211 protein-coding genes and 4 pseudogenes (1 of these 215 cut by a window edge) are annotated in these 222295 nt (G+C 73.4%); 113 read left to right on the top strand and 102 right to left on the bottom strand.

Features of this window, described 5'->3' with window-relative positions; translation table 11 throughout:
• The first annotated feature begins 305 nt into the window (after positions 1–305).
• Positions 306–1094 (top strand): pectate lyase, encoded by a 789-nt coding sequence (locus tag ACSURM_RS31710; RefSeq protein ID WP_436959191.1) that lies wholly within the window; start codon positions 306–308, stop codon positions 1092–1094.
• Between the two features lie 145 nt (positions 1095–1239).
• On the opposite strand, the gene ACSURM_RS31705 is transcribed toward ACSURM_RS31710, so the two are convergent.
• Positions 1240–2037, bottom strand: coding sequence for an SAM-dependent methyltransferase (locus tag ACSURM_RS31705; RefSeq protein WP_436959190.1), 798 nt, complete (start codon positions 2035–2037; stop codon positions 1240–1242).
• Between the two features lie 127 nt (positions 2038–2164).
• On the bottom strand, positions 2165–2932 hold the full coding sequence (locus ACSURM_RS31700; RefSeq protein WP_436959189.1) for a PaaX family transcriptional regulator C-terminal domain-containing protein: 768 nt from the start codon (positions 2930–2932) through the stop codon (positions 2165–2167).
• Between the two features lie 71 nt (positions 2933–3003).
• On the opposite strand from ACSURM_RS31700, the gene ACSURM_RS31695 reads away from it, so the two are divergent.
• Complete coding sequence (locus ACSURM_RS31695; RefSeq protein WP_436959188.1) at positions 3004–4671, top strand: acyl-CoA dehydrogenase family protein; 1668 nt, start codon at positions 3004–3006, stop codon at positions 4669–4671.
• Positions 4672–4834: 163 nt separating this feature from the next.
• On the opposite strand, the gene ACSURM_RS31690 is transcribed toward ACSURM_RS31695, so the two are convergent.
• A complete protein-coding gene (locus ACSURM_RS31690) occupies positions 4835–5428 on the bottom strand; it encodes an Rv1733c family protein (protein ID WP_436959187.1) in 594 nt (197 codons plus the stop codon).
• Between the two features lie 280 nt (positions 5429–5708).
• Here ACSURM_RS31690 and ACSURM_RS31685 point away from each other — a divergent pair, with 280 nt between their 5' ends.
• The 4 genes from ACSURM_RS31685 (at position 5709) to ACSURM_RS31670 (ending at position 9679) form a co-directional block, all read left to right on the top strand.
• Positions 5709–6797 carry a WD40/YVTN/BNR-like repeat-containing protein gene (locus ACSURM_RS31685; protein ID WP_436959186.1) on the top strand — a complete coding sequence of 363 codons (1089 nt, stop codon included), beginning with the start codon at positions 5709–5711 and terminating at the stop codon, positions 6795–6797.
• A gap of 143 nt (positions 6798–6940) precedes the next feature.
• Positions 6941–7618, top strand: a complete 678-nt coding sequence (locus ACSURM_RS31680) for a uracil-DNA glycosylase (protein WP_359049836.1) — start codon at positions 6941–6943, stop codon at positions 7616–7618.
• Positions 7615–8589 (top strand): N-acetylglucosamine kinase, encoded by a 975-nt coding sequence (locus ACSURM_RS31675; RefSeq protein WP_436959185.1) that lies wholly within the window; start codon positions 7615–7617, stop codon positions 8587–8589. Before ACSURM_RS31680 ends, ACSURM_RS31675 begins: the two co-directional genes overlap by 4 nt.
• Before the next feature lie 163 nt (positions 8590–8752).
• Positions 8753–9679, top strand: coding sequence for a sirohydrochlorin chelatase (locus ACSURM_RS31670; RefSeq protein WP_436959184.1), 927 nt, complete (start codon positions 8753–8755; stop codon positions 9677–9679).
• Positions 9680–9797: 118 nt separating this feature from the next.
• Here the strand turns inward: ACSURM_RS31670 and ACSURM_RS31665 are convergent, their stop codons facing one another.
• Positions 9798–10835: a lactonase family protein gene (locus tag ACSURM_RS31665; RefSeq protein ID WP_436959183.1), complete on the bottom strand. Its 1038-nt coding sequence runs from the start codon at positions 10833–10835 to the stop codon at positions 9798–9800.
• Positions 10836–10945: 110 nt separating this feature from the next.
• Positions 10946–12439: an FUSC family protein gene (locus ACSURM_RS31660; RefSeq protein ID WP_436959182.1), complete on the bottom strand. Its 1494-nt coding sequence runs from the start codon at positions 12437–12439 to the stop codon at positions 10946–10948.
• 242 nt (positions 12440–12681) lie between these two features.
• Between ACSURM_RS31660 and ACSURM_RS31655 the strand changes: the two genes are divergently transcribed.
• From ACSURM_RS31655 to ACSURM_RS31640, 4 genes are all read left to right on the top strand, one after another.
• Positions 12682–13161 (top strand): Lrp/AsnC family transcriptional regulator, encoded by a 480-nt coding sequence (locus tag ACSURM_RS31655; RefSeq protein WP_436959181.1) that lies wholly within the window; start codon positions 12682–12684, stop codon positions 13159–13161.
• A 20-nt stretch (positions 13162–13181) separates the two neighbouring features.
• Complete coding sequence (locus ACSURM_RS31650; RefSeq protein ID WP_436959180.1) at positions 13182–13871, top strand: HAD family hydrolase; 690 nt, start codon at positions 13182–13184, stop codon at positions 13869–13871.
• A 121-nt stretch (positions 13872–13992) separates the two neighbouring features.
• A complete protein-coding gene (locus ACSURM_RS31645) occupies positions 13993–14823 on the top strand; it encodes a hypothetical protein (RefSeq protein ID WP_436959179.1) in 831 nt (276 codons plus the stop codon).
• Between the two features lie 180 nt (positions 14824–15003).
• A complete protein-coding gene (locus ACSURM_RS31640; protein ID WP_436959178.1) occupies positions 15004–16503 on the top strand; it encodes an MFS transporter in 1500 nt (499 codons plus the stop codon).
• A gap of 60 nt (positions 16504–16563) precedes the next feature.
• Here ACSURM_RS31640 and ACSURM_RS31635 read toward each other — a convergent pair whose 3' ends face one another.
• Positions 16564–17388, bottom strand: a complete 825-nt coding sequence (locus ACSURM_RS31635) for a LysR family substrate-binding domain-containing protein (protein WP_436959177.1) — start codon at positions 17386–17388, stop codon at positions 16564–16566.
• An 82-nt stretch (positions 17389–17470) separates the two neighbouring features.
• On the opposite strand from ACSURM_RS31635, the gene ACSURM_RS31630 reads away from it, so the two are divergent.
• Entirely contained in the window at positions 17471–17878 is a 408-nt protein-coding gene (locus tag ACSURM_RS31630; RefSeq protein ID WP_436959176.1) for a DUF5997 family protein, read from the top strand.
• Positions 17879–17947: 69 nt separating this feature from the next.
• Here the strand turns inward: ACSURM_RS31630 and ACSURM_RS31625 are convergent, their stop codons facing one another.
• Positions 17948–18370, bottom strand: a complete 423-nt coding sequence (locus ACSURM_RS31625) for a secondary thiamine-phosphate synthase enzyme YjbQ (protein WP_289965876.1) — start codon at positions 18368–18370, stop codon at positions 17948–17950.
• Positions 18371–18492: 122 nt separating this feature from the next.
• On the opposite strand from ACSURM_RS31625, the gene ACSURM_RS31620 reads away from it, so the two are divergent.
• From ACSURM_RS31620 to ACSURM_RS31600, 5 genes are all read left to right on the top strand, one after another.
• Entirely contained in the window at positions 18493–18576 is an 84-nt protein-coding gene (locus tag ACSURM_RS31620; RefSeq protein WP_350968097.1) for a putative leader peptide, read from the top strand.
• A 131-nt stretch (positions 18577–18707) separates the two neighbouring features.
• Positions 18708–19598: an ABC transporter permease gene (locus ACSURM_RS31615; protein WP_436959175.1), complete on the top strand. Its 891-nt coding sequence runs from the start codon at positions 18708–18710 to the stop codon at positions 19596–19598.
• A complete protein-coding gene (locus ACSURM_RS31610) occupies positions 19571–20308 on the top strand; it encodes an ABC transporter ATP-binding protein (protein ID WP_436959174.1) in 738 nt (245 codons plus the stop codon). The genes ACSURM_RS31615 and ACSURM_RS31610 overlap by 28 nt, the downstream gene beginning before the upstream one ends.
• Positions 20309–20339: 31 nt before the next feature.
• Positions 20340–21347, top strand: coding sequence for an ABC transporter substrate-binding protein (locus tag ACSURM_RS31605; protein WP_436959173.1), 1008 nt, complete (start codon positions 20340–20342; stop codon positions 21345–21347).
• Positions 21348–21400: 53 nt separating this feature from the next.
• On the top strand, positions 21401–22477 hold the full coding sequence (locus ACSURM_RS31600; RefSeq protein ID WP_436959172.1) for an NAD(P)-binding domain-containing protein: 1077 nt from the start codon (positions 21401–21403) through the stop codon (positions 22475–22477).
• A gap of 11 nt (positions 22478–22488) precedes the next feature.
• On the opposite strand, the gene mltG is transcribed toward ACSURM_RS31600, so the two are convergent.
• Complete coding sequence (mltG, locus tag ACSURM_RS31595; RefSeq protein ID WP_436959171.1) at positions 22489–23391, bottom strand: endolytic transglycosylase MltG; 903 nt, start codon at positions 23389–23391, stop codon at positions 22489–22491.
• A 43-nt stretch (positions 23392–23434) separates the two neighbouring features.
• Entirely contained in the window at positions 23435–25237 is a 1803-nt protein-coding gene (locus ACSURM_RS31590) for an ABC transporter ATP-binding protein (protein ID WP_436959170.1), read from the bottom strand.
• 113 nt (positions 25238–25350) lie between these two features.
• Between ACSURM_RS31590 and ACSURM_RS31585 the strand changes: the two genes are divergently transcribed.
• Positions 25351–25800, top strand: coding sequence for a MarR family winged helix-turn-helix transcriptional regulator (locus ACSURM_RS31585; protein ID WP_387510176.1), 450 nt, complete (start codon positions 25351–25353; stop codon positions 25798–25800).
• A gap of 104 nt (positions 25801–25904) precedes the next feature.
• Here ACSURM_RS31585 and ACSURM_RS31580 read toward each other — a convergent pair whose 3' ends face one another.
• Positions 25905–27515 (bottom strand): peptide-N4-asparagine amidase, encoded by a 1611-nt coding sequence (locus ACSURM_RS31580; protein WP_436959169.1) that lies wholly within the window; start codon positions 27513–27515, stop codon positions 25905–25907.
• A 205-nt stretch (positions 27516–27720) separates the two neighbouring features.
• Here ACSURM_RS31580 and ACSURM_RS31575 point away from each other — a divergent pair, with 205 nt between their 5' ends.
• The 6 genes from ACSURM_RS31575 (at position 27721) to ACSURM_RS31550 (ending at position 36677) form a co-directional block, all read left to right on the top strand.
• Positions 27721–29265 (top strand): M1 family metallopeptidase, encoded by a 1545-nt coding sequence (locus ACSURM_RS31575; protein ID WP_436959168.1) that lies wholly within the window; start codon positions 27721–27723, stop codon positions 29263–29265.
• 292 nt (positions 29266–29557) lie between these two features.
• Positions 29558–31624 (top strand): N-acetylmuramoyl-L-alanine amidase, encoded by a 2067-nt coding sequence (locus ACSURM_RS31570; protein WP_436959167.1) that lies wholly within the window; start codon positions 29558–29560, stop codon positions 31622–31624.
• A 194-nt stretch (positions 31625–31818) separates the two neighbouring features.
• Positions 31819–33621 (top strand): ABC transporter ATP-binding protein, encoded by a 1803-nt coding sequence (locus ACSURM_RS31565; protein WP_436959166.1) that lies wholly within the window; start codon positions 31819–31821, stop codon positions 33619–33621.
• Positions 33618–35399, top strand: a complete 1782-nt coding sequence (locus ACSURM_RS31560) for an ABC transporter ATP-binding protein (RefSeq protein ID WP_436959165.1) — start codon at positions 33618–33620, stop codon at positions 35397–35399. Before ACSURM_RS31565 ends, ACSURM_RS31560 begins: the two co-directional genes overlap by 4 nt.
• A 492-nt stretch (positions 35400–35891) precedes the next feature.
• Positions 35892–36362, top strand: coding sequence for a DUF5709 domain-containing protein (locus tag ACSURM_RS31555; RefSeq protein ID WP_359049778.1), 471 nt, complete (start codon positions 35892–35894; stop codon positions 36360–36362).
• A 51-nt stretch (positions 36363–36413) separates the two neighbouring features.
• A complete protein-coding gene (locus ACSURM_RS31550; RefSeq protein WP_436959164.1) occupies positions 36414–36677 on the top strand; it encodes a type B 50S ribosomal protein L31 in 264 nt (87 codons plus the stop codon).
• Positions 36678–36841: 164 nt separating this feature from the next.
• Here the strand turns inward: ACSURM_RS31550 and ACSURM_RS31545 are convergent, their stop codons facing one another.
• Entirely contained in the window at positions 36842–37636 is a 795-nt protein-coding gene (locus ACSURM_RS31545) for a metal-dependent hydrolase (RefSeq protein ID WP_436959163.1), read from the bottom strand.
• A gap of 145 nt (positions 37637–37781) precedes the next feature.
• On the opposite strand from ACSURM_RS31545, the gene ACSURM_RS31540 reads away from it, so the two are divergent.
• Positions 37782–40295, top strand: a complete 2514-nt coding sequence (locus ACSURM_RS31540) for a DEAD/DEAH box helicase (RefSeq protein ID WP_436959162.1) — start codon at positions 37782–37784, stop codon at positions 40293–40295.
• A 40-nt stretch (positions 40296–40335) separates the two neighbouring features.
• A complete protein-coding gene (locus tag ACSURM_RS31535; protein WP_436959161.1) occupies positions 40336–41202 on the top strand; it encodes an acyl-CoA thioesterase in 867 nt (288 codons plus the stop codon).
• 385 nt (positions 41203–41587) lie between these two features.
• On the opposite strand, the pseudogene ACSURM_RS31530 reads toward ACSURM_RS31535, so the two are convergent.
• Together ACSURM_RS31530 and ACSURM_RS31525 are read right to left on the bottom strand one after the other, a co-directional pair.
• Positions 41588–42412, bottom strand: a pseudogene (locus ACSURM_RS31530) (DUF6397 family protein); the annotation flags it as partial.
• 126 nt (positions 42413–42538) lie between these two features.
• Positions 42539–42952: a roadblock/LC7 domain-containing protein gene (locus tag ACSURM_RS31525; RefSeq protein WP_436959160.1), complete on the bottom strand. Its 414-nt coding sequence runs from the start codon at positions 42950–42952 to the stop codon at positions 42539–42541.
• Between the two features lie 91 nt (positions 42953–43043).
• On the opposite strand from ACSURM_RS31525, the gene ACSURM_RS31520 reads away from it, so the two are divergent.
• Together ACSURM_RS31520 and ACSURM_RS31515 are read left to right on the top strand one after the other, a co-directional pair.
• Positions 43044–43472 (top strand): PPOX class F420-dependent oxidoreductase, encoded by a 429-nt coding sequence (locus ACSURM_RS31520; RefSeq protein ID WP_189993490.1) that lies wholly within the window; start codon positions 43044–43046, stop codon positions 43470–43472.
• A gap of 82 nt (positions 43473–43554) precedes the next feature.
• A complete protein-coding gene (locus ACSURM_RS31515; protein WP_436959159.1) occupies positions 43555–44154 on the top strand; it encodes a class I SAM-dependent methyltransferase in 600 nt (199 codons plus the stop codon).
• A gap of 13 nt (positions 44155–44167) precedes the next feature.
• Here the strand turns inward: ACSURM_RS31515 and ACSURM_RS31510 are convergent, their stop codons facing one another.
• Positions 44168–44923, bottom strand: coding sequence for an alpha/beta fold hydrolase (locus ACSURM_RS31510; RefSeq protein ID WP_436959158.1), 756 nt, complete (start codon positions 44921–44923; stop codon positions 44168–44170).
• 104 nt (positions 44924–45027) lie between these two features.
• Here ACSURM_RS31510 and ACSURM_RS31505 point away from each other — a divergent pair, with 104 nt between their 5' ends.
• Complete coding sequence (locus ACSURM_RS31505; RefSeq protein ID WP_436959157.1) at positions 45028–45561, top strand: PadR family transcriptional regulator; 534 nt, start codon at positions 45028–45030, stop codon at positions 45559–45561.
• Here ACSURM_RS31505 and ACSURM_RS31500 read toward each other — a convergent pair.
• Positions 45538–46443, bottom strand: coding sequence for an oxygenase MpaB family protein (locus tag ACSURM_RS31500; protein WP_436959156.1), 906 nt, complete (start codon positions 46441–46443; stop codon positions 45538–45540). The genes ACSURM_RS31505 and ACSURM_RS31500 overlap by 24 nt on opposite strands.
• 96 nt (positions 46444–46539) lie before the next feature.
• Here ACSURM_RS31500 and ACSURM_RS31495 point away from each other — a divergent pair, with 96 nt between their 5' ends.
• Positions 46540–46941, top strand: coding sequence for a hypothetical protein (locus ACSURM_RS31495; protein WP_436959155.1), 402 nt, complete (start codon positions 46540–46542; stop codon positions 46939–46941).
• 565 nt (positions 46942–47506) lie between these two features.
• On the opposite strand, the gene ACSURM_RS31490 is transcribed toward ACSURM_RS31495, so the two are convergent.
• Positions 47507–48049, bottom strand: a complete 543-nt coding sequence (locus ACSURM_RS31490; RefSeq protein WP_436959154.1) for an MOSC domain-containing protein — start codon at positions 48047–48049, stop codon at positions 47507–47509.
• A gap of 239 nt (positions 48050–48288) precedes the next feature.
• On the opposite strand from ACSURM_RS31490, the gene ACSURM_RS31485 reads away from it, so the two are divergent.
• Positions 48289–49131, top strand: coding sequence for a hypothetical protein (locus tag ACSURM_RS31485; protein WP_436959153.1), 843 nt, complete (start codon positions 48289–48291; stop codon positions 49129–49131).
• A gap of 128 nt (positions 49132–49259) precedes the next feature.
• Here the strand turns inward: ACSURM_RS31485 and ACSURM_RS31480 are convergent, their stop codons facing one another.
• Complete coding sequence (locus ACSURM_RS31480) at positions 49260–49442, bottom strand: hypothetical protein (RefSeq protein WP_436959152.1); 183 nt, start codon at positions 49440–49442, stop codon at positions 49260–49262.
• A gap of 286 nt (positions 49443–49728) precedes the next feature.
• Between ACSURM_RS31480 and ACSURM_RS31475 the strand changes: the two genes are divergently transcribed.
• Positions 49729–51066 carry an esterase-like activity of phytase family protein gene (locus tag ACSURM_RS31475; protein ID WP_436959151.1) on the top strand — a complete coding sequence of 446 codons (1338 nt, stop codon included), beginning with the start codon at positions 49729–49731 and terminating at the stop codon, positions 51064–51066.
• A 93-nt stretch (positions 51067–51159) separates the two neighbouring features.
• Here ACSURM_RS31475 and xylA read toward each other — a convergent pair whose 3' ends face one another.
• Complete coding sequence (gene xylA, locus ACSURM_RS31470; protein WP_436959150.1) at positions 51160–52326, bottom strand: xylose isomerase; 1167 nt, start codon at positions 52324–52326, stop codon at positions 51160–51162.
• 155 nt (positions 52327–52481) lie between these two features.
• Between xylA and xylB the strand changes: the two genes are divergently transcribed.
• From xylB to ACSURM_RS31445, 5 genes are all read left to right on the top strand, one after another.
• Positions 52482–53927, top strand: coding sequence for a xylulokinase (gene xylB / locus ACSURM_RS31465; protein ID WP_436959149.1), 1446 nt, complete (start codon positions 52482–52484; stop codon positions 53925–53927).
• 52 nt (positions 53928–53979) lie between these two features.
• Positions 53980–55188, top strand: coding sequence for an ROK family protein (locus tag ACSURM_RS31460; RefSeq protein ID WP_436959148.1), 1209 nt, complete (start codon positions 53980–53982; stop codon positions 55186–55188).
• A 291-nt stretch (positions 55189–55479) separates the two neighbouring features.
• On the top strand, positions 55480–56982 hold the full coding sequence (locus tag ACSURM_RS31455; RefSeq protein ID WP_436959147.1) for an APC family permease: 1503 nt from the start codon (positions 55480–55482) through the stop codon (positions 56980–56982).
• A gap of 57 nt (positions 56983–57039) precedes the next feature.
• Positions 57040–58053 (top strand): acetamidase/formamidase family protein, encoded by a 1014-nt coding sequence (locus ACSURM_RS31450; protein ID WP_436959146.1) that lies wholly within the window; start codon positions 57040–57042, stop codon positions 58051–58053.
• 113 nt (positions 58054–58166) lie between these two features.
• Positions 58167–58766: an N-acetylmuramoyl-L-alanine amidase gene (locus tag ACSURM_RS31445; protein ID WP_436961218.1), complete on the top strand. Its 600-nt coding sequence runs from the start codon at positions 58167–58169 to the stop codon at positions 58764–58766.
• Positions 58767–58949: 183 nt separating this feature from the next.
• On the opposite strand, the gene ACSURM_RS31440 is transcribed toward ACSURM_RS31445, so the two are convergent.
• Positions 58950–59534 carry an isochorismatase family protein gene (locus ACSURM_RS31440; RefSeq protein ID WP_436959145.1) on the bottom strand — a complete coding sequence of 195 codons (585 nt, stop codon included), beginning with the start codon at positions 59532–59534 and terminating at the stop codon, positions 58950–58952.
• A gap of 358 nt (positions 59535–59892) precedes the next feature.
• Here ACSURM_RS31440 and ACSURM_RS31435 point away from each other — a divergent pair, with 358 nt between their 5' ends.
• Positions 59893–60582 carry a TetR/AcrR family transcriptional regulator gene (locus ACSURM_RS31435; RefSeq protein ID WP_436959144.1) on the top strand — a complete coding sequence of 230 codons (690 nt, stop codon included), beginning with the start codon at positions 59893–59895 and terminating at the stop codon, positions 60580–60582.
• Positions 60583–60903: 321 nt separating this feature from the next.
• On the opposite strand, the gene ACSURM_RS31430 is transcribed toward ACSURM_RS31435, so the two are convergent.
• Together ACSURM_RS31430 and ACSURM_RS31425 are read right to left on the bottom strand one after the other, a co-directional pair.
• The gene (locus ACSURM_RS31430) at positions 60904–61827 is read right to left on the bottom strand and encodes an MBL fold metallo-hydrolase (RefSeq protein WP_436959143.1); all 924 of its coding nucleotides are present in this window, start codon (positions 61825–61827) and stop codon (positions 60904–60906) included.
• Between the two features lie 176 nt (positions 61828–62003).
• Entirely contained in the window at positions 62004–62570 is a 567-nt protein-coding gene (locus ACSURM_RS31425; protein ID WP_436959142.1) for a GNAT family N-acetyltransferase, read from the bottom strand.
• Between the two features lie 147 nt (positions 62571–62717).
• Here ACSURM_RS31425 and ACSURM_RS31420 point away from each other — a divergent pair, with 147 nt between their 5' ends.
• Entirely contained in the window at positions 62718–63170 is a 453-nt protein-coding gene (locus ACSURM_RS31420; protein ID WP_436959141.1) for a hypothetical protein, read from the top strand.
• Between the two features lie 86 nt (positions 63171–63256).
• Here ACSURM_RS31420 and ACSURM_RS31415 read toward each other — a convergent pair whose 3' ends face one another.
• Positions 63257–63652 (bottom strand): DUF2267 domain-containing protein, encoded by a 396-nt coding sequence (locus tag ACSURM_RS31415; protein WP_436959140.1) that lies wholly within the window; start codon positions 63650–63652, stop codon positions 63257–63259.
• Positions 63653–63983: 331 nt separating this feature from the next.
• Between ACSURM_RS31415 and ACSURM_RS31410 the strand changes: the two genes are divergently transcribed.
• Positions 63984–64184, top strand: a complete 201-nt coding sequence (locus ACSURM_RS31410; protein WP_387510122.1) for a cold-shock protein — start codon at positions 63984–63986, stop codon at positions 64182–64184.
• Positions 64185–64305: 121 nt separating this feature from the next.
• Here ACSURM_RS31410 and ACSURM_RS31405 read toward each other — a convergent pair whose 3' ends face one another.
• From ACSURM_RS31405 to ACSURM_RS31395, 3 genes are all read right to left on the bottom strand, one after another.
• Positions 64306–64470, bottom strand: a complete 165-nt coding sequence (locus ACSURM_RS31405; RefSeq protein WP_436959139.1) for a hypothetical protein — start codon at positions 64468–64470, stop codon at positions 64306–64308.
• A gap of 215 nt (positions 64471–64685) precedes the next feature.
• Positions 64686–65828 carry an N-acetyltransferase family protein gene (locus tag ACSURM_RS31400; RefSeq protein ID WP_436959138.1) on the bottom strand — a complete coding sequence of 381 codons (1143 nt, stop codon included), beginning with the start codon at positions 65826–65828 and terminating at the stop codon, positions 64686–64688.
• Positions 65825–67066 carry an aminotransferase class I/II-fold pyridoxal phosphate-dependent enzyme gene (locus ACSURM_RS31395; RefSeq protein WP_436959137.1) on the bottom strand — a complete coding sequence of 414 codons (1242 nt, stop codon included), beginning with the start codon at positions 67064–67066 and terminating at the stop codon, positions 65825–65827. Before ACSURM_RS31395 ends, ACSURM_RS31400 begins: the two co-directional genes overlap by 4 nt.
• 513 nt (positions 67067–67579) lie before the next feature.
• On the opposite strand from ACSURM_RS31395, the gene ACSURM_RS31390 reads away from it, so the two are divergent.
• Positions 67580–68263, top strand: coding sequence for a DedA family protein (locus ACSURM_RS31390; RefSeq protein ID WP_436961217.1), 684 nt, complete (start codon positions 67580–67582; stop codon positions 68261–68263).
• A 72-nt stretch (positions 68264–68335) separates the two neighbouring features.
• Here the strand turns inward: ACSURM_RS31390 and ACSURM_RS31385 are convergent, their stop codons facing one another.
• Together ACSURM_RS31385 and ACSURM_RS31380 are read right to left on the bottom strand one after the other, a co-directional pair.
• A complete protein-coding gene (locus tag ACSURM_RS31385) occupies positions 68336–70015 on the bottom strand; it encodes an amidohydrolase (protein ID WP_436959136.1) in 1680 nt (559 codons plus the stop codon).
• Between the two features lie 190 nt (positions 70016–70205).
• Positions 70206–70841: a TetR family transcriptional regulator C-terminal domain-containing protein gene (locus ACSURM_RS31380; protein ID WP_436959135.1), complete on the bottom strand. Its 636-nt coding sequence runs from the start codon at positions 70839–70841 to the stop codon at positions 70206–70208.
• 90 nt (positions 70842–70931) lie between these two features.
• Between ACSURM_RS31380 and ACSURM_RS31375 the strand changes: the two genes are divergently transcribed.
• Both ACSURM_RS31375 and ACSURM_RS31370 read left to right on the top strand, forming a co-directional pair.
• Positions 70932–72410 carry a purine-cytosine permease family protein gene (locus ACSURM_RS31375; protein ID WP_436959134.1) on the top strand — a complete coding sequence of 493 codons (1479 nt, stop codon included), beginning with the start codon at positions 70932–70934 and terminating at the stop codon, positions 72408–72410.
• A gap of 212 nt (positions 72411–72622) precedes the next feature.
• Positions 72623–73861, top strand: coding sequence for a phosphodiester glycosidase family protein (locus ACSURM_RS31370; protein ID WP_436959133.1), 1239 nt, complete (start codon positions 72623–72625; stop codon positions 73859–73861).
• Between the two features lie 12 nt (positions 73862–73873).
• On the opposite strand, the gene ACSURM_RS31365 is transcribed toward ACSURM_RS31370, so the two are convergent.
• The 6 genes from ACSURM_RS31365 to ACSURM_RS31340 all read right to left on the bottom strand — a co-directional run bounded on the left by ACSURM_RS31365 (position 73874) and on the right by ACSURM_RS31340 (position 79225).
• A complete protein-coding gene (locus ACSURM_RS31365) occupies positions 73874–74068 on the bottom strand; it encodes a hypothetical protein (protein WP_436959132.1) in 195 nt (64 codons plus the stop codon).
• 101 nt (positions 74069–74169) lie between these two features.
• On the bottom strand, positions 74170–75105 hold the full coding sequence (locus ACSURM_RS31360) for a phosphatidylinositol-specific phospholipase C/glycerophosphodiester phosphodiesterase family protein (protein ID WP_436959131.1): 936 nt from the start codon (positions 75103–75105) through the stop codon (positions 74170–74172).
• Between the two features lie 154 nt (positions 75106–75259).
• Positions 75260–76339 (bottom strand): acyl-CoA dehydrogenase family protein, encoded by a 1080-nt coding sequence (locus ACSURM_RS31355; protein ID WP_436959130.1) that lies wholly within the window; start codon positions 76337–76339, stop codon positions 75260–75262.
• Positions 76336–77517, bottom strand: a complete 1182-nt coding sequence (locus ACSURM_RS31350; protein WP_436959129.1) for an acyl-CoA dehydrogenase family protein — start codon at positions 77515–77517, stop codon at positions 76336–76338. Before ACSURM_RS31350 ends, ACSURM_RS31355 begins: the two co-directional genes overlap by 4 nt.
• Positions 77514–78485, bottom strand: a complete 972-nt coding sequence (locus ACSURM_RS31345) for an NADPH:quinone oxidoreductase family protein (RefSeq protein WP_436959128.1) — start codon at positions 78483–78485, stop codon at positions 77514–77516. Before ACSURM_RS31345 ends, ACSURM_RS31350 begins: the two co-directional genes overlap by 4 nt.
• Before the next feature lie 167 nt (positions 78486–78652).
• On the bottom strand, positions 78653–79225 hold the full coding sequence (locus ACSURM_RS31340) for a helix-turn-helix domain-containing protein (protein ID WP_436959127.1): 573 nt from the start codon (positions 79223–79225) through the stop codon (positions 78653–78655).
• A 77-nt stretch (positions 79226–79302) separates the two neighbouring features.
• Here ACSURM_RS31340 and ACSURM_RS31335 point away from each other — a divergent pair, with 77 nt between their 5' ends.
• The 8 genes from ACSURM_RS31335 to ACSURM_RS31300 all read left to right on the top strand — a co-directional run bounded on the left by ACSURM_RS31335 (position 79303) and on the right by ACSURM_RS31300 (position 87297).
• Positions 79303–80232, top strand: a complete 930-nt coding sequence (locus ACSURM_RS31335; protein WP_436959126.1) for an NAD(P)/FAD-dependent oxidoreductase — start codon at positions 79303–79305, stop codon at positions 80230–80232.
• Positions 80233–80261: 29 nt separating this feature from the next.
• Positions 80262–81800: an ATP-dependent DNA ligase gene (locus tag ACSURM_RS31330; protein WP_436959125.1), complete on the top strand. Its 1539-nt coding sequence runs from the start codon at positions 80262–80264 to the stop codon at positions 81798–81800.
• The gene (locus ACSURM_RS31325) at positions 81797–82270 is read left to right on the top strand and encodes an NUDIX domain-containing protein (protein WP_436959124.1); all 474 of its coding nucleotides are present in this window, start codon (positions 81797–81799) and stop codon (positions 82268–82270) included. Before ACSURM_RS31330 ends, ACSURM_RS31325 begins: the two co-directional genes overlap by 4 nt.
• Positions 82271–82347: 77 nt before the next feature.
• On the top strand, positions 82348–83733 hold the full coding sequence (locus ACSURM_RS31320) for an NADP-dependent succinic semialdehyde dehydrogenase (RefSeq protein ID WP_436959123.1): 1386 nt from the start codon (positions 82348–82350) through the stop codon (positions 83731–83733).
• 26 nt (positions 83734–83759) lie between these two features.
• Positions 83760–83993 carry a DUF6213 family protein gene (locus ACSURM_RS31315; RefSeq protein ID WP_030603860.1) on the top strand — a complete coding sequence of 78 codons (234 nt, stop codon included), beginning with the start codon at positions 83760–83762 and terminating at the stop codon, positions 83991–83993.
• 499 nt (positions 83994–84492) lie between these two features.
• The gene (locus ACSURM_RS31310; RefSeq protein WP_436959122.1) at positions 84493–85557 is read left to right on the top strand and encodes a type III polyketide synthase; all 1065 of its coding nucleotides are present in this window, start codon (positions 84493–84495) and stop codon (positions 85555–85557) included.
• Entirely contained in the window at positions 85554–86768 is a 1215-nt protein-coding gene (locus tag ACSURM_RS31305; protein WP_436959121.1) for a cytochrome P450, read from the top strand. The genes ACSURM_RS31310 and ACSURM_RS31305 overlap by 4 nt, the downstream gene beginning before the upstream one ends.
• A gap of 7 nt (positions 86769–86775) precedes the next feature.
• Positions 86776–87297 carry a cupin domain-containing protein gene (locus ACSURM_RS31300; RefSeq protein WP_436959120.1) on the top strand — a complete coding sequence of 174 codons (522 nt, stop codon included), beginning with the start codon at positions 86776–86778 and terminating at the stop codon, positions 87295–87297.
• 40 nt (positions 87298–87337) lie between these two features.
• On the opposite strand, the gene ACSURM_RS31295 is transcribed toward ACSURM_RS31300, so the two are convergent.
• Positions 87338–88594 (bottom strand): acyl-CoA dehydrogenase family protein, encoded by a 1257-nt coding sequence (locus tag ACSURM_RS31295; RefSeq protein WP_436959119.1) that lies wholly within the window; start codon positions 88592–88594, stop codon positions 87338–87340.
• Positions 88595–88758: 164 nt separating this feature from the next.
• On the opposite strand from ACSURM_RS31295, the gene ACSURM_RS31290 reads away from it, so the two are divergent.
• The gene (locus ACSURM_RS31290; RefSeq protein ID WP_359049574.1) at positions 88759–89403 is read left to right on the top strand and encodes a TetR family transcriptional regulator; all 645 of its coding nucleotides are present in this window, start codon (positions 88759–88761) and stop codon (positions 89401–89403) included.
• A 28-nt stretch (positions 89404–89431) separates the two neighbouring features.
• On the opposite strand, the gene def is transcribed toward ACSURM_RS31290, so the two are convergent.
• The gene (gene def / locus ACSURM_RS31285; RefSeq protein WP_436959118.1) at positions 89432–89977 is read right to left on the bottom strand and encodes a peptide deformylase; all 546 of its coding nucleotides are present in this window, start codon (positions 89975–89977) and stop codon (positions 89432–89434) included.
• Between the two features lie 153 nt (positions 89978–90130).
• Here def and ACSURM_RS31280 point away from each other — a divergent pair, with 153 nt between their 5' ends.
• The 8 genes from ACSURM_RS31280 (at position 90131) to rocD (ending at position 97449) form a co-directional block, all read left to right on the top strand.
• Complete coding sequence (locus ACSURM_RS31280; protein ID WP_436959117.1) at positions 90131–91369, top strand: MurT ligase domain-containing protein; 1239 nt, start codon at positions 90131–90133, stop codon at positions 91367–91369.
• Between the two features lie 21 nt (positions 91370–91390).
• Positions 91391–92119, top strand: a complete 729-nt coding sequence (locus ACSURM_RS31275; RefSeq protein ID WP_436959116.1) for a type 1 glutamine amidotransferase — start codon at positions 91391–91393, stop codon at positions 92117–92119.
• 238 nt (positions 92120–92357) lie between these two features.
• Positions 92358–93383: a 6-phosphofructokinase gene (locus tag ACSURM_RS31270; protein WP_436959115.1), complete on the top strand. Its 1026-nt coding sequence runs from the start codon at positions 92358–92360 to the stop codon at positions 93381–93383.
• 103 nt (positions 93384–93486) lie between these two features.
• Positions 93487–94437 (top strand): cytochrome c oxidase assembly protein, encoded by a 951-nt coding sequence (locus ACSURM_RS31265; RefSeq protein ID WP_436959114.1) that lies wholly within the window; start codon positions 93487–93489, stop codon positions 94435–94437.
• Positions 94438–94573: 136 nt separating this feature from the next.
• Positions 94574–94750 (top strand): hypothetical protein, encoded by a 177-nt coding sequence (locus tag ACSURM_RS31260; protein ID WP_436959113.1) that lies wholly within the window; start codon positions 94574–94576, stop codon positions 94748–94750.
• A 34-nt stretch (positions 94751–94784) separates the two neighbouring features.
• Positions 94785–95270, top strand: a complete 486-nt coding sequence (locus ACSURM_RS31255; RefSeq protein ID WP_436959112.1) for an Lrp/AsnC family transcriptional regulator — start codon at positions 94785–94787, stop codon at positions 95268–95270.
• A gap of 152 nt (positions 95271–95422) precedes the next feature.
• The gene (ddaH, locus tag ACSURM_RS31250; protein ID WP_436959111.1) at positions 95423–96232 is read left to right on the top strand and encodes a dimethylargininase; all 810 of its coding nucleotides are present in this window, start codon (positions 95423–95425) and stop codon (positions 96230–96232) included.
• On the top strand, positions 96232–97449 hold the full coding sequence (rocD, locus tag ACSURM_RS31245; protein WP_436959110.1) for an ornithine--oxo-acid transaminase: 1218 nt from the start codon (positions 96232–96234) through the stop codon (positions 97447–97449). The genes ddaH and rocD overlap by 1 nt, the downstream gene beginning before the upstream one ends.
• Positions 97450–97497: 48 nt before the next feature.
• On the opposite strand, the gene ACSURM_RS31240 is transcribed toward rocD, so the two are convergent.
• Both ACSURM_RS31240 and ACSURM_RS31235 read right to left on the bottom strand, forming a co-directional pair.
• The gene (locus ACSURM_RS31240) at positions 97498–98133 is read right to left on the bottom strand and encodes a DUF305 domain-containing protein (protein ID WP_436959109.1); all 636 of its coding nucleotides are present in this window, start codon (positions 98131–98133) and stop codon (positions 97498–97500) included.
• 95 nt (positions 98134–98228) lie between these two features.
• A complete protein-coding gene (locus tag ACSURM_RS31235; RefSeq protein WP_436959108.1) occupies positions 98229–98627 on the bottom strand; it encodes a DUF6153 family protein in 399 nt (132 codons plus the stop codon).
• Positions 98628–98862: 235 nt separating this feature from the next.
• On the opposite strand from ACSURM_RS31235, the gene ACSURM_RS31230 reads away from it, so the two are divergent.
• Both ACSURM_RS31230 and ACSURM_RS31225 read left to right on the top strand, forming a co-directional pair.
• Positions 98863–99576 carry a lysophospholipid acyltransferase family protein gene (locus ACSURM_RS31230; protein ID WP_436959107.1) on the top strand — a complete coding sequence of 238 codons (714 nt, stop codon included), beginning with the start codon at positions 98863–98865 and terminating at the stop codon, positions 99574–99576.
• Between the two features lie 58 nt (positions 99577–99634).
• A complete protein-coding gene (locus ACSURM_RS31225) occupies positions 99635–100657 on the top strand; it encodes an NAD-dependent epimerase/dehydratase family protein (RefSeq protein ID WP_436959106.1) in 1023 nt (340 codons plus the stop codon).
• A gap of 51 nt (positions 100658–100708) precedes the next feature.
• Here the strand turns inward: ACSURM_RS31225 and ACSURM_RS31220 are convergent, their stop codons facing one another.
• The 8 genes from ACSURM_RS31220 to ACSURM_RS31185 form a co-directional block, all read right to left on the bottom strand.
• Positions 100709–102304 (bottom strand): alpha/beta hydrolase, encoded by a 1596-nt coding sequence (locus tag ACSURM_RS31220; RefSeq protein ID WP_436959105.1) that lies wholly within the window; start codon positions 102302–102304, stop codon positions 100709–100711.
• A gap of 146 nt (positions 102305–102450) precedes the next feature.
• Complete coding sequence (locus tag ACSURM_RS31215; RefSeq protein WP_436959104.1) at positions 102451–103224, bottom strand: urease accessory protein UreD; 774 nt, start codon at positions 103222–103224, stop codon at positions 102451–102453.
• The gene (ureG, locus tag ACSURM_RS31210; protein ID WP_436959103.1) at positions 103212–103889 is read right to left on the bottom strand and encodes an urease accessory protein UreG; all 678 of its coding nucleotides are present in this window, start codon (positions 103887–103889) and stop codon (positions 103212–103214) included. Before ureG ends, ACSURM_RS31215 begins: the two co-directional genes overlap by 13 nt.
• Before the next feature lie 100 nt (positions 103890–103989).
• Positions 103990–104664: an urease accessory protein UreF gene (locus ACSURM_RS31205; RefSeq protein ID WP_436959102.1), complete on the bottom strand. Its 675-nt coding sequence runs from the start codon at positions 104662–104664 to the stop codon at positions 103990–103992.
• Between the two features lie 15 nt (positions 104665–104679).
• Entirely contained in the window at positions 104680–106401 is a 1722-nt protein-coding gene (locus ACSURM_RS31200; protein ID WP_436959101.1) for an urease subunit alpha, read from the bottom strand.
• Positions 106394–106705 (bottom strand): urease subunit beta, encoded by a 312-nt coding sequence (locus ACSURM_RS31195; RefSeq protein WP_344351134.1) that lies wholly within the window; start codon positions 106703–106705, stop codon positions 106394–106396. Before ACSURM_RS31195 ends, ACSURM_RS31200 begins: the two co-directional genes overlap by 8 nt.
• Positions 106706–106716: 11 nt before the next feature.
• The gene (locus ACSURM_RS31190; RefSeq protein ID WP_359049611.1) at positions 106717–107019 is read right to left on the bottom strand and encodes an urease subunit gamma; all 303 of its coding nucleotides are present in this window, start codon (positions 107017–107019) and stop codon (positions 106717–106719) included.
• A 234-nt stretch (positions 107020–107253) separates the two neighbouring features.
• Complete coding sequence (locus tag ACSURM_RS31185) at positions 107254–107541, bottom strand: type II toxin-antitoxin system Phd/YefM family antitoxin (protein ID WP_436959100.1); 288 nt, start codon at positions 107539–107541, stop codon at positions 107254–107256.
• A gap of 85 nt (positions 107542–107626) precedes the next feature.
• Between ACSURM_RS31185 and ACSURM_RS31180 the strand changes: the two genes are divergently transcribed.
• From ACSURM_RS31180 to ACSURM_RS31170, 3 genes are all read left to right on the top strand, one after another.
• The gene (locus ACSURM_RS31180; RefSeq protein WP_436959099.1) at positions 107627–108262 is read left to right on the top strand and encodes an ATP-dependent Clp protease proteolytic subunit; all 636 of its coding nucleotides are present in this window, start codon (positions 107627–107629) and stop codon (positions 108260–108262) included.
• A gap of 7 nt (positions 108263–108269) precedes the next feature.
• Complete coding sequence (locus ACSURM_RS31175; protein WP_381562882.1) at positions 108270–108575, top strand: hypothetical protein; 306 nt, start codon at positions 108270–108272, stop codon at positions 108573–108575.
• A gap of 584 nt (positions 108576–109159) precedes the next feature.
• Positions 109160–109633 carry a C40 family peptidase gene (locus tag ACSURM_RS31170; RefSeq protein ID WP_436959098.1) on the top strand — a complete coding sequence of 158 codons (474 nt, stop codon included), beginning with the start codon at positions 109160–109162 and terminating at the stop codon, positions 109631–109633.
• A gap of 861 nt (positions 109634–110494) precedes the next feature.
• On the opposite strand, the gene ACSURM_RS31165 is transcribed toward ACSURM_RS31170, so the two are convergent.
• Positions 110495–110932: an ATP-binding protein gene (locus ACSURM_RS31165; protein ID WP_189999897.1), complete on the bottom strand. Its 438-nt coding sequence runs from the start codon at positions 110930–110932 to the stop codon at positions 110495–110497.
• Between the two features lie 216 nt (positions 110933–111148).
• On the opposite strand from ACSURM_RS31165, the gene ACSURM_RS31160 reads away from it, so the two are divergent.
• Together ACSURM_RS31160 and ACSURM_RS31155 are read left to right on the top strand one after the other, a co-directional pair.
• Entirely contained in the window at positions 111149–112009 is an 861-nt protein-coding gene (locus ACSURM_RS31160; protein ID WP_289965755.1) for a helix-turn-helix domain-containing protein, read from the top strand.
• Positions 112010–112018: 9 nt separating this feature from the next.
• Complete coding sequence (locus ACSURM_RS31155; RefSeq protein WP_359049622.1) at positions 112019–112240, top strand: DUF397 domain-containing protein; 222 nt, start codon at positions 112019–112021, stop codon at positions 112238–112240.
• 80 nt (positions 112241–112320) lie between these two features.
• Here ACSURM_RS31155 and ACSURM_RS31150 read toward each other — a convergent pair whose 3' ends face one another.
• Complete coding sequence (locus ACSURM_RS31150; RefSeq protein ID WP_436959097.1) at positions 112321–113448, bottom strand: 8-amino-7-oxononanoate synthase; 1128 nt, start codon at positions 113446–113448, stop codon at positions 112321–112323.
• Positions 113449–113595: 147 nt separating this feature from the next.
• On the opposite strand from ACSURM_RS31150, the gene bioB reads away from it, so the two are divergent.
• Genes bioB through bioD form a run of 3 tightly spaced genes read left to right on the top strand, consistent with a single transcriptional unit; the run spans position 113596 to position 116780 of the window.
• On the top strand, positions 113596–114789 hold the full coding sequence (gene bioB / locus ACSURM_RS31145) for a biotin synthase BioB (protein WP_436959096.1): 1194 nt from the start codon (positions 113596–113598) through the stop codon (positions 114787–114789).
• A complete protein-coding gene (locus ACSURM_RS31140) occupies positions 114782–116062 on the top strand; it encodes an adenosylmethionine--8-amino-7-oxononanoate transaminase (RefSeq protein ID WP_436959095.1) in 1281 nt (426 codons plus the stop codon). Before bioB ends, ACSURM_RS31140 begins: the two co-directional genes overlap by 8 nt.
• Before the next feature lies 1 nt (position 116063).
• Positions 116064–116780, top strand: a complete 717-nt coding sequence (gene bioD, locus ACSURM_RS31135) for a dethiobiotin synthase (RefSeq protein WP_436959094.1) — start codon at positions 116064–116066, stop codon at positions 116778–116780.
• 306 nt (positions 116781–117086) lie between these two features.
• On the opposite strand, the gene ACSURM_RS31130 is transcribed toward bioD, so the two are convergent.
• Together ACSURM_RS31130 and ACSURM_RS31125 are read right to left on the bottom strand one after the other, a co-directional pair.
• A complete protein-coding gene (locus ACSURM_RS31130; protein ID WP_436959093.1) occupies positions 117087–117461 on the bottom strand; it encodes a fic family toxin-antitoxin system, toxin component in 375 nt (124 codons plus the stop codon).
• Positions 117458–117691 carry a toxin-antitoxin system HicB family antitoxin gene (locus tag ACSURM_RS31125; RefSeq protein WP_436959092.1) on the bottom strand — a complete coding sequence of 78 codons (234 nt, stop codon included), beginning with the start codon at positions 117689–117691 and terminating at the stop codon, positions 117458–117460. Before ACSURM_RS31125 ends, ACSURM_RS31130 begins: the two co-directional genes overlap by 4 nt.
• 163 nt (positions 117692–117854) lie before the next feature.
• Here ACSURM_RS31125 and ACSURM_RS31120 point away from each other — a divergent pair, with 163 nt between their 5' ends.
• The 8 genes from ACSURM_RS31120 (at position 117855) to ACSURM_RS31085 (ending at position 126571) form a co-directional block, all read left to right on the top strand.
• Positions 117855–118742: an LLM class F420-dependent oxidoreductase gene (locus ACSURM_RS31120; protein WP_436959091.1), complete on the top strand. Its 888-nt coding sequence runs from the start codon at positions 117855–117857 to the stop codon at positions 118740–118742.
• Between the two features lie 45 nt (positions 118743–118787).
• The gene (locus tag ACSURM_RS31115; protein WP_436959090.1) at positions 118788–119213 is read left to right on the top strand and encodes a GNAT family N-acetyltransferase; all 426 of its coding nucleotides are present in this window, start codon (positions 118788–118790) and stop codon (positions 119211–119213) included.
• Positions 119214–119361: 148 nt separating this feature from the next.
• A complete protein-coding gene (locus ACSURM_RS31110) occupies positions 119362–120927 on the top strand; it encodes a hemolysin family protein (protein WP_436959089.1) in 1566 nt (521 codons plus the stop codon).
• Positions 120924–121943: a hemolysin family protein gene (locus tag ACSURM_RS31105; RefSeq protein WP_436959088.1), complete on the top strand. Its 1020-nt coding sequence runs from the start codon at positions 120924–120926 to the stop codon at positions 121941–121943. The genes ACSURM_RS31110 and ACSURM_RS31105 overlap by 4 nt, the downstream gene beginning before the upstream one ends.
• Positions 121944–122026: 83 nt before the next feature.
• The gene (locus tag ACSURM_RS31100) at positions 122027–122815 is read left to right on the top strand and encodes an SGNH/GDSL hydrolase family protein (protein ID WP_436959087.1); all 789 of its coding nucleotides are present in this window, start codon (positions 122027–122029) and stop codon (positions 122813–122815) included.
• Positions 122816–122986: 171 nt separating this feature from the next.
• Entirely contained in the window at positions 122987–124429 is a 1443-nt protein-coding gene (gene purB / locus ACSURM_RS31095; protein WP_436959086.1) for an adenylosuccinate lyase, read from the top strand.
• A gap of 71 nt (positions 124430–124500) precedes the next feature.
• Entirely contained in the window at positions 124501–124995 is a 495-nt protein-coding gene (gene mug / locus ACSURM_RS31090) for a G/U mismatch-specific DNA glycosylase (RefSeq protein ID WP_436959085.1), read from the top strand.
• A gap of 196 nt (positions 124996–125191) precedes the next feature.
• Complete coding sequence (locus tag ACSURM_RS31085; RefSeq protein ID WP_436959084.1) at positions 125192–126571, top strand: cellulase family glycosylhydrolase; 1380 nt, start codon at positions 125192–125194, stop codon at positions 126569–126571.
• Positions 126572–126674: 103 nt separating this feature from the next.
• Here the strand turns inward: ACSURM_RS31085 and ACSURM_RS31080 are convergent, their stop codons facing one another.
• The 3 genes from ACSURM_RS31080 to ACSURM_RS31070 are packed head-to-tail and all read right to left on the bottom strand — an operon-like array spanning position 126675 to position 128793.
• A complete protein-coding gene (locus ACSURM_RS31080; RefSeq protein ID WP_436959083.1) occupies positions 126675–127118 on the bottom strand; it encodes a hypothetical protein in 444 nt (147 codons plus the stop codon).
• A 41-nt stretch (positions 127119–127159) separates the two neighbouring features.
• Positions 127160–127870: an ABC transporter permease gene (locus ACSURM_RS31075; protein WP_436959082.1), complete on the bottom strand. Its 711-nt coding sequence runs from the start codon at positions 127868–127870 to the stop codon at positions 127160–127162.
• A 2-nt stretch (positions 127871–127872) separates the two neighbouring features.
• A complete protein-coding gene (locus ACSURM_RS31070; RefSeq protein WP_436959081.1) occupies positions 127873–128793 on the bottom strand; it encodes an ATP-binding cassette domain-containing protein in 921 nt (306 codons plus the stop codon).
• Positions 128794–128901: 108 nt separating this feature from the next.
• Here ACSURM_RS31070 and ACSURM_RS31065 point away from each other — a divergent pair, with 108 nt between their 5' ends.
• The 3 genes from ACSURM_RS31065 (at position 128902) to ACSURM_RS31055 (ending at position 131977) form a co-directional block, all read left to right on the top strand.
• Positions 128902–130056: a sensor histidine kinase gene (locus tag ACSURM_RS31065; RefSeq protein ID WP_436959080.1), complete on the top strand. Its 1155-nt coding sequence runs from the start codon at positions 128902–128904 to the stop codon at positions 130054–130056.
• Positions 130057–130070: 14 nt separating this feature from the next.
• On the top strand, positions 130071–130727 hold the full coding sequence (locus tag ACSURM_RS31060) for a response regulator (protein ID WP_436959079.1): 657 nt from the start codon (positions 130071–130073) through the stop codon (positions 130725–130727).
• A gap of 95 nt (positions 130728–130822) precedes the next feature.
• Positions 130823–131977, top strand: a complete 1155-nt coding sequence (locus ACSURM_RS31055) for an ROK family transcriptional regulator (RefSeq protein WP_436959078.1) — start codon at positions 130823–130825, stop codon at positions 131975–131977.
• Positions 131978–132685: 708 nt separating this feature from the next.
• On the opposite strand, the gene ACSURM_RS31050 is transcribed toward ACSURM_RS31055, so the two are convergent.
• Both ACSURM_RS31050 and ACSURM_RS31045 read right to left on the bottom strand, forming a co-directional pair.
• Positions 132686–133447, bottom strand: a complete 762-nt coding sequence (locus tag ACSURM_RS31050; protein ID WP_436959077.1) for a GntR family transcriptional regulator — start codon at positions 133445–133447, stop codon at positions 132686–132688.
• A 277-nt stretch (positions 133448–133724) separates the two neighbouring features.
• Complete coding sequence (locus tag ACSURM_RS31045) at positions 133725–134609, bottom strand: RNA polymerase sigma-70 factor (protein ID WP_436959076.1); 885 nt, start codon at positions 134607–134609, stop codon at positions 133725–133727.
• A 138-nt stretch (positions 134610–134747) separates the two neighbouring features.
• On the opposite strand from ACSURM_RS31045, the gene ACSURM_RS31040 reads away from it, so the two are divergent.
• The 4 genes from ACSURM_RS31040 to ACSURM_RS31025 all read left to right on the top strand — a co-directional run bounded on the left by ACSURM_RS31040 (position 134748) and on the right by ACSURM_RS31025 (position 140875).
• On the top strand, positions 134748–135578 hold the full coding sequence (locus ACSURM_RS31040) for an alpha/beta fold hydrolase (protein ID WP_436959075.1): 831 nt from the start codon (positions 134748–134750) through the stop codon (positions 135576–135578).
• Positions 135579–135762: 184 nt separating this feature from the next.
• Positions 135763–137349 carry an alkaline phosphatase D family protein gene (locus ACSURM_RS31035; RefSeq protein WP_436959074.1) on the top strand — a complete coding sequence of 529 codons (1587 nt, stop codon included), beginning with the start codon at positions 135763–135765 and terminating at the stop codon, positions 137347–137349.
• A 134-nt stretch (positions 137350–137483) separates the two neighbouring features.
• Positions 137484–138935: a GNAT family N-acetyltransferase gene (locus ACSURM_RS31030; RefSeq protein WP_436959073.1), complete on the top strand. Its 1452-nt coding sequence runs from the start codon at positions 137484–137486 to the stop codon at positions 138933–138935.
• 251 nt (positions 138936–139186) lie between these two features.
• Positions 139187–140875: a DUF885 domain-containing protein gene (locus ACSURM_RS31025; RefSeq protein ID WP_436959072.1), complete on the top strand. Its 1689-nt coding sequence runs from the start codon at positions 139187–139189 to the stop codon at positions 140873–140875.
• A 39-nt stretch (positions 140876–140914) separates the two neighbouring features.
• Here the strand turns inward: ACSURM_RS31025 and ACSURM_RS31020 are convergent, their stop codons facing one another.
• On the bottom strand, positions 140915–141742 hold the full coding sequence (locus ACSURM_RS31020) for an SDR family oxidoreductase (protein ID WP_436959071.1): 828 nt from the start codon (positions 141740–141742) through the stop codon (positions 140915–140917).
• 252 nt (positions 141743–141994) lie between these two features.
• On the opposite strand from ACSURM_RS31020, the gene ACSURM_RS31015 reads away from it, so the two are divergent.
• The 4 genes from ACSURM_RS31015 to ACSURM_RS31000 all read left to right on the top strand — a co-directional run bounded on the left by ACSURM_RS31015 (position 141995) and on the right by ACSURM_RS31000 (position 145698).
• Complete coding sequence (locus ACSURM_RS31015) at positions 141995–142657, top strand: hypothetical protein (protein ID WP_436961216.1); 663 nt, start codon at positions 141995–141997, stop codon at positions 142655–142657.
• A 152-nt stretch (positions 142658–142809) separates the two neighbouring features.
• A complete protein-coding gene (locus ACSURM_RS31010) occupies positions 142810–143040 on the top strand; it encodes a ferredoxin (protein WP_436959070.1) in 231 nt (76 codons plus the stop codon).
• Positions 143030–144421 carry an NAD(P)/FAD-dependent oxidoreductase gene (locus ACSURM_RS31005; RefSeq protein ID WP_436959069.1) on the top strand — a complete coding sequence of 464 codons (1392 nt, stop codon included), beginning with the start codon at positions 143030–143032 and terminating at the stop codon, positions 144419–144421. The genes ACSURM_RS31010 and ACSURM_RS31005 overlap by 11 nt, the downstream gene beginning before the upstream one ends.
• 32 nt (positions 144422–144453) lie before the next feature.
• Positions 144454–145698 (top strand): cytochrome P450, encoded by a 1245-nt coding sequence (locus ACSURM_RS31000; RefSeq protein ID WP_436959068.1) that lies wholly within the window; start codon positions 144454–144456, stop codon positions 145696–145698.
• 18 nt (positions 145699–145716) lie between these two features.
• Here the strand turns inward: ACSURM_RS31000 and ACSURM_RS30995 are convergent, their stop codons facing one another.
• Positions 145717–146193, bottom strand: a complete 477-nt coding sequence (locus ACSURM_RS30995) for a rhodanese-like domain-containing protein (protein ID WP_436959067.1) — start codon at positions 146191–146193, stop codon at positions 145717–145719.
• A 95-nt stretch (positions 146194–146288) separates the two neighbouring features.
• On the opposite strand from ACSURM_RS30995, the gene ACSURM_RS30990 reads away from it, so the two are divergent.
• Both ACSURM_RS30990 and ACSURM_RS30985 read left to right on the top strand, forming a co-directional pair.
• The gene (locus ACSURM_RS30990; RefSeq protein ID WP_289965690.1) at positions 146289–146735 is read left to right on the top strand and encodes an Lrp/AsnC family transcriptional regulator; all 447 of its coding nucleotides are present in this window, start codon (positions 146289–146291) and stop codon (positions 146733–146735) included.
• Positions 146736–146772: 37 nt separating this feature from the next.
• The gene (locus ACSURM_RS30985) at positions 146773–147693 is read left to right on the top strand and encodes an aminoglycoside phosphotransferase family protein (protein ID WP_436959066.1); all 921 of its coding nucleotides are present in this window, start codon (positions 146773–146775) and stop codon (positions 147691–147693) included.
• On the opposite strand, the gene ACSURM_RS30980 is transcribed toward ACSURM_RS30985, so the two are convergent.
• From ACSURM_RS30980 to ACSURM_RS30940, 9 genes are all read right to left on the bottom strand, one after another.
• Positions 147683–148882: a cytochrome P450 gene (locus tag ACSURM_RS30980; RefSeq protein WP_436959065.1), complete on the bottom strand. Its 1200-nt coding sequence runs from the start codon at positions 148880–148882 to the stop codon at positions 147683–147685. The genes ACSURM_RS30985 and ACSURM_RS30980 overlap by 11 nt on opposite strands.
• Positions 148875–149948, bottom strand: a complete 1074-nt coding sequence (locus tag ACSURM_RS30975) for a terpene synthase family protein (RefSeq protein ID WP_436959064.1) — start codon at positions 149946–149948, stop codon at positions 148875–148877. Before ACSURM_RS30975 ends, ACSURM_RS30980 begins: the two co-directional genes overlap by 8 nt.
• A gap of 32 nt (positions 149949–149980) precedes the next feature.
• Positions 149981–151339, bottom strand: coding sequence for a cytochrome P450 (locus ACSURM_RS30970; RefSeq protein ID WP_436959063.1), 1359 nt, complete (start codon positions 151337–151339; stop codon positions 149981–149983).
• 207 nt (positions 151340–151546) lie between these two features.
• A complete protein-coding gene (locus tag ACSURM_RS30965) occupies positions 151547–152149 on the bottom strand; it encodes a TetR/AcrR family transcriptional regulator (protein WP_436959062.1) in 603 nt (200 codons plus the stop codon).
• Between the two features lie 80 nt (positions 152150–152229).
• Positions 152230–153192 carry a quinone oxidoreductase family protein gene (locus ACSURM_RS30960; RefSeq protein WP_436959061.1) on the bottom strand — a complete coding sequence of 321 codons (963 nt, stop codon included), beginning with the start codon at positions 153190–153192 and terminating at the stop codon, positions 152230–152232.
• A gap of 180 nt (positions 153193–153372) precedes the next feature.
• Positions 153373–156405: an AAA family ATPase gene (locus tag ACSURM_RS30955; protein ID WP_436959060.1), complete on the bottom strand. Its 3033-nt coding sequence runs from the start codon at positions 156403–156405 to the stop codon at positions 153373–153375.
• The gene (locus tag ACSURM_RS30950; protein WP_436959059.1) at positions 156402–157565 is read right to left on the bottom strand and encodes an exonuclease SbcCD subunit D; all 1164 of its coding nucleotides are present in this window, start codon (positions 157563–157565) and stop codon (positions 156402–156404) included. Before ACSURM_RS30950 ends, ACSURM_RS30955 begins: the two co-directional genes overlap by 4 nt.
• Before the next feature lie 103 nt (positions 157566–157668).
• On the bottom strand, positions 157669–158298 hold the full coding sequence (locus tag ACSURM_RS30945; protein WP_436959058.1) for a YigZ family protein: 630 nt from the start codon (positions 158296–158298) through the stop codon (positions 157669–157671).
• 190 nt (positions 158299–158488) lie between these two features.
• Complete coding sequence (locus tag ACSURM_RS30940; RefSeq protein ID WP_436959057.1) at positions 158489–159256, bottom strand: hypothetical protein; 768 nt, start codon at positions 159254–159256, stop codon at positions 158489–158491.
• A 139-nt stretch (positions 159257–159395) separates the two neighbouring features.
• Here ACSURM_RS30940 and ACSURM_RS30935 point away from each other — a divergent pair, with 139 nt between their 5' ends.
• Positions 159396–159803 (top strand): CoA-binding protein, encoded by a 408-nt coding sequence (locus tag ACSURM_RS30935; protein WP_189998529.1) that lies wholly within the window; start codon positions 159396–159398, stop codon positions 159801–159803.
• A gap of 40 nt (positions 159804–159843) precedes the next feature.
• Here the strand turns inward: ACSURM_RS30935 and ACSURM_RS30930 are convergent, their stop codons facing one another.
• A complete protein-coding gene (locus tag ACSURM_RS30930) occupies positions 159844–160191 on the bottom strand; it encodes an ArsR/SmtB family transcription factor (protein WP_436959056.1) in 348 nt (115 codons plus the stop codon).
• 73 nt (positions 160192–160264) lie between these two features.
• Between ACSURM_RS30930 and ACSURM_RS30925 the strand changes: the two genes are divergently transcribed.
• Positions 160265–161413 (top strand): cation diffusion facilitator family transporter, encoded by a 1149-nt coding sequence (locus ACSURM_RS30925; protein ID WP_436959055.1) that lies wholly within the window; start codon positions 160265–160267, stop codon positions 161411–161413.
• A gap of 37 nt (positions 161414–161450) precedes the next feature.
• On the opposite strand, the gene ACSURM_RS30920 is transcribed toward ACSURM_RS30925, so the two are convergent.
• Positions 161451–162008, bottom strand: a complete 558-nt coding sequence (locus ACSURM_RS30920; RefSeq protein ID WP_436959054.1) for a YbaK/EbsC family protein — start codon at positions 162006–162008, stop codon at positions 161451–161453.
• A gap of 116 nt (positions 162009–162124) precedes the next feature.
• Positions 162125–162697 carry a helix-turn-helix domain-containing protein gene (locus ACSURM_RS30915; protein ID WP_436959053.1) on the bottom strand — a complete coding sequence of 191 codons (573 nt, stop codon included), beginning with the start codon at positions 162695–162697 and terminating at the stop codon, positions 162125–162127.
• 168 nt (positions 162698–162865) lie between these two features.
• On the opposite strand from ACSURM_RS30915, the pseudogene ACSURM_RS30910 reads away from it, so the two are divergent.
• A pseudogene (locus ACSURM_RS30910) lies at positions 162866–163345 on the top strand (EamA family transporter); the annotation flags it as partial.
• 13 nt (positions 163346–163358) lie between these two features.
• Here ACSURM_RS30910 and ACSURM_RS30905 read toward each other — a convergent pair.
• The gene (locus ACSURM_RS30905; protein WP_436959052.1) at positions 163359–164123 is read right to left on the bottom strand and encodes an acyltransferase; all 765 of its coding nucleotides are present in this window, start codon (positions 164121–164123) and stop codon (positions 163359–163361) included.
• Positions 164124–164232: 109 nt separating this feature from the next.
• On the opposite strand from ACSURM_RS30905, the gene ACSURM_RS30900 reads away from it, so the two are divergent.
• Positions 164233–164760, top strand: coding sequence for a gamma carbonic anhydrase family protein (locus tag ACSURM_RS30900; protein ID WP_436959051.1), 528 nt, complete (start codon positions 164233–164235; stop codon positions 164758–164760).
• A gap of 75 nt (positions 164761–164835) precedes the next feature.
• Here ACSURM_RS30900 and ACSURM_RS30895 read toward each other — a convergent pair whose 3' ends face one another.
• The gene (locus ACSURM_RS30895; RefSeq protein WP_436959050.1) at positions 164836–165492 is read right to left on the bottom strand and encodes a DedA family protein; all 657 of its coding nucleotides are present in this window, start codon (positions 165490–165492) and stop codon (positions 164836–164838) included.
• A 295-nt stretch (positions 165493–165787) separates the two neighbouring features.
• On the opposite strand from ACSURM_RS30895, the gene ACSURM_RS30890 reads away from it, so the two are divergent.
• Positions 165788–166855 (top strand): lysylphosphatidylglycerol synthase transmembrane domain-containing protein, encoded by a 1068-nt coding sequence (locus tag ACSURM_RS30890; protein WP_436959049.1) that lies wholly within the window; start codon positions 165788–165790, stop codon positions 166853–166855.
• 529 nt (positions 166856–167384) lie between these two features.
• Positions 167385–167918, top strand: a complete 534-nt coding sequence (locus tag ACSURM_RS30885) for a hypothetical protein (protein WP_436961215.1) — start codon at positions 167385–167387, stop codon at positions 167916–167918.
• A 399-nt stretch (positions 167919–168317) separates the two neighbouring features.
• Here ACSURM_RS30885 and ACSURM_RS30880 read toward each other — a convergent pair.
• Positions 168318–168863 (bottom strand): annotated as a pseudogene (locus ACSURM_RS30880) (RICIN domain-containing protein); the annotation flags it as partial.
• Between the two features lie 1520 nt (positions 168864–170383).
• Here ACSURM_RS30880 and ACSURM_RS30875 point away from each other — a divergent pair.
• On the top strand, positions 170384–170560 hold the full coding sequence (locus tag ACSURM_RS30875; RefSeq protein WP_167345716.1) for a hypothetical protein: 177 nt from the start codon (positions 170384–170386) through the stop codon (positions 170558–170560).
• A gap of 75 nt (positions 170561–170635) precedes the next feature.
• On the opposite strand, the gene ACSURM_RS30870 is transcribed toward ACSURM_RS30875, so the two are convergent.
• On the bottom strand, positions 170636–171106 hold the full coding sequence (locus ACSURM_RS30870) for a DUF4442 domain-containing protein (protein WP_436959048.1): 471 nt from the start codon (positions 171104–171106) through the stop codon (positions 170636–170638).
• A 53-nt stretch (positions 171107–171159) separates the two neighbouring features.
• Between ACSURM_RS30870 and ACSURM_RS30865 the strand changes: the two genes are divergently transcribed.
• Positions 171160–172302, top strand: coding sequence for a hypothetical protein (locus ACSURM_RS30865; RefSeq protein ID WP_436959047.1), 1143 nt, complete (start codon positions 171160–171162; stop codon positions 172300–172302).
• Positions 172303–172428: 126 nt separating this feature from the next.
• On the opposite strand, the gene ACSURM_RS30860 is transcribed toward ACSURM_RS30865, so the two are convergent.
• Complete coding sequence (locus tag ACSURM_RS30860; protein WP_436959046.1) at positions 172429–173274, bottom strand: spermidine synthase; 846 nt, start codon at positions 173272–173274, stop codon at positions 172429–172431.
• Positions 173275–173411: 137 nt separating this feature from the next.
• Here ACSURM_RS30860 and ACSURM_RS30855 point away from each other — a divergent pair, with 137 nt between their 5' ends.
• From ACSURM_RS30855 to ACSURM_RS30845, 3 genes are all read left to right on the top strand, one after another.
• Positions 173412–174245, top strand: a complete 834-nt coding sequence (locus ACSURM_RS30855) for a TVP38/TMEM64 family protein (RefSeq protein ID WP_436959045.1) — start codon at positions 173412–173414, stop codon at positions 174243–174245.
• A gap of 43 nt (positions 174246–174288) precedes the next feature.
• Positions 174289–174732: a protein kilB gene (locus ACSURM_RS30850; RefSeq protein WP_436959044.1), complete on the top strand. Its 444-nt coding sequence runs from the start codon at positions 174289–174291 to the stop codon at positions 174730–174732.
• Between the two features lie 125 nt (positions 174733–174857).
• A complete protein-coding gene (locus tag ACSURM_RS30845; RefSeq protein WP_436959043.1) occupies positions 174858–175328 on the top strand; it encodes a winged helix-turn-helix transcriptional regulator in 471 nt (156 codons plus the stop codon).
• A 30-nt stretch (positions 175329–175358) separates the two neighbouring features.
• Here ACSURM_RS30845 and ACSURM_RS30840 read toward each other — a convergent pair whose 3' ends face one another.
• Positions 175359–176048 (bottom strand): HAD family hydrolase, encoded by a 690-nt coding sequence (locus ACSURM_RS30840; protein ID WP_436959042.1) that lies wholly within the window; start codon positions 176046–176048, stop codon positions 175359–175361.
• Between the two features lie 109 nt (positions 176049–176157).
• On the opposite strand from ACSURM_RS30840, the gene ACSURM_RS30835 reads away from it, so the two are divergent.
• Both ACSURM_RS30835 and ACSURM_RS30830 read left to right on the top strand, forming a co-directional pair.
• Entirely contained in the window at positions 176158–176319 is a 162-nt protein-coding gene (locus tag ACSURM_RS30835; protein ID WP_436959041.1) for a hypothetical protein, read from the top strand.
• A gap of 140 nt (positions 176320–176459) precedes the next feature.
• Positions 176460–177335 carry an undecaprenyl-diphosphate phosphatase gene (locus ACSURM_RS30830; RefSeq protein ID WP_436959040.1) on the top strand — a complete coding sequence of 292 codons (876 nt, stop codon included), beginning with the start codon at positions 176460–176462 and terminating at the stop codon, positions 177333–177335.
• A 234-nt stretch (positions 177336–177569) separates the two neighbouring features.
• Here the strand turns inward: ACSURM_RS30830 and ACSURM_RS30825 are convergent, their stop codons facing one another.
• Both ACSURM_RS30825 and ACSURM_RS30820 read right to left on the bottom strand, forming a co-directional pair.
• The gene (locus tag ACSURM_RS30825) at positions 177570–177893 is read right to left on the bottom strand and encodes a hypothetical protein (RefSeq protein WP_436959039.1); all 324 of its coding nucleotides are present in this window, start codon (positions 177891–177893) and stop codon (positions 177570–177572) included.
• Positions 177894–177991: 98 nt separating this feature from the next.
• On the bottom strand, positions 177992–179176 hold the full coding sequence (locus tag ACSURM_RS30820; protein ID WP_436959038.1) for a helix-turn-helix domain-containing protein: 1185 nt from the start codon (positions 179174–179176) through the stop codon (positions 177992–177994).
• 122 nt (positions 179177–179298) lie between these two features.
• On the opposite strand from ACSURM_RS30820, the gene ACSURM_RS30815 reads away from it, so the two are divergent.
• Positions 179299–179847, top strand: a complete 549-nt coding sequence (locus tag ACSURM_RS30815; protein ID WP_436959037.1) for a flavoprotein — start codon at positions 179299–179301, stop codon at positions 179845–179847.
• A 9-nt stretch (positions 179848–179856) separates the two neighbouring features.
• Positions 179857–180045 (top strand): hypothetical protein, encoded by a 189-nt coding sequence (locus ACSURM_RS30810; protein WP_436959036.1) that lies wholly within the window; start codon positions 179857–179859, stop codon positions 180043–180045.
• A gap of 91 nt (positions 180046–180136) precedes the next feature.
• Here ACSURM_RS30810 and ACSURM_RS30805 read toward each other — a convergent pair whose 3' ends face one another.
• From ACSURM_RS30805 to ACSURM_RS30775, 7 genes are all read right to left on the bottom strand, one after another.
• Entirely contained in the window at positions 180137–181432 is a 1296-nt protein-coding gene (locus ACSURM_RS30805; protein WP_436959035.1) for an MFS transporter, read from the bottom strand.
• Between the two features lie 84 nt (positions 181433–181516).
• Entirely contained in the window at positions 181517–186682 is a 5166-nt protein-coding gene (locus tag ACSURM_RS30800; protein ID WP_436959034.1) for an amino acid adenylation domain-containing protein, read from the bottom strand.
• A 36-nt stretch (positions 186683–186718) separates the two neighbouring features.
• The gene (locus ACSURM_RS30795) at positions 186719–189850 is read right to left on the bottom strand and encodes an amino acid adenylation domain-containing protein (RefSeq protein ID WP_436959033.1); all 3132 of its coding nucleotides are present in this window, start codon (positions 189848–189850) and stop codon (positions 186719–186721) included.
• Positions 189847–191109, bottom strand: coding sequence for an ATP-grasp domain-containing protein (locus ACSURM_RS30790; protein ID WP_436959032.1), 1263 nt, complete (start codon positions 191107–191109; stop codon positions 189847–189849). Before ACSURM_RS30790 ends, ACSURM_RS30795 begins: the two co-directional genes overlap by 4 nt.
• Positions 191106–193886: a non-ribosomal peptide synthetase gene (locus ACSURM_RS30785; protein WP_436959031.1), complete on the bottom strand. Its 2781-nt coding sequence runs from the start codon at positions 193884–193886 to the stop codon at positions 191106–191108. Before ACSURM_RS30785 ends, ACSURM_RS30790 begins: the two co-directional genes overlap by 4 nt.
• Positions 193887–194108: 222 nt before the next feature.
• Positions 194109–194933, bottom strand: a complete 825-nt coding sequence (locus tag ACSURM_RS30780) for an SDR family oxidoreductase (protein WP_436959030.1) — start codon at positions 194931–194933, stop codon at positions 194109–194111.
• On the bottom strand, positions 194920–195669 hold the full coding sequence (locus ACSURM_RS30775) for a thioesterase II family protein (RefSeq protein WP_436959029.1): 750 nt from the start codon (positions 195667–195669) through the stop codon (positions 194920–194922). Before ACSURM_RS30775 ends, ACSURM_RS30780 begins: the two co-directional genes overlap by 14 nt.
• A gap of 657 nt (positions 195670–196326) precedes the next feature.
• On the opposite strand from ACSURM_RS30775, the gene ACSURM_RS30770 reads away from it, so the two are divergent.
• The gene (locus ACSURM_RS30770; protein ID WP_359050008.1) at positions 196327–196506 is read left to right on the top strand and encodes a hypothetical protein; all 180 of its coding nucleotides are present in this window, start codon (positions 196327–196329) and stop codon (positions 196504–196506) included.
• Between the two features lie 31 nt (positions 196507–196537).
• Here ACSURM_RS30770 and ACSURM_RS30765 read toward each other — a convergent pair whose 3' ends face one another.
• Positions 196538–197149 (bottom strand): DUF4291 domain-containing protein, encoded by a 612-nt coding sequence (locus ACSURM_RS30765; protein ID WP_436959028.1) that lies wholly within the window; start codon positions 197147–197149, stop codon positions 196538–196540.
• Positions 197150–197244: 95 nt separating this feature from the next.
• Between ACSURM_RS30765 and ACSURM_RS30760 the strand changes: the two genes are divergently transcribed.
• Both ACSURM_RS30760 and lnt read left to right on the top strand, forming a co-directional pair.
• On the top strand, positions 197245–197703 hold the full coding sequence (locus ACSURM_RS30760; protein ID WP_436959027.1) for a nuclear transport factor 2 family protein: 459 nt from the start codon (positions 197245–197247) through the stop codon (positions 197701–197703).
• 127 nt (positions 197704–197830) lie between these two features.
• A complete protein-coding gene (gene lnt / locus ACSURM_RS30755) occupies positions 197831–199405 on the top strand; it encodes an apolipoprotein N-acyltransferase (RefSeq protein ID WP_436959026.1) in 1575 nt (524 codons plus the stop codon).
• Here lnt and ACSURM_RS30750 read toward each other — a convergent pair.
• From ACSURM_RS30750 to ACSURM_RS30715, 8 genes are all read right to left on the bottom strand, one after another.
• A complete protein-coding gene (locus tag ACSURM_RS30750; RefSeq protein WP_436959025.1) occupies positions 199323–200234 on the bottom strand; it encodes a Gfo/Idh/MocA family protein in 912 nt (303 codons plus the stop codon). The two genes, lnt and ACSURM_RS30750, sit on opposite strands and share 83 nt — an antisense overlap.
• 196 nt (positions 200235–200430) lie before the next feature.
• Positions 200431–200946: a hypothetical protein gene (locus tag ACSURM_RS30745; protein WP_436959024.1), complete on the bottom strand. Its 516-nt coding sequence runs from the start codon at positions 200944–200946 to the stop codon at positions 200431–200433.
• Between the two features lie 212 nt (positions 200947–201158).
• Entirely contained in the window at positions 201159–201842 is a 684-nt protein-coding gene (gene ung / locus ACSURM_RS30740) for a uracil-DNA glycosylase (protein ID WP_436959023.1), read from the bottom strand.
• Between the two features lie 97 nt (positions 201843–201939).
• Positions 201940–203517 carry an ABC transporter substrate-binding protein gene (locus ACSURM_RS30735; protein WP_436959022.1) on the bottom strand — a complete coding sequence of 526 codons (1578 nt, stop codon included), beginning with the start codon at positions 203515–203517 and terminating at the stop codon, positions 201940–201942.
• A gap of 188 nt (positions 203518–203705) precedes the next feature.
• The gene (locus tag ACSURM_RS30730) at positions 203706–204467 is read right to left on the bottom strand and encodes an SDR family oxidoreductase (RefSeq protein WP_189998588.1); all 762 of its coding nucleotides are present in this window, start codon (positions 204465–204467) and stop codon (positions 203706–203708) included.
• Positions 204468–204488: 21 nt separating this feature from the next.
• Positions 204489–205250 carry a 3-oxoacyl-ACP reductase FabG gene (fabG, locus tag ACSURM_RS30725; protein WP_436959021.1) on the bottom strand — a complete coding sequence of 254 codons (762 nt, stop codon included), beginning with the start codon at positions 205248–205250 and terminating at the stop codon, positions 204489–204491.
• A gap of 147 nt (positions 205251–205397) precedes the next feature.
• Positions 205398–205847 (bottom strand): DUF3037 domain-containing protein, encoded by a 450-nt coding sequence (locus ACSURM_RS30720; RefSeq protein ID WP_436959020.1) that lies wholly within the window; start codon positions 205845–205847, stop codon positions 205398–205400.
• Entirely contained in the window at positions 205844–206620 is a 777-nt protein-coding gene (locus ACSURM_RS30715) for a HipA family kinase (RefSeq protein WP_436959019.1), read from the bottom strand. Before ACSURM_RS30715 ends, ACSURM_RS30720 begins: the two co-directional genes overlap by 4 nt.
• A 268-nt stretch (positions 206621–206888) precedes the next feature.
• Between ACSURM_RS30715 and ACSURM_RS30710 the strand changes: the two genes are divergently transcribed.
• Positions 206889–207374: a hypothetical protein gene (locus tag ACSURM_RS30710; protein WP_436959018.1), complete on the top strand. Its 486-nt coding sequence runs from the start codon at positions 206889–206891 to the stop codon at positions 207372–207374.
• A gap of 104 nt (positions 207375–207478) precedes the next feature.
• Here ACSURM_RS30710 and ACSURM_RS30705 read toward each other — a convergent pair whose 3' ends face one another.
• From ACSURM_RS30705 to ACSURM_RS30690, 4 genes are all read right to left on the bottom strand, one after another.
• On the bottom strand, positions 207479–208765 hold the full coding sequence (locus ACSURM_RS30705) for an aminotransferase class I/II-fold pyridoxal phosphate-dependent enzyme (RefSeq protein WP_436959017.1): 1287 nt from the start codon (positions 208763–208765) through the stop codon (positions 207479–207481).
• Positions 208766–208770: 5 nt separating this feature from the next.
• The gene (locus tag ACSURM_RS30700; RefSeq protein ID WP_436959016.1) at positions 208771–210237 is read right to left on the bottom strand and encodes an L-tyrosine/L-tryptophan isonitrile synthase family protein; all 1467 of its coding nucleotides are present in this window, start codon (positions 210235–210237) and stop codon (positions 208771–208773) included.
• Positions 210234–211787: an L-tyrosine/L-tryptophan isonitrile synthase family protein gene (locus ACSURM_RS30695; protein WP_436959015.1), complete on the bottom strand. Its 1554-nt coding sequence runs from the start codon at positions 211785–211787 to the stop codon at positions 210234–210236. The genes ACSURM_RS30700 and ACSURM_RS30695 overlap by 4 nt, the downstream gene beginning before the upstream one ends.
• A gap of 64 nt (positions 211788–211851) precedes the next feature.
• Complete coding sequence (locus tag ACSURM_RS30690; protein ID WP_436959014.1) at positions 211852–213081, bottom strand: MFS transporter; 1230 nt, start codon at positions 213079–213081, stop codon at positions 211852–211854.
• A 543-nt stretch (positions 213082–213624) separates the two neighbouring features.
• Between ACSURM_RS30690 and ACSURM_RS30685 the strand changes: the two genes are divergently transcribed.
• Positions 213625–214095, top strand: a complete 471-nt coding sequence (locus ACSURM_RS30685; RefSeq protein ID WP_436959013.1) for a Rieske (2Fe-2S) protein — start codon at positions 213625–213627, stop codon at positions 214093–214095.
• A gap of 10 nt (positions 214096–214105) precedes the next feature.
• Here the strand turns inward: ACSURM_RS30685 and ACSURM_RS30680 are convergent, their stop codons facing one another.
• Positions 214106–214750 carry a cysteine hydrolase gene (locus ACSURM_RS30680; RefSeq protein ID WP_436959012.1) on the bottom strand — a complete coding sequence of 215 codons (645 nt, stop codon included), beginning with the start codon at positions 214748–214750 and terminating at the stop codon, positions 214106–214108.
• A 107-nt stretch (positions 214751–214857) separates the two neighbouring features.
• On the opposite strand from ACSURM_RS30680, the gene ACSURM_RS30675 reads away from it, so the two are divergent.
• Positions 214858–215328: a pyridoxamine 5'-phosphate oxidase family protein gene (locus tag ACSURM_RS30675; RefSeq protein WP_436959011.1), complete on the top strand. Its 471-nt coding sequence runs from the start codon at positions 214858–214860 to the stop codon at positions 215326–215328.
• A 3-nt stretch (positions 215329–215331) separates the two neighbouring features.
• Here the strand turns inward: ACSURM_RS30675 and ACSURM_RS30670 are convergent, their stop codons facing one another.
• The gene (locus ACSURM_RS30670) at positions 215332–216234 is read right to left on the bottom strand and encodes a LysR family transcriptional regulator (RefSeq protein WP_436959010.1); all 903 of its coding nucleotides are present in this window, start codon (positions 216232–216234) and stop codon (positions 215332–215334) included.
• Between the two features lie 74 nt (positions 216235–216308).
• Between ACSURM_RS30670 and ACSURM_RS30665 the strand changes: the two genes are divergently transcribed.
• On the top strand, positions 216309–217268 hold the full coding sequence (locus ACSURM_RS30665; protein ID WP_436959009.1) for a DMT family transporter: 960 nt from the start codon (positions 216309–216311) through the stop codon (positions 217266–217268).
• Positions 217269–217431: 163 nt separating this feature from the next.
• Here ACSURM_RS30665 and ACSURM_RS30660 read toward each other — a convergent pair.
• A pseudogene (locus tag ACSURM_RS30660) lies at positions 217432–218762 on the bottom strand (aminotransferase class I/II-fold pyridoxal phosphate-dependent enzyme).
• A 47-nt stretch (positions 218763–218809) separates the two neighbouring features.
• Between ACSURM_RS30660 and ACSURM_RS30655 the strand changes: the two are divergent.
• Complete coding sequence (locus ACSURM_RS30655) at positions 218810–219496, top strand: pyridoxamine 5'-phosphate oxidase family protein (protein WP_436959008.1); 687 nt, start codon at positions 218810–218812, stop codon at positions 219494–219496.
• Between the two features lie 115 nt (positions 219497–219611).
• Here ACSURM_RS30655 and ACSURM_RS30650 read toward each other — a convergent pair whose 3' ends face one another.
• The 3 genes from ACSURM_RS30650 to ACSURM_RS30640 all read right to left on the bottom strand — a co-directional run.
• Positions 219612–220556, bottom strand: a complete 945-nt coding sequence (locus ACSURM_RS30650; protein ID WP_436959007.1) for an EamA family transporter — start codon at positions 220554–220556, stop codon at positions 219612–219614.
• Positions 220557–220750: 194 nt separating this feature from the next.
• Positions 220751–221755, bottom strand: a complete 1005-nt coding sequence (locus tag ACSURM_RS30645; protein WP_436959006.1) for an EamA family transporter — start codon at positions 221753–221755, stop codon at positions 220751–220753.
• Positions 221756–221801: 46 nt separating this feature from the next.
• Positions 221802–222295, bottom strand: partial view of a Clp protease N-terminal domain-containing protein gene (locus ACSURM_RS30640; RefSeq protein ID WP_436959005.1) — the 3' portion only. It continues 130 nt past the right edge of the window; only the last 494 of its 624 coding nucleotides appear in the window; its start codon lies off the right edge, out of view — the gene reads right to left on this strand; its stop codon occupies positions 221802–221804.

Raw genomic sequence — 222295 nt, 5'->3', positions numbered from 1 at the left:
GATCGCGGGTCGTACGGGGGCGTGCTGTGTGCGTCTCGCGCGGGGAGGACCACCCGGCATCGTGGCATGGACACGCACGTCATGGAAGCGCTCCCACCCCACTTCTCGCGGACCGGAAAAGCGCTGCGCGACCCGTTGACTAGAAAGCGCTTGCATCCTACGGTCCGTTCATCAGCGTGACCGCCCGGCCCGCAAGGAAGCCGTTTCGGCCACGCATCCCCGCAATTGCGTTCCACACGGCGTACGTGGTTCACGTACACAACCCCCACAGAGCGGCACCCCCACGGAAGAAGGCATTTCGGGACATGACCTCATCAGCGACCTCGCGCGGTCTGCTCGGCGGACTCGCCACCCTCGGACTTACGCTTGGCATGATCATGACCTCGGGAGCACCGGCGGACGCGGCCACCTGGCCGACCCCGAACGGCAGCCAGGCGGTCTCCTCCACCATCTCGGTGTCCGGCACCAAGGACTACGGGATGAAGCGGCTGTACGGCAGCGGCGACCTCGGCAGCGACGGCCAGGGCGAGGACCAGGGGCCCCTGCTGGAACTGGCCCCCGGCGCGGTCCTCAAGAACGTCGTCCTCGGCGCGCCCGCCGCCGACGGCGTCCACTGCCTGGGCAGCTGCACGCTGCAGAACGTGTGGTGGGAGGACGTCGGCGAGGACGCGGCCACCTTCCTCGGCTCGTCGTCGTCCAACGTCTACACCGTCAGCGGCGGCGGGGCGAAGGAGGCGAGCGACAAGGTGTTCCAGTTCAACGGCGCCGGCACGCTGAACGTCTCGAACTTCGCGGTGAAGAACTTCGGCACGTTCGTCCGCTCCTGCGGCAACTGCAAGACGCAGTACAAGCGGACGATCAACCTCAGCGGCATCGAGGCGACCTACAAGGGCAGCAGGCTCGTCGGCATCAACACCAACTACGGCGACAGCGCGACCCTGCGGACCATCACGATCGTCGGCGACACCGGCAAGAAGATCGTTCCCTGCCAGAAGTACATCGGCAACAACACCGGCGCCGAACCGACCACCAACGGCTCGGGCCCGGACGGCACGTACTGCAAGTACTCCAGCTCGGACATCACCTACAAGTGACCCCCGAGGGCCGGGCCGCCGACGACGGCGGCCCGGCCGGTCGATCTCCTCGGCCAGAACCCGGACCTCGGCGGCGGCGAGGCCGCTCGCCTGTACCGCGTCACCTTCTCAGGGAAGGCGGAGGCGGGTTCCGGCCCGCTCGCGGTCACGCGATGCGCGCCACCCCGCCCCAGCCGGCGCGGTCGGTGAGGCGGCCGGTGTTTGCCTCGGGGCGCCAGCGAGGCCAGCTCGTGAAGCCGGGTTCGACGAGTTCCGTGCCTTCGAAGAGTTCCACGGCCACCGACGGTTCACGGAAAATGTACGGGATCGCCCCGGACCGGTTGTATTCGTCCTGCACCACTTGGTGCTCCGGGTCGGAGGCGGTCGAGTGGCTCAAGGAGAGATAACTTCCCGAAGGGAGCCGGTCCACCAGCCTGCGTACGAGCCCGCGCGCCTCGTCCCAGTCCACGATGTGGCCCAGGACATCGTTGATGACCAGAGCGATCGGCTTGTTCATGTCCAGCGTCCTGGCCGCGCCGTCCATGACGGCGCCCGTCTCCCGCATGTCGCTCTGCACATAGGCGGTAGCGCCCTCGGGAGTGCTGGTGAGCAGCGCGTGGACGTGGAGCAGCACGATGGGGTCGTGATCCACGTACACCACCCGGGAGTCGGGCGCGATCCGCTGTGCGACCTCGTGGGTGTTGTCGCGCGTGGGCAACCCGGCCCCGAGGTCGATGAACTGACGGATACCGGCGTCCCGGGCCAGGAATGTGATGGTGCGCCGAAGAAAGTCCCGCGATTCGCCCGCGAACGGCACGATGTTGGGGTACTTGCTGCTATAGGCATCGCCGGCCGCCTGGTCTGCCGGGTAGTGGTCTTTCCCGCCCAGCCAGTAGTTCCAGACGCGAGCGCTGTGCGGAACGGACGTGTCGATCCGCGGGGACGGACCAGTGGGTTCGGTCATGCCAGTACTTCCTTCGACTCGTCAGGCCAGTACATGTACACCCTGCCGCCCCCCGCACCCGCAGGGGTGCCTCGGCCGCGACCACCCTCCGCTGCGGGCACGGTGCGTGCGTGCCCCCGCTGCGCCCCTACGCCCCGCGCGTCCCGAGCCCCGCGCCGAGGTCCCGGCGATAACCGGCGTACGCCGTGCGCAGTTCCTCGCCCGGCCAGTCGGCGGGCAGCAGGGCGGGCGGCAGGACGGGGTCGGTGAGCAGATGGCGGACGGCCGCCGCGTAGGCGGTGAAACGGTCGGCCGGGCGGTCCGCCCGGCCCGCGCGCGCGAGCAGGGAGCGCGCGGTGGCCGCCCATTCGGCCAGCGGCCACAACCGGGTGGCCAGCGCCCCCGCGGGCTCGTCGGGACGGGCCGTGTACGTCAGCGCCACCCGGTGCACCTCGGCGGGCAGCGGCCGGTCGAGGTTGGCCGGGCGCAGCCACACGCCCTCGCGCAGTTCGGCCAGGCGCAGGGCGGACAACCGGGCGCGCAGGTCGGCGCGTTCGGCGGGGCCGCGCCCGGTCGCCGTGATCACCACCATCTCCCAGTCGCCGCGCCACGCCCGCGTGCGCGGCCGTACGGCGTCGTCCTGGCGCCGCTGCCGCTCCAGCAGCCGGTCGCTGAGCCGGTAGACGGCGTCCGCGCGCCGCAGGTCCCCGGCGGTCACCATCCGGCTCAGCGCGGCCCGCAGCGTGGAGCCGCCGATCCCGAACGGCTCCACGAGCCGGACCAGGTCCCGCACCGGCAGCTCCGGCGGGTGCACGCCCAGGAGCAGGCTCAGCACCACCGACCGGGCGGACAGCGGTCGCAGGTCCGCCGGTTCCGGCACCGGCCGGTCCGGCTCCGCCGGGACGTTCACGCACATGGACCCGTACTGTACGCGCGTCGGCTTATTGCGGTATTGCTGCGACCGCACGAAGAGTGCAACATGTTTCCATGGTCTCGATTCCCGCGCAGTCGCCGTCCCAGCCCCAGTCCGGCACGCACGACGTCACCAACCAGCCCCCGCCGCTCGCCCCGTACGACGCCTCGGACGACCCGGCCCTGCTGGAGGGGCTGCGCCGGGAGGGCGCCGGATGGGCCGAGGAGAACCTCCGGCGGCTGGGGGCGCGCGCCGGAAGCGCGCAGGCGCAGGAGTGGGGCGAGCTGGCGAACCGGTACGAGCCGGTGCTGCGCACCCACGACCGCTACGGCCACCGCGTCGACGAGGTCGACTTCCACCCCGCCTGGCACCACCTGATGCGGACGGCGGTCGCCGAGGGCCTGGCCGGCGCCCCGTGGGCCGACGACCGGCCGGGCGCGCACGTGGCCCGGACCGCGGGCGGCCTGGTGTGGGGGCACACCGAGGCGGGACACGGCTGCCCCACCTCGATGACGTACGCGGCCGTACCCGCCCTGCGCGCCCAGCCGGAACTGGCCAAGGTGTACGAACCGCTGCTCACCAGCCGGGAGTACGACCCCGAGCTGCGCGTGCCCACCGACAAGCCCGGGCTGCTCGCCGGGATGGGCATGACGGAGAAGCAGGGCGGCTCCGACGTCCGTACGAACACCACCACCGCCACGCCCACCGGGGAGCCGGGCGTGTACACGCTGCTCGGCCACAAGTGGTTCACGTCGGCGCCGATGTGCGACGTCTTCCTGGTGCTCGCGCAGGCCCCGGGCGGGCTGTCGTGCTTCCTGGTGCCGCGCGTCCTGCCGGACGGCAGCCGCAACACGTTCCGCATCCAGCGGCTGAAGGACAAGCTGGGCAACCGCTCCAACGCCTCCTCCGAGCCGGAGTTCGACCGGACCGTGGCCTGGCTGGTGGGGCCGGAGGGGCGGGGCGTGAAGACCATCATCGAGATGGTCAACTGCACCCGGCTGGACTGTGTGATGGCCTCGGCGACCCTGATGCGCAAGACGCTGGTCGAGGCGGGCCACCACGCCCGGCACCGCAGCGCGTTCGGCGCCCGGCTGGCCGACCAGCCGCTGATGCGCAACGTGCTCGCCGATCTCGCGCTGGAGTCGGAGGCCGCGACGACGCTCACGCTGCGCCTCGCGGGCGCGGCGGACCGCACGGTGCGCGGCGACGCCGGGGAGCGGGCCTTCCGGCGCATCGCCACCGCCGTCGGCAAGTACTGGGTCACCAAGCGGGGCCCGGCCTTCACCGCCGAGGCCCTGGAGTGCCTGGGCGGCAACGGGTACGTCGAGGACTCCGGCATGCCCCGGCACTACCGGGAGGCCCCGCTGCTGTCGATCTGGGAGGGCTCCGGGAACGTCAACGCGCTCGACGTGCTGCGCGCCCTCGGCCGGGAACCGGACACCGCCGAGGCCCTGTTCGCCGAACTCGCCCTGGCGCGCGGGGCCGACGCCCGCCTCGACGCGACCGTGGCCGCGCTCAAGGACGGACTGGCCGGAACCGATCAGGTGGGCGCCCGCCGGCTGGTCGAGCGGATGGCGCTCGCGCTCCAGGCCTCCCTGCTGGTACGGCACGCCCCGCACCCGGTCGCGGACGCCTTCTGCGCGTCCCGGCTGGGCGGCGACTGGGGCCACGCGTTCGGCACCCTGCCCGCCGGCACCGGCTTCGACGCCATCCTGGAACGCGCCCTGCCCGGCCGGAACTGACCACATCCCGCCCCCCGGTGCGCGCCGCGCGTCACGGCACCGACGACGCCGGGAGCCGGTCGTCCCCACGCGCTCCGGCCCCCGGGGCCGGAGCGACGGACCCAATACTCCGCTACTCCGCGCACGCGAGAGGGCGGCTGGCCGGAGGGGAGCGGTCCCGTGGTCAGACCATACGCCCCCACTGCGGGCCGAGGCGGGCCCATTCCGTGTCCCACTCCCGCATGCGGCGGCGCTCCAGGCGGCCCCGTACGGCCAGGCCCGCGACGCAGGGCACGGCGGCGGCGCTCACGCCGACCAGGAGGCCGATCAGGGTGGCCCGTAAGGCGCCCTCGGAGGCGCTGGTGGGGCGGTCGACCAGCCGGCCCCGCGGGTCGGTCCAGACGGTGACCGGCGTGCCGGGCCCGCTGCCGGAGCGCACCCGGATCCGGCCGGTGTGGGAGGAGCCGTCGACCGCCGTCCAGCGGACCTCGGTCCAGACCCGCTCCCCCGCCGAGGCGCGGTCGTCCCGCGCGGCCGGCTTCGCCGGGACCGGTGTGACGACCCGGGCCACGGTGGGCCGCCGCAGGGCCCGTTCGCGGGCGAGCCCGTGCTCCACCGCGCCGGCCGCCGCCAGGCCCGCCAGCACTCCGGCCAGGACGGTCAGCAGGAAGGCGCCGAGCACCACCCATGCCTCCACCACGTCGGCCCGGCGCCTGAGCGGGTTACGCCGCCATCGCCACAGCCACACCTTCGGACCACGGAACGCCTTCAAGGGCATCCATCCTCCTCACGAGCGCACCGACCGGCCGGACCGCCCCCTCCCGTACGGGAGGGACCGCTCCGCTGCTCACGACGAGCCGTCACCCCGACGGTCGCACGAGACACCCCTCTCGCGCAGGCGCATGCCGGAACGGAACCGGCCGATCTTCGTCACCGGCCGGTGACATGGGCCGTGAGCAGCGCGGACGCCCATGGCGGGGGGATTGTCAGTGGTGGGGTGCACACTGGCCGACATCTGACGACTACGCGGACAACGGCGTCCCGGAGGTGATCGGCCCATGGCCGAGGTACTGCTCGCGGTGGGAACCCGAAAGGGCCTGTTCATCGGGCGGCGACGGGGCGGCGGCCCCTGGGAGTTCGACGAACGTCCGTACTTCGACGCGCAGGCCGTGTACTCGGTCGCGATCGACACCCGGGCCACCCGGCCCCGGCTGCTGGCGGGCGGCTCCAGCACGCACTGGGGGCCGTCGGTGTTCCACTCCGACGACCTCGGCCGCACCTGGACCGAACCGGCCCGGCCCGCCGTGAGGTTCCCGGAGGACACCGGCGCCTCGCTGGAGCGCGTCTGGCAGCTGCACCCGTCCGCGGCCGAGCCGGACGTGGTGTACGCGGGCACGGAACCGGCCGCGCTGTACCGCTCGGAGGACCGCGGCGAGAGCTTCGCCCTGGTCCGGCCGCTGTGGGAGCACCCGTCCCGGTCCCGGTGGGTGCCGGGCCTGGGCGGTGAGGGCCTGCACACGGTGCTCACCGACGCGCGCGATCCGCGGGCGGTGACGGTGGCCGTCTCGGCGGCGGGGGTGTTCCGCACGACGGACGGCGGCGCGAGCTGGGCGCCGTCCAACTCCGGGGTGTCCGCGGTGTTCCTGCCGGACCCGTATCCGGAGTTCGGCCAGTGCGTGCACAAGGTCGCCAGAGACGCGCGCACCCCGGACCGGCTGTATCTCCAGAACCACTGGGGGGTGTACCGCAGCGACGACGCGGGCGCGCGGTGGACCGACATCGGCGCGGACCTGCCGTCCACGTTCGGCTTCGCGGTGGCCGCCCACCCGCACCGGGGCGACACGGCGTACGTCTTCCCGATCGACGCCGACGTCGACCGGGTGCCCGCCGGGCACCGCTGCCGGGTGTTCCGCACGGCCGACGCGGGCCGCTCCTGGGAACCGCTGGCCGAGGGACTGCCGGAGGCGGACCACTACGGCACGGTGCTGCGGGACGCCCTGTGCACGGACGACAACGACCCCGCCGGGGTGTACTTCGGCAACCGCAACGGCGAGGTGTTCGCCTCCGCCGACGACGGCGACAGCTGGCACCCGCTGGCCGCCCACCTGCCGGACGTACTGTGCGTACGAGCGGCGGTGATCGGCTGACCGGCCCACGGGCGAACCCGGCCGCACCCCCCGCGCGCACCGGTGGCGGGGGCGGCCGGGCGGGCCGGTGCGGGTGGCCGGACCCGGTCGTGCTCCGGCCGTCGGTTGATCGGCGACGGGTGTACGGCAGTAGGGTGACGCCCGTGGCACCACGACCGTTGCATGAAATCGTCGAACCGGGCTGGGCGAAGGCCCTCGAACCCGTCGCCGGACGGATCGCCGACATGGGCGACTTCCTGCGCGCGGAGATCGCCGCGGGACGCACGTACCTCCCGTCCGGACCGAACGTCCTGCGGGCCTTCCAGCAGCCCTTCGACGAGGTACGGGTCCTGATCGTCGGTCAGGACCCGTACCCCACCCCCGGGCACGCGGTGGGGCTGTCGTTCTCCGTGGCCCCGGAGGTACGACCGCTGCCGCCCAGCCTGATCAACATCTTCCGCGAGCTGCACAGCGACCTCGGGCTGCCGCAGCCGTCCACCGGGGATCTCACCCCGTGGACACAGCAGGGCGTCCTGCTGCTCAACAGGGCGCTGACCACCGCGCCGCGCAGCCCGGGGGCGCACCGCGGCAAGGGCTGGGAGGAGGTCACCGAGCAGGCGATCCGGGCCCTGGCGGCACGCGGCAAGCCGCTGGTGTCCATCCTGTGGGGCCGCGACGCCCGCAATCTGCGTCCGCTGCTCGGCAGTCTGCCGGCGGTGGAGTCCGCGCACCCCTCGCCGATGTCGGCCGACCGCGGCTTCTTCGGCTCGCGCCCGTTCAGCCGGGCCAACGACCTGCTGATCCAGCAGGGCGGACAGCCGGTGGACTGGCGTCTGCCGTGACGGCCGCGGGGTATCTCGCCGTGGACTCCGGCGGTTCCGGCCTCCGGGTCGCCGTCGGTGTGCCCGGGCGGGAGCCCTCGGCGCGGGGGGAGACCCGGGAACCGGTCCGTACCGGTGTCCGGGGCATCGACCCCGCCCACCTGATGGCCCAGCTCGTCCCGGTGGCCCGCTCGCTGGCCGTCGAGGCGGGACTCGACGCCCTGCCCACGGCCGTCGTCGGCGCCGCCGGGTTCGCCAGCCTGGGCGACGCCCTGCGCGCCGAACTGCCCGGCGCCCTCGCCCGGGAACTGGGCGTGCGTGCCGTGGCGCTGGCCGCGGACGCCGTCACCGCCTACGTCGGCGCCCTCGGGCCGCGTCCGGGCGCCGTGCTGGCCGCGGGCACCGGACTGATCGCCGTCGGCACGGATCTGACGGGCTGGCGGCGGGCCGACGGCTGGGGGCACCTGCTGGGCGACTGCGGGGGCGGCGCCTGGATCGGGCGGGCCGGTCTGGAGGCCGCGCTGCGCGCCCACGACGGCCGCGACGGCGGTTCCGCGCCACTGCTGGCCCGCGCCGAGGAGCGGTTCGGCCCGGTGCGCGGCCTGCCCGGCCTGCTGTATCCCCGGGCCGACCGGGCCGCCGTCCTGGCCTCCTTCGCGCCCGAGGTGGCCGCGTGCGCCGCGCACGACCCGGTCGCCGCGGACGTCCTGCGCGCGGCGGCCCGGCACATGGCCGACTCCGCCGCCGCCGTGTGCCCGTCCGGCGGCGCCCCCGAAGTGGCGCTGACCGGCGGGCTGTTCAAGATGGGCGACCCGCTGCTCGTACCGCTGCGCGAGGAGCTGGTCCGGCGGCTGCCGGATGCCCGGCAGGTGCCGGCCGAGGGGGACCCGCTGCACGGGGCGGTGCGGATCGCGACGGATCTGGCGACGGACCGGCTCACCCTGCCGGGGGAACCGGCGCTTCTGTACGTGGTGCGCGAGCGGAACGACTGAGGTCCCGTTCGGGCGGTTCCGTCCCGGTGCCGGGTCATGCGTCCGGCATGTGCCCGGTCCGGGTGGTATCCGCGCGTAACTCATCAGACAAAACCGGACGGATACCGCTCACCTGCACCCTCCCCGAACGGAGGAGCTCACGAAACCAGTAACATGCGGCGCCATGAGCTCCCCCACTGGACCCGCGTCCGGCCTGCCCGTACGAATGCCGCGCCCCCGCCAGCCCGGACGGCACCGCCGCCCGGAACCGCTGGTGGCTCCCGAGGGCGCGCCCGCGCTCGTCCTCGCGGTGCCCGGCGCGCCCAGCGCCGGCACGCGCGGCCTCGCCGAGGAGGTCGTGAGCATCGCCCGCTCGGAGCTGCCCGGCCTGGACGCCCGGATCGGGTACGTGGACGGGGACGACACCGAGTTCCCCGCGCTCCGCTCCGTGCTGGCGCGCGCCGGCGAGGAGCGCACCGCGCGGTACGAGCAGGCGGTCGCCGCCGGCATCGAGGGGGTCACGGAGCCCGAGGGGCCGGCCGCCGTCGTCGTTCCGCTGCTGGCCGGTCCGGACAGCGCGCTGCTGCGGCGGATCCGGCAGGCCGTGATGGACAGCCGGGTCGCCGCCGAGCTGACCGACGTCCTCGGCCCGCACCCGCTGCTCGCCGAGGCGCTGCACGTGCGGCTGTCCGAGGCGGGCCTGGCCCGTGCCGACCGCGCCCGGCTGTTCACCGTGGCCACCGCCGCCGACGGCATCATCCTGGCGTCCGTGGGCGGCGAGGAGGCCGTGCAGGCGGCCGGGATCACCGGCATGCTGCTCGCCGCGCGGCTGGCCGTGCCGGTGATGGCGGCGGCCCTGGACCAGGAGGGCTCGATCGCGTCCGTGGCCGAGCAGCTGCGTTCCGCGGGTTCGCAGCAGCTGGCCCTGGCGCCGTACCTGATCGGCCCGGAGATCGACCCGGAGCTGCTCGCCGCGGCGGCCGAGGAGGCGGGCTGCGCGACGGCCGAGGCGCTGGGCGCGTACCCGGCGGTCGGCAAGCTCGCGCTCGCCAAGTACACGACGGCGCTGGGCATCGCCCCGCAGCAGCCGCAGGGCGTCCCGGTCCGCTGATCCGCCGGCCACCGGCGCCGGCAGGGCTCGCGTACGACACGGGGCCCGCTCCTTCCCGGAGCGGGCCCGTCGCCGTACCCGGGCGGCGCGGCGCCACCCGGGCGGTCCGCTCCGGTCCTCAGCCGAAGACGACGCAGGAGGCGGCGGCGACCCGCACCGAGCCGTCGTAGCGGGGGATGCCCGTCGCCGGGTCCACGGCGAACCAGGAGACGTCGCCGGAGCGCTCGTTGGCCGCGTAGAGGAAGCCGTCGTGTTCGGCCAGCGCGCGCGGCCAGTGCCCGCCGCAGGGCACCGTGCCGGTCAGCCGGAGCCCGTCCGCCTCGACGGCGAGGACCGACAGGACGTCCTCGCCGCGGGTCGCGGTCCACACGAAGCGGCCGTCGGGCGAGACGACGATGCCGGAAGGGTAGGCGTCGCCGGCCGGCGCGTCGCGCAGCACGGGGACCTCGGTCAGGGGCCTGAGCGTGCCGCGCTCGGCGTCCCAGCGGCACACCGTGACCGTGGGGGTCAGTTCGTTGACCACGTAGGCGTGGCCGCCGTCCGGATGGAAGGCGAGGTGGCGCGGGCCGGAGCCGGGGCGCAGGGCGAACTCGCGGTGCACGGCGGGGCTGCCGTCCACCAGGGTGCACACCCGGACCGAGTCCGTCCCGAGGTCGACGCTGACGGCCCACCGGCCGCTGGGGTCGGGCTGCACCTGGTGGGCGTGCGGGCCGCGCTGGCGCCGGTCGTGCGGCCCGGAGCCGGTGTGCTGGAGCCGTCCGGAGGGCGCGCCGGCGAGCGAGCCGTCCGGGCGCAGGGGTACGGCGGTGACGCTGCCGCAGCCGTAGTTGGCGGTCAGCACGTGCCCGGCGTACAGGCCGAGGTGGGTGGGGCCGCTGCCGCCCACCGGCACCGGGGGGCCCGCGGGTTCCGGCCGGTCGCCGGTGACGCGGTAGGCGGCGACGGCCCCCTCGGAGGTCTCACTGACCGCGTAGAGGGTGTGCCCGTCCGGTGCGAGGGCGAGGTAGGAGGGGTCGGGAACGTCCTTGACGGCGGACAGCAGGGTGAGGGCCCCGCCGTCCGGCGCGACCTCGGCGGTCACCAGTCCGGGGCCGCCCGCCGCCGTGAACGATCCGATGAACGCCCGGCGCCTGCCCGCCCTGCCGTCCCCTGCCACCGCTGTCCCCTCTCGGTCGAGCCCGTCGAGCCGGTCCGGGGCCGACGGTAGCAGCCCCCGCCACGCGGTCTAGACCAAGGGGCGGGGCAGGGCGGTTCGTGCCGGGGCGCTCAGGCTCCGACCAGCCGGGACCGGGACGGCGGGCGCAGCGGCTCCGCGAGGTCGGCGAGGGCGCGCTCCAGGCCGTGCAGATGGGCGAGGGCGGGTTCGACGGGCGGTTCGGCGGGGTGCGCGACGGGTTCGGCGCGGCCGGCGGTGAGGGCCTCGACGGCCGCCTCCACCCGCCAGCAGGCGGCGGCGAGACGGGCGTCGTGCGAGGCCACGGGGTCGGCGGCGATCGCGACCAGGCCGTGGACCTCGCGGGCACAGTCGTCGAGCAGCGCCAGCACCCGGCGGGCCCGCGCCTTGCGGGCCGGCATCGGGTTCAGCGGGTGCACCAGCGGCGCCACCGACAGCCGTACCCGGCCGAGCAGCTGCTCCAGTTCGGCGACGCGCGGGGCGGGGTCGGCCGCGGCGGAGCCGGCCAGCCGGGCCGCGGCCTCGGCGGTGCAGGCGTGCACGCAGCGCAGGGCCCGCTGGATCCAGGCGTCGGTGGTGGCGTGCGTGGTGACCGGGAGCACGAACAGGACGGCGAGCGCGGCACCGAGCGCGCCGACCCCGGTCTCGGCGAGCCGCAGCGCGAGCAGTCCGGGGCTGAGGACGCCGAGCAGGCCGTAGAGGGAGGTGGCGAGCAGGGTCACCCAGAGCATCATCCAGGTGTAGGAGACGGCGGCGGTGTAGAAGATGCCGAAGACGCAGACGGCGACGAGGACCGCCGTCGGGACGGGCGCGCCGTGCACGGGGACGGCGACGAGGAGGCCCAGGCCGATGCCGAGCACCGTGCCGAGGACCCGGCGGAAGCCGCGGACCAGGGTCTCGCCGCGCGAGGCGGTGTTGACGAAGATCCACCAGGTGGCGCCGACGGCCCAGTACCAGCGCTGTCCCGACACCAGCTGCCCCAACACGAGCGCGAAGCCGGCCCCCGCGGTCGCCTGGACGGCCTGCCGGGTGGTCAGCCGGGCGAGGCCGGTGCCGCCGAGCGGGGCGGGCGGGGCGGCGGCCGGGGTGAGCCGGCGCTCGTAGCACCACAGGCCGAAGCGGACGCCGGCCGCCGCGAGCACGGAGAGCAGCACGGCGGCGTACAGCTCGGGCAACTGGTCCGGGGTGGCGTGCAGGAACTGGGCCACGAAGAAGGTCATGAAGGCGAACACGCCGAGGCTGTGCCCGCGCGGGCCCCACCGCCGGGCGTAGACGCCGGCGCCGGTGACGGCCAGGAAGGTCAGGTCCCGGGCCACGGGGTGGTCGTGCAGTCCGGCCGCGGCGGCGAGCACCGGGACGCCCACGACGGGCAGCAGGGCGGTGGTGACCGCCTGGCCGCGCACGGTCGGGTCGGCGACGGTGAACAGCGCGAGCAGCGCGGCGAGCCCCCCGGTGACCGCTCCGGGGAGGGAGTGCCCGGCCAGTCCGCAGACCACGACCGCCAGCCCGATGCCGAGGACGGCCCGCGCGGCGAAGCGCAACCGCGCCCGCCCTGGGTCCGGTGCCACGAACATCCTCTTCAGCACTGCTGCCCTCCCCTGGGAACACCGATACGGAGACCGACACGGAAATGGCGCCGCGGGGATCCGCAGCGCCATTGACACGTCCATGAGAGCATCACCGGGGTCACTGGCTCAAGTGTCCCCCATTCAGCCGGACCATTGGCCCAGTACAAACACCGGCTCTCCACCCTCCCGAATGCCAACGGGCCAGGTCGGAGGGCGTACGGTCCTCCACCTCGGCTGGGCCATTGGTACAGTCGTCCATCATGGCCGTGGACGAACTCGACACCCGCATCCTGCGACTGCTCCTGGAGCAGCCGCGCACCAGCGTGCGCGAGTACGCCCGCATCCTCGGCGTGGCCCGCGGCACCCTCCAGGCCCGCCTGGACCGGATGGAGCGGGACGGCGTGATCACCGGCACCGGCCCCTCCCTCTCCGCCGCCGCGCTGGGCCATCCGGTGCTGGCGTTCGTGCACATCGAGGTCACCCAGGGACACCTGGACGACGTGGGGGACGCGCTGGCCGCCGTGCCGGAGATCGTGGAGGCCTTCTCGATCACCGGCGGCGGGGATCTGCTGGCCCGCGTGGTGGGCCGGGACAACGCGCACCTGGAGGACGTGATCCAGAAGCTGATCAGCCTCCCGGGCGTGGTCCGCACCCGCACCGAGGTGGCGCTGCGCGAGCGGGTGCCGTACCGGCTGCTGCCCCTGGTGGAGTCGGTCGGCCGGTCGACGGCACGCGGCTGACGGTTGGCATGCTGGGCGCCATGAACGATCTCGGCACCCTCTCGGTCATCTTCGATCTCGACGGAACGCTCGTGGACAGCGAGCCGAACTACTACGAGGCGAGCCGGCAGACCCTGGCCGCCCACGGCGTCCCCGGTTTCACCTGGGCGGACCACGAGACCTACGTGGGCATCAGCACCCGGGAGTCGGTGCTGATCTGGCGGGAGCGCTACGGCCTGCGCGCCTCGGTACCGGAGTTGCTGGCCGAGACGAACCGCCGCTATCTGGACCTGGCCCGCACCCGCACCCGCGCGTACCCGGAGATGCGCGCGTTCGTGGAGCTGCTGGCCGCCAGGGACGTCCCCATGGCGGTGGCCTCGGGCTCCTCCCCCGAGGCCATCGAGGCCGCCCTCTCCGGCACCGGCCTCGCCGCCCACCTGCGGACGACGGTCTCGGCCGACGAGGTCCCCCACGGCAAGCCGGCCCCCGACATCTTCCTCGAGGCGGCCCGCCGCCTCGGCACACCCCCGGCCGACTGCGTGGTCATGGAGGACGCGGCCCCCGGCGCCGCCGCGGCCCACGCGGCCGGCATGCGCTGCGTCGCCCTCCCGTACGTCCCCGCCCAGGCGGACGCCCCCGAGTTCGCCACCGCGTCACTGCTGCTGCGCGGCGGTCAGGCGGACTTCAGGGCGGAGGCGGCGTACGCGTGGCTGCGCGACGGGGGCCGCTGAAACAGCGCGGACCTCGAAGGCGGCGTACGCGTCGTGACTCGGCGCCGTAGCCGGCCCGCCCGGCCGGATACACGCTCACTACTCGCTGGAGCCGGCCCGCGGCGTCCCGTACGGTCGGCCCATGATGGTCAGAACGGGCGACCCCCGCGGTCTCGGCGTCCCTTCCTCCGAGGCACGGTTGCGCTTCGATACGGAACCGCAGGAAACAGGCGGCGGGCCGCGGCGCCGCTTGCTCATGGTCGACGACGAGCCTGCCTTCGAGCTCAGCTTCTACTGCGGAACGTGCCCGCTCCTGTTCCGCCGGCTGGAGGGCGCGCGCGAGAAGTTGTCCCTGGAGAGCGTGCGGGAGCGGCTCACCGGCGCACTGGACGATCCGGACGACGGCGGTGTGATCGACGCGTTCGGTGCGCTGCTGCCGGAAGGCGAGTACCTTCCGCTGCTCCTGAGCGTGGAACCCCGGCTGACCGTCCCGGGGAAGGAAGGTGACTACTTCAGCGGCGAACAGGTCACGACGTGGGGGATCGATCAGTTCTGGGGCCTGCCCGAGTACCCGCACACCCCGTACTACCGGACCTTCGAGACCGCGGTCGCCGCGGACGCCCACCTCTACGAGTTCGTCGTGCCCATGGTTCCCCCGACCTGGAACGAGAGGGAGCGTGTCGAGGAGTACGTCGCGCTCATGGGACGGGGAACGGTCCCCACGGCGGTGGCGGTCTCCACGCTGGACGTCTGTCAGCCCGCCCTCGACTTGGGAGACGACCCTTCCGCGCACTGGGGCCTGACGCACTTCCTCCTCGACGGCCACCACAAACTGGAGGCCGCTGCCACAGCCGGCCGGCCGGTGCGGCTCCTCTCGCTCCTGAATCTGGACGAGAGCCTGGCCGGAGCGGAAGACCGCGCCCGGCTGCCCGCCCTGCGCACCCAGCCCCGCTCCGCCCGGGCGACCGGATAGGCGCCCCGACAGATCCTGCCCGCGTCGGCCAAGAGGCGGACCCTCCTTTCCCGCGCCCGCGCAGACCGACTGGGACGTTCGGTCACACGCGTGGCCGCGCGACGGGGCCCGCCGATCGGCCCCGCTACGGACGGGCCCTCTGGACGTGCGCGGTCGACCTTGGCTGCATAGCGTGACCCCATGAGCACAGTCCAGGCACGGCCCGCCCCCGACGAGCGGCGGTGGAAGGCGCTCGGGGTCTGTCTGGCGGCGGGATTCATCTCGCTCCTCGACACCTCGATCGTGAACGTGGCGCTGCCCTCCCTGGAACACGGGCTGGGGGCCTCCGAGGCGGTCCAGTCCTGGGTGGTCTCCGGGTACGCCCTCACCTTCGGGCTGGCGCTGGTGCCGGCCGGCCGGCTGGGCGACATGCGCGGCCGGCGTGAGGTCTTCCTGGTCGGCCTCGCCCTCTTCACGGTGGCCTCGCTGGCGTGCGGGCTCGCCTCCGGCTCCGGCTGGCTGGTGGTGTTCCGGCTGATCCAGGGCACGGCGGCGGGCATGGTCGCGCCGCAGACCTCGGGGCTGATCCAGCAGATGTTCCAGGGCGCCGAGCGGGCCAAGGCCTTCGGCGTGCTCGGCACGGTCATCGGGGTGTCGACGGCGGCGGGCCCGCTGGTGGGCGGGCTGCTGATCGACGCCGCCGGCACCGACGACGGCTGGCGCTGGGTGTTCTTCGTCAATCTGCCGATCGGGGTGGCCGCCTTCGTCGTGGGACTGCGGCTGCTGCCCCGCTACCCGGCGGCGGGCAAGCGCGAGGTGTTCGACCTGTTCGGGGTGCTGCTCCTCGGCGCGGGCGTGCTCGCGCTGATGCTGCCCCTGGTGCAGGAGCAGCAGTGGACCGGACGGGAGAAGTGGGCGCTGCTGCCGGTGGCGCTGGTGCTGCTGGGCGCGTTCTGGGTCTGGGAGCGCCGGCAGGGGCTGCTCGGGCGCGCCCCGCTGGTGGACCTGGGCCTGTTTTCCCTGCGTTCGTTCACGCTGGGCGCCCTGATCAGCCTCTGCTATTTCGCGGGCTTCACCACGGTCTTCTTCCTCTACGCCCTGTACCTCCAGAACGGCGTGGGCTACAGCGCGCTGGCGTCGGGGCTGACGGTCCTGCCGTTCGCGGCGGCCTCCGCGGTCGGGGCCGCCGCCGGCGGGCGGCTGGTGGTGCGGTTCGGCCGCAAACTGGTCGTCATCGGGCTGGGCGGTGTGGCCCTCGGGCTGCTCGGCGTGATGGCGGCGGTGGCCCTCGTCCCCGGGCCGAATCTGGGCTGGGCGTCGGCGCTGCCGCTGCTCGTCGGGGGCATCGGGTCCGGCCTGACGGTCTCCCCGAACACCACCCTCACGCTCACCCGGGTCCCCGTGCAGCGGGCGGGCGCGGCCGGCGGCGTCCTCCAGACGGGCCAGCGCGTCGGCTCGGCGGCCGGGATCGCGGTGGTGGGTTCGGTGTACTTCGCCCACCTCGCCAACCACGGCCGCACCGACACGGCGATGCAGCTGGGGCTGCTCTCCGCCGTGGGCATCATCCTGGTGGCCCTCCTACTGGCGGTCGCCGACCTGCGGGAACGCCATGTACGGCCCGAGCCGGAGAAGGCCGCGGAGCCGGCCGGACCGGGCCGGGGGGACGGCGGTGCCGTGGAGGGCGTACGGCCGGGTACGTGAGGAGGAGGCGGCCACCGGCGACGCCGGGCGCACCTCCGTGCCGCCTCCGGCAGGCCGGGCTCAGGACCTGCGGCGCGGCTTGCCCCGCTTGGCCGGTTTGGCCGGCCTTCCGCCGGTGCGGGCGCCCGCCGTGCGGCCCACGGGCTTCCCGGAGGACTTGGCCGACGACTTCGCCGCCGGCTTTCCCGCGGACTTCGATGCCTGCTTGCCGTTCTGCTGGGTGCCGCCCCGGTCGGAGCGCCCCGGCCGGGCGTCGGCCGCGGGTCGTTCCGTCGTACGGCCCCGGGTGCTGTTGACCGTACGGCCGCGGACGATGCCGATGAAGTCCTCCACCAGGTCGGTGGTGGCCTCCTCGGGCCAGGACAGGGCGACACCCGACTGCGGCGCGTCGACGACCGGGCGGTAGGTGAGGTCCCGGCGGTGGTACAGGCGGGCCAGCGACTGCGGTACGACCAGGAGGCCGACGTTCGCCGCCACCAGCTCGATGGCGTCCGGCGTCGTGGCGGGGCGCTCGAAGGCGGGTTCGCCCGGCGGGGCGGCCCAGTCGAAGACGTCGTCCAGGGGGTGGAGGAGCACCTCGTCGGCGAGGTCGGCCAGGGTCACCTCCTCCGCCGCCGTGATCAGGTGGTCCTTGGGGACCACGACCACCGTGGTCTCGGTGTACAGCGGGATCGCGCTGAAGTACGTGCGGTCGACCGGCAGCCGGACGAAGCCCGCGTCCGCCTCCCCCGCGCGCAGCACCCCGGGCGCCTCGGCGGCCGGGACCTGGACGAGGGTGAGCGGGATGCCGGGCAGCCGCTCGTTCCAGATCCTCACCCACTTGGCGGGCGTCACCCCGGGAACGTACGCGAGCCGGAACGACGGTGATTCCTCCGAGCCTGTCACCAGGCCAGACTACCGGCCGTCGGCGCCCGCCCGGTTCCCGCCGTGGTCGGCGCCCGCGCACACGGCCGATACCCTTGACCTCATGAAGTCGCAGCAGAGCACCCAGACGATGAAGCCCGCGACCGCGGCGAAGAAGCTGGGTGTGTACCTCCCCGCCACCCCCGCCTCCTTCCAGGAGGGTGTGGTCTCCCGCGCCGAGCTGAACGAGCTCCAGGCCAATCCGCCGGAGTGGCTGCGCGAGCTGCGGCTCAACGGTCCCCACCCGCGCCCGGTGGTGGCCGCGAAGCTGGGCGTGTCCATCGCGGGCCTGGCCCGGGGCGGGGTCACCGAGGCGCTGACCACCGAGCAGATCGAGGCGCTCAAGCAGGAGCGGCCCGAGTGGCTGGAGAAGGAGCGCGCCACCCAGGCCGAGGTCCGCAAGGAGGCCGCGCGGCTGAAGAACGCGAAGAAGGAGAAGGCGGACCAGGAGGACGCCCCCGAGCACCGCTGACCCGTCCGGCCCCGCCTCTTGGCGGGGCCGTTCCGTGCCGCCCCGGGAAGCCCGGCCGCCCCCGGGGTCTCAGCCCAGGAAGCTCAGCCGTACCCGGCGGTCGGGGTTGTCCTTGTTGGTGTCCACCAGGCACACCGACTGCCAGGTGCCGAGTTCCAGGCGTCCGCCGACCACCGGGAGGGTGGCGTGCGGCGGTACGAGGGCGGGCAGGACGTGATCGCGTCCATGGCCGGGGCTGCCGTGCCGGTGCTGCCAGCGGTCGTCGGCGGGCAGCAGGGTGTGCAGGGCCGCGAGGAGGTCGTCGTCGCTGCCGGCGCCCGTCTCGATCACGGCGATCCCGGCGGTGGCGTGCGGGACGAAGATGTTGAGCAGGCCGTCCCGGCCGGCCGCCGCCTCCCGCAGGAACTCCTCGCAGTCGGCGGTCAGATCGACGACACGTTCCCGGGTGCCGGTGGAGACGTGCAGCAGGCGCGTGGTGAAGGCATCGGACATGCCCCCATCCTGACCCATGCGCCGGTTTTCACACGCTCCGGCACCACCGATTTCTGATACGGCCGGTCCATAACACGAGACGCCGTTGACCTGTGCACGTCCACCTGGCTAGGTTCGGCGGCATGTCGCGTTCAGCCCTGCTCACCACGCGCGGTCACATCGACCTGCTGCGGGTGGCCTCCGCCGCGTGTCGCACCGGCCGCTGACGCCCTTCTCTCCCCCGCTTCCTCCGCCCGGACTCCGGGCCGCCCGCGCCTGCCCGTACGCACGCCTTGACCGCTCATCGACCTGAGCACGGGGGTGCGGCGCGGAGCCTTCCCTCCCCCCTGGAGCGTTCATGAGCATCAGCCACGCCCCACCCAACCCTCCATCGACCGACATTTCCGGTATCTCCGGTGCAGGGCACCCCGACGGGGACGCGTTCCCCGGTCTCCAGCCCGTCGTCCCCGCCTCCACCCGCCGCGCCCGGGTCCCCCGCTGGCTGCGCCGCACCACCGGCCCGCTCCTGCTGCTGGCCCTGTGGCAACTCCTCAGCGCCGCCGGGGTCCTGACCCCGGACGTGCTCGCCTCGCCGGGCCGGATCGCGCATGTCGGCTGGGACCTGGTGAGCGATGGTTCACTGCCGTCGGCCATGGCGACCTCGCTCCGGCGCGTCGCGCTCGGCCTGCTGTTCGGCACGGTGACCGGCACCGGACTCGCCCTGTTGGCGGGGCTGTTCCGGATCGGCGAGGACCTGGTGGACGCACCGGTGCAGATGCTGCGGACGGTGCCGTTCGTCGGCCTCATCCCGCTGTTCATCATCTGGTTCGGCATCGGCGAGGCCCCGAAGACCGCGATCATCACCCTCGGTGTCACCTTCCCGCTCTACCTCAACGTGTACGCGGGAATCCGCGGTGTCGACACCCAACTCATCGAGGCCGGTGAGTCGTTGGGGCTTACTCGGTGGGGCCTGGTACGGCACGTGGTACTGCCGGGCGCGCTGCCCGGGGCGCTGACCGGACTGCGTTACTCGCTCGGCATCGCCTGGCTCGCGCTCGTCTTCGCCGAGCAGGTCAACGCCGACGCCGGCATCGGCTTCCTGATGGTGCAGGCGCGGGACTTCCTGCGGACCGACGTGATCGTGGTCTGCCTGATCGTCTACGCCTTCCTCGGTCTGCTCGCCGACTTCATCGTCCGCTCCCTCGAAAGGCTGCTGCTGCAATGGCGACCGACGTTCACCGGACGGTGACCGGGCCCGCGGTCCACGTCGAGGGGCTGTCCCGCTCCTTCGACGGCCGCGCGGTCATCGACGGCCTGCGACTCGACATCGCGCCCGGCGAGTTCGTGGCCCTGCTCGGCCGCAGCGGCTGCGGCAAGTCGACCCTGCTGCGCATCCTCGCGGGCCTGGACCGGGACATCGAGGGCACCGCGCTGGTCCCGCGCCGCCGGGCCGTCGCCTTCCAGGCGCCCCGGCTCATGCCCTGGAAGAAGGTGTGGCGCAACGTTCTGCTCGGGCTGCCCGGCAGGCCCGAACGCGCGGTGGCAGAGCGGGTGTTGGACGAGGTCGGCCTCGGCCACCGCGTCGGCGCCTGGCCCAAGACGCTCTCCGGCGGCGAGGCCCAGCGCGCCTCCCTCGCCCGCGCCCTGGTGCGCGAACCCGATCTGCTGCTGCTGGACGAGCCGTTCGGCGCGCTCGACGCGCTCACCCGGATCCGGGCCCAGCGCCTGGTCGGGGAGGTCTGGCAGCGCCGGGGCTGCGCGGTGCTGCTGGTCACGCACGACGTCGAGGAGGCGGTGCTGCTCGCCGACCGCGTGCTGGTCATGGACCACGGCCGGATCGCCCACGAGCAGGTCATCGACCTCGACCGGCCGCGTGAGATCACCGATCCCCGGTTCGCCGAGCTGCGCGCCCGGCTGCTCGGACTGCTCGGCGTCGACACCACCGCCGAAACCGCCTGATCCCCGCCCCCTCGCACCGAACGGAACCGTCATGCGACGACGACTCCTCCCCGCCGCGCTGCTGCTGCCCCTCGCCCTCCTGCTCACCGCCTGCGGCGGCAGCTCGTCCGCGAGCACCGACACCGACGGAACGGGCCCGGTCACGCTCGACGTCGGTGACCAGAAGGGCGGTTCGGAGGCCATCCTGCGCGCCGCCGGAGAGCTGGAGAACCTGCGCTACAAGATCAAGTGGTCGACCTTCACCTCCGGCCCGCCGCTGCTGGAGGCCGTCAACGCCCGGGCCGTCGACATCGGCGGCGTCGGCAACACCCCGCCCGTCTTCGCGGCCGGCGCCGGCTCGAAGGTCACCGTCGTGGCGGCCTGGCACGGCACCTCCAAGGGCGACACCATCCTCGTGCCGAACGGCTCGAAGCTGACCGGGACCCGGCAGCTGAAGGGCAGGTCCGTCGCCGTCGCCCAGGGCTCGTCCGCCCACTATCAGCTGGTCGCCTCGCTCGAGGCGGCGGGGCTGAGCCTGTCCGACGTCGAGGTGAAGTACCTCCAGCCGGCCGACGCGCTCGCCGCGTTCACCTCCGGCAAGGTCGACGCGTGGGCGGTCTGGGACCCGTACACCTCCCAGGTCCTCCAGGCCGGGCGGGGCCGGGTGCTCACGACCGGCGACGACGTCACCAACGGCCTCACCTTCCAGGTCGCCTCGCCCGCCGCGCTGAAGGACCCGGGGAAGGCCGCCGCCGTCAAGGACTATCTGGCGCGGCTGCGGCGGGCCACGGACTGGGTGTACGGCCACCAGGAGGAGTGGGCCAGGGTGTGGGCCAAAGACACCGGTCTGCCGTACGAGGTGGCTCTGGCCTCCGTGCGGCGCACGAACTCCACCCGCGTGGCGGTCGCCGTCGACGATCCGCTGATCGCCTCCGAGCAGCGGATCGCGGACGCCTTCACCGAGCTGCGGCTCATCCCGCACAAGGTCGACTTCGCCCGCTTCGTGGACCGGCGGTACAACGGCGGCCTGCCGCCGTCGACGACCCCGGCGAAGGACTGAGGGGTGCGGGACCGCCGGGAAGATTGACCGGCCGGTTCGTGTTGGGGACAGGCGTGAACGCAGTACGCGAGGTCGAGGCCGTTGTCATCGGCGCGGGCCAGGCAGGTCTGTCCGCCGCCTATCACCTGCGGCGGACCGGTTTCGAGCCGGACCGCGACTTCGTGGTCCTCGACCACTCCCCCGGGCCGGGCGGCGCCTGGCAGTTCCGGTGGCCCTCGCTGACGTTCGGCAAGGTGCACGGGATGCACGCGCTGCCCGGCATGGAGCTGACGGACGCCGACCCGGCGCGCCCCTCGTCCGAGGTGGTCCGGGAGTACTTCGACCGCTACGAGCGCGCCTTCGGCCTGCGGGTACGGCGTCCCGTCGACGTCCGCGCGGTGCGCGAGGGCACCGGGGGGCGGCTGCTCGTCCAGACGCCGGACGGGACCTGGGCGACGCGGGCGCTGATCAACGCGACCGGCACCTGGGACCGGCCGTTCTGGCCGCGCTATCCCGGCCAGGAGACCTTCCGGGGGCGGCAGTTGCACACCGCGCGGTACGCCGGCCCCGAGGAGTTCGCCGGCCGGCGGGTCGTGGTGGTCGGCGGTGGCGCCTCGGGCACCCAGCATCTGCTGGAGCTCGCCCCGTACGCCGCCGCCACCACCTGGGTCACCCGGCGGCCCCCGGTCTTCCGCGAGGGGCCGTTCGACGAGGACGCGGGCCGCGCGGCCGTCGCGCTGGTGGAGGAGCGGGTGCGCCAGGGGCTGCCGCCGCGCAGTGTGGTCTCGGTCACCGGACTGCCCCTGAACGACGCGATCCGGCAGGGTCTGGCGGACGGGATCCTGGACCGGCGGCCGATGTTCGACCGGGTCGTCCCGGACGGTGTGGAGTGGCGGGACGGCAGCAAGGCGGTGGCCGACGTGATCCTGTGGGCGACCGGTTTCCGCGCCGCGCTCGACCATCTCACGCCACTCAAGCTGCGCGAGCCGGGCGGCGGCATCCGGCTGGAGGGCACCCGCGCGGTCGCCGATCCACGGGTCCATCTCCTGGGCTACGGCCCCTCCGCCAGCACCATCGGGGCCAACCGGGCCGGGCGCGCGGCCGTCCGCGACATCCGGCGGCTGCTCGCCGGGGAGCCCCTCGCCGCCTGACGTCCCGCCGCTCAGCCGCCCGAAGACGGCGCGGGGACCGCGGAGGACGAGGACCAGGGCACGCCGCCGTCCGGCTGGGCCGGTGCCGCGCTCTGGTGGACGGCGCGGAACTCGGCCACGTTCCGCAGGTGCTCGTCGTAGTCGGCGGTGAAGCGGGTGTCCCCGGGCCGGACCGTGACGAAGTACAGCCAGTCGCCCGGCGTGGGGTTGAGGGCCGCGCGCATCGCGTCCGCGCCGGGGTTGTCGATCGGGGTCGGGGGCAGGCCCATGCGCTGGTAGGAGTTGTACGGGCTCTGCACCTGCCCGCCGTCCTGGCCGGCGGGGGCGGGGTCGTGTTCGAGCGCGTAGCTGACGGTCGAGTCCATCTGCAGCGGCATGCCGCGGGCCAGCCGGTTGAGGATGACCCGGGCGATCTTGCCCATGTCCGCCTTGGTGGCGGCCTCGGCCTGGACGATGCTGGCGACGGTGACGGCCTGGTGGAGGTTCAGCGCGTTGCGCTGGGCCCCCGCCGTGACCGGCGCTAGGCCGTATTTGTCGTTGGCGGTGTCGACCATCGTGCGCAGCAGCGACTCGGGGGTGGCTCCTTCCGGGATCGGATACGTCGCCGGGAAGAGGTAGCCCTCCGGGTTGCCCTCGGCCTCGCCGGGCAGTTTCAGCGCCGCCTTGCCGAGCGACTTGCGGGTGCTGCCCGGGGGCAGCCGGAGCGCCTTGTCGACCGCGTCGTACACCTGGCTCGCGCGCCAGCCCTCCGGGATGACCAGGGTGGCGGTCCTGGCCTCGTCGCGGTCGCCCGCGAGGAGCAGCAGCGGCACCGCCACGGCGGTGCCGGCCGCGACGGCGCCGGCCACGAGGGTGATGAGTCGTCCCCGGCGTGTCAGTCGGATCGTGTTCCGTGGCGGAGTGTTCGTCTGCATGCGGGCACGGTAATACGCATATCGTCATAAACCTGGCATATGTTCAGTCTGTCGGTCGCAGTTGCGCATCGCGGCGCACCAGGGCCGCGTACCGCCCCTCCCGCTCCAGGAGTTCCTCGTGCGTGCCGCGTTCGGCGACGCGCCCGGAGTCCAGCACCACGATCTGGTCGGCGTCGCGGACGGTGGACAGCCGGTGGGCGATGGTGAGGGTGGTGCGGTCGGCCGAGAGCGCGTCGATGGCCCGCTGGACGGCGGCTTCGGTGCGGGTGTCGAGCGCGCTGGTCGCCTCGTCCAGGATGAGGACCGGCGGGTCGCGCAGGATGGTGCGGGCTATGGCCAGACGCTGCTTCTCGCCGCCGGAGAAGCGGTGACCGCGTTCGCCCACGACCGTGTCGTAGCCGTCGGGCAGCGCGGTGATGTGGTCGTGGATCTGCGCGGCCCTGGCCGCCGCGTGCAGCTCCTCGTCGGTGGCGTCCGGTTTGGCGAAGCGCAGGTTGTCGGCGACCGAGGCGTGGAAGAGGTACGTCTCCTGGGAGACGACGCCGACCGCGCGGGCGAGGGTGTCGAAGTCGAGGTCGCGGACGTCCACCCCGTCCAGGGTGACCCGGCCGCCGGTGACGTCGTACAGGCGGGGCACGAGATAGCCGAGCGTGGACTTCCCGGCACCGGTCGGGCCGACGACGGCGAGGCTGCCGCCGGCCGGCACGGTGATGTCGATGCCGTCGAGGACGGGGCCGCCCTTGTCGTCGTAGCGGAACTCGACGTTCTCGAAGCGGACTTCGCCCTTGACCGAGTCGAGGCGGACCGGCCGCTCGCGCTCGGTGATGTCCACCGGCAGGTCCAGGTACTCGAAGATGCGCTGGAACAACGCCAGGGAGGTCTGGATCTGGACGCCGGTCGCCAGCAGGCTCACGGCCGGGCGGAACAGGCCCTGCTGGAGGGAGACGAAGGCGACGATGGTGCCGAGGGAGACGTCGGGCCCGCCGAACCGGAGGGCGAGGCCGGCGGTCCAGTAGATGACGGCGGGCATCGCGGCCATCACGATCGTGATCACGGCCATGCGCCAGCGCCCGGCCATGTTCGCCCTGACCTCCAGGTCGACCAGGCGCTCGGACTCGGTGGCGAAGGACGAGGTCAGCGAGTCGGAGCGGCCCATGGTGCGGCCGAGCAGGATGCCGCTGACCGAGAGCGACTCGGTGACCGTGGCCGCCATCGCGGCCATCTGTTTCTGCCGCTGGGTGGTGATCTTCTTGCGTTCGTTGCCGACGCGGCGGCTGATCCAGACGAACGCCGGCAGCAGGACGAGCGAGACGATCGTCAGCCGCCAGTCCAGGGCGACCATGGCGACGACCGTGGCGACCACGCTGGTGACGTTGGAGACCAGGGAGGTGGCGGTGGAGGTGACGGTGGCCTGCATGCCGCCGATGTCGTTGGCGATGCGGGACTGCACCTCGCCGGTGCGGGTGCGGGTGAAGAAGGCGAGCGACATGCGCTGGAGCCGGCCGTAGACCGCCGTGCGCAGATCGTGCATGACCCGCTGGCCGACGGTGGTCGAGATCAGCGTCTGGAGCACGCCGAAGACACCGGCCAGGACGGCGCTGAGGATCATGCCGAGCGCGAGCAGGCTCAGCAGGCCCGTGCGACCCTCGGGAATGGCGACGTCGAGCGTCTCCCGCAGCAGGAACGGCGTGGCCACCGAGACCAGCGAGGAGGCGCCGACCAGCAGCCCGACGACGGCGAGGCGCCCGCGATAGGGACGGAAGAGCCGCAGGATGCGGCGCACCTGCCGGGGCTGCTCGCCGGCGTCGGCAGGTGGGGTCCAGGAGGATTCGTGGTCGGGATGCATGGGCTCCTACGGAGGTGGGCGGGGGGCGGCCCGGGACGGCCGACGACACATGACTGATCGTAGCTCATTGTTACCTATATTCACAATGAACGGCGTCCTGATATTGTTCCCGCATGACCACCCCCGATCCCGACGGCCTGCTCGCCGAGCAGTTGCTACGGCTCACCCGCCGGGTGCACCGCATCCAGAAACGCCATCTGGAACAGCGCGACCTGGGCGTCACCCCCGCCCAGTCCCGGCTGCTGCGCACCCTCGCGCACTACCCCTCACCGCCGCGCATGGCCGACCTGGCCGAGCGGCTGGAGGTCGTGCCGCGCGCGGTGACGACGCTGGTCGACGGGCTGGAGGCGGGCGGCAAGGTCCGGCGGGTGCCGGACCCGGCGAACCGGCGCGTGACCCGGATCGAGCTGACCGACGAGGGCCGCGCGGCCCTGCTGGAACTGCGCGGCGCCCGCCGCTCGGCGGCCGAGGAGATACTGGCGCCGCTGACGGAGAAGGAGCGCCAGGTGCTCGGCGTGCTGCTGGACACGCTGATCGACGGGGAGCCCGCGCCGCGCTGCTGAGCGGCTCTCCCCCTCCGGAAGCCCCCGCCCGAGGAGCATCCGCCCCGCCGGAGCGGCCTGCGTCGGGGACGGGGGCCCTGGTACTCGCGCGTCGACGGCCGGGCTCAGCAGCGGTCGCGGTCCTCGGTCAGCACGCCCTGGACCGTGGTCAGCGAGCGGTCGTAGCAGCCCGCCGAGCCGAGGAGGCGGTAGCGCTCGGCCGACGTGCCCACCGCGTGCCGCTGGTCGCGCGGGACGTTCAGGGTGTACGCCGCGTCGCCGCGGTAGGTGTCGTCCAGCCGCGACCACGCGGTGCGCCGGCCGCCCTCACGCGTCACCGCCGACGCCCGGTCGCCGACCGTGAGCACGGTGCGCAGCCGGTCGTCCGGGCCCAGGGTGACGGTGCCGTCCATGGTGTACGTCCGGTGCGTGCGCGTCGTGCGCGCCGGTCCCCGGCCGGTGGTCCCGACCGACTCGTCGTCACTCCAGAAGGCGTCGAGTCCGTCCGTGGTCTCGCCGTCGGTCCAGCGGTGGACGGAGGTGTGGGCGAGCGTCCGGGTGACGGTGGTGGTCACCCGGCCGTGAGAGGTGTCCAGGTAGCCGGAGACGGTGAGCCGGTGTCCCGCCCCGGTGTCCACCCGGTGCTCCCGGCCGGGCGTGTGGACCGAGGAGTTGACGAGGTCGGTGGCGGTGTCCTCGGTGAGCGCGCCGGGGACGTGGGCCCGGTGCGGGTCCTGCCAGACCAGGACGTTCACCGGTGTGCTCCAGCCCGGCTGCCCCGCCGGCACCCCGGCGACGGACACCTCGACGCGGTGCGGGCGGCCGTCGTTGAGCAGACCGGCGAACGGCGTGAGGTCGTACTCGACGGGCCGCACGTCGAAGGCGCGCGGGGCCGGGACGACGTACCAGAGGAAGGGGTTGGACCAGCCGCCCGTCCACACGTGCGGGTACGGCGCCGCGATGCCGGCGAGCCGCCCGTCGACGCTGATCCGCACCTCCCGGTACGGCCCGCGGTCGGCCTTGCAGGAGTACGGCGCCGGGTCGGCGACGGTCAGGTACCAGAACTCCTCGCAGCCGCCGCCCGAACCGGTCGCGTACACCTCGGCGACGATCCGTTCGCTGTTGCGCGGGGTGGTCAGGGTCGTACCGGCGGGCGCGTCGGCGAGGGTGAGGACCCGGTCGGGCGCGGGGGCCGAGGGGCGCCCCGCGTAGAAGGACAGGGTGACGTGTACGTCGATGACCCCGGTGTAGGTGTCGTCCACCACGTTGCCGATCAGCATCTCGACGTCCCGGGCGGCGCGGAAGGTCTCGCTGTAGCGGGTGACGTCCTTCTCGACGTGCCACTCGATGCCGTCGGGCGAGGGCTCCGGGGTGGAGGTGCGCAGGATCTCCACCCCGCCGACCCGCAGATGGCCGAGCCGGTCGTACTGACGGCCCTTCACCTTGCCGTCGAGGCGGAGCACGACCTTGCTCCAGCGGTCGCCGCAGCCCTCGGGGGGCGCGTAGGTGCCGCGATAGGGCGTGAAGTCGCGGAACCGCGCGTCGGCGAGGGTGACCTGGCAGGAGCGGGTGTGCGGCCGACCGACGGGCGGGGCCGCGGTCACCGGGTCGTGCCAGTCGGTGCCGAACTCGGCGGGTGCGTCCACCGCTCGGGCGGCCGGCGCACCCGTACCGAACAGCGCGCTCGCCAGGAGGGTCGCTCCGGCGAGCATGGACATGGCTAACTTTCGTCTCATGGCCCGTGTTCTACGGGCGGACGGCCCGCCCCGCAATGACGCCTCGGAGGATCGGCGCGATACGGACGGCCGTCCGGGACGCCACACAGACACCCATAAAAGTGACAATCAGTTATATAAGCGCATCGTACTGGCATAGTGCGGGCATGGAGATCACGACGGCCGGCGGCCCTCCCGCCGGACGCGCGGCCGAGGGGCGCCCGCAGTGAAAGCGCCGGTCACCGACCCGTCGGGACGGCACCGCCGGGCCGTCCCGCTGCTCGCCGGAGCCGTCGCCCTCGCGCTCGGGCTCGCGGGAGCGGCCGTCGTCACCGTCAGCGCCCCGTTCGCCGGTCCGGACCGGCGGCCCGCCCCCGGCGCACCGGCCACCGCCGCCGGTCCGGTACCGTCGCCCGGCGCGCCGGGCATCGGCGACCCGCTCATGCCGCTGGCCGGCAACGGCGGCTACACGGTCCGCCGTTACACGCTCGACTTCGACTGGCGGGCCCCCCGCACGCCCTTCGAGGCCGGGGCCACCATCAGCGCCACCGCCACCCAGGCCCTGTCCCGCTTCGATCTGGACTTCGCGGGCAACACGCTGCACCGCGTGACCGTCGACGGGGCACCGGCCGCCGCCGCGCGCCACGGTGACGAACTCGTCGTCACCCCCGCGAAGCCGATCCCACCCGGCCGCGCGTTCACCGTCCGCGTCACCTACACCGCCGACCCCACGCAGGGACGCCACCGCGACGACGCCATCCAGGACTACGGCTGGGTGCCCACGCCCGACGGGACCGTGGTCTGCGCGCAGCCCGACGGCGCCAGGATGATCTTCCCGGCCAACGACCACCCGAGCCTGCGGGCGCCCATCACCTTCCGCGTGACGACCCCGCCCGGAGTGAGCGCGGTGGCCAACGGCCGCCTCGTCGGCACCGAGCGGCACCCCGACGGCCGCACCCGGTGGACCTACGACTCCGAACAGCCGATCGCGGCACAGCTGGTCCAGCTCGCGATCGGGAAGTTCACGTTCGTCGACGGCGAGGGGCCGCGCGGGCTGCCCGTCCGGGACGTGGTGCCGGACGGCCTGGTCGCGGACACCGAGGAGTACCGCTCGCTCACCCCGGACCACCTGGCCTGGCTGGAACAGCGGCTCGGCCCCTACCCGTTCCCCCGCTACGGCGTGCTGGTCGGGGACACCGACCTGCCGGTGGCGCTGGAGACCCAGTCGCTCGCCGTCGTGCCCCGGGACGTCCTGCTGGGCGACCGGGTCGACGCCGAACGCGACCTCGTGCACGAACTGACCCACCATTGGACGGGCGACAGCGTCGCCATCCGGCGCTGGTCCGACCTGTGGCTGAGCGAGGGTCACGCCCGTTACTACGAACGGCTGTACTCCGACGAGCACGGCGGGGCCGAGCTGGAGTCCGTGATGCGGTCGGCGTACGAGCGGCACGACCAGTGGCGGCACGACGAGGGGGCGCCCGCCGAACCCACCGACGCCACGCTGTTCAAGGTGATGCGGTACGACGGCTCGGCGCTGGTGCTGTTCGCGCTGCGGGAAAAGGTCGGCGAGGAGACCTTCGGCCGGATCGAGCGGGCCTGGGTGACCGCCTACCGGGGCCGGGCGGCCGGCACCCGGGACTTCATCGCGCTCGCGTCCCGGGTCGCGGGCGAGGACCTCGGCCCGTTCCTGCACCCGTGGCTGTACGGCGCGCACACCCCGCCGATGCCGGGGCACCCCGACTGGCAGGTGGACCCGGTCGAGGACTGAGCGCCGGGCGACCGGACGGCCGCGCCGGGACCGGACGGCCTGTCATGTTTGGTTGCCCCGGGCAGCGGAGTCACTGCCGCCGACCGGGTGGCCTCTGCGGGAGGGCTGGTCCACACCGGTGACGCTCGCCACGACACGGCGCCCGGGGCACGGAAACGTACAAGGGGTGGCGCTACGGGCAACTCCTTTGCCCTGGTTGCGAACGAGCGTGGTTGGGAGAGCCCCTGCAATGAGAAGAAATGTCGTTGCCCGTATCCCCGGTGCCGTCCGGAGATGCCGCCGTACGGCCTGTGTGATCGCGGGGTCGGCGCTGCTGCCACCGCTGCTGATCCTCCCGATGTCCGGCTGCGCCGATCCGTCCGACCGGCGGCTGCAGGACGCCTTCACGGACGCCGCGCGCGAGTTCCACGTGCCGCGCAGTGTCCTCATGAGCGTGTCCTACCTGCAGTCGCGCTGGGACTCCCATCCCGGCGCGCCCAGCGTCGCGGGCGGCTTCGGACCGATGCACCTGCTGGATCCCGAGCTCGTCACGACGCCGGCCCCCTCCACCACCCCGCGGACGGCCGACGGCGGCCGGGCCCAGCCCCGCGCCGCGGCCCCCGGACCGGACGCCCCCGGCGGCGCTGTCTCGCCCGGCCACGCCGTGCAGCCCGCGGACCTGCCCCACGCGGCACGGCTGATCCACGTCCCGGCCGAACAGCTGCGCAAGGACGCCGTCGCCAACGTACGCGGCGGCGCGGCACTCCTGGCCGCCACGCAACGGCAGCTCGGCAAGCCCCTCAGCGCCGACCCGGCGGACTGGTGGGAGGCGGTGGCGCGCTTCCCGGGCACCCGTGACGTCTCGTCGGCCGCCGCCTACGCCGACGATGTCTTCGCCCTGATCCGCCGGGGCGCGCACCGCACCACCGCCGAGGGGCAGGAGGTGACGCTCCCCGCCACCCCCCGCGTCCGGCCGCGCCAGCACACCCCCACCGCCCAGGGCCCGCAGCGGCAGAAGGACGTCGAGTGCCCCGCCGAACTGGCCTGCGACTGGCTCGGCGCGCCGTACGAGGAGATCGACGACAGCGCGTACGGCAACCACGACCTGGCCGACCGCCCCAGGGACCAGCCGATCGAGTACATCGTCATCCACGACACCGAGGCGGAGCTGCCGAGCATGCTCCAGACGGTGCAGGACCCCACGGAGTCGTCGTGGCACTACTCGATCCGCTCCAGCGACGGCCACGTCACCCAGCACGTCAAGACCAAGGACGAGGCCTGGCACTCGGGCAGCCAGTTCGTGAACGCCCGCTCCATCGGCATCGAGCACGAGGGGTTCCTCACCCAGCCGGGAACCTGGTACACGGAGCGGATGTACCGGGCCTCGGCGCGCCTGGTGAAGTACCTGGCGAAGAAGTACGCCATCCCGCTGGACCGGCAGCACATCTTCGGCCACGACAACGTGCCGGCCCCGACCGCCGGCAGCATTCCCGACATGCACGACGACCCCGGCCCCTTCTGGGACTGGCGCCACTACTTCGACCTCCTCGGCGCACCGCTGCGGGCCACGGCGGGACCGGACAGTGACATGGTGACCATCCTGCCCGACTACGCCACGCACAAGCCGGAGTTCACGGGCTGCGGCGGCAGTGGTTCACCGTGTCGGCCGCACGGCTCCAGCGCCGTCCGCCTGTACACCGAGCCGAGCGAGCACGCCCCGCTGATCCAGGACCCGGGCCGCAAACCGGACGGCGAGGACTCCACCGTGGACGTCAACGACCTGGGCTCGCGGGTCTCCGCCGGTCAGACCTTCGCCGTCGCCGACCGCAGCGGCGACTGGACGGCGATCTGGTTCCAGGGCAACAAGGCCTGGTTCAGGAACCCCCAGGACCATCCGACCGCCGTCGGCGCGGCCGGGCGCATGGTCACCCCGAAGGAGGGCCTGGACGAGATCCCGGTGTACGGGCGCGCCCTCCCGGAGGAGGAGGCGTTCCCGGACGACATGGATGAACCGGACGAGTCGCCGCTGCCGTACGGCTTCCAGGCGGGCCAGCGGTATGTGACGCAGTCCGGTGTCGGCAGCTCCTACACCGCCAAGTCCTTCAGCGACACGCCCAATCCGGTGGTGTGGGGCCGGGAGAAGTACTACGAGATCCAGTTCGGCCACCGGCTCGCATACGTGCGGGCCAGCGATGTGGACGTGGTGTCCTCGACCGCCGCGTCGGGACCGCAGAAGAGTCCGGCCACCGGAACAAACCCCTCGGTCCCGAGCGCATCGAGCACGCCGAGCACGCCGAACGCCCGGTCCGCCCCTTCCGGCTCTTCCGCCCCTTCCGGCCCGGCGCGCCCCGCCGGTTCCGCCGGTTCCGCCGGACGGTGACCTCGCGGCAGCCGGGAGACCAGGGATCCCGGCTGCCGGACGGCGGTGCCATGGCCGAACGCGGCCGATTTCGCGGGCCGTAGGGAAAAACTGTTTGAAATTCACCACTGCATGACGTCAACCTTTCACGGCTTGTCGCCGCACACCGCGGCGTTCCGCTCCTGCCCTGCCCTGACACGAGCCACTGGGACGTCATGCAGATCCAAGACCTTCCGTATCCCGATCCGGGCGTGCCCGACACACGCTCGGGTCCCCGATTCCTGTGGTGGCTCTGGCGCAACCAGCTGGGCGGACAGCTGAAGTCGCTCGCCTGGGGCCTGCTTCACTTCGTCTCCGTCTCCGCCCTGCCCTTCTGTGTCGGTCTCGCCGTGCAGGCGGCCGTCGACCGCTCCGGCACCCGGCTCGCCCTGACGGGGGGCCTGATGGTGCTGTGCGGAACGGGGCTCGCCGTCGGCGACACCATGCTGCACCGCGCCGCCGTCACCAACTGGATCACCGCCGCCGCCCGCGTCCAGCAGCTGCTGGCGCGCAAGGCCGCCCACCTGGGCTCCGCCCTGACCCGGCGGGTGGCCGCCGGTGAGGTGGTGGCCGTGTCCACGGGGGACGTCGAGAAGATCGGCTGGTTCGTCGAGGCCGTCTCCCGCTTCACCGCCGCCGCCCTGACGGTGGTGATCGTCGCCGTCGGCCTGGTCGTGTACCAGCCCGCGCTCGGCGTGATCGTCGCCGTGGGCCTGCCCGTCGTGGCGCTCGCGGTGCTGCCCCTGCTGCCCCGGGCGACCCGCCGCGCCGACGTCCAGCGCGAGAAGGCGGGCCGGGCCACCGAGCTGGCCTCGGACACGGTCGCGGGTCTGCGGGTGCTGCGCGGCATCGGCGGCGAGGAACTGTTCCTGGACCGCTACCGCCGGGCCTCCCAGGAGGTACGGCACGCCGCCGTGCGCAGTGCCCGGATGTGGTCGCTGATCTCCGCCATCCAGGTGCTGCTGCCCGGACTGCTGCTGATCGCGGTCGTCTGGCGCGGCATCGACCTGGCCCGCGAAGGCCGGATCGACGTCGGCGAACTCGTCACCGTCTACAGCGCGGTCATGATCCTCAGCTATCCGCTGCGGCACTTCGAGGAGATCGCCATGGCGTACTCCTTCTCCCGCCCGTCGGCCAAGCGCGCCGCGCGTGTGCTCTCACTGGAGCGGTCCACGGACACCGACGGCACCCGCGAGGCCGAGGTGCCGGGCGGCGACCTGTACGACCCGGTGACCGGTCTGCTCGCCCCCGCCGGCCGGTTCACCGCCGTGGTGTGCGGTGACCCGGACGCGGCGGGCAGGCTGGCCGAGCGGCTCGGCGGCCACCCCGCCGAGCCGGACCGGTCGGTCCTGCTGGGCGGGGTGCCCCTGGACGACCTGCCCCTCGACAGCGCCCGCACCGCCGTCCTCGTGCAGGACAAGGACCCGGTGCTGCTGTCCGGCACGCTGCGCGAGCTGCTGGACGTGCCCTCCTCCGGTACGGTGCCGGCCGCGGACGCGCTCGCCGCGGCGCGGTGCGAGGACGTGCTGGACGCGCTGGCGCAGGGTTCGCTGGACGCCGCCGATCCGATGGACGCCCGGATCACCGAGCGCGGCCGGTCCCTCTCCGGCGGCCAGCGCCAGCGGCTGGCCCTCGCCAGGTCGCTGATCACCGATCCGGAGGTACTAGTGCTGGACGAGCCGACCTCCGCTGTCGACTCGCACACCGAGGCGCGGATCGCGGACGGGCTGCGCCGGCTGCGGTCGGGACGGACGACCGTGGTGTTCACCTCCTCGCCGCTGCTGCTCGACCGCGCGGACCGGGTCGCCCTGGTGCACGAGGGCCGGGTCGCGGCGGTCGGCCCGCACCGCGAGCTGATGGACGGCGAGCCCCGGTACCGGGCCGTGGTGACCCGGGAGACCGACGAGGAACTGGCCGCCGACGACGGGAAGCTGCTGGACGAGCTCCAGGAGCTGGAAGAGATCGAGGAGAGCGCATGATCGGCGTCGCACCGCCGGACCACGACCCGGCGGCCCCGACGACCGCCACCACCCTGCCCGTCGGCGCCGCCGCGACCGTGCGCGGCTACGTCACCGAGCTGTTCCGCCGGCACCGCCGGGCCTTCCTGCTGCTCATCGCCGTCAACACGGTGGCCGTGATCGCCTCCATGGCGGGCCCGTACCTGCTCGGCGGGCTGGTCGAGCGGGTGTCGGACGGGGCCCGGGAACTCCACCTGGGGCTGACCGCCGGGCTGTTCGTGCTCGCGCTCGCCGTGCAGGCCGTGTTCGTCCGGCAGGTACGGTTGCGGGGCGCGATGCTCGGCGAGCGGATGCTGGCCGATCTGCGCGAGGACTTCCTCGTCCGGTCCGTGGGGCTGCCGCCGGGCGTGCTGGAACGGGCGGGCACCGGCGACCTGCTCTCCCGTATCACCACCGACATCGACCGGCTGGCCAACGCCATGCGCGAGGCCGTGCCGCAGCTCGCCATTGGCGTCGTGTGGGCCCTGTTGCTGCTCGGCGGGCTGGTGGTGACGGCGCCGCCGCTGGCCGCCGCCGCGCTGTTCGCCGTACCGGTCCTGGTGATCGGCTGCCGCTGGTACTTCAAGCGGGCGCCGTCCGGCTACCGCTCGGAAGCCGCCGGGTACGCCGCCGTCGCCGCCGCGCTCGCCGAGACCGTGGACGCGGGCCACACCGTCGAGGCGCACCGCCTCGGCGCCCGCCGCGTGGCCCTGTCCGAGCAGCGGATCGGGCAGTGGGTCGTGTGGGAGAGGTACACGCTCTGGCTCCGCTCCGTGCTCTTCCCGGTCATCAACACCGTCCACCTCCTCGTGCTCGGCTCGGTCCTGATGGTCGGCGGGGTGTTCGTGCTGCGGGGCTGGATAGGGGTGGGCCAGCTGACCACCGGCGCCCTCATCGCGCAGATGCTGGTCGACCCGGTCAACCTGATCCTGCGCTGGTACGACGAGGTGCAGGTCGCCCAGGTGTCGCTGGCCCGCCTGGTCGGCGTCCGGGACATCGAGCCGGACGCCGGGGACGCGGCGCTGGCCCCCGAGGGACGCGTGGTGGACGCCGACCGGGTGCGCTTCGGTTACCGGGAGGGCGTCGATGTGCTGCGCGAGGTCTCCCTGCGGGTCGCTCCGGGCACCCGGATGGCCCTGGTCGGCCCGTCGGGTGCGGGCAAGTCCACCCTGGGCCGGCTGCTCGCCGGGATCTACGCGCCCCGGGACGGCCGGGTCACCCTCGGCGGGGCGGAGCTGTCCCGGATGCCCGCCGAGCGCGTCCGCGGGCATGTCGCCCTGGTCAACCAGGAGCACCATGTCTTCGTGGGCTCCCTGCGCGACAACCTCCTGCTGGCCCGCACCGCCGCCACGGACGCCGAGCTGTGGGCGGCCCTCGGCGCGGTCGACGCGGACGGCTGGGCCCGTGCCCTGGACGACGGCCTGGACACCGAGGTCGGCTCCGGCGGTGTCGCGCTGACCCCGGCGCAGGCACAGCAGATCGCGCTGGCCCGGCTGGTGCTCGCCGATCCGCACACGCTGGTCCTGGACGAGGCGACCTCGTTGCTCGACCCGCGCGCGGCCCGCCATCTGGAACGCTCCCTGGCACGGGTCCTCGACGGCCGCACCGTGGTGGCCATCGCCCACCGGCTGCACACCGCCCACGACGCCGACGTGATCGCCGTCGTCGAGAACGGCCGGATCAGCGAGCTGGGCAGCCACGAGGAGCTGGTCGCGGCGGAGGGGGCGTACGCGGCGCTCTGGCGCTCCTGGCACGGGTGAGGACCGGACGGGGGCACGGGTGGTCACGCCTGCGGGGGACGGCCCCCTGCGAGAGGTGGCACAGGCCGGTTGGTTGCGGGTGTGCGCGGGGGCTCTAACCGTGGTGGCGGGGGGTGGTCCGGCAGGGGCGCAGACGCCTGACGTCATGGCTGTGGACGGCGCCCCTCCAGCTCCGCTCCGGGAAGCCTGGCCGTGAGGCCGTCCGCCTGCCGCACTCCGAGACCCCGCGAGAGCCGGGCCCCAGGTCTCTCCGGTTGTCGCGCTCCGATGCCCGGTGGGTTCCGTCCGGACCCGCGACAGGGCCGCGCGCTCACCCCCGGGGCCGTGCCGTTGCGCGGTGCCGATCCGGGGTGGAAGGCTGGAAAGCGGCAGCGGCTCGGGGCGCGCCCGGGGACCAGCCGGTTCGCGGCGTGTGGCCCCCGTGCCGCGCGTGCCGACGGCGCGCCGTCCGCTGGGACGGCATCCGGCCGTCCTCACCATCTGGAGGTAGTCGTGGTCAACGCCGACGGTTGGGGGGATGACGTCTACCAGCCCGATCCCTCGGAGATCCGGGAGGACTCGGGGGTGCTCGACGTCGAGGACACTCTGGACTTCGACGGCGTCGCCGACCCCCTCGACCGCGGCTGGTCCCCTCCCGAGCGCCCGTGGGCGGTGGAACACGTCGGCGTGACGGCGGCCGAACGCCAGGCGGGCGAGACCCTCGACCAGCGGCTCGCCGAGGAGCTGCCCGATCTGTCCGCGCCCGACGGTGACGGCATCGGGGACTGCGAGGGCACCGACGGGGAACCCCTCGACAATGAGGTGGGCAACTTCCGGTCCGGCCGGCTGGTGGCACCCGACGAGGGCGCGCACGAGGACGACGAGGCCGCGCTCGTCGCCACCGACGTCGGCATCGACGGGGCCGCCGCCTCCGCCGAGGAGGCAGCGGTGCACATCGTCGACGAGGACGCCCTCCCCGGCTGAGCCGGACCGTCCGGACGCCTCCCTCCCGACCGCCCGTCCCGAGGAGCCGCCATGCAGCAGGACAAGCACCCCGACTACCACCCCGTCGTCTTCCGTGACCGCGCCGCCGGGTACGCCTTTCTGACGAGGTCCACCGCGCGGAGCGAGCAGACCATCGAGTGGGACGACGGCCAGAGCTACCCGGTGATCGACGTGGAGATCTCCTCGGAGAGCCACCCCTTCTACACCGGCAAGGCGCGTACGGTCGACACCGAGGGCCGCGTCGCCCGCTTCGAGCGCCGGTACGGCACGGCGGACGCGGGCGAGCCGGGCTGACCCGGCGGTCTCCGCCGGATCGCGGTCCGCCACCGAGGAACCCGCCCGTGCGTGGCCCGGGCCGAAGGACGGTCGCGGACCTCCGCCCCACCCTGACGTCCTGGCCCGGGCGGGGCCTGCCCGATCCGGCTCCGCCCTATCGCGGGCCGGTGCCGGCGGCCTGGTCAGATCACGTTGAGGGCCGCGGCACAGCCGACCCCGCCGAGCAGCATGAACGCCGGCATCAGCACCTTGAGCTCGATCCAGCTGCCCGCCCGGAACCGCATCGCCTTCGGCGGCCCGACCGGGTACCAGCGCTTGCGGCCCACCGGGATCGGCCACAGGATCGGGCAGCCGGACACGGTCAGCGCGTCCCCGATGTCGTGCACCAGCGCGCCGAGCACGACCGGCAGCCCCAGCCACAGGTACTCCTGCCCCGGCGCGGTGAACAGCCAGTCGGAACCATGACCCGGCTTGTCCAGCACTCCGGCGAGGATCCACGCGCTTGTCGCCGCCAGCAGCCAGACCAGGACATCGCTGCTGGAGCCGCGCGCCGCCCGCCACAGCAGGCCTTCGATCGCCAGCACCATGTGCACGAACAGGACCGCCAGCACCCCCCAGCGATCCCCGGCGATCGCCACGGCGGAGCAGCCCGCGCCGATCAGGACGGCCCACACCCAGGTGTGCGTCAGCGTGCGGTGTCCGCCGGAGCGGCGCGGGTCGCCCTGCTTCCTGGTCGCCTTGTAGACGGTGTACGAGAGTTTGTCCACGATCTCGCAGAGCCCGCGGGAGACCGGCCCGAAGGCCCGGGAGATGGTGGCCGCCTTGTGGTCGAGGTCCGGGGCGAGCGCGGCGCCGGCGCTGATCAGGGCGCCGCAGAGGAGGACCGGCCAGGGCATGGGGTGTCCGGCCGCCGCCGTGGCGGCTCCCACCCCCAGCCAGGCCGCGGCCCCCGACAGTGAGTGTGCTGGTCCCATCATGGCCGCTTCCCGCCCTATTCCTCGTGTCGCGCCGCCCAGTTGACCTGGTGCGCTGACGCCTCGCCGGCCACACAGCGTAGCTTCCATGATCTTCGTACCCGCAGCCGATTCCCCGCTCCGGCGGTGGGCCAGGCAAGATGGGGGCGTGACCCTCATCGATCAGCTGCCGCCGACCGCCGACCCCGACGCCCTGTACGAGGCTTTCGAGTCCTGGGCCCAGGAGCGCGGCCTCACCCTCTATCCCCACCAGGAGGAGGCGCTGATCGAGGTGGTCTCCGGGGCGAACGTGATCGTGTCGACGCCCACCGGGTCCGGCAAGAGCATGATCGCCGCGGGCGCGCACTTCGCCGCGCTGGCCCGGGACGAGGTCACCTTCTACACGGCGCCGATCAAGGCCCTGGTGTCGGAGAAGTTCTTCGAGCTGTGCAAGCTCTTCGGCACCGAGAACGTCGGCATGCTCACCGGCGACGCCTCCGTGAACGCGGACGCGCCCGTCATCTGCTGCACCGCCGAGGTGCTGGCGTCGATCGCGCTGCGGGACGGCAAGGACGCGGACGTCGGCCAGGTCGTCATGGACGAGTTCCACTTCTACGCCGAGGGGGACCGCGGCTGGGCCTGGCAGATCCCGTTGCTGGAACTCCCCCAGGCCCAGTTCATCCTGATGTCGGCCACTTTGGGCGATGTGTCCTTCTTCGAGAAGGATCTCACCCGCCGCACTGGCCGCCCCACCTCGGTGGTCCGCTCCGCGACCCGCCCGGTGCCCCTGTCCTACGAGTACAAGCTGACCCCGCTCACCGAGACGCTCACCGATCTGCTGGAGAGCAAGCAGGCCCCGGTGTACATCGTGCACTTCACGCAGGCGCAGGCCGTGGAGCGGGCGCAGGCGCTGATGAGCATCAACATGTGCTCGCGCGAGGAGAAGGACCAGATCGCCGAGCTGATCGGCAACTTCCGCTTCACCACCAAGTTCGGCCGCAACCTCTCCCGTTACGTACGGCACGGCATCGGCGTCCACCACGCCGGCATGCTGCCCAAGTACCGGCGTCTGGTGGAAAAACTCGCCCAGGCCGGACTGCTTAAGGTCATCTGCGGCACGGACACGCTCGGCGTGGGCGTCAACGTGCCCATCCGCACGGTGCTGTTCACAGCGCTGACCAAGTACGACGGCAGCCGGGTGCGCACCCTGCGGGCCCGCGAGTTCCACCAGATCGCGGGCCGGGCCGGCCGGGCCGGTTTCGACACCGCGGGGCTCGTGGTCGCGCAGGCGCCGGAGCACGTGATCGAGAACGAGAAGGCGCTGGCGAAGGCGGGCGACGACCCGAAGAAGCGGCGCAAGGTGGTGCGCAAGAAGGCGCCGGAGGGCTTCGTCGGCTGGACGGAGAACACCTTCCAGAAGCTGATCGAGTCGGAGCCGGAGCCGCTGACCTCGCGTTTCCGGGTGACGCACACGATGCTGCTGTCGGTGATCGCCCGTCCGGGCAACGCCTTCGAGGCGATGCGCCACCTGCTGGAGGACAACCACGAGCCGCGCAAGCAGCAGCTGCGGCACATCCGCCGGGCCATCGCGATCTACCGCTCGCTGCTCGACGGCGGAATCGTCGAAAAGCTCGACAAGCCCGATACCGAAGGCCGGATCGTCCGGCTCACGGTCGACCTCCAGCAGGACTTCGCGCTGAACCAGCCGCTGTCCACGTTCGCCCTGGCGGCGTTCGAACTCCTCGACCCCGAGTCGCCGTCCTACGCCCTCGACATGGTCTCCGTCGTCGAGTCCACCCTGGACGACCCGCGGCAGATCCTCGTCGCCCAGCAGAACAAGGCGCGCGGCGAGGCCGTGGCCGCGATGAAGGCGGACGGGGTCGAGTACGAGGAGCGCATGGAGCGCCTGCAGGACGTCACGTACCCGAAGCCGCTGGAAGAACTGCTCTTCCACGCCTACAACACCTACCGCAAGAGCCACCCGTGGGTCGGCGACCACCCGCTGTCGCCGAAGTCGGTGGTCCGGGACATGTACGAGCGGGCGTTGTCCTTCACGGAGCTGGTGTCCTTCTACGAGCTGGCCCGCACCGAGGGCATCGTGCTGCGTTACCTCGCCAGCGCCTACAAGACCCTGGACCACACCATCCCGGACGACCTGAAGTCCGAGGACCTGCAGGACCTGATCGAGTGGCTGGGCGAGATGGTGCGCCAGGTGGACTCCAGCCTGCTGGACGAGTGGGAGCAGCTCGCCAATCCGGAGGAGATGACCGCCGAGGAGGCCCAGGAGAAGGCCGACGAGGTCAAGCCGGTCACGACCAACGCCCGCGCCTTCCGGGTCCTCGTCCGCAACGCCATGTTCCGCCGCGTGGAGCTGGCCGCCCTGGACCAGGTCGAGGAACTGGGCGAGCTGGACGCCGAGTCCGGCTGGGACGCCGACGCGTGGGGCGAGGCGATGGACAAGTACTGGGACGAGTACGACGACCTCGGCACCGGCCCCGACGCCCGCGGCCCCAAGCTCCTTGTCATCAAGGAGGAGCCGGAGCACGGGCTCTGGCGCGTCCGTCAGATCTTCGACGACCCCAACGGTGACCACGACTGGGGCATCAGCGCGGAGATCGACCTCGCGGCCTCCGACGCCGAGGGCCGTGCGATCGTCCGTGTCACCGACGTCGGCCAGCTGTGAGCCGTTCACGGCCAGTGGCAAGCCAAGGAGAAACCCATCGATGACGAATCCGGCCGAGAGACTGGTCGACCTGCTCGACCTGGAGCAGATAGAGGTCAACATCTTCCGTGGCCGCAGCCCGCAGGAGTCCCTCCAGCGGGTCTTCGGCGGCCAGGTGGCCGGCCAGGCGCTGGTCGCCGCCGGCCGCACCACGGACGGCGATCGCCCGGTGCACTCACTGCACGCGTACTTCCTGCGCCCCGGCCGGCCGGGCGTGCCGATCGTGTACCAGGTGGAACGGGTCCGCGACGGGCGTTCCTTCACGACGCGCCGGGTCACGGCCGTGCAGCAGGGCCGCACGATCTTCAATCTGACCGCCTCCTTTCACAAGCCTGAGGAAGGACCTTTCGAGCACCAGTTGCCGCCGGCCCGCGAGGTGCCGCACCCGGAGTCGCTGCCGACGGTCTCGGAGGAGATCCGCAAGCACCTGGGCACCCTGCCGGAGCAGTTGGAGCGGATGGCGCGCCGCCAGCCCTTCGACATCCGCTACGTCGACCGGCTGCGCTGGAACCCCGCGGACATCAAGGGGGCCGAGCCGCGCAGCGCCGTGTGGATGCGCGCGGTGGGGCCGCTGGGCGACGACCCCCTGGTGCACACCTGCGCGCTGACCTATGCCAGTGACATGACCCTCCTGGACGCGGTCCGCATTCCGGTGGAGCCGCTGTGGGGTCCGCGCAACTTCGACCTGGCCTCGCTGGACCACGCCATGTGGTTCCACCGGCCCTTCCGCGCGGACGAGTGGTTCCTCTACGACCAGGAGTCCCCGATCGCCATCGGCGGGCGCGGACTGGCGCGCGGACGCATCTACGACCTGGAAGGACGACTGCTCGTATCGGTCGTCCAGGAGGGTCTGTTCCGGGCGCTGTAGCCCCCGCGGCCAGGACTCCGCGGTGAGGCGTTCACACCCGCGCGGCCTCTGTACGTCTCAGGCTTCTGCGCCGGAGCCAGGCCCGCAGACCGCGGGGCGATCGCTGCGGTCCGGGCCGTGCCGGCCCGTGGCCCCGTGGTGCGGTCGGTGGCGCCGACCGCACCGCCGGCCTGGTGACGGGCATCGGCTCGGCGGGCCGTACCACCGGCTCGCAAGACCGCGCCGTCGGCCACATGGGCCGTGCCAAGGGCTCCTCGGCTCTCGCGACCGGCTCCGCGAGTCGTCTCGTCGACTCCGAGGAGGAGCTTTCCGGTCCCGGTGACGACGACGCCGGCTTCGGGAATCTCGTCGTCTCCTGCGCGGGTCCCGTCACCGTACGGGCCATCGGCGGGATAGGCCGTGGAGCCGCGCGGATCACCGGTGGAAGGGGGTGGGCGACGGGTGAGACGCCGCGGGCCTCGTCGACCAGGCGCGCCAGCTCGCTGCGCAGCCAGCCGATCTCGTCCGCGTCCTGCGCCGTCGTGATCCGCTCGGCCGTGTGCGTGGCGGGTGATCCGGGGACGCCGTGCCCGGGTGGCGTGGGCCGGGACCGGTTCAGCCACGCCCGCTCGTACGGGTCCTTGACGATGTCCGCGACGTCGACGGGCGGGAGGAATGTGGCCACGGCCCCGGCGCGGGCCCAGGGGTCCTCGGCCCGCCGGAGCAGGAGTCCGAGATGGCGTCCGCGCCAGTTGCGCGCCCGCAGGTCCACTCCCGCCGCCAGCTGACCGCGCAGTGCCTCGGGCGTGCGCCCCTTGAGCAGGTGCGCGTTCTCCGTTCCGGTCGCGAACTGGCGTAGCTCTTCCGCCAGATAGAGCCAGACCACGGTGCGGTAGCGGTTGAGGTAGAACGCGGCGGGCACCAGCAGGCCCAGGCGGGCGAGCCGGGTGAACCTGCCGGCCGGGATCTCCATGAGAGCGGCCCCCTCGGCCGTCCCCACGACCCGCACCCGGTCCAGGAGGGACTCGGGGAAACCGTCCTGGGCGCGGACGCGCTCGATCTCCGCGCGTTCCACGCGGTGACCCCCTCCCCCGCCCTCGTCCGGCACGGTGCGGATGCAGCCGAGTTGCACGGCGCGGTCGAAATCGCCTCGCTTGAGCCCCAGTTCGCGGGCGGCGTGGCCCGGCTTCAAGGTGTTGGGGCGGGTGGGATCGAAAAGGTCGGCCGACATGGTCGTACTCCCCCGTGGAGTCTTGGCTCACGCCCTGTACGTTCGCCGTGCACTCACCGTAGCCGGTTTCGCCGTGACTCGTTCGGAGCCTGTGGATAACTCCACGGGGGATGGAAAACCCGCAGGTCAGGCGTCCGCCTTGGGTGTTCGCTCGGGTTGCCTGGCATCGATGCCGAGGTGTTCGCCGACCCGGTTGACGAGCAGGGTCATCTCGTAGGCGATCTGACCGATGTCGGCTTCCGCCCCGGTGAGCACGCACAGACAGCTGCCGGTGCCGGCCGCGGTCACGAACAGCACGGCATCGTCGTACTCGATCATCGTCTGACGCACCCTGCCCGCGCCGAAGTGCCGTCCCGAGCCCTTGGCCAGGCTGTGCAGTCCGGACGCCACGGCGGCCAGATGCTCGGCGTCCTCACGGCGTAGGCCCGTGCTCGCCGCGGTGACCAGCCCGTCGTTCGACAGGACCAGCGAGTGGCGGACGTGGTCCACCCGCTCGGTCAGATCGTCCAGGAGCCAGCCGAGGCCCTGGTTCTGCGCCATGTCCCTCTCCCCGTGTGATGTCTCCCCCTGGCTGGAGGAACTCTCCGCCAGCCTTCCCCACCTCCGGCGTGCGGGCAAGCAGGATGGGCGCATGGCAGAGAAGATGACCGATGAGGAGTGGCGGGCGTTCGTCTCGGACGGCACCCGCACCGGCAAACTGTCCACCGTTCGCGCCGACGGGAGCCCCCATGTGGCTCCGGTCTGGTTCCTCCTCGACGGAGACGACCTGGTGCTCACCACCGGCAAGGACACCGTCAAGGGGCGCAATCTGACCCGTGACGGCCGGGTCGCCCTGTGCGTGGACGACGAGCGTCCACCGTTCCACTTCGTGGTGCTGAACGGCGAGGCCGAGGTGTCGGAGGATCTGGCCGAACTCCGTCAGTGGGCCACCCGGATCGCGGCCCGCTACGTGGGCGAGGACGACGCCGAGGAGTACGGCGCCCGCAATGGCGTTCCGGGCGAACTGCTCGTGCGTGTCAGCATCGACAATGTGGTGGCGGTACGGGATCTCGCGGCCTGAGCCGCGGGAACGCGCTTCGCGGTCCCGGCGCTGACCCGCGGCGCCGGCGAAGGCCGGGCTGCGGTGCGGAATCATGCGGAGCATGAGCGACGACCACACACATGTCCAGGAATTCTTCACCGCCCGGGCCGCCGACTGGGACAGCCGGTTCCCGGATGACGGCCCTGCCTACGCGGCAGCCGTCGCCGACCTCGGATTGCGCGAGGGGGACCGCGTTCTGGACGCGGGTTGCGGCACGGGGCGGGCCCTGCCGCCACTGCGGGCCGCCGTCGGCCCCTCCGGCGTGGTCCTGGGGGCCGACCTGACCCCGGCGATGCTTGGAGCCGCCGTACGGGCCGGCCGGCACCGCGCGGGACGGCTGCTGCTCGCGGACGTCGCCGCACTGCCGCTGCGTTCGGGCTGTCTGGACGCCGTGTTCGCGGCCGGTCTGATCGCCCATCTGCCGCATCCGGCGGAGAACCTGCGGGAACTGGCCCGCGGGGTGCGGCCGGGCGGGGTGCTCGGGCTCTTCCATCCGATCGGCCGTGCGGCCCTGGCCGCACGCCAGGGCCGCCGGATCACCCCCGACGACCTGCGGGCCGAGGCCAATCTCCGGCCGCTGCTGGCCCGTTCGGGCTGGCGGATGACGTCGTACGTGGACGAGGACGCCCGTTTCCTCGCGCTCGCGGTGCGCGAGGACTGACCGCCGCGCCGTATCAGACCGTTCCGGCGACGGCTGCCGCGAAGGCGCCGGGGTTGTCGAACATGACGTTGTGCCCGGCGCCGGGCACCGTCACCACGCGGACCCCGGCGGCTTCCAGGCTCTCGCGGCCCGCGAGTTCGCCGCCGTCCTCGCCCTGGAGGAAGATCCGGTCGGCGGACAGTCCCTCCAGGAGCGTGCGCATCACGGGGCTGGAGCCCCGGCACAGGCCGACGGCGCTGCGGTGCAGGGCGCGCGGATCGGTCAGCCGCATGGTGGCCGCCCAGAGCGGGCCGACCGCGTCCAGCACGCGCGCGTACCCCTCCTCGACGAACTCCTCTTCGTCGTAGGCGGCGATACCGCTGCTGGCGGCGGTCGACGGCGGAAAGGCGTCCAGGTTGGCCTCTGTCAGCACCAGTCGGGAAACGAGGTCGGGCCGCCGGTGAGCGAGGACGATGGCCACGGCACCGCCCATGCTGTGCGCGATCAGTTCGGCGTCCGCGACTCCGGCCGTGTCCAGCGCGACCGCGACCGCGTGGGCGTGGTCGTCCAGGGTGTAGCCGAAGTCCTGGGGGCGGTCGCTCGTGCCGTGTCCGGGCATGTCGATGAACAGGCCGCGTCGGCCGACCAGTTCGGGCCGGGCGGCGATGTGGGCGTGGTAGACGGCGGACATGGATCCGAGTCCGTGCAGATACACCCGGGCGGGCTCCGTCCCGGGCACCTCGGTCCACCGGATGTGGCTGCCCCTGCTGTCGAACGCGGCCTGCCGCATGTGCCCCTCCCCTTGTCGCTACGACGCCGCACAATACCTCGGTCACGAGGTATACCGTCAAGGCGGTACTGGAATGACGATGTACCCTGCGGAAGAATGCGGGCATGCTCGAGCTCGCCATCCTGGGATTCCTGTACGACGCGCCACTGCACGGATATGTGCTGCGCCGCCATATCGCCGCGCTCACCGGACATGTGCGCCCCGTGGCGGAGAGCACGTTGTACCCAGCGATCAAGCGGCTGGAGAAGGCGGGCCTGCTGGTACGGGCCACCGAGCCCGGGGCCGTCGCGGCGCCGCGCCATGTGCTGACGCTGACCGAGGAGGGCGGGCGCGAGCTGATGCGCCGGCTCGCCGAGCCCGCCCAGCGGGAGATCACCGACGAGAACCACTGGTTCACGCTGCTGGCGTTCCTGCGGCACTTGGACGACCCCGCCGCACAGGCGTCCGTGCTGCGTCGCCGGCTGGCCTTCCTGGAGGAGCCGGCGAGCTTCTTCTACGACGGCGACCGTCCGCTGAGCGCCGAGGAACTGGACGACCCCTTCCGGCGGGGCGTCCTCACCATCGCGCGCGCCACGAGCCGGGCGGAACTGGCCTGGCTGCGGGACACCCTCGCGTCACTCGACGGGGTCGGCCGCTGACGTGTCCCGGTGCCGCACCGGGCAGCCGCGCAGCCCGGGAACGGGACGGGTCCCCAGATCGGCCACGCGGTAGCCCTCGGGGTAGCCCTTGATCTCCCGGTTCTGACGCGCGAAGTGCGGGCTGCGGCGCGGCGGCAGGAGCCGGACCAGCCGGCCGCGCGTCCACACGGCCCGGCGCACCAGCGCGGTGGCCGCCGCGCCGGGTTTCGGATAACGGAAGGCGCGCAGCAGCGACTCGTCGAGCAGGGCGAGCGTCACCGTGCGCAGCAGCGGGGCCAGGGGGCGGGGGTACCAGGAGGCCATCAGGGCGAGCGTGGCGTCGGAGACCTGCCGGGCCTCCTCGTCCCAGCCGAAATGGGCCTCTTCGTAGGAGTCGAGAAGGGCTTCGAACTCCTCGTAGGTCCGGGGGATGTCCGGGATGCCCATGTGCCGGCCGAGGGTGCGGTAGTACTCGGTGGTGGCGACGATCTCGTGGCGGGACAGCCGCCGCCAGCCGTAGGTGTCGATCCAGCGCCTGGGCACCACCACGAAGGTGCTCAGCACATAGCGCATGTCGTCGTCGCTGATGTCGTAACTGCGGTGCATCTGGTTGATGCGGCGGATCGCCGTACGCCCCTGCTCCGCGGCGAAGCCGTGTTCCACGACGGCGTCGAGGAGGAGTGACGTGTCGTCGTACCGCTTCTGCGTGCGCTCGGTCAGTTCCGCCGTCCGCGCGAGCAGGCGGCCGATGCTCGGTACCGCGTAGGTGCGGTACAGGGCCAGTTCCAGGGCGCGCGTGTAGTCCCAGGGGAACTCCAGGGACACGCTGATCCGGTAGATCTCCGGTGCGTCCGCCACCGGGTCCAGCCGACGGATCCGCTCCAGTTGCTCGAACCGCTTCACCGCGTCGTCCCCTTCTGCCGCCGGAACTCCAACTCTACGTTGTGGTGCAGCAGATGGGCGATCAGCACTGACTGGTTCGGGGAGAGGGGGGTCCGGGTGTTCGACGCGATCCGCAGGTACACCGACAGGTTCCGCGCCCCCGCGCAGGCGCGGCCGGGCGACGTCCGGGAGAAGGGCGCGCACAACTTGTTCGAGGCGGCGGCCGTCTATGTGGCCGCGCGGGCGGAGGGCGACGAGGACCGGATCGAGGAGGCGGCGGCCTGGATGTCGCCGGAGGCGCTGTCCTTCGGGGTGAGCGAGCCAGCCTGCCGGGCGGTCGTGGCGCTGACCTGGTCGGGGAACTCGCTGGCCAGTCCCCGGCCGGTAACCCTCGTCGACCTCGGCTTTCACGCTGGGCTGCAGGCGGAACGGCTCGGCGATGCCCTCGGTGCGCACACAGGTCTGGTCGTGCGACGGCCGGGCCGCGTCCCGCCGGACCACAGGGTGCGGCCCCGGTGAGGGTCTTGATGGTGTTTTGCCTGCGCTTGACGAAGACGAAGGCCCGCCTGCCGGGCCTGTGGGCCCTGGAGCGCCGGACTTTGGTCTCGGTGCCGTCTTGCACAGGGTGATGTTCTCGGCGGCGTAGGCGAAAGCGTCCTCCAGGATGTGCCGTCGCGGGCCGGACCGGTCAGGGGTGGCGAATCCCCGCTCCGCCAGGAGCGGGCGGATCTCACTGATGGCGCGGCCGATGGTGGAGGAGCCCACCTGGTAGACCACGCTGGGGGCCTCGTGGGTGAGGACGGTGCGCAGGTGAACCAGGGCGCCAGCAGCCGGTCGGTGAAGACCAGTTCGTACTTCGGCCCGGCCCCGGCCTGCCGTCGGCGGGCGCCCCGGCGCCGCTCGTGCCGCTCGGACGCGCAGCGCGTTCCCCGCCTGGCGCGAGTTCTTCGGTCAATTCGCCGAGATGTTGGCGTGGGAAGCCACAGAAGGCAGGAGGGGCCATTGCCGCGCCGGGCCTGCTTGATCTGCACGCATCAAGAACCCGCCTGGCCATCGTCATGTCACGGCCTGCCCGGGAGGCTGGTCAGACCCGGTCCAGGGGCCGGTGCGGACCACTGGGAAGTTCCATGTCGATCGTGTCGCCAGGCCGCACCACGCCGCCTTCCCTCACGATGCTCATGATTCCGGCTTTGCGCACGATGTTCCCCTCCTCGTCGCGGCCGACGACCTGCTTCAGCAGCCCGTCCTGGAAGTTGTCGATCTGCAGGCAGGGGTTGCGGAGGCCGGTGACTTCCAGGACCGCGGAGTCACCGACGCGCAGCAATGTGCCGGCCGGCAGACCGAGCAGATCGATGCCGCGTGTGGTGATGTTCTCGCCGAGTTCGCCGGGCGCCACCTTGAACCCTTCTTCGCCGACCTCGGCGAAGAGCTCTTCATGAATGAGGTGGACTTGGCGCAGATTCGGCTGAGTGGGATCCTGCGCGACGCGCGAGCGGTGCTTGACCGTCACACCAGCGTGAACGTCCCCCTCCGCACCAAGCCCAGTGAGCAATCTGATGCTGTCCCGGTTCGGCTTGGTGAACGAATACTCGCCGTTGCTGCTGACAGCCGTCACTCTCCCGCTCATACCTCGGAACCCCCTCGTCGGTAACCGCGATCAGCCACTAGCCTAGCCCTCGCCCCTCAAGGCGCAGCATCCACGATCAATTACGGGTGGGGTCGTAAGCGGAACTCTCGCCTCCCAGTGTGGTCGTTTCGCCCTTTCCCGGTGGAAACCCGCAGCTCCGCGTGGTGTCCGAAGCCGTGACAACCGGCTTGCGCTCGCACTAGGGTGCGCGCCGACGGACCAACCACTGGGAGGCAGGGATGGCCGGGACGGACGATATGGCCGTCGCCGCCGCGGACGACGCGCTGTATGTGCTGACGGCGGTGCTGCTGACGCCGGCGCAGTTCCCGAGCGTGCTGGGCGACGACTACCCGGCGGCGTGCGCGGTGCTGGGTCTGCCGCCGCTCGCCGACGGGTACGGCCTGGTGCTGGGCCAGGACGGGGACGGTGCTCGCTGGACGGTCGTCATCGACGACGTCGCGCTGGTCGCCGTGGCGATCGCGTCCTGGGACTGCGGCATGGAATACGAGCTGTCTCCGGACGAGGGCGCGGTCGTGACCGCCCTGCCGGGGTGGCCCCTGGCCGTCGCCGTCGCCGCGCCCGGGGTCCCCGCGCCGCACGATCCCCCCGCCGAGACGGCGGGCCGACCGGCGCTGAGCCCGCCGGACACCGGCTCCTGGGGGCCCGCCCAGCGCCGTCTGGGCGCCGACGAGATCGCGCTGCGATGGGCCGCGTGGCGGGAGCAGATCGACGACGCCGACTTCCGCGCACCCGGCGAACCGGCGAAGGACGCGCCGCCCGCCCCGGACGGCGAGGAGGGCCCCGCGCGCGGCGGCCACGCGGGCGTCCGCCGAGTGCTCGCGGAGGCGCGCGCCTACGTCGACTCCCCGCCGCCGCTCGGACGGGTGCGCTCGTCGTTCGCCCCGGGTGACGCCCGTACGCTGCGTGCCGACGGGCCCGGCTGGTCGCTCGTGGCCCGCACCGACGACATCGCGTTCGTCCTGCTCGACGACGAGCCCGGCGAGGTCCATCCGGTGGGCCGGGGCCCCGAACTGCCGGGCCTGCTGGCAGCTCTCGACAAGATGGCCGTACGCCCCCTGTAAGACTCGGCAGCCGTACGACACCTGTCGGCCCCGGGAGCACCCGCCCCCGCGCGCTGGCGCGGTCCCCGTGGCCCCTGCCGGCCGCCACGGTCACCGCGCCCGCCGACCGCCTGTCGCGCGCCGGCGCCTCAGCGGCCGAGTTCCTTGCGGGAGACCCGGCGGACCCTGCGCCGCTGCGAGGGGTCCAGGGCGAGGTACGCGACCACCGGCACCCCGACCACGATCAGGAACGCCGCCCACCAGGGCAGCCATATCAGCAGGAGGAGCCCGACCGCCACGCCCCCTACGGCGATCTTCGCGTTCTTGGACATCGGCATCGCCTCCTTCGCGGCCGCTGCCGCACTCTGTTCTGGAAAACGACCTCCCGCTGCCGGCAGTTCCGGCCCCGGACGCTGACTCATCCCTGAGATATGCCCCTAATGGCTGCCCGGGGACCGGTCAGGGGCAGGACCCACCCGGGTGGCATTCCCGTTGAGCGGCAGTCGCCGGGCCGTTCCGATGAGTCGCGGACGTCGGCCGTTCACGCGTTTGTCGTTCGGTGTTCCTTCCGGAGCCCAATCGTGGCCGCTGCCAACGATCTTGCTCCCAGGAGGCCCGATGTCCCCGTCCGCCGCGCGTCGCCGCGTCCACCGTTCCGTCGCCACCGGTCTGCCCCTGGCCCTGGCCGCCGTCCTCGTGGCCGCGGGAACGGTCGCGGCGGCGCCGTCCAAGGAGGCCGGTGTCGTGCGCACGGCGACGCTCGGTGAGATCCCGCTCGGCGCGTTCAGCAACGCACTGCTGCCGGGCAGCGTGGCCGACGACCACGGGGTGCGGCTCGGCGGCATCGGCAGCGACATCTACCCGGCGGGCCGCAAGGGCGAGTACTGGACGGTGACCGACCGCGGGCCCAACGGCCAGATCAAGGTGGACGGCAAGAAGCGCCGCACCTTCCCGGTGCCGGGCTTCGACCCCGCGATTGTGAGGATCCGGGTCTCCAAGGACACCGTCAAGGTCATCGACGCGATACCGCTCACCACCTCCTCGGGGAAGGCCGTCACCGGGCTGCCCGACCAGCGTGGCCGGGACGAGGCGCCGTACACCTACGACGCGAGGACGCCGCTTCCCTACGACCCAAACGGCCTGGACACCGAGGGCGTCGTACGGGCCGGGGACGGAAATTTCTGGCTCGTGGACGAGTACGGGCCGTCCCTCGTGCACGTCTCCGCGCGCGGCAGGGTGCTCGCCCGCTATGTGCCCGAGGGGCTGGCCCTGACCGGTACGGACTACCCGGTGGTGGAGGCGCTGCCGTCGGTCCTGCTGCACCGCAAGACCAACCGGGGGTTCGAGGGGCTGGCGCAACTGCCCGGCGGCGACCTCGTGATGGCCCTGCAGAGCCCGCTCTCCCTGCCGGACGCAGACGCCGGTGACGCCTCGCGCACCACCCGTCTGCTGCGTTTCTCGCCGCGCGAGAAGGCCGTCACGGCCGAGTACGCCTACCGCTTCGACCCGGTCGGCGTGGTCGACCCGGGTGAGGACGACACCTCGGAGCTGAAGATCTCGTCGGTGGTGGCGGTCGGCCGCGACCGGCTGCTCGTCGAGGAACGCACGGACAAGTCGGCCCGGCTGCAGCTGGTCAGGCTGGGGCGCGGGGCGGACATCCTGGGCGGCCCGTGGGACGACGACACCACGTCCCCGTCGCTGGAGCAGCTGGACGATCCGGCGTCCGCCGGCGTACCGGTGCTGTCCAAGCGGCTCGTGGTGGACCTGGGCACGGTCGCCGGGGTGCCCGGGAAGATCGAGGGCATCGCGCGCGTGGACGCCGACACGCTCGCGCTCGTCAACGACAACGACTTCGGGATGACCGACGGGGAGGGCGCCTTCGACGCCCGGGGCCGTCTGGTCGACAGCGGGGTGAAGACGACGGTGGTGTACGTCCGTCTGCCCGGGAAGCTGTGACGGGCGCGGGCCGTCCGCGACACCGCGGACGGCCCGCGTCCCTCGGTGATCACCCCTGCCGCAGGGGTGATCGCCGGTACGCGCGCGTGGGCGTCAGCCCCGCGCCCCCAGCAGGTGGTCCATCGCCAGCTGGTCGAGCCGTTCGAAGGCCATGCCGCGCGCGGCGGCCGCGTCCACGTCGAAGTCCTCGAAGGCCGTGCGGTCGGCCAGCAGCTCCTGGACGCCGTCGGCCGCGGTCGGCTGGGCCAGCTCGTCCAGCCGCGACGCGCGCAGCGCCTCCTGCACCTCCGGGTCGGCGCGGAAGGCGGCCGCGCGCTCCTTCAGGATCAGGTAGTTGCGCATGCAGCCCGCGGCCGACGCCCACACGCCGTCGATGTCCTCGGTCCGCGGCGGCTTGAAGTCGAAGTGGCGCGGTCCTTCGTAACCGGCGCTCTCCAGGAGGTCGACCAGCCAGAAGGCGGCCCGCAGGTCACCGGCCCCGAACCGCAGGTCCTGGTCGTACTTGATGCCGGACTGGCCGTTGAGGTCGATGTGGAAGAGCTTGCCCGCCCACAGGGCCTGCGCGATGCCGTGCGGGAAGTTCAGGCCGGCCATCTGCTCGTGGCCGACCTCCGGGTTGACGCCGTACAGCTCGGGCCGCTCCAAGCGCTCGATGAAGGCCAGCGCGTGGCCGACGGTGGGCAGCAGGATGTCGCCCCGGGGCTCGTTCGGCTTGGGCTCGATCGCGAAGCGGATGTCGTAGCCCTGCGTGGTGACGTATTCGCCGAGCAGGTCGAAGGCCTCCTTCATGCGGTCCAGGGCGGCGCGTACGTCCTTGGCGGCCCCGGACTCGGCGCCCTCGCGACCGCCCCAGGCGACGTACGTCTTCGCGCCCAGTTCGACCGCGAGGTCGATGTTGCGGATGGTCTTGCGGAGGGCGTAGCGGCGCACGTCGCGGTCGTTGGCGGTGAACGCGCCGTCCTTGAAGACGGGGTGCGTGAAGAGGTTCGTGGTGGCCATCGGGACGGTCATGCCGGTGGCGTCCAGGGCCTGCCGGAACCGCTTGATGTGCGACTCCCGCTCGGTGTCCGAAGAGCCGAAGGGGATCAGGTCGTCGTCGTGGAAGGTCACTCCGTGGGCGCCGAGTTCCGCCAGGCGGCGCACCGTCTCGACCGGGTCGAGGGCGGGGCGGGTGGCGTCGCCGAACGGGTCCCTTCCCTGCCAGCCGACGGTCCACAGGCCGAAGGTGAACTTGTCCTCGGGGGTGGGCTGGTAGCTCATGGCGCGGCTCCTTGCTGCGTACGAGTATTTCGTCATGGCCGTTTACAAATTAGTATGCGCACGCACCGCTGGGAAGAGACAACATGTCTTTCGCCCACCAGATGTCTTCGTCACACAGCGCAGATGCCGCGGAGCCGCGGAAGAGGGAGAGTCCGATGTCAGCAGCCGAGGGTCCGCTCGTCGTCGGAGTGGACACGTCCACCCAGTCCACGAAGGCACTGGTCGTCGACACGGCGACCGGACGGATCGTGGCCAGTGGCCAGGCGCCGCACACCGTGACCAACGGGGCGGGCCGGGAGAGCGACCCGCGCCAGTGGTGGGACGCGCTGTGCACGGCGCTGCGCCAGTGCGGTGAGGCGGCGCACGAGGCGGCGGCCGTGTCGATCGGCGGCCAGCAGCACGGCCTGGTCACCCTGGACGAACACGGCGATCCGGTGCGTCCGGCGCTGCTGTGGAACGACGTCCGCTCCGCTCCGCAGGCCCGCCGTCTCGTCGAGGAGCTGGGCGGCCCGAAGGCCTGGGCGGAGCGCACCGGCAGTGTGCCCGGCGCGTCCTTCACGGCCACCAAGTGGGCCTGGCTCGCCGAGCACGAGCCGGAGGCGGTCCGCGCGACGAAGGCGGTCCGGCTCCCCCACGACTACCTCACCGAGCGCCTGACCGGCGAGGGCACGACCGACCGCGGCGACGCCTCCGGCACCGGCTGGTGGGCGTCCGGCACCGAGGCGTACGACGAGGAGACGCTGGCGCACATCGGCCTGGACCCGGCGCTGCTGCCCCGGGTGGCGCGTCCGGGCGAGGTGGTCGGCACGGTGCGCGACAGCCACGACCTGCCCTTTTCCAAGGGCACGCTGGTGGCCCCGGGCACCGGCGACAACGCCGCGGCGGCACTGGGCCTCGGCCTGCGGCCCGGCACGCCGGTGCTGAGCCTCGGCACCTCCGGCACGGTCTACACCGTCTCCGAGCGCCGCCCCGCCGACCCGACCGGCACGGTGGCGGGCTTCGCCGACGCGCGCGGGGACTGGCTGCCCCTCGCCTGCACCCTGAACTGCACCTTGGCGGTGGACCGGGTCGCGGCCCTGCTGGGCCTGGACCGGGAGGCGGTCGAACCCGGCGGCTCGGTGACCCTGCTGCCGTACCTGGACGGCGAGCGCACCCCCAATCTGCCGCACGCCTCCGGACTGCTGCACGGGCTGCGTCACGACACCACCGCGGGCCACCTGCTGCAGGCCGCGTACGACGGCGCGGTGCACGCGCTGCTGGGAGCCCTCGATCTGGTCCTGGACGCGGACGCCGACCGTGACACTCCGCTGCTGCTGATCGGCGGCGGGGCCCGGGGGACGGCCTGGCAGCAGACCGTGCGCCGGCTCTCCGGGCGGCCCGTGCAGATCCCGCAGGCCGGAGAACTGGTCGCGCTGGGCGCGGCGGCGCAGGCGGCCGGGCTGCTGACCGGCGAGGATCCCGCGGCCGTGGCGCGCCGCTGGAACACGGCCGCGGGCCCGGTGCTGGAGGCCGTGGAGCGGGACCGGTCGACGCTGGAGAGGATCACCGGGGTACTCTCCGACGCGGCCCCGCTGCTGGAGCGGCGGCCGGAAACCGACTGACCAGGCCGCCCGCCCCCCAGCCGGGCGGCAGACAGCGAGGATTGACGCAGGCATGACCGCACCGCTGCACGAGGCGCGCCCGCCGGGCACCGGGCGCGCTCTGCCGGACACCCAGCAGGGCATGCGCCGGCGCAATCTCGCCCGGGTGATGCACGCCGTCAGCGCGGAAGGGTCGCTGTCGCGGGCGGCGGTCGCCTCGCGGATCGGTCTGACGCGGGCGGCGGTGTCGACGCTGGTGGACGAGCTGATCCGGTGGGGCTTGCTGGAGGAACTGGGTCCCGAGCGGCCCGGCCGGGTGGGCCGGCCCGGGTCGGCGCTCGCGGTGAGCGGCCGGGGTCCGGCCGGGATCGGGGCCGAGATCGGCGTCGACCACCTCGCGGTGTGCGCGGTCGACCTGCGCGGCGAGGTGCGGGCGCGGGCGGTGCGGCGCGGCGGCAACCGGGGCCGGGCGCCCGAGCCGGTGATCGAGGAGCTGACGGCGCTGATCCACCGAGTGGTGGCGGATGCCGAACAGGCGGAACTGTGGCCCGCCGGGCTCGCGGTCGCGGTGCCCGGACTGGTGGCCAGGGACGGGCGGACGGTCGTACGGGCCCCGAACCTCGACTGGCACGACACCGACCTCGGGGCCCTGCTGCCCGGCGGCTGGCCGCTGTCCGTGGACAACGAGGCCAACTTCGGCGCCTTGGCCGAGCTGTGGCTCGGTGCCGGTACGCCCGGCGACTTCCTGCATGTGTCGGCCGAGATCGGTATCGGTGCCGCGGTCGTGGTGGACGGCCGGCTGCTGCGCGGCAAGCGGGGATTCGCGGGCGAGCTGGGCCATGTGCCGGTACGGCCCGACGGTCCTGTCTGCCCGTGCGGCGGCCGGGGGTGTCTGGAGCAGTACGCGGGTGAGGAGGCGGTGCGGCGCGCGGCCGGACTGGAGCCCCGGGAGGACCTGGTGGGCCTGCTCGCGGAGCGCGCCGGGGCGGGTGACGAGGGTGTGCGGGCCGCTCTGCGGGACGCCGGTACGGCCCTCGGCATCGCCCTGACCGGGGCGGTGAACCTGCTCGATCCCGAGACGGTGGTCCTGGGCGGAGCCCTGGCGGGTCTCTCGCCCTGGCTGCTGCCGGCGCTGGAAACGGAGCTGTCGGGCCGTTCGGCGGGCCCGGCCTGTCCGGTGACGGTGTCCCCGCTCGGGCCGCAGGGCCCGCTGCTGGGCGCCGCGCACTCGGTCGTCCGCGCGGTGCTGGACGACCCGGCGGTGGTGGCGGAACGATCCTGACGCCGCGCGGGCTGTTGCCCTGCTTCTCGGCGGGGCTGGGAAGGCGCGCGCCTGTGACGAGCCCGGAGCCGGGCCTCTTGGCCCTCCGGCCTCACCCGATCGAGTGGCCGAGTTATCCACAGGCGTCGGGTTGTCCACCGAACGGCCGCGCACCCTTCTGCCCAACCACCCCGCGCCGTACCGTGATTTCACGCGAGGCCGGCCGACGGTTCGTCATATCCGTGCGGTGGCCGCCGAGCGCGGACACGCTCGGGTGACGAACGGCAGCCGGTGACACGGATCGGGGGACACATGCACGCGGAGACGGCCGGAGCGCTGCGGCGTGACGCCATCGGATTGCGCGACGTCCTGTTCCAAAGTGTCACGGCGATGGCGCCGGCCGCCGCGGTGGCGGCGTCGATCCCGTCCGGCGCCGCCTTCGCGGGCGGCAGCCTGCCGCTGTCGGTGCTGATCGCTCTCGTGGCCTGCCTGTTCACCGCCTCGTGCGTGGCCGAGCTGGCCCGGGAACTGCCCGCGGCCGGCTCGGTGGCGACCTACGCGGCGCGCGGCCTGCACCCGGCCGTGGGTTTCCTCGTCGGCTGGGCCTACGTCTTCGTGGAGATGCTGGTGCCACCGCTGCTGCTGTCGCAACTGGGCTTCACGGTGGCGGGCACGCTGCACGCGGAGTGGTCCGCGTACCCGGCGGACCTGTGGTGGCCGTGGGCGCTGGCCGGAGCAGTGGTGATCGCCTGGGCCGGTTATCTCGGCGTCCGCGCCTCCGCCCGCTTCGGCACCGTCCTCGGCGTCTTCGAGGTCCTCGTCCTCCTGGTGTTCGCGGTCCTGCTCATCGGCGGGGCCGGCAGCGCCAACACCCTTACGGTGTTCGGCACTTCCCACACCGCGGACGGGTACGCGGGGGTCTCCGGGGTGTTCGCCGGGTCCGTGTACACGGTGCTGGCGTTCGCCGGCTTCGAAGCGGCCGCGCCGCTCGCCGAGGAGACCCGGGACCCACGGCGGACGATGCACCGCGCGGTCCTCGGAGCGGCCCTGGGCATCGGTCTGTTCTACGTGCTCACGACCTATGCGATGACCGTCTACTTCGGCCCCGACCGCTTCGCGGCGTTCGGCGCCTCGGGCGAGGCGTCCTGGGAGGGCGTCGCCCGGGCCTCGTTCGGTCTCTTCTGGGTGCTGGTGTTCCTCGCGGTGGTCAACTCCGCGATCGCGAACGCCAACGCCTGCGCGAACGTCTCCACCCGTACGGCCTTCGCCCTGGCCCGCGTCCGGGTCCTGCCCGGCGTACTCGCGGCGCTCCATCCCCGGCACCGCTCCCCCGTGGCCGGCATCGCCGTGCAGACCGCCGTGGCGGTCGGCGCGGTGCTCGGCCTCGGTCTCGCCTACGGCCCGGTGACCGCGTACCTGCTGCTCGCCACGGTGATCGTCACGGTGGTCGTCGGCGTCTACATCGTCGTGAACCTGTCCTGTGCCGGCTATTTCCTGCGGTCCGGCCGGGCGTCCCTCAAGCCGGTGCGGCATCTGCTGTTCCCCGCGCTGGGCAGCGCCGCGTTCATCCCGGCCCTGCTGACGGCCGCCGGTCTGCCGGTGTTCGACTTCGTCACGGAACTGACGGCTCCGGTGTCCTACGCCGGTCCGGTCGTCGCCGCCTGGCTCGCCATAGGGGTGGTGGTGCTGCTCGTGCTGCTACGACGGCACCCCGGCCGGATAGCCGAGACCGCCCGCGTGCACCTCGACGCCTACGACACCGGTGCCGAACGGCAGGACGGGGCCGGAGTCCACCCACCACCGTCACAGCGGTGAACGGCCCTTCCGGGTCGGCCCGACACGATGATCCCCCTTGGAAGGAGCCATGCCGCGATGACCGACCCCCGGATCCTCACCGTGCGCCCGGAACCGGACCAGTACGCCTGGACCTTCGGCGGGGCGCCGCCGGTGGCCCGGATCGCACCCGGCACGGTTCTCGACCTGTTCACCGAGGACTGTTTCGCCGGCCGGGTCCGCTCCGAGAAGGATCTCGTGTCCGAGGTGTGCCAGTTCCCCTACCTCAATCCCCAGACCGGTCCCTTCCACATCGAGGGCGCGGAACCCGGCGACACCGTGGCCGTGCACTTCGTCTCGATCGAACCGGCCCGTGACTGGGCGGCGTCCACGACGGTGCCCCTCTTCGGCGCGCTCACCTCCACGCACACCACGGCCACGCTGCAACCGCCGCTGCCGGAACGGGTGTGGATCTGGCAGCTGGACCGGGCCCGCGGGACAGCCCTGTTCCAGGCGCGGGACAGCGACATCCGGGTGGAGCTGCCCCTGGACCCGATGCACGGCACGGTGGGCGTGGCACCGGCCAATCTGGAGGTCCGCTCGGCCCTGGTGCCCGACGCCCACGGCGGCAACATGGACACGCCCGAGATGCGGGCCGGCGTCACCTGCTACCTGGGCGTCAATGTCGAGGGCGCCCTGCTCAGCCTGGGCGACGGGCATGCCCGGCAAGGCGAGGGCGAGACCTGCGGGGTGGCCGTGGAGTGCGCGATGAACACGATGGTGGTCGTGGACCTGCTCAAGGGCGTCACCACGCCCTGGCCGCGCCTGGAGTCCGACACGCACATCATCTCGACCGGTTCGGCCCGCCCGCTGGAGGACGCGTTCCGCATATCGCAGCTCGACCTGGTGCGGTGGCTGGTGCGCGACTACGGGTTCAGCGAATTGGACGCGTACCAGTTCGCGACCCAGACGGTCGAATCGCCGCTGGCCAACGTGTGCGACACGAACTACACCTGCGTGGCCAAGCTCCGCAAGGAGTGGCTGCCCGCGCGGGAGACCTACCGCGGCGTGCACGCCCGGCTGCGGGAGACCGCGCGGGCCCTGCGCCGCTGAAGCCTCCCGCGCGGCTCGGCACCCTGCCTGCCGCCTCCTGAACCGGCTCCGCCCCGAGCAGGCTCCCTCGAAGGCATCCCAGAGGCCTCACCGAAAGGCACACCGCCATGGACATGGACCGAGCCGAACCCCGGCTCAACCGACGACGACTACTGAAAGGCGCGGCGCTCGCCGCCGTTCCCTACGCGTTGCTGCCCGATCCGCGTGCCGGTGCGCAGGCCCAGTCCGCCGACTACCCGCCCGCCGAGTGGCGGCCGGCGAGCACCGCCAACTACACCGTGTCCAGTCGCCCCGGCTCGTACGCCATCGACCGTGTGATCATCCATGTCACGCAGGAGACGTACAGCGACGCGCTGGCGATCTTCGCCGATCCGCAGAAGAAGGTGTCCGCCCACTATGTGATCCGCTCGGCGGACGGGCATGTCGCCCAGTGCGTCCGTGAAGCCGACGTCGCCTGGCACGCGGGCAACTGGAGCTACAACACGCGCTCCGTCGGCATCGAGCACGAGGGCTGGGTGGACCGACCCGAGTACTTCACCGACGCGCTCTACCAGCAGTCGGCGAGGCTGACGGCGGCGATCTGCGCCAAGTACGGCATCCCCCGGGACAGAGAGCACATCATCGGCCACCATCAGGTGCCCGGCACCGACCACACCGACCCGGGGCCGGAGTGGGACTGGGTGCGCTACATCAGAATGGTCAACTTCTCCTGACCGGTCGTATCACCGTCCGGAGAGGCCGCCTCGACCATTCCGCGGGTTGCCTTGAAGCCGGCGGCGGGCCGTTGACGTGTGATCGTCACGTCGCCCTGGTGAAGGGCCCCCTCGTCCGCCGGACGAAGATCCTTCGGCAGGGCGGGAGGGAAAGCCGCCCTGCCGGAGACGGAAACGCGGGGACTACTTCAGCGCCGCGAGGGAGGGGACGACGATGCCGTAGCGGTCGGTGATCGTCGCGAGGGCCGCGTCGTGGAGCTGCTGGGCGGTCAGCGCCGTGCCTCCCTGGTGCATGGTCTCCAGCGGCCGGGTCGCGCAGGCGTTGGCGACGACGGTGGGCTGGTTGCCCCGCAGGGAGGCGCCCTGCGCCGTGAACAGGACACACATGTTGGTCATGAACCCGGCGATGATGACATCGGAGTTCCCGGCGGCGTCGACATGCTTGCCGAGGTCCGTGCCGTGGAAGCCGTTCGGGACGCTCTTGACGACGACGGTCTCGCCCTCGATGGGGGCGACGCTCGCGTGGATCTGGCCGGCCTCGGACTCCACGTCGTAGCCCGCCTCCTGGACGTGGATGACCTTCGCACCGGCCTGGCGGGCCGCGGCCAGCAGCTCGGCGGCGGCTTCCAGCGCGGGCTTCCAGCCGTCGAGCTCCATCACGCCGCCGGTGTAGACGTTCTGGTAGTCGACCAGGATGAGGGTCGCGTTGCCGAGCGACGCGGGCGTCTCGTCGGCGCCGGTGAGTGCTCGCAGAGTCGTCGTAGCCATGAACTAACCACCTAAAAGATCGAGAAAGCCTGCGCCGCTCGCAGTGCTGCGGAGGCGTTGGACATGACGGCAACCACGGGCCGGACGCACAGGGGGGAACCGAACGTGACGGAAGTGACTCCTGAGACGGGTCGGAGCGGTTGCACCCCGATAGCCCATATCGGCGCACCCGGACGGGTACCGCCGGCCTCACGGCCTGGAAGCGATCGGGACCTGGGGGCAGTGACCCTCAGGGCGTGAGCAACGCTAACACGTTTTGTGAGCGTCGTGAAGCGGCGTTCGCGGATTCCGTGTCCTGAGCGACAAATGGGCAGCTCGAAGGCGTTAGCAACGCTTTCCTAGCTGTTACCATCGAGGTATGTCGACGGCACGAGAGCGCATCCTGGCCGCCACCGAGGAACTGCTCGCGTCAAAGGACGCGCTGGCCATCTCGACCCGGGCCATCTGTGACCGGGCCAAGGTCGGCATGCCCGAGATCTACCGCCAGTTCGGCGACAAGCAGGGGCTGCTCACGGCGGTCGCGTGCATCGGCTTCGAGCGTTTCCTGGCGAACAAGCGCCGCAACCCGACGACCGACGACCCGGTGGCCGACCTGCGCACGGCCTGGGACAGCCATGTCGCGTTCGCCCTGGACAACCCTCACCTGTACCGGTTGATGTTCACGCCGGCCCCGGAGTCCCAACCGCCGGCGGTCGAGGAGGCCAGGGCCCTGTTGCTCGCGGCCTTGGAGCGCTGCCGCGCCGCCGGACGGCTGCGTACGCCGCTGGAGCTGGCAGGCCAGTCGATCCTGACGGCCAACGTCGGCGTGTGCCTGATGGCCCTCTCCTTCCCCGGGCTCTACGGCGCCCCCGAGATCTCCGGTTCCGTGCGTGACGCCGTGATCGGAGCGGTCACCGGCGACGAGCGCGAGGACACGAGGATCACCGACGGGATCGTGCTCGCCCAGACCCTGGTCGGCACCCTCACCGGGACCGCGCCCGTCGACAGCGAGACCATCGCGCGCCTGTCGCAGGCGCTTCAAGAATCGGCCCCGCGCGGCGACGAGTGAGCACCGCTACGTCCTCGCCGGCCGGGAGGTCGATGGCAACCGTCCCCTGAGGGCCGGAGTCGACTGACCGCGTTCTCGTCCGGCCGAGGATGTTCGATCAACGAAGGCGAAAAACGGCAGTGCGGCGCCACCGCGCCGCACTGCCGTCATCGCACTTCTGCAGCAGCGGCCCGGTCCGGCGTGACCGCACTTCCCGTCGCGGGATCTGTGCGGTCACGCCGGACCGGGCGTCACTGAGCTTCTTCACCGCATGCCGGGGACGCCCGGGGCGGGCTTGTCGAGGTTCCCCTCACCGCCGCCCCGAGCCGGGCCCCGCCTTCTTCAGGAGAGGTTCTTCTTCTCCCCCGCCGGCTCCACGTCGACCAGCTTGCCGTCGACGCCCTGGTCCTTGAACGCCTTGACGAGGGACTTGATGTCCTCGGAGTAGATGTCCCAGCTGTCGGTGTGGATCGGGACGACCTTGCGGGGGTTGAGGTCCTTCGCCACCAGGGCGGCGTTCTTCGACGTGAGAGTCAGCGGAGCGTTGTCGAGGATCGCCGGGGTGCGGGCGGCACCGGCGAAGAGGATGGCCGTGTCGATGGCCCCGATGTCCTTCTTGATCCGGTCGCCGACCTGCTTGGCGACCTTGACCGAGGCGTTGTCACCGGAGATGTAGGTGGTGGGGACTCCCTCACCGCTGAGCACGAACCCGGTGACCTCGCCGTCCGCCCCGCGGTCGACTCCGTCGGGACCGTGCAGGGCGGGCACCGCGGTGACCTTGATGGTGCTGCCGGAGGACTTCAGTTCCCGCTCCTCCCAGCTCTTCATGGGAGTGATGTGGTCACCGAGACGCTTGTGAGCACCAGGCGTGGAGAACACGACCGGCACGTCCTTCAGCACCTCACGGCCCTTGCCGTCGAGGTTGTCGTCGTGCTGGTCGTGGGAGAGCAGGACGGCGTCGATCTTGCCGAGCTTCTCGGGGCCGAAGGCGGGGCCCTTGATCTTGGACATGCCCGACTTGTACTTCTTCGGCGCGTCGAAGGTGGGGTCGATCAGGATGCGCTGACCGGCGATCTCCAGGACGGCCGTCGGGCCGCCCACGTGGGTGACGGTGAACGCGGCGGCGGCAGCGGAGGGTGTCGAAGCGGCGGACGGCGATGACGGCTTCTTCTCCTCACCGTCGGCGCTGGCGTTCCCGCCACAGGCGGCGAGGAGCGACACGCCGGCTGCGGCTACGGCGGTACGGAGGAGCGTCGAACGGTTCATCAGGTAAGGCCATCTCTCTTGTCTTACGGACAGTCGGGCACCTGACGAGGGCAGGCCCCAGGAGTGTTTTCAACGCTAACACAGTTCGTTAGCACCGACCACAAGCACCTGCGCACGGAAGCCACCTATCTTGAATAAGCCCAGCTCACAGCCGTTAGCGTTGCTATCGAGTCGGATCACGGGCAGGGCCTGCTCATGTAGAGCGCCTGCTCACCCCGCGAGGGCGTGCCGTCGTAGAGGGTGGTGTCGAGCCCGCAGAAGGCGAAGCCCATCCGCCGGTACGCGTGGATCGCGGGGGCGTTGATGTTGGTGACCTCCAGCCAGATGTGGCCCGCGCCCCGCTCGCGCGCGAATTCCGCCGCGAGCTCCATCAGCGCACGGCCGACCCCCTTGCCCCGATGCTCCGGGGCGACCTTGATGTCCTCGATGATCAGCCGGCGGTTCCAACCGGAGTAGGAGACGGCGACGAACCCGGCTGGCTCCCCGGAAGCGCCCTGGGCGACGAAGGTACGGGAGTCCATGCCGTCATCGCCGCTCCCCTCCGCTCCGTCCGACTCGTCCTCCGGGAACACCTTGGTCAGCGGCGGCTCCACCGGCACCTCGCGCAGCGCGAACCCCTCATCCGTCGCGGTCACCTGGAAAACGGTGCCGGTGGTGAAGGAACTGTCGAGGGCCTCGATGGCCGGGGCGTCCTCGGGGAGTGCGGTGCGGTACCGGTAGCCCGTGATGTCATCAGTCGTCATGGCCCGACGCTACGACCGCCGACCGGAGGCAAGGTCGCCGGGCAAGCCGGTCGCCGCCGGGGGCCGCGGCTCGCGACCTGCCCACGCCCCACCAGTAGGGGCATTCGGCATGGTTCGTACCGATACGCCGCGGGCACTCGGAGTCGCATGATGCGAACCGTGGTGCGGGGGTGTGCCGCCGGTGCCGTCGGGACGACCGTGTTGAACGCGGCGACCTTCGCCGACATGGCGCTGCGGGGCAGGCCCTCCAGTCAGGCTCCCGCCCAGACCGTGGACAAGATCACGCAGGACAGGGTGCCGGGGGCGGGGGACGACAAAGAGAACCGGCTCTCCGGACTGGGCGGCCTGTCCGGAATCGCCGTCGGGGTCGGTACCGGCGTGGCGGTCTCCCTGGCGCGCCACGCCGGGCTCCGATTGCCCTGGTGGCTGGGCGGCCTGGTCACGGGCGCCCTGGCCATGACCGCGACCGACCTGCCGATGGCTCGGCTGGGCGTGAGTGATCCGGCGGGCTGGTCGGCGACGGACTGGGTGTCGGACGCCGTACCGCATCTGATGTACGGGCTCGCGACCTACGGCTCCCTGCTCGAAGACGGAAGGTGACGCGACCTACCGGCGCGCCCCTCAAAGACGCAAGGTGAGCAGCCGGGCATTCCGCGTCACCGGTCCCGCCAAGACCGGCCGTCCGCTCAGGGCGCCCGCTCCGGCTCCTCGAACAGCGTGCCGAACTCGTCCGGCAGGGCGCGCAGCAGGTCCTCCGCCAGGTCCGTGTCCTCGGCCGCGATGCGGCACACCACGGTCTGCGCCAGGAAGAGAGCCTGCTCAGGGGTGGCGCCCGCGGGCCGGGCCACGTCCGCCAGCAGATCGTCGAGCGACACCGCGGCGTCGTCCGCCACGTCGGCCCCGTAACGCAGCGCGGGGCGTTCGTGGGCCGGTACGGCCTTGCGCAGATGCTCCCGGCGTGGCGGATCCAGGCGGCTGCTCAGCGCGGCGAGGACGAGGTGCACGGCGGCGTCGGCGGCCTCCGTGTCATCGAGGTGGGTCCGCGACGCCACCTCTTCCACCAGATGCTGATGGCTGATCATGCTGCCTCCACCGTGGAGTGCTGTGGTTGAGGGCCGTGCGATCTGCCGGGTGCCCGCGCGACCGACATCTACGCTCACATCCGGGCGAACCGGACGTACATCCGGGCGGAGCGAAGGCGGATCCAACGAGTTTCCGGCGGCGGGAATGTTTCCGGGAGGCCGCCCGTTGTACTGGGCGGTCGTAGTTTTTGTGTCTGTGTTTCACCGCACGCTCGCGAAGAACGATGTCGCGGGCGCCGCCTCCTTCAGGGAACTGGAGAAGTCGCGTCCAGGCCGGCCCGGGAGTCCGCACGGTGCGGCTTCCGTACCCAGCCCCTGTAAGGAGCAGCAAATGGCTCAGGGAACCGTGAAGTGGTTCAACGCCGAGAAGGGCTTCGGCTTCATCGCCCAGGCCGACGGCCCGGACCTCTTCGTCCACTACTCCGAGATCGAAGGCAACGGCTTCCGCAGCCTCGAGGAGAACCAGCACGTCGAGTTCGACGTCGTCCAGGGCCCCAAGGGTCCGCAGGCCGCTCGCGTCCGCGCCCTCTGAGGCGTCGCTGAGCAGGAGGGCCGGTGCCGTCAAGGCGCCGGCCCTCGGCATGTCACCGCGAGCACACCCTGAACAAGGGCCGGCCTGTCCGTGACCGGGCCTCCGTGGCCGGGCCGCCCGGCTACTCCTCGAAGTCGTCCGGGGTGATTCCCGCCTCTTCCATCGCCTCGCGCATCGAGCGGCCGGAGGCCCCCGGCTGCTGCTCTTCCTTGCCGGTGTCGGCCGGCGACTCGATCACATCGTCCGTGGTGGACGTCTTCGGACGGTTCTCCTCGGGCACGGTCACCGTGACCGCCTCCTCGTCACGTCGGGTCTTTCGCGAGCCGTCGGGTACCCAGGCCGACCTGCGGAATGCCCGCACGCCGCTCCTCGAGGACGGCTGATGGTCGCCGGTCCCGTCCCGCTCCTACGACGCGATCATCGAACCCCTTCGGGACCTTCGCTTCGCCCCTGCCTGGCGGTGGCGCCCCTGCGCGAGCCGTCCGGGCTGCGCGGCGGCCGTCACGGCGCGGACGTGGCGCGCTCGTACAACCGGTGCGTCTGGGTGTGGACCCCGCCGAGGGCCTCGCCGTGCCGGCGGGAAGCGTGGTTGTCCTCCAGGACCCACGAGTAGGAGATCTCGGTGTAGCCGAGCCGGAAGGCGGCCCGCTGGGCCTGGGTCACCAGGGCCGCGGCCAGACCGCGGGACCGGTGCTCCTTCGCCACACCCATGGCGGCGAAGCGCACGCGGTCGATACGGCGGACGGCCCGCGCGGCCCGGATCAGCCCGACGGGCAGGCCCATGGTGGTGAGCCGGCCGCGGGCCGCGTGCAGCGCCTGGTGGGCGTCGGGCAGGCAGAGCAGGAAGGCGACGGGTTCGCCGTGCATCTCCGCGATCTGCAGGAGGCCGGGGCGCAGGAGGGGCTTCAGCTTTTTCATCATGTAGCCGAACTGCGCTTCGTCGACGGGGACCGAACCGTAGCTGTGGGTGAACGTTTCGTTGTAGAGCTTCCGGACGGTCTCCATATCGGCTTCCGGCCGCTGCGGATCCAGGGCTCGTACCGTCAGGTTCGGGGTCGCGAGGATACGGTCCGCGGCCTCACGGTATTCCGCCGGGGGTTCCCCGTCATCGGGAATCGGAATGGCGTACGAAACCAGGTCCTTGGCCTTCTCGAATCCACATACGGAGAACAGCTGCGGATAATACGGCCGGTTACGGGGAATCATGACGATGTGCGGCTGGTCGAAGCCGGATATCTGCACGCCGCACTCGTCATTGGTGGTGAATCCGAGGGGGCCCAAGGTGCGTTTCATTCCCTGCGCGGCGAGCCAGTCGTCCGCCGTGTCGAAGAGAGCCGCCGCGGCCTCGGGGTCGTCCACGCACTCGAAGAGGCCGATCAGTCCATGGTCCGGGCCGTGCCGTTCGTTGTAGCGGGGGTCGACGATCGCCGCGATCCTGCCGACAACGGTGTCGTGCCGCCGTGCGAGGAAGAGCCGTACGTCGGCCACCCGGTGGTACGGATTGCGGGCGGGGTCCAGGAACGAGCGCCGTTCCCGCTCCAGCGGGGCCACCCACAGCGGGTCGTCGCGGTAGAGGTCGTACGGGAGCCGGATGAAGGCGGTCAGGTCGGGGTCCGTGCCGACCGGGGTGACCGTGACACTCATGACACCCAGTCCAGAAGCGTTTCCCTCAGCATGGGCTGCATCGGGACGGGCGGCGGCCCGGAGGGGATGAGTCCCAGGCGGCGGCCGGCGTGGGCGAACGCGACGAGGATGCGCTCGATGTCCTCGTCGGTGTGCGTGGCCTGGAGGGACAGCCGGACCAGCGAGCGTTCCTCGGGTACGGCGGGTGCGGAGACGGCGCTGGTGAAGACGCCCTCGGTGAGGACCTCCCGCCACAGGGCGGTGGCCAGCTCCTTGCGCCCGGTGATGACGGGCACGATCGGGGTGACCGACTCGCCCGTGTCGAAGCCGAGGCCGCGCAGGCCGTCCCGCACCTGCCGCGCCACCTCGAAGGCGCGCGCCCGGCGCTCCGGCTCGGACTCGATGATGGTCAGGGCCGCCAGGGCGGCGGCGGCCGAGGCGGGGGGGATCGAGGTGGTGAAGATGACGGACCGCGAGGTGTGCCGGAGGTAGTGGATCACCTCGGCGGGCCCGGCCAGGAAGCCCCCGATGGAACCGAAACCCTTGGACAGGGTGCCCGTGTGGAGGTCGACGGCGTCGGGCAGCCCGAAGTGGTCGGTCACCCCTCGTCCGCCCGGCCCCAGCAGCCCGATGTCATGGGCGCCGTCGACCACCAGGCGGGCGCCGTAGCGCCGGGCGAGCGAGACCAGCTCCGGCAGCCGGCACAGGTCGCCCTCCATGGAGAACAGGCCGTCCGTGAGGATCGCCTTGGCCGCGTCCGGTTCGGCCACCGCGAGCTTGCGCTCCAGGTCCGCCATGTCCGAGTGCCGGTACCAGCGTCTGTCTGCGAAGCCCAGCCGCACCGCCTCGATCAGCGAGGCGTGGTTGGCCTTGTCGCTGAAGACGATGTCACCGCGGCCGAGCAGGGGAGCCAGCGCCAGATTCGCCTCGAAGCCGGTGGTGGTCACGATCACCGCCTCGGCGTCGAGGAAGGCGGCCAGCCTGGCCTCCAGTTCCTCGTGCAGGGTGAGCGTTCCGCCGATCAGCCGGCTCGCCGAGGCGGAGGCACCCCAGCGACGGGCCGCGTCGGCCGCCGCGGCAACGACACGGGGGTGACCGGAAAGGCCAAGATAATCGTTTCGGGCGGCCATGACCAGGCGTTTTCCACCCAGGAACACCTCCCCTCCGCGTGCCTCGAGTGCGTTGTAGACGGCCCTCGGCCGCATGCGCGTCGCGTGCTGCATGACGGCCGTCAACTGCTTGTCGAAAATATCTGCCACTGCGCTCTCACATTCGACTCGCCACCCTTTTGAGATTTTCATACAAAAATGCGGAGAGGGTGGCCTCGGCATCCTCTCAGCCAGAGGAATGAAATGAAAAGCCAAGGCCTGGTTTCGTTAAGCCATTCGAGTGAATCGAGTCCTGTGGACGGTGCGACAGGGGGTGCGAGTGCGGTACGACTCGGGCTTACGGCTCCGCGCGACCGCGTCCGGCCGACGAGGCACTCGCTTCTCGTGACACCCCGGACGCCACGTGACGTCTGGTGCCATCTGAGGAACCGGTACGGCTATGGACCGGCCGGACCCGGCAGCACGCCGTACAGCACCCGACCGGCTGGGCCCCTCCCGCACCGCCCCGTGACATCCACCCCGGCCGACCGGCGGTGCCCGTCCGCACCGGCCCACAACCGGCCAATCCGGAGCCGATCCAAGGCGACCGGTGCGCGCGGGTGTGCCGGGCGGGTGATGCTGGTGAGCGGACGCATCCGCGCACAGGCCGGGAGGTTCGGGCAGGTGACCGCCGTCAATCCGATGGACAGCGCCTCAGTGCTGGCCGCCTTCGGCGCGCTGGGCGTACTGGCGGTGATCTTCGCCGAGTCGGGCCTGCTGGTCGTCGGCTTCTTCCTGCCCGGTGACACCCTGCTGTTCCCGGCCGGGGTGCTGTGCGCGGGCAGCGCCCAGCAGCCGCCCCGGCTCGCGCTGTGGCAGGTGCTGGTGTGCGCGGCCGTGGGGGCGGTGGCGGGCGGTCAGGCGGGGTATCTGATCGGGCGGCACGGCGGGCGGGCGCTGCTGGCGCGCACGTCCAGCCGCCGGGTGACGGACGCGGCGGAGCGGGCCGAGCGGCTGCTGGCCCGCTACGGCTACGGCAAGGCGCTGGTGATCGGCCGGTTCGTGCCGCTGCTGCGGACGGTGCTGCACCCGGTGGCGGGGATGCTGGGGGTGCCCGTGCGGACCTTCACGCTGTGGCAGACGGTGGGCGGGGTGCTGTGGTCGCAGACGCTGGTCCTCGCCGGGTACACCCTGGGCGCCTCCTTCCCGCACATCGACGACTATCTGCTGCCGTTGGTGGCCCTGATCGTCCTCGTGTCCCTGCTCCCGCTGCTGCCGGAACTCCACCGCTCCCGCCGCGCACGCCGTGAGCACCCTGAGCGCCGCGAGAACCGCGAGCGCCGCGAGCGGGACGAGTCCGCGAGCTGAACCGGGACGCCCGCCGCCGCGAGCGGCGCGCCGCGTACCCCGACCGGCGCTCCCCCGGGCCGGACGCTGTCGTCAGACTCCCGCCGCCCGGTGGGTGACCCGTCCCGCCACCGCCGTCAGCAGTACCGGCAGCGCGGCCAGCTCGGTGTCGGGCACGCGCAGCGGGTCGTCGGCGAGGACCGTGAGGTCGGCGCGGTGGCCGACGGCGAGCCGCCCGGCCCGGTCCTCCTCCCCCGCCGCCCAGGCGGCGTTCACCGTCATGCCCTGGAGCGCCTGGAGCGGGGTGAGGGCCTGCTCGGGGCCGTGCGGAGGCAGGGAGAGGTCGGCGGGCCGCCGGTGCCGGGCGCCGGCCATGACCTGGAGCGGCGGGTACGGCGCGATGGGCCAGTCCGAGCCGAGGACGACCCGTGCCCCGGCCTCCCACAGGTCCCGGCAGCGGAACGCGCGCCCGGCCCGCTCCTCGCCGAGCCGCCGGGACCAGTTGTCGGTGTGGTCCGCCCGGGTGAACTCGCAGCAGTGGGTGGGCTGCATCGAGGCGGCGACGCCCAGCGGCGCGAACCGCCGTACGGTGTCGTCGGGGACGGTCTCGATGTGCTCGACCCGGTGCCGTACGACACCCGTACCACCCGTACCACCAGTACCGTCCGTGGCGCCGGCACCGCCGGTATCGCCCGGCCGCCCGCTCTCCGCCTGGGCCCGCTCGACGGCGTCCAGGACATGGCGGACCGCCGCGTCGCCGATGGCGTGGGTGGCCGTGGGCACGCCGGCCCGGTGCAGGTCGGCGATGACGCGGGTGTAGCGCCGGGGGTCGGGCCAGTAGGCGTGGTCCGACTGGCCGTGGCAGTCGGGGGTCTCCAGCCAGGCGGTGCCGTTGTCGACGGTGCCGTCCATGAACAGCTTCACGCCCGCCACCCGCCACAGCGCGCCGCCGGTGCCCTGGAGCCGGATCAGCTCGGCGAGGTCGGCGTCACTCGCCTCGGGCCGGCACCACGGGGCGATCCGCAGCCGCAGGGGCAGGGCGTCCTCGGCCTCCAGGGCGGCGTAGACGGCGAGACTGTCGCCGTTCGCGTCCATGGCGTGGCCGCCGGTGAGCCCGGACGCGGCCATGGCGGCCAGCAGCTCGGCGGCGCGGGCGCGGATCTCGGCCTCGGCGGGCCGGGGGGCGACCGCCTCGACGACCTCGCAGGCGGCGTCCTCCAGCAGCAGTCCGGTGGGCCGTCCGTCGGCGTCGCAGACGATCTCCGAGCCCTGCTCGAAGCGGCGCGGCCCGTCGACGCCCGCCAGTTCCAGCGCCCGCTCGCTGGCCAGCGCCGAGTGCGCGTCGAACAGGTCGATCAGCGCGGGCACGCCGTCGAGGACGGGGCCGAGCGCGACGGTGGCCACGGGTGCGGTGCCGAAGGCGTTGGGGTCCAGGCCCCAGCCGCGCAGCCAGGCGCCCGGCCGCAGGTCGCGTACCGCCGAGGCGAGCGCGGTGCGTACGGCGGCCAGGTCGCGGCAGCCGGACAGGTCGACGCCCATGGTGCGTTCGGCGCCGGACACCGGGTGCAGATGCCCGTCGGTGAACCCGGCGGTGACCACCGCCCCGCGCAGGTCGACCACTGTGGTGCCGGGCCCGGCGAGGGCGCGGGCGTCCCGGTCGTCGCCGAGGAAGCCGATCCGCCCCCGCTCCGCGGCGAGCGCGGTGTGCGGCAGGAGGCGGCCCGTGCCGGGGTCGAGCAGCCGGGCGGAGAGCAGGACGAGGTCGGCGGGCACGGGGGCTCCTTCATTCAGAGGGGGCGTATCGAGGGCCCCTTCACTCACAGGGGGCGTATCGAGGGCCCCTTCACTCACAGGGGGCGTATCGAGGGCCCCTTCACTCACAGGGGGTGTGTCGAGGGCCCCTTGACTCACAGCGGGACATCAAGGCCGTTGGCTTTCCGGCAGGGACGCGAGGGCCGGTGGATCAGCCGGCGGTTTCGTCGAGCGTGCCGGGCGGCAGGCCGAGTTCCCGCTCGGCCGTGGTGCGAGGCAGGCGCAGCACGGCGGCCGGGCGCTCGGGCGTCGCGGTGTTGGCGTGGACGCCCAGGCCGTCGAGGAGGACGAGGAGTTGCACGGCGACCGTCAGCGGATCGTCGGTGACGAACTCGCCGGCTGCCACGCCCTCCTGGATCAGGTCTTCGAGCCGGCCGCGCCAGGCGGCCTCCTGCCGGGCGACCCGGTCGCGGAGCACGGGCCGGTAGCGGCTGAGGTGGCGGGCGTTGATCCACAGCCGGCTGATCGCGTCGTACTCCTCCCCCGAGGTGTGGGCGAGGAAGCGGGCCAGCCGCCCGGTGGGCGTGGTCGTGGCGCGGTCGGCCGGGAGGAGGCGGTCGAGTTCGCCGGTCGCCGCGCTGCCGAACGCCTCGGCGACGAGGTCCTCGGCCGAGGGGAAGTAGTGGCTGATCAGCCCGGGGCGGACGGCGAGTTCTTCGGCGATCCGGCGGAGGGTGACGCACTCCAGGCCCTCGGCCAGGGCGACGGCCGCGGCCGCGGCGACGATCTCCGCGCGCCGGGCGGCCGGGTCCTTGCGAATCCGCTTGCGCTGAACGCTTGACGACATGACGGCGATGCTATTGAGTGTGCGACCAATAAGCAACTGGTCACCCGCCCAATAAGCGACCAGGCCCCTCCCACGGCTCCCGGAGGCCCCATGGCGTCCACGCTTCCCGATCCGCACCCCGGCGCAGGGCCCACGCCCGCCGACGGCGCCGCCTCCGCCTCCCGGGCCGCCGAGCGCGCCGGTGTCGAGGCGCATGGCATCGACCACATCCCGGAGTCCGAACGGCGGGGCCGGCCGCGCGAGTTGTTCTCCGTGTGGGCCGCCGCGAACGTCAACTACCTGAGCCTGGTGGTGGGCGGCGCGCTGGTGCTGATGGGGCTGAGCCTGTGGCAGGCGCTCGTGGTGATCGTCGTGGGCAATCTGTTCTGGCTGCTCACCGGCCTGCTGGCGGTCCCGGGCCCGGTGGCGGGCGCGCCGAGCGAGGTGGTGACGCGGGCGCTGTACGGGGTGCGCGGGAACCGGGTGAACAACGCGGTGACCGGCTGGCTGATCTCCGTGTGTTACTTCGCGCTGAACCTGGCGGCGGCGGCCACCGCGGCCTTCTCCCTGGTGGACCGGGCCGGCCTGCCGGTGACCACCGGGGTGAAGGCGGCCGTCGTGGTGCTGATCGCCGCCGTCACGCTCGCCATCGGCGTCTACGGCCACGCCGTGATCATCCGGCTCTACCCGGCGATCACCCTGGTGCTGTCGGCGGTGTTCGCCGTGGTGGGCGTCGCGGTGCTGCGGCACACCGACTTCGGTCACGCCCCCGGGCAGCCGCTGACGGGCACGGACCTGTGGGCGACCGTGGCGGCCGGGACCGCCCTCATCGCCTCGGGCCCGCTGTCGTACACCACCAGCGCGGACTTCTCCCGCTATCTGCCCCGGGCCACCCCCGCGAAGGCGGTGGCCGGCTGGACGGCGCTCGGCGGGTTCGTGCCGAGCGTCCTGGTGTGCGGCATCGGCGCCTGTGCCGCGACCGCCGTCGACATGAACGACCCGGAGTCCTCGCTGCAGACGCTGCTGCCCGGCTGGTTCCGCCCGGTGTTCCTGCTCGCCCTCGTCCTCGGCACCGTCGCGCTGAACGCGCTGACCTCCTACAGCGCCGGTCTCGCCCTCCAGGCCGTCGGCCTGCGCATCCGGCGCACGCTCAGCGTCCTGGTGGACGGCGCGGTGGCCGTGTCGCTCACCCTGTACGCGCTGCTGGTCTCCGACTTCCTCGACGCCGTCGGCGATGTGCTCCAGCTGACCGTGCTGCTGCTCGGCCCCGGTACGGCCGTCTACGCCACGGACATCCTGCTGCGCCGCAACCGCTACGACGGCCCCGCCCTCGCCGACGAGTCGCCCGGCGGGCCGTTCTGGTACACCGGCGGCGTCAACTGGGCCGGGGCACTGGCCCTCGTGGCGGGCGTGACGGCGTCCGCGCTGAGCGTCGACAGCGTCTACACCGGTCCGGTCGCCGCCGCCCTGGGCGGTGCCGACCTGGCCCTGCCGGCCGGGATGGCGGTGGCCTCGGGGACGTACGCCCTGCTGTCCGCGCGCCTCAGGCGGGCGGCAACACGCGCCGGACGGCTTCCCGAACCCTCCTGAGTCAGGGGGGAGTCGAGGGGGAACCGCGCCCCGGCCGTCCAGGACGCCGACGCCGCACGGGACATGGCGGCGGCTTCCCGCCGGAGACACCCGAGGGGGTACGTTTTCTCACCCGTTCTCGCGTCGTCGACGCGTAGTCGTACCACCGGCCGCCCGAGTCTGCTGCACTGCCCCTGCCCAGGTGGGCAGTTGACTGAGCATCAGGAGGCAGGGTGTCCAGACGGAACGGGCGTGCGGCGGCGGGCAGACGGGTTCTCACGACGGTCACGGCGCTCGGGGTGCTGGCCGGGGCGGCCCTGGCGGGCGCGGCGCCGGCCGGCGCCGCGCCGACGGGCCGGCGGATCGTGCCGGGCGTCACCTACCGGCAGTTCGACGTCGACGCGGCGAAGGGCACGGCCCGCGTCCACCTGCTCACGGTGGACCTGGGCAACCCGCACGTCCGCGTCGGCCTGCTGTACCCGGGCACGGTCGCGGCCCGGGCGACGGTCTCCCGGCTGGCGGACTCGGCCGGGGCGGTCGCCGGGGTGAACGGCGACTTCTTCCACATCACCGAGTCCCAGCACCCGGGCGTGGAGGCCACCGGGGCGCCCGTCGGACCGGCCGTGGCGGACGGGCAGGTGCTCAAGGCGGCGGTGCCGAAGGGCCAGCGGTTCGGGCCCGCGCTGCCCCCGGGCACCGACACCCGGGAGGTGCTAGGCGTGGGCACCGACCGGCGGGCCCGCCTGGACCACCTCTCCCTCACCGGCTCGGTCGCCACACCCCAGGGCACGCTGCCCCTGAAGGGCCTCAACCAGTACGCGCTCCCGGTGAACTCGGTCGGCGCCTTCACCTCGCGCTGGGGCGGCGCCTCCCGCGAACGCGCCGTCTGCGGCACCGACACCCAGCGCTCGGCGCCGTGCAGCGAGGACACCTACGAGGTGACGGTGCGCGACGGCCGGGTGGTCTCCGCCTCCGGCACCCCGGGCGGCGGCACGATCCCCGCGGACACCACGGTCCTGGTGGGCCGCGAGGAGGGCGCGCGGAAGCTGCGCGAGCTGTCGGCCGGCGACGCGGTGCGGGTCACGCACGCCCTGACGGCGGCCTCGTCCCAGGTGCCGTACGCCTTCGCGATCGGCGGCTTCCCGATCGTCCGCGGCGGCGCCCCGCTGTCCGGGCTGGACGACGAGACCTCGGCGGTGCGCACCGCCGTGGGTGTGAAGGACGGTGGCCGGCAGCTGCTGCTCCTGGCGCTGGACGGGGCGGCGGACTACCGCTCGGGGCTGACCGTGCACGAGGAGGCGGACGTCCTGCGGTCGCTCGGCGCCTCCGACGGCTTCAACCTGGACGGCGGCGGCTCGACGGAGATGGTGACCCGCGACACGGCCGACCGCGCCGTGACCGTGCGCAACCACCCGAGCGGCGGCGCCGAGCGGCCCGTGCCCAACGGCATCGGCGTCTTCTCGGCCGGCTGAACCCCGGCCGGGTCAGGGCCGCAGGCTGCTCACCAGGTCGGCGGTCGCGGTGAGCCCGCTGTGGATGGTGGGCGCCATGCTGGTGCTGGCCAGATAGAAGCCGAGCAGCAGGCAGACCAGGCCGTGGGAGACCTTCAGCGCGCCGTTGCGCACGAAGATCACGGCCAGGACCAGGAGCAGCAGCACCACCGAGATGGAAATCGCCATCGGAACCTCCTCCGCCACGCCCCATGTGCGGCGTTCGGGCGCAAGTGTGACGTAGCGGAGGGTTCGTCCGGGCGGCTGACACGTCCGCCGAACGTGTGGTCTTACGCCAGTGCGTGGGCGTCCAGGAAGACCTCCAGCCCGGCGAGGTCGTCGGTGTTGAGGTGGTCCACCCCGGCGGCCAGCAGCTCGGCCCACAGGGCGTCCCGGGCCGGGCCGGCGGTGTCGGGGGTGGCCCAGAACCGGACCCGCTGTCCGCGCGCGTGGGCGGCGGCGGTGATGCTCCGCAGCTTGCGCCGCTCGGCGTCCGGGAACGCCCCGGTGCCCGTCCAGGTGAAGTTCTGCGTCCAGTTGTCGCTGATGAGCGGGGCGAGGGAGGCGGGGACGGAGCCGGTCAGGTCGGCGAGCCGGCCGTCGTAGAAGGCGCGCCGCTCGGTCTGCGCGGCCATCGGGGTGCGGGCCGCCCGGTCGCCGGAGACAACGGCGGTGACCGGGCCGGGGTGGACGCGACCGTGCGCGTACCGGGTGAACAGGTGCGGGTAACGGCGCAGATGGCGGTCGAGTTCGAGGTAGGTGGCGGCGCCCTCGGTCTTGATGTCGACGAGGAGTTGCAGCGGCCGGTGCGCGCCGCGGTAGACCGAGCCGTGGTGGGCGGCGACGCGGGCGGCGAGCGGTTCCAGGTAGAGGGACTCCAGGGTGCGGGACGGGTCGAGGTCGGACACCTCGTGGCCGACGAGGAGCTGGTCGCCGACGAGGAAGATGTCGGCTTCGACGCTGCCGAAGCGGTGGTTGAGGGCGTCGAGCAGGGGGCGTGGGTGCGCGTAGTCGTTGTGGGCGTGGGCCCGCCACAGCGGGCGGGGCCGCCGCCGGTGGTCACCGGCCGACGCGTCACTCGCGGCCCGTATGTCGCTCGCGTCCCGTATGTCACTCGCGGGCCGGGTGCCGCTCGCGGCCGGTGACTCGCTCGCCGGACGGGCGACGGTGCCCGCGAGGGCGACGCCGAGGGTGGTGAGGGCTCCGCGACGGGTGGTGAGGGTCATGCACTGCCTCCCTGGGGTGATGGTGACCGGGGAGAGTATGCGTGCGGGGGTGCCTGAACGGACCTGTCGGTGCGGCGAGTTGGCGCGCTGTTCACTTCCCGCGTGCGGAAAGCCCGCCCCGGGTGGGGCGGGCTTCACCGGACACGGGCGGATGTCAGGGGGCCTGGAGGTCGACCAGTCCGGCAAGCGCCTCGCGGTGGGCGCCCGCCGTGCCGTAGGCGATCGAGTCCGCCTTGGCCCGCTTCAGGTAGAGGTGGACCGGGTGTTCCCAGGTCATGCCGATCCCGCCGTGCAGTTGCAGCGCCTCCTCGGTGGCGCGTACGGCGACGGGGGCGGCGTATGCCTGGGCGACGGCCACCGTGACGTCGGTGTCCCGGCCCGAGGAGAGGGCGTCGGCGGCGGCGCGGGCGGCGGCCCGCAGGTGGACCACCTCCAGCCACAGCCGGGCCAGCCGGTGCTTGAGCGCCTGGAAGCCGCCGACCGGACGGTTGAACTGCTTGCGCTCCTTCAGATAGCGGACCGTCTCCGTCAACGCCCAGTCGGCCACCCCCAGTTGCTCGGAGGCGAGCAGTCCGGCGGCGGCGCGCAGGGCCCGGCGTACGGCGGGCCCGGTGTCCCCGACGCGGCGGCCCGGGGCGCCCGCCAGCCGTACGGTGGCCGACGGCCGGGTCAGGTCCAGGGAGGTCTGGGGCAGGACCGTCACGGCGTCGGCGTCGGCGTCGACGGCGTACAGGCCGCCGTCGTCGGCCGGGACGAGCAGCACGTCGGCGACGGCCGCGTCCGCGACGCCGGTCAGCTCGCCGTGCAGGGCGCCGTTCTCCAGCCGTACGGTCCTGACGCCGGTGGCCGGGCCGGTGTGCAGGCCGACCGCGAGGGCACCGACGGTGCGCCCGGAGGCCAGCCGGCTCAGCAGTTCGCCGTCGCCGCAGGCGAGCAGCGCCTCGGTGGCCACGACCGCGCTGGTCAGGTAGGGCACGGGGGCGACGGCCCGGCCCAGTTCCTCCAGGACGACGGCCGCCTCACGGTGGGAGGCGCCCTGGCCGCCCAGCTCCTCGGGCACCAGGAGACCGGCCAGACCCATGTCCTCGGCGAGCGACTTCCACAGGGAGCGGTCATGGGGCGCGTCCGACTCGGTGCGGGCGAGGACGCCGGCCGGCGGGCAGTGGTCCGTGAGCAGGTCGCGGACGGCGGCGCGCAGCGCCTCTTCCTCCTCGGAGTACAGCAGGTCCGTCATCGGGCGAGGTCCTTCCAGGCGACGTCCTTGTCGGTGCGCGGTTCGGCGGGCAGGCCCAAGACGCGCTCGGCCACGATGTTCAGCAGCACCTCGCTGGTGCCGCCCTCGATGCTGTTGCCCTTGGAGCGCAGATAGCGGTAGCCGGCGTCACGGCCGGTGAAGTCGACGTGTTCCGGGCGGCGCATGGTCCAGTCGTCGTACAACAGGCCCTCCTCGCCGCGCAGTTCCACCTCCAGGCCGCTGATCTCCTGGTTGAGGCGGGCGAAGGCGAGCTTCATGCCGGCGCCCTCGGGCCCGGGCTGGCCGGCGGCGAGCTGCTGGCGCAGCCGCTCGCCGGTGAACCGGGCCACCTCGGCCTCCACCCACAGCGTCAGCAGCCGCTGGTGCAGGTCGTGGGTGCGCAGTTCCGGCCGTTCGCGCCAGGTCTTCGCGACGGGGCCGATCATGCCGCCCTCGCGGGGCTGGGCCATGCCGCCGATGGCGACGCGCTCGTTGTTGAGCGTGGTCTGGGCGACCCGCCAGCCGTCGCCGACCGCGCCGAGGCGGCGGCTGTCGGGGATGCGGACGCCGGTGAGGAAGACCTCGTTGAACTCGGCCTCGCCAGTGATCTGGCGCAGCGGCCGGACCTCCACGCCCGGGTCGGTCATGTCGCAGACGAAGTAGGTGATGCCCTGGTGCTTGGGCACGTCCGGGTCGGTGCGGGCGATGAGGATGGCCCAGCGGGCGAGGTGGGCGCTGGAGGTCCACACCTTCTGCCCGTTGACCACCCAGGTGTCGCCGTCCCGGACCGCCCGGGTGCCGAGCGCGGCCAGGTCGGAGCCGGCGCCGGGCTCGCTGAACAGCTGGCACCAGACCTCCTCCCCGGTCCACAGGGGCCGCAGATAGCGCCGCTTCTGCTCCTCGGTGCCGTAGGCGAGGATGGTCGGCGCTGCCATGCCGAGGCCGATGCCGATGCGCCGGGGGTCGTTGTCGGGGGCGCCCGCGGCCTCCAGCTCGGCGTCCACGACGCCCTGGAGGGAGCGCGGGGCGCCGAGGCCGCCGAGGCCCTCGGGGTAGTGCACCCAGGCGAGGCCGGCGTCGAACCGGGCCCGCAGGAAGTCCGCGCGGCCGGTGCTCGCGGGCGGGTGCTGGGCGAGGAACTCCCGGGTGCGCCCGCGCAGTTCTTCGGCGTCGGTCATGCGGCGGCTCCGTTCTCCGGTACGACTGCGATCCGGCCGGTGGTCACCCCGTCGGCGACCCGCTGCACGGCGCCGGCCGCGCCGGCGAGCGGCACCCGCTCGCTGACCAGCGGCTTGACGGCGCCCCGCGCGGCCAGCTCGGTGAGCTGTTCGTGGCAGTGCCGGACCAGCTCCGGGTTCTTGGTGTTGTACAGGCCCCAGTGCAGGCCGAGGATCGAGTAGTTCTTCACCAGGGCGTGGTTGAGGGCGGGGGCGGGGATGGTGCCGCCGGCGAAGCCCACGACGACGATCCGGCCCTCGAAGGCGACCACCTTGGCGGACTGGGTGTACGCCTCCCCGCCGACCGGGTCGTAGACCACGTCGGCGCCCCGGCCGCCGGTGGCCTCCTTCACGGCGGCGACGACGTCCTCGGCGCGCCGGTCGATCACCACGTCACAGCCCAGCTCCCGGGCGACGGCGGCCTTCTTCTCGCCGCCCACGACACCGATCACGGTGGCGCCGGCCGCCTTGCCGAGCTGGACGGCGGCGCTGCCCACGCCCCCGGCGGCGGCGTGCACGAGCAGGGTCTCCCCCGCCTCCAGCCGGGCGCGCCGGTGCAGGCCGAACCAGCCGGTCTGGTAGCCGATGTGCAGGGCGGCGGCCTCGGCGTCGTCCAGCGGGGCGGGCGCGGGCAGCAGGGCTCGGGCGTCGGCGACGGCGTACTCGGCGAAACCGCCGTAGGGCAGCGCGGGGTTGGCGATCACCCGGCGGCCGTCCTCGGTCTCGCCGCAGATCTCCACGCCGGGCGTGAAGGGCAGCGGCGGGCGCACCTGGTACTGGCCCCGGCACAGCAGCGCGTCGGGGAAGTTGACGTTGGCCGCGCGCACCCGCAGCAGTACCTGGCCGTCGCCGGGGGTGGGCCGCTCCGTCTCCGCCAGGCGCATCACCTCGCTCGGCTCGCCGTTCTCGTGCACTTGCCATGCCTGCATGCGGGGCCTCCACGGGACTGCTTCGTCTGACCGGGTCCGACCGCATACTAAGCGGTCGCTTGCCGATCAGGGAACAGCCGACGGGCCCCGGACTCCGAGCGGACGTCACGGGACCCGGACTCCGAGCCGACGTCACGGGGAGTGGCGGCCCGCGCACGGCGCGCGCGTCAGGAACGGGCCGGCCGCGCCCGTACGTGCATCCGCTCCCCCTGCGGCCCGAACAGGCTCAGGAACTCCACCGGCCCGTCCCCCGCCGGCCCGAACCAGTGCGGCACCCGCGTGTCGAACTCGGCCGCCTCGCCCGGCGTGAGCACCACGTCGTGCTGCCCGAGCACCAGCCGCAGCCGCCCGGACAGCACGTACAGCCATTCGTAGCCCTCGTGGGTGCGCGGGTCGGGCTCGGCGCCGCGCTGCGGTTCGACCACCTTGTAGGCCTGGAGTCCGCCGGGCTGCCGGGTCAGCGGATACAGGGTGCGCCCGTGCCGGGTGATCGGTCTGGCCCGCACCCGGGGGTCGCCGACCGGCGGGGCGCCGACCAGTTCGTCCAGCGGGACCTGGTGGGCCTGGGCGATGGGCAGCAGCAGTTCCAGGCTGGGCTTGCGCAGGCCGGACTCCAGCCGGGACAGGGTGCTGACGGAGATGCCGGTGGCCTCGGACAGCGCCGCCAGGGTCACCTCCCGCTCCTTGCGGATGCGCCGCAGCCGGGGGCCGACCTCGGCGAGAACGTCGTCGGTACTCATGACCTTATTGCAGGTTCGGCAAAGGTTTTTGTCAATGCGGCACGGCTTGGGCGACGGTCGGGGCGGAGGTGGTCACCATGACCGAGAACTACGAAGTGGTCGTCGTCGGCGGTGGGGCGGCCGGGCTGTCCGCCGCGCTGGTGCTGGGCCGGTCCCGGCGCCGCACCCTGGTGGTCGACGCGGGCGAGCCGCGCAACGCGCCGTCCGCGCACATGCAGGGGTACCTCTCCCGGGACGGCATGTCCCCGGCCGAGTTCCTGGCGGTCGGGCGCGCGGAGATCGCCCGGTACGGGGTCGAGTTGACCCAAGACCGGGTGGTGGACGCGAGGAAGGACACGGACTTCACCGTCGTCCTCGCCGACGGCCGGGCGGTGCGGGCCCGGCGGCTGGTGATCGCCACCGGCCTGCGCGACGAGCTGCCACCGGTCCCGGGCCTGGCCGAGCGGTTCGGCCGGGACGTGCTGCACTGCCCGTACTGCCACGGCTGGGAGATGCGCGACCTGCCGACCGGGGTGCTCGCCGGCTCGCCGCTCGGCGTGCACCAAGCGCTGATCGTCACCCAGTGGTCGAAGGACGTACGGCTCTTCCTGCACCGGGTGGACGAGGCCGAGCTGACCGACCAGGACCTGCGCCGGCTGGCCGCCGCCGGGGTCGAGGTGGTGCCCGGGGAGGTGGCGGGGCTGGTGGTCACCGACGACCGGCTCACCGGTGTGCGGCTCGCCGGGGGCGCCGTGCACGACCGCGCGGTGCTGTACGCCGCCCCGCGCACCGTCCCGGCCAACGACCTGCTGGTCAAGCTGGGCGCGGACATGCGCGAGACCCCGTTCGGCAGCTACCCGGTGATCGACGAACGGGGCCTGACGAGCGTGCCCGGGCTGTGGGCGGCGGGCAACGCGAGCGGGCCCACCGAGCAGGTGGTGAACGCGGCAAGCCGGGGCTACCGGGCGGGCGTGGCGATCAACGCGGATCTGCTGATGAGCGACCTGGACGCGGCCGTGGGGGTGTAGACCGGGCGCCCCCGGTGCACTCTGGGGACATGCTGCTGACCCGGCTGGCCGAGGTGTCCCGGGAGGTCGCCGCGACGGCGGCGCGGTCCCGTAAGACCGCGCTGCTCGCGCAGTTGTTCCGGGAGGCCGGGCCGGAGGACGTGCCGATCGTCATCCCCTATCTGGCCGGGCGGCTGCCGCAGGGCCGGCTCGGGGTCGGCTGGAAGGTGCTGGGCCGTCCGGTGCCGCCGGCCGCCGAGCCGACGCTCACCGTGCGCGAGGTGGACGCCCGGCTCGGCGAGCTGGGCGGGGTGGCCGGGCCCGGGGCCCAGGCGGAGCGGTCCCGGATCGTCGGCGAACTGATGGGCGCGGCCACCGAGGCCGAGCAGCGCTTCCTGCTCGGCCTGCTCACCGGCGAGGTCCGCCAGGGCGCGCTGGACGCGGTCGCGGTGGAGGGCCTGGCCCAGGCGACAGGGGCGGATGCGGCGGACGTACGGCGGGCCGTGATGCTCGCCGGGTCGCTCCGGACGGTGGCCGAGGCGCTGCTCGGCGAGGGTCCGGCGGCGCTGGAGCGGTTCCGGCTCACGGTGGGCCGCCCGGTGCTGCCGATGCTGGCGCACAGCGCGTCGTCGGTCGCGGAGGCGGTGCGGAAGCTGGGCGCCTGCGCGGTGGAGGAGAAGCTGGACGGCATCCGGGTCCAGGTGCACCGGGACGGCGAACGGGTGCGGATCCACACCCGCACCCTGGACGACATCACCGGCCGGCTGCCCGAAGTCACGGCCGCCGCGCTGGAGTTGCCCTGCGAGGCGTTCATCCTGGACGGGGAGGTGATCTCCTTCGACGCGGCGGGGCGGCCCCGGTCCTTCCAGGAGACGGCGGGCCGGGTGGGTTCCCGGTCCGACGTGGCGCGGGCGGCCGAGGAGGTCCCGGTCTCCCCCGTCTTCTTCGACGCCCTCGCGGTGGACGGCCGCGATCTGCTCGACCTGCCGTTCGCCGAGCGGCACGCGGAGCTGGCCCGGCTGGTGCCCGAGCCGATGCGGGTGCGGCGCACGCTGGCCGCGGGCCCCGAGGACCTGGCGGAGGCGGAGCGGTTCCTCGCGGACACCCTGGCGCGGGGTCACGAGGGCGTGGTGGTCAAGGCGCTCGACGCGCCCTACAGCGCGGGCCGGCGCGGCGCGTCCTGGCTGAAGGTCAAGCCCGTGCACACCCTGGACCTGGTGGTGCTGGCCGCCGAGTGGGGCCACGGCCGGCGCACCGGCCGGCTGTCCAACCTCCACCTCGGCGCCCGCACCGCGGACGGCGGCTTCGCGATGCTCGGCAAGACCTTCAAGGGCATGACGGACGCGATGCTCGCCTGGCAGACCGAGCGGCTCCAGGAACTGGCGGTCGAGGACGACGGCCGGGTGGTCCGGGTGCGCCCCGAACTCGTCGTGGAGATCGCCTACGACGGCCTGCAGCGCTCCACCCGCTATCCGGCCGGTGTCACCCTGCGTTTCGCCCGTGTGCTCCGCTACCGCGAGGACAAGCGCCCCGAGGAGGCGGACACCGTCGAGGCCCTGCTGGCAGCCCATCCGGAGGTCGGGGCATGACGGTGCGGACGGCGAGGCGCAGCGCGGGACTGCTGTTGTTCCGGCACACGGGCCAGGGCCTGGAAGTGCTGCTCGGTCATATGGGCGGTCCGCTGTGGGCCAGGAAGGACGCGGGCGCCTGGACCGTGCCCAAGGGCGAGTACGACCCGGCGGAGCCGGCCTGGGAGGCGGCCCGGCGGGAGTTCCGCGAGGAGCTGGGGGTGGCGCCGCCGGACGGGGAGGCCGTACCGCTGGGCGAGGTCGCGCAGCGCAACGGCAAGATCGTCACGGCCTGGGCGGTGGAGGCGGACTTCGACCCCGGGACGATCGAGCCGGGGACGTTCACCATGGAGTGGCCGCCGCGGTCCGGCCGGCTCCAGGAGTTCCCGGAGCTGGACCGGGTGGCGTGGTTCACCCCGGACCGGGCCCGTGCGGTGATCATCACGGCGCAGGCCGCGTTTCTCGACCGGCTGGCGGAGCACTCGGCCTGATCCGAGGACCTGTCGCGTTGCGACTTGCCGGGCCGCGCGCGAAGGTCGAGACAAGCCCGCTCCCAGGGAGGTCGGTCATGCCCATCGCGACGGTGAACCCGGCGAACGGCGAGACGCTCAAGACGTACGAGCCCATGGACGAGGACGAGCTGGAACGCCGGCTGGAGCTGGCCGAGGCCACGTTCCGCACCTACCGGACGACCTCGTTCGCCGAACGCGCCCGGTTGCTGACCAAAGCCGCGGAGCTGCTGGACGAGGACCAGCGGGAGATCGGCCGGGTCGTCACCACCGAGATGGGCAAGCCGGTCCGGCAGGCCCGCGCGGAGGCCGCGAAGTGCGCCAAGGCGATGCGCTGGTACGCCGAGCACGCCGAACGGCTGCTGACCGACGAGGAGCCCGCCGAGGCGGACGTGCGCGACTCGGGCGCCTCCCGGGTGCGGGTGCGCTACCGCCCGCTCGGCCCGGTGCTCGCCGTGATGCCGTGGAACTTCCCGCTGTGGCAGGTGGTCCGGTTCGCGGCGCCCGCCCTGATGGCCGGCAACGTGGGCCTGCTCAAGCACGCCTCCAACGTGCCGCAGACGGCCCTGTACCTGGAGGACCTCTTCCACCGGGCGGGCTTCCCGGAGGGCTGCTTCCAGACGCTGCTGATCGGCTCCGGCGCGGTGGACGACATCCTGCGCGACGAGCGGGTCAGGGCGGCCACCCTGACCGGCAGCGAACCGGCGGGCCGGGCGGTCGCGTCCACCGCCGGGGAGATGATCAAGAAGACGGTGCTGGAGCTGGGCGGCAGCGACCCGTACATCGTGATGCCCTCCGCCGACCTCGACCGCGCGGCCGAGGTCGCGGTGACCGCGCGGGTGCAGAACAACGGGCAGTCCTGCATCGCCGCCAAGCGGTTCATCGTGCACACCGACGTCTACGACGCGTTCGCCGAGAAGTTCGTCGCGGGCATGCGGGCCCTGAAGGTCGGCGACCCGCTGGCGGAGGACACCGAGATCGGGCCGATCGCCAGCGAGCGGGGCCGCGCCGACCTGGAGGAACTGGTCGACGACGCCCGGCGCGGCGGGGCGACGGTGCTGTGCGGCGGCGAGCGGCCGGACGGGCCCGGCTGGTACTACCCGCCGACCGTGCTGTCCGGGATCACCCGGGAGATGCGCGTGCACCGCGAGGAGGCGTTCGGACCGGTCGCCACGCTGTACCGGGCGGACGACGTGGACGAGGCCGTGCTCATCGCCAACGACTCGGCGTTCGGCCTGAGTTCGAACGTGTGGACGCGGGACGAGACCGAGGTCGAGCGGTTCGCCCGGGACCTCGAGGCCGGTTCCGTGTTCGTCAACGGGATGACCGCCTCGCACCCGGCGTTCCCGTTCGGCGGGGTGAAGCGCTCGGGGTACGGGCGTGAGCTGTCCGGGCACGGAATCCGGGAGTTCTGCAACATCACCACGGTTTGGCAGGGTGCGTGAGGGCCGCGCGGCTACCATCCCGTTCTGTGAACCGCGAAGTGACCCTGCCTCTGATCGTCGACGACCGCGGGGCCTTGCAGGTCTCCGCGGCCGACGTGAGTAAGTTGTTGCGGACCGTGGGCGCGCGGTGGCTCCATCTGGTCGAGGCGGGCGAGCAGGGGCTCGACGAGGACACCGTGGCCGCGCTGACCATCGAGCTGGCCAAGCTGGCGGACCGGATCGACGTCGCGTGCATCGCGCACAGCAGCGGGACGCAGTAGGCCGCGCCCGCCGAACGCCCGCCCCGCCCCGGCGGTGAGGCCGGGCCCGCCGACTCCGGCACAGCCCAGGCGGTCGGGCCGCGCCCGCGTGACTCCCGCCCCGTGCCCCGGCCGCCCATGGTCGGGGCACCTTCGTCGCGCCCACCGGGCGCCCGGCCGCCCACGGCCCCCGTGCCGTCCCCGCCCCGGCGCCCCAACCGTCCCCGCCCGCAGTCCGAGCCGCCCGGCGCCCGGGCCGCCTGCCGCCCGAGTCCTCCCCACCGCGTGGCCCGCTTTCCTCGCCGCCGGTCCCTCCGGCATAACGTCCGGCCTGCTCTTTTCCCTCGTCCGGCCGCAGAAATCGCCCTCCGGGCCGGACCCCGGCGTCCCCGGTTCGGAGTAATCCAACGCGAGATCATCGCCCTCCCGGGTGACGGTGGATGGAGCGCCCACAGAGGCGAACCCACCTTCTGACCGGCGGGCGAAGGCCCTGTCGGAACACGGAAAGCAGGGACGGTTCATGGCGACCTTGTGCAAGCCCTCGGTGTCGGTCCCGGAGTACGTGATCACGATGGAGGAGACGCTGGAGCTGGCGCGCTCCCGCCACGCCGACCACCCACAACTGCCACTCGCCCTCAGGCTGATCGAGAACACCGGCGTCAAGACGCGGCACATCGTGCAGCCCATCGAGGAGACCCTCAAGCACCCGGGCTTCGAGGAGCGCAACAAGCTCTACGAGGCCGAGGCCAAGGCCCGGGTCCCCGCGGTGATCCAGCGCGCGCTGGACGACGCGGAACTGCTCACCAGCGACATCGACGTGATCATCTACGTGTCGTGCACGGGCTTCATGATGCCCTCGCTCACGGCATGGCTGATCAACGAGATGGACTTCGACAGCACCACCCGCCAGCTCCCCATCGCCCAGCTCGGCTGCGCGGCCGGGGGCGCGGCGATCAACCGGGCGCACGACTTCTGCTCGGCCTACCCGCACGCCAACGCCCTCATCGTGGCCTGCGAGTTCTGCTCGCTGTGCTACCAGCCCACCGACCTCGGCGTCGGATCGCTGCTCTCCAACGGGCTGTTCGGCGACGGCATCGCCGCCGCCGTGGTCCGCGGGCGCGGCGGCCGGGGCGTCAGCCTGGAGCGCAACGGCTCCTACCTGATCCCGAAGACCGAGGAATGGATCGCCTACGACGTACGCGCGACCGGCTTCCACTTCCTGCTGGACAAGCGGGTGCCGACGACCATGGAGCCGCTCGCCCCGGCCTTGCGGGACCTGGCCGGCACCCACGGCTGGGACGCGTCCGACCTGGACTTCTACATCATCCACGCGGGCGGTCCCCGCATACTCGACGACCTGAGCAAGTTCCTCGAGGTCGACCCGCACGCCTTCCGGTTCAGCCGGGCCACGCTCACCGAGTACGGCAACATCGCCAGCGCCGTCGTCCTGGACGCGCTGCGCCGGCTGTTCGACGAGGGCGGCGCCGAGGACCGGGCGCGCGGGCTGCTCGCCGGGTTCGGCCCGGGGATCACCGCCGAGATGACGGTCGGGCGCTGGGCCGACGGGGACGGAGCCGGGCGGTGACCGCGCCGGCGCTCCCCGAGACCCTGCCCCCGGTTCGGCACTGGCCGGCGCTCGACCTGCCCGGCACCGACTTCGACCCGGTGCTGGCCGATCTGATGGCGGAGGGCCCGGTCACCCGCGTCCAGCTGCCGCACGGGGAGGGCTGGGCGTGGCTGGTCACCCGGTACGAGGACGTGCGCAGGGTGGCGGGCGACCCCCGCTTCAGCCGTGCGGCGGTGATGGCCAAGCAGGTCACCCGGCTCGCCCCGCACTTCATCCCGGAGCCGGGCGCGGTCGGCTTCCTCGATCCGCCCGAACACACCCGGCTGCGCCGCTCGGTGGCCGCCGCGTTCGGCGCCAAGGGCGTGGAGCGGGTGCGGGAGAAGGCGCGTGCCCGGCTGGCGGAGCTGGTCGACGACCTGCTGCGCGGCGGCCCGCCGGCGGACCTGACCAGCGCGGTGCTCGGCCCGTTCCCGATCGCGGTGATCTGCGAGCTGATGGGCGTCCCGGCCGGCGACCGGCACGCCCTGCACACCTGGACCGGGCTGATCCTCTCCTCCTCGCACGGCAAGCGGATCAGCGAGCGGGCCAAGCGGGAGATGGCCGCGTACTTCTCCGAGCTGATCGGCCGGCGCGAGCACGGCACCGGCGAGGACGTCGCCTCCCTGCTGGGCGCCACGGTGGGCCGTGCGGAGATCACGCTGGACCAGGCCGTCGGCCTCGCCGTCCTCCTCCAGATCGGCGGCGAGGCGGTCACCAGCAACAGCGGGCAGCTCTTCTACCTGCTGCTGACCCGCCCCGCGCTGCTGCGGCGGCTGCGCGCGGAGCCGGAGCTCAGACCCCGGGCGATCGACGAACTCCTGCGCTACATCCCGCACCGCAACGCGGTCGGGCTGTCCCGCGTCGCCCTGGAGGACGTGGAGATCGGCGGGGTGCGCATCCGCGCGGGCGACCCGGTCTACGTCTCGTACCTGGCCGCCAACCGCGACTCCGAGGTCTTCCCCGACCCGGACACCATCGACTTCTCCCGCAGCCCCAACCCGCACGCGGCGTTCGGCTTCGGCCCGCACTACTGCCCGGGCGGGATCCTGGCCCGGATGGAGGAGGAGCTGCTGACGGACGCCCTGCTGGACCGGGTCCCGGGTCTGCGACTGGCCGTACCGCCGGACCAAGTGCCGTTCCGCAAGGGTGCGTTGATCCGGGGCCCCGAGGCCCTGCCGGTGACGTGGTGAGCCGCTCATGACCGAGACCGAGGGACTGTACGTGCCACCGGGGCACGGCCGTGTCGTCGCGACCCCGGCCCAGCGGGTGACGTTCAAGGTCACCGGCACCCATTCGCGGATGGCCTCGACCTTCGAGGTGGAGGTGCCGCCCGGCTTCGACGTGGGCGCCCATGTGCACACGCGCAGCGAGGAGTTGTTCTACGTCCTCGAGGGCGAGCTGGACGTCCTCGCCTTCGAGCCGCGCATCCGTACCCCCGACAACTGGCAGAAGTGGCAGTCGCCTTCGGGCAGCCGGGTGGTGCGCGCGACTCCGGGCACGGTCATCGTCGTACCGCCGGGCTGCCCCCACGCCTTCGCCAACCCGACGGAGAGCCCGGCGAAGATGTTCTTCCAGGCGTCTCCCCCGCCGGACCACGAACGCTACTTCGAGGAACTGCTGGAGATCCTGGCCGGCGGGGGCCCGCCGGACCAGGAGGCGATCGAGGCGCTCAGGGCGAAGTACGACATCGAACAGCTGACGCCGCTGAAGCACCGGTGACGGGGCGCAGCCGTGCGCGGTACGCGGCCCCGCCCCGGCGTCACCGGATGGGCATGCCGGACAGGGTCCGGGCGATGACCAGCCGCTGGATCTCGCTGGTCCCCTCGAAGATGGTGTAGATCGCGGCGTCCCGGTGCATCCGCTCCACCGGGTACTCCCGCGTGTACCCGTTGCCGCCCAGGATCTGGACGGCCTGCGCGGTCACCGTCTTCGCGGTCTCGCTCGCGAACAGCTTGGACATGGACCCCTCGGCCGCGGTGAACGGCTTGCCGTTGACGGCCATCCAGGAGGCCCGCCACACCAGCAGCCGGGCCGCGTCGATCCGCGTGCGCATGTCCGCGAGCTGGAAGGCCACGCCCTGGTTGTCGATGATCGGGCGCCCGAACTGCTCACGGGTCTTCGCGTAGTCGAGCGCGACCTCGTAGGCGGCGCGGGCGGTGCCCACGGCCATGGCGCCGACGGCCGGCCGGGACGCCTCGAAGGTGGCCATCGCCGCGTTCTTCACCCTCCCCCAGCCTTCGGCCGGGGGGACCCCCACACCCTCGGCCGCCTTCGCCTTCTCCCGGGCCCGGGCGAGGCGCTCGTCCAGCTTCTCCTTGCCGCCGAGCAGGCAGGAGCCGGGCACCCGGACGTCGTCAAGGACGACCTCGGCGGTGTGCGAGGCGCGGATGCCGTGCTTCTTGAACTTCTGCCCCTGGGACAGGCCGGGCGTGCCCGGCGGGACGATGAAGGAGGCGTGGCCCTTGGAGCCGAGGTCGGGGTCGACGACGGCGACGACCACGTGGACGTTGGCGATGCCGCCGTTGGTCGCCCAGGTCTTGGTGCCGTTGATCACCCACTCGTCCTTGGCCTCGTCGTAGACGGCGCGGGTGCGCATGGAGGCGACGTCGGAGCCGGCGTCGGGCTCGGAGGAGCAGAACGCGGCGACCTTGACGTCGTTCTGGTCGCCGTACATCTGCGGGATCCAGGTGCCGATCTGCTCGTCGGTGCCGTTGGCGAGGACGCCCACGGCGGCGAGGCCGGTGCCCACGATGGACAGGGCGATGCCCGCGTCCCCCCAGAACAGCTCCTCCATGGCCATCGGGATGCCGAGGCCGGTGGGGTCGAAGTACTGCTGCGCGTAGAAGTCGAGGGAGTAGATGCCGACCTTCGCGGCCTCCTGGATGACGGGCCAGGGCGTCTCCTCGCGCTCGTCCCACTCGGCGGCCGCCGGGCGGATCACGTCCGCGGCGAAGCCATGGAGCCAGTCCCGGACTTCCTTCTGCTCGTCGTTGAGCTCCATGGTGAACTCGGCCATGTCCCCTCCAGCGGCGCTGCGATGTTACTAACGGTAACGTGAGTCTGTTACCGGCCGGTAGGATTGTCAACCGCCGAGTCCCTCGGCCTCCCGTTCGATGTCAGGGGCGCCGTCAGTGTTAGTTTGCGCAGGCGTCACCGAATCAGCACGGGTGGGGAGAGCACATGGACACCACACAGCGGACCGAGCAGCAGCGGTCCGCGGAGCGCCGCCGGCGCGAGCTGCTGGAGGCCGCCGACCGGGTGGTGCTGCGCGACGGCCCGCAGGCGTCGATGAACGCGATCGCGGCGGAGGCGGGGATCACCAAACCGATCCTGTACCGGCACTTCGGCGACAAGGGCGGTCTCTACGCGGCCCTGGCCCAGCGGCACACCGACGCCCTGCTGGCCTCGCTGCGGGCGGCGCTGGACGCGCCGGCCGGCCGGCGCGAGCGGGTCGAGGCCACCCTCGACACCTACCTCGCCGCCATCGAGGCGCGGCCCCAGGTGTACCGGTTCCTGATGCATCCGGCCGAGGGCGGCGCCGGCGGGGAGCAGGGCTTCGACGTCGGCAAGCACTCCGTGCCGCTGCTGCGGCGGATGGGCGAGGAGCTGGCCCAGGTCATCGAGGAGCGGGTGGACCTCGGACCGGACAGCCGGCGGCTGGCCCGGGTGTGGGGCCACGGGATCGTCGGGATGATGCACGCGGCCGGCGACTGGTGGCTGGGGGAACGTCCCTGCTCCCGGGCCGAGCTGGTGCGCTCCCTCGCCGACCTGCTGTGGGGCCGGCTGGCCGCCGCCGGGGACCGGCTGGGCGGCCCGGGCTTCTGACGGCCGCCGGCCACACTACCCCGTCGCGTCAGCTCCCCCGGTACCAGGAGGCGCGGGAGACCTGCCGCATCAGCCTCCGGTGGCGCCACCCCGTCAGACGGTCGGCGTAGATCTCTCCCTCCAGGTGGTCGCACTCGTGCTGGAGGCACCGGGCGAAGAAGCCGGTGCCGTGCACGGTGACCGGCTCCCCCGTCACCGTCCGGCCCTCCACCACCGCGTGGTCGTAGCGCTCGGTGCCCGCCTCCAGCCCCGGCAGCGACAGACAGCCCTCCGGGCCCCGGATCACCACGCCGTCCGCCTCCACCAGCCGCGGGTTCACCACGTGGCCCAAGTGCCGCACGTCCTCGTCGTCGGGGCAGTCGTAGACGAACACCCGCAGGGGCACGCCCACTTGGTTCGCCGCCAGCCCGACCCCGCGCGCCGCGTACATCGTGGCGAACAGGTCCTCCACGAGGGCCGCGAGGGCGGGGCCGAAGTCGGTGACGTCCCGGCAGGGCTCGCGCAGTGCCGCGTCGCCGAGCAGGGTGAGGGGCCGGACGCGCCCGCGGGCGCCCGGAATGGAACCGTGTCGCATGGCGGCAAGGGTACGGTTCCTTCAGCTCATGCCCGCCGCGCGTGAGCGGAGGCCGGAATTCGGGTGTGTGAACGGATCTCGATAGGCTGAGGGTCCCACCACGCTGCCGGATGGCCCCAGGCGCGGCGCGTACGCAAGGAGGATCGAGAACTGATGGCAGGCAACTCGGACCCGCTCACGCCGCGGGCCAAGCTGGCCGTGACCGCGGGCAAGGCGGTCGCTGCGGCATCGCGCGCCGCGGGGCGCGGCAGCGGGTCGGTGATCGGTGGCCGGGTCGCGCTCAAACTCGACCCCGACCTGCTCGGACGGCTCGCCCAGAACCTGGACGTCGTCCTGGTGTCGGCGACCAACGGCAAGACCACGACCACCCGGCTCATCGCCGAGGCGCTGCGCGCCGCGGGCCCGGTCGTGTCGAACGCGCTCGGCGCCAACATGCCGGCCGGCATCACCTCGGCCCTCGCGGGCGGCTCGGACGCGAAGTTCGGCGTCATCGAGGTCGACGAGAAGTACCTGGCCGGGGTGGCCCGGGACACCGACCCCAAGTGCATCGCGCTGCTGAACCTCTCCCGGGACCAGCTGGACCGCGCGGCCGAGACCCGGATGCTCGCCGAGAACTGGCGCGAGGGCCTGGCCGGCTCCAAGGCGGTCGTCGTCGCCAACTGCGACGACCCGCTGGTGGTGTGGGCCGCGTCCTCCTCCCCGAACGTGGTCTGGGTCGCGGCCGGCCAGATGTGGAAGGACGACGCCTGGTCCTGCCCGTCGTGCGGCGGTGTGATGCAGCGCCCCGGCGACGACTGGTTCTGCGGCGAGTGCGGCTTCCGCCGGCCCACGCCGACCTGGGCGCTGTCCGGCGACCACGTGCTGGACCCGCACGGGTCCGCCTGGCCGATCCACCTCCAGCTGCCGGGCCGCGCCAACAAGGCCAACGCCGCGTCCTCCGCGGCCGTCGCCGCCGTCTTCGGGGTGCCGCCGCAGGTCGCCCTGGAGCGGATGTACCAGGTGCAGGCGGTGGCCGGCCGGTACGACGTGGTGCAGTTCCAGAACCGCGACCTCAGGCTGCTGCTGGCCAAGAACCCGGCCGGCTGGCTGGAGACGTTCTCCCTGATCGACCCGCCGCCGGCGCCGGTGATCCTGTCCGTGAACGCGCGCGGGGCCGACGGCACCGACACCTCCTGGCTGTGGGACGTCGACTACACCCGGCTGACCGGCCACCCGATCTTCGTCATCGGCGACCGGAAGCTGGACCTCGCCGTCCGCCTGGAGGTCGCCAACCAGCACTTCCAGGTCTGCGACACCCTCGACCAGGCCGTGCAGATGTGCCCGCCGGGCCGGATCGAGGTCATCGCGAACTACACCGCGTTCCAGGACCTGCGCCGCCGCGTCGGCAACTGATCTTCGAAGGGCGATCACCTCATGAGCGACAACCAACTGCGGCTGGTGTGGATCTACCCGGACCTGCTGAGCACCTACGGCGACCAGGGCAACGCCCTCGTCGTGGAGCGCCGGGCCCGGCAGCGCGGCCTGGACGTGGCCCGGCTCGACGTGCGCAGCGACCAGCCGATCCCGACCTCCGGCGACATCTACCTGATCGGCGGCGGCGAGGACCGTCCGCAGCGGCTCGCGGCGGAGCGGCTGCGCCGGGACGGGCACCTGCACCGCGCGGTGGAGAACGGCGCGATCGTGTTCTCGGTGTGCGCCGGCTACCAGATCCTCGGCCACGAGTTCATCAACGACCTCGGCCAGCGCGAGCCGGGCCTCGGCCTGCTCGACGTGGTGTCGGTGCGCGGCGAGGGCGAGCGGTGCGTCGGCGACGTGCTCGGGGACATCGACCCCCAGCTCGGGCTGCCCCCGCTGACCGGCTTCGAGAACCACCAGGGCGTCACCCACCTCGGCCCGACGGCCCGCCCCTTCGCCCGGGTGACCATCGGCAAGGGCAACGGCACCGGGGACGGCACCGAGGGCGCGTACAACGGCACGGTGTTCGGCACGTACATGCACGGGCCGGTCCTCGCCCGCAACCCGCTGATCGCCGACCTGCTGCTGAAGCTGGCGCTGGACGTCAACGCGCTGCCGCCGATCGACGACCGCTGGTACGAGGCGCTGCGCAACGAGCGCATCGCGGCGGCCCAGCAGCCCGCGTAACCGGCCGGCGAAGGGGCGGGTACGGCAGCGCTCGTAACCGTCCCTTCAACGGGATGTCAGCGTGGTCCGGCAGACTCCCGGCGGGCCCGCCTGACGGCTCGTCCGCTCACATGTGCGGGCGCGTCCAGCAGGCGGACGCCCGCTGTGGAGCCACCCCCTCACGCCGGTAGGGTGGCCGGGAATCCGCCGGACAACGTGGTCCGGTCACCCGGCCCACGTTGAGAAGGTATTTCGGGCTATGCGTATAGGTGTCCTCACGTCCGGCGGCGACTGCCCCGGCCTGAATGCCGTCATCCGGTCCGTCGTGCACCGTGCCGTCGCCGACCACGGCGACGAGGTCATCGGTTTCCGGGACGGCTGGAAGGGCCTCCTGGAGTGCGACTACCGCAAGCTCGACCTGGACGCCGTGGCCGGCATCCTGGCCCGCGGCGGCACCGTCCTCGGCTCCTCCCGGGTCCGCCCGGAGCATCTGCGGGACGGTGTGGAGCGCGCCCGGGGCCATGTCGCGGAACTGGGCCTGGACGCGATCATCCCGATCGGCGGCGAGGGCACCCTGAAGGCGGCCCGGCTGCTCTCGGACAACGGTCTGCCCATCGTGGGCGTGCCGAAGACCATCGACAACGACATCGCGGTCACCGATGTCACCTTCGGTTTCGACACCGCGGTGACCGTGGCGACCGAGGCCCTGGACCGGCTGAAGACCACCGCCGAGTCCCATCAGCGGGTGCTCATCGTGGAGGTCATGGGCCGGCACACCGGCTGGATCGCGCTGCACTCCGGCATGGCGGCCGGCGCCCACGCCGTCGTGGTGCCCGAGCGGCCCTTCGACATCGAGGAGTTGGCGCGGAAGGTCGGCGAGCGGTTCGCGGCCGGCAAGCGGTTCGCCATCGTGGTCGCGGCGGAGGGCGCCAAGCCGCGCCCCGGCACCATGGACTTCGACGAGGGCGGCAAGGACGTCTACGGCCACGAGCGCTTCGCGGGCATCGCCCGGCAGCTGTCGGTGGAGCTGGAGCAGCGCCTCGGCAAGGAGGCCCGGCCGGTGATCCTCGGGCATGTGCAGCGCGGCGGGACGCCCACGGCGTACGACAGGGTGCTGGCCACGCGGTTCGGCTGGCACGCGGTGGAGGCGGTGCACCGGGGGGAGTTCGGCGCGATGACCGCGCTGCGGGGGACCGACATCGTCATGGTGCCGCTGGCCGACGCCGTGGAGACGCTGAAGACGGTTCCCGCCGAGCGGTACGACGAGGCGGAGTGCGTCTTGTAGTTCAGGAGAGAACATTCCGCCCCCGGTCGCAGTCAGGGCCGGGGGCGGTTCTACTCTTGGGGGCGGACAACTCGCACAACCCCCACGAAACAGGAGCCGGCGGATGGATCACAGCGGGCACGGCATGATGATGGATCTGCCGCCGTTCACGCTGGGGCGAGGGCTTGCGTGGTCGGCGGACCCCTTCTTCCTCGTCGCCTGTGTGGCCGGGCTGGCCCTGTACGGGTGGGCCGTCGTGCGGCTGCGGCGGCGCGGGGACGCGTGGCCGGCCGGGCGGACGGTGTCGTACGTCGTCGGCGTGCTCACCATCGCCCTGGTGATGTGCACCAAGCTGAACGACTACGGCATGGTCATGTTCAGCGTGCACATGGTGCAGCACATGGTGATCAGCATGCTGTCGCCGATCCTGATCCTGCTCGGCGCCCCGGTGACGCTGGCGCTGCGCGCGCTGCCGGCCGCGGGCAAGGGCCGCAAGGGGCCGCGCGAGCTGCTGCTGATGCTGCTGCACAGCCGGTACATGCGGGTCATCACCCACCCGGCGTTCACCATCCCGCTGTTCATCGCCAGCCTGTACGCCCTGTACTTCACCCCGCTGTTCGACTTCCTGATGGGGTCGAGGACCGGGCACATCGCGATGATGGTGCACTTCCTCGCGGTCGGCGTGGTGTTCTTCTGGCCGATCATCGGTGTGGACCCCGGCCCGCACCGGCCGGGGCATCTGATGCGGATGCTGGAGCTGTTCGCGGGCATGCCGTTCCACGCGTTCTTCGGTATCGCGCTGATGATGGCGTCGACGCCGATGGTGGGCACGTTCGAGCATCCGCCGGCCTCGCTGGGCATCGACGCGCTGTCCGACCAGAGCGCGGCGGGCGGCATCGCCTGGGCGTTCAGCGAAATCCCGTCGGTGCTGGTGCTGATCGCGCTGCTGTTCCAGTGGTACCGCTCCGAGCAGCGGCAGGCCAAGCGCAAGGACCGGGCCGCCGACCGGGACGGCGACAAGGAGCTGGAGGCGTACAACGCCTATCTGGCCTCGCTGAGCACCCGCGAGGGCTGAGCCGGGGTGTCCCCGCGCGGGCCGGAGCCGACCGGGCTCCGGCCCCTCGTCGTATCCCGCCGGGTCCCGCCCTATGCCTCCCGGGCGGGAATCGGGGCACCATGGGTGGGGGACGGACCACGAGGAGGGTGTCGCGATGCCCGGTACCACCAACGGCTCCAATGGTTCCACCAAGGCGATGGGGGCGCTCACGGCCGGGGCGCTGGTCCTCGTGACCGCCTACACCGTCGCGCTCGGCGGCAACGGCTGGCTGTGGTTCGGCTGGGTGGTGCTGGGGCTGCTGACCCTGGCCCTGGTCGTCACCCGGTCCTGAGCCGCGGAAGGCGGGAGCTGGCTACAGTGCCCGCATGAACAGCAGGACACCCGCGTTCGACGAGCTGGACCGCCGGATCGTCACCGCGCTCATGGCGAACGCCCGCACGAGTTTCGCCGAGATCGGCGCGGACGTGGGGCTGTCCGCCACGGCGGTCAAGCGGCGGGTGGACCGGCTGCGGGAGACCGGGGTGATCACCGGGTTCACGGCGACGGTGAAACCGGCCGCGCTGGGCTGGCGCACGGAGGCCTACATCGAGGTCTACTGCGAGGGCGCGGCCCCGCCCCGGCGCCTGGCGGAGGTGGTCCGCAACCATCCGGAGATCGCGGCGGCCATGACGGTGACCGGCGGTGCCGACGCGCTGCTGCACGTGCGGGCGCGGGACGTGGAGCACTTCGAGGAGGTGCTGGAGCGGATCCGCGCCGAGCCGTTCGTCCGCAAGACGATCAGTGTGATGGTGCTGTCCCACCTGCTCCCGGAGAGCCCGGAGGCGGGCGCCACCCACGCGGCCCCCGAGTGACCGGGCGGCGCGCAGGAGACGTGCGTGCGCCCCGGTGAGAACGCAGCGATGCTGCGCATCCACGCAGCCTTTCGCGCTTGTCGCCCGTCTTCCTCCCTTCCTAACGTGGTGTCACCCCCTAGTGACACACAGGAGAGCGGAGGGAACCCTCTGTGACCGAACGTCGTGTGCCGCGTCCCCGGCGATTCCTCGTCTGCGAGCCCAGGCACTTCGCCGTCCAGTACGCGATCAACCCCTGGATGCACCCCGGCCGGCCCGTCGACGCGGGCCTGGCCCGGGAGCAGTGGCGGTCGCTGGTCCGCGCCTACGAGGAGCACGGCCACACCGTCGACCGCGTCGAGCCGGTCCCCGGCCTGCCGGACATGGTGTTCGCCGCCAACGCGGCCCTCGTCGTCGGCGGCCGGGTCTTCGGTTCCCTCTTCCACGCCCCCGAGCGGCGCCCGGAGTCGGAGCACTACGACACCTGGTTCAAGACGGCCGGCTACGACGTGTACCGGCCCGAGTCGGTGGCCGAGGGCGAGGGCGACCTGGTGTGGACGGGCCGGTACGTGCTCGCCGGCACCGGGTTCCGCACCACCCCCGGGGCGCACCGGGAGGCGCAGGAGTACCTGGGCCGGCCGGTGATCGGCCTGCGGCTGGTGGACCCGTACTTCTACCACCTGGACACGGCGCTGTTCGTGCTCGACGACGACAACGTCTGCTACTACCCGGAGGCCTTCTCGCCGGGCAGCCGCGAGGTGCTCCGGCGGCTGTACCCGGAGGCGGTGCTCGCCACCCGCGAGGACGCGCTGGCCTTCGGCCTGAACTCCGTCTGCGACGGCCGGCACGTCTTCATCGCCCCCCAGGCCGGGGCGCTGGCCGCACGCCTCGCCGATCACGGTTATGTCCCCGTCCCCGTCGACCTGTCCGAGCTCCACAAGTCCGGCGGTGGCATCAAGTGCTGCACCCAGGAGATCCGCTGATGACCGCACCCGCGCGCCCCCGTACGTCCGAGCAGCTGATCCGCGCGGAGGAGCCGGTGCTCGCGCACAACTACCACCCGCTGCCCGTGGTCGTGGCCCGGGCCGAGGGCAGTTGGGTGGAGGACGTCGAGGGCAACCGCTACCTCGACATGCTGGCCGGCTACTCGGCGCTGAACTTCGGCCACCGGCACCCCGCGCTGGTCGAGGCCGCCCACCGGCAGCTCGACCGGCTCACCCTGACCTCCCGCGCCTTCCACAACGACCGGCTGGCCGAGTTCGCCGAGCGGCTCGCGGAGCTGACCGGAATGGACATGGTGCTGCCGATGAACACGGGCGCGGAGGCCGTGGAGAGCGGCATCAAGGTGGCCCGCAAATGGGCGTACGACGTGAAGGGCGTCCCCGAGGGCCGGGCGACGATCGTGGTCGCGGCGGAGAACTTCCACGGCCGTACGACGACGATCGTCGGCTTCTCCACGGACGAGACGGCCCGGGCCGGCTTCGGGCCCTTCACGCCCGGCTTCAAGGTGGTGCCGTACAACGACCTGGCCGCGCTGGAGGCGGCGGTCGACGACACCACGGCGGCGGTGCTGATCGAGCCCGTCCAGGGCGAGGCGGGCGTGATCGTGCCGGACGACGGCTATCTCGCGGGGGTGCGCGAGCTGACCCGCCGCGCGGGCTGTCTGTTCGTCGCCGACGAGATCCAGTCGGGCCTCGGCCGCACCGGCCGCACCCTCGCCGTCGAGCACGAGGACGTGCTGCCGGACGTGCTGCTGCTAGGCAAGGCGCTGGGCGGCGGCATCGTACCGGTGTCGGCGGTGGTGGCCCGGCGCGAGGTGCTGGGCGTGCTGCGTCCCGGTGAGCACGGTTCGACGTTCGGCGGCAATCCGCTGGCCGCGGCGGTCGGCACGGCCGTGGTGGAGCTGCTGGAGACGGGCGAGTTCCAACGCCGGGCGGCCGAGCTGGGGGTGGTCCTGCGGGACGGGCTGGCCGACCTGGTCGGCAGGGGCGTGACCGGGTTCCGGGCCCGGGGGCTGTGGGCCGGGGTGGACGTCGAGCCGGCGCTCGGCACCGGCCGGGAGATCAGTGAGCGGCTGATGCGCGAGGGGGTCCTGGTCAAGGACACCCACGGCTCCACGATCCGGCTGGCGCCGCCGCTGACCATCACGACGGAGGAGCTGCGGTCGGCGCTGGGCGCGCTGGAGAAGGTGCTGGTCTGAGGAGCGCGCGGGCGGGGGCCGGTGGCGGCACCGGCCCCCGCCGCGGTGTCACTCGGCGCCGAGGAGCCGCTTCATCTCCTTGATCTCGGCGTCCTGCGCGGTGATGATCGCGTCCGCCATGGCCTTGGCGTCGACGGAGCGGCCCCGCCGCTTCTCGGTGGCGGCCATCTCGACGGCGCCCTGGTGGTGCTCGACCATCAGCGACAGGAACCGGGTGTCGAAGTCCTTGCCGGTGGCCTTCTTCAGGGCGGCCATGTCGTCCTCGCTCATCATCCCGGACATCCCGGTGTGGCCGGAGTGGTCCATGCCGGCCATCGGGGGCTGCTCGCCCCATGCCTTCAGCCAGCCGGTGAGGGTACGGATCTCCGGGTCCTGTGCCTTCTCGATGCGGGCGGCGAGGTCCTTCACCTTCGCCGAGGAGGCGCGGTCGGCGGCGAGTTCCGCCATCTCCAGGGCCTGCTGGTGGTGCGGGATCATGCCCTTGGCGAAGGCGACGTCCTGGGCGTTGTGCGCGTCGGCCGACGCGCTCGGCGTGGCGGAGGCGGCGGAGGCGCCGTGACCGGTGTGGCCGGTGCCGCCGTCGGCGTTGTCGTCGCTGCCGCCGCCGCAGGCGGCGAGGACGAGCGCGGAGGTCACGGCGGCCGTGGCGAGGGCGACGCGGCGCGTCAGGGTACGGGTGGTCATGAGAGGAACTCCTGCTGTTCGGGAGGGATTTCGGGCACGCGTGGGCACGGCCGCGCGTCCCGCTCGGGGCGGGGCGGGCGCGGCCGGGGCGGCCTCTAGATCCGCAGGAGCTGGAGTTCGGCCAGGTCGGGTGGGGCGCGGGCGTCGTCCGGCGCGACGGTCCACGCGGCGCGCGGTCGGTGGGCCGCTGCCGGTCCCGGCACCGGGTCGGGGGCCGGCGCGGCCAGGTGCGGCCCGCCGTTCAGCGCGCCCGAGGCGCAGTTGGGGTCGGCGTGGTGCAGCCGGTGGCCGCCGCTGTGGCCGACGCAGTCGTCGACGGCGACGAGCGCGGCCGTCATGTGCGTGGCGTGGGCGTGTCCGGCGTGTTCCGGGTGTCCCGCTCCGCCGCCGGGTGCGAGGGCGTGCATGCCCAGCAGCCCGATCAGCACCGCGAGCACGGACAGCGCGCGGTACCGCCCGAGCGGTCGCCGCGGATGCTGTCCGGTGGTGCGCATGGGGTCATCGTACGGGGGCGTGCGACGGCGCACGGACCAGGCCCTGCGACACGCCCGCGCGCCCCTGGTTCGGCGCGGCGGTGTGCGGGCAACCGGGCGGTGTACGACGCGTGGCGCGGTACTGGCCGCGGGGAACCGGGCAGCGGATGATGACAAGGGGTGCCCGGGCCGGCGGTCAGGTCCGCGTGCCGTGCCGCCGACGGTCCGCCGCCGGCCCGACGGAGTGAGGCGAGCCGTGTTCTATTACGTCCTCAAGTACGTGCTGCTGGGCCCGCTGCTCAGGCTGGTCTTCCGGCCCCGGATCGAGGGGCTGGAGCAGGTGCCCGCGTCGGGAGCGGCGATCATCGCGGGCAATCATCTGTCGTTCGCCGACCACTTCCTCATGCCGGCGGTACTCAGACGCCGCATCACCTTCCTCGCCAAGGCCGAGTACTTCACCGGTCCTGGGCTCAAGGGCCGGCTCACCGCGTTCTTCTTCCGCGGTGCCGGGCAGATCCCGGTGGACCGCTCCGGGAAGGAGGCGGGACAGGCGGCGCTCCGCGAGGGCCTCGGGGTGCTGCGCCGGGGGGAGTTGCTCGGCATCTATCCGGAGGGCACGCGGTCGCACGACGGCAGGCTGTACAAGGGCAAGGTCGGAGTCGCGGTGCTGGCGCTGACGGCGGGGGTGCCGGTGGTGCCCTGCGCGATGATCGGCACGTTCGAGGCCCAGCCGCCCGGCCGGGTCGTGCCGAGGGTCCGCCCGGTGACGATCCGCTTCGGCGAGCCGCTGGACTTCTCCCGCTACGCGGGCATGGAGCGGGAGAAGGCGGTGCTGCGGGCGGTCACCGACGAGATCGTCTACGCGATCCTCACCCTGTCCGGGCAGGAGTACGTCGACGAGTACGCGGCCGTCGTCAAGGAGCGCCGGGCCACCGGGGAGCACGGCCGGCCCCGGTCGCCGCTCGGCTGACCTCTGCCGTCGGCAGAAGATCCGCGCCCGCGGCGGCGGGAGTGCCTAGGCTCGCCGCATGAGGAAAGCGGTGGTGATCGGGGCGGCCGGGCAGATCGGCCGTCCGGTGGTGGACGCGCTGGCCCGGGACGGCTGGGCGGTGACGGCGGTCTCGCGCGGCGGGGGCCGGGACGCGGGCTGGGACGAGGGGGTGCGCACGGCCCGGGTGGACCGCGCGGACGGCGACGCCCTGGCCGCGCTGGTGGGCGACGGCTGCGAGCTGCTGGTCGACGTGGTCGCCTATGACGCAGGGCACGCCCGGCAGTTGACGTCGCTCGCGGACCGGATCGGCTCGGCGGTGGTGATCTCCAGCGTGGCCGTGTACGAGGACGGCGCCGGGCGGGGCTTCGACACCCAGGGCGAGCCGGACGGCTTCCCCGTCTACCCCGTGCCGGTGCCCGAGACCCAGCCGACGGTCGCGCCGGGCGAGGCCACCTACAGCACCCGCAAGGCCGCGCTGGAGGCGGAGCTGCTCGCCGCCGGTGACGCGTTCCCGGTCACGGTGTTGCGGGCGGGCGCGGTGCACGGGCCGTACAGCCCGCTGCCGCGCGAGCTGTACTTCGTCAAGCGGAACCTGGACGGCCGGAAGCGGCGGGTGCTGGCGTACCGGGGCGAGAGCCGGTTCCATCCGTCGAGCACCCGGACCATCGCCGAGCTGGTGCGGCTGGCGGCGGCCCGGCCGGGTTCGCGGGTGCTCAACGCCTGTGACGCCGAGGCGCCGACGGCAGCGGAGATCGGCGCGGCGGTGGACGCCGTGATGGGGGCCGAGACCCGGACGGTGTGCCTGGACGGTCCGCCGGAGGGCTCGGTGGGACGCACGCCCTGGTCGGTGCCGCTGCCGGTGGTGTGCGACATGTCCGCCGCTCGGCGGGAGCTGGGCTACCGGCCGGTGGTGTCCTACGCGGACAGCCTGCCCGAAACGGTGGAGTGGCTCGCCGGGCGGGTGCGCGGGCGGGACTGGCGGGAGGCGTTCCCGCTGCTCGCGCGGGTTTACCCGGACCTGTTCGACTACGCGGCGGAGGACGCCTGGTGCGCGGCATAGCCGAGGGGCGGCCGGAAGCTCCGGCCGCCCCTGGTCCGCGTGGTGACGCGGTTACGGCTTGGGCGTGGCGTGCGGGGCGCAGGTCACGTCCTTGCCGTCCAGCGCGCCCTTGAGCAGGTAGGCGTCGACGCGCTGGTTGACGCACGGGTTGACCAGGCTGGTCACGCCGTGGGAGCCCGCGTTCCTCTCGGTGATCAGCCGGGAGCCCTTGAAGCGCTTGTGCAGCTCGACGGCGCCGCCGTACGGGGTGGCGGCGTCCCGGGCGGACTGCACGATCAGCACCTTCGGCAGGCCCTTGTGGGTCTTGACCTCGAGGGGGGTGTGCTGCTTGGCCGGCCAGGTGGCGCACGGCAGGTTCATCCAGGCGTTGGACCAGGTCAGGAAGGGGTGGTCCTGGTGGAGCCGGGTGTTGTCCCGGTTCCACTTCTGCCAGCTGGTGGGCCACTTGGCGTCGGCGCACTCGACGGCCGTGTAGACGGCGTTGCCGTTCTCGGAGGCGATGTTGCCCGCCGTGTCCGACAGGTCGGGGGCGGCGGCGTCGACCAGCGCCTGGGTGTCACCGGCGACGTACTTGCTGAAGACCGTGGCGACCGGCACCCACGAGGAGTCGTAGTACGGCGCGCTCTGGAAGAAGGAGATCAGCTCGGCCGGGCCGACGACGCCGCCGATCGGGTGCTTCTTGGCGGTGGCGCGCAACTGGAGCCACTTGGCCTGGACGGCGGCGCGGGTGGTGCCGAGGTGGAAGGCGGCGTCGTTGGCGGCGACCCAGTCCTGCCAGTCCTGCCAGCGGCCCTCGAAGGCGACGTCCTGGTCCAGGTTGGCCTGGTACCAGATCTTCTCGCGGGAGGGGTCGACCACGCTGTCCACGACCATGCGGCGCAGGTGGCCCGGGAAGAGGGTGCCGTAGACGGCGCCGAGGTAGGTGCCGTAGGAGACGCCGAGGTAGTTGAGCTTCTTCTCGCCCAGCGCGGCGCGGATGACGTCCAGGTCGCGGGCGGTGTTGGGGGTGGTCATGTGCGGCAGCATCGCGCCGCTGCGCTCGGCACAGCCCTCGGCGTACGCGCGGGCGAGCTTGCGCTGCGCGGTCTTGTCGGCCTCGCTGTCCGGCACCGGGTCCGGCTTGGGCGCCTTGACGTACTCCTGCGGGTCGACGCAGGAGATGGGCGTGGAGTGGCCGACGCCGCGCGGGTCGAAGCCGACGAAGTCGTATGCCTTGGCGACGTTCGCCCAGATGGCGTTGTTGGTGGTGACCCGGCGCGGGAAGCGCAGGCCGGAGCCGCCGGGGCCGCCGGGGTTGTAGACGAGCGCGCCCTGGCGCTCCTTCTTGGTGCCGGTGTTGCCGATGCGGTCCACGGCGAGCTTGATCTGCTTGCCGTAGGGGTGGGCGTAGTCGAGCGGCACGCTGACCCAGCCGCACTGGATGGGCTTCTCCAGCCCCCAGTCGGCCGGGCAGTCCTGCCACTTGATGCCCGTCTTCGCGGCCCGGGCGGCGGCTATCTCGGCGCCCTTGGCCTCCCGGTCCTGTGCGGGCCGGGAGGCGGCCCCGGCCACGGGCGCCGACACGGCGCCGGCGATCAGGGTGGCGGTGACGAGTACTCCGGCGGAACCGAGCGCCAGCAGGCGGCTCTTCGGTCTGTGTTCCCTCACGTGGGCCCCTCCCCCTACCTCGATGCGAGTGGTCAGACGGGGATCCTCTCGGCTGTGAGGGCGCCGGGGACAGGGTTTTCCGGGCATCTTTACCAATCCGATAACCGGATGATCATGTCCCGTTGAGCGAAAGGGTGGGTGACCGGTCAGCAGAGAGTGGTCAGTACCTGGTCCAGGGTCCGGCGCAGGCTCAGCGCGTCCGGGGCGACCGCGCTGACGAGCGCCGCCGGGCCGGCGAGGGGCACCAGTGCGGCGTACTCGCCGAGCATCCGCGCGGGCGGCGGGTCGGTCGCGAACTCCGGCCGTACGACGACGAGCTGGCCCACCGTCCGGTGACCGGCGAGCACCGCCGGACCGTCCCAGCCGCCCGGCGCGCCGGGTCCGCAGGACAGCTCCTGGTCCAGCACGGTCCGGCCCGCCACCCGTACGGTCAGCCGGCTGGTGAGCCGCCCGGGCTGCTCCCCGGTCCGCCCCAGCACCTGTTCCTCGCGCAGCACGAGCCGGGCGCCGGCGCCGAGTTCGACCCGGGTGGTGACGTACAGGTCGCTGCCGTCGGCGGAGATCAACTGCTCGGGCAGCCAGCGCAGTTCGGCGCCGTCGGCCACGTCGAGCCGGACGTCGTACCGGGCCTCGCCCTTGGCCTGCCCCGGCAGGGCGAGGGTGGCGGCGGCCGACCCGACGTGCAGCCGGGCACCCTCCTCCACCCGGGCGTCCAGGGTGAAGCGGTCGCCGCCGAGCGGTCCGCTCATCGCGCCGACGAGCACCACCTTCGCCCAGGACCCGGCGGACCGGGTGCGGCGCGGCGCCAGCGGGCCCTCGCCGTCCAGCACGGGCAGGGCCGTGCCGCCGCGCCCGTCGGCGCGGGCGACAATCCGGGCCCTCGCCCGGACCCGGACCCCCGAGGCGGTCACGCGGCCCACGCGGCGAGCCGCCCCCGCACCCACGCGGCCACGTCGGCCACGCCCGTCTCGCCGCGCAACGACTGGAGGACGACGGGGAGTTCGGCACGCTGCGCCTTGGCGTCGGCGGCCATCCGGGCGAGGTCGGAGCCGACGTACGGGGCGAGGTCGGTCTTGTTGATGACGAGCAGGTCGGCGGTGCTGACGCCGGGGCCGCCCTTGCGCGGGATGTCGTCGCCGCCGGCCACGTCGATCACGAAGATCTGGGCGTCCACGAGCCCCTTGGAGAAGGTGGCGGTGAGGTTGTCGCCGCCGGACTCGACGAGGATCAGGTCCAGCGGGCCGACCGCGTCCTCCAGGTCTTCCACCGCTTCCAGGTTGGCGGAGATGTCGTCGCGGATCGCGGTGTGCGGGCAGGCGCCCGTCTCGACGGCGGTGATCCGCTCGGGCGGCAGCACGGCCTCCCGGAGCAGGAACTCGGCGTCCTCGCGGGTGTAGATGTCGTTGGTGACGACCGCGAGGGACAGCTCGTCGCGCAGTGCCCGGCACAGGGCGGCGACGGTGGCGGTCTTGCCGGACCCGACGGGCCCGCCGAGCCCGACCCGCAGGGCTCGGCGGGCCCCGTCCGGGCGGTGGGCGTCCGCGCTGACGGCGGCGGGGGCGGGGTGGGAGTGGTCGAGGTGCATGGACGGCTCCTTGTGCGAGAGGCCCGGTACTGGTCGGGGGGAGAAGAGGTACCGGCCGGGGCGGAAGCTGCTGTTCAGCCGGGTGGGCAGGGGGGCGGGCTCATGACGCGAACAGCCGGACCGGCCAGGCCGCGTGGGCCTGTGCCATGACCTCCAGCAGCGGGGCCGACACCGCCGGGAGCGCGTCGACGCCCTCGGCGGCCACCGACCGCGCCGCCTCCACCGCGGCGTCCGCGACCCGGTCCAACTCGGGCGCCAGCCGGGCCAGCACGGCCGTCGCGTCGAACGGGTCGAGGCTGAGCAGCCGCACGGTGGCGGTCGCCGGGCCGCTCACGCTCTCGTAGACCGCGCAGTGGGCGGCGTCCTCCGGCGTGAGCCCGGCCGCCCGCGCGGCGAGGCCGAGCACGACCGGCTGATGGGCGCCCTTGGGGAACTCCCGGGCGAGCGCGTCCAGTTCGGCGCACGGCCAGGTCGTCCGCGCGGCCCGCAGCAGTTGCCGGCCCAGGCGCCGGGCGGCGGTCCGCAGCGCCGGGGACGGGGTGCGGGCGTCGGCCGCCGCGTCCAGCTCGCGCGGGTCGGCGCCGAGGACGGCCGCCGCCGCCAGCGCGCCCGCGGTCAGCCCCGCGGTGTGCAGGCGGCCCCGGCAGAAGTCCTCCAGGCTCGCGGGGTCGGTGATGCGTCCGGCCTTGACGGCTGCCTCGGCCCCGCCGGAGTGCGCGTGCCCTCCGGCGGGGAAGCGGCCGTCGGCCAGGACGAGCAGTGCTGCCCGTGTCATCGCGAAAAACGCCCGTCAGAAGAGGAAGTAGCGCTGGGCCATGGGAAGTTCGGCGGCCGGGGTGGCCTCGACCAGCTCGCCGTCGATGTGCACGGCGAAGCTGTCGGGGTCGATCCGGACGTCCGGCAGGGCGTCGTTCTCGCGCATGTCGGCCTTGGTGACCGCGCGCGTGGACTCGATCGCCACGAACCGCTTGCCGAGCCCGAGCCGCTCCGGCAGCCCGTCCTCGACGGCCAGGCCGGAGACGAAGTTGACCGAGTTGGCGGCGGGGGCCCGGCCGATCGCGCCGTACATCGGGCGGGGCAGGATCGGCTGCGGGGTGGGGATGGAGGCGTTGGCGTCGCCCATCTGCGCGTACGCGATCTGCCCGCCCTTGATCACCAGCAGCGGCTTGACCCCGAAGAACGCGGGCTCCCACAGCACCAGGTCGGCGAGCTTGCCGCGCTCCACGGAGCCGGTCTCGGCGGCCAGGCCCTGGGCGAGCGCCGGGTTGATGGTGTACTTGGCGACATAGCGGCGTACCCGGTGGTTGTCGGCGCGGCCGTCGCCGGGCAGCGCGCCCCGCCGGCGCTTCATGACGTGCGCGGTCTGCCAGGTGCGCAGGACGACCTCGCCGACCCGGCCCATGGCCTGGGAGTCGGAGGAGATGATCGAGATCGCGCCGAGGTCGTGGAGGATGTCCTCCGCGCCGATGGTGGACGGCCGGATCCGGGACTCGGCGAACGCCAGGTCCTCGGGGACGGCCGGGTTGAGGTGGTGGCACACCATCAGCATGTCGAGGTGTTCCTCGGTGGTGTTGACGGTGAAGGGCCGGGTCGGGTTGGTGGAGCTGGGCAGGACGTTGGCCCGCGAGACCACGGTCATGATGTCGGGCGCGTGGCCGCCGCCGGCGCCCTCGGTGTGGTACGAGTGGATGCCCCGGCCCGCGATCGCGGCGAGGGTGTCGCCGACGAAGCCCGCCTCGTTCAGGGTGTCGGTGTGGATGGCGACCTGGATGCCGGTCCGGTCGGCGACGGTGAGCGCGGCGTCGATGACGGCGGGGGTGGAGCCCCAGTCCTCGTGCAGCTTCAGCCCGACGGCGCCGCCGCGGATCTGGGAGAGCATCGCCTCGTGGCTGACGGTGTTGCCCTTGCCGAGGAAGCCGACGTTGACCGGGTAGGCCTCCATCGCCTCCAGCATCCGGGCCAGGTGCCAGGGGCCGGGGGTGACGGTGGTGGCCTTGGAGCCCTCGGCGGGGCCGGTGCCGCCGCCGACCAGGGTGGTGATGCCGGAGGCCAGCGCCTCGTCGGCGACCTGGGGGCAGATGAAGTGGACGTGGGCGTCGATGGCGCCGGCGGTCAGGATGCGGCCGTTGCCCGCGATGATCTCGGTCTCCGGGCCGATGACCAGGTCGGGGTGGACGCCGTCCATGGTGTCGGGGTTGCCGGCCTTGCCGAGGGCGGTGATCCGGCCGTCACGGATGCCGACGTCGGCCTTGACGATGCCCCAGTGGTCCACGACGACGGCACCGGTGATCACGGTGTCGGGGGTGCCCTCGGCGCGGGTGGCGCGGGACTGGCCCATGGACTCGCGGATGACCTTGCCGCCGCCGAAGACCGCCTCGTCGCCGGAGGCGCCGGGGCCGCCGGAGCGGTCCTCCTCGATCTCGATCAGCAGATCGGTGTCGGCGAGCCGGATGCGGTCGCCGGTGGTGGGGCCGAACAGGTCGGCGTAGGCGCCGCGGGAGATCTCAGGCATCGAGGGCACCTCCGGTCTCGCCGCGCAGCCCGGGCACGATCCGGGCGCCGGACAGCGGCACCAGCTCGACCTCGACGGGGATGCCGGGTTCGAAGCGGACGGCGGTGCCGGCGGCGACGTTCAGGCGCCGGCCGCGGGCGGCGGCGCGGTCGAACTCCAGGCCGGGGTTGGCCTCGGCGAAGTGGTAGTGGGAGCCGACCTGGACGGGCCGGTCGGCGGCGTTGAGAACAGTCAGACGAGTGACATCACGGCCGTCGTTGAAGGTGACGGGCGCGTCCGCGAACAGGATCTCTCCGGGAATCATCGCGGCGCCCCTCAGATGATCGGCTCGTGGACGGTGACGAGCTTGGTGCCGTCCGGGAAGGTCGCCTCCACCTGTACGTCACGGATCATCTCGGCCACGCCGTCCATGACGTCGTCCCTGGTCAAGACCTTGCGGCCGGAGGACATCAGCTCGGCGACCGTGCGGCCGTCACGCGCTCCCTCCAGGACGTGCGACGTGATGAGGGCGACGGCTTCGGGGTGGTTGAGCTTCAGTCCACGGGCCTTGCGCTTCTCGGCGACGTCGGCCGCCACATGGATCAGCAGCCTCTCCTGCTCGTGCGGGGTCAGTTGCACGTCCCACCTCACTGTCCTTGCTCCGGACCGTGCGGGGTCCGGTTGCCGCAGCCATCACGACGGGATAGGTGTAACACACAGACAAATTCCCCGGATCGCTCTCAATTCCGGGCAGAAAAACCCCTGATGGCGTGGATGGGCAGGCTAGAGCGCCGGAGTTTCAACGACGTTAACCAGACCTTGGCCGGCCCATGACCGCGCTATGGGCTCCGCCAGAGACGGTGGCGGACCGGCTCAGGGAGCGTCCGGCCGGCGGTGCTCCGCCGCTATCCCGAAGCGCCGCCGCTCCTGCGGCACCGCACCCGCGTCGTGGACCCCGGAGACCGAGCTGATGATCCGCTCCTCGCCCGGTTCGTCCGGCGCGTCCAGCGCGTCCAGCCGCTCCAGGTCGGCGGCCGAGACCAGCGCGACCAGCGGCTTGCCGTGCCGGGTCACGACGACGCGCTCGCCGCCGTACACCACCCGGTTGATCAGGTCGGCGAGCTCAGCCCTGGCTTGCGTCACCGGAATCTCGTAGGCCATACGCCCATCATAACGTGCCGTACGTCCTGTACATTCTGTACAGAAGTCGAGCCCATCGGGGCCTCGTCAGAGGAGGCGTATGTCCATGCACCGACCGTCCGCCCGGCACGTCCTGCCCGAATTCACCGAGCGCTCCGGGGGCACCGTGCGCACCCTGGACCCGTACGCGCGGCTCTTCCAGGACCGGATCGTCTTCCTCGGCGCACCGGTCGACGACGCGACGGCCGGGGATGTGACGGCCCAGCTGATGTATCTGGAGCACCAGGCGCCGGACCGGGACATCACGCTGTACGTCAACTCGCCCGGCGGTTCCTTCGACGCCATGGCGGCGATCTACGACACGACGCGCTACGTCGGCTGCGACGTGGCGACCTACTGCCTGGGGCAGGCCGCCGGCCCGGCCGCGGTGCTGCTCGCGGCCGGCACCCCGGGCAAGCGGTTCATGCTGCCCGGCGCCCGTGTCGTGCTCGAACAGCCGGCGCTGCCCGAGCCGGTGCGCGGCCGTCCGAGCGACCTGTTCGTCCGGGCCGAGGAGCTGGCCCGGGTCCGCGCCACCCTGGAGGAGATGCTCGTCCGGCACACGGGGCGCACGGCCGCGCAGGTCCACGAGGACCTGGAGCGCGACCTGATTCTGGACGCCCCCGGGGCACTGGCGTACGGTCTGGTCGACGGCATCGTGCCCAGCCGCCGGGACACGCCCGGCGCACCGGACGCGAGGTGAGCCGCCCATGCTGCCGGACCTGCCACCGCTGCCCGCCCTGACCCGTGCCGAGGGCGAGTTGATCGATCGTTACCTGGAGGCCGTCGACCTGCTGGGCCGGGTCAATCCGGCCCGGCACGGACCCACCTACGGCGGGTTGCGCGCCGCCCAGGCCCTGGTGCGCAAGGCGGCAGAGCTGCGGGACGCGCTCGCGCTGATGCACCAGCGGGGCGAGGCGGAGCTGCACGGAGACACGCTGGCACGGGCGCTGCGGGTGCTGGACGGTGAGCGCCGGGCCGCTCGCGTCGCGCTCCCGCCGGACGACGTCGGCTGAGGCGGACACCGGTCCGGCCCGACGGCGCCGATATGTCGACACGCGTCGTTCGGACCGGAGTTGAAACGGCCCGAACGACGTACCGCCGACCGGTGTACATCCCGATCGTTTTCCGGGCCTCCCGAGTTGCGCAACGCACGGGTCCATGGATCGCCGGCGAGGACATCGCCCCAGGTCCGGGGCTACGACGGTGATCTGACGAAGCCTCGAACAGAGCACTGTCCACCCGAACGGGTGAGTGGTGAGTAACACCACAAATCCCCGATTCCGTTGGGATTTTCAGACAGTTGTGAGCCAAGATCCCTGTCTGACGACAAGCCCCCGCCACCGCGGCGGGGCGGTCCGGGCGGACGCCGAGTCCTGCCGCCGCTCGGATGACCGGTCGACGGAAGTGGATCGGCAGGAGTGGAGGACCCAAGCAAGGCGGGTTCGCCGGAACGGAAGTCCAGCCGTCCGACACGGGTCGGGCGGGGGCGGAGGTTCCGGGCGGCCCTTGGGGTGAAGCCGTGGCAACGCGGCCGGGCTACTTCGCCAGCCCGAATCCGACAGGTCATCCTTCACAGGCGGCTGACGAAGGGTTGCGCATGACTGCGCTCAATCGAGTCCCGTCGCTGATGGCCCGGGCCGGTACGGCCTCGGCACTCACCCTCGCCGCCGTGGGCGGCTCGATCGCGGTGCCCGGTCTCGCCACGGACGCCTCCGCCGCGACGATCGCGTCGAAGGCACTCAAGGTCGCGGCCTCCAAGAAGGGCGCGCCGTACCGGTGGGGGGCCACCGGACCGAACAGGTTCGACTGCTCGGGGCTGACCGTGTACTCGTTCAAGAAGGCCGGCAAGAAGCTGCCGCGCACCGCCGCCCAGCAGTACAACAAGTCACGCCATGTCTCCGCCCGCAACCGCAAGGCCGGCGACCTGGTCTTCTTCCACTCGGGTTCCAGCGTCTACCACGTCGGCATCTACGCCGGCCACAACAAGATCTGGCACGCCCCGAAGACCGGGGACGTGGTGAGGCTCCAGAAGATCTGGTCCAAGAGCGTCTGGTACGGCCGGGTCGGCTGACCCACCCGCACGACAGGGAGCGGCTCCGGCAACAGAGCCGCTCCACGCACCGCCGGCAGGTCTTCTCCGGCCGGTCTGAAGCCCTGGGGCGGCGGGGGCCTCGGAACCGACCGTGACCGCCGTGGGGCTGGGCGGGCGGGGCCCAGTGGGCACGGGACCGGGCGGGCGTGGGCCCGGACGAGCGCGCGGCCGCCGACGAGACGTCCAACCGGGCCCGAGCCCGCCGTCCGGCACGGGCGGCGGGCTCGGGCCCGGAGCGCTCGGCGGACCAGCGTGGCTGCCTTGCGGCATGGTTGGGCGGGCTGGGGCCTGGGGGCGCTCGGCGGTCCGTCATGGCCCCCTCCGAGCGCGGGCCGGCGGCTCGGGCCCCGGGGCGCTCACCGGACCGCTCACCGGACCGCCCGGAGGATCTCCGGCACCAGGCCGACAGGCTCGGGCCCGGACACTCACCGGCCCCCCACCCGCCGCTCTCGGGCACGGGCGGGCGCCTCAGGCCCGCAGCGCCCGCCGCACCACCACCGGACGACCATCGGCACGGGCCGACAGGCTCGGCCCCGGACGCCCACCGAACTCGTACCGGTACGGGCCGACAACGCCCGCCGCACCGCCCTGCCCCCTCCGAGCGCGGGCCGGCAGGCTCGGATCCGCAGCGCTCGGTGGCACGGCCGTGCTCCGGTACGTATATGGGATCCCGCCCTGGCGTCCGAGTGTCCTAGTGTTCCGGCGGGGCTTCCTCACTGCCCCCTCGCTCTCAGCCCTCGTCCCCGCTCCCGCCCGGCGGCCGTCATTCCTCCGCCACCCCTCGATGCCCGCCCCCTCACCAACCGCGGGGCCGCGAGCGGCAGCGCCCGCACCCGTCCGTCAGACCGCCGGAGGCTCCGGGAGGCACCAGGGCAGTTCGATGGAGACCGTCTTGCCGCCCTCGCTGGTCGGGCGGACCCGGAGCCGGCCGCCGCACTCCGCGGTGAGCCAGCGGATGATCACCATGCCGCGCCCATTGTCCTGCTGGACCGCGGCGGGCAGTCTCTTCGGGAAGCGGGGATGGCTGTCCGTGACGCCGATGCGCAACTGTTCGTCATGGTGCAGCGCGATGTCGACGGTGAAGGTGGGTGACTGCCCGAAGGTGTGCTGCACGGCGTTGGTGGCGAGTTCGGACACGATCAGGCGGACGGTGTCGGCCGTCTCGGTGTCCGAGGGCAGGCCCCACTCCGCGAGGGTGCCCACGACGTAGGAGCGCGCGGCCGAGACCGAGGCGGGATCGCTCGGCAGAGTGACGGAGGCTTCCAGATGGTCTGCCATGGCGGCGTCGTCCCTTTCCCAACGGGACCGCGGCCCGCCAAACGGCGGTGGGTTCGAGTACGGTCCCGGACTGGTGCTTGTCCGTCAGACTGCCATTACCGGGACGGTCACGGGGGGCGATCCACCAAGATATGCATATATCTGTCGCCCGAAGCGGTGAACTCTGCGACGCGAGACCGTATCGGGGCGGTCCGGACGGAGTAGAAGGAGGAGCCGATGCAGAACGGTCCCGCGGTGCGCCGCCGCAAGCTGGGCGCCGAACTGCGCACGCTGCGCACCGGCGCCGGGCTCACCAGCGGTGAGGCGGCCCGGCTGGTCGGCTGGCACCAGTCGAAGGTGAGCCGTATCGAGACCGGTGCCAGCGGCGTGAAACCGGCCGATCTGCGGTTGCTGCTGGACGCCTACGGGGTGCGGGACAGGCATCTGCGCGAGTTGCTGCTGATACTGGCGGGGTCGGAGGAGACGAGCGGCCGGCACCGCTGGTGGCACGCCTACCGGGGCGTACTGCCGCCCACGTACCGGGATTTCATCAGCCTGGAGTCACAGGCGAGCGCGATGCGCACCCTGGAGACCACGGTCGTGCCCGGTCTGCTGCAGACCGCCGAGTACGCCCGCGCGGTGACCCGGGCCGCCGTGAAGGACCTGGACGAGGACCGCCTGGACACCCTGGTCGAGGTGCGTCTGGCCCGGCAGGACGTGCTGCGGTCGGATCCGCCGCTGACGCTGAGCGCCGTACTGGACGAGGCGGTGCTGCGCCGGGAGGTGGGCGGTCCCGGGGTGATGGCCCGCCAGCGCCGGCGGCTGATGGAGGCGGCCCGGCTGCCGCAGGTACGGCTCCAGGTGCTGCCCTTCACGGCGGGGGCGCATATCGGCCTCACCGGGCCTTTCGTTATCTTCTCATTTCCGAGCACTTCTGATCTGGACGTGGTTGTTCTCGACCAGTTGACGAGTAGCCTCTACCTGGAACGGAAAGAAGACCTGATGGCCTACTCCGAGGCCTTCAGCACCCTTCAGTTCCACGCCCTTTCCCCCGAGGACTCGTTGGACTACATCGCCGGGATAGGTGACGGCGTGTAAGGAGGCACCATGTCAGCTCTGCCTCGGAACGTCCCCGTGAGCACCGACCTGCACGAGGTGCGCTGGCTGCGCAGCAGCCGCAGCACGGGCGCGAACAACTGCGTGGAGACGGCACGGCCGCGCTCCGGCCCCGCGGCCGGACTGCTCGCCGTGCGCGACTCGAAGAACCCGGCCGGACCCGCCCTGCTCTTCTCCCCCGAGAGCTGGACGGGATTTGTGACCACCCTCTGACCACGTTCCGACTCACCCTCTGATCAGATTCGTTCAACCTTTCATCAATTTCGCGCGATTCACGGCCGTGTCACGCCGACTCATGGTCGCGTTTCGCCGATGACGCGTACAGCGCGTTCGATCTCCGCCCCGGAGAGGTCCGCGCGGGCGGTCAGCCTCAGCCGTGAGATGCCGTCGGGCACGGAAGGAGGACGGAAACAGCCCACGGCCAGACCCGCCGAGCGGCAGTCGGCCGCCCAGCGCACCGCCCGCTCCGGGGACGGAGCCCGCACGGAGACCACCGCGGCGTCCGGACGTACCGCCTCCAGACCCGCGGCGGTCAGCCGTGCGTGCAGTTCCGCGGCCACCTCGCGGGCGCGTGCCGCCCGTTCCGGCTCGCGCTCCAGCAGCCGCAGCGCCGCCAGCGCGGCACCGGCCGCCGCCGGCGCCAGCCCCGTGTCGAAGATGAACGTCCGGGCCGCGTTCACCAGATGCTCGATCACCCGCGCGGGGCCCAGCACCACGCCGCCCTGACTGCCCAGCGACTTGGACAGGGTGGCCGTGGCCACCACGTCGCCGGCGCCCGCGAGACCGGCCGCGTACGGAGCGCCCCGGCCGCCGTCGCCCAGCACGCCGAGGCCGTGGGCGTCGTCCATCACCAGTCCCGCGCCGTACTCCCGGCAGGCGGCGGCCAGTTCGGCCAGTGGTGCCCGGTCCCCGTCGACCGAGAAGACGGTGTCGGAGACCACGATCGCCGCGCCCCGGCGCGTGCCCAGGGCCTTGCGCACGGCCTCGGGATCGGCGTGCGAGACGACCTGGGTCTCGCCCCGGGCGAGCCGGCAGCCGTCGATGAGGGAGGCGTGGTTGCCCGCGTCGGAGACGATCAGCGAGCCGTGCGGGCCGAGCGCGGTGACCGCGGCCAGGTTCGCGGCGTACCCGGAGGAGAACACCAGGGCCGCCTCGAACCCGCAGAACGCGGCGAGCGCGCGCTCCAGTTCGGCGTGCAGCTCGGTGCTGCCGGTGACCAGCCGGGAGCCGGTGGAGCCGCCGCCCCAGCGCCGGGCGGCCGCGGCGGCGCCCTCGGTGACCTCGGGGTGGCGGGACAGACCCAGGTAGTCGTTGCTCGCCAGGTCCAGCAGCGGCGAGTCGGCGGGGCGCGGGCGCAGGGCGCGTACGAGTCCGGCGCGGCGGCGCGCCTCGGCCTGCTCGTCGATCCAGCCGAACGCCATGGATCCTCCGGTGCTTTTGTAGGTATCGAACAGACCCTAGCGGCATGATCAGCCGCCCAGGGTGTGGCAATACCCACACGTCGAACCGTGTCCGTTGTGCCAAGTCTCCTTGGCCGGGAGCGGTCCCGTAGGACAGGATCGTCGCTCATGGACCTGCTGAACACGCTGGTGGACAAGGGGCTGCGGCGCGAAGTGCCGACGCGCGAGGAAGCGCTCGCCGTGCTGGCCACCTCCGATGACGACCTGCTCGACGTGGTGACCGCGGCCGGTAAGGTGCGCCGGCACTGGTTCGGGCGACGGGTGAAACTCAACTATCTGGTCAACCTCAAGTCGGGCCTGTGCCCCGAGGACTGCTCGTACTGCTCCCAGCGGCTGGGCTCCAAGGCCGACATCCTGAAGTACACCTGGCTGAAGCCGGACGAGGCGTCCCAGGCCGCCGCCGCGGGGCTCGCGGGCGGGGCCAAGCGGGTGTGCCTGGTGGCCAGCGGGCGCGGCCCGACGGACCGGGACGTGGACCGGGTCTCGGAGACCATCAAGGCGATCAAGGAGCAGAACGAGGAGGTCGAGGTGTGCGCCTGCCTCGGCCTGCTCTCCGACGGCCAGGCCGAGCGGCTGCGCGCGGCGGGCGCGGACGCCTACAACCACAACCTCAACACCTCGGAGTCCACCTACGGGGACATCACCACCACCCACACGTACGCCGACCGGGTGGACACGGTGCGCAAGGCGCACGCGGCCGGTCTGTCCGCCTGCTCGGGTCTCATCGCCGGCATGGGCGAGAGCGACGAGGACCTGGTGGACGTGGTGTTCTCGCTGCGCGAGCTGGACCCGGACTCGGTTCCGGTGAACTTCCTGATCCCGTTCGAGGGCACCCCGCTGGCCAAGGAGTGGAACCTCACCCCGCAGCGCTGCCTGCGCATCCTGGCGATGGTCCGGTTCGTCTGCCCGGACGTGGAGGTCCGGATCGCGGGCGGCCGCGAGGTCCATCTGCGCTCCCTGCAGCCGCTGGCGCTGCACCTGGCCAACTCCATCTTCCTCGGCGACTACCTGACCAGCGAGGGCCAGGCGGGCAAGGCCGACCTGGAGATGATCGCGGACGCCGGCTTCGAGGTGGAGGGCGCCGGGGAGGTCACGCTGCCGGCGCACCGGGCCGACGCCGCGCACGGCTGCGGCTCGCACGCGGATGCGGGCTGCGGCAGCCACGCCGAGGGCGGTTGCGGCTCGCACGCGGGCGGCGGTGTGTGCGGTACGGCGGGCGGACCGGTGGCCGCCGAGCCGCGCACCGACCTGGTCGCCGTCCGCCGCCGTGGTGCCGGCACGGACCTCGCGCCCAATGCCTGAGCTGGGCGTCGCGGAGCTGCTGGAGCTGGACCGGCGGCACGTGTGGCACCCGTACAGCCCGATGCCCGGCCGGGTGGACCCGCTCGTCGTGGAGGCGGCGAGCGGGGTCCGGCTGCGGCTGGCGGACGGTTCCGGCGAGCTGGTCGACGGCATGTCGTCGTGGTGGTCGGCCATCCACGGCTACAACCACCCGGTCCTGAACGAGGCCGCGCGCGAACAGCTGGGCCTGATGAGTCATGTGATGTTCGGCGGGCTCACGCACGAGCCCGCCGTCCGGCTCGCGAAGCTCCTGGTCGACCTGTCGCCGGACGGCCTGGAGCACGTCTTCCTGGCCGACTCGGGGTCCGTGTCGGTCGAGGTCGCGGTGAAGATGTGCCTCCAATACTGGCGTTCGCTCGGCCGGCCGGCCAAGCGGCGGCTGCTGACCTGGCGGGGCGGCTACCACGGTGACACCTGGCAGCCGATGTCGGTGTGCGACCCCGAGGGCGGGATGCACGAGCTGTGGTCCGGCGTGCTGCCGCGCCAGCTGTTCGCGGATCCGCCGCCCGCCGGGTACGAGGAGTCGTACGCGGAGCACCTGCGGGAGCTGATCGCCCGGCACGCCGACGAGCTGGCCGCGGTGATCGTGGAGCCGGTGGTGCAGGGCGCGGGCGGGATGCGCTTCCACTCCCCCGCGTATCTGCGGGTGCTGCGCGAGGCGTGCGACGCGCACGACGTGCTGCTGGTGTTCGACGAGATCGCCACCGGTTTCGGCCGCACCGGCGCGCTGTTCGCGGCGGACCACGCGGCCGTCGCGCCCGATGTGATGTGCGTGGGCAAGGCGCTGACCGGCGGCTATCTGACGCTGGCGGCCACCTTGTGCTCCGCTCGGGTGGCCGACGGGATCTCGCGGGGCGAGGTGCCGGTGCTCGCGCACGGACCGACGTTCATGGGCAACCCGCTGGCGGCGGCCGTGGCCTGTGCCTCCATCGGGCTGCTGCTGGGCCAGGACTGGCTCGGCGAGGTCAAGCGGATCGAGGCGGGCCTGCACGAGGGGCTGGCCCCGGCGCGGGACGTCCCCGGGGTGCGCGACGTACGGGTCCTCGGCGCCATCGGTGTCGTCCAGCTCGACCACCCGGTCGACATGCGGGCCGCGACGGACGCGGCGGTACGGGCCGGTGTGTGGCTGCGCCCGTTCCGCGACCTGATCTACACGATGCCGCCCTACGTCACCTCGGACGAGGACGTGGCACGGATCGCGCGCGCGGTGTGCGCCGCGGCGCGGGAGGGATGACATGCGGGTACTGGTGATCACGGGCACGGACACCGAGGTCGGCAAGACGGTCACCACCGCGGCCGTCGCCGCCTCGGCGCTCGCGGCCGGACGGTCGGTGGCCGTGCTCAAGGCCGCCCAGACGGGCGTACGGCCGGACGAGCGCGGCGACGCGGACGAGGTCGCGTGGCTCGCGGGACCGGTCACGACGGACGAACTGGCCCGCTTCCCGGAGCCGTTGGCGCCGAACACGGCGGCCCGGCGGGCCGGGATGGCGCCGGTGCGTCCCCGGGAGGTGGCCGAGCGGGCCGCCAAGCTGGCCACCGAGCACGATCTGGTGCTGGTCGAGGGCGCGGGCGGGCTGCTCGTCCGGTTCGACGAGGACGGCGGCACGCTGGCCGACGCGGCCCGGCTGCTGGGCGCGCCGGTGCTGGTGGTCGCGCGGGCCGGGCTCGGCACGCTCAACGCCACGGAGCTGACGGCCCGCGAGCTGCGCCGCCGGGAGCTGGAGCCGGCCGGTGTGGTGATCGGCAGCTGGCCGGGCGAGCCGGACCTGGCCGCCCGCTGCAACGTGGCCGACCTGCCGGAGGTGGCGGGCGTCCCGCTGCTCGGCGCGCTGCCCGCCGGGGCGGGGGCGCTGCCGCCCGCCGAGTTCCGCGCCGCGGCCCCGGGGTGGCTGGCCCCGCGGCTGGACGGGACCTGGGACGCGGAGGCGTTCCGCACCCGGGAGGCCGCGTAGCGGGCGCGGCCGGCGCTGCGCCTGTGCTCGTGCGCAGGACGTACGACGACGTCACCCACCCCACGGCCTCCGTGCGGGTGGGTGACCGCGTCGCCTGGACCTCGCTCGGCCCGGTCGCGGTCCACGGTCCCCGTGCGGGTGGGTGACCGCCGGGCACGGAGCGACCGGCTGCTCGCGCCGAGAGCGACGCGGGCCGCGTGGGGAGGCCGCCGCACATGGCGGCCTGTGGGGCGTCCCGGCGGATCGCCTCTGTCGCCGAGGCTCCCTCGTGGCGCACTCCGGGGAGGCCGCCCGGGCGGGCGGCGCTCAGCCGCTCCAGCGGCGCAGTTCGCGCGTGATGTCGTCGACGCCGGCCGCGCCGTCCTTCACCAGCCGGGCGAGGTCGCGGACCTGCTCGGGGGTGGTGGCGATCTTCTCGCCGCTGGCGACCAGATAGGCGTAGGCGACGGCGGAGGCGAACAGGGCGTTGGCGCGTTCCAGGGCGGGGACGTGGATCAGCAGCTGGAGCAGGGAGGCGGCGCGGGCGTACGGGTCGGCGTACACAGGGACGCCGAATATCTCGGCCTGGTGCCGGGCCACCGCGGCGACCAGGGCGCCCCAGTCGGTGACCTGCGGGTCCCCCGGGGTCTTCTGCTCGGCGAGCATGAGCAGCCAGGCGAGGTCGATACGGAGATCGTTCAAGGAACCCGGCCCGTGCCGTGCGCCTCGGCGGCCTCCTCGGCGAACACGGACTCGTACTGCTTCATGAAGTCGGCGGCGGCTTCCACGAACGTGCGGCCGGTTTCCCCGGCGTCCTGTCTGACCAGCTCTTCGATATAGCGGTTGACGCTCATGCCGCGGGCCAGGGCGCGCTCGCGGGCCACCCGGGCGGTGCCCTCGTCCACGCGCACGTTCAGCTGGGTCTTCGCCATGCCCCGACGCTAGCGCCCGGGCGCTAGCAGCGGCAAGGGCGCACGGTGGCACGAGGGCCGGCCGCCGTGCGCCGGTACGGACGGTGATCGGCTCGGCCGATCAGGGCGGCGTGGACATGATGGAATCGGACCGGCTCAAGTGACCACCGACCGGGGAGATTTCATGTCGCGTCCGTTCCGCTTCGGAGTCAACCTGCTGGACCCCGCGCCCGCCGACGAGTGGCGCGCCAAGTGCCGGCGCGCGGAGGAACTCGGCTACGACGTGATCCTCGTCCCGGACCACCTCGGCATGCCCGCGCCGTTCCCCGCGCTGGTCGCGGCGGCGCAGGCCACCGAGCGGCCGCGGGTCGGCACGTTCGTGCTCAACGCGGGCTTCTGGAACCCGGCGCTGCTGGCCCGCGAGGTGGCGACCGCGGACGCGCTGACCGGCGGCCGGCTCGAACTCGGCCTCGGCACCGGGTACACGCGGGCGGAGCACGAGGCGGCCGGGCTGCCGTACGGTTCGCCGCGCGAGCGGGTGGACCACCTGGAGCGGACGGTCGCGGAACTGGACCGGCTGCTCGGCTCGGACGACCACCGGCCGCGGCCCGCGCAGTCCCGGGTACCGGTGCTGATCGGGGCCAACGGCGACCGGATGCTGCGGCTGACCGCGGAGCACGCGGACATCGCCGCCTTCACCGGGGCCCGGCCGGGCGACACGCCCGGCACCCTGGACCCGCTCACCGCCGAGGAGCTGGACGAGCGGGTGGCCCGCTACCACGCGCAGCCGCGGCACCGGCCGGCGCCCGCCGAGCTGAACCTGCTGATCCAGCTGGTGGCGGTCACCGACGACCCCGAGCCGGTGCTGAAGCCGCTGCTGGAGCGGCAGCCCGGGCTGACCCTGGAGCAGGCGGTGGCCCTGCCCATCGTGCTGGCCGGGCCGCTGGAGGACGTGGTGGCGAAGGTACGGGCGCAGCGGGAACGGTACGGGTTCTCGTACCTGACCGTGCTGGAGCCGTTCATGGAGGCGTTCGCTCCGGTGCTGGCGCGGCTGCGCGAAGAGTCCGCCTGACGAGACCCCGTAGGCCCGTGAGCCGCCTCCGATCATGATGGGGGCATGACCGACCTGCGTATACGTGCCGCCGTCCCCGCCGACCTCGACTCCGTGCTCGCCTTCTGGAAGACGGCCGCCGAGGGGACGAGCATCAGCGACGACCGCGCCGGGGTGGAGCGGCTGGTGGGCCGGGATCCCGGGTCGCTGCTCCTGGCCGAGCGGGGCGGTGAGCTGGTGGGCACGGTGATCGCCGGCTTCGACGGCTGGCGGTGCCATCTGTACCGGCTCGCGGTGCACCCGGAGCGGCGGCGGCAGGGCATCGGTTCGGCGCTGCTGGCCGCCGCCGAGGAGCGGTTCGTACGGCTCGGCGGGCGGCGCGCGGACGCGATGGTGCTGGTCCGCAACGAGACCGCGCACCACGCCTGGGGCGCGGCCGGATACCGGCCCGAGGAGCACTGGCGGCGCTGGGTGAAGCCGCTCACGGACTGAAGAAGGCTTCTTTGCCCATCCTTTACCCTTGAGGGAGCACTCGGCTCTCTATGAAAGGTTGTGAGCGTCCGCCCATGGGCGAGCCTCCCAGTCCGCGACATCGCGCGCACTGCCCCACCCTGTCCGATCCTGGGACGGGGGTGACCCGATGACCGAAGTGCTCCTTCTCCTGGTGGCGATCCTGCTGTCGCTGGCCTGCGGCGCCTTCGTGGCGGCCGAGTTCTCGCTGACCACGGTGGAACGCGGCGAGCTGGAGCGGGCCGCCGCGCGCGGCGAGCGCGGTGCCCCGGGCGCCCTGAAGGCCGTACGGAACCTGACGTTCCAGCTCTCCGGCGCCCAGCTCGGCATCACCGTCACCAACCTGGTGGTCGGCATGCTCGCCGAGCCCTCGATCGCCAAGCTGCTCGCCGGGCCGTTCACGGCGCTGGGGCTGTCCCGGTCCACGGCGGGCTCGATCGCGCTGGTGCTGGGCACGGCCCTGTCGACGGTGGTCCTGATGGTCGTCGGCGAGCTGGTGCCGAAGAACTGGGCGATCTCCTCGCCGCTGGCCATGGCCAAGCGGGTGGGCAACGCCCAGCGCTGGTTCAGCGCGGCCTTCCGGCCCTTCATCACCCACCTGAACAACACGGCCAACCGCTTCGTGCGCCGGCTCGGCGTCGAACCCGCCGAGGAGCTGGCCTCCGCGCGCGGCCCGCAGGAGCTGGCCGCCCTCGCCCGGCACTCCGCCAAGGAGGGCGCGCTGGAGCCGGACACCGCGGAACTGTTCGTGCGCACCCTGAACCTGGCCGACCTCACGGCCGAGAACGTGATGACGCCGCGCGTCCAGGTCGTCGCCCTCGACATGCAGGCCACCTGCGAGGACGTGGCCAACGCCACCCGGGCCACCGGCCTGTCCCGGTTCCCGGTCTACCGGGGCAGCCTGGACTCCGTCGTCGGCACCGCCCACATCAAGGACGTGCTGGCCGTCCCCGCCGACCAGCGGCGCCACCGCACGGTCGCGCAGATCATGCGCGAGCCGCTGCTGGTGCCCGAGTCGCTGACCGTCGACCGGCTGCTGGACCGGCTCGGCGGCCGGCGCACCATGGCCGTCGTCATCGACGAGTACGGCGGCACGGCCGGCGTGGCCACCCTGGAGGACATCGTGGAGGAGGTCGTCGGCGAGGTGCGGGACGAGCACGACCCGCACGAGACCGCCGACCTCGCCCCGGCCGGCGCCGACGAGGCGGGCCGCGCCCTGTACGCGGCGGACGGCGCCGTCCGCACCGACCAGCTCGCGCGCGTGGGACTGCGCGCGCCCGAGGGGCCGTACGAGACACTGGCCGGCCTGGTCGCCACCGAGCTGGGCCGGATACCCGCCGTGGGCGACCGCGTCGAGGTGGCCGGCTGGCGCCTCGACGTCGTGGACGCCTCCGGCCGCCGGGCCGCCCGGCTGCTGCTGCACGCGCCCCTGGACGACGAACGGACCGGCGCGGCCCGGGAGAGCGGCGGGACGGGGCGCGGCACCGCCCGTGACCGGCGTGCCGGGACCGGGCGGCCTGACCGGCGTGCCGGTATCAGGCGGAGGGACCGGACGGGCCGGAGCGACAGGACCGGGCGCAGCGACAGGACCGAGCAGGCCCACGGCGCCGGGCGGGACCACGGGGCCGCACACGCCGACGGGGCCGACGGTGCCGGGGCCGATGGGGTCCGCGGGACACGGGAGGGGACGCGATGACCGTCGTACAGCTACTCATCGGCCTGTCGACGCTCGTCGTCAACGCCTTCTTCGTGGGCGCCGAGTTCGCCCTGATCTCGGTGCGCCGCTCCCAGATCGAGCCGCTGGCCCAGGAGGGCGACCGGCGCGCCCGCGCCGTGCTGTGGGGGCTGGAGCACGTGTCCGCGCTGCTGGCCGCCGCGCAGCTCGGCATCACGCTGTGCACGCTGGTGCTGGGCGTGGTCGCCGAGCCGGCGATCGCGCACCTGCTGGAGCCGGCGTTCCACGCGGTGGGCGTGCCGGCGGGCGCGGGGCACGCCGTGTCCTTCGTGATCGCGCTGACCCTCGCCACCTACCTGCACATGCTGCTCGGCGAGATGGTCCCCAAGAACATCGCGCTGGCCGAACCGGTGCGCAGCGCGCTGCTGCTCGGCCCGCCGCTGGTCGCGCTCTCCCGGGCGCTGCGCCCGGTGATCTTCACGATCAACGCGTTCGCCAACGGGCTGCTGAAGCTGTTGCGGGTCGAGGCCAAGAACGAGGTGTCGGCCACCTTCACGGACGCCGAACTCGCCGAGATCGTCAAGGACGCCGGCCAGGCGGGCCTGATCGACGACCGGGCGCAGGAGCGTCTGCACGACGCCCTGGAGCTGGGCAGCCGGCCGGTGCGGGACGTGATCGTCCCCTTGCGCCGGGTGGTCTACGCGCGTGTCGGCGTCACCCCGGAGCAGGTGGAGCGGCTGTCGGCCGAGTCGGGGTTCTCCCGTTTCCCGGTGGTCGACACCGGGCGCCGGATCGTGGGCTATCTGCACGTGAAGGACGCGCTGGACGCCTCGCCCCGGGACATGCCGTTCCGGCTGCGGGACATGCGGCCCATCGCGCGGGTCCGGGAGAGCACCCCGCTGGACGACGTGCTCACCGCGATGCGCGGCAGCCGCACCCACCTCGCCGCGGTACTCGGCGAGGACGGACGGCTGGCGGGCCTGGTGACCATGGAGGACGTGCTGCGGCAGCTGTTCGGCCAGCCCGCGGCGGGGTGACGCGCGGGGGCGTGCGGGGGCGTGCGCGGGGCCCAGGGGTGACCGACCGGCGGGTATGGCGCCGGGATACCATCGCTGTCGCCATGCACACGAACCCCACCACTCCCCCGTACACCAGCCTGGTCGCCGTCGGCGACTCCTTCACCGAGGGCATGTCGGACCTGCTGCCCGACGGCTCCTACCGGGGCTGGGCGGACGTCCTCGCCGCGCGGATGGCCGCCCGCACGCCCGGGTTCCGCTACGCCAACCTCGCCGTCCGCGGCAAGCTGATCGGGCAGATCGTCGACGAGCAGGTGGAGGTGGCGGCGGCCATGCGGGCCGATGTCGTCACCCTGGTCGGCGGGCTGAACGACACCCTGCGCCCCAAGTGCGACATGGTCCGGGTCCGGGATCTGCTCACCGAGGCCGTGGAGCGGCTGGCGCCCTCCTGTCGGCAACTGGTGCTGATGCGCAGCCCCGGCCGCCAGGGCCCGGTGCTGGAGCGGTTCCGGCCGCGCATGGAGCAGCTGTTCGCCTGCGTGGACGAGCTGGCCGGCAAGCACGGCGCCGTGGTGGTCGACCTGTACGGCGCGCCCGCGCTGGCGGACCCCCGGCTGTGGGACGTGGACCGGCTGCACCTGACGGCGGAGGGGCACCGCCGGGTCGCCGAGGCGGTGTGGCAGACGCTCGGGTACGAGCCGGAGGACGCCGAGTGGCACGTGCCGATGCCGGCGACGGCCGCGCCGGACTGGGTGGCCCGCCGGCTCGCCGACGCACGGTTCGCCCGGCAGCACCTGCTGCCGTGGATAGGCCGCCGGCTCACCGGCCGCTCCTCCGGCGACGGCCGCCCGCCCAAGCGCCCGGAACTGCTGCCCTACGAGGCCCGGGCCTAGCGTCGACGTACTCCGCCGACCGTTGTCGAGATATCGACAAGTCGCCCGTATTCCGGGGCCGGGTGCGCGGGACGGGCCCGCGAAGACCTCCGCAAGAGCCCGTTGACCTGTACTTTCCTACATCCCTGGACGGTACGGAGCCTGTATGGACGGACGGTAAACTCTCGACACGTGACTTCAGCGCCCGCCAAGCCCCGCATCCCGAACGTCCTCGCCGGACGCTACGCCTCCGCCGAGCTCGCCACGCTCTGGTCGCCCGAGCAGAAGGTGAGGCTGGAGCGCCGGCTCTGGCTCGCCGTGCTGCGGGCCCAGAAGGACCTCGGCATCGAGGTGCCGGACGAGGCGATCGCCGACTACGAACGCGTCCTGGACACCGTCGACCTGGCCTCGATCGCCGAGCGCGAGAAGGTCACCCGGCACGACGTGAAGGCGCGGATCGAGGAGTTCAACGACCTCGCCGGGCACGAGCACGTGCACAAGGGCATGACCTCCCGTGACCTCACGGAGAACGTCGAGCAGCTGCAGATCCGGCTGTCGCTGGAGCTGATGCGGGACCGTACGGTGGCCGTGCTGGCACGCCTGGGCAAGCTGGCCGGCGAGTACGCCGAGCTGGTCATGGCGGGCCGCTCGCACAACGTGGCCGCGCAGGCGACCACCCTCGGCAAGCGGTTCGCGACCGCCGCCGACGAGCTGCTCGTCGCCCACGGCCGCGTCGAGGAGCTGCTCGGCCGCTACCCGCTGCGCGGCATCAAGGGCCCGGTGGGCACCGCGCAGGACATGCTGGACCTGCTGGGCGGGGACGCCGCCAAGCTCGCCGAGCTGGAGCAGCGCATCGCGGGCCACCTCGGCTTCTCGCAGGCCTTCACCTCCGTCGGCCAGGTCTACCCGCGCTCGCTGGACTACGAGGTCGTCACCACGCTGGTGCAGCTCGCGGCGGCCCCGTCGTCGCTGGCCAAGACGATCCGGCTGATGGCCGGCCACGAGCTGGTCACCGAGGGCTTCAAGCCGGGCCAGGTCGGCTCCTCGGCGATGCCGCACAAGATGAACACCCGCTCCTGCGAGCGCGTCAACGGCCTGATGGTGATCCTGCGCGGCTACGCCTCGATGACCGGCGAGCTGGCGGGCGACCAGTGGAACGAGGGCGACGTGTCCTGCTCGGTGGTGCGCCGGGTCGCCCTGCCGGACGCCTTCTTCGCCCTGGACGGCCTGCTGGAGACGTTCCTGACGGTGCTCGACGAGTTCGGCGCCTTCCCCGCGGTGATCGCCCGCGAACTGGACCGCTACCTGCCGTTCCTGGCGACCACCAAGGTGCTGATGGGCGCGGTGCGGGCCGGTGTCGGCCGGGAGGTCGCGCACGAGGCGATCAAGGAGAACGCGGTCGCCACCGCGCTGGCGATGCGCGAGCAGGGTGCCGAGCGCAACGACCTGCTCGACAAGCTCGCCGCCGACGAGCGCCTGCCGCTCGACCGCGAGGCGCTGGCCGCGCTGATGGCCGACAAGCTGTCCTTCACCGGCGCCGCCGCCGACCAGGTCGGCGCGGTCGTCGCCCGGATCGAGGAGCTCGTGAAGCGGCACCCGGAGGCGGCCGGCTACACCCCCGGAGCGATCCTCTGACCCGCGCACCCCGCACCCCGCGCTTCACCCAGGCGGAGCTGGAGGCCGCCCGCGACCGTCTCGTCCCGGACGTGGCCGCGGACGGCCTCCGCGTGCTGTTCTGCGGCATCAACCCGGGGCTGATGTCGGCCGCGACCGGTCACCACTTCGCCCGCCCCGGCAACCGCTTCTGGCCGGTGCTGCACCGGTCCGGCTTCACGCCCCGGCTGCTGAAGCCCGCCGAGCAGCACGAATTGCTGACGTACGGGCTCGGCATCACCAACGTCGTGGCCCGGGCGACCGCGCGGGCGGACGAGCTGACCGCCGAGGAGTACGTCGAGGGCGGGCGGCTGCTGGCCGAGAAAGTCACGCGGCTGCGGCCGGGATGGCTGGCCGTCGTCGGCGTGACCGCCTACCGCGCCGCCTTCGCCGACCGCACGGCCAAGGTGGGTCCGCAGGAGCGGACCATCGGCGACACCAGGATCTGGGTCCTGCCCAACCCCAGCGGCCTGAACGCGCACTGGACCCCCGCCGGCATGGCGGAGGAGTTCCGGCGGCTGCGCGAGGCGGCCGGCGTGCCCGGCTGACCCGTCCGGCGCCAGGAAGGCCCCGGGGAGCGCCTTCGCCGCGGCACCGTCCGCAATCGGCCATCGCCCCGGGGCACATCATCGTTCACTGTCGTACGTCTGTACGCGCCTCGATCCACCGGTGTACGGTCTCGGGCCGATGGGTCTTGGGAGCGCTCCCATCGTGCTGTTCCCGCTTCACACGAGGAGGAACGCTTTGAAACGCATTGTGGCCCTGCTGGCGACCTGCGCCACGGCTGTGGGTCTCACGTCACTGCTCAGCCCCCAGCCGGCGGCGGCCGCCGCCGGCTGCAAGGTCGACTACACCGTCACCAGCCAGTGGCAGGGCGGCTTCCAGGCCGGGGTGAAGGTCACCAACCTGGGCGACCCGGTAGCCGGATGGACGCTGAAGTTCAGCCTGCCCGACTCCGGCCAGAAGTTCGTCCAGGGCTGGAACGCCACCTGGTCGCAGTCCGGTTCCACGGTCAGCGCCGCCGGCATCGACTGGAACCGCACCCTGGCCACCGGCGCCTCGACCGACCTGGGATTCGTCGGCTCCTTCACCGGCTCCAACCCCAAGCCCTCCGCCTTCACGCTCAACGGCGTCGCCTGCACCGGCTCCGTCGAAGAGCCCCCGCCCAACCCCGACCCGGGCACCGGCACCCCCGTGGGCGTCAACGGACAGCTGCACGTCTGCGGCGTCAACCTGTGCAACCAGTACAACCGCCCCATCCAGCTGCGCGGCATGAGCACGCACGGCATCCAGTGGTTCAGCAAGTGCTACAACAACGCCGCCCTGGACGCGCTGGCGAAGGACTGGAAGTCGGACCTGCTGCGCATCGCGATGTACGTGCAGGAGAACGGCTACGAGACCGACCCGGCCGGCTTCACCAGCCGCGTGAACAGCCTCGTCGACATGGCCGAGGCCCGGGGCATGTACGCCCTGATCGACTTCCACACCCTGACGCCGGGCGACCCCAACTACAACCTGGACCGCGCCAAGACGTTCTTCGCGTCCGTCGCCGCCCGCAACGCCGCCAAGAAGAACGTGGTCTACGAGATCGCCAACGAGCCCAACGGCGTGAGCTGGACGGCCATCAAGAGCTACGCCGAGCAGGTCATCCCGGTGATCCGGGCCGCCGACCCGGACGCCGTGATCATCGTCGGCACCAGGGGCTGGTCCTCGCTGGGCGTCTCGGACGGCTCCAACGAGACCGAGGTCGTCAACAACCCGGTCAACGCCACCAACATCATGTACGCCTTCCACTTCTACGCCGCGAGCCACAAGGACAACTACCGCGCCACGGTGAGCCGGGCGGCCTCGAAGCTGCCGCTGTTCGTCACCGAGTTCGGCACGGTGAGCGCCACCGGCGGCGGGACGATGGACCGCTCCAGCACCACGGCCTGGCTGGACCTGCTCGACCAGCTGAAGATCAGCTACGCGAACTGGACCTACTCCGACGCCAACGAGAGCAGCGCGGCGTTCAAGCCCGGCACCTGCGACGGCACCGACTACAGCGGCAGCGGTGTGCTGAGCGAGTCCGGGGCGCTGCTCAAGAGCCGCATCAGCACCGCCGACTCCTTCCCCACCAGCTGACCCCGGCGGGGCTCCGGCGGGACCGGAGCCCCGCACCGGCTGCGGCTGCGGCTGCCGCTGCGGCTGCTGGGAGCGCTCCCAATCATCTCGGCCCGGACCCGTCTCACGGCGGGTCCGTCTCCGTCACCACGCCGAGCAGCTGGAAGGGCGACTCCTTGTCCCACTGGGAGACGCCGAGGGCGACCCAGCGGTCCGGCTCCGGTGCCCGCCACAGCAGGACGTCCGGGACGTGACCGCTGAGCCCGGCCCAGGGTTCGGCGATCTCCTCCCCCGCCACGGTCCGCTCGAACACGCTGTACAGGCTGAAGTGCAGGGGACCGCCCCACCGTTCGCCCAGCCGCTCGGCGAGCCCGTCCCGCTCGGCCTCGTACTGCGCCTCCGTCTCCTCCCGTTCGCCGCCGTCGCCCTCCCAGAACTCCTCGCTGGTCCGTAAGGCGGCTATGTGATAGCCGGGCCCGCTCTCGCCGTGCTCCGTCCTGCCGGGCACCGCCGGGAACTCCCGGGCGCACAGCAGCTCGATGAGGGTCAGGCTCTCCGCGATGTCCATGCGGTCCAGTAAAGCGGGCACCACTGACAACTGGTCCTCCGTCAGGCGTCCCCGCGCCGCACCCGCCAGGCGCCCGCCGCGAGGGCCGCCGCCGTCCACAGTGCGGTCACCCCGAGCCCGCTCCACGGGCCGAGGGCGCCGTCCCAGTCGCTGTGCAGGGCCACTTGGCCGGCCCGGTCGGGGAGGAAGTCGGCGAGCGAGCCGGACAGGTCGCCGATGACGAAGGACACGATCAGCAGGAACGGGATCAGCACGGAGAGGGTGGCGACCCCGCTGCGCAGCACGGCCGCCAGCCCGGCGGCGAACAGGGCCATCAGCGTCAGGTGCGCACCGCAGCCGACCGCGCCGCGCACTCCCTCGGCCCAGCCGGGCGCGGACGCGCCCAGGGCCGCCCGGCCCACGAGGAGCGTGACGAACCCGGTGAGCAGCCCGACGGCCAGCGTCGGCAGGGCGATCGCCGTCGCCTTCGCCGCGAACCAGCGCCCCCGGTCGGGCACCGCCGCCAGCGTCAGCCGCAGCGCGCCGCCCCGGAACTCCGAGGAGACGGCCGTCGTCCCGAAGGCGATCGCGGCGATCTGCCCGAAGCTGACGCCGAAGAACACCGAGAACAGCGGGTCCGAGTCGTCGGCGTCGGCCGCCGCGAGCGCGGAGAACGCGGCGGTGGCGACGAGGATCGCGGCGAGGGCGCCCAGTTGGGAGGGCAGGGTCCGGATCTTGATCCACTCGGCGTGGAGGACGGGGACGAACGGCATGGTCAGGCCTCCTGGCGCGGTGCGGTGAACTCTGTCTCGGACGCGGTCAGATCGAGGTACGCCTCTTCCAAGGTGGCCTCCTGGGGGCTGAGTTCCAGCACGGGGACGCCCGCCTCGGACATCAGCCGGCCGAGGTCCTCCGCGCTCGCGTGCCGCACGGCCCAGGCCCCGTCCTCCTCGCGGGAGGCGTCGTGGCCGTGCCGGGCGAGGAGATCGGCCAGGGCGGCGGGATCGGTGGTGCGGATGCGGACACCGGGCCGCACGCGCGCGTGGATGAAGTCCCGGACCGGTGTGTCGGCGAGGAGCCGGCCCCGGCCGAGGATCAGCAGGTGGTCGGCGAACACGGCGGTCTCGCCCATGAGATGGCTGGAGACCAGGACCGTGCGGCCCTCGTCCGCGAGCCGGCGCAGCAGGGTGCGGATCCACACGATGCCCTCGGGATCGAGGCCGTTGGCGGGTTCGTCGAGCAGGACGACCTCGGGGTCGCCGAGCAGGGCGGCGGCGATGCCGAGCCGCTGGCGCATGCCGAGGGAGTACGTCCGCACCCGCCGCCGGGCCACGGCGGCGAGGCCGGTCTCCTCCAGCACGGTGTCGACCCGGCGGGCGGGTATCCGGTTGCTCGCGGCGAGGGCCAGCAGATGGCCGCGGGCGGTGCGCGAGCCGTGCGCGGCGCGGGCGTCGAGCAGGGCGCCCACCCGGCGCAGCGGCTCGCGGAGCCGGGTGTAGGTGTCACCGCCGATGGTGGCGGTGCCGGTGGTGGGCCGGTCGAGGCCGAGGAGGAGGCGGAAGGTCGTGGACTTCCCGGCGCCGTTGGGGCCGAGGAAGCCGGTGACCCGGCCGGGGCGGACGCTGAAGGTGAGCCCGTCCACGGCCCGCCGGCCGCCGTACTCCTTGGTGAGGTCGCGAACGTCGATGCTGGTCATGGCATCAGCCTGGCCGGGCGGGTCGGGTCGGCGCCTCCCCCGCCGGCGGGGACCGTCTCCCCCGTGCGGGGGAGGCCCGTTGTCAGTGCCGGCTGCGACGATGAGGCCATGCCCCGCCTTCTCCGCCCGTTGCTGCGCGCGACGACGTACACGCGCCTGCTGCATCTGTGGGTGCCGATGCTGGTGGTCAGCGTCTGGCTCTTCATCGACCCGTCCACCCCGTGGATGCCCGCCCTGTTCCTCGTCCCGCTCGGTCTGGTGCCCGCCGTGCGGCGGGGCGAGGGCGTGCAGGCGCGGCTGATGCTCACGCCCGGTGAGCCGGACCCGGGCATCTCCGAGGCACCGGCGGCGACCTGGCGGGACCGGCTGCGTACGGTGCTGTGGCTGGAGCTGCGGATGGGGCTCGGCGCCGTGGCCGTGTTCGCGTCCGTGTGGCTGCCCGGCAGCGCGTACGAACTGGCGCGGTGCGCGTGGGGTGCGCCGACGGCCGGGATGCCGTTGCTGGAACGGCTGCCGTCGCACCGCGCCTGGGCCCTGCTGACGCCGCTGCCGCTGCTCGTCCTCTACGGCGCGGTCGTCGGGCTCGGCGAGCTGATCACGGCCGCCGCGCGCAGGCTGCTCGGGCCGTCGGCGGCCGAGCGGCTGGCCGCGCTGGAGCAGCGCACCGAGCAGCTGCTGGAACGCACCCGGATCGCGCGGGAGTTGCACGACTCGATCGGGCATGCCCTGACGCTGGCGGTGGTGCAGGCGGGCGCCGCGCGCGCGGCCGGTGATCCGGAGTTCACCGACCGGGCGCTGACCGCCATCGAGGACACCGGCCGGGCCGCGCTGGAGGACCTGGAGCGGGTGCTGGGCGTGCTCCGGGAGGCCGAACGGCCGCTGAGCGCACGGCCCACGCTGGCCGACGCCGGCCGGCTGCTGGAGTCGGCGCGGGCCTCGGGCGCGAAGGTCGACGCCGAGGTGACGGGCCCGGTGGAGGCCGTGCCGGGACCGGTGTCCCGGGAGGGCTACCGCATCCTCCAGGAGGCCCTCACCAACGCACTGCGGCACGCGGGTCCGGTGCCGGTGCGGGTCCGGGTCGCGGTCACCGACGGCACGCTCGCCCTGGAGGTGCGCAACCCGCTGCCGGGCGCGATACCCGGCCCCGGGCGGGGCAGCGGTCTGCGCGGCATACGGGAGCGGGCGGCACTGCTCGGCGGCTCCGCCGTCACCGGCCCCCAGGAGGGCGACTGGCGGGTGCGGGCGGAACTTCCGCTGGGGTGATCTAGGCTGGCCGGATGCCGGTCACCGTCCTGCTCGTCGATGACGAACCCCTGGTTCGCGCGGGTCTGCGGGCCGTGCTGGAGGCGCAGCCCGACATCGAGGTGGTGGGCGAGGCGGCCGACGGCGCGGCCGTCATCCCGCTGGTGCGCCAAGTGCGGCCCGACGTGGTCGCGATGGACGTCCGGATGCCGTTGATGGACGGCATCGAGGCCACGCGCGCGGTGCTGCGCACGGTGCCCGATCCGCCGAAGATCCTGGTCGTCACCACCTTCGAGGACGACGAGTTCGTGTACGAGGCGCTGCGCGCGGGTGCCGACGGGTTTCTGCTGAAGCGGGCCCGCCCGGCCGAGATCGTGCACGCGGTGCGGCTGGTCGCGGCGGGAGACTCGCTGCTGTTCCCGGCCTCCGTACGGCGGCTCGCCGCCCGGTACGGCGACGGCGGGCGGCCGGCGCGGGCCGCGGTGGAGCGGGCCCGGCTGACCGAGCGGGAGGCGGAGGTGCTGCGGCAGATGGCACGCGGGCTGTCGAACGCGGAGATCGCCGCCCGGCTGGTGGTGAGCGCCGAGACGGTGAAGTCGCATGTGAGCGCCGTCCTGGCCAAGCTCGGCGCGCGCGACCGCACGCAGGCGGTGATCGCGGCCTACGAGTCGGGGTTCGTGGAACCGGGCTGAGCGGGCCGCGACCGCGCGCGCGACCCGGCACTCGCCGGGGTGCCCCCGGCCGAGTACGATCCGGCCAATACGCCCGCGAGCTGGGAGGACGGACGGTGGGGCAGCTGACCGGCGGCGATCCCTCGCTGCTGCGAAGGATCAATTCCGCGGTGGTGCTGCACGCGCTGCGCGCCACGGACTGCGCGACGCTCACCGAGATCACCCGGGTCACCGGACTGTCCCGGCCGACCGTCGAGGGCGTCGTGGAGGGGCTCATCGAGGCCGGTCTGGTGGTGGAGACGGCGGCCGACGAGGGGGGCGCACGCCGGCAGGGGCGGCCCGCGCGGCGGTTCCGGTTCCGGGCCGAGGCGGGGCATCTGCTGGGCCTGGAGATCGGGCCGCACCGGGTCGCCGCGCTGCTGTCCGACCTGGACGGCCGGGTGCTGGGCGCGCAGGCCAAGGAGATCGGCGCGGGCGCCCCGGCGGACGAGCGGCTCGACCGGCTGCGCGGCGCGGTCGCCGAGCTGCTGCGCCGGGCCGGGGTCGCACGCGGTTCGCTGCGCGCGGTGGGCGTGGGCACGCCGGGCATCGTGGAGGCGGACGGCACGGTACGGCTGGGCACGGCGCTGCCCGGGTGGACGGGGCTGCGGCTCGGGGAGCGGCTCGGCCGGTCCTTCCGCTGCCCGGTGCTGGTGGAGAACGACGCCAACGCGGCGGTGCTCGCGGAGCACTGGAAGGGCGCGGCGGCCGAGACGGACGACGTGGTGTTCGTGCTGGCCGGGCTGAGTCCCGGGGCCGGTTCGCTGATCGGCGGGCGGCTGCACCGGGGCTACGGCGGGGCGGCCGGGGAGATCGGCGCGCTGCATCTGCTGGGCCGGGAGGCGAAGCCGGAGGCGCTGCTGTCCACCACCGACGAGCCGCTGCACCCGCTGGACGAGCAGGCGGTCGCCGAGGTGTTCGCGCTGGCGCGCGGCGGCGATCTGCGGGCGCGGGCGGCCGTGGAGCGGTTCATCCAGCGGCTGGTGCACGACGTGGCCGCGCTGGTGCTGGCGCTGGATCCGGAGCTGGTCGTGATAGGCGGCTGGGCGGCCGGTCTGGACGGCGTCCTGGAGCCCCTGCGCCGCGAACTGGCCCGCTACTGCTTGCGTCCGCCCCGGGTGACCCTGTCGGTCCTGGGCGAGGCGGCGGTGGCCACGGGGGCGCTGCGGCTCGCGATGGACCACGTGGAGGAGAAGCTGTTCACCGTGGACGGCACGGTGACGCGCCGCTGAGCCCGGCCACCGGGGCGAAGGCCGAGGGCGGGCACGGCGTGGGCACGGGGCGCTGGGGCCGGGCGGGGAGTGGACGCGAGGCGCTGGGGCCGGGCACGAGGTGAGCACGGGCCGCTGAACCCGCCCACGGAGTGGGCGCGCGGCGCTGAGCCCAGGCGCGGCGTGGGCGCGAGGCACTGAGCCCAGACGCGAGGTGAACGCCAGGCACTGAACTCAGCGCGGAGTGGGCACGGGCCGCTGAACCCGCCCTCGGAGTGGGCGCGCGGCGCTGATCCCGGGCGCGGCGTGGGCACGGGGCACTGAGCCCACCTGCGGAGAAGGTGTGCGGCGCTGAACCCGGCCGCACAGTGGGCGCGAAGGGCTGGGCCCGGGCGTGGTTCGGGCGCGGGAGTGCGTACCGCCCCGGCACTGTCCTCGCCGCACCCGGCCACGTGGAAAGCGCGGGCCGGATGCTTCGCAGGGGCCTGGCCGAACCCGGCGTCGAAAGCCTTGGCGGCGGTGGCGCCCCGGCAGAACGCGGGCGTGCCATGGGCGCGGCGACCGGCTCGGCGGTGCCCTGGCCTGACCCGGTGTGCCGAGAACGCCGGGCGGGCCGGACCCGGCCGCACAGTGCGCGTACGGGTCGGGCCGCCGTCCGGGCCGCGGAGGTCTTGGACGCCGGGCCGTAAGGCGGTCGCGGCCCCGCGCCGGAGAACTTCCTGGCCGGATTCAGGAGGCCCGTTGCCGCGGGTCGTGGTGTATCTCCACGCCCGCCGAGTCGCCGAAGGTGAGCCGGCAGGTGTCGGCGCGGTAGGTCGCCACCGACAGGGCGGCGGTGCGGCCCTGGGCGAGGAAGCGGGTGGTGACGACGAGCACCGGGGAGCCGGGGAGCCGGTCCAGTGCCCTGGCGTCGTCCGCGCGCGCAGAGCCCAGCTCGACCGCGCGGTCCTCTCCCTCCAGGGGCAGGTGCTGAAGCTCCCGCAGCACCGCACGCGCGCGTGCCGCGCCGGACGGGGCGTCGATCGCGGTCAGGCCGGGCACCGAGGCCGCCGGGATGTAGAGCAGTTCGGTGGCGACCTGCTGGCCGTGGGACATCCGGGAGCGGCGCACGGTGTGCACGGGTTCGTCCGCGCCGGTCTCCAGCGCGGCGGCGACCGCGGCGGGCGGCGCCGCCTGGGCGCTGTCGACGGGCTGCCAGGCGTCTCCGGCGGCGCCGGGCCAGACGTGCTGCCGCGTGCCGACGGCCACGCCCACGCGCGGGGGCGCGACGGTCGTGCCGACCCCGCGCCGGCGCTGGAGCCGGCCCTCCAGCTCCAGCTGTTCGAGGGCCTGGCGGAGCGTGGCGCGGGCCACGCCGAAGCGGGCGGCCAGGTCGCGCTCGTTGGGCAGGATCTCGCCGACCGAGAACTCGGAGTCGAGTGCCTCGCTGAGCACGGTCTTGAGATGCCAGTACTTCGGTTCCGGTACCGATTCCAGCTGCGTCGTCCCCACCCTGTCCTCCGCGAGAGCCGTGGTCCGGCGGTTTTTGGCGCCCTTGTTTATTAAAGGTTGTTGCACTTCTCTGCGACCATAGGGCGGCGCTCACCCTTGGTCAAGACCAATCCTCGGCCGCCCCGCCGGTATCCGGACCGTCGGCAGCGAAGCGTTCACGAGGCGTTCGCGCGCACCGGTGTGTGTGACATCGCGGCAAAGCTCCCGTCGTACGGCGAGGACGTCCGGGTACGGCGAAGCCCCCGCCGGGGCGACGGGGGCACGCGGGTGAGGGGGCTCAGCGGGTCGCGAGGTGCCGGAGTTTGTCCGGGTTGCGGATGATGTAGACGGATGTGATGCGGCCGTCGGCGATGTCCACCTGGAACAGGCTGTCGGGCTTGCCGTCGGCCAGGATCAGCAGGGCGGGGCCGCCGTTGGTCTCCAGGACGCGGTAGGTCCGCTCGGCCGGGGCGTTGCGCGCGGCGCCGACGAGGAAGCGGCCGACCTTGTCGGCGGTGTGCAGGACGCGCACCGGCGCCTTGGCCTTGCCGCCGCTGTCGCCGACCAGCCGGACGTCCGGGGCGAGCAGGGACATCAGCCCCTCCAGGTCGCCCTCGCCGGCGGCGGCGAGGAAACGCTCGGTCAGTTCCCGGCGCCGGGTGGGCTCGACGTCGTAGCGGGGGCGTCGTTCGGCCACGTGCCGGCGGGCCCGTCCGGCGAGCTGCCGTACCGCCGGCTCGGTCCGCTCCAGCAGCGTGGCGATCTCGGCGTACGGGTAGCCGAACGCCTCCCTGAGCACGAACACCGCCCGTTCCAGCGGGGACAGCGACTCCAGGACGACGAGGACGGCGAGGGAGACGGTGTCGGCGAGCACGGCGCGGTCGGCGGAGTCGGGTGCGGTGTCGGCGAACTCGGTGAGGTACGGCTCCGGCAGCCAGGGGCCGACGTATGCCTCGGCGCGCCGCTGAGCCTGGCGCAGCCGGTCGATGGCCAGCCGGGTGGTGACGCGCACCAGATAGGCGCCCGGTTCGCGGACCTCGTCGCGGTCGGCGTGGTACCAGCGCAGCCATGCCTCCTGGACCACGTCCTCGGCGTCGGCGACGCGGCCGAGCATGCGGTAGGCGACCCCCATGAGCAGGGGCCGGTGTTCTTCGAAGACGTCGGTGGCGGGCTGTGCGGTCACCTGCCCATCCCATCGTCACCCGCCCGCCGGTGTCCACCCGGTATCGGGGCCGGTGCCCGCGAAGGGCTACCCGCCGGTAGGCGATTGCTGACAAGCTGTCTACGGCGTCCGTCGGCAGCACAGACGAGGAGCACCCCCATGTCCGCCACCGTCTCCTTCCAGGTCCCCGCCCCCCACGGCCCGGGCGAGGTGACCGTGTCCTACGCGCGCGTGGGCCGCGGCGAACCGCTGGTCCTGCTGCACGGCATCGGCCACCACCGGCAGGCCTGGGACCCGGTCGTGGACATCCTGGCCACCGAGCGCGAGGTGATCGCCGTGGACCTGCCGGGCTTCGGCGCCTCCCCGGGCCTGCCGCCGGGGCTGGCCTACGACCTGCCCACCACGGGCGCCGTGCTCGGCGCCCTGTTCGAGGCGCTGGGCCTGGACCGCCCGCACGTCGCCGGCAACTCGCTGGGCGGCCTGCTCGCCCTCGAACTGGGCCGGGAGAAGCTCGTACGGTCCGTCACGGCCTTGTCCCCCGCCGGTTTCTGGTCAGAGGCGGAGCGGCGGTACGCCATCGCGGTGCTGCTCGGGATGCGCGGCATCGCCCGGCGGCTACCGCCGCCGGTGGTGGCGGGGCTGTCCCGGACGGCGGCCGGCCGCACCGCGCTGACCAGCACCATCTACGCCCGCCCGGCGCGCCGTTCGCCGGAGGCGGTGGCCGCCGAGACGCGCGCGCTCGCGACGGCCACCGGCTTCACGGCGACCCTGCGGGCGGGCGCCACGGTCCGGTTCACCGACGCCGTGCCGGGCCTTCCGGTCACGGTGGCCTGGGGCGCCCGGGACCGGCTCCTGGTGCCCCGCCAAGGCGTCCGCGCCAAGCGGATCGTCCCGCACGCCCGCCTGGTCCGGCTGCCCGGCTGCGGTCACGTGCCGATGAACGACGACCCGGCGCTGGTGGCGCGGGTGATCCTGGACGGCAGCCGCTGACGCGCGACTGAGGAGCGGGGCGGGGCGGCGCGGCCGGGCGGAGAAGCCCGGCCGTCCGCCGTCGCGCGCGGCGCCGACGGACCGGCCGGCGACGGGAGTTCACCCGCGGTTCGCGTGCGCGCCGCGCCGCCCCAGTAGGTGTGGCTGCGCACACTGGCCGGATCCCGTCCCTGGAGGCGCAGCCATGTCCCACCGTCCGCTCCCGGACCGCCGCAGCGTACTGCGCGGCTCGCTCGCCGCGTCGGCGGCCCTGACTCTGCCCGCCGGCCTCGGCGCGGCCCCGGCCTTCGCCCGCTCCGGCCGCCCCGTGGCGGGCTGGGGGGTGCAGGCCGGTGACGTGACCGCGGACTCGGGCCTGGTGTGGGTGCGTGCGGACCGGCCCGCCCGGATGATCGTGGAGACCTCGGCCACCGAGTCGTTCCGCAACCCGCGCCGCTGGCGCGGCCCGCTGCTGGGCCCCGGCACGGACTTCACCGGCACCACCCGGCTGCACGGCCTGCCGTCCGGCGAGCAGATCCACTACCGCGTGTTGCTCGCCGACCCCGACGACCCGCGCCGCACCGGCGAGCCCGTCACCGGCACCTTCCGCACGGTCTCCCGGCGCCGCCGGGACGGCGTGCGCTTCCTGTGGTCGGGCGACCTGGCCGGCCAGGGCTGGGGCATCAACCCCGACCGCGGCGGCTACCGCATCTACGACGCCATGGCCCGGCTGGACCCCGACTTCTTCCTGTGCAGCGGCGACAACATATACGCCGACGGCCCGATCCCCGAGACCCAGGCGCTGCCCGGCGGCGGCACCTGGCGCAACCTCACCACCGAGGAGAAGTCCAAGGTCGCCGAGACCCTGGCCGAGTTCCGGGGCAACTTCCGCTACAACCTGCTGGACGCCAATCTGCGCGCGTTCAACGCCCGGGTGCCCTCGGTCATCCAGTGGGACGACCACGAGGTGCGCAACAACTGGTACCCGGGCGAGGTGATCGCCACGACCGACACCCGGTACACCGAGAAGAGCGTCGACGTCCTCGCCGCGCGCGCCGAGCGGGCGTTCAGCGAGTACTTCCCCATCCCCACGCTGCGGCCGGGCGCGAAGGAGGGCCGCGTCCACCGGGTGCTGCGCCAGGGGCCGCTGCTGGACGTGTTCGTGCTGGACATGCGCACCTACCGCAACGCCAACTCGCCGGACGACCAGACCACCGACCCGCAGGGCATCCTCGGCCGGGAGCAGCTGGAGTGGCTCAAGCGGGAGCTGGCCCGCTCGCGGGCGGTGTGGAAGGTGATCGCCGCCGACATGCCCATCGGTCTCGTCGTACCGGACGCGACGGAGGGCCGGCCGAACTTCGAGGCGGTGGCCCAGGGCGACCCCGGCGCGCCGCTCGGGCGCGAGCTGCAGATCGCCGAGCTGCTGCGGTTCGTCAAGCACCGGCGGATCACCGGCACGCTGTGGCTGACGGCGGACGTGCACCACACCTCGGCCCAGCACTACCAGCCGTCCCGGGCCGCGTTCACCGATTTCGAGCCGTTCTGGGAGTTCGTCTCCGGGCCGCTGAACGCCGGCGCGTTCCCGGCCAGCCCGCTGGACGGCACGTTCGGCCCGGAGCGGGTGTTCGTGAAGGCGCCGACCGCGTCCAACGTCTCCCCGGCCGGCGGCTACCAGTTCTTCGGCGAGGTGGACATCGACGGGGACAGCGGCGAGCTGACGGTGCGGCTGCGGGAGCAGGACGGCGGTGTGCTGTTCAGCCGGACGCTCCAGCCGGGCCGGGTCGGCCAGTAGGCGGACCGGCGGGCCGGAGCGGGGAGGGTGACCGGTCGGCCGTAGAAAGCGCAACAAATGGGACGGAGCATGCTTTTACTCGTCGGACACAATCAGTTCGTGATCGCGCAACACCCCTCCTGCACAGTGGCCGCATGACTCCAGAGATGCCTGATGTGACCCGGGCCCGGCACGGACGGCCCGTGCACCACTGGCGGCGGGACGTCGTCGAACTCGCCGCGCTGTTCACGGCGGTGGCCGTCGCGGACGCGGTGGCCAACCTGATCGGGCACGGGCCGGACGGGCCGGCCCTGCTGGTGATCTCGGCGATCGTGCTGGCCGCGACGGCGGGCTTCCACGTGTGGTGGTCACGCCGCCACGGACACGCGCCGCCCGTGAGCGATACCGGTGCCCGGCCGGCCGCCGAGACGCGGCCGGCCGGGCCGTCCGGACAGCCCGGCGCCCCGGAGGCCGCTCTCCCCGGCCCCGGCACGCTGTGGCGGATGCGGACGACGGTGAAGGACGAACCGGGCTCCCTGGCCGCCCTGTGCACGGCGCTCGCCGGGCACCGGGTGGACATCCTCAGCCTCCAGACCCACCCCCTGGCCGACGGCACGGTGGACGAGTTCCTGCTGCGGGCGCCGGGCACGCTGACGGCGGCCGGCCTCACCCGGGCGGTCGCGCTGGCCGGGGGCACGTCCACGTGGATCGAGCGGGCCGACGCCCACGATCTGGTCGACGCGCCGACCCGGGTGCTGGGCCTGGCCGCCCGTACCGCGCTGGACGCCTCCGAACTGCCGCTGGCTATAAGGCAGTTGCTGGGCCGGTGCACGATCCGGTCGCTGCCCGCCACGCCGGCCGGCGGGGGCCGGGGCCCGCTGCCGGTGCCCGCCGAGGGGGTGTTGGAGGACACCGTGATGCGGCTGCCGGCGCCCGAGGGCGGGGTGCTCACCGTGGAGCGGCCGTATCTGCCGTTCACCCCGACGGAGTTCGCGCGCGCCCGGGCGCTGGTGGAGCTGGACGGGCGGCTCGGGCCGCGGATCCCCCGCGGACAGGACGTGCTGACGCTGCCCGAGGGCGACGACATCACGGTGCGCCGGGTCGACACCGGGGACCTGGCCGCGGCCAGGGCGATGCACGACCGGTGCTCGCCGCGGACGCTGGGGCTGCGCTACCACGGCCCGGTCGGCGACGCGGACCGCTATCTGAACCATCTGCTCAGCCCCCGCTTCGGCCGCACGCTGGCCGCGCAGACCGCCTCCGGCCGGATCGTCGGCCTCGGGCATCTGCTGTGGGACGGCGACGAGACCGAGGTCGCGCTGCTGGTCGAGGACGAGTGGCAGCGGCGGGGCGTCGGCGGTGAACTGCTCGGCCGGCTGGTCGGGATGGCGGCGGAGGCCGGGTGCGCGAGCGTGTACGCCGTGACCAAGGCGTCCAACACCGGCATGATCGCCGCGATGCGCGCGCTGGGCCTTCCCCTGGATTACCAGATCGAGGAGGGCACCCTGGTCATCACGGCCCGCCTGGACACCCCCGGGCACTCCTCGGCCTCCTCGCTCGACCCCACCGCCGACCGCCGCCTCACCGACCCGGCCCACCGGGACTGAAGGCCGCCGGACCGCCGGAACGGGCCCCCGCGCGATCATCCCCGCGGGGGCCTGCCCTCCCTCGGCCCACCGCCTCCCACGCCTCCCACGCCGCCCTCGCCCCCCGCCGTCCGCCGTCCGCCGTCCGCCGTCCGCCGTCCGCCGTCCGCCGTCCGCGCGGAACGCCCGGTGCTGCCGCCCGGCCACGCCCAGAGCTGAATACCGACGTACCCGGGTGACGCGGAGATCCCCGGCGTACGAGGATGGGCCGCATGTCCGATACCCAGATCCCGCTGCCCCGTCAGGTCGCCGACGCCTATGTGGACGACCTCATCGCCCTCGATCCGGTCACCGGCACCTTCCTCGGTGTGCGGGAGAGTTCGAGCAGGCTGCCCGACTACTCGCCGGACGGCTGGGACGCGCAGGCGCGGCTGGCCCGGGACACGCTCGCGCGGCTGGACGAGGCGGAACGGCGGCCCGGCGCCGACAGTGACGTGGAGCGGCGCTGCGGGCGGCTGCTGCGGGAGCGGCTGACCGCCCAGCTCGCGATGCACGAGGCCGGTGAACACCTGCGCGAGGTCGGCAACATGCACACGCCCGGCCACGCGGTCCGGGAGGTCTTCACCCTCACCCCGGCGGAGACGGAGGAGGACTGGGCGGCGATCGCCGAGCGGCTGCGCGCGGTGCCGGAGGCGTTCGCGGGCTACCGCGCCTCGCTCGAACTCGGGCTGGAGCGCGAGCTGTTCGCGGCACCGCGGCCGACCGCCACGTTCATCGGCCAGCTGACCGAGTGGGCGGACACCGGCGAGGGGCGCGGCTGGTTCGAGGACTTCGCCGCCGCGGGCCCCGAGGCGCTGCGCGCGGAACTGGACGAGGCGGCGCGGGCGGCCACCGGTGCCGTGGCGGAACTGCGGGACTGGCTTCGCCAGGTGTACGCGCCGGCCGTCGAGGACGCCCCGAATGTGGTCGGCCGGGAGCGGTACGCGCGTTCGGCCCGCTACTTCAACGGCACCGACCTGGACCTGGACGAGGCGTACGCCTACGGCTGGGCGGAGTTCCACCGGATCCTCGGCGAGATGCGCAAGGAGGCGGAGAAGATCCTGCCCGGCGCCGAGACGCCGTGGGTGGCGCTCGCGCACCTGGACGAGCACGGGCGGCACATCGAGGGCGTGGACGAGGTCCGCGACTGGCTCCAGGGCCTGATGGACCGGGCGATCGAGGACCTGGACGGCACGCACTTCGAACTGGCCGAGCGGGTGCGCCGGGTGGAGTCGCGCATCGCGCCGCCCGGTGGCGCGGCGGCCCCCTACTACACGTCCCCGTCGGAGGACTTCTCCCGGCCCGGCCGCACCTGGCTGCCCACGATGGGCCTGACCCGCTTCCCGGTCTACGACCTGGTGTCGACCTGGTACCACGAGGGCGTGCCCGGGCACCACCTCCAGCTCGCGCAGTGGACGCACGTGGCGGACAGCCTCTCCCGCTACCAGGCGACGGTGGGCATGGTCAGCGCCAACGCCGAGGGCTGGGCGCTGTACGCGGAGCGGCTGATGGACGAACTGGGCTATCTCGGCGACCCGGAGGAGCGCCTCGGGTATCTGGACGCGCAGATGATGCGCGCGGTGCGGGTGATCATCGACATCGGTATGCACCTGGGGCTGGAGATCCCGGCCGACTCCCCGTTCCACCCGGGCGAGCGCTGGACCCCGGATCTGGCGCAGGAGTTCTTCGGGGCGCACAGCAGCCGTCCGGCGGACTTCGTGGAGAGCGAGCTGACCCGGTATCTGACCATGCCGGGCCAGGCGATCGGCTACAAGCTGGGCGAGCGGGCCTGGCTGCTGGGCCGGGAGCGGGCGCGGGCGCGGCACGGCGCCGCGTTCGACCTGAAGGCCTGGCACATGGCGGCGCTGTCCCAGGGTTCGCTCGGCCTGGACGACCTGGTGGACGAGTTGTCCCGGCTGTAACCACCCCAGACAACACGGCGGCGGCTTTGGGGGCGCGCGTCAGCGCCGGAAGCCGCCTTCGGAGTTGACGACCTCGCCGGTGATCCAGCCCGCCTCGTCGGTGGCCAGCCAGGCGATGAGGCGGGCGGGGTCGTCGGGCGCGCCCCAGCGTCCGGCGGGGAACCGCGCGGCCACCTCCGCGTGCGCCTCGCCGGTGGCGTAACCGGTGTCCACGGGGCCGGGGTTGACGGCGTTCACCGTGATCCCCCGGTCGGCGAGCGCGGTGGCCAGCGAGCGGGTGACGGAGGCGAGGGCGCCCTTCTGCAGGGCGTAGGCGATCTCGCCCGGCATGCCGCCGCCGAGGTCCTGGCCGGAGGTCATCAGCACCACGCGCCCGCCGGGGGCGTCCCCGGCCGAGGCGGCGCGCGAGCGGGCGTACGCCTGGACGAGCAGCAGCACCGAGCGGGTGTCCACCGCCCAGTGGGCGTCCAGCATCGCGGCGTCGATGTCGTCCAGGGTGCCGTCGGAGCCGCTGAGGGCGTGGTTGGCGACGAGGATGTCCAGGCGGCCGAACTCCTCGGTCACGGCCCGCACCAGCCGGGCCGGTTCCGCCGGGTCGGCCAGGTCGCCGGGGCCGGAGACGACCCGCGCCCGGGGGTCGGCGAGCGCCTCGCGCACGGAGCCGGCGACGGCGTCGGGGCTGTCGGCACCCCAGGGCATGGCGGCGTCGTGCGGTACGTGGTGGTGCAGGTACACGCTGGCTCCGTAGGCGGCCAGCCGCCGGGCCACGGCGTGCCCGATCCCGGCCCGCCGGGAGGCACCGGTGACGAGCGCGGTCCGGCCGCGCAGGGGCAACGGGTCGCGGCGCAGTTCGGCAGGAGTGGTCACGGCCGTTCACCTTAGGGAGCGGGTGCGGGGCGCGCGAGCGGATTTCGGGGGACGGCGCCGGCCGCCGCGCCCGCGGCGAGCAGGCCCGGCGCGGCACCGGCGATGCCGGTCGCCCCCGCGGCGGAGGCGGAGGCGGCCGAGGTGACGGGGGCCGCCACGGTCTCCGCGCTCGGCCGGACGGCCGCCCCCGGTGGCGCGGCCGGGCCGGAGGTGGCCCGCTGGTGCCACAGCACCGACGGGAAAGGGGCCGGTATGCGGGAGAACGCGCCGGGGCACCGGGCGCTGCGGACACCGCGCGCCGCGGGCCTGGCCGGGATCGTCTTCGCGCTGCTCCTGGCGGCGGCGATGGTCCTGGTCAGGCTGGCCATTCCGGAGGGAGCCGACGCGGTGACCGCCCAGGGGTTCACGGACTCCGGGCGGCGCGACGCGCTGCGGGCGGCCCTCGCGCTGGTGCCGTTCGCCGGGATCTTCTTCCTGTGGTTTCTCGGCGCGATCCGCGGGCACGTCGGCGCGGCCGAGGACAAGTTCCTCGCCACCGTCTTCCTGGGCAGCGGGCTGGTCTTCACCGCCACGCTGTTCGGAGCCGCCGCGGCGGCGGGCGCCGTGCTGGCGGTGGGCCATCCGCCGGGTCTGCCGCCGCTGCCGGTGGCGTGGGACTTCGGCCGCCACCTCGCCTACACGCTGATGACGGGGTACGCCATGCGGATGGCGGCCGTCTTCGTGTCGTCCGTGTCGGTCATGGGGTACCGGCTGGGTGTGCTGCCCCGCCCGCTGACGATCGCGGGGTTCGTCACCGTGCTGGTCCTGCTCTTCGTCTCGTCGAACGTGCCGTGGGCGGAGCTGGTCTTCCCGGCCTGGTCGCTGCTGACCGGCCTGCACATCCTCAGGGCGGGCCGGAGGAAGAGCGCCGGGTAGGCGCCGGGCGGTCACTCGATCGGCGTGCTGGGCGCGCGGGTCCCGCGTCCTCGCTCGCATGCTGGCGAGCGGGGGTGACCGCCGTCCGGAGTCCGCCCGCGCGAGCCGTGTGGCGCGCCCCGGACCTCGCCATGGGAAAGGGCGGAGCGTCGATGAGGCTCGTCGTCGATCTCAACAAGTGCCAGGGGTACGCCCAGTGCGCGTTCCTCGCGCCCGATGTCTTCGCCATGCACGGCGAGGAGTCGCTGCTGTACGACCCGCGTCCGGAGGAGGAGCAGCGGGAGCGGGTGGCGCGGGCCGTGGCGGCGTGCCCGGTGCGGGCGATCACCGCCGACGGCCTGGACCGCGCGGGCGCGGACCGGGAGGCGTCCGATGTCCGCTGACCACATCGAACGGCTGAGGCGTGAGGGACGGATCGTGATCGTGGGCGCCTCGCTGGCGGGCCTGCGGGCGGCCGAGACGCTGCGCGCCGAGGGCTTCGCCGGTGAGTTGACCCTGATCGGGGACGAGCCGCACGAGCCGTACGACCGGCCGCCGCTGTCGAAGTCCGCGCTGCTGGGCATGGCGTCCCCGCTGCGCACACAGCTGCCGCGCCGCCGGGAGATCGACGCCGAGTGGCGGCTGGGTGTCCCGGCGACCGGTCTGGACCTGGCGGCCAAGCGGGTCCGGCTGGCCGACGGGGACGAGGTGGCGTACGACCGGCTGCTCATCGCGACCGGGGTGCGCGCCCGGCCCTGGTTCAAGGAGGAGGAGGCCCGGCTCGACGGGGTGTGTGTGCTGCGGACCCGGGAGGACGCCGCGGACCTGGCCCGGCGGCTGAGGGCGGGGCCGCGGCGGGTGTTCGTCATCGGCGCCGGGTTCGCCGGTTCGGAGGTGGCCTCGGCCTGCCGGGAGAGGGGGCTGCCGGTCACCATGGCCGAGCGGGCGGGGGCGCCGCTGGTGGGCGCGCTCGGCGGGGTGGTCGGCTCGGTCGCGGCGGACCTCGCGACGGAGCACGGCGTGGACCTGCGCACCCATGTCACGGTGACCGCCCTGGAGGGGGACACGGTGGGCAGGGTGCGGGCCGTGCACCTGTCCGACGAGAGCGTGGTCGAGGCGGATGTGGTCGTGGTGTCGCTGGGGTCGCTGCGCAACACCGAGTGGCTGACCGGGTCGGGGCTGGGCGCGGGGCCGCGGGGCGTCGCCTGTGACGCGGGCTGCCGGGCCTTCGACTTCCGGGGCATCGTCACGGACGACGTCTTCGTGGCGGGCGATGTGGCGCGCTCCCCGCACGCGCTGTTCGGCTACCAGTTCCTGTCGCTGGAGCACTGGGGCAACGCCGTCGCGCAGGCGGAGACGGCCGCGCACAACATGATCTGCGACGGCGCCGACCGGCGCCCGCACCTGTGGATGCCGGCGTTCTGGTCGTCGATGTTCGGGGTCAACATCAAGTCGGTCGGCGTGCCGCCCATGGGCGAACAGCTGATGATCACGCAGGGCTCGCTCGCCGAGCGCCGGTTCGTCGGGGTCTACGGCCACCAGGGCCGGGTGGTGGCCGCCGTGACCTTCGACAACGCGCGCTGGCTGGAGTTCTACCAGCGGCAGATCGAGCGGGGCGCGCCGTTCCCGGTGGAGTTCCCGACGCTGGACCGCCGTCCGGAGGGCCGGCAGCCGGTGCCGGCCGGGTTCCCGGACCCGTCGCTGCCGACCCACGGCCCCATGGTGACCCTCAGCGGTTACTCGCCGGCCGACCAGCAACTGGTCTTCCACCCCTCCCGGCACTGACCCGCCGGCCCCGACGCTGCCAAGGAACCGCCATGCCGCACGCCTCGCTGGCCCGCCAGATCACCGATTTCAGCAATCGCGCCAACCCGTATCCGCTGTACGCGGAGCTGCGCCGCACACCGGTGCTCCACGAGGAGGAGGACGGCCCGTACCTCATCAGCTCGTACTACGACATCGAGGCGCTGCTGCACGATCCGCGGATCAGCTCCGACGCCGCCAACCTGGCCGCCGCCGGGGCGGACGGGCCGGGCGAGCCGGAGGAGACGGGCGGGCTGCCGCCGTCGTTCCTGCGGCTGGACCCGCCCGAGCACGACCGGCTGCGCCGCATCGCCAACACCGGGTTCGGGCCGCCGCACCGGCCGCGGCGGATCGAGGGCATGCGCGGCGCGATGCGGGAGATCGTCACGGAGCTGATCGACGGTTTCGGCGACGCCCGCCGGGTCGACCTGGTCGACCAGTTCGCCTACCCCTTCCCGGTGACGGTGATCTGCCGGCTGCTCGGGGTGCCCCGGGAGGACGAGCCGACCTTCCGCACCTGGGTGGACCCGCTGGTCGCGAGCCTGGACCCGGAGAAGCGGCCGGGCGGCCCGCAGGAGGCGGAGTACCGGCAGAGCGCCCAGGAGGCGCGGATGCGGCTCGGCATGTATCTGTCCGGGCTGGTCGAGGAGCGGGCCAGGGAACCCCGCGACGACCTGCTGTCCGACCTGGTCAACAGCCGGGGCCCGGACGGTTCGATGACGATGATGGAGGTGCTGAGCACCTCGGTGCTGCTGCTGATCGCCGGTCACGAGACGACGGTCAACCTGATCACCAACGGCATGCTGACCCTGCTGCGCCACCCGGAGTTCCTCGGGCGGCTGCGGGAGGACCCGGGGCTGTCGGTCCCCGTCGTGGAGGAGCTGCTGCGCTACGAACCGCCGGTGCAGCTCGTGCCGCAGCGCACCTGCATCACCGACATCGAGGTGCGCGGGGTCACCATCCCGAAGGGCTCGCGGATCTGGCTGATGCTGGCCGCCGGCAACCGGGACCCGGAGCGGTTCGCGGACCCCGACCGGTTCGACCCGGACCGGCGGGACATCCGGCACCTCGGGTTCGGCAGCGGCATCCACAGCTGCTTCGGCGCCCCCCTGGCCCGTCTGGAGACCCAGATCGCGCTGTCCGAGCTGGCCCGGCGGCTGGAGAACCCCCGCCTGGTGGAGGACCCGCCGCCGTACCGGGAGAACGCCGTGCTGCGCGGGCCCCGCCATCTGGACGTCGCCTTCGACGGGCTGCGCTGAACACCGGGCCGGGCGTGTTCAGCAGCCGCAGTCGCCGTCGACGGGGGCGGTCAGCGGGTCGGCGTCCCGGCGGGCCGGGCCCTGCCAGGTCTCGTAGGCGAAGCCCTCGCGCGCCCAGTACTCGAAGCCGCCGAGCATCTCCTTGACCCGGTAGCCGAGTTCGGCGAGGGCGAGCGCGGCGCGGGTGGCGCCGTTGCAGCCGGGGCCCCAGCAGTACGTGACCACGGGCACGGACGTGTCGAGGAGCCGTTCGGCCTGCTCGGGGATGAGCGCGGTCGGCAGGTGGACGGCGCCGGGGACGTGGCCCTGGTCCCAGGAGGCGGTGGAGCGGGTGTCCACGACGACGAATCCGGGATCGCCGCCGGCCGCGAGCGCGGAGGCCACGTCGGAGACGTCGGCGTGGAAGGCGAGGCTCGCCCGGAAGTAGGCGGCGGCCTCGGCGGGGGCGGCGGGGGCGACCCGCAGGACGGGGTTCTCGGAAGCGGTGTTGATCATGACTGGAAATCTACGGTCCGCAGGACGCCGCCCTGAAGGGCCGATCCACGGGCTTCCCCTTGTCCCGCCGGGGTTTTCCCTGCTATCCATCCCGGATGACCGTGTATTCCCCGGACGCCACCGACTGGCGCATCCTCGAAGTCCTCCAGCGCGAGGGACGCTCCAGCTACGCCGAGCTGGCGCGCGCCGTGTCCATGTCGCCGAGCGCCGTCACCGAACGGGTACGGCGGCTGGAGGAGGCGGGCGTGATCCAGGGGTACGCGGCGGTGGTCGACCCCGAGCGGCTGGGCCTGCCGATCCTGGCGTTCGTGCGGCTGCGCTATCCGAACGGCAACTACAAGCCCTTCCACGACCTGGTCGCGGCGACCCCCGAGATCCTGGAGGCGCACCACGTCACGGGCGACGACTGCTTCGTCATCAAGGTCGCCGCACGGTCGATGTCCCACCTGGAGGAAGTCTCCGGCAGGATCGGCGCGCTCGGCTCGGTGACCACCAGCGTGGTGTACTCCTCCCCCTTGCCGCGCCGCCCCCTGGGCCGCTAGGCCCCTCGATCGGCACCGGCCGGCTCCGGAGGGCGCGTTGAGGGACTTGGCCTGCGTCACCCCGGACATCCGGGACCGGCTGGTGGTCCGGTTCGGCCCCGGGGTGCTCCCCTGGTGCGACGGCCTCCCCGGTCTCGTCGCCGGACTGGCCGCCCGCTGGGACCTGGACGTCCTGGCGGCGGGCGGGGGAGGCACGTCGCGGGTGTTCCGCTGCACGAGGCGCGGGACCGGTGCCCCGGTGTGGCTGAAGCTCACGCCGGAGCACACGATCGCCGCCGAGGAGGCCGAGGCGTTGCGGGCCTGGGCGGGAACGCCGTCGGTCGTCACCCTGCTGGCACAGGACCTCGCCCTCGGGGCCCTGTTGCTCCAGGACGTGGCGCCCGGCGTGCCCCTGGGGAAACTCGCCTGGGAGCTGTCGGACGTCGCCCCCCTGCTGACGGAGCTCCGGTCCGCCGCTCACGCACCGGGAGAGCACTCAGTGCTGAAGCCTCTGTCGCACCGGGTCGCCTTCCTGTTCGACTTGGCGGACAGCATGCTGACGGCAGCGGGCAGGCAAGGTCTCTTCGCTCCGGCGGTCCTGGCGCGGGCCCGGGAGGCGGCGCTCGGGCTTGCCGCCGGTGGGCCCACACGTCTCGTGCACGGTGATCTGCACCCGGGCAACGTGCTGTCGGGTCCGGACGGCCGCATGGTGGCGATCGATCCCAGGCCCGCGTGGGGCGACCCCGACTTCGATGCCGTGGACTGGGTGCTCGACGGCGTCCTGAGCCTCGACGCGCTGGAGGACAGGATCAGGGAACTGGCGGGCATGGTTCCCGGCCAGGATCCCGATCGGGTGTCGTCCTGGTGCCGGGCCCTGGCGCCCCTCGTCGCGATCCCCCGCGTGTGCGGGGGCCGGTGCGACGCGGGGACCGGGTTCCTCGTCGCCCTCGCCGCCGGCGGGCCGTCGGTCACCAGGTGACGGGGAGGGACTCCACGCCGTAGACCGTCGAGCCCTGGCGGAAGCGGAGGGACGTTTCGGGGGCGGCGAGTGCGAGGGTGGGGAAGCGGCGGAGCAGGGCCGGCAGGGCGATCTTCAGCTCCAGCCGCGCCAGTTGCTGGCCGAGGCACTGGTGGACGCCGAAGCCGAAGGACAGCTGGGCGACCGGGCGGCGGCGGAGGTCGAGGTCGTCGGGGCGCTCGGGGACGAGGCGGGGGTCGCGGTTCGCGGTCAGCGGGGAGAGCAGTACGTGCTCGCCCGCGTCGATCCTGTTGCCGTTGAGGTCGATGTCGGCCACGGCCGTGCGCAGGAGTGGTGCCGGGATGGCGAGATGGCGCAGGAGTTCCTCCACGGCTGTCCCCGCGACCGCGGGATCGTCGCGGAGGGAGGCGAGTTGGTCCGGATCGCGGAGGAGTGCCGGCACGCTCAGGGCGAGCATGGTCGCCGTGGTCTCGTGTCCCCCGACGAGGAGGGTGGTGCCGAAGCCGATGAGTTCGTCGTCGGTGAGCTCCGCGCCGTGCTCCCGCACCACCGTGCCGAGCACTCCGTCCCCGGGGGTCGCCCGGTTGCGGGTGACGATGTCCGCCATCGCCGCGTTCAGTTCGGCCGAGGCGGCCACCAGGCGGTCGGCGTCGGCCGTCCCGTCCATGATCACTTGGGAGCAGCGCTGGAACATGGACCGTGTCCCGTACGGGACGTCGAGCAGTTCGCAGATCACCAGTGAGGGGACGGGCAGGGCGAACGCCTGGACCAGGTCGACGACGGGGCCGTGGTCGGCCATGGCGTCGAGGTGGTCGGAGACGATCGTCTCGATCGCGGGCCGCAGTCGCTCGATCCGGCGGACGGTGAAGCTGCCGGTGAGCATGCGGCGCAGGCGGGCGTGGTCCGGGCCGCTGTACGCGGGCAGGAAACCCGGGTGGTTGTACAGGGTGCGCGGCAGCGCCGGGTCGATGCCGTCGCCCGTCACCAGGCGTTCGTCCGCGAACGCGGCCCGGACGTCGCTGTACCTGGTGAGGACCACGGCGTCGATCTCGCCGCGCACCGGGTGGAAGACACGCAGCCGATGCGGGCCGCCCTCGTCGCGCATGCGCAGGAGGTCGGGTGACGGGTCGAACGGGCAGGCCCGGTCCCGTTCGGAGGCCACGAAGGACGCTGAACGCCGGTCAGGCATGCCGCATGCTCCTCGACTGTGCCGGTCCTGGGAACGCCGTCGTGTCGTGGCGGTCCGCGCCGGCCTGTGCGCGGTACCGGGTGGAGGCGTGGTGCCAGTCGTAGGCGCCGCGGAGGGTGGTCTGCAGTGCCTCGGTGCAGTAGCGCCGCAGCAGGTCGCGTTCGCCCGGGTCGAGGGGGCTCGTGGCCGTGGCACCGAGTAGGGCGCGGTGGGCGCCGGTGAACAGCTCCAGGGCCTCTTCCTGGCGGCGAAGGGCCTTCTCGACCGCTTCCTGCCGGGAGATCCCGTACTCCCGTTCCAGGCAGAGCACGAGGTTGTTCCGCTCCCCCAGGGCCGCGTCCTTGTCCAGGGAGACGATGTCGTTGTCGCAGATGATGAACGTCTTCGTCATCTCGCGCATGATCGACAGGTGCGGCAGCGCGTACAGGTGGTCCGGGAGGACGCAGGAGGACAGGCGCTCGGCGAGATCGATGACCGGGGCCACGCCGATGGTGTGGCGCCGTACGCGCAGATACGTGCTCAGCGGCATGGGGGTGCCGGTGTGCCGGCTGTGCGCCTCGTGGACATGGTGGTCCAGGTAGGAGGACCAGTGGGCGGCGGACCGCCGGATCCAGTCCTCGGGCATGTCCCGGCAGCTGCGTCGTCGCATGTCCGCGAAGGCACCGGCCAGGGGCAGCGGGGACGCCTCGCCGCCGATGCCCTCCTTGACGAGTCCGACGAGGTGGCGGACCCGCTCGGGCGAGAGTCCCCACTGTTCGTCGAGTGCGTCGTCGAACAGGAAGTACCAGCTCTGCTGGTCGACCCCGAGGTCCAGTTCGGCTCCGGTCGCGTTCGGATAGAACATGGCCGCTATCAGCGGGAACTGGCCCTTGAGGTGATGGGTCTCCTCCTCTCGCGAGGACAGGAAGCCGAAGGACTTGGGCCAGGCGAGGTGGCGTTCGTGGGCGGGCCGGAAGTCGGTACTGATCCGGCGGGGGAAAGGGACGCGGACCGGGGCCCGGGTCCCGGAACCGTCCTCGGTGACGGATCCGGTCGCGGGTACGGTCGCCGCTGCCGTCGATGTCATGGTGGGTCGCACCTCCGAACAGGGGGGCCGGATCAGCGGGCCGGCCAGGGTGAGACGCGCATGGGCAGCGCGTTGGGCCGGATCAGCGCCTGGACCACCGGCCGGACCCGGCGCCCCGGGACCGGCCGCGGTCGCCACCGCGAGACGATCGCGCGGAGGACGACCAGCATCTCGGTCATCGCGAAGTGGTCCCCGACGCACTTCCGGTTGCCCAGGGCGAACGGGACGTAGGCGCCCGGCGGAAGGTCCTTCTCGGTACGGCCGAGCCACCGGTCCGGATCGAACCGCAGGGGATCCGGGAAGTACGCCGGGTCCCGGTGCATCGTCACCGCGCTGTAGATCAGCTCGGCGCCCTTCGGGAGTTCGACGCCGCTGACCCGCACCGGCTCCGACGCGCGCCGCATGAGCAGCCAGTTGGGCTGGTGCAGGCGGAGCACCTCCCGGAGGAACCGGTCGGTGAGGGGGAGCGTCGCCGCGCCGGGCAGGGCGTCCGCGGGGAGCGCGGCGCACTCGGCTCTGATCCGCTCGGTGATCTCCGGGCGCCTGCCGAGTTCGTGGAGCGCCCAGGACAGGGTGGTCGACGTGGTCTCGGCACCGGCCATGAGCAGGGACAGCAGCTCGTCGCGGGCCTCCTCGTCGGTCATCCCCCGCGGATTGCCGGGGGTGCCGGCGAACATGACCGACAACAGGTCGCCGCGGTCGGCGGGATCCCGCCGGGCCTGCCGGACGGCGGCGTCGGCGAGTTCGCGCAGCGCCGCGGCCGCGGCCAGGTACCGGCGGTGGCCCAGCAGGGGTGAGGACGCGATCCGCGCGGGCAGGACAGTGCCCACGAAGACCCCGCGCATCAGCGTGGTCAGGTGCTCAGCGACCCGCTCCCCCAACTCGGCCACGCCCGCGGCGCCGTCCGGGCGTTCGGTGCTGAACAGGGTGGCGACGAGCATGCCCGTCATCATCCGGCGCATCACCAGGTCCATGGCGATCACCTCGCCCGGTTCCCAGGCCGACACCTCTTCCTCGGCGATGCCGGTCATCGTGCCGACGCACGCGGCGATGCTGTCGCGGTGGAAAGCGGGCTGGAGCGCCCGCCGTTGACGCCGGTGGACATCGCGCTCGGACGTGATGATGCCGTTCCCGATGAAGGGCCGCGCGACGTCGAACAGCAGTCCTTTGCCGAACTTCCTGCCCTGCGTGACGAGGACGTCGTGGACGGCCGCCGGGGAGTTCAGGACGTACACCGGGCGGTTCCCGAAGAATATCCTGACGATGTCGCCCCGCGCCCTGACCGATTGCAGGAAGTCGACCCGTCTGAAGGCCAGTTGCGGAAGGTGGCCGAGGAAGGGGAGGCGGCCCGGCACGACGGGCGCCGCCGCTGGAGCGGTGGTGGAGCGCATGAGCAGGGACCTCTCCGAAGTGGACCGGGTACGTACGGGCGCCACAGGTGGCGTCGTTCCGGTGGGCCGTACGGCGACGGCGTCGGCCCCACTGTGCTCGACGATCACCCGTGGCGCATCAGTCATGTGACTGCGCGAGTGGGCCCGCCGATCACACCGGAGTGAGTCGGGCGGTAGGTCATGGTCCCCGTCCGGTCGCGGAGGTCGTCAGCGGTCGCGGCGGGCGGAGGCGCGGAGGTGGGCGATGCCCAGGTCGATCGCGGCCTCCAGGTGGGTGAGGCTGCCCGTGGACATGAGGATCAGCACGCCGCCCTGGATGCCGGACAGCAGGGCAGCGGCCTCTCGGTCGGCGTCGAGTGCCGGGTCGATCTCACCGCCGCCCTGCATGTGCCGGATCCCCGCGGCGAGTTCGTGCTGCCACCGGCCGAGCAGTTCGCCGGCCACGGTCCTGGTGGCATCGGTGGCCCCGCCCAGTTGGGCGAGGGCGGTGTGGAGGGGGCAGTCGCTGCCCTGCGCCCGGTAGCGGGCGACGACTTTGTCCCGCCACTGCCGCCAGGCCGCCCAGGAGGTGAGGGAGCCGAGCTCCGGCTGCTGCTCGTCGATCACCCGGGACGCCTCGTGCCGGGCGACGGCCAGGAGCAGTTCGTCCTTCCCGCCGGGGAAGTAGTGGAAGAGCTGGCTCTTGCTGGTCGCCGTGCGGGCCATGACGTCCTCCAACCGCACCGAGAACACGCCCTGTTCGCGGATCTGGTCGGCGGCGCCCTCGATGATGCGCCGCCTGGTCGCGGCGCCCTTGCGGGTCAACGGCACGGGTCCTCCCGGTGCGAGCTGGTGTGTTCCATGCGGACGGATGGGGCGCGGTGGGCGGGGCCGCGCCGGGTGACGGCCGGTCAGGGCAGGAGGAGCAGTTTGCCGGTGGTGCGGCGCGACTCCAGGTCCGCGTGGGCGCGGGCGGCGTCCGCGAGCGGGTAGCGGCCGGTGACGCGCGGGGCGAGCCGCCCCGCCAGGACCAGGTCGAACACCTCCCCGGTCCGCCGCAGCAGGGCCTCGCGGGTGGCGACGTGGTGGTGCACCACGGGGTAGGTCAGCAGGATGCTGTTGGGCAGGTCGGTGGGGCGCAACGTGGGGACGCCCATGAAGGGGCCGTAGTAGGCGTGCACCCCGTGGGGGCGCAGGGCCAGCTGGGAGGAGCGGAACGTGCCGGCGCCGCCGCCGTCGTAGACGACGTCGGCGCCCCGTCCGCCGGTGAGCTGCCTGACCTGCTCCTCGAAGCCGCCCCCGGAGTGGACCAGGACGTGGTCGGCGCCGGCCTCCTTGGCGAGGGGTGCCTTCTCCTCGCGGGAGACCAGGCCGATGACCCGGCCGCCGCGAGCCTTGATCATCTGTGTGAGCAACTGGCCGACGCCGCCCGCCGCGGCGTGCACCACGGCGGTGTCGCCCGGACCCACCGGGTAGGTCTCGGTGCTCAGGTGGCCGGCGGTGAGGCCCTGCATCATCACGGCGGCGGCGGTCTCGTCGCTGATGCCGTCGGGCACCTTGACCAGCGAGTCCGCCGGAACGGCGAGCAGCTCGGCGTAGCTGCCGGGGTGGTAGAACCAGGCCACCCGGTCACCGATGGCCAGGTCCCGCACCCCGTCGCCGACGGCGGTGACACGGCCCGTGCCCTCGACGCCGAGGATCGTGGGCGCCGCCCAGCCCGGACCGCCCTGGGCACGGGCGCCGACGTCCATGTAGTTCACGCCGGCGGCGCCCAGCCGGACCAGCGCCTCGCCGGGGCCGGGTGACGGGTCGGGCAGTTCGGTCCAGCGCATGACCTCGGGGCCGCCGTGCTCCTCGATCCGGATCGCGTGCATGGGTGCCAGCCTCTCTGCGTGAGCGGGTGTGCGGGGCGGGAACGACTGCACCGTAGGTCGGCGAAATTGGACCGGCAAGTCCAAAAAACGCGCGGTCCGGTGCGTCGAGCGGGCCGGCTCCGGACATCCGCCGCCCGGGTACCGGCGGGCGGGCCGGGGTACGCGCCCCGGCCCGCCCGGTCAGACGCCCCGTTGCCGCAGTGCGGAACCCGAGCGGCCCTTCACGACCTCCAGCTGGGCGTGGATCCGCCGCCGCAGGTCGGCGACGTGGCTGACGATGCCCACGCTGCGGTCGCGTTCACGCAAGCCGTCCAGGACGTCCAGCACCTCGTCCAGCGTCTGGTCGTCCAGGCTGCCGAACCCCTCGTCGATGAAGAGGGTGTCCAGGCGGACGCCGCCCGCCTCCTCGGTGACGACGTCGGCGAGGCCGAGGGCGAGCGCGAGGGAGGCGAAGAAGGTCTCCCCGCCGGACAGTGTCGCGGTGTCCCGTTCCCGTCCGGTCCAGGCGTCGACCACGTGCAGGCCGAGCCCGCTGCGTCCGCGTCCCGTGCGGTCGTCGGAGTGGACAAGGGTGTAGCGGCCGGACGACATGCGCTGGAGGCGGACGGTCGCGGCGGCGGCGACCTGCTCCAGCCGGGCCGCCAGGACGTACGACTCCAGGCGCATCCTGCGTTCGTTGTCGGCGGAGGTGCCCGCGGTGAGGGCCGCCAGCCGGGCCACCCGGTCGTGCTCCGCGCGCAGCGGGGCGAGCCGGCGCACCGCCTCGATGGCCCGCGCGGACAGCCGGTCCAGTTCAGCGCGGCAGCGGGCGGCGGCGTCGCGGGCGGAGCCGGCCTCGCGCAGCCGCCGTTCGGCGGCGGCAGCCGCCAGCTCGGCGCCGGCCGGGTCGGCGGGCGGCAGCTGGGCCGCCGCCGTGGTACCGGGTTCGGCGAGGACCGCGCGGACCGCGGCCTCCTCCTGCTGCCAGGAGTCCAGGCGGTGCTGGAGTTCGCGGTGGGCGGCGGGGTCCAGCAGGGCCGCGGCGGCGGCAGCGGGCGTGGCGAAACCGGCCCGGTAGGCGGCGTCGGCGAGGCGGGCGTCGGCCGCCTTCAGCCGCTGGGCGGCGTCCTCGGCGGCGCGGACGGCGTCGGCGGCCTCGGTGAGCCGTGCCGCGAGCCGCTCCAGCTGTGCCGCGCGCGCCGCCACACTGTCCAGGCCGCCCCGCGCCTGCTCCACCTCCGCTTCCAGCAGCGCCTGTTCACGCTCCAGGGTCTCGCGGCGGGTGAGCCGGGAGGCGGCCCGTACGGCGGCCTGCTGGCGGTCGGCCAGCCGCTGCTCGCGCTCCTGCTCGGCGCGCCGCAGCTCCTGCTGGGCGGCGTGCAGGGCGGAGGCGTCGTGGCGGGCGCGGGCGTACTCCCGCTCCAGGTGGTCCGCCTCGGCGGCGAGACGTTCGGTGGGGGTGTCGCCGGCCTCGGCGGTGGCGGCGGCCAGTGCCTCACGGACCTCGGCGAGCCGCCGCTCGTCGCCGGTGTGCCGTTCCTCGGCCCGCTGGGAGGCGGCGAGGGCGCGGTCCTCGGTCTCGCGGTCGACGTGCCCGACGGCCTTGCGCGCGGGCGCGGGGTGTTCGGTGGCGCCGCAGACCGCGCAGGGCTCGCCGTCGGTGAGGTGGGCGGCCAGTTCGGCGGCGATGCCTGCCAGCCGCTGTTCCTTCAGGTCGAGCCAGTGCGCGCGGGCGTCCAGGGCGCCCCGGCGGGAGTCGTCCGCGCGCTGCCGGGCCTGTGCGAGGTCGGCGGCGAGCCGGTCGCGGGTGCGGGCCGCGTCGAGCCGGCGCCGCATGGGCTCGCGCTGCACGGCGAGCTGTTCGGCGCGGGTGGCGGCCTCCTGGGCGGAGTCGAGCCGGGCCTGGAGGGCGGCGCGGGTGGCGTCCCAGCCGTCGAGCCAGGCGTCGGCCTCGCGCAGGACGTCCTCGTCGGCCCGCTCCTGCCGGTCGAGTCCGGCGCGCTCCTCGGCGAGTTCGGCGAGCCGGCGTTCGGCGCGCCGGGCCGCGTCCAGCCCGCCGAGCTCCTCGGCGGCCCGACGGGCGGCGGCGGCGAGCCCACTCGCGCCGGCACCCTCGTACGCGCCGACGTCCCCATGCCCGTCGGCATCCCCGTGGACGTACACGTCGGAGAGCGCCCCGCGTGCCCGTGCCTCGGCTTCCGCCGCCTCGCGGTGTTCCCGGTCGGCCGCCTCGCGCAGTTCCAGCGCGGGCGCGACGGTCTCCGCCTTGCGGGCCCGCTCCATCCGCTCCTGGTCCTCGCGGTGGGCGTCGGCCCGTTCCGTGAGCCGTTCGGCGCGCTCCCGGGCCGCGGCGAACCTGCTTTGCAGCCGGGCGAGTTCACGGGCCTCGTCCAGGGCGTGCCGGGCGGCGGCGTGGGCGGACTCGGCGGCGGCGAGGCGGCAGTGGGCGATGTCGAGGCGTTCCCGGGCGGTGCTGCGGGCGACGGCGGCGGCCCCGAGGACGGCCTCGGCCAGCCCGGGGTCGCCGGGGTCCGGGTCGGGCAGCTCCATGGCGTCGCCGGCCTCCTGCTGCATGCGGTGGGCGTCGGCGAGCAGGGCCGTGTCGCCCTCGCGCACGCGTGCCTCGGTGGCGCGGCGGCGTTCGGCGAGGCGCTTCTCGACGTCGGCGAAGCGCCGGGTGTCGAAGAGCCGGCCGAGGAGTCTGCCCCGGGCCTCGGCGTCGGCACGCAGGAAACGGGCGAAGTCGCCCTGGGGCAACAGGACGACCTGGCAGAACTGCTCGCGGCTCATGCCGAGCAGGTGCTCCACCTCGGCGCCGATCTCCTGGTGGGAGCGGCTGAGGTCCTTCCAGGAGCCGGCCCGGGCGTCGTACTCGCGCAGCCAGGTCTGGGCCTTGTCGACCGTCAGGCCCTTGCCGCGCAGTTTGGGCCGCTCCCACGGGGGCTGCCGGGTGATCTCCAGGCGGCGGCCGGCGACGGTGAGTTCGAGGCGGACCTCGGTGCGGGTGCCGGGCGGGGCGTGGTCGCTGCGCAGGTGCATGCCCTGGCCGCTCTGCCGGGCGCCGGGGACCGAGCCGTAGAGGGCGTAGCACACGGCGTCCAGGACGGAGGTCTTGCCCGCGCCGGTCGGGCCGTGCAGCAGGAACAGCCCGGCGCCGGACAGCGCGTCGAAGTCGACGCGCTGGGTGGAGCCGAAGGGCCCGAAGGCGGTGATGTCGAGCCGGTGCAGCCTCACCGGGCCACCTCCCGCACGGTGTGGTCGGCGCGCACGGCGTCGAACGCCTCGCGCAGCACGGCGGTCTCGGCGGCGTCGGGTCCGGCGCCGCGCACATGGGCGACGAAGTCCTGGGCGATCTGCTCGTCGCTGCGGCCCGCGAGCCGCCGGGCGTACGACACGCGGGGGTCGTCGGGGGCCCGTTCGGGGGCGAAGACCAGGCTGAGGGTGTGCGGGAAGCGTGCGGTGAGGCGGGCCATGGGCTCGGCGGGGCGGAGCGGGTCGGTGAGGGTGGCCTCGACCCAGGCGTCCTCGTGGCGGTCCAGCTCCGGGTCGGCGAGGAGGTCGTCGAGGCGGCCGCGGATACGGGCGAGGGGGCGCGGCACCGGGCAGTCGACGCGCTCGGCGGCGACCGAGCCGTCCGCGTCCAGGTCGATCAGCCACATGCTCTTGCGGTGGCCGGCCTCGGAGAAGGAGTAGGCGAGCGGCGAGCCGGAGTAGCGCACGCGCTCGGTGATGGTCTGGCAGCCGTGCAGATGGCCGAGGGCCACGTAGTCGACCCCGTCGAAGACCCCGGCGGGTACGGCGGCCACCCCGCCGACGGTGATGTCCCGTTCGCTGTCGCTGGCCTCGCCCCCGGTGACGAAGGCGTGGGCGAGGACGACGGAACGGGTGCCCGGCGGGCGGGCGGCGAGGTCGGCGCGGACGCGGTCCATGGCGGCGCCGAGCACGGCCTCGTGACCGGCCTTGCCGACGCCGAACTCGTCCTTGACCAGGGCGGGTTCGAGGTACGGCAGACCGTAGAAGGCGACGTCGCCGTGGGCGTCCCGGAGGATGACGGGGGTGCCTGCGGCGGACGGCTCGGTGCGCAGGTGGATGCCGGCGCGGTCGATGAGCCCGGCGCCGACGCCGAGGCGGCGGGCCGAGTCGTGGTTGCCGGAGATCATCACCGTGGGCACGCCGAGGTCCGCGAGCCGGTGCAGGGCGGTGTCGAACAGCTCCACGGCGGCGAGCGGGGGGACCGCGCGGTCGTACACGTCGCCCGACACGACCACCGCCTCCACCTCGCGCTCACGCACGGTGGTGACGAGGTGACCGATGAACCCGGCCTGGGCCTGGAGCAGGTTGACCCGGTGGAAGGCCCGGCCGAGGTGCCAGTCGGACGTGTGCAGGATCCTCATGGGCCCCGAGACTAACGGCCGGGTCCGACATCACGTCCGGTCGCTCCGGCACCGGCCGCCATCCCCCGCCACCCACAAGCCCCTTATGCCCGATTCACCCCAATTATCGGGTGTCTCCGTAGGCTTCGCCGCCCAGTTCGAAGCCGGCCGTGCCCGCCGTCACATCGGCGAGCCAGGACCGGAAGGCGTCCACGTCGGCGTCCGGCAGCCCGATCTCGATGGTGACGGCCTCGCCGTAGCGGACGTCGCGCACCTCGCGTCCGGTGGCGCGCAGGTCGTTCTGCACCTTGCCCGCGCGCTGGTGGTCGACGGTCACCGTGGCCAGCCGGAAGCGGCGCCGGGTGATCGTGCCGAGGGTGTCCAGGGCCTCGCCGACCGAGCCGCCGTAGGCGCGGATCAGCCCGCCCGCGCCGAGCTTGACACCGCCGTAGTAACGGGTGACCACGGCGACGACGTACCGCATGTCGCGGCGCAGCAGCATCTGGAGCATGGGCACGCCGGCGGTGCCGCCGGGTTCGCCGTCGTCGCTGGCCTTCTGCACGGAGGCGTCGGCGCCGATGACGTAGGCCCAGCAGTTGTGGGTGGCGTCGGCGTGCTCCTTGCGCACGGCGGCGATGAAGTCCTGGGCCTCCCGCTCGGTGGCGGCCGGGGCGAGGGCGCACAGGAAGCGGGAGCGGTTGATCTCGGTCTCGTGCACGCCCGCGCGGGCGACTGTGCGGTACTCGTCCTGCATCCGGCCAGCCTAGTCCGTGGCCGGACGGCCGCTTCCCGGGCGCCCGCTTCCCGGACGGCTGCTTCCCGGGCGCCCGGCCCGCGGGGCGCGGGCGGCCTCAGCCGGTCCTCGACGCCTCGGGCCGGGCGGACTCGGCGTGCCGCAGCACCGGCAGCCGCCGCGGCGGACCGGTGCCCGCCGGTCCCTTCGCCTACCCGGGGTTCCCCAGGTCGCGTACGAGGTCCAGGGCGAGCAGGCGGTCGGCGTAGGCGTAGGTCTCGAAGCGGGCGCCGTCCGGGATGCCGGGGGCGCCCGCCACCTCCCGCAGGACCCCGAGCACCGCGGGCAGGTCGAGGTCGTCCTCCCAGGCGGCGCGCAACCGGTCGCGCACCTCGCCGGGGACCGGCCGCGAGGGCCGCCGGGCCCAGCCGGCCACGGCCCGCCGCCACCGGGCGAGGGCGCGCGCGGCCTCCTCCAGCGTGGCCGGGTCCAGTCGCGCGGGTTCGCCGCGCGGTACGGCGAGCAGGGCGAGGCGCAGGGCGGAGGGGTCGGACAGCAGCGCCGCGAGCGCGGCCGGGCCGTCCCCCGCGGGCTCCCCGCCGGCCCCCGGCACCCACTCCACCGCGGCCACCGCCACCACCGGCCCCTCCCCCACCGTCTCCGCGGAGTCCCGCCGGACCACGTGGAGGGCCTGGGCCTCGCCGAGTCCGGAGGCGAGGTCGCGGCTGAACTCGAAGGGGCGGATGGCCAGCCGGGTGCCGGCCGCGCGCAGTTCCGGCTGGTCGCGGGGGGCGGTGAGGCTCGTCCAGACCGGGGTGCCGCCCAGTTCCAGGGCGCGGACGAGCAGGTCGGCGGTGAGCAGGACCCGCAGGGCCGTCGGGTCCGGACCGGAGGCATGGGCCTCGATGCGGGTCAGGCCGCGGCGGGCGGGCGCGGCGGGGACGGGCTCACCGGTTCGGGCGTCGAGGATGCGCAGCACGGGGCGAGCGTAGGGCGGGCCGGCGGCCGTATGCAGCAGCTTGCGACGTTTCCGGACAACGTGCCGGGTACGACGGGAATCCCCGCGCGCCGGAGTGACGTTTCCCCGAGACAGTTCCCGCAGCCCGAGGAGGCGGCCGATGTACGGCGACGACGCGACGATCCGCAGGATCCTGACCGAGCTGGGCGACACCTGGGCGGTGGTCGGCCTGTCCGCGAACGAGCGCCGGGCCGCGTACGGCGTGTCCCGGGAGCTCCAGCGGTTCGGCAAGCGGATCGTGCCGGTGCACCCCAAGGCCGAGACGGTGCACGGGGAGCGGGGTTACGCCTCCCTCTCGGACATCCCCTTCGACGTGGACGTGGTCGACGTCTTCGTGAACAGCGCGCTGGCCGGCCCGGTCGCCGACGAGGCCGTGGCGAAGGGCGCGCGGGCGGTGTGGTTCCAGCTGGGTGTCGTCGACCCGGCCGCCTACGAACGCACCCGGGCGGCGGGCCTGGAGATGGTCATGGACCGCTGCCCGGCCATCGAGATCCCGCGGCTGGGCTGAGCCTCTTCCGCCCACGGCCCCCGGCGGGAGGACGCCCCGCTCAGTGTCCCGTCAGGCGGTGGTCCGCCGTCTTCAGGGCCTCCTCGACCAGGCGCCGCAGGTGTCCGTGGCGCAGGGAGTAGATCACCCGGCGGCCCTCCTTGCGGGTGTCCACCAGACCGGCGAGCCGCAGCCGGGCCAGGTGCTGGCTGACGGCCGGGCGGGCGGCGCCGCACGCCTCGGTGAGCGTGGTGACATCGGCCTCGCCCGCCGTCAGCGCGTACAGCAGGGCGAGGCGGGTGCGGTCGCCCAGCAGCGCGAGCAGGTCGGCGGCGACCGCGAACCGCTCCTCGTCCGCGTCCCCGCCCGCGCTGTGCTCGTGCGCATCGTGCGCAGGTGATAGGTGCATGCGTGCGCTCATACGCACATAATGGCCGCGTGGGCGCCGCGCGTCCACTCCCGCCCACCGGAAGGGGACCGACGTGAGCGACCGGCACCATCGCGACCACGGCCACGAGCACCCGGATCGCGGCCACGAAGACCCGCACCACGGCCGCGGGCACCCGCACCTCGGGCACAAGGCGCACCACGACCACAGCCACGGGCACGACCACGACCACGGGCACGACCGCGGGCACTCCCGCCGCGGTCCGCTTCGCCGCCTCCGTCATCTGCTCGCCCCGCATTCGCACGAGACGGCCGACAAGCTGGATCCGGCGCTGGAGTCCTCGGCGCGGGGGATGCGCGCGCTGTGGGTGTCACTGGCCGTGCTGGGGGCGACCGCGCTGGCGCAGGCGGCCGTGGTGGCCGTCTCCGGGTCGGTGGCGCTGCTCGGGGACACCGTGCACAACGCGGCCGACGCGCTGACCGCCGTCCCCCTCGGCATCGCCTTCGCGCTCGGCCGCCGGGCGGCGACCCGCCGGTTCACCTACGGCTACGGCCGCGCCGAGGACCTGGCCGGACTGGTCATCGTGCTGACGGTCGCCGCATCGGCGGCCTTCGCCGCGTGGGCGGCCGTCGGGCGGCTGCTGGACCCGCGTCCGGTCGCCCAGGTGCCGGCGGTCGCGGTGGCCGCGCTGCTCGGTTTCGCGGGCAACGAGTGGGTGGCCCGGTACCGGATCCGGGTGGGCCGGGAGATCGGCTCGGCCGCGCTCGTCGCCGACGGGCTGCACGCCCGCACCGACGGATTCACCTCGCTGGCCGTGCTGTTGGGAGCCGGCGGTACCGCGCTGGGCTGGCACCTGGCCGACCCCGTCGTGGGGCTGGCGATCACCGCGGCGATCGTGCTGGTGCTGCGGGACGCGGCGCGGGAGGTGTTCCGGCGGGTGCTGGACGCCGTCGACCCGGCGCTGGTGGACCGGGCCGAGCGGGCGGTGCGCGCGGTCGAAGGGGTGCGCGGGGTGGGCGAGTTGCGGCTGCGCTGGATCGGGCACCGGCTGCGGGCCGAACTCGCGGTGGTGGTGGACAGCGAGGCCACGCTGCGGCAGGCGCACGCGATCGCCGTCGAGGCCGAACACGCCCTGCTGCACGCGGTGCCGAACCTGACGGCCGCCCTGGTCCACGCCGACCCGGCGCCCGCCCCGGGCGAGACGGACCCCCATCTGGCGCTGGCCCATCACCTCACGGGATGACCGGCGGCGGGGCCCATCGCACACCCCGGCCTGCGGCTCACGCCACCCCGAGCCCCTCCAGCACGACGGCGCCGGGGAGTTCGGCGAGGGCCTTGCCGGGGACCAGGAGCTTGCCGCGCCGGCGTCCGCTGCCGATCACGACGTAGGGCAGGTCGATCACGGCCGAGTCCACCAACACCGGCCAGCCGGCGGGCAGTCCGAGCGGGGTGATACCGCCGTACTCCATGCCGGTCTCGCCGGTCGCCGTCTCCATCGGGGCGAACGACGCCTTGCGGGCGCCCAGTTGACGGCGGACGACGCCGTTGACGTCGGCCCGGGCGGTGGACGGCACCACACAGGCGGCCAGCCGGGTCTCACCGGCCCGCTTGCCCGCGACCACCACGCAGTTCGCCGACCGCTCCAGCAGGTCCCGGCCGTAGTGCTCCACGAAGGTGGCGGTGTCGGCCCAGCGCGGGTCGGTGTCGACGTAGAGGATCTGGTCGGCCGGGACCGCGCCCTGCCAGGCGCGTACGGCGTCGGCGACGGGGGCGGTCAGCTCGTCGAGGCAGTCCGGGGCGGGGGTGACGGTGTCGAAGTCTCCGATGGGCGCGCGCATGAGCGCACGCTAACAAGACCGGCGGCACCGCCGTGCCGGCGTCTTGCGGAACGGACGGACGTACGGCACGGAGGGGCTCGCCGCACGAGCGGTCCTCGGGGCGCGGGCGGGCGCGCTCACGGCACGGGTGGTACGGACACCGCCATCACCATCTCCACGGGCACCTCACCCGTGTTGCCGTACCAGTGCGGGACGTCGGCCTCGAAGGAGGCACTGGCGCCGGCCGGCACGCGGTACTCCGTGCCGTCCACGGTGAGCGTCAGCTCGCCCGCGGTGACGTGGACCAGCTCGACCGTGCCGCCGGGGTGCGGCTCGGAGGGGCTGATGTCGCCCGGCATCAGCCGCCAGTCCCACATCTCCAGCGGTCCGGGCGCCTCGGTGCCGGCGAGCAGCCGGTTGTAGCTGCCGGCCTTGGTGTGCCAGAGCCGTACGGCCCGTTCGGCGGGGACGATCCGCACCTTCGGGCCCCGCTCGTAGTCGAGGAGCGTGGTGATGCTGATGCCGAGCGCGTCGCCGATCTTCACGACCGTGCCGATGCTCGGGTTGGTGCGGGCCTGCTCGATCTGGATGAGCATGCCGCGGCTGACGCCGGCCCGGGCGGCGAGCACGTCCAGCGTGAAGCCGCGCACGGCGCGCCAGTGCTTGACGTTGCGCGCCAGGGACTGGGTCAGGAGTTCTAGGTCCGACACATGGGGTCCAATATCCGGAAAGTCAATTATTTTAGCCAGTCGAGTTCAATGGATTGAACTACGGTGAGGTGCACTCGTGCGTTCACCGAACTGTACTGCGAGGCCGGCCATGACAGCATTCTTCGCCCTGCTCACCAGCCTCATGGACTGCTGACCCGGCGCACTTCGGCGCTGACGGTCGTGGTCGTCTCGCAGGGCATCGCGGGGGTCGTGCTCGGCGCGATCCTGCTGACGCTGGGCGCGGCGGTCGGCTTCGGCACGGTGTTCGCGCTGATCGCGGAGGCGTCCACCACAGTGACCGGGCTGTTCCTCGCGCTGTTCGTGCGGCGGGTGACGGACGTGACGGTGGGCGGGGTCGCGCTCGCCATCTCGGTGCGGCGCGGCGGGGCCGTCGTACCGGAGGGCGGGTTCCCGTGGGACTCGCTGCCCGCGCGGGCGTTCGTCGGGCTCGCCGACGTCGCGGCCAACGGCACCTACGCGATGGCCACCCGGAGCGGTCCGGTCACCGTCGCCGCCGTGCTCGCCTCCCTGTACCCGGTGGTGACCGCCCTGGCCGCACGCGGCTTCCTCAAGGAGCGGCCGCGCGGCATCCGGACGGCGGGCGCGGGCCTGGCCCTGCTGGGCACCCTGCTGCCGGCGACGGGCTGAGCCGCCGTCGCCGTCAGCCGTCGGGGTCCAGGGCGGCCAGCCGGGCCACCGCCTCCTCGTCCAGGTCGGCCAGCGCGCGCAGCTGGCCCGGTGTGACGTCGTCCGGTAGCGGCACCGGCGCGGGCGTGCGCAGCGGCGGCTGCCAGCCGGCGTCGGGCGTCCAGCGCCGTACGACCTTGGCGGGCGCCCCGGCCACCACCGCGTGGTCCGGCACCGTGCCCCGCACCACCGCGCCGGCCGCGACGACCACGTTCCGGCCGATCCGCGCCCCCGGCAGGATCACCGCGCCGGTGCCGACCCAGCAGCCCGGCCCGATCTCGACCGGCTCCATGCGCGGCCACTGCTTGCCGATGGGCTGCCGCGGGTCGTCGTAGGAGTGGTTGGTGGAGGTGACGTAGACGTACGGGCCGAAGTAGCAGTCGCTGCCGATGGTGACCGTGGTGTCCGCGATGACGTGGCTGCCCCGGCCGAGGACCACGCCGTCGCCGATGCGCAGGATCGGGTCCGGACCGAGGTCCAGGTCGGGCATCAGGCCCGCGGTGAGGGTCACCTGCTCCGCGATGATGCAGTACGACCCGAGCCGGATCCACGGTTCGCCGAAGACCGTGCCGAGCGGGAAGGCCAGCCGCGTGTGCTCGCCGATGGCGCCGAAGCGGAAGCGGCCGGGGTGCTCGGCCGTCACCGAGCCCGTGCGCCGCACCCACTCCCAGCCCGCGTGGACGGCGCGCTGGGCCAGGCGCTGACCCCAGGATGAGAACGTGTTCTTGCGCTTCGGCACCCGCTCACGTTACTCACCGGTTGTGCCCGGCGAGAGGCCGGGCCGCTGTGATCTTCGCCCCACCCGGTGTCGTACGGTTCGGGCACGGCACGCACACAAGGAGACGGTGATGACGCAGAAGGCGCTGATCGTGGGCATCGGGGGCAAGGAGCCCCAGGTCGATCCGGAGGCGTTCGTGGCACCCACGGCGTCCGTGGTCGGGGACGTCACGCTGCACGAGGGGGCCAGTATCTGGTACGGGGCCGTCGTGCGCGGGGACATAGAGAAGATCACCGTGGGAGCGCGGGCCAATGTGCAGGACAACGTCACCCTGCACGCCGATCCCGGGTTCCCGGTGCGCATCGGGGAGCGGGTGTCCATCGGGCACAACGCGGTGGTGCACGGGGCGACCGTGGAGGAGGACTGCCTGATCGGGATGGGCGCGACCGTGCTGAACGGCGCGGTGATCGGGGCGGGCTCGCTGGTGGCCGCCCAGGCGCTGGTCCCGCAGGGAATGGTGGTGCCGCCCGGGTCGCTGGTGGCGGGGGTGCCGGCGAAGGTGCGGCGGTCCCTGTCGGAGGAGGAGCGGGAGGGCGTGGTCCTCAACGGCACGCTGTACGCCGATCTGGCGAAGGCGCATCGCGAGGTGCACGAGTAAGAAGGGGTGTACCGGGGGGTATGGAGTCGGGGGGCGGACCAGTAAGGGGGGTTTCCGCCCGGCGCCGCCGCCGGTTCACTCCCCGGCGTTCACGGGCTCCGCTTCCGCTTGCCGCTGCTCCGCCTGCGCCTGGGCCTTCTTCGCCTTGCGCTTGAGGATCAGCATGGAGCCGAGTCCGATGAGGACGGCCAGGCCCAGGCCGACGTAGGAGAAGCGCTTCAGCCAGTCCTCGGCGACGATGCCGACGTAGTAGATGACGGCCGTGGTGCCCCCGGCCCAGCAGATGCCGCCGAGGACGTTGGCGATCAGGAACTTCCAGTACGGCATGTGCAGGACGCCCGCGAGGGGGCCGGCGAAGATGCGCAGCAGGGCGACGAAACGGCCGAAGAAGACCGCCCACATGCCCCACTTCTCGAAGGAGCGCTCGGCGGTGGCCACATGGCCCGCGCTGAAGTGGCGTGGGAACTTTCTGCCGAGCCAGGCCAGCAGCGGGCGTCCGCCCTTGCGGCCGATGGCGTACCCGATCGAGTCGCCGATCACCGCTCCGGCGGTCGCGCAGGCGCCGAGGATGACCGGATTGACGCCCGTGTGCTGCGACGACATCAGAGCCGCCGAGACCAGGACGATCTCGCCCGGCAAGGGGATGCCCAGGCTCTCGAATCCGATCACCAGGCCCACCACGGCGTAGACGGCGGCGGCAGGCACCGAGTCGAGCCATTCCTGGACGTGCACCGCCGGTTCCTCCCCTGTCGCTGACCTGGATGTCCTGCGTGTCCGGGCCCCGGCATGCAAAGCGCGGCCCAAGGGAAGGCTACCTGGTCGGCGCCGAACGGCCGCCTGCCCGCCCGCCCGGCGGCACCGTTCCGCCCGCCCGCCTTATGTTTCCGGACATCCCCGTGTCACGCGGGAGGGGAAGGCTCCACGCGGTTTCGCCCGGCCCGCTCCCCCAGGCCCGCAGGGGCCCGCCGCGGAAGGACGACGTCCCGTGTCCCCAGCTCCGACCCCACCCCCGTCGACGTCCACGCCCATGTCCGCGTCTACGTCGTCCACGTCCACGTCCGCCTCCGGCTCGCTTCCGCGTCCGGGCGCGGAGACCTCTCGTGTCGATCCGGAGTGTGCGGCTCCGGAGTGTGCGGCTCCGGCGCGGTCGGTGGCGTCGCGCGGGCCGGCCCGGTCGCTGCGGCTGGTGCTGTGCCTCGTTCCGGTGCTGTTCGCCGTCGGCTGGGCGGCGGCGAACCGGCCCGTCGTGTACGAGGGGTTCCGGCGGCTGGTCGCGGCCGATCCGGGGTGGCTGGCGGCGGGCGCCGGGTTCACCTGTCTGACCTGGGTGGCCGCCTCCTGTGTCCGGCAGGGCGCGCTGCCCGACCCGGTACCGCCCCGGCTGCTGCTGGCCTCGCAGTTCGCCGCTGGTGCCGCCAACCACGTGCTGCCCGGCGGACTCGGCGCGCACGCCGTCACCCTGCGGTTCCTGCGCGGGCAGGGCGTACCGCTGGAGCGGGCCACCGCGTCGATCGGCCTGTACTCGATCGCCAAGTCCGTCGCGAAGACGCTGGTGCTGGTGGTGTTCCTGGCGGCCTCACCGGCCCGGCGGCGCCTGGCAGAACTGATACCGGACGGGCGGCTGCTGATACCGCTCGCGGCGGGCGTGGGCGGGGCGGTCACGGTGACCGGGGTGCTGCTGGCGGTCGTACGGCCGCTGCGGCGCCCGGTGGCCGGGCTGCTGCGCACCGCCGTGTCCGACGCGCGCGCGGTGCATGCCCGGCCGCGCCGGGTGCTGGCGCTGTGGGGCGGGGCCGTGGCGATGCCGCTGGTGCAGGCCGGCGCGCTGGCCTGTGTGGCGGCTTCGCTGGGGCTGGGGCTGCCCTGGGAGCAGGTGGTGCTGGCCCATCTGGCGGCGGGCACGGCCGTCGGGGCGGTGCCCGCGCCGGGCGGCCTCGCGGTCGACGCGGCGCTGGTGTGGACACTGGTCGCCTTCGGCGCCGCGCTCGCACCGGCGACCGCGACCGTCATCGGCTACCGGGTCCTGACCGACTGGGCACCGCTGCTGCCGGGCGCGGTGGTGCTGTCCGCACTGATCCGCCGGAATGTGGTGTGAATGGAGCTTTCAGGCGTTCATGGGGTTGACTCGGATGCGGGCCACGGGCCGCGGGCCACGAACCACCGGCCGCCGGCCGCCGGGAGAAAGCCTCGTGCTTCGCGGAAGCGCCGGAAGCGCTGTGAACGGAGCTTTCAGGTGTTCTCCGCGTCAACTCGGCACCGGGAGAACCGCTCCGGCGGGCGGGGCGGGAACTGCGCGGTGTGTCGTATCGCAGCGCCCAGGGCAGTGTGAGCGAGGTTTTCAGTGCCCCGGAGGGCGGGCGGGGGCAGGGGCGGTGTGAACGCGGCTTTCAGGCGTTCACGGCTTTGACTCCCGCCGCCACCAGGCGAACCCGCCCCGCCGAACGTCAGCCACGTCCACGGAACGAAGCGAGCCGCACCGCGTGCGATTGGTGTGAACTCCGCTTTCAGGCGTTCACCGCACTAACCCCATTAACCCGCCACCGCGGTCACCCCCGCCCCACTCGAAACGCCCCGCGCGGGAAATTCCCGTGCGCTCGCTACGTACCCGGTGCCACCGTGTGGCCATGACAGGCATCGAGGCGCTTCTGATCGGCGGTCGGTCCGGTGTGGGCAAGACCACGGTCGCCTTGGAGACGTCGGTCCTCCTACGGGACGCCGGCGTCACCCACTGCCTCATCGAGGGCGACCTCCTCGACCACGTCCACCCCGCGCCTCCGGACGATCCCTTCCGCACCCGCGTCACCCGGCGCAACCTCGCCGCCCTGTGGGCCAACTACGCCGACCTGGGCGTGCGACGCCTGATCTACACCAACACCGTCAGCATCCTCGAACCGGACCTGATCCGGCAGGCCGTCTCTCCCGCCGCCCCGCCGAGGATCGTCAACGTCCTGCTCACCGCCACCGACGCGACAGCGCGCCAACGCCTCGGCGGGCGGGAACGCGGCTCCGAGCTCGACGTCCACCTGCGCCGCAGCGCCGCCGCCGCGCAGCGTCTGGAGGCGGAGGCTCCGCCGGGAACGGTACGCATTCCCACCGACCAGCGCACCGTTCGCGCCATCGCCGAGGACGTCGTGGCCGCCACGGGCTGGTCCCGCTGAGCGGCCGACGGGGCCGGATACGGCGGCAACCCCGGGATCCCTCCTGCCCGACGCCTCGCCGGCTCCTCGTACTCGTACGTCCTCACGGGCGCCGATGTCAGCGGCTCGGCCCGGCCGCTCGCCGCCTCCCCCTTGGCTCCGCGCGCCTCGGGGACGTGCTCGCTCCTCGGCCCCCTTCCCCTGACCCGCGCGCCCCGGCTTTCCCCGCAAGGGGTCACCGGTCCGGCGGCGCCCGGCCCCGCCCGACGGCCCGCCGCGAACCCCGCCCGACGCACCCGACGCACCCGGCAGGCTCGGCGCGACCGACGGGCCCGGCGCGACCGGCCGCCGCCCCGGCCCGGCACCCGCACCCGCAGGGGGCGCTTCGTCCGGCTCCGGTTCCAGCGCCCACCTCTGGTCCAGGGAACCGTCGTCGCGGTGTACGACGCCGACCGCCGTGCCCCCGCGGGCGGGCCCCGGTGCCAGGGCCAGGCCGGGGTGGTGGCGGAGCAGGATCTCGCCGTGGAGTGTGACGTCGTAGGAGACCTCCCCGGGCGGCACCGCGCAGCCGGCCAGGGCGACGGTTCCCGTGGCGGGGTCGGCGGTGAGGCAGAGGGCGGGGTCGGCGGTGCTGCGCAGGAGGCCGTCGTCCTGGTAGGTCCACTGCTGGGAACCGGCCGCCGAGCACGGCGCGAGCCGGACGCCCGCGCCCGCCGCGACCCGCTCCCCGCGCACGTCCAGGCAGCGCCCGGAGGCCAGGCCCCGCAGGGTGCCGTGGACGGTCGCGGCCGGGTCGCCGTAGGAGGCGGCGGAGTGCGCGTCGGCGCCTCCCGGGAGCGGGGAGTCCGCGACGGGCGCGGCCCAGGGGGCGCCGGGACCGGGGACACCGTTGTCATCGGACCAGCTCCTGACCGACAGGGCGGTGACGAGCAGCGCGAGGGAGGCGAGCCCGACGCCGATGGCCATGGCCTTGCGATGGCGCCCGGCGGAGAGCGGGCCTCGGGGTGCGGTCACCCGGGTCCACCGGATATGACGGTCACGACTGCCACGACTGTCATGACGGCCGGGACGGTCACGTAGGGACGGCCGGTCCTCCCGGGCGGCGCGGGCCGGTCGGGAGCCGAGGTAGCGCCGGGCGCCCCAGCCGAGCACGCTCTCGGCGAGGAGCAGGGGCAGACCGGTGTCGAAGTGGCCGAGTTGCTCGGCGGCGTACCGGCAGTGCGGGCAGACCGTCAGATGCCGGCGCACTTCCGGCAGCAGGGGGCCGCCGCGGCGCAGCGGGATGTCCAGGAGCCGGTTGTGGAAGCGGCATTCCTCGGTGGGCGCGAGTTCCCGGTGAGCGCGTAGGCAACCGGCGCGGAATTGCTCGCGTGCCCGTTCCAGCGCGGCCGTCGCGGTGACCGTGTCGATACCCAGCAGACCAGCGGGTATGTTTATGGGTTCGGCCTCGACCTCGGTATGCCAGAGAAGGCATTGCGCGGCGCTGGGAAGGGACCGGAAGGCGTGGGCGGCGAGCCATCTGCTTTCCGCCGGGCCGGGCTTTGTCGCGCGCAGTCCGCGACCGCCGGTGGTTTTGCGCAATTCCGGCAGGACGGTGCGGACGGCGTCGTCCGCCGCCCAGGTACGGACCGTGTCGCGGACGGCGACGAGCAGCCGCGGCCGCAGGGCGCCGCCGGTCACGCCGGTCGCGCGTGGCATGCCGGGCACGCCGACCGTTCCGGTCACGCGCGGCGCACCGCTCCCGCCGACTCCGGTCCCCTCAGCCCTGCCGGTCACGCCGGTCGTCGCCTCTGTGAGCACCTGCTGGAAGGCCGCGGCGGCGACGAGTTGGGCGGTGGGGCCGGTGACGGCCAGGCAGACCACGGCGTGGTCGAGGGTGGCCCGCCAGTGCCGGGCCAGCAGCAGCGCGACGGCGTGCCGGTGGCCGTCGGCGTCCGGGCCGCCGAGCCTGGCGAGGAGGGCGGGGTCGGACTCCCCGGCGGGGCCGGGCAGGGGCGGGTAGGGCGGGCGTGGGGGGTAAGGGGGCTGCACGGAAACACTTCCTTTCCAGCCGCAGGACCGCATGCGCGCGGGCGTCCCGTGGAAAACAGTGCCTGTCGGTGCATACGTGCATACCTAAAGGGCCGGCCGGACGTCGGCGTCCGCCTTTGCCCTCCCGCAGGGAGGCTCCCCTTGGCACAGGCGACTCACAGGAAACAAGAAGTCGGAATACCCCGGCGGTGAAGTCTGCCCTTCCCGCATTAGTTACCGCTGGTATCTCCGGACGGCGTTCGACCCGGCGGCCGACTTCTCGACGCAAAGGCCGGATGGCGGGTCAAATGTCCACTTCCGGTATTCGTGCGGTCGGTCCGGCGCGCGGCCCCGCCGACATCCGGTCAAACCATGGCCGACGCACCGTTGCGCCCTTCCTCCTCCCCGGCACGGTGCGTGATGCTCTGCTCACTGGGGGAGAGCAACGGTTCCCGCAACCCACGGAGGAGCAGACCATGCCGCTCGGAAGGATCGCCGTCTACAACGACGCGGACGGCGTGGGCATCATCACCGACGAGGACGGTGAGAGGCGCCCTTTCTCCTGCATGGAGACGCAGACGACCCGCGAGGGTCAGCGGGTCGCCTTCGAGGTGATCGGAGCGAAGGCGACCAATGTGGTCGCCATCCGGTGACCCCGCCCCGAACACCGGCGCCCCGCCCCGGTGTCGACGGGGCGGGGCGCGGTGTCGTGCGGGCCGGCGCGCGGGTTACTTCGTCCCGTCGGACGGCCTGAGCGTCCACACGACGCTCATCTCGCCGGTCACCGCGCCGTCCGCGCGCCGTATCTCGACCGACACGGGGAACTCCGGGCGCTGCCCGGCGTCGAGTTCGGCGACGACCTCGGCGGCCGGGCGGCCCAGCGTCGCGGTCGCGGTGACGGCGCCCATCGCCAGCTTCTTGTAGGTGATCTCGGCCCGCACGGCGAGCGGTACGGCGCGCGAGAGCTGGTCCCCGAAGGCGGCCAGCACGATGGCGCCGCTCGCCGACTCCCCGAGGGTGAACATCGCACCGGCGTGCGGGCCGCCCACGTGGTTGTGGTACGCGCCCTGGTCCGGCAGGGACACCACGGCCTTGTCGGCCGTGGTCTCCAGGAACTCCAGGTTCAAGGTCCGGGCCATGGGCACGGTGGCGGCGAGCATCTCGCCGATCGACATCTGGTCTGCGCTCATGGCCGCCATGTTACTCACGAGTAGCCGGGGCTGGCCAGAGAAGCGCACTAGGGTTACCGGCCATGTGGCCAGATCAGCAGCCGCCAGGGGGCGCGCAGAACCCGCAGCACGATCCGCGGCAGAACCCGTACCAGCAGCCGGGACACCCGCAGCCGAACCCGTACCAGCAGCCCGGACACCAGCAGCACCAGCAGCCCGGCCCGTACGGGCAGCAGCACCCCGGCACGCCGTACGGGCAGCAGCACCCCACCGCCCCGTACGGGCAGCAGCCCCCGGGCTCCCCGTACGGACAACAGCCGCCGAGCGGCCCGTACGGGCAGCCGCAGACCGTCCCGTACGGGCAGCCGCCGCAGTGGGGACAGCCGTCCGCGCCCGAGCCCCCGCGCGGCGGCGGCCGGACGAAGCTGGTCGCCGTCGTCGCGGCCACGGCCGTCGTGGTCACCGCGGCCGTCACCGGCTTCCTGGTGCTGGGCGGTTCGGAGGACGACGAGGCGGCCGACGGCAAGGACGCACGGACCACGAGCCCGTCGCCGACCGCCACCGCGCCCGCCTCGCCGACCGCGACCGACAACCCGCGCTCCGGCGAGGCCGTGAAGCCGACGGTCCCGGGCTGGAAGGTCGTGCTCAACCCCAAGTACGGCACGGCCTTCGACGTGCCGGCCGACTGGGACGTGCAGCGGACCGGCGTCTTCACCTTCTTCGAGGACAAGCAGAAGGGCGACGGCTCGGCGTACATCGGCTTCTCCGGCGTGTCGTCCCTCAAGCCCAGCTACTGCGTCTCCGACGACGACAAGGACGGCAGGGAGGAGACGTCGTCGCTGGCCGCGGCAGGCACCAAGGGCGAGATGGGCGCCAAGGACACCGCGAGCACCGCCCGGGGCGACTCGGCCGCCTTCGCGTTCGGCGGGTTCACGGACCAGTCCGAGGCGGCCAAGAAGTACCTGCACATCGGCGAGGCGAAGCCCTTCACCACCGCGTCGGGCGTCACCGGCAGCATCGCGACGTCGTACGTCAGCGGTGTGCCGAAGAAGAACAAGTGCGACACCGACGGCAAGGCGGTCACGTTCGCCTTCAAGAACTCCGCGGGCAACTTCGTGTCGTGGTCGCTGTACGGCGCGAAGGGCGTCAAGGAGGAGCTGTCGGACGCGACGATCGACAAGATCCTCGCCACGGTACGGCTGCACGGCGACCCGACCGTGGAGTGACGACCATGGAGTGACGACGCCCGACCGTACCGGCCGCCCCTGACCGGCCGCCCCGACCGCGCGGTGGCCCGGCCCGGCGGCGTCCCGGTCACCGCCGCCGCGCCCGCCTCTGCCTCAGCCTCAGCCTCAGCCGATGCCGAACGCGCCGTCGGGGGGCTGGGGGGAGGGTACGGCGTCGGCGTCCTCCACCGGCCGCGCCGAACCGGTGAACCGCCGTACCGCGGCCCCGTGTTCGACGCGTGCCGGGAAGGCGTCCGCCGCGGTGCGCCGGGCCAGCGCGGCCGTGTCCAGAGGGCGGTGGGAGGCCGCGACCACCACGTTGCCGAACCGCCGCCCGCGCAGCACCGCGGGCTCGGCGACCAGCGCGACCTCCTCGAACACCGCTGCCAGCGTGGCCAGTTGGGAGCGCAGGAAGCCGAACGGAGCGGCGTCGGCGAGATTGGCCAGGTAGACCCCGTCCGGCCGCAGCACCCGCTCGGCCGTGCGGACGTAGGCCAGCGTGGTGAGGTGGGCGGGCACCCGGGAGCCGCCGAACACGTCGGCGATCAGCACGTCGGCCCGGTCGTCCGGCGCGGCCCGCAGCCAGTCCCGGGCGTCGGCCGCGTGCAGCGCGATGTCCGAGCCGGCCGGCAGCGGCAGCTGCTCGGTGACCAGCTCCAGCAGCCCCCGGTCCGCCTCGACGACGTCCTGCCGAGAGCCGGGGCGGGTGGCGGCCACGTACCTCGGCAGGGTCAGCGCGCCCCCGCCGAGGTGCACCACGTCCAGCGCGCGCCCGGCCTCGGCCACGGTGTCCAGCGCGTGCCCCAGCCGCCGCGCGTACTCGAACTCCAGGTACGCCGGGTCGTCCAGGTCCACGTACGACTGCGGGGCCCCGTCGACCGTGAGCAGCCAGGCCCGCTCCCGGTCGACGTCGGGCATCAGCCGGGCGGTGCCGTGGTCGGTGGTCCGGGAGACGGGTATCGATTCGTTCACCCGGCCATTGTGGGCCCCGCGGCCGTACGTCACCGCAGGTACCCGGCGGTACCGGCCCGCCGTCGCGGCCCGCTCGGTACGGCAGGGTAGTTCGGGTCATACGGCGATCACACATGCGCGTCGGTTAGTGTCTGCGGATGCTCGATGCCAACCGCTCTGGCACCGCCCCGACCTCTCCCCCGGCTGCCACGTCCACTCCCCCGGCCGCCACGCCCTCCCTTCTGGCCGCCACGCCGGGGCCGGCCCTCGCCGCGGCCGCGCCCGGCGCCGCGGCCGTGCCCGTGCTGCCGCGCGCCGGGTGGGCCGCGCGCTGCACACGGCTGCTGCTGTCGCCGTACGCCCGCCTGTCCCTGCTGCTCGCGCTGCTGGCGGGCGGGGCGGCGGGGGTGCTGGTGTGCGAGCCGCAGCGGCTGCTGACGCACGGCTGGCCGCCGCAGCTCGGCGGGGCCGCGGCCGCCCTGGTGTTCGCGGCGGCGTACGGGCTGTGCACCGTGGTGTTCGTACCGCGCCCTCTGCTGAACCTGGCCGCGGGCGCGATGTTCGGCTCCCAGGTGGGACTGGCGACGGCGCTCGCGGGGACGGTGCTCGGCGCCGGGGTGGCGTTCGGGCTGGGCCGGGCGCTCGGGCAGGACGCGCTGCGCCCGCTGCTGCGGGGCCGCTGGCTGAACGCGGCCGACGGCCAGCTCAGCCGGCACGGGTTCCGGTCCATGCTGGCCCTCCGGCTGTTCCCGGGCGTGCCGTTCTGGGCGGCGAACTACTGCGCGGCCGTCTCGCGCATGAGCCCGCTGCCGTTCCTGCTGGCCACCGCCCTCGGTTCGATCCCGAACACGGCCGCCTACGCGGTCGCCGGCGCCCGTGCCTCGGCGCCGACCTCCCCCGCCTTCCTGATCGCGATGGCCTGCATCGCCGTACCGGCCCTGGCGGGCACGGTGGTCGCCTGGCGCAAGCGGCACCGGCTGCGCGCCGGGTGAACCGTCGCGTCCGTCCGTAGCGCCGTCCCGGGAGGGGTGTCCGATGTGGTCCAGCGTCATCGCCGTGGCCGGCACACTGCTCGGCGGCGCGCTGACCGCGCTGTTCCAGCTGCGTCGCGAGCGGGCCGCCCGCGACGAGCGCCGGGCGGAGACGCTGCGCGCGGCGCTGGGCGAGCTGGTGGCGGCCCTGGGTGACCACCGGCGGGCCCTGTGGCACCGCGAGGACCTGGTGCTGAGCGGGGCGAGCGAGGAGGCCGTCGACGCGGCCCGGGCGGAGACGCGTGCCACCCGCTCCGCGGTGACCTCCCCGCTGGTCGCGGTCTGCGTCCTCGAACCGGCCCTCACCGCCCCGGCCCGCCGGGCGGCCCTGGCGGCGTTCGCCCTGCGCGAGGCACCCGACCGTGCCGAGCTGGCCGCCCGCCGGGAGGCCGCGATCGCGGCGACGGACGACCTGGTCGCCGCGGCGGGCCGGGCGATGGCTCCGTGAGCGGGGCGGGAGCGGGGCGAGAGCGGGGCGAGAGCGGGGCGGGAGCGGGAGCGGGGTCCGGCGGACGGGCGTGGACTCACGGCGGCTTACAGGGTTGGGAAAACAAACCCCCCTAGACTGACTTCATGGCCGCTACGAAGGACCCGCGCCCCTGCTCGATCGCCGACGCCCTCGCGCTGGTCGGCGAGAAGTACTCCCTGCTCGTCCTGCGCGAGGTGTGCCTGGGCAACGGCCGCTTCGACCAGCTCGTGCGCAACATCGGCGCACCGCGCGACATCCTGGCCGCCCGGCTGCGCCGGCTCGTGGAGGCCGGCATCCTCACCAAGCGCCTGTACAGCGAGCGCCCCCAGCGCTTCGAGTACCGGCCCACGCAGGCCGGGCTGGAGCTGGAGCCGGTGCTGACGACCCTCAGGGAATGGGGCGACCGCCATCTGCGCCAGGGCTCCGACCTGCCCATGGTCGTCGAGCACAGCTGCGGCAGCCCACTGGTGTCGGTGGTCACCTGCCAGGCCTGCGGCGGGACCGTGCGCCACGAGGACCTGACCGCGCGTCCGCAGGCCCCGGGCTGGACCCTCTCGGGACCCGCGACCGCGTGAGGCCGCCGGGGCCGGCGGCGCCGGGGACCGTCAGAAGTACTCCGCCAGGTCCGTGAAGCGGTCCACCTGGAGCAGCCGTTCGGTGGTCTCGGGGAACGGGTGGTGTTCCAGCACCCAGGTGTCGGGATGCGGCACGTACACCGCGCCCAGCCCGGCGGCGAGCGCCGGCACGATGTCGGACTTCGGGGAGTTGCCGATCATCCACGTCCGCGTGGTGTCGGCCTTCAGGTCCTCCACCACCGTGGAGTACGTCTCGACCGTCTTCTCCGGCACGATGACGATCCGCTCGAACAGCGGTCCCAGCCGCGAGCGTTCCACCTTCGCCGCCTGCTCCTCGTGGTCGCCCTTGGTCAGCAGCACCAGGCGGTGCCGGGTGCGCAGAGCGGCCAGCGTCTCCTCCACGCCCGCGATCAGCACCGGCTCCTGGCGCAGGATCCGCTCGCCCAGCTCGGCGATCGCCTTGCCGTGGTCGTCGGTCGCCCGCACCTCGTGCACGCGCTCGTAACAGTCGTGCAGGCTGCGCACGAAACTCTTCGCGCCATAGCCGTACACCTGGCAGTTCTCCCGCTCGACGTCGTCCAGGACCTGCCGCAGTTCGGTCCGCGAGAGCGATTCGTGCGCGAGCAGGTCGAGGAACTCCTCGATCGCCCGCTCGAAGTAGATGTTGTTCTCCCACAACGTGTCGTCCCCGTCTACGAGAAGACACTGATCGACCCTCAAGGAGACCTCCCGGCCGCGTCGTCATAACCCTCGGGCGCGTCCCATTACACCAGTTGCGACCATGGGTGGGTCATGCCGATTTCACCCGTAAGGCGGTTCCTTGAGAACGGTGGCGCTGCGTCCCCATTCCCTGCTGCCCAGGAGGTACGACCACCGGAAGGTACTGGCGACCACGGTGGACGCGTGGGGCCGGGCCCTCTGGCTGATCTGCCCCGAGGCGGAACTGCTGCCGAACCCGCACGGCAGGCCGTCCCCGACGGCGCGCCCCTGAAGCGGTACGCGCCGTGCGTCGGGCGGGGCCGGGACCTGTACGTGCGCGGCCCCTGTTGCCGTGTCGCCGGGTGGGCCCGCTACCCTTCCTTCGTCACATGATCACCTCTTCCCCTTTCAGCACTTGGACGCCATACCTTCATGTCTTGGTTTGAATCCCTCGTCCTCGGACTCGTCCAAGGGCTGACCGAGTTCCTGCCCGTCTCCTCCAGCGCGCACCTGCGGCTGACCGCCGCGTTCTCCGGCTGGGAGGACCCGGGCGCGGCCTTCACGGCGATCACCCAGATCGGCACCGAGACCGCGGTGCTCATCTACTTCCGCAAGGACATCGGCCGGATCATCACGTCCTGGTTCCGCTCGCTGTTCGACAAGTCGATGCGCCGGAACCACGACGCGCAGATGGGCTGGCTGGTGATCGTCGGCTCGATCCCCATCGGCCTGCTGGGTGTGACGCTGAAGGACCAGATCGAGGGGCCGTTCCGCGATCTGCGGATCACCGCGACGATGCTCCTCGTCGTCGGCGTGGTCATCGGCATCGCCGACCGGATGGCGGCCCGCGACGAGACGGACCGCCGGCACCGGGCGCCCAAGCAGCGCAAGACGCTGGAGAACCTGGGCGTCAAGGACGGTCTGATCTTCGGACTCTGTCAGGCCTGCGCACTGATCCCCGGTGTCTCCCGCTCCGGCGCGACCATCAGCGGCGGCCTGTTCATGGGCTACAAGCGGGAGGCCGCGGCCCGCTACTCCTTCCTGCTCGCCATCCCGGCCGTGCTCGCCTCCGGCGCCTTCGAGGTGAAGGACTCGATGAGCGAGGGCCACGTGGACTGGGGGCCCACCCTGTTCGCGACGGTGATCGCGTTCGCCTCGGGGTACGCGGTCATCGCGTGGTTCATGAAGTGGATCTCCAACAAGAGCTTCATGCCGTTCGTCTGGTACCGCGTCGCCCTCGGAATAGTGATCATCGTCCTGGTGAGCATGGGCGTACTGAGCCCGCACGCGGCCGAATCGGCGGGGTGACCCAGGGAGGCTTCGAGGTTCACCGACCTGCTCCTCGTCGCCGACGCCCACCTCGGGCGCCGGAGTTCGCGGCCCGCTGCTTGGGCAGGCGGTGGGAGAGGGAGCCGCCTCTTGGAGAAGCCTGGCAGTCCCGCGCGTGGACGTACAGCGTCGATCCCGCCCCGGTCGCGCCGTGATGGATGACCTTCTCGCGGTCTTCGTCCGCGCGGATCGGCTGGTCGCAGCGAGCGCAGATCACCGCCGTGCCTCCCGGACCGCGCGCACCAACGTGCTGCCTTCCGGGCAGCGGTTGTGATCGTCCACGCACTGCTCGCACGCGCCGCTGTGCTGGATCAGCGCGTCCATCGCCTGCCCCTGTGCGCACGGCCGGCACGCCCGCGGGAACCAGACCCCGTCGTCGTCGCGGCGGGGGCCGAGGTCGACCGCGGTCTCGCCGGTGAGCCGGGTCCCGTCCCAGACGCAGGTCGCTCCGCGCGCCTGGTCCTGGGTGAGGGAGCCGAGTTCCGGGAGCGGCAGGACGGCGAGCGCGGGCTGTGTGCCCGCGGTGTCGCTTGGCATGAGTCAGGCCTCCACGATCAGCGCGTTTCTGGTCACGTCACCGACCGTAGAAGCCTGACAAGCCTGCAACGCTCACAGGTTCGTGAGCGTTGTGAACGTCAGAGGCCGACCCAGGCAGCCAGGTGATTCAGCGTGTCCGGGGTACGACGGGCCACATGCACGAGTCCTCGGATCGTCTCTCGGGCGCCGGGGTGGTAGCGGGTCTGCTCCGGGGCCGCCCGGCGTGCCTCCACCAAGTGCTCCAGCGCGGCCTCCGTGTGCCCGGTCTCCATCTCCGTGCGGGCCCGGTCGATGAGGAAGTGCGCGCGCCGAGACGTCGCCAGCGAGGCCGGCAGCCGCATGGTGCGAGCCTGCTTGAGCGCGTTGTCGTACTGGCCCATCTCCACTGCGGCGGACATGCGGTGCAGCTGGACATTGGCCGGGCCGAAGGACAGCCAGTGAACAGCCGAGGCATCACGCGTACGCTTCGCGAGCGTCTGGGCCTCGCTGATGTGCTGGTCGACCGCCGTCGGGTCGGCCGCTCGGGCGGCGATGACAGACGCCCCAAGATGGAGTTGCCCGCAGACGGCGAGGGCCTCGCGGGTCTCCTCGGCTTGGCCGATGATGCCGTGCCCCGAGGCGATGAGGCGTTGCCCGATGGTGTACTCGCCTTCCCGGAAGTAGACGAGGGCGCGCATGTACTGGCGGACTGCGCCCAGGCACGGGTCGGAGGCGCGCTCGGCGGCCCACGCCATCCGGTCCAGGGCGACGGCGGAGAGGTCGTAGTAGCCGAGCTTGACCGTGATGTCGTGCGCCGTCCGGTACATGGAGGCGAGGGCCTGCCACAGTTCCGTCGCCGGCGTCAGCGATGCCGTGTGGGTGAGTTCGGCGATGGCCCCGGGCAGCGCGCGGGCCGCGTTCCGTAGATGCGTGGCGCGAACTTCGGCGCACAGCCGGTCCGCCTCCGCCACCAGCTCGGCGGCCGGCCGTGAGTGGAGGTCGGGGTTGGGTCCCAGGTCGTACAGGTCGAGCGCTTCTCTGATGGGGCGTACCAGTTCTGTGAGCCGGTCACGCTGGAGTTCGGTCACGTAGGGCTGTCCCGTGAGAGTGGTGACGTCGATATTCAGGGCGCGTGCCACGGCCGCAGTGAAGCCGCCGGTCGCGGGGCGGGCGCCGCACTCCACCTGGTTGAGCAGGCTGTAGGAGTAGGGGATGCGAGCGGCGAGCGCGCGCTGTGTGAGCCCGGCGAGTTTCCGTTGTTCGCGAATCCGCGCGCCAGTGTGGTCGTCGTCCAGTCTGGGCATCCTGGTCTCCGTTCTGGGCAGCCACTTGGAACGGTACCCATACCGATATGTGAGTGCGGGCGTGCCGCCCTCCCCCGATTCCGTCCGGATCGGGGCCGGTTGCATATGGTCGGATAGGGGTCATGACCTCTCGTGTGCTGTATCTGTTCGGGTCGGCGGCGCCGCCGGTCCTCGATGTGGCCGGCGTGATCCGGGATGCGCAGAAGCGCGGCTTCGACGTGTGCCTGGGGCTGACGCCGACGGCGGCGCGGTGGCTCGGCGACCGACTCCCAGAGCTGGCCCAACTGACGGGGCATCCAGTGCGTTCGGAGTACAAGCTGCCTGGTGAGCCGGACGTGTGGCCGAAGGCGGACGTGATCGCGGTCGCACCGGCCACGTTCAACACGATCAACGCGTGGGCGCTGGGTATCACTCGGGACTTCGTTGTCGGGGTGGTCGCGGAGGGGGTCGGGAAGGGCATCCCGATGGTGGCGATGCCGTGTGTGAACGCGGCCTACGCTCGGCACCGGCAGTTCGAGCGGAGCCTCGGTGAGCTGTGGGAGGTGGGCGTGCGGGTGTTGTACGGGCCGGGTGGGTTCGTGCCGAACCAGCCGGGTCAGGGGAAGCCGCGCGAGTACCCGTGGCATCTGGTGCTGGATGAGGCCGAGCGGGTTGTCGGGCCTGCGGCGTAGGCTGGTCGCATGTCCCCCCGCTCTTGCGACCAGCCGTGGTGTGCCGCGGAGTTGGACGCGGCGGTCCGGGCCCTGTCGCATCCGCAGGCGCCGCTCACTCGGGAGCGGCAAGCGGAGTACGAGCGGCTGTGCGCCGAACTCGCGCGGGCCAGCGCGGGAACGTCACCACGGCGGCGTGACCTCCTGACCACCTCCTGAGCGAGGGAGCAGAGGCCCCGCACCCCCACCCGTCCGCACCCCAGGCCGTCGCGCTCCCGACCGGGCCTCGCGGCCCCGGGACTCCGGGGGCTCATGCGTGTTCGGTGAGGTCCTTTTCCGTCGGGGACGGGGTGTGGGCGGTGGTGACCAGGGGGCGGACCGCGAGTGTGGCGAGCGCCAGGCAGCCGGCGAAGGCCGCCCAGCCGGCCGTGCCGCGGTCGATCACCCCGGCGGTCACGATCGTCGGGCCGACGACGAACTGCAGGCCGGTACCGAGGTTGAAGGTGGCCAGGTACTCGGCGCGGCCCTCCTCGGGGGCCAGGGCGTAGGAGACGCCCCAGCCGCCCGCCGACTGGAACAGTTCGGCGCCCGTCATCACGATGACACCGGCGACCAGCAGCGCGACGACCCCCGCGGTCGCGTCGGTGTGGGCCGCGGTGATGAAGAGCAGGCAGCAGGCGACCAGTGCCCAGCCGCCGCGGCGCAGCGCGGTGACGCTGCCGTCGAGGGTGTCGGAGCCCTTCGACGCCCACACCTGCCCGAGAACGGCGACGACCGTGTTGACCACGAGCAGCACGCCGACCGTGGACCGGGGCGCTTCGGTGTGCAGCGTCACCCACAGCGGGATGCCGACGCCGAGCAGCGAGATGTGCAGGCTGAGCACCCCGTTGATCCCGGCGACGGCCAGGTGCCGCGGGTTGCGCAGGTGGTGCAGGCGCAGGGGTGCGCGCCGGGCCGAGCCGGTCTCGCCGTCGGCCGCGGGCGCCGTGGCCAGCATGGCGGCCGCGGCGAGACAGAACAGGGCGTTGCCCAGCATGATCATGGAGAACCCGGTGCGGGTCCCGTAGCCGATCGCGACCGTGGCGGCGAGGCCGCCGAGGGAGAATCCGACGTTGTAGACGACCCGGGAGCGGGCCATCATCGCCAGCCGGCCGTCGGCGCCGACGGTGCGCTCGACGAGGGCCTGGTAGATCGGCGAGAGGGCCTGCTGGCCGACACCGATCATCGCGACGGCGATCAGGAACTGCCAGTAGGACTCGGCGAGCAGCAGGACGCCGAAGCTCAGGGCCCGCCAGACGTGCAGCAGCGCGAGCACCTGGCGCGGGCCGTGGCGGTCCGCCAGCCAGCCGAGGACCGGTTGGCAGACCAGTCCGAGCAGCCCGGCGACGGACAGGCCGAAGCCGACCTGTGCGGCGCTCAGGTCGAGGACGGCCACGAAGTAGACGGCCGAGCCGGCCAGGTAGAGACCGGTTCCGGTGCTGTCGATGAGACCGATGCCGAGGAGGGTGCGGGCGCCGCGCAGGCTTGCCGCGGGGCCGAGGAGGGCGAGGGCGAGCCGGCGGCGCCCAGGCGGTGCGGGCAGTTCGGGGGGTTCGGGGGTGGTCATGGGGCTGGCTCCTCAGGGACGGGCCGGGCGGGGGGACGGGGGAGGGACAGGGCCTCCCCCGCTCGGGTGCGGGTGCCGGGCGGGTCAGCGGTCACTTCGCGGTGTCTCGTGGACCGCCGTGGCCAGCAGGTCCGCGACCGCCTCCGGCCGGGTCCGCGCGAAGTAGTGGCCGCCGTCGGGCAGTTCGGCCAGCCGCGGTGCGCGGACCACCGTCTCCCAGCCCCCGTACGCCGCGCCGTAGCCCTCGGTGGCCGGGTCGTCGGCCGCGATCACCACGGTGCACGGCACGTCCAGCGGCTCCGGCGGCGCGGTGCGCAGGCCGAGCAGGTACGTGTTGGCGGTCAGCGAGTCGTGGCGGAAGGCGCGTACGAGCAGGTCGCGGGTCGTCTCCTCGGCCGAGTCGATCGCCGTCGAGCCCGTCCAGTCCACGACCAGGTCGCGTACGTCGTCGAAGGAGAGCCGCTCGGCGTTGCCCAGGGTGTCGCGCAGGGTGCCGGCGTCGGCGAGCAGCTTCGCGGCCAGGAACAGGTGCCGTACCGTGCGGCCCCGTTCGGTGAGGCGCCGGGCCAGGGCGAGGGCCAGGGCCGAGCCGACGCAGTGCCCCCACAGCACCAGCGGTCCGCCGGTCGTCGCGTCGATCTCGGCGGCCAGGCGTGAGCAGAGGTCGTCGAAGGGCAGCAGGTCGGCGTCCGTGGATCCCGGCGCGTGCCCGGGCAGCTCGGCGGCGGCCACGGCGACCCTGCTGTCACGCCGGGCGAGTTCCTGTGCGACCGGGCGGAAGTGCACGGCGTTGCCTCCCGCGTAGGGCAGGAAGACGACGGTCGCCGCCGCGTCGGCGGGTTGGGTGAACCGGGCCAGCAGCGTGCCCTCCTCGGAGGAGGCCGAGGGGGCCGTACCGGCTTTCTCCGCCGCGGCCTCCGCGAGCTCGCGCAGGACGGAGTTGCGCATCACGTCCCGCAGCGACACCCACTGCCTCAGCCGCACGCTCACGCGCAGCGCGGCCAGCGAGTTGCCGCCGATCTCGAAGAAGTCGTCGTCGATGCCGATGCCGTCCGGTTCGGTCTCCAGGACCCCGGCCCAGACGGCGCGGATCCGCTCGACGAACGGCGCGAGCGCGTCCTCGGTGTCCGCGGGCGCCGCCGGCCGGGTCGCCGCGGGCGCGGACGGTGCCCGCACGGCCGCCGCGGGGGCACCGTCCGGGTCCGCGAACGCGAGGACGCCGTCCGGGCGCCAGTACCCGCGCCGCCCGGTGGGGCGTCCCGCGACCACCACGTCACCGGTCGTCCCGATGGGCGCTTCCGTCCCGCCGGCCGCGTCGACCACCCTCGCTCCGTCCGGGTGGCCCGCGCTGAACGCGGCCAGTTCCGCCAGCTCGGTCTCGTCCAGCAGCACCGCCGAGTGGTGCGGGGCGTCGGGCGTGTCGACCATGTGGGTCAGGGCCCGGCGGTAGTACCCGCCGATCCGCTCGATGTGCCCGGCGTCGAACACCCCGGTGTGGTAGTGCAGGCTCAACTGCACCTCGTCGGTGTAGAAGTGCTGCGAGAACTCCGCCCGCAGCGGGAACTCGGTGATCGCCGCCGCCCGTACGTCCAGCAGCGCGAACTCCGGCAGTTCCTTCAGCGCCTTGAGCGAGTGGAAGTGCGTGAAGTTGAAGACCGTCTCGAACAGCGGGTCGGTGGTCCGCTGGTCCTGCTTCACCTTCGCCATCGGGTACCGCCGGTAGGGCAGCAGCTCGGCCTCGCTGCGGTACGTCTGCCGGATCAGGTCCGTCCAGCTCCCCTTCTCCACCTTGACCCGCAGGGGCATGGTGTTGAGGAAGACGCCCAGCGCGCGGTCCGCGCCCGGCAGTTCGGGCCGGCCGCCGTGCTCGTACCCGGTGATGACGTCGAGGTCCCCGCACAGCAGGGTGTGCACCCGCAGGTGCGCGGCGAGCAGGACGTTCTTCACCGGTACGCCCAGCCGCCCGGCCAGGGCCACGACGCGGTCCGACAGTCCCTCGGGCAGGTCGATGTCCCGGAACACCACGTCCAGGCGGTCACCGACCGCGGCCGGCCGCAGCCGCGGGATCTCGGTGTGCGGGCGTCCTTCGAGCGCCTTGCGCCAGAACTCCCGGAAGTCCGGCGAGCCGATGGCGTGCCGCTCCAGACCGATGAAGTTGCGCAGGTGGTTGACCGCCGGGGGTGTCTCGACGGTCCGCCCCTCCAGCAGGGCGTAGTAGATGCCGAACAGCTGGACGTGCACCTGGTTGATGCTCCAGCCGTCCAGCGCGGAGTTGTGCTGGCTGACGCTGTAGCGGTAGAGGCCGTCGGACAGGATGTGGATGTGGAACCGGAACAGTCCCGGCTCGTCCCAGGCGAAGGGCCGGTTCTGCTCGCGGTGGAACCACTCGTCGTACCAGGCGTCCTGCTTCCGCGTGTCGAGGTGCCGGATGTCGTGGACGACGAGCGGCAGTTCCCCGATCCGCTCGTGCACCAGCTGGAGGTACTCCGAGTACTCGTGCAGGTGGTAGCTCGTACGGAAGATCGGGTTGCGTTCGACCAGGATGCGTACCGCCTCGCGGAACAGCCCGGGGTCGATGGAGCTCCGGATCAGGTAGCTGATGATGTCGTGGTAGCTCGTGTTGCCGTGCATGATCTCGCTCTGGTAGATCAGCCCGGACTGGAGCATGGCCATCGGGTAGGCGTCCTCGATGCCTTCGGGGATGAGGGCCCGGTCGTGGTCGCCGATCAGCTCGAAGGGCCCGAACTCCGTCGGCGGGGCGTCTCCGGTCGCCGCTTCGCCGACGCCCGCCGCGAGTTCCCGCACCGTGGGGTGGGCGAAGAGCTGCTGGAAGGTGAACTCCATGCCTTCTTTGCGGGCCTTGGCGAGCACCGAGACGAAGTGGATGGAGTTGCCGCCCAGGGCGAAGAAGCTGTCCGTCGCGCCGACCCGCTCCACGCCCAGCGCCTCGGCCCAGATGCCGGCGAGGGCCCGCTCGGCGTCCGTCGCGGGCGGCACGTACGCGGTGGCCGGTGCGGCCGGTTCGGGCAGCGCCGAGCGGTCGAGCTTGCCGTTCGGTGACAGGGGGAAGGCGGCGAGCGGGACGATCCGCTCGGGGACCATGTACGCGGGCAGGGTGACGGCGGCGTGCGCGCGCAGGCCGTCCTCGGTGACGTCGCCGGCCGGGACGACGTATCCGTACAGCCGGCCCTGGCCGTCGTCGCCGGTGCGCAGCACCACGACGGCGTCGGTGACGTCCGGGTGGGCCAGCAGCCGCTGCTCGATCTCGCCGGGTTCGATGCGGTACCCGCGCAGCTTGACCTGGAAGTCGATGCGGCCGAGGTACTCGATGGCGCCGTCGGGCAGGCGCCGTACCAGGTCTCCGGTCCGGTAGGCGCGGTCCTCGCCGGGCAGCGGGCCGGTGACGAAGCGTTCGGCGGTGAGTTCCTCGCGGTGCAGATAGCCGCGGGCGAGCCCGGCGCCGGCGATGTACAGCTCGCCGGGCATGCCGACCGGCAGTTCGCGGCCCGAGGCGTCGAGGACGTACAGCCGGGTGTTGTCGATGGGCAGGCCGATCGGCACGACGGTGTCGTCGGCGGTGGTGCGATGGTGGCTGACGTCGACGGTGGCCTCGGTCGGGCCGTACAGGTTCACCAGGTCGGCACCGGTGCCGAGCCGGTGGAACGCGGTCACGTGGTGCCGGCCCAGGGCCTCACCGCTGGCGAACACGCGGCGCAGGGAGGCCAGTCGGGAGGTCGCGCCGGAGGTGCCGACGTAGTCCAGGAACGCGCCGAGCATGGTGGGGACGAAGTGCGTGACGGTCACGCCGTGCCGGTCGATCGCGTCCACGATCGCCTGCGGCTCGCGCTCGCCCCGCGGGGGCAGCAGGCACACGGTCGCGCCTTCGATCAGCCACCAGAACAGCTCCCACACCGAGACGTCGAACGCGGTCGGGGTCTTGTGGAGGACGACGTCGTCGGTGCCGAGGGGGTAGGCGCGCTGCATCCAGTGCAGGCGGTTGACGACGCTGCGGTGTTCGACGACGACGCCCTTGGGCAGGCCGGTGGAGCCGGAGGTGTAGATGACGTACGCGGCGTCGTCGGGGCTGCCGAAGGGGACCGGTTCGGCCGGTTCCGCGGCGAATGCCTCCCGCACCGCCTTCTCGAGGGCGATCACGGTGGCGCCGGTCCCCGGCAGCCGGCCGGCCGAGGCCGCGTCGGCCAGCACCAGGCTGGTCCGGCTGTCGGACACCATGTGGGCCAGCCGCTCCCGCGGCAGCGAGGGGTCCAGCGGCAGATAGGCGCCGCCGGCCCTGATCACGGCGACGATCCCGGCCAGCGCCGCGAAGGACCGCTCCGCCAGCACCCCCACGATCACATCCCGTCCGACGCCGCCGGAGCGCAGGCGTGCCGCGAGGTGGGCGGTCACCCGGTCCAGTTCGGCGTAGGTCCAGGAGCGTCCGGCGGTGACGATCGCGGTCCGCGCGGGGCGGTCCCGCATGGTCCGGGCGAACAGCTCGCCGAGCGTCACCCGGTCCGGGAAGGGGTGCGCGGTGTCGTTGGCGGCCTCGGTGATCCTGCGGTCGTCCTCGGTGCGCAGGTCGAGTCCCGCCAGCGGCTCGCGCGGTGCGGCCAGCGCCGCGGCCAGGAGGGTGCGGCACCGCTCGGCGAGCAGGTGCGCCGACTCCGGCAGGAAACGGCCGCCGTCCACGCGGACGACGATCGAGCGCCGGGCCGCGCCGAAGCCGATGAAGGTGTCGGCGGCGGGCAGCCGGTCGTCGGCGGGCGCGGTGTCGCCGAGGACGACGACCTCCGGCGGGGCGGCCACCAGCTCGACCGGGTAGTCCTCGTACGGGCGGCTCTCGCCGGCCGCCGAGCCCAGCCGGGCCGCGACCGCGGCGAGCGAGTCGTCGTCGGTGAGGGTCGCGCGCAGCGGGACGATACCGGCCAGGGCCCCCGGGTCGCCGGGAAGCCGGCCGACGACCAAGTCGTCGACGCCCGCGTAGGAGCGCAGCAACGCGAGGGCGGCGGCCGCCAGCAGCACGGCGGCGGCCTCGGCGTTGCCCCGGCTGACGGCTTCGAGGCGGGCGGCGGTGCCGGCGTCCAGCGGGAGTTCGGCCGTGTGGCGGTGGGGCGCGCGGTCGTCCACGGGCCGGTCGGCGGGGAATCCGACGGCGGTCGCGCCGGCCAGGCGCGAGGTCCAGAACGCGGCGGCCTCCGGGCGCCGGGCCGCCGCTACGCGCCGCTGGCCCGCGGTGAGGTCGGACCTCATGGGGACGGCTCCTTCGGTGTGGTCCATGGTCGTTCCTCAGAGGTCGAAGTCGAAGTCGAGGGCCGGCCCGGCCGGGGACGCTGCCGCGGGGGCGGCGGACGGGGGGACGACCGGCCCGTCGGGGTCGTCCAGCAGCCGGTCCACGGTCGCCAGCAGAAGGTCCTTGAAGCTCTCGACGGTCGGCGGGTCGAACAGCTCGGTCGCGTACTCCCAGTCGGCCCGGAGCTCCGACGGGTGGTCGTACACCTGGAGGTTCAGGTCGAACATGGTGTGTCCGGGGAACAGCGGGCGCAGGGTGCGCGGTGCGCCGAGGAAGTCGACGGCGAGCAGTTCCGTAGCGTGCAGGGCGAGCATGGTGTCGAACAGCGGGGTGCGGCCCGGTGTCTGTCCGGCACCGGTCGGCGCGGCCGGTTCGCCGGGGCCCGGGGCGCCGTGCGCGAGCGCCTCGCCGACGCGCCGCGCGGCCTGGGTGATCAAGGAGGCCGGCGGTGTGTCGGCGTCGAGCCGTAGGCAGACGGTGTCCACGAACATGCCGACGGTGTGGTCGAACGCGGCTTCGGCGCGGCCGATCGTCGGCACCCCCATGGTGACGTCGGCGCTGCCCGTCAGGGTGCGCAGGAACGCGCCGTAGGCGGCGGCGAGCACGGGGAACAGCGTGGTCCGCCGCTCGGCGGCCAGCGCGCGCATCCGTGCGGTGCGCTCCGGTCCGAAGTCCAGTGGTGTGGTGGCGCCGGCGAAGGTCCGCAGTGGGGGGCGCGGGCGGTCCGCGGGCAGCTCGGGCCTGGCCGGCGCCGTGCGGAGGACGTCGTTCCAGTAGGACCGGCCGGCCTCCCGCCGGGCCGCCGCCGCCTCGCCCTCGGACCAGGCGAGGTAGTCGGCGAAGGATCGCTCGGGCGCCTTGACGGGACGCCCGTGGTAGGCGGCGTCGAGGTCGGCGAAGACCCGGCGCAGCGAGTCGCCGTCCATGATCAGGTGATGGGTGTCGACGAAGAGCTGTGCCGTGTCCGCGTCGCGGAAGAGGGCCGCTCGCAGCAGCGGTGCGCGGCCGAGCGCGAACGGCCGGATCTCCGCGGCGGGGTCCAGCGGCGCGTGCCGCCGCTCCAGGCGGAAGTCCGCCGTGGGGACGACGCGCTGCACGGGGCCGTCCGGGCCGTCGGCGAACTCGGTGCGCAGGGCGTCGTGGACGGCGATGACCTCGGTGAAGGCGCGTTCCAGGCGGGCCGGATCGATGTCGGGTGCGAGGTCGATCAGCAGCGCGACGTTGTACTGGACCGTGTCCGGCCGGCCGCGCTGCGCGGCGTACAGGGGGCGCTGCGCCGGAGTCAGGGCGAAGGTGTCGCGCCCCCGGACCCCCTCCGGGCCGGTACGGGTCTCGGGGGGCGCGCCGTCCAGGAGCGCGGCCAGCTCACGGATCGTCGGCCGGTTCAGGATCTCCGAGACCCCGAGGGTCCGGCCGAACCCGTCCGCGATCGCCCGTGCCAGGCGTGCCGCCCCGAGCGAGTCGACGCCGAGGTCGAACAGCGAGTCCAGGACGCCGGGTGTGTCGATGCCCGGCAGCGTCTCCCAGAGGGCGACGAGCCGCTTCTCGGTCCCGGTCTCGGCGGGTACGTACTCCTCCGGCAGGTCCGGCATCGACGTCGCGTCCGGCAGCGCCGCCCGGTCCACCTTGCCGTGCGCGGTCAGCGGCAGTGCGTCGAGTACGACCAGATAGCCGGGCACCAGCTGGGGTGAGAGCTTGGACGCCAGGTAGGCGCGCAGGTCGCGGCTGTCCGGCCGGCCGTTGGCCGCGACATAGCCGACGAGGTGGCGGTCGGCCGGTTCCGGGCCCCGGTCGCGCATGACGACGACCGCGTCGGTGACCTCGGGGTGGCCGCGCAGGGCCTCCTCGATCTCGCCGGGCTCGATCCGGTGGCCCCGCACCTTGACCTGGCCGTCGGCCCGGCCGAGGAACTCGATGACCCCGTCCGCGCGTCGCCGGGCCAGGTCACCGGTCCGGTACATGCGCCCGCCGGGGCGGAACGGGTCGCTGAGGAAGCGTTCGGCGGTGAGCTCGGGACGGTTCAGATAGCCCAGCGCGACCCCGTCCCCGCCGACGTACAGTTCGCCGGCCGTGCCGGGCGGCACGGGGTGGCGGGACTCGTCGAGGACGTAGGCCGAGGAGTTGGCCGGTGGCAGGCCGATCGGGACCGTTCCGGCGGTGTCGGCCGCGGTGATGGTGTGCAGGGTGGAGAACGTCGTGTTCTCGGTGGGCCCGTAGCCGTTGACGACGCGCAGGCCCGGGCAGGCCGCCATGACGGCCGCGACGTGCCGGCCGACGACGACGTCCCCGCCGACGAACAGTTCCCGCAGCGGCGCGAACAGGCCGGGTCGCTGCCCGGCGAGCTGGCTGAACAGCGGCGACGTCAGCCACAGCGTGTTGACGGCGTGCTCGCGCAGCGCGGCGCCGAGCCGGGCGGCGTCCAGGACGGTGTCGTCGTCCACCAGCACCACCGAGCCCCCGGCCAGCAGCGGCCCCCAGACCTCGAAGGTGGTCGCGTCGAACGAGACCGCTCCGGTCTGCAGGACGCGCATGTCCGGGCCGAACCGGGCGAACCCCGAGTTGATCACCAGCCGCAGGACGTTGCGGTGCGAGACGACGACGCCCTTCGGGACTCCGGTGGAGCCCGAGGTGTACATGACGTAGGCGGGGTTCTCGGCCGGGACGCCTGTGGGCAGGGCGGTGTCCGGCGGGCCGCTCGCGTCGGCGTCCAGCACCGGCAGCCCGGCAGGGGCGGCGAGGCCGGTGCCGATGACGGCCTTCGCCCCGCTGTCGGCCAGCAGCAGGGCGACCCGCCGGGCGGGCTCGCGCGGGCCCACGGGCAGCATCGCCGCGCCCGCCTTCAGGACCGCCAGGTACGCGGTGATCCAGGCGACGCCGCGGCCCAGCCGTACCGCCACCAGGTCGCCCGGCCGCACCCCGGCCGCGACCAGCGCCCTGGCCGACGCGGTGGACGCCTCGTGCAGTCCTCCGTAGGTCGTCGTGGCCGTCGGGGTGACCAGGGCGGTGCGGTCCGGGGTGGTCTCGGCGATCCGGGTGAAGACCTGGTGGACGGTCGCGTTCCGCGGGTAGTCGGCGGCCGGACCGTGGGCGCCCGGCCCGGGGTCCGCCGGGGAGAGGGTGGCTGTCATGTCGTCGGCCTGTCGGGCTCGGAGCGGAATACGGGGCGGAAGGCCGCCTCGATGGAGGTCACGGTGGCTTCCAGGGCGGCGTGGTCGGGGGCCTGTCCGTAGACGACTCCGAGGTGGCTCTGCGTCCCGTCCCGCCGGTCGTAGGTCCGGCCGGGGACGGCGTGGATCTCCACGTGGTCGACGCCGGGCAGTGCCGTGAGCCCGTCCACGCCCTCGACGGCGCTCAGCGTGCCGCCGCCGTCGTCGGGGACCGCCAGGAAGTACTGGTAGGTGACGCCCCGGAACCGTGGGGTCAGGTCGTCGCGGACGGGCCGGCCCAGGGCGTCGTCGATCGCGAGCCGGATCAGGTTGATGCCGGTGGCGCGCTTGAGGATCTCCGGTACGTAGCCGCCGACGCGGCCGTTGACCTCGATGACGCGTGGTCCGTCGGGGGTCAGCTTGATCTCCGTGTGGGTGACGCCGCTGCTCACGCCGAGCGCCTTGACCGCGGCCGCCTCGACCGCCAGTACGGCGTCCTGGTCGGCGGCGCTCAGCGAGCACGGCAGCAGCATCCCGGTCTCGCGGAACGGCTCGGCCAGCCGGAACTTGCCGGTCACGCAGATCTGCCGGGAGCCGGTCCCGGTGTGCACGGACTCGACCGAGACGTAGTCGCCGAAGAACGGCCCGGCGACGCCCGGGTCCCCCCGCAGCAGCTCTTCCACGACGAACGCGCCGTCGGCCGGCAGCGCGCCGAGGACCGCCTCCGCCTCCTGGGCCGTCGAGAGCCGGAAGGTGTCCTTGCTCCCCGCGCCGCGCCGCGGTTTCACCACGGCCGGCAGGCCCACCGCGTCGACGGCGGCCCGCGGGTCCGGGGACAGGGGCCGGAAGCGGAGGGTGTCGACGCCCGCGGCGGCGAACGCGGCGCGCTGCTCGGCCTTGTCGGTCAGCAGCGTCACGGTCCGCGGGGTGTGGCCGCGCAGCCCGAGGGCGTCGGCGAGGCGGGCGGTCTCCCGCAGCTGGTACTCGCTGAAGGTCACGATGCCGGCCGGCCGGTGCCCGGCCACGGCCCGTACCCGCCCGGCGTCGTCCAGTCCGGTCACGTCGCACAGTGCGCCGAGGGGGGCCAGGCCGGCCCAGGCCCCGGCGACGTGCGGCCGGTTCCGGTCGCCGACGAACAGCAGGTCGCAGCCGCGGCCCGCGGCGGCGCGGATGGTGGCGGCGGAGGCCGAGCCGGTGTCGTACACGACCGCGAGCAGCGGCCGCCGAGGTGCCGTCGTCATGCCGACGCGTCCTCGGTGCGGCGCGCGAACAGCGCGGCGAGCTCGGCCGGGGTGGCGTGGACGTACAGCTCGCGCAGCGAGATCGCGGGCAGCCCCGCGCGGCGCAGGGCGCCCGACAGGCGTACCGCGAGCAGTGAGTTGCCGCCGGTCTCGAAGAAGTCGTCGTCGGGTTCCGCCCTCTCGCCGAGCACCTCGGACCACGCGCTCAGGACCTGGCCGAGGACGGTGCCGGCTCCGGTCGCTGCCGGGGCGGGTGCGGCGGCCGGCCGCTGCGCGGCCCCGGCCGGTTCCCTGAGCCGGGCGAAGTCCACCTTGCCGTTGACGGTCAGCGGCAGCGCGGCGATGGCGGTGACCGTCGACGGCACCATGTAGGCGGGCAGGTAGGAGGCCAAGCGCCGGCGGATGTCGTCCACCCGGCGGTCGCCGTCCACGACGACGTACGCCTCCAGCCGTGCGGTCGCCGAGTCGCCGGCCACGGCCTGGCGCACCGTGACGGCGGCCGCGGTCACCCCGGGGTCGGTGAGCAGCACCGAGCGGATCTCGTCCGGTTCGATGCGGAAGCCGCGCAGTTTCACCTGGCCGTCGATGCGGCCGAGGTGGTCGAGCCGGCCGTCCGGGGCCAGTCGTCCCAGGTCTCCGCTGCGGTACTGGCGGGTGCCGGTCACCGGGTCGTGGACGAAGCGCGCCGCGGTCAGCTCCGGCTGGTTCAGGTACCGGTCGGCGACGCCCGCCCCGCCGACCCAGATCTCCCCCGGCACCCCGTACGGGAGCACCGCGCCCCGGCGGTCGCGTACCGAGACGGACCAGCCGGGCAGCGCGCGTCCCACCGAACGGCTGCCCGCCGCCACGTCGCCCGGGGTCACCGTCCGGGCGGTGACGTGGACGGTGGTCTCCGTGATGCCGAACATGTTCACGAGGCGGCAGCGGGTGGCGGGGTGCCGGCGGAACCAGCCCTGGAGCATGCGCACGTCCAGGGGTTCGCCGCCGAAGACGACGAGGCGTACGGCGAGGTCGGTGCCCTTGCGCGCGTCGGCCTCCTGCAGGGCCGCGAACGCCGCCGGTGTCTGGCTGAGGACGGTGACGCCACGGGTGGACAGCAGGTCGTGGAAGTCGTCGGGCGACCGGGCCGTGTCCGCGTCGGCCACCACCAGGTGACCGCCGGTCAGCAGGCAGCCCCAGATCTCCCAGACCGAGAAGTCGAAGGCGCTGGAGTGGCAGAACGACCACACGTCGCGGGAGCCGAGGGACAGGTCCTCGCGGGTGGCGTCGACCAGGGCCGCCACGTTGGCGTGCGGGACCGCGACGCCCTTGGGCCGGCCGGTGGAGCCGGAGGTGTAGATGACGTACGCGATGCCGGCCGGGTCGGTCGCGGCCGGCCCGTCCGCCGGGGGCGAGGCCAGGAGTTCTGCGGTGGTCACGGTCGGACGGCCGGGAAACGTTTCGGCATCGGCCGCGGCCGTGACGACCGTCTTCACGGCGGCGTCGGTGACGGTGTAGGCCAGGCGCTCGGCCGGGTAGGCGGGGTCCACCGGTACGTAGGCGGCGCCGGCCATCATCACGCCGAGCATGGTCGCGACGGTGTCGACGTCGCGGCCCAGGCAGACGGCGACGTGGTCGCCGGGGGCGACGCCGCGCTCGCGCAGCCCCGCCGCGATCCTGCCGCCGCGCTCGGCGAGTTCGCGGTAGGTCAGGGTGGTGGCGTGGTCGGACACGGCCGGGGCGTCCGGCTGGGCGCGGACGAGGCCGGTGAAGGCGGCCGGGACGGTCACCGGCCGGAATCCGGTGCGGCCCGCGGTGCGTCCGCGTTCCACGATCCCGGCCGCCATGGCCGCGGGCAGCCGTGCCGCCTCGTCGAGTGCCGCGTCGGTGGTGCCGAGCGCGTAGGCGTCCAGCAGAGCGGCGAGGACGTGGGCGAACTGCTCGGCGACCACCGGCGCCATGACGGAGTCGTCGGTGGCGAGGGCGGCGGCCAGACCGCGCCCCGGCGTCACCTCCACGGTGACCGTGACGGGGAACGGCGCGGCGGTGAAGGGGACGTAGCGGTCCGGGCCCGTCTCGACGACGAACACGCCGACCGAGGGATCGGTGCCGGTGTCGGCGGTGCCGACCGCCAGGGCGAGCGCGCCGAGCGACGGGGCGTCCTCGTCGTCCTCGGGGTTCCTCGTGGTGTGGCGGGTGACCGAGTCGTCGACGAGCACGGCGAAGGGGGCCGCGTCCGCGAGGCGGTAGTGCGCCAGCGCCGCCGCCACGGCGTCCCGGGCCACCCCGGCCGCCTGTTTGGCGTCACCGACGCGCGCCCGGGCCGCCGGAACCGGCAGCCGGAGCGGCTCGCCGCGTCCCGTCCGTGCGCCCAGGCCCCAGTCGGCCGGGCCCGGCCGCGGCCCAGGCCCGGCCGGTAAGGCCACCGTGGCGTCCGCGCCCTGCGCCACGTCGGCGAGGGCCCCCAGACCGGACCGGCCGAGGCGGTCGCGGTGGGCCACGATCAGCAGGTCGGCGGTGCCGTCCGCGTAGGTGAGCACGGTCAGCCGGGCCAGGCCCGGGACCGGTCTGCCGATCTCGCGGGTGCGGCGTTCCTCGGCGGCGGGGTCGTCGGCGGCGGCCGCGACGGGCTCGGCCCAGACGCGGAGGCCGGCCAGTGCCCCCTGCCGTTCGGCGGCCGTGGCGAGCCGGCCGCGCAGGCCGTCGATGTCGGCGTCGCCCGTGCCGAGCCGCCGGATCAGGGCGTGGCTGCCTTTGTCGGTGGTGCTCCGTGCCGCTCGGGCGGTGGTCGGTGCCATGGTGGTCTGGTTCCTTCGGAGATCGGCCGGCGGTGAGCCGGAGGCGACGACGCGGCGTGACCGGTGACACGCCGGGCGCGGTGGCGTCCCGGCGGGTGGCCCGGGGTGCGGGGCGGGTGGGGGCGGCGCGCCGGCCGGTCCCTTCGCCGCCGCGGCGGGAAGGGAGCGGTCGGCGAATGCCGCCGCTGTTCTCGTGGGGTTCGGCGGGTCCTGCCGGGCAGGTCAGCGGGCCGTGAAGCCGGAGTCGACGGTGATGACGGTGCCGGTGACCCTCCGGGACTCGCCGCTGACCAGCCAGACCGCGGCGTCCGCCACGTCGAGCGGGTCGACCAGGACGTTGGTCGGCACCGACTCCAGGTAGACCGCTTCCTGCTCGTCGTAGCCGATGCCGAGGGCGTCGGCCACGACCGCCGTCATCTGGCCGTCCATGGCCGGGTCGTCACGCACCGGCCCGGGGCACAGGGCGTTGACCCTGATGCCGTGGGGGGCGTAGTCGAGGGCGGCCGACCGGGTCAGTCCCACGACGGCGTGCTTGCTGGCCACGTAGCCGGCGAAGTGGCGGTAGCCGACCAGGCCCGCGGTGGAGGCGACGTTGACGATGGATCCGCCGCCGTCGCGCAGCATGAGCGGGACCACCGCCTTCAGCACCCGCCATTCACCGGAGACGTTCACGTCGAGCATGACCTGCCACTCGCGCTCGGTGAACTCGTGGGCCGGTTTGCCGGAGGGGGCGCCGATACCGGCGTTGTTGATCAGCCCGGTGATGGTCCCGAAGCGGTCGGCCGCCAGCGCGACGGCGGCCTCGACCGCTTCGGCGCTGCGTACGTCGGCCGGCGCGACGAGCACGCTGGCGCCTTCCTTGCGGCACAGGTCGGCGGTGTGTTCCAGCTGGGCGGGCGAACCCAGGCTGTAGGGCACGTCGGAGAGGTCGCCGTCGACGTCGACCAGGACGAGGTCGGCGCCCTCGGCGGCGGCGCGCAGGGCGCAGGCCCGGCCGATGCCCCGGGCGGCACCGGTGATCAGGACGACGGAGTCACGCAGTCGCATCTCTGACCTCCCGCACCGGGGCCGGGCCGGACAGGGCGCCGACGACGATGTCGACGAGGGGCCGGGCGTCCTCGGCGAGGTACATGTGGCCGCCGGCCACGTCGACCCGGCGGAACGGGCCCCGGGTCACCTCGCTCCAGCCGGCCAGCGCCGTGCCCGGGACCAGCACGTCCTCCGTGGCGCACACGGCCGTCACCGGGACCTCGACGGGACCGGAGCCGGTCGGCGCGTAGCCCTCGTCCATCAGGAAGTCGGCCCGCAGCGTGCCCATGAGGAGCTCGCGCATCTCGGGGATCTCCATGGCCGGGTGCGTGTATCCGGTGGTGCGGCGGACATGGGAGAGGAACTCGTCGTCGGACATCCCGGCGGTCCTGACGGGGGCGCCCAGGAACGGCGCCCGGGCCGCGCTGACGAACAGGTGCCGCACCCGCTCCGCGTACCCGGCGTTGAGCAGCCGCAGGCAGATCTCGTAGGCCAGCGTCGCGCCGAGGAAGCAGTGGCCCAGCAGGGCGACGGGACCGGCCTTCGCGTGCTCGGCCGCGGCGGGCAGCAGGGCGTCCGCCGCGCCGTGCATGTCGGTGAACGGCTCCTCGTCCAGCAGCCGTTCCCTGCCGGGGAGGTTGAGCGGGGCGAACCGGACCGTGTCCGGGGCGAGTTTGTTCCAGGGCCGGAAGAAGCTCGCGCCGGCACCCGCGAAGGGCAGGCAGATCACACGGACGGGAGCAGGGGTACTCATGGGTCTCCTGACGGCACACGCGTGGTGCCTCGTGGGTGGGCACGGTTCTGGGCCGATCCAGGTGTCGGATCGGCTTGCGGCGAGGTGGGGAGAGCGAGACGCCTCTGGAGAAACCTCTACAGGTCAATACGTCCGCGTGCGGCGCTTGCGAGGAATTCGCGGATCACAGAGGAATTCGCGGATCATATTGGGCAGCGCGCGATTCATCTTCCCCCCGAAAGACTTTCCCATACTCACCCCGGAAGGGTGAGCGAGAGCGCGGTCGCATACCTGATGGCGGCGTCACAACCGCGTCGACTAGAGGGTATTGCCCGTACCAGCAGCCGCCAAGCTGTCAAAACGCGGCAGAATGCACAACTCCATCGCCGCCGAGATCGACGGTGTTTTCCCGCGCATGGTCACCGGTGCCCGCCCGGGGCGGCCCCACACAAAAGCGGAATGCGATCGGCCGGCGCGCGGCAAGGAGTCCGGGGCCGAGGCGCGTTTCGGACATCGTGCCGTCGGCCGCGACCCGCCCGTGACCTGCGGACCGCCCGGCGGGCGGGCGGCAGCGCACGGCCACGGGCGGACGAGCGGGCGGCGCCGGTGACCAACGCGTTGCCGTCTGCGTAGCCGGGCGGTAGCGCAGGGTCAGTGCTTGGGCCTAGGCTGTGCGGCATGTCCCCGGATACCCCGCCCCCTGGTTCCGCGCGCTCCGCCGCCGAACTGAACGAGCGGATCAGAGCGCTGTGGCTGCGCGCGGGCGGCACCCTGTCGGCCCAGGAGCGCGCGGAGTACGAGCTGTTGGTGATCCAGTGGGCCGCCGCCGTCCGCGGCCGGATCATCGAGGCGGCCTGAGGCGGCGCCCGCGGAAGGAGCCTGAGCGGTCCTACGCCCGCAGGTGCGCGAGCGCTTCCTCGGCCAGCGGGTACGGCCGTTCACCGGGCAGCAGCGCGCTCGCCCGCTCCGTCTCGTCCGCCCGTACCAGCGCGTGGATCTCCCCGGCCAGCGGGGTGACATCCTCGATGCCGACGATCCACTCGTCCGCGTACCGGGCCGCCGCCTCCCCGGCGAGGCCGAGCTGCAAGGACCGGTACGGCAGCGGGTCGTGGCGCAGGTCCCGCTCCGGGTCCCACTGCACCCGGGCCGGACTGCGCGCCAGCTCCCGCTTCCAGGCGGCCCGGTCCGGGTGCAAGGCGGGCGCGTAGTGGGACAGGCAGGCGTGGCGCAGGGCCCACTCGAAGCCCGCCCGGGTGATCTCCACGGCGAGGACGGTCTCCTGGTCCTCCTTCGTGCCCCAGCCGCAGCGGTACATCATCCACAGGAACGACGGCTTGACCCAGGTCATCCGGTCCCGTTTCCAGTCGGACGGGAAGCGGCCGGTGCGGGCGGCGGCCCGGCCGATCCCGGGGCGGTAGGCCTGGTAGACGGTGACCGTGGTGTCCGTGTACCGGGCACGGATACGGAACTTCGGTTCGGTTTCGGCGGCTTGTGCGTTCACGGGGACAGGTTCGGCCGCCGCTCCGGTACCGCACCACCGAATATTCACCCCGCAGGCCCCTTGGCTGCGCGCCCGCCGTACCCAACACTGTGGCGATGACGCAGCGTGCGGAGTTCGCGACCGTGAGGGACCGACTGGCGGTGGAGGACCTGGTCACCGCGTACGCGGTGGCGCTGGACGACGGTGACTGGGCGGCGTACCACGGGCTGTTCACGGCGGACGGGCGGGCCGACTACCGTTCGGCGGGCGGTATCGAGGGCGACGCGGGGCGGGTCGCCGCCTGGCTCGCCGAGAGCCTGGCCCGGTTCGCCATGCGGCAGCACCTGATCGTCAACCGGCAGGTGCGGTTCGGGGTCCTGGAGCACGACACCGGTGACACCGCCCGGGTGCGCGCCGACTACCTCAACCCCATGCGCCTGGACGGCACCACCGGCTCCGCCGCCCCGGACGTGGTGTGCGGCGGCCGGTACGACTTCGGGCTGCTGCGCACACCGGACGGCTGGCGCCTGCGCGAGGTCGTCGTCCACGAGAAGTGGCGCCGCCTGCCGGCCTGACCGCCCGCCACCCGGTGACGCCCGGCCTCCCGCACCGACGGGCGCCCGCCCCGCCCGGCCTCCGCACGCGCACGCCCCCGAGGCCGCCGCGCACACTGGAGGCATCGGCTGGGTAGGGAGGCTCCCTATGAGGACGATCGACCGCTGGCTGACCTCCCCTTGGCGCCGTTCGGCCGCCGCCGCCCTGTGCGGCGCGCTGCCCGTGCTCGCGTTCCCGGCTCCCTCCCTGTGGTGGTGGGCGTACGTCGCCCTGGTGCCGTGGCTGCTGCTGGCCCGGTCGGCGCCGACCGGGCGGCGGGCCGCGTACGACGGCTGGTGCGGCGGCTTCGGCTTCCTGCTGGCCGTGCACCACTGGCTGCTGCCGAACCTGCACGTGTTCATCTTCCTGATAGCCGCGCTGCTGGGCGTGCTGTGGCTGCCATGGGGGTGGCTGGTGCGCCGGCTGCTGGGCGGGCCGGCGCCGGCGGGCCGGGGTGCCGTCGCGCTGCTGGTGCTGCCGTCGGCCTGGCTGGCGGTGGAGCTGGTGCGGTCCTGGCAGGGGCTCGGCGGGCCGTGGGGCATGCTGGGCGCCAGCCAGTGGCAGGTGGCTCCGGCGCTGCGGCTGGCCTCGGTCGGCGGGGTGTGGCTGCTGAGCTTCCTGGTGGTGGCCGTCAACGTGGCGGTGGCCGCGCTGGTATCGGTGCCCGCCTCCCGCGTGCCGGCCGTCGCCTCGCTGGCCGCGACGGCCGCCGTGGCCTCGGCCGGATGGGTGTGGGCGCCGCGCCCGGAGGTGGACGGGCGGGCCCGGATCGCCGTCGTGCAGCCGGGCGTCGTCGCCGGGCGGGACAGCGCCGAGCGGCGGTTCGACCTGGAGGAGCGGCTGACCCGGCGGCTCGCCGGGCAGGACGTCGACCTGGTGGTGTGGGGCGAGTCCAGCGTCGGCTTCGACCTGGACGACCGGCCCGACCTGACCCGGCGGCTGGCCGCGCTGTCCCGGGCCACCGGCGCCGACGTGCTGGTGAACGTGGACGCCCGCCGCTCCGGCCGGCCCGGCATCTACAAGAGCGCGGTGCTGGTCGGCCCGGACGGCCCGACCGGCGACCGGTACGACAAGATGCGGCTGGTGCCGTTCGGCGAGTACATACCGGCCCGTTCGCTGCTCGGCTGGGCCACCTCGGTGGGCCGGGCCGCCGGTGAGGACCGGCACCGCGGCACCCGGCAGACCGTGCCGGACGTCGGGGACGGGCTGCGGATCGGCCCGCTGATCTGCTTCGAGACCGCGTTCCCCGACCTGGGCCGGCACCTCGCCGACGACGGCGCTGACGTCCTCCTCGGCCAGTCCTCGACCTCCACGTTCCAGCGCAGCTGGGCGCCGGAGCAGCACGCCTCGCTGGCCGCGCTGCGCGCCGCCGAGACCGGCCGCCCGATGGTGCACGCCACCCTCACCGGCGTCTCGGCGGCCTACGGCCCGGACGGGCACCGCCTCGGCCCGTGGCTCGGCACCGGAACGAGCGCCGCCCGGGTGTACGACGTACCGCTCGCGCACGGTGTCACGCCGTACGTCCGCCACGGCGACTGGCCGGCGCACGGCGCGCTGCTGGTGCTGGGCGTGCTGGGGGTGGCCGAGGGGGTGCGGGAGGTCAGGAGGCGCCGTGGCGGTCCCGCACCTCTCGTACCACCCGCTCGCACAGCTCATGGGTCGCCAGCGCGTCACGGGCGCTGAGCACCCGTCCGGCCCGTACGGCGTCGAGGAAGGCGAGGGCCGCCTGCTCGATGCCGCGCTGGCGGGGCACCGGCACCCAGTCGCCGCGCCGGCGCACGGTGGGCTGCCCCTTGTGGTCGATCACCTCGGCGAGGTTGACCACCTGGCGCTTGGTGTCCTGCCCGGACACCTCCAGGATCTCCTCGTTCGAGCCGCTGAGCCGGTTCATCACGCCGAGCGCGGTGAAGCCGTCGCCGGCGAGCTGGAGCACGACGTGGTGGAGCAGCCCGGCCTCGACGCGGGCGCGCACCGTCACGTCCTCGACCGGGCCGGGCACCAGGAAGCGCAGGGTGTCGACGACGTGGATGAAGTCGTCCAGGATCATCGAGCGGGGTTCCTCGGGCAGCCCGGTCCGGTTCTTCTGCATGAGGATCAGCTCGCGGGGGTGGTCCAGGCACTCGGCGTACCCGGGCGCGTGGCGGCGGTTGAAGCCGACGGCCAGCGGGATGCCGCGCCGCTCGGCGAGGGCGACCAGCCGTTCGGAGTCGGCGAGTTCGTAGGCGAGCGGCTTGTCCACGTACGTCGGGACGCCGGCCTCCAGCAGCCGGGTGACGATCTCGGGGTGGACGGCGGTGGGCGCGTGCACGAAGGCCGCGTCGAGACCGGCGTCGAGCAGCGAGTCCAGGGTGGTGTGCCGCTGGGCGCGCGGCAGGCGCAGGCTGTCCCCGACCCGCTCCAGGGTGGCGGGGGTACGGGTCTGGAGGTGCAGGTCGATTCCCGGCTGGGTGCCGAGCACCGGCAGATATGCCTTCCGCGCGATGTCCCCGAGTCCGATGCAGCCGACCTTCACGTGCTCTCCCCTATCGCTGGCCTGCGGGTTGTCTGCCGGAAGGATACGGGGGCCGCCAGTCGGCCACGCCGTCGAAGCCGCGGCAGGCCGGCGTCGCCGAGGAGCAGGGCGCGGCCCGGGTGGGCGGGGATCCGGGTGGGGCCCCGCAGTCGCTCGCGGGGCTGCCGGGGGCGTGGACCGGGCGGGACGCTCCCGGTCAGCGCCCGCTGACGACGGGCGACCAGCCCTCGTCGCCCGGCCCGCCGTCCTCCCCCAGCCGCAGCGCCAGCCGGCTGATCGCGGACCGGACCCCCGCGCCGTAGCCGTCGTCGGGGAGGGCGCGCGCGGCGCTGCGGGCGCGGCGCAGATGGCTGCGGGCGGCCTCGGCGCGGCCCAGTTTGTCGTAGTCGGCGGCGAGGTTCAGGTGCAGGGACGGCAGGAAGCCGCGCACGCTGTCCGGGTCGCCGCCCGGGCGGCCGTCGGTCAGTTCCTCGGCCGCCGACAACGCCCGCAGGTCCCAGGCCAGTTCGTCCGCCGGGTCGTCGTGGGTGTCGGCCAGATAGTGGGCGAGGGTGCAGCGGTGCAGCGGGTCGCCGTCCTCGCCGATCTCCGCCCACAGGTCCAGGAAGCGGCTGCGGGCCTCCTCGCGGTCGCCGCCGTGGTGCAACATCACGACCTGCCCGATCCGCGTCAGCACGGCGTCCGGTGCCGTCTGCTCCTGTCGCTCCACCACGGTGCCCTCCGGGCCGTCGCCGGTTGTTGCCGCTCCCGACGCTAACCGGCGTGGACCGGATTCCCGGACAGGCGGCGCCGACGGGCCGGCGGCCGGGCACGGGGTGGCCGAGCGCGGACGCGGTGGCCGAGCGCGGGCACGGGACCGGCGTACGCGAGGTCGCCGGCCGTGCGCTTCCCCGCGCCCCGGCGGCGGCCCGCCCCACGCTCAGTTCAGCCCAGGTTCGGGATGCGCCAGTCGATCGGCTCGTGTCCCTGCGCGGCGATCGCCTCGTTGATCTGCGTGAACGGGCGGGAGCCGAAGAACTTCCTGGCGGACAGCGGCGAGGGGTGCGCGCCCTTGACCACCACGTGCCGGGTCTCGTCGATCAGCGGGAGCTTCTTCTGCGCGTAGTTGCCCCACAGGACGAAGACCGCCGGGTCGGGGCGGGAGGCCACCGCGCGGATCACGGCGTCGGTGAACTTCTCCCAGCCCTTGCCCTTGTGCGAGTTGGCCTCGCCGGCCCGGACGGTGAGGACCGCGTTGAGCAGCAGCACGCCCTGTTCGGCCCACGGCATCAGATAGCCGTTGTCCGGGACGGGCAGGCCCAGTTCCGCGTGCATCTCCTTGTAGATGTTCCGCAGGGACGGCGGGGTCCTCACCCCGGGGCGGACCGAGAAGCACAGGCCGTGGCCCTGGCCCTCGCCGTGGTACGGGTCCTGGCCGAGGACGAGGACCTTCACCCGGTCGTACGGCGTCGCGTCCAGCGCGGCGAAGACCTCCTCGCGCGGCGGGTAGACGGGGCCCTTCGCCCGCTCCTCCTCGACGAACTCGGTCAGCTCCTTGAAGTAGGGCTGCCGCAGTTCATCGGCCAGAACCCCGCGCCAGGACTCGGGCAGCATGGCGATGTCGGTCACGTCAACGTCCTCACGATGTCGGTCAGGTACCGCGTGCGGTCACTTCCAGGCTTCAGAACCTACAGGCGACCACTGACAACCGGTGCCGCGAGGGGTCTCACCAGCTGGTCTTGCGGTGCAGCGCCCACATCATCATGATCGTCGAGGGGTCCAGGGCCTGTTCGCCGCCGGAGACGTCGACGCTGGCCGCCACGAACTGCCGGCCCTGCCACAGCGGGAGCAGCCGGGCGTCGTCCACCATGATCCGCTGGGCGGCCTCCAGGTCCTTGACCGTTTCGGCGCGGTCGCTCTCGGCGCGCGCGTGGGGCAGCAGCCGGTCGGTGATCTCCTTGGCCGGGTAGGGCGTGCCGAGCGCGTTGTGCTCGCCGACGAACGGCGCGATGAAATTGTCCGCGTCGGGGAAGTCCGGGAACCAGCCGCGTCCGAACACCGGGTACTCGTGCTTCTGGAAGCCGGCCACATAGCTCTTCCAGGGGCGGCTTCTGAGGGTGATGGCGAACAGGCCGGAGCCGTCCAGCTGCCGCTTGAGCTCCTGGAACATCAGGCCGGTCTCGGAGCCGTAGCGGTCGGTGGTGTACCAGAGGGTGAGCGGGACGCGCCGGGTGATGCCGGCGTCGGCGAGGATCTCGCGGGCCTTGGCGACGCTCGGTTCGCCGTAGTCGTCGAAGAAGCCGGTGGTGTGGCCGGTCAGGCCCTTGGGGACCATCGAGTACAGCGGGTCGACGGTGTCCTTGTAGACCTTGTGCGCGATCGCGCCCCGGTCCACGAGCTGGGCGACGGCCTTGCGCACGGCGGTCCGTCCGGCCCAGGGGTCCTCGGGGTTGAACACCAGGTAGCTGATGTCGGTGCCGGCGCCGTCGACCAGTTGCAGGTCCTCGTCGTCGTGTTCCTGGAGCGCCACGACGTCGTCGGCGGCCAGTCCGCGGTAGGTGACGTCCACGCGGTTGTCGCGCAGTGCCCGGACCATGCCGGCGGAGTCCTCGAAGTAGCGGATGGTCACCGCGTCGTTCTGCCGTTTGGCGAAGCCCTGGTAGTGCTCGTTGCCGACCAGGACGGCCCGCTCCCCCTCCTCGTAGGACTGGAGCTCGTACGGCCCGGAGCCGTGCGCGTCGGTGTCCTCGCGCAGGGAGTCCGCCGGGTAGTCGTCCGGGTCGACCAGGGACATGGCGGGGGTGGCCAGCACGAAGGGGAAGGTGGCGTCGGGCTTGTTGAGGTGGAAGACGACGTCGCGGTCGCCGGAGGTCTCCACCCGGTCCAGGCTGCCGAGCAGTCCGGCGGGGCCGCCCGGGGCGTTGATGGCACGGATGCGGTCGATGGAGTGCCGGACGGCCTCGGCGGTCAGCGGGTCGCCGTCGGCGAACTTGAGGCCGGCGCGCAATTGGCAGCGGTACGTGCGGCTCGTGGAGTCGGTGAAGGAGCAGGTCCGGGCGGCGTCGGGCTGGGGGGTGGTGGCGCCGTACGGGTAGGCGAGGAGCGTCTGGAAGATGTTGCGGTACAGCTCCCAGGAGCCGTCCCAGGCTCCGGCGGGGTCCAGCGTGCTCGGGGCGCTGGTGGTGCCCACGACGATCGGGCCCTGGTCGTCGGGGTCGCCGTCGGACAGCAGGCCGCAGCCGGCGACCAGGGACAGGGACGCGATCGCCGCGACTCTCCGCAGGAATCGGTACCGGTAGGACACGCGCACGCTCCTCGATCCGCCACACCAAGGGTCGGCAGACCATACCGCAGCGTCCGCACCCTGAACCTCCCCTGGAACAGGGCCAGTTGATCGATCCGGCGATGACGACGTTGTCAGTCCGCCAGGCGGACACCGGACGGTCTTCCGGGCGCCGTCCCGTCCGGGGACCGGGCGCCCGGAAGAGTCGGTCAGGAGACTCCCGCGTTGAGGAAGATGCCGCCGTCCACGACGAGCGTCTGACCGGTGATCCAGTCGGACTGCGCGGAGGTGAGGAACGCGGCGGCGCCGCCGATGTCGGAGGGCACCCCCAGCCGGCCCAGCGGGTAGGCTGCCGCGGCCTCCTCCTCCCGGCCCTCGTACAGGGCCTGCGCGAACTTGGTCTTGACCACGGCCGGGGCGATCGCGTTGACCCGTACCCGAGGGGCGAACTCGTGCGCGAGCTGCTGGGTCAGGTTGATCATCGCGGCCTTGCTCACGCCGTACGCGCCGATGAACGGCGAGGCCGACAGGCCGGCGACCGAGGCGATGTTGACGATGGCGCCGCCGTTGTCCTTCTGCCAGGCGTGCCAGGTCTTCTGGGCGAAGCCGAGGGCGGAGACCACGTTGGTCTCGAAGACCTTGCGGGCGACGTCGAGGTCGAGGTCCGCGATCGGGCCGAACACCGGGTTGGTGCCCGCGTTGTTGACGAGGAAGTCGACCCGGCCGAAGGCGGCCATGGTGCGCTCGACGACCTCGGTCTGGTGGGCGAGGTCGTGCGCCTTGCCGGCGACGCCGATGACCCGTTCGGCGCCGAGCCGCTCGACGGCCTCCTTCAGGGCGTCCTCGCCGCGGCCGGTGACGCAGACGCGGTCACCGCGGGCGACGAGCGCCTCGGCGACGCCGTAGCCGATGCCTCGGCTGGCGCCGGTGACGATCGCGACCCTGCCGGAGAGCTCCGGGAGTTCAGTCATGTCCGTGCTACCTCTGAATCCCTAGTCGAGCGGTCCGCCGGCGACGTACAGCACCTGGCCGGAGACGAAGCCGGCCGCCTCGCCGGTGAAGAAGGCGATGGCGTTGGCGATGTCCTCGGGCTCGCCGACGCGCTGCACCGGGATCTGGGTGGCGGCGGCCTTCTTGAAGTCCTCGAAGTCCATCTTGACGCGCTCGGCGGTGGCCTTGGTCATCTCGGTGGCGATGAAGCCCGGGGCGACGGCGTTGGCGGTGATGCCGAACTTGCCCAGCTCGATGGCGAGGGTCTTGGTGAAGCCCTGGAGACCGGCCTTGGCGGCCGAGTAGTTGACCTGGCCGCGGTTGCCGAGCGCCGAGGAGGAGGAGAGGTTGACGATCCGGCCCCAGCCGGCCTCGACCATGTGCTGCTGCACGGCCTTGGTCATCAGGAACGAGCCGCGCAGGTGCACGTTCATGACCGTGTCCCAGTCGGACACGCTCATCTTGAACAGCAGGTTGTCGCGCAGCACGCCCGCGTTGTTGACCAGGACGGTGGGAGCGCCCAGCTCCTCGGTGACGCGGGCGACGGCCGCCTGGACCTGCGCCTCGTCGGAGACGTCGGCGCCGACCGCGACGGCCTTGCCGCCGGCCGCGGTGATCTTCTCGACGGTGTCCTTGCAGGCGGCCTCGTCGAGGTCGATCACGGCGACCGCGCGGCCCTCGGCGGCCAGCCGTACGGCGGTGGCGGCGCCGATGCCGCGCGCCGCGCCGGTGACTACCGCGACCCGCTGTTCATTGGTGGACATGCTGTTTCTCCTCGCCCTTGAGAGAACCTGTCGGACCCTCGGAGAGGGCCCTCCGGTGCGGTGAGCGACCGCTTAGTACCTTCTCCACCCGTGACGCTAGAAGCCCTGGCACCCGGTGTCAACGGCAACGTCGGCCGGTGTGATCGATTACCTCACCAGGAGGTTCAGCAGGCGCTCCGTCTCGGCGGCCGGGTCGGCGGTCAGCCCGGTGTGCACGGGGCCGGGCTGGACGACGGCGGAGCGGGGCGCGACCAGCCAGCGGTAGCGGCGGCCCGCGTCGTCGCCGACCGCCTGTCCGGCCTGTTCACCGCCCGCGCAGGTGCGCTCGATCGCGGCGAGCGCGGCGCGCACCCCGGCCACGTCGGCGGCCGGGTCCAGGGCGAGCAGCCGGGCCTCGTCCAGGTGGGTGCGGGCGCCGAGGTAGCCCTGCGCGCGGCAGTAGACGACCACGCCCGCGTTGACGCACTCCCCGCGCTCCACCCGGGGCACGACCCGCAGCAGCGCGTACTCGAACACGTCCCGGTCGCCGCCCTGGCCCGCCCGGGTGATGTGCCGTTCGGTGACATGGCCGGCCATGTGGATGTGACGCTCGCTCACTTGCCCTCCTCGGTTCCGGTGCCGAGGCCGGTGATCCGCTCGGCGATGACGGCCGCGCGCGCGAGCAGCGGCCGCGCGTAGGCCCGGCGCAGGTCGTCCGGGGTGCCGAAGCCCGGCTCGCCGTCGAGCCAGACGTCCGGGATCTCGGCGGTGACCTCGGCGAGCAGGTCCTCCGTGACCTTGGGGGCGAGGTCGGCCGCGGCGGCGCGCACGTCCGGGGCGAAGCGGGCGAGGGCGTGGTCCGAGGCGTCGTAGGGACGGGCCGCCGAGGCCTCGGCGCCGGGCCAGTTGTGGTGCCAGATCATCGTGGCGCCGTGGTCGATGAGCCACAACTCCCCGTGACTGACCAGGAGATTGGGGTTGCGCCAGGACCGGTCGACGTTGTTGATCAGCGCGTCGAACCACACGATCCGGCCGGCCTCCTCGGGACTCACCGGGAAGGCGAGCGGGTCGAAGCCGAGGGCGCCGGACAGGAAGTCCATGCCGAGGTTGGTCCCGCCGCTGCCGCGCAACAGGTCCTGCACCTGCTGTTCGGGCTCACCGAGCCCGAGGACGGGATCCAGTTCCAGGGCGACCAGCCCGGGCATCCGGAACCCGAGCCGCCGGGCGAGCTCACCGCACACCACCTCGGCGACCAGGGTCTTGCGGCCCTGCCCCGCGCCGGTGAACTTCATGACATAGGTGCGGAGGTCGTCGCCCTCCATCAGCCCCGGCAGCGACCCGCCCTCACGCAAAGGCGTGATGTAGCGGGTCGCAGTGACTTCTCTCAGCAATTTCGACGGCTCCCCACTCGTTGGCCTTGCGTTCCATGGCCCCGTCCAAGGCGGCACGAAGTGAGCATAGTAACCGAGCGTGACGGCCCGCCCTCCGGCTGGAGACACGGGCATCGGCCATAAGATCGGCACGATCCGCGCCGACCTTGCCCAGAGCCGCTGGCTGGCCCAGGACTACACCGAACGCGGTGTGAAACGCCGGGAAGGGCAGCCCCGCCATGACCAGCCCTCTCGGACACCCGCCGAAACCCCGAAGGAGTCCTGACCGATGTGGTCCACCATCGTGGCCGTGCTCGGCACCCTCGCCGGTGCCGCCCTGGCGGGGTATGTGCAACGGACCGGTGACCGGCGAGCCCGCGAACACGCGCACCGTCAGGAGGTGGCGCGCGCGGTCGCCGAGTTGCTGGAGGCCATCGTCCGCCACCGTGAAGTGCACTGGCTGGCCGTCGAGTCCCGGCGCGCGGGTGCCGGCGGGACGGAGGAGGAGCGCACGGCCCGGGCGACCACCCGCAGCGCGGCCACGGTCGCCCGCGACCGGGTCGGACTCCTCGTCGTCTCTGATCCCGCGCTGCTGGAAGCCGCCGAAACCGCGTGGCGAACGGCCGTCGACCTGCACGGCATAGCCCTGGGCCCGGCGGCCGACGGCCGTTTCTCGCCCGAGGTGGAGGCAGCGCTGGAAGCCGCCCGGAACCGGTGCCGCGACGCCCACACCGCGCTCCGCATCGCGGGATCCGCGTACGTGCACGCCCGTTGAGAGGGGCCGGGGGCAGGACCCGCCTTCGCCGTGCCGCGCGCCGCGTCCGGCGCGGGCGCTCGGTCATGCCTCCCGGAGTGCCGCCGCGGCCGCTCCGGTGTCGCTCATGCCGGCTGCCCGGCCGCCAGCAGGCGTTCGGTGGCGGCGAGTTCGACGCAGAGGGCCAGCCCCTCCAGTGCGTCACCGAGCTCGTCCAGGCCCGGGTAGGTGGGCGCGATGCGGATGTTGCGATCCCGCGGGTCCTTGCCGTACGGGAAGGTGGCGCCCGCGGGGGTCAGTGCGATGCCTGCCTCCTCGGCCAGCCCCACGACCCGGGCCGCGCAGCCGTCCAGGACGTCCAGGCTCACGAAGTAGCCGCCTCGCGGGCGGGTCCAGGAGGCCACCCCGCTGCCGCCGAGGCGCTTGTCCAGGACGGTGTGGACCAGTTCGAACCTGGGCCGCAGCAGCTCGGCGTGGCGTTCCATGTGAGCGCGTACGGCCTCCGCGTCGGGCAGGAAGCGGGCGTGCCGCAGCTGGTTGACCTTGTCGGGGCCGATGGTGCGCCGGGAGAGGTGGCCCAGCAGCCAGGAGACGTTGGCGGGCGAGGAGCCGAAGAAGGCCACTCCGCTGCCCGCCATCGTGATCTTCGAAGTGGAGCCGAAGACGAACACCCGGTCCGGGTGACCGTACTCGGCACTCAGGCTTAGGATGTCGGCCGACCGCGGCGCGCCCCCGCCGAGGTGGTGCACCGCGTAGGCGTTGTCCCAGAAGACGCGGAAGTCGTCGGCCGCGGTCTCCATGGCGGCCAGCCGGCGCACCGTCTCAGGCGTGTACACGGCACCGGTGGGGTTGCTGAACTGCGGTACGCACCAGATCCCCTTGACCCGCTCCTCGGTGACCAGCCGCTCGACCTCGTCCATGTCCGGTCCGTCCGCGGTCATCGCCACCGGGATCATGTCGATGCCGAGCTTCTCGCACACCGCGAAGTGCCGGTCGTAGCCGGGCACCGGGCACAGCATGGCCGTACGCCCCTGCCTGGGCCACGGCGCGGATCCGCCCGGCAGCCCGAAGAGCACGGCGTCCACCACCGCCTCGTACATCAGTTCAAGGCTGGAGTTGCCGAAGGCGACCAGCCGCTCCACCGGTACCTGGAGCGCCTCGGAGAACGCGGCGCGCAGCTCCGGCAGTCCGTGCAGGCCCCCGTAGTTGCGGGTGTCGGTGCCGTCCTGCGCGGTGTGTCCTCCCTCGCCCGGCAGGTCCAGCAGGGGGCGGGAGAGCTCCAGTTGCCCGGCGGAGGGCTTGCCGCGGGTGAGGTCCAGGTTCAGTCCCCGGTCCTTGAGTCCTGCGTACTCCTCGCGGAGCGTGGTGAGCCGCTCGGACAGCTCGGTCTGCGTGAGTGTCGTCAGATCCATTTCCGTCATCCCCGTCCAGGGTCGAGTACGGCGCCGAGGTCCCGTTGCCAGTCCGCCTCCGGGGCCACCAGGCACAGCGGCTGCGAGGTGCTTGCCAGCCAGCCGAAGACCGGCTGTGTTCCCGCTCCGTCCGCCAGGTGCAGGGGCCGCGCGGAGGGTACCCGCGCATGGAGTTCGGCCACCGTGCCGAACTCGGGACCGCCGCTGCCCGGCAGGAGGACGGCCAGGTGCTGGGGCAGCAGCTCCGGCGCCCGCATGCCGAGGACGGCCAGGGCCGGCATGGCGGGACGGTCGCGTTTCTCGTGCACGGTCAGCCGGATCGGGCGGGCGGCCGTTCCGGCCGGGGCCGGATCCGCCGACGGGCCGGCTGCCGCCGCCTCCTTGTCCGCCTCGTGGATCGCGATGTAGCGGCGGGTGGCTTCCCAGGCGACGTGCGCGAAGAAGGCGATGCCCTCCTCCAGCAGTTCCTCCCCGTCCTCGACGGCGGCGAACTGCTCGGCCCACAGCGGCTGCGCGCCGGGGTCGACGAGGCAGGTGGCGGCGGCGCGGATCAGCAGCGGGCCGCGCTCCGCGGGGGCGCTCGCCAGCCAGTCGGCGAGCGGGGCCGAGAGCGTCACGCCGTGCGGCGCCGCGCCGTCGGCGGCGAGCGCGAGCACGTTCTCCCAGTCGACGTTGAACGCCACGGTGTGCAGGCGTGCCCGGATCTGCCCGTCACGGATCTCCGCCTGCTTCCGGCGGTACGTCTCCCGCCGTCCCGTACGGTCGCCGTCCCGTTCCGCCCGCACGCTCGCGAAGTCGCGGAAGGTGACGGCCCCGGCGGCGCCGAGTGCTTCCGCGACCTGCCGGCGCTGGGTGTCGTAGGCCACCAGTTGCTCGGAGCGGGTCAGCAGCGCGTCCTGGAAGCGGGTGCCGCCGGAGAGCACGGTCAGCCGCGCCTCGCCGTCCAGCAGCCGGGACGCGGCCCGGGTGAGGGCGGTGAGCCGCCCGATGGCCAGGGCCTCGGCGAGGTCCGCACAGGGGCCCGGTGTCTTCAGCCCGGCCAGGTCGCGCTTGACATGTCCCCAGGCGATCTCGAAGTGCAGGGGGCCTTCCGTGCTCAGCGCCCCGGCCAAGGTCCGCTGAAGCGCGCGTACGTCGAGCCGCCCGGCGTTCTTCACCAGGGTGTGAGTGCGGAACAGCTCGGCGACCAGCGCGGCACGCCGGCTGAGCGGGTCGTCCAGCGCGCTGTAGAGGGCGTCGCCGGAGAGGACCTCCATCGTGGAGCGGACCCGTCTGACGAGTGCCTTGGTCTGCTTCTCCACGCCCTCGCGCCACCGGGGCAGAAGATGCTCGCGCAGGGTTTCCGCGTCCAGTACGGGCCCGGACCCGGACGGGAAGGCGTAAGGGGTGCGCAGCGCCGCGTGCGGCTGGTGGCGCAGCAGCGCGGGCAGCCCGCTGTCGCTGACGATGCGCTCCGGGGACGAGGCGGTCATACCTCGGTCCTTTCCAGCATCCGGTGCAGGGTGCGGCGCAGCACCGGCTCGGCGTCGTCGACGTAGGCGATGGGCTGACCGGCGGCCTCGATGCGGGCCAGGGAGCGGTAGCGGGGGTCGTCGGTGTGCCGGGGCGTGCCCTTGATCAGCACCGGGATCTCGCCGCGGGCCTCCCGGTCGACGAGGTAGCCGAAGGTCGCCCTGGTCCGTCCGCCGCGGACGACGTAGCCGCCCGTGGAGTGCTGGGCGGTCATATTGGCGTCCTTCGACGTGGCGGTGACCAGGTGGAGTTCGGCGGGCTTGCCGTGGATGGTGAGCTTCACCGCGTCGGGCGCGAGGTTCCTGATCAGGTTCAGGTCCCGGTCGGTCAGCGAGATGGCCACATAGCGGCAGGCGGCCCGCCATGCCTCGTCGCGCAGCGTGCGGTGCAGCGCCGTCACGTCGTCCCCGGCTCCCGCTCCCAGACCCATGTCGGGACGCCTGCCGTGCCGCGAGAGCTTTCTGGGCAGCGAGGCGACGTAGTAGGCGTAGGCGCGGCGGGCCTCGTCCGTCCAGCCGCGGTGCTCCTCCCGTACGGCGGCGAACGCCTCATAGTTGGTCGAGGTGGCGATGGACCAGAACGTGTGCAGAAGCTGGCCGGCGACCTCGTCGTGGCCGGTGAGGCCGCCGAGCGCGGCCTGCGGGTCGGTCGCGTCGAACAGCGGTCCGTAGTCGGTCAGCAGCCGCTTCTCCCAGGCGGCGTAGTGCTGTGCGCGGGCCCGTAGGAGCCGGCCGGGCAGCCCGTCGCGCAGCCACCGCTCGTAGTCCGTCACCCGCAGCACGTCGCTCGCGTCCAGCTCGGCGATCCAGTCGCGGAGCGTGGTCTGGTACTCCTCGACCACGTGGTCCGGAGTGCGGCAGGCCCGGTTGTACTTGCGCCCGTCCGCCAGGATCGTGAAGCGGCAGCCGGTGGGGCTGAGGGCGTCGACGACATGGGCCAGCGCCGCGCACCGGGCCAGGGAGTGCAGTTCGGCGGTGTCCGGGGAGGTGCCCCGGTTCTTGACCGGGGAGTACGGCTTGCGGGAGAAGACCGGGAAGACCAGCTGTACGGGCTCGCCGCGGGCGAGCACGGCGCGGACCCGGTCGCGCAGTGCGGTGCGCGTGAGGTGGTCCTTCTTGGTACGGAACCATCTGCCGTCGAAGAGCGCCTCGGCGATCACCTCGGGCGCCCCGGGCCTGGTCGTCCCGTACTCGCCGTGTCGCTTGCGCGCCCTGGCCAGGGCCGCGTCGACCTTGGCCGCCGCCGAGCGGGAGACCGCCGCCCGCACCGTGGGCACCACGGAGTCCAGCCAGTAGTCGGCGTCCATGGCCACGGCCTTGGTGGCGAACTCGCTCTGGGAGTAGAGGGCGAAGGGCTGTCGGCGCACACTTCTGATCAGCCGGTGGCCGTCGGATATCCGGCTCTTGCGCTGTTCCTCGTGGAGGTCTCGCGCGGACAGGGCACGCTGGGCGCCGATCAGGGCGGCCACGGACTCGTCGGCGACCGTGTCCCCGGCTGTGGTTCCAGGCATGGTGACTCCCCGTTGACTCAACGTTCGGGTGCGTTCGGCGGACGGGACAGGCGCCGCGCCTGCCTCACGGGTCGGTCCTCCGGGCGGCGGCACGCGGGCGGGCGGCGCGGAGATGGGCGACGGTGACCACGGCGCTGACCGCGAGGGGCACCAGCAGCGCGGCGTTCATGGACTCCCAGCCGAGGGCGTCCAGCACCGGTCCCGCGGCCAGCGCGCCGACGGCGGACCCGCCGAGGGTGAAGATCTCGCCGACGCCCTGGACCACGGAACGCTCCCGCGGCCGGTAGGAGGTGGCGACCAGCGCGGAACCGGAGACGTACATCAGGTTCCAGCCCACGCCGATCAGCCCCAGGGCGATCATGAAGTGCACGTGGGACAGGCCCGTCAGGGCGGTCACCGTGCCCAGTGCGCTGACGGCGGCGCCGATCAGGAGTGTCCGTCCCGCCCCGATGGACCGGGTGAGCGGTCCCGAGGCGAAGGCGGTGGCGTACATGCCGACCATGTGCCACTGGATGACCTGGGCGCCGTCGTGGACGGAGTGCCCGGCGCCGACCGCCGCGAGGGGGGCCGCGGCCATCAGCGAGGTCATCGTGAAGTACCCGACGCAGGAGCCCGTGACGCCGGCGAGGAACACCGGCTGCCGCGCGATCCGCCCGAGGGTGCGCGGGGCCGCTTCTTCGGCGGCTTCGGGCCCCGACCGGGCGGCGGCGGCCGCTTCGGTGTCCCCGGCCGTCAGCATGGACAGCACCCCGAGGGACATCAGCGCCAGCACGGTGACCAGGGCGTAGGAGCCCGTGAACTCCACGGGGCCGAGGTCCTTGACGGCCGTGGCGAGGAAGGGGCCGGCGACGGCCGCGATCACCCCGCCGGACAGGACGGTCGAGATGGCCTTGCCGCGCTCCTCGGGCGGGAACATGTCGGCGGCCGCGTAGCGGTAGTAGCCCGCGAACGCCTGGTGGACGCCGATACAGGCGATGCCGAGGCAGAAGAGCGCGAACCGCTCGGTGAGCAGCGCGGTGACCGAGAGGATGCCGCCGGTGAGCGCGGCACCGGAGCCGACCAGGAACCCGGCCTTGCGTCCGTGGCGGCTCATGAAGCGGGACGCGGGGTAGGTGGCGGCCCATGAGCCGACGCTGATGAGGGCGAACGGCAGGGTCGCGAGCGCGGGTACGGGAGCGAGTCTGAGGCCGACCAGGCCGGTGAGCGTCAGGTCGATGCTGATGCCGAAGTAGTAGAGCATCTGAGCCGACGTCAGCACCGTCATGGCGCGGCGCCGGTGCGGCGTGCCGGGCACAGGCCGCGGCGTACCTCCTTCGGCGTTTCCGTGCTCGACTTCCTGGGAGGGCTTTGTCATCGAATTCACCGGATCGGGTGGGGTGACGCGAGGACTGGCGGTGACGCGCGAGAGAGGGGCTCGGAGTTTCCACGCCCGGTGTGGATGCGCCGCACCACTTCAGGCAGGGGCCCGTCCACGTCTCGCCCCGCGGAATCACGCGGTACCCGCGCCCCACCGAAGGGATGTGGGAGCGCTCCCGCAGTGATCGGCGCTGCCCCGGAGCGTACGTTTCGGCAATCACTCCGTTCAATGGTTAATCGACACATTGGCCGGAACGCGCCGCCGCGTTCTCCGGCGAGACAAAAGGTGCGTTCAAAGCGCCGAGTGAGGATGGCACTCACCGGTTGTAGCGGACAGCGCGTCTCGCATCGTGAGCGATCTGTGGGCTCTTTTACGCCATATCCGGGCGTGTCGCGCGCGTGCTCCGCCCTCTGAACGGCCTCGGTCGTACGCCCGTACTCCAGGGCGGACATGACCGGTTCCACCGAAGGGAAACGTCGTATGAGCAGCGCCTCGTCCCACCCCAGCGTCGGTCCGGACCGTCACAGCGTCGGTCCGGACCGTCGTAGCGTCGTGGCGGCGGTCGGAGCCGCGGGGCTCGCCGCCGCGCTGACCGCCTGCGGCTCGGGCGACGACTCCGCCGGCGCCGGGGCCGCCACCACCGGGGCCGCGCCGGAGGGCGGCGGCACCGCGCTCGCCAGGACCGCCGACATCCCCGAGGGCGGCGGCAAGGTCTTCGAGGACCGGGGGGTCGTGGTCACCCAGCCGACGGCCGGCACCTACAAGGCGTTCTCCGCCGAGTGCACCCACCAGGGCTGCGCGGTCGGCAGCGTGGCGAACGGCACCATCGTGTGCCCGTGTCACGGCAGCGAGTTCTCCGCGGCGGACGGCAGCGTGCGGAAGGGACCGGCGACGAAGGGACTGGCCCCGGCGCGGATCACCGTCTCGAGTGACGACATCCGGCTGGCCTGAATCGGCCCGCTCAGCGCCGTTCCCGCGGCCCGCCGAGGCAGCCCAGTATCTCGTCGGTGGTCGTGACCGTGGCGACCAGCGCCAGGGTGTGGCGGAGCATCGCGGCCGTGTAGTCGGCGGGCACGCCCGCGACGGCGTCGGCCGGGACCACGACGGTGTAGCCGAGGTTGACGGCGTCGAACACCGCGTTGGGAACGGCCACGTTGGCCGACACCCCCGTGACGATCAGCACCCGGCAGCCGAGGTTGCGCAGCAGGGCGTCGGTCTCGGTACCGTGCAGCGGGGACAGCCCGTGCAGCCGCCGCAGGACGAGGTCCTCCTCGGCGACCTCGATCGGCGGCGCGACCCGGACCGCCGCGGTGCCGGCCAACTGCCGCACGGGTAGCCGCTCGGCGGCCCGGAACAGCCGGGTGTTGCGGCCGGAGCCCCGGCCGTCGGGGCGGCGCTCGGCGATCGCGTGCATCACCTGTACACCGCTGCGGTGGGCGGCGGCGACCAGTCTCGCCACATTGCGCAGGGCGCCCGAGGAGCGTGCCGCGCGGGCGAGTTCGGGCAGGGCCCCGTCCGGGCCGACGACCCCCTGCTGGCACTCCACGGTGAGCAGGACGGTGCCGGCGGGCTCGAGGAGTTCGCCGAGCTGCTCGTACGACGGCATGACGCGCCCCCTTGCAGACGACCGGTTCTCTTTTCTGACGCCATGTCAGAGGATCGGCTGGAGCACGATAAGTCTCCGACCGCACAAGGGAGAAGAGAGGGGGCCGCATGTCCGTCATCCGTCAGCGCCGGGGCCGCAGGATCATGATGTCGCCGGCCGAGCTGGACGAGTTCCTCACCGTCCGGCGCACCTGCCGGATCGCGACCGTCTCGGCCGACGGCTCACCGCACGTCAGCGCGCTGTGGTTCGTCTGGGACGGCACATCGCTGTGGCTGTACTCCGTGGTGCGCAGCCGGCGCTGGGCACAGGTGCGCCGCGATCCCCGGGTGGCGGTCGTGGTCGACTCCGGTGAGGAGTACGGCGAGTTGCGCGGGGCGGAGCTGTCCGGCCGGGTGGAGTCCGTGGGCGAGGTGCCGCGCCGGGGTGAGCTGTGCGCCGAACTCGACACGGCCGAGACGCTGTTCGCGCGCAAGTACTTCGGCCTGGAGGAGCTGCCGCACGACGGCCGGCACGCGTGGCTCCGGCTGACCCCGGAGAAGGTCGTGTCCTGGGACTTCCGTCAGCTGGGCGGCCTGTAGCGCTCAGCCGAGCCGTTGGGCCGCCGCCCGCAGGGCCTGGACCGCGGCGCGGATCGAGGGCCGGCGGTCGGCGTCCGCCCGCCAGATCACGTACACATGGCGGCGCACCCGCTGCTTGAGCGGCACGAGGACCACGCCGTCGGGCACCGGGTGCCGGCCCAGCAGCGGTGCGATGCACACGCCCAGCCCGGCGGCGACGAGCCCGAGCTGGGTGTGGCTCTCGCCGGCGCGGTGGCCGACGATCGGCTCCACGCCCTTGGACCGCAGGGTGAACATCAGCCACTCGTGGCAGAACTCGCCCTCGCCCCAGGTGATCCACTCGTCCTCGGCGAACTCGGCCAGGTCCACCTCGTCCCGGTCCGCGAGCCGGTGCCCGACGGGCATCGCGACCTCGGCGGGATCGTCCAGCAGGGGCGCCTTGACCAGGCCGTCGGGGACGGGCATCGGCTTGTTGTACCAGTCCAGGACCACCGCCAGGTCGACATCGCCGCGGACCACCCCGGCGATGCCCTGCTCCGGCTCCAGCTCGCTGGAGCGCACCCGCAGCCCCGGGTGCTCGGTGCGCAGCGCGCCCAGCGCGGCGGGGAACAGGCCCCGGGCCGCGGTCGGGAACGCCGACAGCCGCAGTTCGCCGACGACCTGGCCGCGGTGCGCCTCCAGGTCGGACTCGGCCAGTTCGACCTGGGACAGGATGCGCGCCGCGTGCTCCGACAGCAGCCGCCCGGCGTCGGTGAGCCGCACGCCCCGGCCGTTCTTGGCGAGGAGCCGCTGGCCGACCTCCCGCTCCAGCTTGCCCAGCTGCTGGGAGACCGCGGACGTGGTCACGTGCAGCGCGTCGGCGGCGGCGCTGACCGAGCCGTGCCGGGCCAGTGCGTCCAGGGTGCGCAGGCGCTCAAGGTTCAACATGTAAGCGATCCTAAGAGGTACCAGGCGGAAAATCTCGATTGTGCTACGAGGTTGCCTCCAGCATCGTTGTCGCCATGAGCACGATCAGTACCCGCGCCCGCAGCCGTACCCCCTCCCCCGCCACCGCCCCCGGACCCGGCCCCGCCCGGAGCCGGGCCCGCCTGGACTGGCGGCTGCGCTTCGGCCTCCTGTCCCTGATCTGGGGCTTCAGCTTCCTGCTGATCAAGGTGGGCACCGAGGGGTACGCGCCGTTCCAGGTCACCCTAGGACGGCTGGTGTTCGGCACGGCGGTGCTGGTGGCGACGATGGCCGTGAAGCGGGAGCGGCTGCCGCGCGGGGCCCGGCTCTGGGGGCACATGGCGGTCGCCGCGTTCCTGCTGAACGCCCTGCCGTTCTCCCTCTTCGCCTACGCCGAGCTGACGATCCCGTCCACCCTGGCCGGTATCTGCAACGCCACCTCCCCGCTGTGGGGCATGGCCCTGTCCCTGGTCGCGCTGTCCGAGGACCGGCCGAGCAGGGTGCGCGTGGCCGGGCTCGGGCTGGGCTTCCTGGGCGTGCTGACCGTGCTCGGTGTCTGGCAGGGCTTCCACGGGCTGGACGCCACGGGCACGGCGATGGCGCTGCTGGCCTCGCTGAGCTATCCGGTGGGCTGGATCTACGTCCGGCGGACGCTGGCCGGTACGGGCAACTCCCATCTGTCCATGACCGGCGGGCAGTTGCTGCTGGCCACGGTCCAGCTCGCGGTGGTGACGCCCCTGTTCGCCGGCGTGCCCGGGCACGTCGCGCTCGTTCCGCTGCTGGCCGTCGCCGCGCTGGGCGCGCTGGGCACGGGGCTGGCGGTCCTGCTCCAGTACGGGCTGGTGGCCGAGGTCGGGCCCACGACCGCCCAGATGGTCACGTACTTCATCCCGGTCATCGCCACGGCGGCGGGGGTGGCGGTCCTCGGGGAGTCGCTGCGGTGGACGACGCCGGTGGGGGCGGTGATCGTACTGGCCGGCGCGGCGCTGACCCAGGTGCGGGGGAAGGGCGCGTGACCGAGGCGGGGCGGAGCGCGGGTCCCGGTGACCGCGCCCCTCGGCCCGGGCGCGCTCAGCCGTAGACATGCGGCGGCGCCCCCTCGGCCGTGGACGTGCACCCGGGCCCTCGGCCCGGCTCTCAGCCGTGGACGAGCGCCCGCCCCCCTTCGTCCGGATCCCCTCACCCGTAGACGCGGGCCGGGGACGGACGTACGGCAGCCGCCACCGCGTCGGCCAGTACGGTGATGTCGCCCCGGTGAGCGGGGAGACCGTGATCCGCACGCCCTGCGGGGAGGCCAGGCGGAAGCGGGCGCCCGGGGCCACCGCCCAGCCGCTCTGCAGCAGGCGGGCGAGAGCGCCCGTCTCGTCGGGGACCGGGACCCAGACGTTCATGCCGCTGCGGCCGTGGGCGGTGACGCCGCGGTCCGCCAGCGCGTCGACCAGGGCGTCCCGCCGGGCGCCGTAGGACCGGGCCACCGCCGCCCGGTCCACCGCGCCGTGCTCCCACAGGTGGGCCACGGCGCGTTGCAGCAGCAGGCTCACCCAGCCGGGGCCGAGGCGCTGGCGGCCGCGGAGCCGGTCCACGGTGACCGGGTCCCCGGTGAGGACGGCGAGGCGCAGGTCGGGGCCGTATGCCTTGGCGGCGGAGCGGACGAAGGCCCAGTGGCGGGTGACGCCCGCGAGGGGGTGCAGCGGCAGGTCGACGATGCCGTGGCCGTGGTCGTCCTCGATGAGCACGGTGCCCGGGTGCTCGCGCAGCACCGCGCGCAGGGCACGCGCGCGCGTGGCGGTCACCGAGGCGCCGGTCGGGTTCTGCGCCCGGTCGGTGACGATCAGCGCGCGGGCCCCGGACTCCAGTGCGCGGCGCAGGTCGTCCGGGCGCGGTCCGTCGTCGTCCACGCCGACCGGGGCCGTGTGCAGGCCGAGCGCGGGGACGAGGTCCAGGAGGCTGCCCCAGCCGGGGTCCTCGACGGCGACCGTGTCACCGGGCCTGAGGTGGGCGGCGAGGACGCGTTCGATGGCGTCGAGGGAGCCGGAGGTCACGGTCAGCGGGCCCGCGGGGACGCCGTCGGCGTCGAGTTCTGCGCGGGCGAGCCGGGCGAGGTCCGGGTCCACGGGGTCGTCGCCGTAGCGGACGGGCCGCCGGTCGCCCTGTCCGGCCGCCGCCGCGAGGGCCGGGGCCAGGCGGGGCAGCAGGGCCGGGTCGGGGTTGCCCGTGGACAGGTCGCGCCCGCCGGGGGGCACCTCGACGCGCAGTTCCTCCCGGCCGGTGGTGGCCGGCTTGGCGCGGACCCGGCTGCCCCGGCGGCCGGCCGTCTCGATCACCCCGCGTTCGCGCAGGATGCGATAGGCGGCGGCGACCGTGTTCGGGTTCACCCCCAGCCGGGTCGCCAACTCCCTTAGCGGGGGCAGTAGTTGCCCCGGCTCCAGCCCGCCCGACCCGACCGCCCGTTCGACGCTGGCCGCGATCTCGGCTGCGCCGCGCCCTTCGATCCGATACTCTCCTAGCACAAAGCCCATTATGCACTAGTGCAATCAAGATCGCCATGGAGGGGACCATGCAGGGGACCACCGAGGAATCGCGGCCCGCCGCCTACGCGCCGACCGGCCGGACCGTCCCGACGCGTTCCGCCGAGCGGGCGTCGTACGACAAGGAGCTGGTGCACGCGATCCTGGACGAGGGGTACGTCTGCCACCTCGGCTTCGTCCGGGACGGCGCCCCCGTGGTGCTGCCGACGCTGTACGGCCGGGTCGGCGAGCGGCTCTACGTCCACGGCTCGACCGGCTCCCGGCCGCTGCGGATGACCGGGCAGGCCGACCCGGGCCTGCCGGTGTGCCTGACGGTCACCCACGTCGACGGGCTGGTGCTGGCCCGCTCCGCCTTCCACCACTCGGTCAACTACCGCTCGGTCGTGGTGCACGGCATCGCGCACGAAGTCACCGACCCGGAGGAGCGGCGGCTGGCCCTGGACGCGCTCGTCGACCACGTCGTACCGGGCCGGGCCGCCGACTCCCGGCCCGCCAGCAAGAAGGAGCTGGCCGCCACCGCGGTGATCCGCCTGGACCTGGAGGAGGTCTCGGCCAAGGTCCGCACCGGCGACGCCAACGACGAGCCCGAGGACCTCGCCCTGCCGCACTGGGCCGGCGTCGTCCCGCTCCGCAAGGGCTACGAGGCTCCCGTCCCCAACGGCGACCTGGCGCCCGGGACCGAGCTGCCGGACTATCTGGCGGCGCTGCGGCGGTGACGGTCCGCCCGGGGGCCGTCCGCCCGAGGGCGAACGGCCCGGGGTGACCACCGGCCACACCACGGCCGGCTCCGGACGGGCCGCAGGAGACGGTCGCCCATGGACGGCCGGCCGGTCACACCACCGTCGGCGCCGGGCGGCCGGACGCGCGGGCCTCGCTCACGGCCAGGCCCGCCACGGCGCCGAGCATCAGCAGGGTGCCTGCCGCCGTGGCCGCCGTGAGCCGTTCGCCGAGCAGGAGCACTGCGAGTACGGCAGCGGTCACCGGCTCCAGCAGCATGATCACGGAGACGGTGGCGGACCGGACGACCGCGGCTCCCGCGAAGTAGAACGCGTACGCGAGGGCCGTCGGCACGGCGGCGATGTAGAGCAGCAGGCACAGCAGCCGGACCGGGTGGGCGGTGTGCGGCAGCAGCCCCTCGTGGACGGCGAACGGCAGCAGGCACAGGCTGGTCACGGCGAAGGCACCCACCGTGGTGCCGGCGCTGTCGCCGCCGCCCCTCCCCCACCGGCGGGTGAGCAGGGTCATGGCGCCGTAGCCCGCCGCCGAGACCACGGCGAGCAGCACCCCGGCCGGACGGACGGTCGAGGCCGAGCCGCCCAGGGTGAGCACGGCCAGCCCGGCGAGCGCGCCCGCGACGGCCGCGGCACCGCCCGCGCCCAGCCGCTCGCCGAGCAGCGGCCGGGCGCCGAGCGCTATCAGCACGGGACCCGCGCCGAGGGTGACGACGGTGGCCACGGCCAGCCCGGTCGACGCGACCGCCGCGAAGTACGCGGTCTGGAACACGGCGAGGGCGGCTCCGGTGGCCAGGATCCTCGTGACCGCGCGGCGTGCCGGCCGGGCGGGGGCGGTGCGGCCGGCGCGCGGGCGCAGCAGGCGCCCGGCCAGCAGCAGGGCGAGCCCCAGCGCGCAGCGCCAGAAGGAGAGGGCGAAGGCGCCCAGGTCACTGGTCCGGTAGACCAGCGATCCGGCGGCGCCCGCGGTGCCCCAGGCGGCACCGGTGATGATCAGGTAGAGCAGGCCGCGCCCGACGGGCAGGCCGGAGGAAGTGTTCGACAACAGAATCTCTCCGCAGAAGAGCGCGTGACAGCGCGGAAGTTCGAAGGCGTCCCGCCTCGGCGGGGCGCGCTGACCTCATCTGCGGGCAGCACCGTCCGGCCCGGCGCGTACACGCGTCGGGCGAGTGTCCCGGAGGCCCGCCTCAGGCGGCCGGGGGCGGAAGGACGAGTGCGTTCTGCGGCATGATCGGGACTCTAGGCCGCGGTGCCCCGCGCGGACAACTCCGTTTCCGCGCCCTCGGCGGCGACCGGTTCGGGAGTGCCCTTGCCGGGGCCGGCGGACTGGGCGATGAAGGCGCCGACCAGGACGACCGCGCCGCCGGCGACCTGCGGCGCGGAGAGGTGCTCGCCGAGCAGCACCCAGGCGAGCACGGTGGCGATGACCGCCTCCAGGCAGGCGACGACCCCGGCGACCTGCGGTGACAGCCGGCGCACGGACAGCACTCCGGTGACGTACGCGATCACCGTGGCGACGAGCACGATCCAGGCGAGCAGGGCGGCGGCCGGTACGACGGTGCCGTTCAGGTCGGCGGAGCCGCCCAGCACCGACCAGTCCATGGTCCAGGGCCGGGCCACCGCCGTCAGCACGGCGGCGCCGACGAGCAGCCCGTAGGCGATGACCCCGAGCGGGTCCGGTGCCGTCTCGCCCGCGTCGGCGCCCTGATCGGCGAGGATGAAGTAGCCGACCTGGCAGCAGGCGGCGCCGAGGGCGAGCACCAGGCCGAGCGCGTCGAAGCTCAGCCCGGACCAGACCTCCACCACGCAGGCGAGGCCGCCGGCCGCGAGGACCACGCCGAGCGCGGCGGCACGGGTGACGGGCCGCCGCTGCACGAACCGCACCCAGCCCAGCACCAGGGCGGGCGCCAGGTACTCGATGAGCAGCGCGACACCGACCGGGATCCGGGAGAGCGCGGCGAAGTAGCAGGCCTGGACCCCGGCGACGGCGAGCAGTCCGAACCCGGCGAGCAGCGCGGGCCGGCGGCGCGGCAGGGCGCGGTGCCGCACGGCGAGCGGCAGCATCACCAGGGCGGCGCCCGCCACCCGCAGCCACACCACGTGCAGCGGGTCGAGGCCCGCCTCGATCAGCGGCTTCGCGGCCACGCCGGACCCGCCGAAGGCCAGCGCGGAGGCGAGTGCGAGGCCGAGCCCGGCTCCCTTGCCGGGACTGTCCTGACTGCTCACAGACGTATGCACCGGCACATGATGACAGGCGCCGACAGGAGCGTCATCCTTGTTGACACCTGTCTCAGCCGGTGGACGGTCCGGGCCGTTCGCCGTCCGTCCGGCCGTCGTCGGCGCGGGCCGCGGACCCGGCCTCGATCCGGGCGATCAGGTCGTGCGCCGCGATGCCGGCGCGTTCGAGCACCTCCACGGCCCGGGACCCCGGGTCGGCGACGAGTGCCGCGAGCAGATCGGTACCGGCGACGCGGTGGGCGTTCCGGCGCCGGGCACGGGTGCGGGCGCCGACGAGCGCCGCGGCAGCGGCGGGCGACCAGCGATCGGCGTCCCGGCCAGCGCCGTCGGCGGGCGGCTGCCCCGAACGACCCACCGGAGCGGCTACGACGGGGAGCGCGCCGGAGTCCTCGACGCCGGTCCGCCAGCGCAGTCCGTAGCCGATGCTGCGCTGCACGAGGTAGCCGAGGAGCCGGGCGAGCCGCCGTGGTTCGCCCACGGCGGCGCGGGCCTCGGGGTCGTGTTCCAGCAGGGTGTGGAGCAGATGGGCGGTGTCGGTCTGCCGGT

Origin of the sequence: Streptomyces sp. SudanB182_2057 (genome assembly GCF_964272715.1) — a bacterium.
Taxonomy (GTDB): Bacteria; Actinomycetota; Actinomycetes; order Streptomycetales; family Streptomycetaceae; genus Streptomyces; species Streptomyces rubradiris.
This window is presented reverse-complemented; position numbering and strand designations above follow the sequence as displayed.

Excerpts from the sequence above, each read along its gene's own strand:
- ACSURM_RS31710 (WP_436959191.1), top strand. The coding sequence starts at position 306 with ATGACCTCATCAGCGACCTCGCGCGGTCTGCTCGGCGGACTCGCCACC.
- ACSURM_RS31705 (WP_436959190.1), bottom strand. The coding sequence starts at position 2,037 with ATGACCGAACCCACTGGTCCGTCCCCGCGGATCGACACGTCCGTTCCG.
- ACSURM_RS31700 (WP_436959189.1), bottom strand. The coding sequence starts at position 2,932 with ATGTGCGTGAACGTCCCGGCGGAGCCGGACCGGCCGGTGCCGGAACCG.
- ACSURM_RS31695 (WP_436959188.1), top strand. The coding sequence starts at position 3,004 with ATGGTCTCGATTCCCGCGCAGTCGCCGTCCCAGCCCCAGTCCGGCACG.
- ACSURM_RS31690 (WP_436959187.1), bottom strand. The coding sequence starts at position 5,428 with ATGCCCTTGAAGGCGTTCCGTGGTCCGAAGGTGTGGCTGTGGCGATGG.
- ACSURM_RS31685 (WP_436959186.1), top strand. The coding sequence starts at position 5,709 with ATGGCCGAGGTACTGCTCGCGGTGGGAACCCGAAAGGGCCTGTTCATC.
- ACSURM_RS31670 (WP_436959184.1), top strand. The coding sequence starts at position 8,753 with ATGAGCTCCCCCACTGGACCCGCGTCCGGCCTGCCCGTACGAATGCCG.
- ACSURM_RS31655 (WP_436959181.1), top strand. The coding sequence starts at position 12,682 with ATGGCCGTGGACGAACTCGACACCCGCATCCTGCGACTGCTCCTGGAG.
- ACSURM_RS31650 (WP_436959180.1), top strand. The coding sequence starts at position 13,182 with ATGAACGATCTCGGCACCCTCTCGGTCATCTTCGATCTCGACGGAACG.
- ACSURM_RS31645 (WP_436959179.1), top strand. The coding sequence starts at position 13,993 with ATGATGGTCAGAACGGGCGACCCCCGCGGTCTCGGCGTCCCTTCCTCC.
- ACSURM_RS31640 (WP_436959178.1), top strand. The coding sequence starts at position 15,004 with ATGAGCACAGTCCAGGCACGGCCCGCCCCCGACGAGCGGCGGTGGAAG.
- ACSURM_RS31630 (WP_436959176.1), top strand. The coding sequence starts at position 17,471 with ATGAAGTCGCAGCAGAGCACCCAGACGATGAAGCCCGCGACCGCGGCG.
- ACSURM_RS31625 (WP_289965876.1), bottom strand. The coding sequence starts at position 18,370 with ATGTCCGATGCCTTCACCACGCGCCTGCTGCACGTCTCCACCGGCACC.
- ACSURM_RS31620 (WP_350968097.1), top strand. The coding sequence starts at position 18,493 with ATGTCGCGTTCAGCCCTGCTCACCACGCGCGGTCACATCGACCTGCTG.
- ACSURM_RS31615 (WP_436959175.1), top strand. The coding sequence starts at position 18,708 with ATGAGCATCAGCCACGCCCCACCCAACCCTCCATCGACCGACATTTCC.
- ACSURM_RS31610 (WP_436959174.1), top strand. The coding sequence starts at position 19,571 with ATGGCGACCGACGTTCACCGGACGGTGACCGGGCCCGCGGTCCACGTC.
- ACSURM_RS31605 (WP_436959173.1), top strand. The coding sequence starts at position 20,340 with ATGCGACGACGACTCCTCCCCGCCGCGCTGCTGCTGCCCCTCGCCCTC.
- mltG (WP_436959171.1), bottom strand. The coding sequence starts at position 23,391 with ATGCAGACGAACACTCCGCCACGGAACACGATCCGACTGACACGCCGG.
- ACSURM_RS31590 (WP_436959170.1), bottom strand. The coding sequence starts at position 25,237 with ATGCATCCCGACCACGAATCCTCCTGGACCCCACCTGCCGACGCCGGC.
- ACSURM_RS31585 (WP_387510176.1), top strand. The coding sequence starts at position 25,351 with ATGACCACCCCCGATCCCGACGGCCTGCTCGCCGAGCAGTTGCTACGG.
- ACSURM_RS31580 (WP_436959169.1), bottom strand. The coding sequence starts at position 27,515 with ATGAGACGAAAGTTAGCCATGTCCATGCTCGCCGGAGCGACCCTCCTG.
- ACSURM_RS31565 (WP_436959166.1), top strand. The coding sequence starts at position 31,819 with ATGCAGATCCAAGACCTTCCGTATCCCGATCCGGGCGTGCCCGACACA.
- ACSURM_RS31560 (WP_436959165.1), top strand. The coding sequence starts at position 33,618 with ATGATCGGCGTCGCACCGCCGGACCACGACCCGGCGGCCCCGACGACC.
- ACSURM_RS31550 (WP_436959164.1), top strand. The coding sequence starts at position 36,414 with ATGCAGCAGGACAAGCACCCCGACTACCACCCCGTCGTCTTCCGTGAC.
- ACSURM_RS31545 (WP_436959163.1), bottom strand. The coding sequence starts at position 37,636 with ATGATGGGACCAGCACACTCACTGTCGGGGGCCGCGGCCTGGCTGGGG.
- ACSURM_RS31535 (WP_436959161.1), top strand. The coding sequence starts at position 40,336 with ATGACGAATCCGGCCGAGAGACTGGTCGACCTGCTCGACCTGGAGCAG.
- ACSURM_RS31525 (WP_436959160.1), bottom strand. The coding sequence starts at position 42,952 with ATGGCGCAGAACCAGGGCCTCGGCTGGCTCCTGGACGATCTGACCGAG.
- ACSURM_RS31520 (WP_189993490.1), top strand. The coding sequence starts at position 43,044 with ATGGCAGAGAAGATGACCGATGAGGAGTGGCGGGCGTTCGTCTCGGAC.
- ACSURM_RS31515 (WP_436959159.1), top strand. The coding sequence starts at position 43,555 with ATGAGCGACGACCACACACATGTCCAGGAATTCTTCACCGCCCGGGCC.
- ACSURM_RS31510 (WP_436959158.1), bottom strand. The coding sequence starts at position 44,923 with ATGCGGCAGGCCGCGTTCGACAGCAGGGGCAGCCACATCCGGTGGACC.
- ACSURM_RS31505 (WP_436959157.1), top strand. The coding sequence starts at position 45,028 with ATGCTCGAGCTCGCCATCCTGGGATTCCTGTACGACGCGCCACTGCAC.
- ACSURM_RS31490 (WP_436959154.1), bottom strand. The coding sequence starts at position 48,049 with ATGAGCGGGAGAGTGACGGCTGTCAGCAGCAACGGCGAGTATTCGTTC.
- ACSURM_RS31485 (WP_436959153.1), top strand. The coding sequence starts at position 48,289 with ATGGCCGGGACGGACGATATGGCCGTCGCCGCCGCGGACGACGCGCTG.
- ACSURM_RS31480 (WP_436959152.1), bottom strand. The coding sequence starts at position 49,442 with ATGTCCAAGAACGCGAAGATCGCCGTAGGGGGCGTGGCGGTCGGGCTC.
- ACSURM_RS31475 (WP_436959151.1), top strand. The coding sequence starts at position 49,729 with ATGTCCCCGTCCGCCGCGCGTCGCCGCGTCCACCGTTCCGTCGCCACC.
- xylA (WP_436959150.1), bottom strand. The coding sequence starts at position 52,326 with ATGAGCTACCAGCCCACCCCCGAGGACAAGTTCACCTTCGGCCTGTGG.
- xylB (WP_436959149.1), top strand. The coding sequence starts at position 52,482 with ATGTCAGCAGCCGAGGGTCCGCTCGTCGTCGGAGTGGACACGTCCACC.
- ACSURM_RS31460 (WP_436959148.1), top strand. The coding sequence starts at position 53,980 with ATGACCGCACCGCTGCACGAGGCGCGCCCGCCGGGCACCGGGCGCGCT.
- ACSURM_RS31455 (WP_436959147.1), top strand. The coding sequence starts at position 55,480 with ATGCACGCGGAGACGGCCGGAGCGCTGCGGCGTGACGCCATCGGATTG.
- ACSURM_RS31450 (WP_436959146.1), top strand. The coding sequence starts at position 57,040 with ATGACCGACCCCCGGATCCTCACCGTGCGCCCGGAACCGGACCAGTAC.
- ACSURM_RS31445 (WP_436961218.1), top strand. The coding sequence starts at position 58,167 with ATGGACCGAGCCGAACCCCGGCTCAACCGACGACGACTACTGAAAGGC.
- ACSURM_RS31440 (WP_436959145.1), bottom strand. The coding sequence starts at position 59,534 with ATGGCTACGACGACTCTGCGAGCACTCACCGGCGCCGACGAGACGCCC.
- ACSURM_RS31435 (WP_436959144.1), top strand. The coding sequence starts at position 59,893 with ATGTCGACGGCACGAGAGCGCATCCTGGCCGCCACCGAGGAACTGCTC.
- ACSURM_RS31430 (WP_436959143.1), bottom strand. The coding sequence starts at position 61,827 with ATGAACCGTTCGACGCTCCTCCGTACCGCCGTAGCCGCAGCCGGCGTG.
- ACSURM_RS31425 (WP_436959142.1), bottom strand. The coding sequence starts at position 62,570 with ATGACGACTGATGACATCACGGGCTACCGGTACCGCACCGCACTCCCC.
- ACSURM_RS31420 (WP_436959141.1), top strand. The coding sequence starts at position 62,718 with ATGATGCGAACCGTGGTGCGGGGGTGTGCCGCCGGTGCCGTCGGGACG.
- ACSURM_RS31415 (WP_436959140.1), bottom strand. The coding sequence starts at position 63,652 with ATGATCAGCCATCAGCATCTGGTGGAAGAGGTGGCGTCGCGGACCCAC.
- ACSURM_RS31410 (WP_387510122.1), top strand. The coding sequence starts at position 63,984 with ATGGCTCAGGGAACCGTGAAGTGGTTCAACGCCGAGAAGGGCTTCGGC.
- ACSURM_RS31400 (WP_436959138.1), bottom strand. The coding sequence starts at position 65,828 with ATGAGTGTCACGGTCACCCCGGTCGGCACGGACCCCGACCTGACCGCC.
- ACSURM_RS31380 (WP_436959135.1), bottom strand. The coding sequence starts at position 70,841 with ATGTCGTCAAGCGTTCAGCGCAAGCGGATTCGCAAGGACCCGGCCGCC.
- ACSURM_RS31375 (WP_436959134.1), top strand. The coding sequence starts at position 70,932 with ATGGCGTCCACGCTTCCCGATCCGCACCCCGGCGCAGGGCCCACGCCC.
- ACSURM_RS31365 (WP_436959132.1), bottom strand. The coding sequence starts at position 74,068 with ATGGCGATTTCCATCTCGGTGGTGCTGCTGCTCCTGGTCCTGGCCGTG.
- ACSURM_RS31360 (WP_436959131.1), bottom strand. The coding sequence starts at position 75,105 with ATGACCCTCACCACCCGTCGCGGAGCCCTCACCACCCTCGGCGTCGCC.
- ACSURM_RS31355 (WP_436959130.1), bottom strand. The coding sequence starts at position 76,339 with ATGACGGACCTGCTGTACTCCGAGGAGGAAGAGGCGCTGCGCGCCGCC.
- ACSURM_RS31350 (WP_436959129.1), bottom strand. The coding sequence starts at position 77,517 with ATGACCGACGCCGAAGAACTGCGCGGGCGCACCCGGGAGTTCCTCGCC.
- ACSURM_RS31345 (WP_436959128.1), bottom strand. The coding sequence starts at position 78,485 with ATGCAGGCATGGCAAGTGCACGAGAACGGCGAGCCGAGCGAGGTGATG.
- ACSURM_RS31340 (WP_436959127.1), bottom strand. The coding sequence starts at position 79,225 with ATGAGTACCGACGACGTTCTCGCCGAGGTCGGCCCCCGGCTGCGGCGC.
- ACSURM_RS31335 (WP_436959126.1), top strand. The coding sequence starts at position 79,303 with ATGACCGAGAACTACGAAGTGGTCGTCGTCGGCGGTGGGGCGGCCGGG.
- ACSURM_RS31330 (WP_436959125.1), top strand. The coding sequence starts at position 80,262 with ATGCTGCTGACCCGGCTGGCCGAGGTGTCCCGGGAGGTCGCCGCGACG.
- ACSURM_RS31325 (WP_436959124.1), top strand. The coding sequence starts at position 81,797 with ATGACGGTGCGGACGGCGAGGCGCAGCGCGGGACTGCTGTTGTTCCGG.
- ACSURM_RS31320 (WP_436959123.1), top strand. The coding sequence starts at position 82,348 with ATGCCCATCGCGACGGTGAACCCGGCGAACGGCGAGACGCTCAAGACG.
- ACSURM_RS31310 (WP_436959122.1), top strand. The coding sequence starts at position 84,493 with ATGGCGACCTTGTGCAAGCCCTCGGTGTCGGTCCCGGAGTACGTGATC.
- ACSURM_RS31300 (WP_436959120.1), top strand. The coding sequence starts at position 86,776 with ATGACCGAGACCGAGGGACTGTACGTGCCACCGGGGCACGGCCGTGTC.
- ACSURM_RS31295 (WP_436959119.1), bottom strand. The coding sequence starts at position 88,594 with ATGGCCGAGTTCACCATGGAGCTCAACGACGAGCAGAAGGAAGTCCGG.
- ACSURM_RS31290 (WP_359049574.1), top strand. The coding sequence starts at position 88,759 with ATGGACACCACACAGCGGACCGAGCAGCAGCGGTCCGCGGAGCGCCGC.
- def (WP_436959118.1), bottom strand. The coding sequence starts at position 89,977 with ATGCGACACGGTTCCATTCCGGGCGCCCGCGGGCGCGTCCGGCCCCTC.
- ACSURM_RS31280 (WP_436959117.1), top strand. The coding sequence starts at position 90,131 with ATGGCAGGCAACTCGGACCCGCTCACGCCGCGGGCCAAGCTGGCCGTG.
- ACSURM_RS31275 (WP_436959116.1), top strand. The coding sequence starts at position 91,391 with ATGAGCGACAACCAACTGCGGCTGGTGTGGATCTACCCGGACCTGCTG.
- ACSURM_RS31270 (WP_436959115.1), top strand. The coding sequence starts at position 92,358 with ATGCGTATAGGTGTCCTCACGTCCGGCGGCGACTGCCCCGGCCTGAAT.
- ACSURM_RS31265 (WP_436959114.1), top strand. The coding sequence starts at position 93,487 with ATGGATCACAGCGGGCACGGCATGATGATGGATCTGCCGCCGTTCACG.
- ACSURM_RS31260 (WP_436959113.1), top strand. The coding sequence starts at position 94,574 with ATGCCCGGTACCACCAACGGCTCCAATGGTTCCACCAAGGCGATGGGG.
- ACSURM_RS31255 (WP_436959112.1), top strand. The coding sequence starts at position 94,785 with ATGAACAGCAGGACACCCGCGTTCGACGAGCTGGACCGCCGGATCGTC.
- rocD (WP_436959110.1), top strand. The coding sequence starts at position 96,232 with ATGACCGCACCCGCGCGCCCCCGTACGTCCGAGCAGCTGATCCGCGCG.
- ACSURM_RS31240 (WP_436959109.1), bottom strand. The coding sequence starts at position 98,133 with ATGACCACCCGTACCCTGACGCGCCGCGTCGCCCTCGCCACGGCCGCC.
- ACSURM_RS31235 (WP_436959108.1), bottom strand. The coding sequence starts at position 98,627 with ATGCGCACCACCGGACAGCATCCGCGGCGACCGCTCGGGCGGTACCGC.
- ACSURM_RS31225 (WP_436959106.1), top strand. The coding sequence starts at position 99,635 with ATGAGGAAAGCGGTGGTGATCGGGGCGGCCGGGCAGATCGGCCGTCCG.
- ureG (WP_436959103.1), bottom strand. The coding sequence starts at position 103,889 with ATGCACCTCGACCACTCCCACCCCGCCCCCGCCGCCGTCAGCGCGGAC.
- ACSURM_RS31205 (WP_436959102.1), bottom strand. The coding sequence starts at position 104,664 with ATGACACGGGCAGCACTGCTCGTCCTGGCCGACGGCCGCTTCCCCGCC.
- ACSURM_RS31200 (WP_436959101.1), bottom strand. The coding sequence starts at position 106,401 with ATGCCTGAGATCTCCCGCGGCGCCTACGCCGACCTGTTCGGCCCCACC.
- ACSURM_RS31195 (WP_344351134.1), bottom strand. The coding sequence starts at position 106,705 with ATGATTCCCGGAGAGATCCTGTTCGCGGACGCGCCCGTCACCTTCAAC.
- ACSURM_RS31185 (WP_436959100.1), bottom strand. The coding sequence starts at position 107,541 with ATGGCCTACGAGATTCCGGTGACGCAAGCCAGGGCTGAGCTCGCCGAC.
- ACSURM_RS31180 (WP_436959099.1), top strand. The coding sequence starts at position 107,627 with ATGCACCGACCGTCCGCCCGGCACGTCCTGCCCGAATTCACCGAGCGC.
- ACSURM_RS31175 (WP_381562882.1), top strand. The coding sequence starts at position 108,270 with ATGCTGCCGGACCTGCCACCGCTGCCCGCCCTGACCCGTGCCGAGGGC.
- ACSURM_RS31170 (WP_436959098.1), top strand. The coding sequence starts at position 109,160 with ATGACTGCGCTCAATCGAGTCCCGTCGCTGATGGCCCGGGCCGGTACG.
- ACSURM_RS31165 (WP_189999897.1), bottom strand. The coding sequence starts at position 110,932 with ATGGCAGACCATCTGGAAGCCTCCGTCACTCTGCCGAGCGATCCCGCC.
- ACSURM_RS31160 (WP_289965755.1), top strand. The coding sequence starts at position 111,149 with ATGCAGAACGGTCCCGCGGTGCGCCGCCGCAAGCTGGGCGCCGAACTG.
- ACSURM_RS31155 (WP_359049622.1), top strand. The coding sequence starts at position 112,019 with ATGTCAGCTCTGCCTCGGAACGTCCCCGTGAGCACCGACCTGCACGAG.
- ACSURM_RS31150 (WP_436959097.1), bottom strand. The coding sequence starts at position 113,448 with ATGGCGTTCGGCTGGATCGACGAGCAGGCCGAGGCGCGCCGCCGCGCC.
- bioB (WP_436959096.1), top strand. The coding sequence starts at position 113,596 with ATGGACCTGCTGAACACGCTGGTGGACAAGGGGCTGCGGCGCGAAGTG.
- ACSURM_RS31140 (WP_436959095.1), top strand. The coding sequence starts at position 114,782 with ATGCCTGAGCTGGGCGTCGCGGAGCTGCTGGAGCTGGACCGGCGGCAC.
- bioD (WP_436959094.1), top strand. The coding sequence starts at position 116,064 with ATGCGGGTACTGGTGATCACGGGCACGGACACCGAGGTCGGCAAGACG.
- ACSURM_RS31125 (WP_436959092.1), bottom strand. The coding sequence starts at position 117,691 with ATGGCGAAGACCCAGCTGAACGTGCGCGTGGACGAGGGCACCGCCCGG.
- ACSURM_RS31120 (WP_436959091.1), top strand. The coding sequence starts at position 117,855 with ATGTCGCGTCCGTTCCGCTTCGGAGTCAACCTGCTGGACCCCGCGCCC.
- ACSURM_RS31115 (WP_436959090.1), top strand. The coding sequence starts at position 118,788 with ATGACCGACCTGCGTATACGTGCCGCCGTCCCCGCCGACCTCGACTCC.
- ACSURM_RS31110 (WP_436959089.1), top strand. The coding sequence starts at position 119,362 with ATGACCGAAGTGCTCCTTCTCCTGGTGGCGATCCTGCTGTCGCTGGCC.
- ACSURM_RS31105 (WP_436959088.1), top strand. The coding sequence starts at position 120,924 with ATGACCGTCGTACAGCTACTCATCGGCCTGTCGACGCTCGTCGTCAAC.
- ACSURM_RS31100 (WP_436959087.1), top strand. The coding sequence starts at position 122,027 with ATGCACACGAACCCCACCACTCCCCCGTACACCAGCCTGGTCGCCGTC.
- ACSURM_RS31080 (WP_436959083.1), bottom strand. The coding sequence starts at position 127,118 with ATGGACATCGCGGAGAGCCTGACCCTCATCGAGCTGCTGTGCGCCCGG.
- ACSURM_RS31075 (WP_436959082.1), bottom strand. The coding sequence starts at position 127,870 with ATGCCGTTCGTCCCCGTCCTCCACGCCGAGTGGATCAAGATCCGGACC.
- ACSURM_RS31070 (WP_436959081.1), bottom strand. The coding sequence starts at position 128,793 with ATGACCAGCATCGACGTTCGCGACCTCACCAAGGAGTACGGCGGCCGG.
- ACSURM_RS31065 (WP_436959080.1), top strand. The coding sequence starts at position 128,902 with ATGCCCCGCCTTCTCCGCCCGTTGCTGCGCGCGACGACGTACACGCGC.
- ACSURM_RS31060 (WP_436959079.1), top strand. The coding sequence starts at position 130,071 with ATGCCGGTCACCGTCCTGCTCGTCGATGACGAACCCCTGGTTCGCGCG.
- ACSURM_RS31040 (WP_436959075.1), top strand. The coding sequence starts at position 134,748 with ATGTCCGCCACCGTCTCCTTCCAGGTCCCCGCCCCCCACGGCCCGGGC.
- ACSURM_RS31035 (WP_436959074.1), top strand. The coding sequence starts at position 135,763 with ATGTCCCACCGTCCGCTCCCGGACCGCCGCAGCGTACTGCGCGGCTCG.
- ACSURM_RS31030 (WP_436959073.1), top strand. The coding sequence starts at position 137,484 with ATGACTCCAGAGATGCCTGATGTGACCCGGGCCCGGCACGGACGGCCC.
- ACSURM_RS31025 (WP_436959072.1), top strand. The coding sequence starts at position 139,187 with ATGTCCGATACCCAGATCCCGCTGCCCCGTCAGGTCGCCGACGCCTAT.
- ACSURM_RS31015 (WP_436961216.1), top strand. The coding sequence starts at position 141,995 with ATGCGGGAGAACGCGCCGGGGCACCGGGCGCTGCGGACACCGCGCGCC.
- ACSURM_RS31010 (WP_436959070.1), top strand. The coding sequence starts at position 142,810 with ATGAGGCTCGTCGTCGATCTCAACAAGTGCCAGGGGTACGCCCAGTGC.
- ACSURM_RS31005 (WP_436959069.1), top strand. The coding sequence starts at position 143,030 with ATGTCCGCTGACCACATCGAACGGCTGAGGCGTGAGGGACGGATCGTG.
- ACSURM_RS31000 (WP_436959068.1), top strand. The coding sequence starts at position 144,454 with ATGCCGCACGCCTCGCTGGCCCGCCAGATCACCGATTTCAGCAATCGC.
- ACSURM_RS30995 (WP_436959067.1), bottom strand. The coding sequence starts at position 146,193 with ATGATCAACACCGCTTCCGAGAACCCCGTCCTGCGGGTCGCCCCCGCC.
- ACSURM_RS30990 (WP_289965690.1), top strand. The coding sequence starts at position 146,289 with ATGACCGTGTATTCCCCGGACGCCACCGACTGGCGCATCCTCGAAGTC.
- ACSURM_RS30980 (WP_436959065.1), bottom strand. The coding sequence starts at position 148,882 with ATGCCTGACCGGCGTTCAGCGTCCTTCGTGGCCTCCGAACGGGACCGG.
- ACSURM_RS30975 (WP_436959064.1), bottom strand. The coding sequence starts at position 149,948 with ATGACATCGACGGCAGCGGCGACCGTACCCGCGACCGGATCCGTCACC.
- ACSURM_RS30970 (WP_436959063.1), bottom strand. The coding sequence starts at position 151,339 with ATGCGCTCCACCACCGCTCCAGCGGCGGCGCCCGTCGTGCCGGGCCGC.
- ACSURM_RS30960 (WP_436959061.1), bottom strand. The coding sequence starts at position 153,192 with ATGCACGCGATCCGGATCGAGGAGCACGGCGGCCCCGAGGTCATGCGC.
- ACSURM_RS30950 (WP_436959059.1), bottom strand. The coding sequence starts at position 157,565 with ATGAGGATCCTGCACACGTCCGACTGGCACCTCGGCCGGGCCTTCCAC.
- ACSURM_RS30945 (WP_436959058.1), bottom strand. The coding sequence starts at position 158,298 with ATGCAGGACGAGTACCGCACAGTCGCCCGCGCGGGCGTGCACGAGACC.
- ACSURM_RS30935 (WP_189998529.1), top strand. The coding sequence starts at position 159,396 with ATGTACGGCGACGACGCGACGATCCGCAGGATCCTGACCGAGCTGGGC.
- ACSURM_RS30930 (WP_436959056.1), bottom strand. The coding sequence starts at position 160,191 with ATGCACCTATCACCTGCGCACGATGCGCACGAGCACAGCGCGGGCGGG.
- ACSURM_RS30920 (WP_436959054.1), bottom strand. The coding sequence starts at position 162,008 with ATGCGCGCGCCCATCGGAGACTTCGACACCGTCACCCCCGCCCCGGAC.
- ACSURM_RS30900 (WP_436959051.1), top strand. The coding sequence starts at position 164,233 with ATGACGCAGAAGGCGCTGATCGTGGGCATCGGGGGCAAGGAGCCCCAG.
- ACSURM_RS30890 (WP_436959049.1), top strand. The coding sequence starts at position 165,788 with ATGTCCGCGTCTACGTCGTCCACGTCCACGTCCGCCTCCGGCTCGCTT.
- ACSURM_RS30885 (WP_436961215.1), top strand. The coding sequence starts at position 167,385 with ATGACAGGCATCGAGGCGCTTCTGATCGGCGGTCGGTCCGGTGTGGGC.
- ACSURM_RS30875 (WP_167345716.1), top strand. The coding sequence starts at position 170,384 with ATGCCGCTCGGAAGGATCGCCGTCTACAACGACGCGGACGGCGTGGGC.
- ACSURM_RS30870 (WP_436959048.1), bottom strand. The coding sequence starts at position 171,106 with ATGGCGGCCATGAGCGCAGACCAGATGTCGATCGGCGAGATGCTCGCC.
- ACSURM_RS30865 (WP_436959047.1), top strand. The coding sequence starts at position 171,160 with ATGTGGCCAGATCAGCAGCCGCCAGGGGGCGCGCAGAACCCGCAGCAC.
- ACSURM_RS30855 (WP_436959045.1), top strand. The coding sequence starts at position 173,412 with ATGCTCGATGCCAACCGCTCTGGCACCGCCCCGACCTCTCCCCCGGCT.
- ACSURM_RS30850 (WP_436959044.1), top strand. The coding sequence starts at position 174,289 with ATGTGGTCCAGCGTCATCGCCGTGGCCGGCACACTGCTCGGCGGCGCG.
- ACSURM_RS30845 (WP_436959043.1), top strand. The coding sequence starts at position 174,858 with ATGGCCGCTACGAAGGACCCGCGCCCCTGCTCGATCGCCGACGCCCTC.
- ACSURM_RS30830 (WP_436959040.1), top strand. The coding sequence starts at position 176,460 with ATGTCTTGGTTTGAATCCCTCGTCCTCGGACTCGTCCAAGGGCTGACC.
- ACSURM_RS30825 (WP_436959039.1), bottom strand. The coding sequence starts at position 177,893 with ATGCCAAGCGACACCGCGGGCACACAGCCCGCGCTCGCCGTCCTGCCG.
- ACSURM_RS30820 (WP_436959038.1), bottom strand. The coding sequence starts at position 179,176 with ATGCCCAGACTGGACGACGACCACACTGGCGCGCGGATTCGCGAACAA.
- ACSURM_RS30815 (WP_436959037.1), top strand. The coding sequence starts at position 179,299 with ATGACCTCTCGTGTGCTGTATCTGTTCGGGTCGGCGGCGCCGCCGGTC.
- ACSURM_RS30810 (WP_436959036.1), top strand. The coding sequence starts at position 179,857 with ATGTCCCCCCGCTCTTGCGACCAGCCGTGGTGTGCCGCGGAGTTGGAC.
- ACSURM_RS30805 (WP_436959035.1), bottom strand. The coding sequence starts at position 181,432 with ATGACCACCCCCGAACCCCCCGAACTGCCCGCACCGCCTGGGCGCCGC.
- ACSURM_RS30800 (WP_436959034.1), bottom strand. The coding sequence starts at position 186,682 with ATGAGGTCCGACCTCACCGCGGGCCAGCGGCGCGTAGCGGCGGCCCGG.
- ACSURM_RS30795 (WP_436959033.1), bottom strand. The coding sequence starts at position 189,850 with ATGACAGCCACCCTCTCCCCGGCGGACCCCGGGCCGGGCGCCCACGGT.
- ACSURM_RS30790 (WP_436959032.1), bottom strand. The coding sequence starts at position 191,109 with ATGACGACGGCACCTCGGCGGCCGCTGCTCGCGGTCGTGTACGACACC.
- ACSURM_RS30785 (WP_436959031.1), bottom strand. The coding sequence starts at position 193,886 with ATGGCACCGACCACCGCCCGAGCGGCACGGAGCACCACCGACAAAGGC.
- ACSURM_RS30780 (WP_436959030.1), bottom strand. The coding sequence starts at position 194,933 with ATGCGACTGCGTGACTCCGTCGTCCTGATCACCGGTGCCGCCCGGGGC.
- ACSURM_RS30775 (WP_436959029.1), bottom strand. The coding sequence starts at position 195,669 with ATGAGTACCCCTGCTCCCGTCCGTGTGATCTGCCTGCCCTTCGCGGGT.
- ACSURM_RS30770 (WP_359050008.1), top strand. The coding sequence starts at position 196,327 with ATGTCCCCGGATACCCCGCCCCCTGGTTCCGCGCGCTCCGCCGCCGAA.
- ACSURM_RS30760 (WP_436959027.1), top strand. The coding sequence starts at position 197,245 with ATGACGCAGCGTGCGGAGTTCGCGACCGTGAGGGACCGACTGGCGGTG.
- lnt (WP_436959026.1), top strand. The coding sequence starts at position 197,831 with ATGAGGACGATCGACCGCTGGCTGACCTCCCCTTGGCGCCGTTCGGCC.
- ACSURM_RS30730 (WP_189998588.1), bottom strand. The coding sequence starts at position 204,467 with ATGACTGAACTCCCGGAGCTCTCCGGCAGGGTCGCGATCGTCACCGGC.
- fabG (WP_436959021.1), bottom strand. The coding sequence starts at position 205,250 with ATGTCCACCAATGAACAGCGGGTCGCGGTAGTCACCGGCGCGGCGCGC.
- ACSURM_RS30710 (WP_436959018.1), top strand. The coding sequence starts at position 206,889 with ATGTGGTCCACCATCGTGGCCGTGCTCGGCACCCTCGCCGGTGCCGCC.
- ACSURM_RS30705 (WP_436959017.1), bottom strand. The coding sequence starts at position 208,765 with ATGGATCTGACGACACTCACGCAGACCGAGCTGTCCGAGCGGCTCACC.
- ACSURM_RS30700 (WP_436959016.1), bottom strand. The coding sequence starts at position 210,237 with ATGACCGCCTCGTCCCCGGAGCGCATCGTCAGCGACAGCGGGCTGCCC.
- ACSURM_RS30695 (WP_436959015.1), bottom strand. The coding sequence starts at position 211,787 with ATGCCTGGAACCACAGCCGGGGACACGGTCGCCGACGAGTCCGTGGCC.
- ACSURM_RS30685 (WP_436959013.1), top strand. The coding sequence starts at position 213,625 with ATGAGCAGCGCCTCGTCCCACCCCAGCGTCGGTCCGGACCGTCACAGC.
- ACSURM_RS30680 (WP_436959012.1), bottom strand. The coding sequence starts at position 214,750 with ATGCCGTCGTACGAGCAGCTCGGCGAACTCCTCGAGCCCGCCGGCACC.
- ACSURM_RS30675 (WP_436959011.1), top strand. The coding sequence starts at position 214,858 with ATGTCCGTCATCCGTCAGCGCCGGGGCCGCAGGATCATGATGTCGCCG.
- ACSURM_RS30670 (WP_436959010.1), bottom strand. The coding sequence starts at position 216,234 with ATGTTGAACCTTGAGCGCCTGCGCACCCTGGACGCACTGGCCCGGCAC.
- ACSURM_RS30665 (WP_436959009.1), top strand. The coding sequence starts at position 216,309 with ATGAGCACGATCAGTACCCGCGCCCGCAGCCGTACCCCCTCCCCCGCC.
- ACSURM_RS30655 (WP_436959008.1), top strand. The coding sequence starts at position 218,810 with ATGCAGGGGACCACCGAGGAATCGCGGCCCGCCGCCTACGCGCCGACC.